A 223,097-nucleotide genomic window follows, 5' to 3' on the forward strand; every position below is an offset into this window, starting at 1 on the left:
GTCGAGATGTTCCGCAAGCTGCTCGACTCGGGTGAGGCCGGCGACAACATCGGCGCGCTGCTGCGCGGCACGAAGCGTGAGGACGTCGAGCGCGGCCAGGTTCTGGCCAAGCCGGGTTCGATCACGCCGCACACCAAGTTCAAGGCCGAAGCCTACATCCTGACGAAGGAAGAGGGCGGCCGTCACACCCCGTTCTTCACCAACTACCGTCCGCAGTTCTACTTCCGGACGACGGACGTGACGGGCATGGTGTCGCTGCCGGAAGGCGTCGAGATGGTGATGCCGGGCGACAACGTCGCCATGGAAGTGGCGCTGATCGCCCCGATCGCCATGGACGAAGGCCTGCGCTTCGCCATCCGCGAGGGTGGCCGCACCGTCGGCGCCGGCGTCGTCGCCAAGATCGTCGAGTGATGACCCGTCCGGCAAACGCCGCAAGGTGGATGCCGGAGGGGAAGGGTAGGGCGGCGGGAGCGATCCCGCCGCCGGTTGATTGAGACGGGTCGTCTTCCCCGCGCAAGCAGGAAGGGCGGCCCGCCCGGTTCTAGCCATCGGGCGTCGGTGTTCGGACCCGTCGGCCTGTCAACCCAGCTTCCTCCGATCCGGGGGGAGATTCGGGATTGACACGCAGGCGCTGAACGCCTAGAGATTACGCCCTCTGGATTTGGGTTGGTGGTAGGCAGCTTCGGCCTAGACGCAGCCCGAGACGAACGGCACGGCGCGCTTCCCAGCGAGGCGCGCCGTCTGCTGATCGAAACATCCCCTCCGCGCGATCCGCGCAGGGGATGTTTCTTTTCGTATCGGCCCGTCGCATCGGTCACAGTGTCGCCCGTCGGCCCCGCTTCGGTGGTTCGGCGCGCGGCTTCGTGCTGTCGGCGTGCCCCAAAGCAAGCTCGTGGAGTTCCGGTGACGCGTCCGCGTCATCGCTAGAAGGTGCAAGGGACGTTTGGACATGGACAGCCAGAACATCCGCATCCGTCTGAAGGCGTTCGATCATCGCGTGCTCGACCAGTCGACCAGCGAGATCGTCAACACCGCCAAGCGGACCGGCGCGCGCGTGCGGGGCCCGATTCCCCTGCCGACGCACATCGAAAAGTTCACCGTGAACCGTTCGCCGCACATCGACAAGAAGTCGCGCGAGCAGTTCGAGATCCGCACCCACAAGCGCCTGCTCGACATCGTCGACCCGACGCCCCAGACCGTGGATGCGCTGATGAAGCTCGACCTCGCCGCCGGCGTCGACGTCGAGATCAAGCTCTGATTTTGGTTGGTAAGGGACCTCTCCGGTAAGCGGATGTCCCTGGTCAGGAGATAAAGAACAATGCGATCCGGTTTGATCGCGCAGAAGGTCGGCATGACCCGCGTCTTCACGGACGACGGCCAGCATGTTCCGGTCACTGTGCTGAAAGTCGACAGCTGCCAGGTCGTCGCCGTTCGTACCGAGGACAAGGATGGCTACACCGCCGTCCAGCTCGGCGCGGGCGCCATCAAGGTCAAGAACGTCAACAAGCCTGAGCGTGGGCATTTCGCCAAGGCGCGTGTGGAACCGAAGCGCAAGCTGGTCGAGTTCCGCGTCGATGCCGATGCCCTGATCGAGGTCGGTGCCGAGCTGTCGGCCGCCCACTTCGTCGCCGGCCAGTACGTCGACGTCACCGGCACCTCCATCGGCAAGGGCTTTGCCGGTGCGATGAAGCGCTGGAACTTCGGTGGTCTGCGCGCCACGCACGGCGTGTCGGTGTCGCACCGTTCGCACGGTTCGACGGGTAACCGTCAGGACCCCGGCAAGGTCTTCAAGAACAAGAAGATGGCCGGTCATCTCGGTGACGAGCGGGTCACGGTCCTGAACCTGCAGGTCGTCGCCGTCGACGAAGCCCGTGGTCTGATCATGCTCAAGGGTGCCGTCCCCGGCGCCGAGGGCGGTTGGCTGCGCATCCGTGACGCCGTCAAGAAGAAGGCTCCGGAAGGCCTGCCCTTCCCGGCCGGCATCAAGTCTGCTCCGGCGGCGGAAGCCCCGGCCGAGACGCAGGAGTGAGCGCCATGAAGGCCACGATCAAGAATCTGAACAACGAAGCCGTCGGCGAGATCGAGCTGTCGGATGCCGTGTTCGGCCTGCCGGCCCGCACCGACCTCCTGGCCCGCATGGTGAACTGGCAGCTGGCCAAGCGCCGCTCCGGCAACCACAAGACCAAGGGCATCAGCGAGATCAGCGGCACGACCAAGAAGCCCTATGGGCAGAAGGGCACCGGCCGCGCTCGTCAGGGCTCCATCCGTTCGCCGCAGTTCCGCGGCGGTGCGACCATCTTCGGGCCGGTGGTGCGTTCGCACGCCCACGACCTGACCAAGAAGGTCCGCAAGCTGGCGCTCAAGACCGCCCTGTCGGCCAAGGCCGCCGAGGGCAAGCTGATCGTCCTGGAGGCTGCGGCCGCCGAGACGCACAAGACCAAGGAACTGGCGGCCCGTCTCGCCACCCTCGGCCTGACTTCGGCGCTGATCATCGATGGCTCGAACCTGGACGAGAACTTCGCCAAGGCTTCGCGCAACATCCCGCTGATCGACGTGCTGCCGGAGCAGGGTGCGAACGTCTACGACATTCTCCGCCGCGACACGCTGGTCCTGACCCGCAACGCGGTCGAGCAACTGGAGGCTCGCCTGAAATGAGCAAGCAGTCGAAACCTGCGGTGAGCCAGGAGCGGATGTACGACCTGATCCTCGCTCCCGTCATCACCGAGAAGTCGACGTTGGTGTCGGAGCACAACCAGGTCACGTTCCGCGTGCCGCTCACGGCCTCCAAGCCGGAGATCAAGGCCGCCGTTGAAGGTCTCTTCAACGTCAAGGTGACTGCGGTCAACACCCTGGTTTCCAAGGGCAAGACCAAGCGGTTCCGCGGCACCATCGGCCGTCGCTCGGACTTCAAGAAGGCCGTCGTCACCCTCGCCGAGGGTAACAAGATCGACGTGACCACGGGCATCTGAGCGGGAGTGTGATCCGATGGCTCTGAAGCAATACCGCCCGATTACTCCCTCGCTCCGCCAGCTGGTCATCGTCGACCGCTCGGAACTGTGGAAGGGCAAGCCGGTCAAGACCCTCACCGAGGGCCTGACCAAGTCTGGTGGCCGCAACAACACCGGCCGCATCACCGCGCGCCGGATGGGCGGCGGTCACAAGCGCACCTATCGTCTGGTGGACTTCAAGCGTCGCAAGTTCGACGTTCCGGCCACCGTCGAGCGGCTCGAATATGATCCGAACCGCACGGCCTTCATCGCGCTGATCAAGTACCAGGATGGGACGCTGTCCTACATCCTGGCGCCGCAGCGCCTGAAGGTCGGCGACACCGTGATCTCCGGCGAGCGCACCGACGTGAAGCCCGGCAACGCGATGCCGCTGAAGAACATCCCCGTCGGTTCGATCGTGCACAACGTCGAGCTGAAGGCCGGCAAGGGTGGTCAGGTGGCTCGTTCCGCCGGCACTTACCTGCAGCTGGTCGGCCGCGACGGCGGATATGCCCAGCTGAAGCTGCCGTCCGGCGAGCTGCGCATGGTTCGTGGCGAGTGCATGGCCACCCTCGGTGCCGTGTCCAACCCGGACCAGATGAACACCAACCTTGGCAAGGCCGGTCGCAACCGCTGGCTGGGCAAGCGTCCGTCGGTCCGTGGCGTCGCCATGAACCCGATCGACCACCCGCATGGTGGTGGTGAGGGTCGCACCTCGGGCGGCCGTCATCCGGTCACGCCGTGGGGCAAGCCGACCAAGGGCAAGAAGACTCGTCACAACAAGAAGACGGATGGCCTGATCCTGCGCCGCCGTCATTCGAAGTAAGGAGGTCGAACGATGGCACGCTCCGTTTGGAAGGGCCCGTTCGTCGACGGCTATCTGCTGAAGAAGGCGGACAAGAGCCGGGCTTCGGGCCGCAACGAGATCATCAAGATCTGGTCGCGTCGTTCGACCATCCTGCCGCAGTTCGTCGGTCTGACGTTCGGCGTCTACAACGGCCACAAGTTCCTGCCGGTTCTGGTTACCGAGCACATGATCGGTCACAAGTTCGGCGAGTTCGCTCCGACGCGGACCTTCTATGGCCACGCGGCGGACAAGAAGGCGAAGAGGAAGTAAGCCATGGGCAAGTCTGCCAACCCCAGCCGGGTCGCGGAGAACGAGGCTCTGGCCCGCAATCCGATGATCCGCACCAGCCCGCGGAAGCTCAACCTCGTCGCCCAGCTCATCCGGAACATGGATGCCAGCCGCGCCGTGGCCGAGCTGACCTTCTCCAAGCGCCGCATCGCCGGCGAGGTGAAGAAGGTTCTGCAGGCCGCGATCGCGAACGCCGAGAACAACCACCAGCTCGACGTCGACCGTCTGTACGTGTCGTCGGCGACGGTCGGTCGCGCTCTGGTGATGAAGCGCTTCCACGCCCGTGCCCGCGGTCGCGGCGCCCGGGTCGAGAAGCTGTTCAGCAACCTGACGATCATCGTTCGCGAGCGTGACGCCGCCGTTGCCGAGGGGGCCGAGTAATGGGTCAGAAAATCAATCCGATCGGGCTGCGCCTCGGCATCAACCGGACCTGGGACAGCCGTTGGTTCGCCAAGCGCGACTACGCCAACCTGCTGCACCAGGACCTGAAGCTGCGCGGCTATCTGCAGGGTCGCCTGCAGCAGGCCGGTTGCTCGCGCGTCGTCATCGAACGTCCGGCCAAGAAGGCCCGCATCACCATCCACTCGGCCCGTCCGGGCGTGGTGATCGGCAAGAAGGGCGCGGACATCGAGAAGCTGCGTCTTGAACTGTCGAAGATGACCGGCAGCGAGGTGAGCCTGAACATCGTCGAGATCCGCAAGCCGGAGATCGACGCTCGCCTCATCGCCGAGAACATCGCCAGCCAGCTCGAGCGCCGTGTGGCGTTTCGTCGCGCCATGAAGCGCGCCGTGCAGTCCGCCATGCGTCTGGGCGCTCAGGGCATCCGGATCAACTGCTCGGGCCGTCTCGGTGGTGCGGAAATCGCCCGCATGGAGTGGTACCGCGAGGGCCGCGTTCCGCTGCACACCCTGCGCGCCGACATCGATTACGGTGTGGGCACCGCCAAGACCACCTATGGCACCTGCGGTGTCAAGGTGTGGGTGTTCAAGGGCGAGGTCATGGCTCACGACCCGATGGCGCAGGACAAGCGCATGGGTTCCGAGCCGGTGTCGACCGACGGCGAGCCGCGCCGCGAGCGGCACGATCGCCGCGACCGTCGCGAGCGCTCCGAGCGCTCCGAACGCGAGTAAAGGGGCCGAGCGATGCTTTCTCCCAAGCGCACGAAATTCCGTAAGGCCCACAAGGGCCGCATCCACGGCAACGCCAAGGGCGGCACCGCCCTGAATTTCGGCTCCTTCGGCCTCAAGGCCCTGGAGCCGGAGCGCATCACCGCCCGTCAGATCGAGGCGGCTCGCCGCGCGATCACCCGTGCGATGAAGCGTCAGGGCCGCGTCTGGATCCGCATTTTCCCGGACCTCCCCGTCTCCACCAAGCCCGCCGAAGTCCGCATGGGTTCCGGTAAGGGTTCGCCGGAGTACTGGGCGGCCCGCGTGAAGCCCGGCCGCATCCTGTTTGAACTGGACGGCGTGCCGGCAGATGTGGCAAAAACCGCCTTCGCTCTGGCGGCCGCGAAGCTGCCGATCAAGGTGAAGCTGGTGACCCGCCTGGGCGGTGTCGAGGAGACCGCGGCATGAAGGCCGTAGACATTCGTACGAAGAGCGCGGATGAGCTGAACGATCAGCTCCTCCAGCTCAAGAAGGAGCAGTTCAACCTGCGTTTCCAGAAGGCCTCCGGCCAGTTGGAGAACACCGCGCGGGTGAACACGGTGCGCCGCGACATCGCCCGCATCAAGACCATCCTCGGCGAGCGTGCCCGCTCCGCCGACGCCGGCAAGTAAGGGGGATCATCCATGCCTCGCCGCGTTCTGCAGGGCACGGTGGTCAGCGACAAGTGCGACAAGACCGTTACGGTTCTTGTCGAGCGCCGCGTCATGCACCCCGTGTACAAGAAGTTCATTCGTCAGTCGAAGAAGTACGCCGCCCACGATGAGGGCAACCAGTTCAAGGTCGGCGATACTGTTTCGATCATCGAATGCCGCCCGATCTCGAAGTCCAAGCGTTGGACGGTCGTGACGGAGTCCGCCGCCGACAGCGGCGCCGCGTGATAACGAAAGGTCGTAAACAATGATCCAGATGCAAACCAACCTGGAAGTCGCCGATAACAGCGGGGCGCGCCGGGTGCAGTGCATCAAGGTGCTTGGCGGGTCCAAGCGGAAGGTCGCGACCGTGGGCGACGTCATCGTCGTCTCGGTCAAGGAGGCCATTCCGAAGGGCCGCGTCAAGAAGGGCGACGTGCATCGCGCCGTCATCGTCCGCACCGCGAAGGAACTGCGTCGGGAGGACGGGTCGGCGATCCGTTTCGACCGCAACGCCGCCGTGCTGATCAACAAGCAGGGCGAGCCGATCGGCACCCGTATCTTCGGGCCGGTCACTCGTGAGCTTCGCGGCAAGAAGTTCATGAAGATCATCTCGCTGGCGCCGGAGGTGCTGTAATGGCCGCCAAGATCAAGACCAAGGACAAGGTCGTTGTCCTGACCGGCCGTGACAAGGGCAAGACCGGCGAGGTGTTGAAGGTTTTCCCCAAGGAGAACCGTGCCGTTGTGCAGGGCGTGAACGTGGTGAAGAAGCACCAGCGTGCCAGCGCCCGCTCGCAGGGTGGCATCATCGAGATGGAGGCGCCGATCAACGTCTCCAACCTCGCTCACGTCGATCCCAAGGATGGCAAGCCGACCCGCGTCGGTTTCAAGATCCTTGAGGATGGCCGCAAGGTGCGTGTCGCCAAGCGGTCCGGTGAAGTCATTGACCTGTGAGGGCCCGGGCATGACCGCACGTCTGAAAGAAGTTTACGATTCCAAGATCCGCGCCGCTCTGAAGTCGGAATTCGGCTACAAGAACGACCTGGAAGTTCCGCGGATCGAGAAGATCGTGGTCAACATGGGTGTCGGCGAGGCTGTCGCCGACTCCAAGAAGATCCAGCTCGCCGTGGCCGAGATGGCTGCCATCACCGGTCAGAAGCCGGTGGTGACCAAGTCGCGCAAGTCGATCGCCCAGTTCAAGCTGCGCGAAGGCATGGCGATCGGCTGCAAGGTCACGCTCCGTCGCGACCGCATGTACGAGTTCCTGGATCGCCTGGTGACGATTGCGTTGCCGCGCGTCCGTGACTTCCGCGGTATCCCGGGTGACAGCTTTGACGGCCGTGGCAACTACGCCATGGGCGTCAAGGAACAGATCATTTTCCCGGAGATCGATTACGACAAGATCGATCAGATCCGCGGCATGGACATCATCATCGTCACTTCGGCGAAGACCGACCAGGAAGCCAAGGCTCTCCTGAAGGGCTTCGACATGCCGTTCGTGAGCTGAGGCTGGAGCACGACCATGGCTAAGACCAGTGCCATCGAAAAGAACAAGCGTCGCGCCAAGCTGGCCAAGCAGTACGCGAACAAGCGTGCGCGCCTGAAGGCCATCGCGAACGACAAGGCCCTCCCGCCGGAAGAGCAATTCGCTGCCCGCCTCAAGCTGGCCGAACTGCCGCGCAACTCCTCGAAGGTGCGCATCCGGAACCGCTGCGAAATGACCGGGCGTCCGCGCGCGTTCTATCGCAAGTTCAAGCTGTCCCGCGTCACGCTCCGCGAACTGGCCTCGACCGGCCAGATTCCGGGCATGACGAAGTCGAGCTGGTAAGGAGGGTCCGAGAATGTCTTTGAGCGATCCGCTCGGCGATATGCTGACCCGCATCCGCAACGGTCAGCACGCCCGCATGTCCGTTGTGGTTTCCCCGGCGTCCAAGCTGCGCGTCAACGTCCTGGAAGTTCTGAAGCGTGAAGGCTTCATCCGCGGCTGGTCCGAGGAAGAACTGCGTCCGGGCGTCAAGAACCTGAAGATCGAGCTGAAGTACCACGAAGGCGAGCCTGTCATTAAGCAGATCGCCCGTGTGTCCAAGCCCGGCCGTCGCGTCTACTCGAAGATCGCCGACCTGCCCCGTGTCTACAACGGGCTGGGTCTGTCGATCCTGTCGACCCCGCGCGGCGTGATGTCGGACAATGAGGCTCGCTCCGCCAACGTCGGCGGTGAAGTCCTCTGCCGCGTGTTCTAAGGGGGATTGGCAGATGTCGCGCATTGGCAAGCATCCCGTGCCGGTCCCGGCTGGCGTCGACGTGAAGGTCGACGGTCAGCAGGTCACGGCCAAGGGCAAGCTGGGGCAACTCAGCCTGACCCTGATCGACGACATCACCGCCTCGCTGGAAGACGGCAAGGTGGTGGTGAAGCCGGCAAACGACAGCAAGCGCGCCCGCGTCATGTGGGCGACCTCGCGCACCCTGATCAACAACATGGTCACCGGTGTCAGCCAGGGCTACACGATCAACCTCGAGATCAACGGCGTCGGTTACCGCGCGGCCGTGCAGGGCAAGGAGCTGGTTCTTCAGCTCGGCTTCTCGCACGACGTGAAGTACCCGATCCCGGAAGGCATCACGATCAAGTGCGACAAGCCGACGGCCATTTCGGTCAGCGGCTACGACAAGCACAAGGTCGGCCAGGTCGCCGCCGAGATCCGCGGTTGGAAGAAGCCGGAGCCCTATAAGGGCAAGGGCATCAAGTACGAGACCGAAACCATCCTGCGCAAGGAAGGTAAGAAGAAGTAACCGCCATGCTGAAGCCAAAGCAACTCCACGAGCGCCGCAAGCAGCGCGTGCGCGCGCAGATTGCCAAGAAGGCCGGCGGGCGCGTTCGCCTCTCGGTCTTCCGGTCCAATCTGCACATCTACGCCCAGATCATCGACGACGAAAACGGCAAGACGCTCGCGTCCGCCTCGTCGCTCGAGAAGGAACTGCGCGAGCAGCTCAAGCACGGCGGCAACGTCGATGCTGCCAAGCGCATCGGCGAGCTGATCGCCGAGCGCGCCAAGGCCGCTGGGATCACCGAGGTTGTGTTCGACCGCGGTGGGTACATTTACCATGGCCGGGTCAAGGCCCTGGCCGACGCCGCCCGTGAGGGCGGGCTGTCGTTCTAAGGAGGCCCGGATATGGCACGTGAACGTGGGGAGCGGGACAACCGCGACCGGCAGCCGCGCGAGCGGGAAGAAAGCGAGCTGATCGAAAAGCTCGTCGGCATCAACCGCGTTGCCAAGGTGGTCAAGGGTGGTCGTCGCTTCGGCTTCGCTGCTCTGGTCGTCGTTGGCGACGGCAAGGGTCGTGTCGGCGTCGGCTCGGGCAAGGCCCGCGAGGTCCCGGAAGCCATTCGCAAGGCGACCGATCAGGCCAAGCGCGGCATGATCCGCGTCCCGCTGCGCGAAGGCCGTACGCTGCATCATGACACCAACGGCCATTTCGGTGCCGGCAAGGTCGTGCTGCGGGCCGCTCCGGCCGGTACCGGCATCATCGCCGGTGGTCCGATGCGCGCGATCTTCGAGGCTCTCGGCGTCGCTGACGTCGTGACCAAGTCGATCGGCACGTCGAACCCGCACAACATGATCAAGGCGACCTTCGACGCCCTGACCCAGGTCACCAGCCCGCGGTCCGTCGCGGCGCGTCGTGGTCGTCGTGTGAGCGACATCCTCGGCCGTCGTGAGGCCGGCGCCGGACAGGAGGCCTGACCATGGCGGAGAAGAAGACCGTCGTCGTGACCCAGATCGGCAGCCCGATCGGCCGCAAGCACGACCAGCGCGAAACGCTGGTCGGTCTGGGTCTCAACAAGCTGCACCGGACCCGCGAGCTGGAGGACACTCCGGCCGTGCGGGGCATGATCGCCAAGGTCGCGCACCTGGTCCGCGTCGAGAACGAGGGCTGAGATCATGACCAAGCTTAATGACCTGCGTGACAACGCCGGTGCCCGCAAGGCGCGCATGCGCGTCGGTCGCGGTATCGGTTCGGGCAAGGGCAAGACCGCTGGCCGCGGCGTGAAGGGTCAGACCTCGCGCACCGGCGTGGCGATCAACGGCTTCGAAGGCGGGCAGATGCCTCTGCACCGCCGCCTGCCGAAGCGCGGTTTCCGGAACATCTTCGCCAAGGAATACTCGGTGGTTAACCTGGGCATGGTCCAGAAGGCCATCGACCTGGGCAAGCTGAACGCCGCCGAGACCATCGACGCCGCGGCGCTCAACGCCGCCGGCGTCACCGGCAAGGTGAAGAAGGACGGTGTCCGTCTGCTGGGCAAGGGCGAGCTGACCGCGAAGGTTTCCTTCACGGTCGCCGGCGCGTCCAAGTCGGCGATCGAAGCCGTCGAGAAGGCGGGTGGCAGCGTCACGCTGACCGCTCCCGCCGCCGAAGCCGCCGAGTAAAGTTCCGCGACAAGCCTGTGCTTGCGCGCGGGCTTTCGGGGCACTACAAAAAGCGAAGTCGCGAGGGGCGGCCTGCGTCATGCAGTGCCGCCCCGTTCGCGCTTACGGGACAGGGATTGGACCATGGCATCAGCGGCCGAGCAGCTTGCCGCCAACATCAATTTCGGGGCTTTCTCCAAGGCGACCGAGCTGAAAAAGCGGATTTGGTTCACCTTGGCGGCCCTGATCGTCTACCGGCTGGGCACCTACATCCCGATTCCGGGCATTGATCCGCACATCCTGCAGGACGTCTTCAAGCAGCAGGGCAGCGGCATCCTCGGCATGTTCGACATGCTGGCCGGCGGTGCGCTCCACCGCATGACCATCTTCGCGCTCAACATCATGCCGTACATCTCGGCGTCCATCATCGTGCAGTTGCTGACCGCCGTGTCGCCGCAGATGGAGGCCATGAAGAAGGAAGGCGAGGCCGGGCGCAAGAAGCTGAACCAGTACACCCGATTCGGTACCGTCGTTCTCGCCACTGTCCAGGCCTACGGCCTTGCGGTCGGGCTCGAGTCGATGCGCGGCTCCACGGGTGCGGCGGTCATCGACCCCGGCCTGTTCTTCCGCATCGCCACCGTCATCACGCTGGTTGGCGGAACCATGTTCCTGATGTGGCTGGGCGAGCAGATCACCGCGCGGGGCATCGGCAACGGCACCTCGCTGATCATCTTTGCCGGTATCGTCGCGGAACTGCCGCGCGCGCTGGTCAACACGCTGGAACTTGGCCGTCAGGGCGCGCTGTCCACCGTCTTCATCATCCTGATGCTGGTGATGGCGGTCGCGGTGGTGTTCTTCATCGTCTTCATGGAACGCGCCCAGCGCCGCCTGCTGGTGCAGTACCCGAAGCGTCAGGTCGGCAACCGGGTGTTCGGCGGCGAAGCGTCGCACCTGCCGCTGAAGATGAACACGGCCGGCGTCATCCCGCCGATCTTCGCGTCGTCGCTGCTGTTGCTGCCGCTGACCGCAGTCGGCTTTGCCGGCGGTGAGGGGCCGGAGTGGCTGCAGGCTGTGTCGCGCTATGTGGCGCACGGCACGCCGCTCTATATGCTGCTGTACGCCTCGCTGATCGTGTTCTTCTGCTTCTTCTACACCGCCATCGTCTTCAACCCGACGGAGACGGCCGACAACCTGCGTAAGTATGGCGGCTTCATCCCCGGCATCCGTCCGGGCAAGAACACCGCCGACCACATCGATTATGTGCTGACGCGGCTGACGGTCATCGGCTCCGCCTACCTTGTGGCGGTTTGTCTCCTCCCCGAAATCCTGATATCCCAGCACTCGGTTCCGTTTTATTTTGGCGGCACCAGCCTGCTGATCGTGGTCACCGTCACGATGGACACGGTCGCGCAGATTCATTCCCACCTGCTGGCACACCAGTATGAGGGATTGATCAAGAAATCGAAGCTTCGGGGGAGAAAGTAATGAACCTCATACTGCTCGGTCCGCCGGGCGCCGGGAAGGGGACCCAGGCGCGCCGTCTGGAAGACACGCGTGGTCTGGTGCAGTTGTCGACCGGCGACATGCTCCGCGCCATGGTGGCGGAAGGCGGGCCGCTCGGGCAGCAGGCGAAGGAGATCATGGCCGCCGGCAAGCTGATGCCGGACGAGCTGATGGTCAGCATGATCGCCGAACGCATTTCGAAGCCTGACGTCAAGAACGGCTTCATCCTGGATGGCTTCCCGCGCACCGTGGCCCAGGCCGAGGCGCTGGATCGGATGCTTGATGAGAAGGGCCTGAAGCTCGATCACGTGATCGAGATGCGGGTGGTCGACGATGTGCTGGTGGAGCGCATCACCGGCCGTTACACCTGCGCCAAATGCGGCAAGGGCTATCACGACAGCTTCGAGAAGCCGAAGGTCGAGGGCGTCTGCGACGTCTGCGGCAGCACCGAGTTCAAGCGGCGCGCCGACGACAATGCGGAGACGGTGACGACCCGTCTGGCCCAGTACCACCAGCAGACCGCGCCGATTCTGCCCTATTACCAGGGCCGTGGCGTGCTGAAGGTGGTGGACGGCATGGCCGACATCGATGAGGTGACAAAGGAAATCGAGACGATCCTGGTCAGCTGAGGATCGCCGCCGGTCGGATGGAAAAAGGCCGCAGTCTCCGTTGGGAGGCTGCGGCCTTTTTCGTTTCCCGTTTCAGGCGCCCGCCGCGTCGGGGGACGGCGGTGCGTCCGCCGTGGCGGGGTGTTCCGACATGGTGCGGTAGCGCGCCAGGATCCAGCCGAGATGGGCGGTGACCGCACTGGCGGCGGCATCCGGATCGCGCCGGGCGATGGCCTGATGGATGGCGCGGTGGTGCTCGATCATCAGCGCCTCATGGTTCTCCATGAAGGGCTCGGTATGCTTCATCTCGACCATGTTGCCGAGGATGTCGCGGATGGTCGACAGCAGGTGCAGATAGACCGGGCTGCCGGAGGCCTGGGCGACGGCGACGTGGAAGTCCATGTCGTCGGCGGCGCGTCCGCCGTCACGGTTGGTTTCGCTCATCGCCGCCAGGATGCGGCCGATGGTTTCGATCTGCTCCTGCGTCGCCCGCTCGGCGGCACGGCGGGCGGCCCAGCTTTCCAGTGCCATGCGGATTTCGACAAGGTCGCAGAGGTTCTGGTGTGTGCTGCGCACCATCGCGGTGAGGGCGCCGTCCATCACGCCAGCCGAGGAAACCACGCGGGTGCCGCCGCCCTGGACGGCGGTCAGAAAACCCTGGGTCTTCAGCTTTTGCAGGGCGGCACGGACTGAGACGCGGCTGACATGCAGCTGCTCCGCCAGCTGCCGTTCACCCGGCAGACGCTCTCCCGGCACCAGTTCGCCACGCGCGATGCGATCGAGAAGCTGTTGGGCCACCCACTCCGAAATGCGCTGGGACGAGGAGGGGACGTGAGCGCTGTCGTCGGTGCCGGGCACGGGTTGTTCCCCTTTGGTCGGAAAGCGGGTCATTGCTGATTGGTCATACCGGTAACGGTCCCGGCGGGTGCGGTCAATGGGCGACAGAGGCGCTGCGGCGCCTTGCTCGCGGGATGGAAAACACGGCGCTGGGCTGCGGCCTCAACGCCCGCCGGGGCGAGCCAGCAGGATGCCCACCAGGATCACCGCGGCGCCCAGCGCCTGCAAGGGTCCCAAAGGTTCGTTCAGCAGGATCCAGGCGAGGATCGCCGCCGCCGCCGGCTGAAGCAGCAGGCTGACCGACGAGAAGGAGGCCGGCAGATGGGCCAGGGCATAGGCGATTAGGCTCTGGCCGCAGGCATGGCTGAACAGGGCGAGCCCCGCCAGCACGGCCCAGCCACCAGCGGTGGCCGGAAGCATCGCCTCGCCGTCATAGAGGCCGATCGGCAGCAGCACCGCGGCGGATATGGCGCCGCTCCAAGTCATGATAGTGGCGGTGGAGAATTCGGTGCGCAGGCGCCCGACCGACAGGATGTAGCCGGCATAGAAGGCGGCGGTCAGCAGGGCGAGCGCGTCGCCGAACAGATGGTCGGCATCGAGTTGGAAGCTCTCGCCCATCAGCACGATGGCCCCGGCCAGCGCCAGCAGCATGCCCATGACGAAGCGGCGGGTGATCCGCTCCTTGAACAGGAACCAGGCGGCGGGCGCTACATAGAGCGGGGCGAAGTTCGCCAGCAGCGTGGAGTTGGCGATCGAGGTGTAGCGGATCGAGGTGTGCCAGATCGCGAGATCGCCGGCGAAGCACAGCCCGGCGAGCGACAAACGGGCATAATCGGCGAGGGAGGAGGGGCGGCGGCTGGCACGCATGCCCTGCTGCCGCGACTCGGTGACCATCCACAGAGCCAGCGCCGGCATCGCCAGTGCCGTTCGCCAGAAGCCGGTGGCGACCGGTCCGACCTCGGACAGCCGGACGAAGATGGGAGCGAAGGCGATGCCCAGGGCGCCGATCAGCAGCGCGATCAAGGCGATACGCTGCGTCCGGTACGCATGGTCGACGGGGAAGGCACTGGCGTCTGGCATGGACCGCTTATAACGGCCGCCCGGCCGGCGAGCCAGCCGGTTGCCAGTCATGGCTGCTGTGCGCCCCCGGGATTCTCCCGGAGGCTGCCGGTCGGGCGGAGAAGCAAGGGCGGATCAGCGCGGCCGGATGCGGCGGAGCGGGACTGACTCGTCGTCTTCCGAACCGAAATCGTCATAGTGGACCGGGCAGCGGCCGTCCTTGCGGGGATTGTCCTTGACGGTGGCGGGATACCAGTCGCCCTTCCACTCCACCGACACCCGCATGCCGGGCTGGCACAGCGAGGCGCCGGCCGGGTAGCCGCCGTTGTTGGACGTCGGAGCCGCGCCCATCGGCGCCTGCATCATCGGCGGCTGGACGCCGCCCGGCGGCACCGGGCTCAGCCTCGGGGCGGCGGCGGCCGGCTTTTCCTGGTCGCAGAAGGCGGTGCAAACGCTCTTGGCGATCACCTGCCCGCCACAGCTTCCGCCGAAACAGTCGCGATAGTCGGATTCACAACGTGCTTCGCAGCTGCTGTTGCCGCAGGAATAGGAGCGGTCGAAATCGCCGACCGATTTCTTGATCGGCTTCTTCTCCGCCTGCTGGCGGTTGACATAGGCCTGATACTCGTAGAGCGCCTGCGACCGTGCCTCGTTCACACAGGCCTGCTGCGACATGCCGCAATTCTGCCGACAGTAATTGCGGTTCTGCTGGCACTGGTTGACGCAGAGCCGGCCTTCGGCCGAGCTTGGCGGGATGAGGCTGTATTGAGTCTCGTAAATGGGGCCGCAAGCGCTGAGCAGCGCCATCACGGCAAGGCAGAGGGTGAACAGGCGAAGCATGCGGTGGGTCTTCCGGGTGGGTTCGCGCGGAGAAGAATGGCAAGCCTAGCAGTTTGCCGTTCGGACTACCACCATTGGCCGCGCTTCCGCCCGGCGTGATGGTTGCGTTAGTGTGAAGCATGTCTTCCTCACCCTCCGAACACCGCCAGCCCGTCACCGCTCCGGCACCGGCGCCGCGCGGAACAAAGCCCCTGCTGGGACCCGACGATCCGCTGCCGGCGACCACGCTGAACCCGGATGCCGGCGGACCTCTGTTGCTGGTCTGCGACCATGCCTCCCGTGCGATCCCGCGGTCGCTGGACGACCTTGGCCTGCCGGAGGAGCAACTCTGCCGCCATATCGCCTATGACATCGGTGCGGCCGAAGTGACGCGGCGGCTGGCGGCGCGCTTCGGCGCCACCGCGGTGCTGTCGGGATTCTCGCGGCTGGTGATCGACCCGAATCGGGCGCTGGAGGATCCCACCGCCATTCCGGTGGTCAGCGACGACGTGGTGATCCCCGGTAACCGTATGCTCGATGCCGAAGCCCAGGCGCAGCGGGTGGAGGCGCTGTTCAAGCCCTATCACGCCGCGGTTGCGGCGGCGGTTGGGGCGATCCGTGCCCGCCGACAGGTGCCGGTGCTGGTGTCCGTGCACAGCTTCACGCCCGCCATGCGCGGGGTGGCGCGGCCCTGGCACATCGGCGTGCTGTGGGACAACGACCCCCGCCTGCCGGTGCCGCTGATCGAGGCGCTGAAGGCCGACGGCCGCTGGTGCGTCGGCGACAACCAGCCCTATTCCGGCCGCGGCACGCTGGGTGGCACGGTGGAAACCCATGCGACGCCTGCCGGATATCCCAATGTCCTGCTGGAGGTGCGGCAGGACCTGATCGCCACCCCTGAGGGCGCCGATCTGTGGGCGCAGGTGATCGGTGACGCGCTGGAGCCGTTGCTGGCGCTGCCGTCGCTGACGGTCATTCACCATTATCCCCGGGCCTGACGAGCGATGGAACGCGCCGTGACCGAACCGTCCTTCACCCTCGGCCTGGAAGAGGAGTATCTGCTGGTCGACCGCGGCACGCGCGACATCGTGCCCAGCCCACCGGACGAGATGCTGGAAGCCTGCCAGGAACAGGCGCCCGGCCGCATCCATCCGGAGTTCCTGCGCTGCCAGATCGAGGTGGGAACCCCGGTCTGCAGGACGCTGGACGAGGCGCGGGCCGAACTGGCGGCGTTGCGCGGCACCGTGGCCGGGGTGGCCGACCGTTATGGGCTGGCGCCGGTCGCCGCCTCCACCCATCCCTTCGCCGCGTGGGAGCCGCAGAAGCACACCAACCGCGACCGCTACAACATGCTGGCCCGCGACCTGGGTGCGCCCGCCCGCCGGCTGATGATCTGCGGCATGCATGTCCATGTCGGGATTGAGGACGACGACCTGCGCATCGACCTGATGAACCAGGTCCGCTATTTCCTGCCGCATCTGCTGGCGCTGTCGACCTCCTCGCCCTTCTGGCGCGGGCGCGACATGGAACGCCGCTCCTACCGGCTCAGTGTCTGGCACGAGTTGCCGCGCACCGGCATGCCCGCCGGCTTCCAGAGCTATGGCGAGTATCAGAGCCATGTCGCGGTGCTGGTGAATGCCGGGGTGATCGAGGACGCCAGCAAGCTGTGGTGGGACATCCGCCCATCCTCGCGCTTCCCGACGCTGGAGATGCGCATCACCGACATCTGCACCCGGCTGGACGATGCGGTGACGGTGGCGGCGCTCTACCGCTGCCTGCTGCGCATGCTGTGGCGGTTGAAGGCGCGCAATGTGACGTGGCGGCCCTACAAGAACCTGCTGATCGAGGAGAACCGCTGGCGCGCCCAGCGCTATGGGCTGGACAGCGGGCTGGTCGATTTCGGCCAGGGGCGCATCGTGCCCTATGCCGATCTGCTGGACGAGATCATCGACCTGACCCGCGAGGATGCCCTGCATTTCGGCTGCACCGCCGAGGTCGAACGGGCGCGCGAGATCCTCAAGCGCGGCACCAGCGCCCACCGGCAGATCGCGATCTTCCAGGCGGCGCTCGCCGAAGGCGCCGGCGAGGACGAGGCGCTGCGCCGGGTGGTGGACTGGCTGGCGGAAGAGACGATGGTCGGAGTGCGCTGACGGCCTTCCTGGCGGTCGTCAGCTTAGAGGCGTGTCGAAGAGATGCGCCTCGCCCTGGACATGGATGCGGACACGGCTGCCGATCCGCGGCAGATCCATGCTGGAATGGCGCAGAAGCAGCGGAGCGGGCTGGCCCGGTGCATTGCCCAGCGTGACCGCGACCTTGCAGACCGAGCCGCCGAACTCGACATCGACGACGCGTCCCCAGCCCATCGAGCCGCCGTCCCCGCCGTTGGCAGCGTGGTCGTGATCGACCACCAGCCGGAGCTGCTCCGGGCGCAGCATGATCTCGGCCGCGCCGCGCCGAGGGCCGCCGGCAACCGCCAGCCGGCCGAGGCTGCAACTCGCCCAGCCATTCTCGACCTCGGCCGGCAGGATGATGGCGTCGCCCAGGAAGGTCGCCGTCTCGCGGTCACGCGGCCGGTGATACAGCTCCTGGGGCGGACCGGCCTGGGTCAGGCGGCCTTCGCGCATCACCGCCACCTGATCGGCGAAGGACAGGGCTTCGGCCTGATCGTGGGTGACGAGGATCGTGGCGATGTCGGCCTCGCACAGCACGCGGGCGACGGTGCGGCGGAGCGAATCGCGCAAGCCGGTGTCGAGCGCCGAGAAGGGCTCGTCCAGCAGCATCAGCGCCGGCTTGCGGGCCAGCGCGCGGGCCAGCGCGACGCGCTGCTGCTGGCCGCCCGACAGCTCGTGCGGGCGGCGCTCCAGCATCTGCCGGTCAAGCTCCACCGCCTCCAGCAGTTCCAGGATGCGGGTCCGCCGGGTCGGGTCATTGCGCTCCAGGCCGAAGGCGATGTTGTCGGCGATGCTGAGATGCGGGAACAGGGCGCCGTCCTGCGGCACATAGCCGATGCCGCGGCGATGGGCCGGCACCATCGTGCCGGCCTCCACCAGCGGGCGCCCGTCCAGCAGGATGCGGCCGCGGTCGGCGGTCTCGAAGCCGGCGACGATGCGCAGAAGCGTCGTCTTGCCCGAACCGGAGCGGCCGACGATGGCGGTGCGGCTGCCGGCGCGCACCGACAGGTCGACATCCTCCAGGGCCACCGCGTCGCCGTAGCGTTTTCCCAGTCCCTGAACCTGAAGGAAGCTCATCGTCCGGCGGCCCGTTTCGATTGGATGTGGAGAAGGATCGTCATCGGCAGCGACGCGGCGACCATCATCACCGCATAGGGCGCCGCCCCGGCATAGTCGATCTCGCTGGTCAGTGCCCAGAATTCGGTGGCGAGCGTGCGCGTGCCGCTGGGGGCGAGCATCAGGGTCGCCGTCAGCTCGTTGGTGATGCCGAGCGCCACCATCGCCATGCTGGCGGCGGCACCGGGAGCGGCGAGCCGGAAGGTGATCTGGCGCACCGCCTGCAACGGCGTCCGGCCCAGCGCCATGGCGGCGCGCTCCAGTTCGACCGGCGCCTGGGCGATGCTGGCCCGCAGGCCGACCAGAGCCCGCGGCAGGAAAAGCAGCATATAGGCCAGCAGCACCGTACCGACCGTCTGGTAAAGCGGCAGGGCGACCCGCACGGTGATCGTCACCAGCGCCAGCGCCACCACAACCCCCGGCAGCGAGCCGACATAGTAATGGCAGGCTTCCAGAACCCGCTGCAGCCGGCCGGGCGCACGCACCGACAGCCAGGCCATCGGTGCGGCGGCGAGCGTGGTCAGCAGCGCGCCGGCCAGCGCCAGGGCCACGGTCTGAAGGATTGCGCTGCCGATGTCCGCACCCTGCCAGATGCGGGCCCCGCCGATGGCGAGCCAGCGGCCGAGTGTCAGCATCGGCACGCCGAGCGAAAGTGCGGCGAACAGCAGCGGGATGACCAGGCAGGGCAGGGTGGCCCGGCCGAGCTTGGTCGGTGCGGCCTGCCTTGCGGCACCGCTGCCGACGCGGGCATAGCGCTCCTGCCCACGCAGCAGCGCCTCGCCGCCCATCAGCCCCATGCAGAGCAGAACCAGCACGCCTGCCAGCATGTTCGCCGCCGGGCCGTTGTAGGCCGACTGGAACTGGTCGACGATGGCGGTCGTGAAGGTGTCGAACTGGATCATCACATAGAGGCCGTATTCGGCCAGCAGATGCAGGCCGATCAACAGGCAGCCGCCATAGACCGCCACCCGCAGCTGCGGCAGCACCACGGTCAGAAAAACCCGCCAGGGTCCGTGGCCGAGCGAGGCGGCGACGTCCTCCATGGTCGGGTCGAGCCGGCGCAGCTGTGCCGCCACCGGAAGATACAGGAAGGGGGAATAGGCCAGGACGGAGACCAGGACGGCGGCCGCCAGCCCATGCAGGCCGGGGGCGACGGTCACCCAGGCGTAGCTGTGGACGAAGGCCGGAACCGCCAGCGGTGCCACCGCCAGCCACGCCCAGAAGCGCCGTCCGGGCAGGTCGGACCGCTCGGTCAGCCAGGCCAGCGTCACCGCCACCACGACCGAGAGCGGCAGGGTCAGCAGGACCAGCAGCAGCGTGTTTCCCAGAAGCTCGCCGACCCGGCGGCGGAAGACCAGTTCGACGACTGTGTCCCAGCCGGTCTGGACGGTGATCCAAACCACGAAGGTGAGCGGCATGAGGGCCAGCGCCGCGACCAGAGAGGTGACGGCGAGCACCGGCAGCGGCGCATGCCCGGTCCTCCTTGCGGTGACGAGGGATGCCTTGGCACGGACGGCGGTGCCGCCGCTGTCGGGCGGGCATTCCGGCGGGCACTGGGGATCTTGCGTGTTGAGAGCGATGGCGGCGAACTCCCGAACCGGCCCCTGGTCTGTCCGGATGGACGGACCTCGACCGCCGTTGCCCGCGATCCGATGCCGCGGGCAACGGCAGCAGGGATTACAGCAGGCCGGCCGCCGTCATCAAGTCGGTGACGGCCTTATTGTTGAGAGCCTCCGGCTTGACCTTCGGCGCCTGGAGCTTGTCCAGCGGCTCCAGCCGGGGGTTGGAGGCGACTCCGCTGGCGACGGCATATTCGTAGGAGTCGCCGTCGCGCAGCACTTCCTGCCCGCCCTTGCCGGTCAGGAACTTCACGAAGGCTTCGGCCTCGCGCTTGTTCTTGCTCGACGCCAGGACGCCGGCGCCGGAGATGCTGACGAAGGCGCCCGGATCGCCGTTGCGGAAATAGTGCAGAGCGACGTTCTTGCTGTTCTCACCGCCGGTGCGGGCCTGATCGCCGATGTAATAGTAATGGTAGATCACCGCACCTTCGACTTCACCGGCATTCACCGCCTTCATGGCGACGCTGTTGCCGCGGTAGGGCTTGGCGTTCTCCTTCATCGCCTTCAGCCAGGAAGCGGTGGCCGCCTCGCCCTTCAGTTGGAGGAGCGCGCCGACGATGGCCTGGAAGTCGGCCCCGGCCGGCGACGCGGCCCAGCGGCCCTTCCATTCGGGGTTGGCAAGGTCGAGCAGCGACTTCGGCAGCTTGTCCTGCGTCAGCTTGCCGGTGTTGTAGGCGAAGACGGTGGAACGGGCGGCGATGCCGGCCCAGTGGCCGTTGGCCGGGCGGAAGTTTTCCGGCACCGGAGCCAGCGTCTCGGCATTCAGCGTCGCGAACAGCCCGGCATTGTCGACCAGGGCCATCGCCGGCGAATTCTCCGTCAGGAAGACATCGGCGGGGGAGGCGGCGCCCTCCTGTACGATCTGGTTTCCCAGCTCCATGTCGCTGCCGTTGCGCACGGTCACCTTGATGCCGGTTTCACGGGTGAAGCGCTCCACCCATTCCTTGGTCAGGCTGGCATGCTGGGCATTGTAGACCGTGATTCCATCGGCGCTCGGCGCCGTTTGGGCCGAGACGGAGCCGCTGAGGGCGACGGCCGGCAGGGCGGCGAGCGCGGTGGCAAGGGCGAGCGAACGGACGAACCGGGAGCGGGAGATCTTCATTCCAACCTCTTCTGCGGGCAGGTACGGCCTGTCAGGCCATGCCATCTCCGCCTTTTAGTCCTTGCGGCAACTTGTTGCAACTTGTTCTCATTCGCGTAGAGATGCCCGTTGTCTTCCCAATCGACTTTGCTTCTACCGGCCCAACCACCTTGACGCGCGCGTTACGCCTCCATACGCTTCCGCACCGTCGATGCCGCTGGAATGCGGGTTGAACAGGGCTGGCAAATAAGACGCTGAAAAGCAAAGGAGGGCCGCTCTACCACAGGCGGCCCTCTTTCAATTTCTGGTGCCAACGACAAGGGGAGGGCGGAGCATGGCGGGCGCCAAGTTTCTGAAGTTCGACACGCAGAGCCTGCATGCGGGGCAGAAGCCCGATCCGGCCACCGGGGCGCGGGCGGTTCCGATCCATCTGACCTCCTCCTACGTCTTCAGCGACGTCGATCAGGCGGCGGCGCTGTTCAACCTGGAACGGCCTGGTCACATCTATTCCCGCATCTCCAACCCTACCGTCGCGGTGCTGGAAGAGCGGCTGGCGACGCTGGAAGGGGGGGTGGGTGCGGTCTGCACTGCCAGCGGACAGGCGGCGCTGACGCTCGCCGTCATGACGCTGATGGGGACGGGCGGGCATATCGTCGCTTCCTCCTCCATCTATGGCGGCAGCCGCAACCTGCTGGCCTACACGTTGCCGCGATTCGGCATCACCACCAGCTTCGTCCATCCGCGCGACCTCGATGGCATCCGGGCCGCGATCCGTCCCGAGACCCGGCTGGTCTTCGGCGAGGTGCTGGGGAATCCCGGCCTGGAGGTGCTGGATGTGCCAAAAGTCGCGGCCATCGCCCATGAGGCCGGCATCCCGCTGCTGATCGACTCGACCTTCACCACCCCCTATCTTTGCCGACCGTTCGAGCATGGCGCCGATCTTGTCATGCATTCCTGCACCAAGTGGCTGGGCGGGCACGGCACCGCCATCGGCGGCGTGGTGATCGACGGCGGCCATTTCGATTGGGAAGCCTCGGACAAGTTCCCGACCCTGACCGAGCCCTATGCCGGCTATCACGGCATCGATTTCGCCGAGGAATACGGTCCGGCCGCCTTTATCGCCCGCGCCCGTGCGGAAGGCTTGCGCGATTTCGGCGCCTGCATGAGCCCGATGAACGCCTTCCAGATTTTGCAGGGCGTGGAAACGCTGCCGCTGCGGATGAAGTGCCACATCCACAACACCCGCAAGATCGTCTGCTTCCTGGAAGGGGAGCTGAATGCCGAGAAGGGCGCCGTCGCCTGGGTCTCCTATCCGGAGCTGGTGGACCACCCCGACCATGCGCTGGCGTCCCGGCTGCTGCCGCAGGGTGCCGGGTCCATCATCTCCTTCGGCATCCGCGGAAACGGGGAGGGCGGCAGCCGTGAGGCCGGACGCCGCTTTATCGAATCGCTGACGCTGTTCTCGCACCTCGCCAATGTCGGCGACGCCAAGTCGCTGGTCATCCATCCCGCCAGCACCACCCATGCCCAGCTGGATGCCGCCGCGCTCGCCGCCGCCGGGGTGGGGGAGGACATGATCCGCCTGTCCATCGGGCTGGAGGATTGCGCGGACCTGATCGACGATCTGAAGCAGGCGCTGCGCGCCGCCACCAAGGGCTGAGGGCTGCGCCATGCTGCTGACCGTCAACGGAAACCCCGTCTTTGTCCATACCGGCGGCCGGGACATCAACCCCGCCCGTCCCGCCATCGTACTGATCCACGGTGCCGGCATGGACCACAGCGTGTGGAGCCTGCAAAGCCGCTATCTCGCCCACCATGGCCGTTCGGTCCTGGCGGTCGACCTGCCGGGTCATGGCCGCTCCGGCGGGGAACCGCTGGGCAGCATCGCCGCCATCGCCGACTGGGTGGTCGCCCTGTTGGACGCCGCCGGGCTGGAGCGCGCGACGCTGATCGGCCATTCCATGGGCGCGCTGGTGGCGCTGGATGCCGCCGCCCGCTATGGCGCCCATCATGGTGGACGAGTGGAGGCGGTGGCGTTGCTGGGCGTGGCGGAGCGGATGCCGGTCCATCCCGATCTGCTCGCCGCCGCCCATGCCGGCGAACAATCCGCCATCGAGATGGTGATCGGCTGGGGTCATGGCCCGCGCGGCCATGGCGGTGCTCAGGGCGGCGGCTGTCCGACACCGGGACTGGCGCTGATCCCCGGCGGACGCCGGCTGATGGCCTCGGTACGGCCGGGTGTGCTCGGCGTCGATCTCGCCGCCTGCAACGACTATGGGCAAGGCGCCGATGCCGCCGCGGCGGTCGTCTGCCCGGCGCTGTTCCTGCTGGGCGCACTCGACAAGATGACACCGGCAAAGGCCGGGCGGTCGCTGGCTGCCCGCGTCAAGACGTCGCAGGTCGTCGTCCTGCCGCAGACCGGGCATATGGTGATGACGGAAGCCCCAGATGCAGTGTTGGAGACGCTGACGTCCTTCCTGTCCCTGCGGCGGGGATGAGTATTTCAGTGCGGAAACTCATCCACTGAGAGTCGGGTTTATCCTGACATGCACCGTTAACGACCCCCGATTACCTTGTCCGGCGGGATTGCAGACAATCCCGCCGTTCGCCGCAGGTCCGGGAGTGTCGTCTTGCAGGATGGCGAGTTTGGGAGCATTGGGGGCGGCGCCCTGTTCCAGGACCGCCGCGACGTCGTTGTGGTGCTTTTACCGGACGGGCGGGTGCGCCACATCAGTGATTCCGTCGCCGATCTGTTGGGCCATGGGCCGGGGGTGCTGACCGGTGCGCCACTCGACACGCATATCCACCCCGACGATGTGGAGGAGGCACGGCTCCGTCTCCGGCTTCGCGCGAACGCTCCCGCCGGCAGCAGCGGCCGTGCCGCCTTCCGCTTCCGCCATGCCGACGGCGGCTGGCGCTGGCTGGAGGTCACCACCCGCAACGAGCTGGCCGACCCGGCCATCGGCGGGCTGGTGCTGAACATCCGCGACATCAGCGACCACATCGCCCTGTCGGAACGGCTTCGCGCCAGCGAGGCCCGCTACCGCACCCTGGCGGAAGCGGTGCCGGTCGGTATCCTGCAGGCCGATGCCGGTGGACAGGTGCTGTTCGCCAATGCCCGCCTCGCCGGGATCACCGGGCTGGAGCCCGACCGGCTGCTCGGCGGAGGCTGGCTCGATGCCGTGCATCCGGAAGACCGGGCACGGGTGGCGGCGGAGTGGCGGCTGGACTCAGACGATGAGTCCGCTGCGACCGACTTCCGCTTCCACGATCCGGACGGAACGGGGGCCGACCGCCGGGTGCTGTGCCAGCGCATCCGCCTGGAGGATGGCGGCACCATCGCCACCATCACCGACGTCAGCGAATATGTGCATACCGCCAATGCCCTGCGCCTGTCCGAGGCGCGCAACGAGGCGATTCTGGATACCGCCGCCGATGCGATCCTGACCATCGACGAGGCGGGTGTGCTGATCAGTTTCAACCGTGCTGCGGAGGCGATGTTCGGCGTTGCGGCCGGGGACCTGCTGTGGCGTCCGCTCGACCGCCTGATTGTACTGGCCGACCTGCGGGAGGAAGACGGCATCAGGCTGGAGTTCGCGCCCGGTCAGACCACGGCGCTGATTGCCCGCGACCGGGCGGTGGAGGCGGAGCGTGCCGACGGCACCCGTTTTCCTGTCGAGCTGTCGGTCGGCGCCAGCGAGGTGGAGGGACGGCGGCTTTACACCGCCATTCTCCGCGATGTGACCGAACGTCGGCGGGCAGAGGCCGAACTTCTGGCCGCCAAGGAAGCGGCGGAGGCAGGAAACCACGCAAAATCGACCTTCATTGCCACCATGAGCCATGAGTTGCGCACTCCGCTGAACGCGGTGATCGGCTTCTCGCAATTGCTGGAGGTGCAAGCCGGGACCGATGCGGCGGACGGGCCGCGGAACGAGCAACTGCCGGACTGCGTCGGTGCGATCAGGCAGGCCGGCGAACAACTGCTGGCGATCATCGACGACATCCTCGACATGGCGCAGATCGATGACGGTGCGGTGTCAATGGTCGAGGGAACCGTGGACCTGTCCGCGCTGGTCGAGCGCGCCGTGGCGGACCTCCGCTTCCACGCCACCCGTCAGCGGGTGACGATGACGATGGCGACCGACGCCGACCTGCCGCCGCTCCGCGGCGATGAACGCCGCCTCGGTCAAGCGCTGGGGAACCTGCTCTCCAACGCCATAAAATTCAGCCACCCGGATACGACTGTCACTCTGACTTCCGGACTCGCCGCCGACGGTTGGGTGGAACTGTCGGTGCGCGACCAGGGCATCGGGATGCGGCCGGAGGACATTGAGAGGGCGCTCACTCCGTTCGCCCAACTCGATCAGGGCGTCAACCGCCGTCACCAGGGCATCGGTCTCGGCCTGCCGCTGGCATTGCGTCTGGTGGAGGCGCATGGCGGCATGCTGAGGCTGGACAGCACGCCGGGGCAGGGCTGTACCGCCACCATCCGTCTGCCGCCGTCGCGTGTCATGACCATCGCAGAATTGCTGGCGCGGATGTCCTGATCTGGCCTGTACCGCCCGGATGTGCCAGAAACCGCTGCGCGATGTTCGCCCTGCCGGGCGGACGGCTTCGGAAAGGCAGGTGTGCGATGGCAGGACAGAGCGGTATCAGGGACGCGGTGGTGCTGGTCAGCGGCGGGCTCGACTCGACGACGGTGCTCGCCATCGCCAAGGCCGAAGGCTACCGGGTCAATGCGCTCAGCTTCCGCTATGGCCAGCGCCATTTGGTGGAACTGGAGGCGGCACGCCGGGTGGTCGCGGCGATGGGTGTCGAGCGGCATGTGATCGCCGACATCGACCTGCGCGCCTTCGGCGGCTCCGCCCTGACGGACTCCATCGCCGTGCCCAAGCATGACAAGGTTGCCGACCTGGAAGCCGACCTGGGCGAGGGTATTCCCGTCACCTATGTCCCGGCGCGCAACACCGTCTTCCTGTCCTTCGCGCTGGCCTGGGCCGAAACGCTGGGGGCGTCCGACCTGTTCATCGGCGTCAATGCGCTGGATTACTCCGGCTATCCCGACTGCCGTCCCGAATACATCGCCGCCTTCGAGACCCTGGCCAATCTCGCCACCAAGGCGGGGGTGGAAGGCACCAGCCGCTTCAAGATCCATGCGCCGCTGATGACCATGGACAAGGCCGCCATCGTCCGCCGCGGGCTGGAGTTGGGGGTCGATTACAGCCTCACCCACTCCTGCTACGACCCGACGCCGGAGGGGCTGTCCTGTGGTGCCTGCGACAGCTGCCTGCTGCGCCTGAAGGGCTTCGCTGAAGCTGGAACGGCCGACCCAATCCGTTACGCTGCCGGAACGAGATCGTAACGGGCAAGGTCGTTACGAACCTGGGCATTATTTCCAGGGCATCTCGGTCCACAGGTTTCGGAATTCGCCGTCAAGTTGCTTCAGCTCGGCGGCGAAGGCGTCGGGGCCGACGATGCGCAGCGGCTGGAAGGTCTCCCGCGCCTTCGCCTGGAATTCCGGGTCCATGGCAGCCTTGGTGATCGCCTCGATCAGGGTGCGGCGGATCTCCGGCGGCAGGTTTTTCGGTGCGCCGATGCCGCGCATCGACACCATGTCGATGGCATAGCCCTGCTCGCGGAAGGTCGGCAGGTTGGGCGCCATGTCCCAGCGAGACCGGCTCATCACCCCCAGCATCCGCACCGGATCGCCGCCGGCGATCCCGCGCAGCCCCTCTCCCAGATTCTGGTCGCAGATCTGGATGTGCTGGCCCAGCATCGCCCGGTAATTCTCCGCGCTGCCGGGGAAGGGGACATGGATCAGTGTCGCCCCGGCCTGCCGTTCCAGCAGAAGCATGGCGAGATGGTCGTCCGATCCGATGCCGGTCGAACCGACGGTCAGGCTACGGGGGTTGGCCTTGGCATGCTCCACCACGTCGGCGACCGAGCCGAAGGGGCTGTCGGTGCGCACGGTCATTACCCCTGGATCGTCGACGATGTTCACCAGCGGGTCGAGCCGGTCCAGGCCGTAGCGGGCCTGCCGCTCGATCGGGATGGTGATGAGGTTGGGCGTGTTGATGAAGCCGATGGTGTAGCCGTCGGGCGCCGCGTCGGCGATGGCTGCGAAGCCGATCTCCCCACCGGCGCCGGGGCGGTTCAGCACGACGATCCGTCCGCCTCCCAGATAGCGTTCGATGTAGGGCGCCAGCATGCGGGCCGTCACGTCGGTGGAGCCGCCGGCCCCATAGGCCACGATCATGGTGATCGGCTTTTCCGGGTAGGCGGCCTGTGCGACCGGGCCGGCAGCGGCGCACAGGACCAGCGCCGCCAGTGCCGTACCGAGGAGGGATGCGGCACGGCCGCCGGCCATGCGCAGAAATCGGGTCGCTGCTGTCATCGTTCCGTCCGTTCTTTCAGGCAACTCTTCCAGAGCGTGCCGGCGTCAAAGACCAAGCCCGGCGCACTTACGTGTACCATTATGACATATGTGTATCTCGGCGGGTAATATGACGCAAACCGCCGCGGAGCAGGCTTGAATTTTGCCGATTGTTCTGGATTAACGCGCGCGATCCGCCGCAGATGGCGCTCGACGGAGATGCTTTGTGTGAGGATAATGCAACCCGAGGATTCGGGTGCCAAGGGTTCGGAATGGCTGGCTCGGGCCGGCAGGACCGCTCCATTCAAGACTCCCGCCCAATGGACTCGTCCCACGAAGCAGAGAATGCCGCACAGCTGGTCCCTTCCCCGTCGCGTGCCTGAGAGAGCGGACATCCATCGAATGACAAACACCCTGAGATCGCTGCGGCCGGCTGCCAGCCGGCTGAGATCGCCCCAGGACCTTGCGGCAGGGCTGCTGCTCGCCGCCATTGCGCTCTGCGGGCTGTGGCTGGCGCGCAAGTGGGAGGCCGGGTCGCTGGCCACGATGCAGGCGGGCTTCTTCCCGCGGCTCGTCTGCTATCTGCTGCTGGCGTCGGGGCTTGCGACGATGCTGCGCGGCCTGACCGCCGACGCGCCGTCGGCGTTGGGCTGGGCATGGCGGCCGTCGGTGGCCATCACCGTCGCGGTGGTGGCCTTTGCCGCCCTGCTCGACAAGCTGGGGCTGGTGCTTGCCATCCTGGCGCTGATCGGCATCGGCGGACTGGCTGGCCGGCCGCTGCGCCCCGGTCCCTTCACCGCGCTGTGGGCCACGCTGGCCTCCGCTTGCGTCGCCATCTTCTCCTGGGGACTGGGCCTGCCGCTCCAGATCTGGCCATGATCGACGTGTTTGCCAATCTCTGGCTCGGGCTGGGCGTGTCGGTCGAGCCGATGAACCTGGTCTACTGCTTCCTTGGCGTCCTGATCGGCACGCTGATCGGCGTTCTGCCGGGGCTGGGGCCGACGGCAACGGTGGCGCTGCTGCTGCCGATCACCTTCTACCTGCCGCCGGTCGGCGCGCTGATCATGCTGGCCGGCATCTTCTATGGCGCCCAGTATGGCGGCTCGACAACCGCGATCCTGGTGAAGCTGCCGGGCGAATCCTCCTCCGTCATGACCTGCCTGGACGGCAACGCCATGGCGCGCCAGGGCCGCGGCGGTGTGGCGCTGGCGACTGCGGCGCTCGCCTCGCTGTTCGCCGGCGTCGTCACCACGCTGGTGATCGCCGTCGCCGGCCCGCCGCTGGCCGGGGTGGCGCTGGCTTTCGGCCCGTCCGAATATGTGGCGCTGATGCTGGTCGGCCTGATCGGCGCGGTGATCCTCGCCCACGGCTCCGTCGTTAAGGCCGTGGCGATGATCCTGATCGGGCTGCTGCTGTCGATGGTCGGCACCGACGTCAATTCCGGCCAGATGCGCTTCACCTTCGACATCCCGCAGCTTTACGACGGGCTGGACTTCGTGCCGCTCGCCATGGGGCTGTTCGGGCTTGCCGACATCATCATCAACCTGGAGGAGACGGAGGGCCGCGGCATCGAACCGTCGCCGATTCACCGGCTTTGGCCGAGTTGGGCCGACTTCAAGGAGGCTTGGCCGGCGGCGGTGCGCGGCACGGCGCTCGGCGCCTTCCTCGGCATCCTGCCGGGCGGCGGGGCGACGCTCAGCGCCTTTTCCTCCTATGCGCTGGAAAAGAAGGTGGCACGCGATCCGGCCGCCTTCGGCAAGGGCGCCATCCAGGGCGTCGCCGGACCGGAAGCCGCCAACAATGCCGGCGCCCAGGCCAGCTTCATCCCGATGCTGAGCCTTGGCATCCCGTCCAACGCGGTGATGGCGCTGATGATCGGCGCGATGATGATCCACGGCATCACGCCCGGGCCGCAGATCATGACCAAGCAGCCGGACCTGTTCTGGGGCATGATCGCCAGCATGCTGGTCGGCAACGTCATGCTGGTGGTGCTGAACCTACCGCTGATCGGCATCTGGGTGCGGCTTCTGCGGGTGCCCTACGCCTATCTGTTCCCGGCCATCCTGGTCTTCTGCTGTATCGGCACCTACAGCCTGCGCAACGACGTCTTTGACGTGGTGATGATGGCCGGCTTCGGCCTGTTCGGCTATGTGCTGAAAAAGCTGGACTGCGAACCGGCGCCGCTGCTGCTGGGCTTCGTCCTCGGCCCGCTGCTGGAGGAGAATCTGAGCCGGGCGATGCTGCTGTCGCACGGCGACCTGACCATCTTCGTCTCGCGGCCGATCAGCGCCGGCCTGATGGCGGTGGCCGCCGGGCTGCTGGCCCTGATCCTGCTGCCGGCCTTCCGCCGTCAGCGCGAGGTGGCGTTCAAGGAGTAAGAAGCGGTCTGATCGAACGGGTCCTGTGGCAATCCGCTGCAGGACTCGCTCCTTGCCAAATAAGATAAAATTTTATACAAAAGCATATCGATTGTTTGGAACGGTGAGGGAGCGCGTCATGGCCGCCACCGCCTGGATGGGACAAGCTCTGAGCCGCCGTGCCGCGCAGGCGGTGCTGCGCGAACATCGCCGGGCCAACCTCCGTAAGCGCGGCTGGTCACGCGACATCGCCCGCCTGATGCTGGTCGCCTCCGTCCTGGTCCTGGGCGTGCTGGCGGTGGAGATCGGGCGCAAGGCCGTCACCATCCTCAGCCACAACAGCGCCCAGCATTCCATCGAAAGCAACGGCGAGATCACCGGTTGAAGCCGTCTTCAGGGCAGGACCACCACATAGCGCTTGGTGGTGGTCTCCACCACCGTCCAACGGCCCTGGAATCCCGGTTCGATGACGAAGCGGTCACCGGCCTTCAGGGTCCATGACCGGCCGTCGTCATGGGCGACGGTGCTTTCGCCCTCCAGGATCTCGCAAAATTCCCACTCGTCATAGACGATACGCCAGGAACCGGGCGTCGACCGCCAAGTACCGGCGAACCGCTTGCCGTCCGGCGACTCGTAGCCGTTCCAGGTGGTGAAGACCGGAGCCCCCGACAGGATGCGATCGGCTGCCGGAGCGCCGGTTTCGGGCGTGATGCCGTCGAGGTCGTGCAGGATGGACAGGGTCATCGTCAGGGCTCCTCACCAATCCGCCAGCAGCGCCGGCAAGTCGCGGATCGACTCCAACCGGCGGTAATGCTCGTCCGGCACCTCGGCCTCTTCATGCGCCCAGGTGATGGCATAGGGGATGTGGACGGCGTGGGCGCCGGTCGCCAGCACCGGCAGGATGTCGGAGCGCACGGAATTGCCGACCATCAGGAAACGCGCCGGGTCGATGCCGTGGCGGTCCATCACCCGGCGGTAGGTGGCCGGGTCCTTCTCGCTGACGATCTCCACCGCGTGGAACAGCTCCGACAGGCCGGAGCGTGCGATCTTGCTTTCCTGGTCGAACAGGTCGCCCTTGGTGATCAGCACCAGCCGGTAACGGCCGGCCAGCCCCTCCACCACCTCCTGCACTCCGGGCAGCAGGTCGACCGGATGTTCCAGCATCGCCTTGCCGAAGTCGATCAGGCTTTGCAGGTCGCGCGCCGGGACATGGCCGTCGGTGACGGCGATCGCCGTTTCGATCATCGACAGCACGAAGCCCTTGATGCCGTAGCCATAGACGCGGAGGTTCGCCCGCTCCGCCTCCAGCAGGCGGCGGTCGAGGTCGGTCGGGTCGGCGGCGTGGGCCAGCAGGGCGCGGAAGCGGTCCTGCGTCATCGAAAACAGCGATTCGTTGTGCCAGAGGGTGTCGTCCCCATCGAAGCCGATGGTCTCGAACTGCCGGCAGGCGGGGGAGAGGGTGCTGCTCATCAGCCTGTCCATTGCTCCGCGCGATTGATCCGTAAGTAAAACAATACATCGCCCAAGTCGGGTTGGCTTGTCCAGAGGGTGTCTCCGCGGGACTCCATTATTGTCAGCATAGCGAACGGTAAGTATCCGCAATGACGATTTTGCCACAGATCGGTGACATTCCATGGCGAGTTCTTCGCTGCCTGCAAAGCGGGCATGTTGCCGCCGGGGGTGGCAACATGGCTGAAAGAGGCGTAATTATCTTTCCACACGAAGAGGACGTGATCGCCGACCGGCGGACCCTCCAAAACAAGACATCTCAGGAATCTCCATCATGGCAACCCTTCTGCACTCGGCCGAGACCGGCCACGCCACCACCACCTTCGGCCATATCGTCGAAGCCGCCTCGAACCTGCTGGGCCTGTGGCGCCAGCGCGTTGTGACCCGCCGCGAGCTGGGCTATCTGGACGACCGTATGCTTCAGGACATCGGCTTCAGCCGCCTGGACGCCGAGCGCGAGATGTCGAAGCCGTTCTGGCGCGAATGAGCGCCCGTACGCCGACCGGCGACCGCACCGGAAAAGGCCGCTTCCGTTGATCGGAAGCGGCCTTTTTGTTTGTCCGACGCTCAGGTCTGCTCAACAAATAGGCTGCACAAAAAACAGCCGGCTGGAAAAGAGAAAGCCCGCCGCCGGAGTGAATCGGCAGGCGGGCCTTTCTCTTTGCGGACTGAAGACAAGCGGGGAATCGCCCCGCCCCTATCCTCAGATGCAGTAGTGCTTGAGCGGCTCGAAGCCGTTGAAGCAGACGGCGGAGTAGGTCGTGGTGTAGGCGCCGGTGGCGTGGATGCGCACGCGGTCGCCGGCCTTCAGACCCATCGGCATCTTGTAGTCGGCGCGCTCGTACAGCACGTCGGCGCTGTCGCAGGTCGGGCCGGCCAGGATCACCGCCTCGCGGTCGCCATCCTGCCCATCGCCGGCCTGCTCATCGCCCAGCACCTCGATCGGGTACTGGATCGCCTCGTCCATCGTCTCGGCCAGACCGCCGAACTTGCCGATGTCAAGATAGACCCAGCGCTTGGGATCCTCGGCCGACTTGCGCGACACCAGGACCACTTCGCTCTCGATGATGCCGGCGCTGCCGACCATGCCGCGGCCGGGCTCGACGATGGTCTCCGGCAGGTGGTTGCCGAAGTGGGTGCGCAGCGAGTCGAAGATCGCCTGGCCGTAGGCGGTGCATTCCGGCACGTCGGTGCGGTAGCGGGTGGGGAAGCCGCCGCCCAGGTTGATCATGCCCAGGTCGACGCCCAGCACCTCAAGCTCGCGGAACAGCTGCGCCACCTGGAAGATGGCATGGTCCCACTGCATCAGATCCTTCTGCTGCGAGCCGACATGGAAGGACACGCCATAGGGCTGCACGTCCATGTCGCGGGCCTTCAGCAGCAGCGCGCGCGCCATCGCCAGGTCGCAGCCGAACTTGCGCGACAGCGGCCATTCGGCACCCTCGCCCGAGGTCAGGATGCGGCAGAAGACGCGGGCGCCGGGGGCGGCGCGCTCGATCTTCTCCAGTTCCGGCTCGCTGTCGAAGGCGAACAGGCGCACGCCCAGCTCGAAGGCGCGGCGGATGTCGCTTTCCTTCTTGATGGTGTTGCCGAAGGAGATGCGGTCCGGCGTGGCGCCGGCGGCCAGCGCCATCTGGATTTCCGGGACGGAAGCGCAGTCGAAGGCGGAGCCGAGACGGGCCAGCAGGCTCAGGATTTCCGCGGCCGGGTTCGCCTTCACCGCATAGAAGATGCGGGCGTCGGGCAGGGCGTCGTGCAGATCGTTGTAGTTCTGCTCGACCACGTCCAGGTCGATGACGAGGCAAGGGGTCTGCGGGCGCTGCTCTTCGAAAAAGCGCGCAATCTTCTGGGTCATCTCAGTCTCCTGGGACGCAAGATGATGGAACGGAAAGGGCGAGGTCGGGGGGAAACGGAGCGGCCGGGCGGGCCGATCAGCAACTGAAAAAGCTGATCAGGCGCTCAGGCCGCCAATACTGGATTGCCCCGTACAGAACCCTGTTCTGTCCGTATGGTCCAGGAGGGACAAATTTCGGAGACGGGTGAGCACGCGCCCACCCACAACAACATCAACCATCGTAACCTCCAAGTCGCCGCCTTGTTTAAGGGACGGTCGGGGATCACGCGTTACGTCGTTGCATAACCACATCTCGGAGACGCCGAGGGGCGGGCCAGCGGCACGTGCGCTTGCGAGTTCGCGTTACATAGATCCAACGTGATCGAATGCAAAGTGAAAAATGCGGTCTGCCCCAAAAAAGTGGCAGACCGTTTGGAAGGCGGAAAAACCGGAGTGATTTCATGGGCTTGGCTACAGTTCTGACGGTGGAGGAGATCGGGTTGCGGCTGCTGGCAGCCGCCTTTTGCGGCGCTTTGCTGGGACTCGACCGCGAGATGCGCGGCAAGGCGGCAGGGTTGCGCACGCATACGCTGATCTCCATCAGCTGCGCGCTGACCACGCTGGTGGCGCTGGAGTTCTATGTCGGGCTGCAAACGACGGGGGATGAGCGGCCGAGCGATCCGGTCCGCGTCATCCAGGGCGTGGCTCAGGCGGTCGGCTTCATCAGCGCCGGGGTGATGTTCCGGTCGGGCGACAGCGTGCGCGGGGCGACCACCGCGGCGGTGATCTGGGTGGCCGGTGCGCTGGGGATCGCCTGCGGCGCCGGCTACTACATGCTGGCGGGGATGACGCTGGGCCTGTGCCTGATCGTGACGATCCTGTTCACGATCCTGCTGGACCGTTTTCCGCAGCTGGGGAAGGAGGACGGTGACGACGATCGCAAGGCGCGGGAGCGCCGGCGTGCCTCGCGCCACTCCTCACACCAGGGCCACTCCCAACAAGGTCGGATCAGGCGGATCGCCCGCTCGTCGCCGCGGGGATGACCATCAGCCGGTGCGCCAGCAGCGCGCCCAGCCCCACCAGCCCGATGGCACCCATCATCGGCAGGGCGGTGCCGTCGTTCAGATGGCCGACGACGATGCCGATGGCCGCAGCAATGGACATCTGCGCGAAGCCCAGCAGCGACGAGGCCAGCCCGGCCATGGTGGAATAGGGGCCGACCGCGTTGGCGGTCGCATTGGGCAGGGTCATTCCGGCGCCCAGGATGAACAGGAAGACCGGCACCACGATCGCCAGCAAATGCAGCACCCCGGCCAGCGCCATCACCCCACCCACAAGCCCGCCGCCCAGCGACAGCAGCGTGCCGATCCGGATCATCCGCGCCCCGCCCAGCCGCGGCGTCAGCCGCCCGGCCAGGAAGGTGCCGAGCATATAGCCGAGGACCACCGCGCCGAAGCTGGCGCCATACTGCGCCGGGGTCAGGTGCAATTGCTCGATCAGCACGAAGGACGAGCCGGAGATGAAGGAGAAGATGCCGCTGTAGGAGAATGCCACAACCAGCACATAACCGACGAAGCCGCGGTTGCGCAGCAGAAGCAGATAGTTGGCGGCCAGCCGGCCGGGGCGAAGGGCTTCCTCGTCGCGATGCGCGTTGGTTTCGCCCAGCATCGACCACACGGCAGCCAGGATGCCGCAGGCGAAGAGTGTCAGCAGCACGAAGTTGGCGCGCCAGCCAAACCACTCCGTCAGCACGCCGCCCAGCATCGGCCCCACCGCCGGGGCCAGCGCCATCGCCATCGACATATAGGCCAGCACCGTCGCCGCCCGGTCCCGACCGAACACGTCGCGCACCACCGCGCGGGCCACCACCGGGCCGCAGCAGGCGCCCAGCGCCTGGAAGAAGCGGGCGACGATCAGCCCCTCGATACTGCTGGTCAAGGCGCAGACGGCGCTGGCCGCCAGATAGACCACCACCCCCACCAGCAGGGTCGGGCGCCGGCCGAAGCGGTCGGACATCGGACCATAGACCAGCTGCGACACCGCAAAGCCGACCAGGAAGATCGACAGCGTCAGCTGCACCGTGGCGACATCGGTGTCGAACACCCGCACCAGCGCCGGCAGCGACGGCAGATAGAGGTCGGTGGACAGCGGGCCGAAGGCGACGAGTGCCGTCAGCAGGACACGGATGGTCAGGGAGTCTGGGCGGGGCATGGTTGGCTTGCGGCGGGGAAGCGGAGACGGGGCCGCACTGTATCAGATGAAACCACCGCCGCCAGCGCGGATCGCCGACGTCGAGATCACTTGGCCGGCAGTACCATGCGGATGCAGCGCGACAGCACCATGTTGCCGGTCATCTCGCGGTAGTTCTGGATGATGATCGGCTCAGCCGCCTTGCATTGCTCCATGCTGGCGAATTCCAGCGTGGTCGGGCCGCCCTGGTTCAGCATGAACAGCAGCATCAAGACCCGTTCCATCCCCACCCCTCCGGGTCAGCCGGCCGCCAGCACGGCGCGGGCGGCAGCGGCGTCCTGGACGATCTGGTCCTTCAGCGCGTCGAAGCTGGGGAACTTCATCTCCGGCCGCAGGAAATCGATCATCTGGACCCGCAGATGCAGATCGTACAGGTCGAGGTCGACATCGAACAGATGGGCCTCCAGCCGGGCCACCGTACCGTCGACGGTGGGGCGGGCGCCCAGGTTGGCGACGCCCGGCAGCCAGACCGTCTCGCCGCCGCGATCTATGCCGGCACGCACCGCATAGACGCCGAAGGCCGGGCGCAGATATTCGCCCAGCTCGATGTTGGCGGTGGGGAAGCCGATGGTGCGGCCGCGCTGGTCGCCATGGACGACGCGCCCCTCGATCTCCCAGGAATGGCCCAGCACATAGGCGGCCTCGCGCGGCCGGCCGGCGGTCAGCGCGTCGCGCACGCGGGTGGAGGAGTAGACGCCGCCCTGCTCGTCGGACACCGGTCCGACCTCCGTCACGCCGAAACCCTGGGCGCGCCCGGCCCGCAGCAGGAAGGCGGGATCGCCCGACCGCTTGTGCCCGAACAGGAAATCATAGCCGCAGACGACATGCCGCACGCCCAGCCCGGCGACCAGCACCTCGTCGACGAAAGCCTGCGCGGTCTTGTGGCGGAAGCCGTCGTCGAAATGGCAGACGATCAGCTGGTCGACACCCAGCGCCTCGATATGGCGGGTCTTGACTCGGAAGGGCGTCAGGCGAAAGGGCGGGTCGTCGGGACGGAAGACGCTGCGCGGGTGCGGCTCGAAGGTGACGACGGCCGACGGTGCGCCCATCTCCGCCGCAAGGCGCTGGGCGGTGCCGATGACCGTCTGATGCCCGCGATGGACGCCGTCGAAATTGCCGAGCGCCACGACGGCGCCCCGCTCTTCGGCCGGCAGGTCGGCGGTGTGTCTGTACAGTCGCATGCGCGCCCCGGTGCTGTGGGCGGACCCCGGCGGGTCCGCTTGCTCGGGCGTCTATATAGACCGACGCCGGCGCGGGGTAAACGCGCCGGCGTGTTTTGCGGTCCGAAGCAGGCAATCAGCCGCGAGACGGAACCATCAGCAGCGCCTCGCCCTCGACCACCACGGTCTCGCCGACGGTGCAGACGGTCTTGATGACGCAGCGGCGCTTTTCGGGAATCAGCTCGGTGATGGTGGCGCGGGCAGTCACGGTGTCGCCGGCGCGGACCGGCGCCTTGAACTTCAGCGTCTGGCTCATGTAGATGCAGCCCGGCCCCGGCAGCTTGGTGCCCAGAACGGCCGAGATGAAGCCGACCGTCAGCATGCCGTGGGCGATGCGGCCCTGGAACATGGTGGTGGCGGCGTATTCCTGGTTGATGTGGACCGGATTGGTGTCGCCGGAAATGCCCGCGAACAGGACGATGTCGGCTTCCGTCACCGTCTTGGCGAAGCTGGCCGTCATGCCGACGGACAGGTCTTCGATACAGTAGCCTTCGGTATCCTTGCGGACCTGACGCACGTCGTCCATCGCAGCAATTCCTCTTTCTCTCGGTGCCTGTTCCGGCCTCTGACGCCTGGGCGCCGTGCCGTTCGCTGCAATGCGTCGTGTGCATCGCAGCGATGGGAATGGCACCACGTCTCCTCCAAAAATGCAAAAAAATCTCTAACGTTCCGCACAAGTCCGCGGGAAAGCCGATTGTCCCCTTCGGCATGCTTTAGCGCAATGCTGACCGGGCTGGTGGTAATGGATTACTTGCGGGCTAAGGTAAAAATGAGGAAATGGTGGCGGATCATAGGTTTATCGGAAAAACTCGTGCCATTCCGGCCGCCATGACGCCATGGATGCGACTTTTGCGCCACCTGCTGGAATGCCGATGGCGAAGTCCCGTTCTTTTCAACAGCTTGACCGTATGGTGACTGTTGGTTCGGCGACGCAATAAAGATCCGGCAGCGGATGCGGCGAATCGGAAACCCTCTTCGCCGCACCGCAGCATTACTTGCCGGAGCCGGAGTGCGACACTGTGTCGCTTCTGCTTCCGCCGGTGTTGCCGCTGGTGCCGTTCCGCCCGGACTCGCCTTGGGCAACCTGATTGCCGGGGGTCAACTGGTCCACCTTCTCCTCCACCTTTTCGCGGGCGGTGTCGGTGGGCTGCTCCGATGGCTTGACCTCCACCTTCACCGGGGCGGTGCCGTCCTCGATCATGTCCAGCTTCCTGGCGGCGGAGCGCGACAGGTCGATCACGCGGCCATCGACATAGGGGCCGCGGTCGTTGACGATGACGTCGACGCTCTTGCCGTTCTCCTGGTTGGTGACGGTCGCCTTGGCGCCCAGCGGCAGGGTGCGCGAGGCGGCGGTCGGCTTGTTCTGGTTCATCGGTTCGCCGCTCGCCGTGGTGCGGCCGTGGAACTTCTGGCTGTAGAAGGACGCTTCCCCCTTGTGGACGAGGATCTCCTCGCCATCCTCATGTTCGACATGCACGGGCGGAACCTTGGCCTTCCCGTTCGCCAATACCGGGACGGCAGTCCCGCTCAGGGTCGCGGCGGCAAGCGCCAGGACGATGATGCGTGTTGTCTTCATCGGTACACCTCCAACGGCGCACCAACGCCATTCAAGGAAAAGAGTTCCCTCGCAGAGTCGATGAAAGACATTCGCACTATTTCTGGTTTCCAATATCTTGACGAATTCGGAGTGGCTTGCCCTTGTGGGTGACCCTCTGGTCCACAACACAACGGTCAGGGGAGAAAGCATGGCCGATGATGCCGCCTGGACTGCATACGAATTTGCGGCGGATCACGTCGTCAATGGCGCGTCTATCCCGGTGGAGATGCGTCACGTGGCGATGCCCGACGGGGTGCGGCTGCGGGTCGCCGTCTGGCCGGTGCCGGCGCGGGTCCGCGGCACGGCGCTGATGCTGACCGGCCGGGCGGAATTCATTGAGAAATATGCCGAGACCGCGGACGCGCTGGCCGCCCGCGGTTTCCGCGTGGTGGCGCTCGACTGGCGCAACCAGGGCCTGTCCGACCGGCCGCTGCCCAACCGACAGATCCATCACCTGACGGATTTCGCGAGGCTGGTGGATGATCTCGACGAGGTCCATCGGCAGGTGGTGGCGCCGGTCGCGGCGGAGACGGGCGGGCCGGTGATCCTGCTGGCCCATTCCATGGGCGGGCTGGTGGCGACGCTGGCGCTGGCCCGCCACGCCGATGACGACCCCGGCCGCTACGCCGCCGTCCTGCTGGCGGCGCCGATGTACGCCATCCACAGCGGCCTGCTGCCGCGCTGGCTGGTGCGGGTGCTGGCCAGCCTTGGGGTAACCTGCGGCTGGGGCGCTCGTTACGCGCTGGGGCAGGGCGATTACGATCCGGCGGAAGGGCGCTTCAGCCCGGACAACAAGATCACCGCCGATCCCCGGCGCTACGCCGCCTTCCACACCCCCTATGCCGAGCGGCCGGAACTGCGCGTTGGCGGCGTCAGCTTTGCCTGGGTCGCCGCCGCGCTCGATGCGGAAGATGCGCTGCGCCAAAGCCTGCCGCTGGAGCGGGTGCGCACGCCGGTGCTGCTGCTCAGCGCGCCGGCGGACCGGGTTGTGCGGGCGGAAGCGCACCGGACGGTGGCTGCCCGGCTCGGCAACGTCCATCTTGTTGAGTATCCCGACGCGCGGCACGAACTGCTGATGGAAGGCGACGTCATCCGCGACCGGGTTTGGGCCGACATCGACGCCTTCCTCGACCGGACGCTTTCACACAAGGCTCTTGCGCCGGCCGGCGGCTCTGTCGTCGGATAGGTGCCTTCAGGACCAGAGGTACCCAGCAGCATGACCGATTTCTGGACGGCGTCCGGTTTCCACCTGTTGACCCGCGATGCCGACAACCATCTGGCGGTGACGCCCGATTTCCTGCGCGCCTACCTGCTCCGGCCCGAGATGCGCCCGCCGGAGGAGGCCTGCGACGCCGAGCGCACGCTGCACGCCGCCTTGCTGGACGATCCGGCGCGGATGGTGCCCGCCCCGCTGATCGACGCCATCGCCGATCCGGATGCGCGGGAGAATTTCCAGGTCTGGCTCGCTTTCCGCGACCGGCTGCTCGCCGCCGGGACGCTGGAGGGCTGCTACATCCGCCTGTTCCGAGAGGGCGCCCGCGGCGTGCCCGGCCTGTTCATCGACCAGCTGGTCCACGCCATCCTGCGCGGCATCCTCGATGAGACCCCGTCCGGCCTGCGCGCCCGGGCGGGAGAGCTGTTCTTCCGCGAGCAGACGGTGTCGGTGGAGGACGGCCGCGTCCGCGTTGCCGATGCCGAGACGGTGGAGACGATGGCGGCGTCCGGCGGCTTCGGTTCGCTCGGCCGGCTGGTGGTGGAGGCCGGCACCGCGCCGCGCAGCGTCGAGCTGGATATCCTGGACGAGACCAACCACCCGCTCTACTGGGGCCGCGACGCCCGCCACGACACCGTGCTGGATATCACCTTCGCCGCCGCCGGGCTGGACGCGCTGGCCCGCGTGCTGGAGGCCTGGATCTCGCATTTCCTGGGCGTGACGGTCAGCATCCAGCCGGTGCAGAACATCCGCGACGACCGCTGGGTCTGGCATGTCGGGCTGGACAGCGGCGCCACCGCGATCCTCAACGACCTGTATAACGGCGTCGAAGTGGGGGAGGACCGGCTGGCCCGCATCCTCGCCCTGTTCCGCCTGGATTTCGCCGATCCCGCCGCCATGCGTCCCGATCTTGCCGGCCGTCCGGTCTATCTGGGGCTGGCGATGACGGAGGGAAAGCGGCTGAAGCTGAAGCCGCAGAACCTGCTGGTGAATCTGCCGCTGGCGTCGGTTGCGTAAGAGTGGGGGTGAGGGGGCATCCGCCCCCCCACCCCCCCAGCAGCGCGCCGACCGGCTTCAGCGGCTCGTGCGCGTCGAACAGGATCTTCAGGATCGCCAGGATCGGCACGGCCAGCAGCGCGCCGGGGATGCCCCACAGCCAGCCCCAGAACAGGATCGACACGAACACCGCGATGGGGTTCAGCGACAGCCGGCGGCCGACAATCATCGGCGTCAGGAAATTGCCCTCGATCGTCGTCAGTGCCACGAAGGACAGCGGCGGCAGAATGATGGTGCCGATGCCGTCGAAGGTCAGGACCGATACCAGGAAGAACACGCCGGTCATCACCGCCGGGCCGATGAAGGGGATGTAGTTGGCCAGCGCCACCATCACCCCCCACAGGGCCGGGTTGGGCAGCCCCCACAGCCACATCACCAGCCCGGTCGCCAGCCCCAGCACCGCGTTGATCAGCGTGATGGTCAGCAGATAGGCGGCGATGTTCTGCTGCAAGGTCGCTGCCACCATGGCGTAATGCACGCGGTCGTCGACATTGCGCATGGTGCCGATCAGCGCCTCCAGCGAATGGCGGCCTTTCGCCAGGAAGAAATAGAGCAGCACCTGCAGGATCACGACGTTGGCCAGCACTGATTCCACTTGGCTGATCGCCTGTTCCATCAGGGTCGGACCGCGTACCACCACTTCGCGCACCGGCCCGGCATCGTTGCCGGTCTCCTTGGTGATCTGCTCGATCTGGCGGGAGGCTTCGCGGGCGCGCTCGATGCCGGCGCGGATGTCGCCCAGCTTGAACTCCAGCTCGTGCAGGACGCGCGGCATGCGGTTCACCCACTCCGCCGCCGGGGCGGACAGGGTATAGACCGCCAGCAGTACGCCGCCGAACAGCGTGATCACCATGATGGCGGCGCCGATCCCTTCCGGTACGCCGACGCGGTAGAGCGCGCGGACCAGCGGGCGCAGCAGGAAGCTGAGGATCAGCGCCAGCATGATCGGCAGCAGCACGTCGCGCCCGAAATACAGGGCGAACAGAACGGCAATGACGAACAGGCCGACGGTGGCGACGGTCAGCGGATCGCGGCGGTGGCCGGGCGGGGGCAGGGGCTCTGTCACCGGTTCCGGCGTGCCGGCGAGCGGCGCCTCCGGTGCCGGGGGACGTGCGGGGGGGAGGGAGGCGAACTGGCTGCGGTCTGTCATCGCGGTGGCCGGACCTCCGAAGGACGGCGCTTGACGGTGGCGCCCGACCCTCCGATCTAGGGGAGTGTTTTTGCGGACCGCGCCGCTCGCGGTCCCCGCCCGTCCTTGCCGGAGACCCAGTCGCGATGCGCAGCCCGTTTCCCCTGATGAACGTTTCCGCCGGCCTTTTGGTTCTGGGCCTGCTGACCGCCGGTCTGACGCTGCCGTCGCCGGCGGTGGCGGACGACGTGATCGGCCGCTTTTCCAACGACTGGACCGGCAACGGCCTGCAGGTCCAGGCGATCGAGGATCCCAAGGTGAAGGGCATCACCTGCCATCTGGTCGATTTCGACCGTAGCCTGATCGACCGGCTGAGCAAGGGCAACTGGTTCGAGGATCCGTCCAACGCCTCCATCGCCTGCCGCCAGACCGGGGCGGTGACCGTCGGCGACATCGATCTGTCGCAGAAGGGGGAGGAGGTCTTCTCCGAACGGAAAAGCCTGATCTTCAAGTCGATCGCCATCCGCCGCATCTACGACCGGCCGAACGACACGCTGGTTTATGTGGTGTACAGCCGTCAGGTGAAGGACGCCTCGGCCAAGACCTCGATCTCCACTGTGCCGCTGTTCAGCGCCAATGCGACCTGGACGAAGGGCAAGCCGGCGGCGAAGTGAGCGATGTCCGGCGACTTGAAGGGGCGCTGATCCGGGACAGGATTTACACGGATGTCGCGGATTTAGACACGGATTACACGGATTTATTGACCTTGCGGGCGCTCCGGCTGATCCCGAAAGCTCAAGTTCAGGGACGCCGCATCCGTGAAATCCGTGCATTAATCCGTGGAGAACTTGCCCGCACCACGGCACGTCACAGGTTGGCCCGGCGCTTCACCCCACGATCCGCCCCAGCCGCACCGCCGTCTGGCCGGACTTCACGCGGCGGGCGGGCATGATCAGGACGCAATCGTCATAGGGGGTGACGATCGCGCGAGCATCATCCCAGCCGATGACCGTGCCGGCGCGGCCGATCACCTCCATGCCGACGAAGGGGGCGGTGAAGCGGAAGCGTTCGCTGGCGGCGGTGATTGCCTCTGTCACCTCGACCACCCGCTGCGGGTCGGTGTGCAGACGCAGGCGAGGGCCATTCGCCGGCAACTCTATCATCTCCAGGCCGAGAAGCAGGCGCAGGCAGCTTTCCAATGCCACCGTCGCCGTCTCGGTCCGCCAATGCTGGCCGCATTCGACCAGGATGGCAGTGTGCGAGCCTTCCGGCTCGGCGAAATTGCCGTAATCGATCAACCGTTTGCCGCCGGCATGGCCGCCGTCCGCCACCACCCAGGCCGGATAGCCGAGCCCGAGGGCCAGATCGCGTCCGCGCGTGGTCCGGCCGCACAGGGTCAGCGGTGCGGTGTCCGCCGTCATCGAGTGCAGGTCGAGCAGAAGGTCCGCCGACTCATAGACCGGACGCAGCACACGGGCGCGGCGAAGCTCGACACTGTCGCGCCGGCCGTCCAGATGTTCCAGCGACCACAGCCGGTTGAAATCCTCGTCCAGATAGCGCGAGGCATAGGGATTCTGGCGGTCGAAGGTGGCGTAGGCTGCGGTGTTGGCGAAGACGAAGGTCAGCTGCCCGCGTGTCGGTCGCAGCCCCATGCGAAGCAGGGCATCCAGCGCGATGGCACCGCACAGTTCGTTGCCGTGGACGAGCGCGTTCAGCACCACATGCGGCCCCGGTTCCGCCGCGGAGAGGCTGGTGACGTGGTCGATGCCGGTGTTGCCGCGCCGGTAGGGCGCGATGTCCGGCGGGGTGAGTTCGACGGGGGCGAAGAGCGGATCGGTCAAGCGGCAAGCTCGCCAGCGGTGGGCGCTTCAAACAGTATGGCGAACCAAGAGACTCCGCGCCAGTGCGGGCCGGTTGTGCAGGGCGGTTTTTTTGGTTGATGGACGTGGCGCGATGTTGCTGCGGCATGGCAGGATCATGACGAATTGCCGTCGACTGGGGCTTGACGCTTGGGTTATAGGATCTGCCATTATCAATAATGGCGGCCAGGGCGGCGGTTGAACGTGAGGTTGTTACTCCCGGGGCGTCTGGTCGGGGCCGGTCAATGAGCTTCGTGATCGATGACGTGCTTGTCCGCAACGACCCGGTCGGCCGGCGCCTTCCGGTGCTGTTCGATTCACCGCACAGCGGCTGCGTCTATCCCGCCGACTTCCGGGTGATCTGCCCGCATCCCCTGCTGCGGCAGGGCGAGGACAGCCATGTGGAGGAGCTGTTCGCCACCGCTCCCGACCATGGCGCCACCTTGCTGTGCGCGCTGTTTCCCCGCACCTGCGTCGACGTGAACCGCGCCATCGACGACATAGACCCGGCGATGATCGACGGCGACCTGCCGATGACGCTGCGGCCGACCCCGCGCAGCACGCTGGGCATGGGGCTGATCCGGGCCATGCTGCGGCCGGGCGTGCCGCTTTATGACGGGAAGCTGCCGGCGGCGGCGGTGGCCGACCGCATCGACCGTTATTACCGTCCCTATCACGCCCAGATGCGGATGGCGCTGGATGGGCTGGCGGAGCGGTTCGGTGCCGTGTGGCACGTCAACTGCCATTCCATGCCGTCGTCGCTGCGGCCGGACGGGCGCGACCCGCTGGCGGTGGATTTTGTCATCGGCGACCGCGACGGCACCACCAGCGAGCCGGGATTCGTCCGGCTGGTGGCGGACACCCTGCGCAGCTTCGGCCACCGCGTGGCGATCAACGATCCGTACAAGGGGGTGGAGTTGCTGGCGCGCTATGGCGAGCCGGCGCGCGGTCGGCATTCGATCCAGCTGGAGATCAACCGGCGCCTCTACATGAACGAAGAGACGCTGGAACGGCACGACGGCTTCGCCCGGCTGAAGGGCGAGATCGACACGCTGATCCGCCGCATCGCCGATTATGCCGGCCAGCGGATCCTGCACCGTGCCGCGGAATAGGCAGCCTGCCGCGCCCCGCTGCAACGGAGGCGGCGGGTCCGCGGGAAGGCTCGATCAGGCTCCCGATCGAGCCCCCAAATCACGTTTTCCAGTCAGGCCTGGCTGACCTGCTGGCGCGCGATGTCCAGGAAATGTGCCATTTGCTTCTCCACACGGTGGTCGGAGATGTCGACCCCGCGGGCGTGCAGGTCGGCGCACAGCTTGTCCCGGATGTCGTGCGGGCCGGGGGTTGCAATATCGGTATCCACGATCTGGCGGGCATAGGCCTCGGCGTCGGCACCGGACAGCCCCATCAGGTCGGCGGCCCATTCGCCGGCCAGCCGGTCGCGCCGGGCGCGGATGCGGAAGAGCAGGTCCTCGTCGTGCTGGAACTTGTTCTCGAAGGCCTTTTCGCGGTCGTCGAAGGTCGTCATGGGGACCCAGGCTCCTTTATTGGTTTCGCTCCCGTTTCCAAGGATTATATAGCCCGGAAGCGGTGATCGTCACTGCCCCGCCGCGTCGCAGCCGCGGATATTCTGCAGAGTTTCCTCCGGTGCCGGGATATCCTCGGGCACCACAAAAGACGCAATGAAAGACAGGGCATGGCATGTGCAGCGTGATCCTCCTGCGGCGACCCGATGCAACCTGGCCGCTGGTCGTTGCCGGAAACCGTGACGAGATGACTGGGCGCCCCTGGCTTCCCCCGGCCCGCCACTGGCCCGACCGCCCCAATGTGGTCGCCGGGCTGGACGAACTGGCCGGCGGCTCTTGGATGGGGTTGAACGACGAGGGGGTGGTGGCGGTCGTTCTCAACCGTTTCGGCACGCTGGGGCCGGAGGCGGGCAAGCGGTCGCGCGGCGAACTGGTGCTGGATGCGCTGGACCATGCCGACGCCGCCGACGCGGCCCGCAGCTTCGCCGACCTCGACATCCGCGCCTACCGCCCGTTCAATCTGGTGATCGCCGACAACCGCGACGCCTATCTGGTGGTCCACCGCGGCGCCAACCCGCGCCATCGGCCGGAGGTATCGTCGATCCCCACCGGCGTCCACATGCTGACCGCCTTCGAGATGGACGACCTGCAGGACCCGCGCACCGCTTTCTACCGTCCGCTGTTCGAGCATGCGGTGCCGCCGACCATCGACGCGCTCGACGCTGAGTCCTTCGCTTGGGGCGGCTGGCCGGAGCTGATGGGCAGCCGCATCTGGGAGGGCACGCCGGACGAACGCGGCGCCATGGACTTCCTGCTGCCCAGCGGCTTCGGCACCTCGTCCAGCTCGCTGCTGGCGGTGCCGCGGGTGGAGCGGCCGGACCTGAACCCGATCTGGCATTTCGCCCCCGGCCGCCCGCACGCGGTGGACTATGCGCCAGTGGATCTGTGAGGCGGCGGCACAATCCTGCCCTCCAGCCCCCGTCGTTGTGTTCGTGCACCCGGCTTGCTATATCACTCAGGCACATTCCTGGGCCGGCAAGCTCGCTTGACCGGTCCTTACGTATTTGGACGAAGACGCGATGACACGACGCCGGCGCATCTACGAAGGCAAGGCCAAGGTACTCTTCGAAGGGCCGGAGCCGGGCACCCTGGTGCAGTACTTCAAGGACGACGCGACCGCCTTCAACAACCAGAAGAAGGGCGTCATCACCGGCAAGGGGGTGCTGAACAACCGCATCTCCGAGTATCTGATGAGCCGTCTGTCCGAGATCGGCGTGCCCACGCACTTCATGCGCCGCCTGAACATGCGCGAGCAGCTGGTGCGCGAGGTGGAGATCATCCCGATCGAGGTCGTCGTCCGCAACGTGGCCGCCGGCAGCCTGTCGCGCCGTTTCGGCATTCCCGAAGGCACGCCGCTGCCGCGCTCCATCATCGAATACTATTACAAGTCGGACGAGCTGAACGACCCGATGGTCTCTGAGGAGCACATCACCGCCTTCGGCTGGGCGGCTCCGCAGGATCTCGACGACATGGTCGCGCTGTCCTTGCGCGTGAACGACTATCTGTCCGGCCTCTTCCTCGGCATCGGGCTCAAGCTGGTGGACTTCAAGCTGGAGTTCGGCCGGCTGTGGGAGAACGAGGAGATGCGGATCGTCCTGGCGGACGAGATCAGCCCCGACAACTGCCGCCTGTGGGACGTCAAGACCAACGAGAAGCTGGACAAGGACCGGTTCCGCCAGGATCTCGGCCGTGTCGAGGAAGCCTATCAGGAGGTCGCGCGGCGCCTCGGCATCCTGCCGGAAGGCGGGCCGAGTGACGTCAAGGGCCCCAAGACGATCCAGTGATCGGCACCCAATAACCACCCCTCCACCCAACACCGTAAAGCGAGCGGACATCCGATGAAGGCCAAGGTTCACGTCACCCTCAAGCGCGGCGTTCTCGACCCCCAGGGCAAGGCCATTGCGCACGCGCTGCACACGCTGGGCTTCGACGGCGTCGAGGACGTCCGCGCCGGCAAGGTGATCGAGCTGCAGCTCAAGAGCACCGACGAGGCGACCGCCCGCAAAGAGGTCGAGGCGATGTGCAGCAAGCTGCTCGCCAACACCGTGATCGAGGATTACGCGATCGAGCTGGTGGCCTGAGCCACTGGTTTCGGGATGTGGAGCGCGGCCGATGAGCGTTGAGCATGAACGCTGAGCATCTGGCCGCGCTCGACCCCATTTTCGCCGAATGTTTGCGCGTCGGCGGCCCGGTGATCCGCGATTTCACCCGGCCGACCGGCTTCGTCGGCCTGCTGCGCATGGTGATGGAGCAGCAGCTCTCCACCAAGGTGGCGCTGGCCCTGTGGGCCAAGCTGCAGGACCGGCTGGGCGGCGCCGTCACCCCCGATGCCATCCTGGCGCTGGACGACGAGACGTTGCGCGCCTGCGGCTTCTCCCGCCAGAAGATCGGCTATGCCCGCGGCCTCGCCGAGGCGGTGACGAGCGGCCGGCTCGATTTCGACATCATCCATGACCTGCCCGACGAGGAGGCGATCACCCGGCTCGTCGCGCTGAAGGGCATCGGCCGCTGGAGCGCCGAGGTCTATCTGATGACCACGCTCGACCGGCCGGACATCTGGCCGATCGGCGATCTGGCGATTCAACTGGGCGTCCAGCGCCTGAAGGGCTGGGCCGACAAGCCGACGGCCAAGCAGCTGATCGAAGTTGCGGAACCCTGGCGGCCCTATCGCTCGCTGGCGGCGCGGCTGGTCTGGCACCATTATGTGGCGTTGCAGGAGCAGGCGAGGGCGGCGAGGGGTCTGCCGCCGTCGCGGTGATTGCTCTCACCCTGCCAGCACCGGCAGCCGCCACCCCGTCAGCGTGATCTCCACCGGCAGCCGCGCCAGCACGTCGCCATCCCCCTGAACCGCGTCGGCGAACAGCCCGTCGCCCGCCGGCCCCTCGATCCGCACGCGCCTGGCCGTCACCACGCGATACTCCGGAAAGCGCGCCAGCCGCCCGGCGGTGACGCCCCAGACATAGCGCAGCGCATTCAGCCGCCCGCCGCGCGGGAATAGGCAGACATGCAGCTCCGGTTCGGTCAGCCGCGCGTCGGGCGCGCAGATGAAGCGGCCGCCGTAGAAATGCCCCTTGGCGACGATGACCGATGCCACCTCCTGCGCTTTGCCCCAGCCGTCGCCATCGTCAAGCCGGACGCGATAGCGGTGGTCCGGCCGGGTCGCCAGTTGCACCAGCGTCTCCGCCACATAGGCGCCCTTGCCGATCAGCCGTTTCACCCGGGGATCGACCCGCTCCACCACCCGCGCGTCCAGCCCGACCCCAGCCATCAGCGAGAACACCCGTCCATTCGCCAGGGCCGGCCAGATCATCGTCCGCCGCCCGCTGGCAATCGCCGCGGCGATGCGCTCCGCATCCGTCGTCAGGCCCAGCTCGGCTGCCAGCACATTGGCGGTGCCCATCGGCACGATGCCCAGCGGCAGCGGCCGACCCGCTTCGGCATGGACCGCCAGTCCGTTGATGACCTCATTGATGGTGCCGTCGCCACCGGCCGCCACCACCGCGTCGACGTCGGCGGGAGCGGCTGCGCGGGCGAAGTCCTCGGCATCGCCACGCTTGCCGGTCGGCCTGACGGTAACGCCGATGCCGAGCGCCTCCAGCCGGGAGACCACCGCGCGCAGCCGCCGCGCCCGCCGCCCGCCGGCGGTCGGGTTGTGGATCACCAGCAGCCGCCGCACCTCGATCGCCGCATCCCCGCCGCCACCGGCACCAATCGCCGGGCTCTCGTCCATCAGCACCGTGTCGCGCACCGATTCGCTCTCCCTGACCGGCGCATGGAGCGCCTTCTGTTGCAGAACAGTGAAGGGCTTGCGGCGGTTCCGTTTCAGTAAAACTGCAACGTTATGACGATAGCCCAAATTGCTGTGACGAATAGGTGCGGCGGTTCCAAAGCATTGTCAAGATGTACGGATTTCGATTATACGGCAGTTGTCTTGATGGCCAACCGGCCATGGCGACGACGGAGCGGAAGATGGACGCCGTCCCAGCGGTCAAGCGCTACCGCAGCATTTGGATATCCGACGTTCATCTGGGAACGCGCGGCTGTCAGGCGGAGCTGCTTCTCGATTTCCTGAAGCACACCGAATCGGATCACCTGTTCCTGGTCGGCGACATCGTCGACGGCTGGCGGCTGAAGAAAAGCTGGTACTGGCCGCAGGCCCACAATGACGTGGTGCAGAAGATCATGCGCCGCGCCCGCAAGGGGGTGGAGGTCTATTACATCCCCGGCAACCATGACGAGGCGGCGCGCGATTATGTCGGGCTGCAGTTCGGCGGGGTGCATGTGGTGGATGAATGGGTCCACACCACCGCCGACGGCCGGCGCCTGCTGATCACCCATGGCGACAAGTTCGACGCGGTGGTGCGCTATGCCAAGTGGCTGGCCCTGCTGGGCGACCACGCCTACGTCACGCTGCTGCACGTCAACACCTTGTTCAACTGGGTGCGCCGCAAGCTGGGCTTCAATTACTGGTCGCTGTCGGCCTATCTGAAGCACAAGGCCAAGACCGCGGTCGAGTTCATCGGCAAGTACGAAGAGGCGCTGGGCGAGGAAGCCCGCCGCCGCAAGGTCGATGGCGTCGTCTGCGGCCACATCCACACCGCCGAGATGCGCGATATCGAAGGAATCCTCTATTGCAACGACGGCGATTGGGTCGAGTCCTGCACCGCCTTGGTCGAGCACGACAGTGGCGCGCTGGAGATCATCCGCTGGACGGAGGTCATGGCGCAGCGGCTTCCGGCCACCGGTCCCACCAACAGTGGCAAGGTCACGGCGAAGGAACGGGAAGCGGCGTGAACATCCTGATCGTCAGCGACGCCTGGCACCCGCAGGTGAACGGCGTCGTGCGTACCATCGGCACCGTGCGCGAAGAGCTGGAGGCGATGGGCCATAGCGTCGAGGTGATCGGCCCCGACCGCTTCCGCACCCTGCCGATGCCGTCATATCCGGAAATCCGGCTGGCGGTCGGGGCGAAGCGGCGGCTTTGGGCGATGATCGAAGGCTTGCGGCCCGACTGCATCCACATCGCCACCGAAGGGCCGCTGGGCTTCGCCGCGCGGTCCTATTGCCTGAAGCATGGCAAGCCCTTCACCACCGCCTACCACACGCGCTTTCCCGAATATGTGCGCGACCGCGCGCCGATCCCGCTGGCGCTGTCCTATGCGGTGGTCCGCCGCTTCCACAAGCCGTCCTCGGCCGTGATGGTGGCGACCCAGACCATCGAGGACGCGCTGAAGACCCGCGGCTTCGCCAACATCCGCCGCTGGACCCGCGGCGTCGATACCGAGCTGTTCCGTCCCCGCGACAAGGACTTCCTCGATCTGCCGCGTCCGGTATCGATGTATGTCGGCCGCGTCGCGGTGGAAAAGAACCTGGAGGATTTCCTGCGGCTCGACCTGCCCGGCAGCAAGGTGGTGGTCGGCGACGGCCCGGCGCGGGAGGAGTTGCAGCGCAAGTACCCCGGCGTCCATTGGGTCGGCGCCAAGCATGGCGAGGAGTTGGCGAAGCATTATGCCGCCGCCGACGTCTTCGTCTTTCCGTCGCGCACCGACACCTTCGGGCTGGTGCTGCTGGAGGCACTGGCGTCGGGCGTGCCGGTGGCGGCCTACCCGGTGCCGGGTCCGCTGGACGTGGTTGACGGCTCCGGCGCCGGCTGCCTGGACGAGGATCTGAAACGGGCGGTCGAAGGGGCGCTGGCGATCCCTGGGCAGGCCTGCCGGGACTATGCATTAGGCTATTCCTGGCGCCGCTCGGCCGAACAGTTCCTGTCGAACCTGCGACCCTTCACGTAAGCGGGAGCCTGCTCATTCGGACTTGGCGAGGTCTCCGGGTCGTGGTTCCATTGTACCGAGCCACCACTCCCGCGCGAGGTTGCAGGCCATGACCCCCGACTTCCTCATCACCTCCCTGATCGTTGTCGCCTCCCCCGGCACCGGGGTTCTGCTGACGCTGGCGGCGGGGTTGTCGCAGGGCGCGCGGGCCAGCGCGGTGACGGCGTTCGGCTGCACGCTGGGGATCGTGCCGCACATGGTGGCGGCGGTGCTGGGGCTGGCCGCCCTGCTGCACACCAGTGCCGTGGCGTTCCAGGGGCTGAAGATCCTGGGCGTGCTCTATCTGCTCTACATGGCCTGGGCGACGCTGAAGGAGCAGGGGGCGCTAAGCGTTCAGACGGACGGGACGGCGGACGGGAGGCAGCGCACGACCGGGCGGATGATCCTGCGCGCAGTGCTGGTCAATGTGCTGAACCCGAAGCTGTCGATCTTCTTCCTGGCTTTCCTGCCGCAGTTCGTCAGCGAGGCCGATCCCCAGCCGCTCGCCCGCATGCTGGAACTCAGCGGCGTGTTCATGGCCCTGACCTTCGCGGTCTTCGTCGTCTACGGCCTGTTCGCCGCCGCGGTTCGCGACCAGGTGATCTCCCGCCCGCGGGTGATGGCCTGGATGCGCCGCAGCTTCGCCGCCGCATTCGCGGCGCTGGGCGCCAAGCTGGCGCTGGCGGAGCGCTGACCGGGCGATTGTCGGCGCCCGAGGAAGAACCCGCATACATCGTACTGAACGTCATTTGAAAATGGATGGTAGCATTTCTGTTGAACTGCGCGCGTTCTGGGATTTAAGCTTCCCGAGTTGGCCCAACCGGCAGCCTGTTTGGGAGAACTCATGCCGTTCCGTTGTTCTTCCTTCCTCGCGTCGGTAGCTGGCCAGCCTTGGTGCCTGCGGGCTGCGTCGTTGTTGGCCGTACCCCTTCTGCTGCTCGCGGGATGTGAATCCTTCAGAGGAACGCCGGAACGCCTGCCCCGGGAGGAGATGCTTCCGGCTGCCACGGACGGCGGCGCGGTTCCGGCTGCTCCGCCATCTGTCACGACCGCAGACGCCAGCATCAAGACCATTCTGGCCAGCCCCAACACGGACACGCGAAACATGGCGCTCGCAAAGCGCATGTATTTGATCGACATGAATTTTGCGGAGTTCGAGTCCAAGCTGTTCCAGCGCATGCGCGAGGCTGGGTTCGGCACGGACGTGTTGACGCTGGGCGTCACGTCCGCCGGTGCAGCCAGCGGCGGCGCCGCCGCCAGCATCCTGTCCGCGATCGGTGCCGGGATCACCGGCAGCCGTGCCGCCTTCGACAAGGAGGTCCTGGCCGACAAGACCCTGCCGGCGCTCCACGCCGCGATGCGCGCCAACCGGGCGAAGCTCCGCAATCGCATCATCACAGGGATGGGGAAGTCGATCGGCGTCTATCCGCCCTATATGGCGGCGTCCGACATCACGGATTACGAGGCGGCCGGAACAATGCTGACGGCGCTCATTGGACTGACCGAACAGGCAACCATCGAAGCCCGGACCGAAGAGAGAAAGCTGGAGATCATCACCGGTTTCACCACATTGCCGGCAGCCAATTATCTGGCCAATTATGCCCATCAGCCGGGCCTTCCCTTGCAGCAGACAAAGAGCCGGCTGGAAGAAATCACCAGGATGTACAAGGATCTTGGCGTCGATACCAAGGGGGCGGCAGCCGTCTCGCTGTACCGCAATCCGGCGCTGCTGAAGGAAACCGAAACCATCGCTCGCTCGGCTGGGGCGGCTGACGCAGGGCGCATCCAGTCCCCTGCGTGAACCAGGGCCGACACCCACCAGAACCAACCAGTCCAACCAGGAGGAAGACATGATCGTTCAGCAGAATCTCACCGAAGCGCAGGCCGACGAGATCGTTCAAGGCGCGCTGGAGCAGTACGGCAAGGATCTGCCGGTGCAGAAGCTGTCGCAGGGCGGCGAAAAGTGGACGGTGGTCTACATCCCGCCCGGCCAGGAGCAGGAGAACGTCCCCACGGCCTGATCGGGTCGCCTGGCCAGGCCACCTTGTCGGAAATGAGGAGGCCGGACGGGGCTGGCGGCCATGCGGCGCACCGCGGCCCCTGTTACGGAACGGTTGCCGCGTGCTAAGGTGCCGCCGGGCGCGTGGCCGGTGTTCCGTATCAGGGATACCGGCAACGCGCCCGTTGTCGTAAGTCTCCTGTTCCGGACCTTGATGCTGCATTCCCTTTACCGTGGCCTGACGACCGTTGCCGGGCCGGCGGTGCGCCTCTATCTCGACCGCCGCCGCGCTGCCGGCAAGGAGGACTCCGCGCGCCAGGCGGAGCGGTTCGGCGTGGCGTCGCAAACCCGGCCGGCTGGTCCGCTGGTCTGGATCCACGCGGCCAGCGTGGGAGAGGCGAACTCGGTGCTGGTGCTGGTCGGCCGGCTGCTGGATGGCGCGCCGGACCTGACCGTACTGATGACCACAGGCACCGTCACCTCGGCCCAGCTGATGGGACGGCGCCTGCCGGAGCGGGCGATCCATCAATATGTGCCGGTCGATCTGCCGGGTGCGGTCGACCGCTTCCTCGACCATTGGCGACCCGACGCGGTGTTGTGGACGGAATCGGAGATCTGGCCGAACCTGCTGGCCGGCATCCGTGCCCGCTCCATCCCGGCGGCCCTGGTCAACGCCCGCATGTCCGAACGCAGCTTCTCGCGCTGGCGCAACGCGCCGGGGTTGATCGGCGGTCTGCTGTCGACCTTCCAGGTCACGCTGGCCCAGACCGAAGGCGATGCGGAACGCCTGCGCCGGCTGGGTGCCTCCGGTGTCGCCAGCGTCGGCAATCTGAAATTCTCCGCCGAGCCGCCGCCCGCTGCGGCCGACGCGATGGAGCCGCTGCATGCTGCACTGGCCGGCCGGCCGGTCTGGCTGCTCGCCAGCTCCCACCCGGGGGAGGATGAGATCGCCGCGGCGGTCCATACCGCGCTGGCGCCTGTCCTGCCCGGCCTGCTGACGGTCGTCGCTCCGCGCCATGCCCATCGCGGCGACGCCATCGCGGAGCTGATGCGGGCGCGAGGGCTGCCGGTCCTGCAGCGGACGGTCGAGCATCGGCTGCCGGGGCCGGAGCATGCCGTCTATGTCGCCGACACCATGGGGGAACTCGGGCTGTTCTACCGGGCCGCTCCGGTGGTGTGCATGGGCGGCTCCTTCATTCCCCATGGCGGGCAGAACCCGGTGGAGCCGGCGCAGCTGGGCTGTGCGGTGCTCTATGGTCCGCACATGTTCAATTTCGGTGAGATCACCCACATGCTGGAGGCCGCCGGCGGTGCCCTGCCGGTCGCCGACGGCGATGCCCTGACCCGCGAGACGCGCCGGCTGCTGACCGACGAGCGGGCGCGCGACCGCATCGTTGCTGGGGCGGCGCGGGTGACGGCGGACAACCGGCGGATCATCGACCGGGCGTTGGGGGCGCTGGCCCCGGTGCTGGGCGCCGCCGGCATCCGGACCGCCGCCTGAGGGGACGTGCCGCCGTGAAGACCCCCGCCTTCTGGTACCGGCCGTCCGGCCTGGCCTCGACCCTGCTGGCGCCGCTGGGGGCGCTTTATGGGCTGGCGGGGCGGCGGCGCATCGCCGGGACCGTTCCGCGGCGCGTGGGGATTCCGGTGGTCTGTGTCGGCAATCTGGTGGCGGGCGGCGCCGGCAAGACGCCGGTCGGACTGGCGCTGATCGCGGCCTTGCAGGCGCGCGGCGTCGCCGTCCATGCGCTGACCCGCGGCCATGGCGGGCGCGAGGCCGGTCCGCTGGCAGTCGATCCCGGGCGCCACACCGCCGCCGATGTCGGTGACGAGGCACTGTTGCTGGCCGGAGCCGCGCCCTGCTGGGTGGCGCGTGACCGGCTGGCGGGGGCGGAGCGTGCCGCCGCCGCCGGGGCCGGGGCCATCGTCATGGATGACGGGTTCCAGAACCCGGCCCTGCACAAGGATCTGGCGCTGATCGTCGCCGATGGCGCGGTCGGCTTCGGCAACGGCCGGCTGGTGCCGGCGGGTCCGCTGCGGGAACGGGTGGCCGACGGTCTGGCCCGCGCCGACGCGCTGGTGATCCTGGGCGAGGATCGCCACGGTCTGGCGGCGCTGGCGGGCGGGCGCCCGGTGCTGCCGGCCCGGCTGGAGCCCGATCCCGAGGCGGCAGCCCGGCTTGCCGGCCGCGACGTGCTGGCTTTCGCCGGCATCGGCCGGCCGGAGAAGTTCTTCTCGACGCTGGAGGCGCTCGGTGCCCGCGTGGTGGAGCGGGTGCCCTTCGCCGACCACCACCCCTACCGCCCGGCCGAGGTCGCGGCGCTGATCGACCGTTCTACGGCGCTGGGCGCCTTGCCTGTCACCACCGCCAAGGACGCCGTCCGCCTGCCGCAGGAGTTGCGGGCGAAGGTCGCCGTCCTGCCGGTATCGGTGCGCTGGGCGGACGAGGGTGCGCTTGCCGCGCTGCTGACGCCTCTGTTGCTGAAAGGAAGCCCCGATGGCCAAGCCGCGTAGCCCGTTGCAACGATGGCTGACGCGCCGCATCGGCTATCCGGTGGAGGCGGTGCTGGTCCATGGCGTCTGCCGGCTGTTCCAGGCCCTGCCGCTCGACCGCGCCTCGGCGCTCGGCGGCTGGATCGGGCGGACGGTGGGGCCGTGGCTGCCCAACAGCGCCCGCGCCCGGCGCAATCTGACCCGCGCCTTCCCGGAGAAGGGCAGGGCGGAGATCGAGACGATCATTCGCGGCATGTGGGACAATCTCGGCCGCACCATCGCCGAATACCCGCATCTGGAGCAGATCGGCCGCGAACGCATTGAGGTGATCGGCATCGAGCATGTCGACAGGCTGCGCGAGGACGGCAAGGCCGGCATCATGGTCTCCGGCCATCTGGCGAATTGGGAGGTGCAGTCGGTCGCCGCCCGCCTGCGCGGGCTGGAACTGGGGCTGGTCTACCGCGCACCGAACAACCCGATGGTCGGCGAGCTGTTGGTGAGACTGCGCGGGGCGGCGTCCGGAAATCAGATTCCCAAGGGGCCGGAGGGCGCCAGAATCCTGCTGCGCCACCTGACCAGGGGCGGCCATGTCGGCATGCTGATCGACCAGAAGATGAATGACGGCATTGCCGTCCCCTTCTTCGGCCGCGACGCCATGACCGCCCCGGCCGCCGCCGTCCTCGGCATGAAGCTGAAGCTGCCGCTGTGCCCGGCACGGACGGAGCGGCTGGAGGGCGCCCGTTTCCGCGTCACCGTCCTGCCGCCGGAGGAATACCCGACCAGCGGCGACCGCAATGCGGATGCGCGAATTCTTATGGAAAGGCTGAACCGCCTGTTGGAGGATTGGATCCGCGACAAGCCGGCGCAATGGCTGTGGATCCATCGGCGCTGGCCCGACTGAGCACCCAATCTCTCGCCCGAAGGTCCGTCCCGCGATGCCCCTGCCGCTCGACCTCCATCTGCTGCAACTCTACATGGTCGCCGTCTGTGTCCTGGTCCTGGCGCCGGGACCGGACTCGCTTCTGGTGCTGACCCGCAGCATCGCCGACGGCCGGCAGGCGGGCGTGGTGGCGACGATCGGCATCTGCGTCGGCAACACCGTCCATTCGCTGCTGGCCGCCGCCGGGATTTCCGCGCTGATCGCGGCGTCGGCGTCGCTGTTCGACCTGCTGCGCTATACCGGCGGCGCCTATCTGGCCTGGATCGGTCTGCGGTCGCTGTGGAGCGTCTGGACCAGCCGCAACGCCGGACCCGCGGCGGCGATCGAGGCCCCGGCCCCGGCGCCTACCGCCCGCGTCTTCGTCCAGGCGCTGCTGACCAATCTGCTGAACCCGAAGATCATCCTGTTCCAGCTGGCCTTCGTGCCGCAGTTCATCGCACCCGAACTGGGCCATGTGGCGTTGCAGACCTTCATCCTCGGCAACATCATCTCGGTGCTGGGCGGCGTCTATCTGGTCGGTATCGCGGCACTCAGCGCCGGTGCGGCGCGGCGCGTGCTGTCCAGCCCGCGGGTGCGCACGGCGATGGACGGCCTTGCCGGCGTGCTGTTCCTGGGCTTTGCGGCAAGGCTGCTGCTGACGGACCGGAAGTTCGCGTAAGGGGTAGGGTGGACCCTCACCACAGATCGTCCTCATCCTCCGCCCCGGTGTCGACGTCGAAGGTCGCGGCGTGGCGCACCACCGGGTGGCTGTCCTTCCATTCGTCGAAGTCCGACACCACCGCCGGGCGGATGCCGAGCGCCAGCACCGGGCAGCCGCCGCCGCGGCCGGCGTCCAGGCGGTAGAGCAGCTTCTTCATCCAGGTGGTGCTGGCACCGTACTTGTTCTGGAAGTTCTTCATCTCGACCCGCCGCGCCACCTCGGTGAACAGCGGGATCAGCTCGGCGCTGCGGGTCAGCAGGACGCCGGCATTGATGATGCCGCATTCGTAGAAGGTGCGGGCGGCGTAGAGGTCGCGGTCGAAGGTCTGGTCCTTGCTGTTCCATTCCAGATCGAAGGACACGCGCCCCTTCACGAAGTCGATCTTGTGCCCGTCGATGAAGCCGTTGACCTTGTACAGCTCCTCGCGCTGGCGCTGTTCCGTCACGGTCTGGCCACGGTTCTTGCCGGCGACGCGGCGCTTTTCCTCGTGGGTCACGATCATCTTGGTGATGAACAGGTCGCCGCGGATGCGCGTTTCGTTCCAGCCCAGCGGGTTCAGCATCCGCTCCATCGTCTTGGCGATCTGTGACTTGTTGCCGCCCGACGCCACGATGTCCTCGGTACGGATGCGGAACTCCATCAGCCGTTCGGTGATCTCGCGGAACTCGGCCGTGCAGGCATGGGCCAGGATACGCGCGGCGTTGCGGTAGCTGTGCACCTCGTACAGGTCGAGGAAGCCGGGCGGGAACAGGTCGCCCAGGTCGGGATCCCGCGCTTCGATCAGCGGGGCCTTGTCGTGGATGCAGGCAAGCAGGGTCATGACGGCACATGCGCGATGGAAAACGGCGCCACCATGGCGGCTGCCGCCCGGCAAATCCACCCTTTCCGCCTGACGGTTACCAGGAGGGGGCCTGAACTGGCGGCCGTTCCCCGACCTATGGTAAGGTCGCCCGCGCGTTGGGCCGCTCGTCGGGGTGGAAAAAGCGCGGCCAGTTCGCCGGGGGACCGTGATGAGCGACGAATTCCTGTTCGCGGAGGAAGAGCCCGCCGTCGAGGTGGCGGTCGAGGCTGTCGAGCCGGTCGAGCCCTGGCTGATCCTGATCGTCGACGACGACCCCGCCATCCACGCCACCACCAAGATGGTGCTGCGCGGCTTCACCTTTGAAGGACGCCCGGCGCAGTTCCTCTCGGCCGCCACCGCGGCGGAGGCGCGCGGGGTGCTGCGCGACAACCCGGCCATCGCGGTGATCCTGCTGGACGTCGTGATGGAATCCGACGATGCCGGGCTGCGTCTGGTCCGCTACATCCGCAGCGAACTGCACAACCGCCGTGTCCGTATCATCCTGCGCACCGGCCAGCCCGGGCAGGCGCCGGAACGCGACGTCATCCTCAGCTACGACATCAACGACTACAAATCGAAGACGGAGCTGACGGCGCAGAAGCTGTTCACCTCCGTTGTCGCGGCGCTGCGCGGCTATCAGGACATCACCGCCATCGAGGACCACCGGGAGGGGCTGGAGCGCATTCTGGAATCCTCCTCCATCCTGCTGGGCAAGCGGACGATGGTGGAGTTCGTGCGCCATGCCGTGGCCCAGATCGTCGGCGTCTGCCCGCCGGCCAATGGAATGACGGCGGGCGGAGTCGCGCTGGTCAGCCGTCTGTGTGAAGGTCCGCGTCCGGCCGAGCCGCTGGTGCTGGGCGGCGCCGGTTGCCATGTCGGGATGGAGGGGACGCCGCTGTTCCTGGCGCTGCCGCCCGACGCGGTGCAGGCGGTGACCGCGGCGCTCGCCGATGGCCGCAACCGGTATGAGCGTGGGCACAGCGTGCTGGTCTTCCGCTCCGCCACCCGGCGGCACGACACCGCTGTCTATCTCGGCCATGGCCGCGCCCTGACCGCCGACGAGCGGCGTCTGCTGGAGGTGTTCTGCGCCAAGGTCGCCATCGGCTTCGACAATGTGCATCTGTACGAGGAACTGACCGAACTGAACCGCAGCCTGGAAGGCCAGGTGGCGGAGCGGACGCAGGATCTGGTGGCGGCGCGCGAGGCGGCGGAGGCCGCCCGGTCGGAGGCGGAGGCCGCCAACCAGGCGAAGTCGCTGTTCCTGGCGACCATGAGCCACGAGATCCGCACGCCGATGAATGGCATCCAGGGCATGCTGGAACTGCTGGAGCACACCAGCCTCACAGGCGACCAGCGCGAACTGGTCAGCGTGGTGCGGGAATCGGCCGGCGCCCTGCTGACCATCATCAACGACATCCTCGACTTTTCGAAGATCGAGGCCGGGCGGCTCGACCTGGAACGGGTGCCGGTGGCGCTCGCCAATGTGGTGGAGGGGGTAGCCGACACGCTGGCGCCCAGCGCGCGGGCCAAGGGGCTGTCGCTGGTCACCTACATCGACCCCGACCTGCCGGCGGAGGTCGTCGGCGATCCGGTCCGTATCCGGCAGGTGCTGTTCAACATCGCCGGCAATGCGGTGAAGTTCACCCAGTCCGGTTCGGTCACCGTACGGGTGGAACTGGCGCATTTCGACAGCGACCGCGTCACCATCCGCGTCGCGGTGACCGACACCGGCATCGGCATTTCCAGGGAAAGCCAGACCCGCCTGTTCCGTCCCTTCACCCAGGCGGAGGCGTCGACCACCCGCCGCTTCGGCGGCACCGGGTTGGGGTTGTCGATCTGCCGGCGTCTGGCCGAACTGATGGGTGGCGACATCGGTGTCACCAGCGAGGTCAATGTCGGCTCCACCTTCTGGTTCACCTTCGCCGCCGATCTGGTCCCGGCAGCGATCGAGCCGGCAGTGCCGCAGCGGGCACCGTTGCAGGGTGTGACCGTCCTGCTGCTGGCCGCCGATGCACAGGAGCGTGGTTTCCTCGCCCGGTACCTGAATGCGGACGGCGCCCAGGTGGTGGAGGCGGCCGACGCCGACGCGGCCTTGCGCACCCTGCTGCCGACCGCGGCCTGCGACGTGCTGGTCTCCACGCTGGGCACCGATACGGCGGCGCTGGACCGCGACCCGCGTGGACGGGTGCGTGGGCGCGTGCTGATCGGGGGCGAGGTACTGAGCGCCGGCGAGGCGGCGGAACTGGGCGGGTCCGGTGCCGGTACGGTGGTCCTCGGCCGGCCGGTGCGGCGGAGCGGGCTGGTCCGGGCCGTCCTGGCCGCCGCAGGGCGGATGACGGCGGGGGAGGGTGGCCGCACCGATCCACAATTCGAACCGCCGCCCGCCGCCCCGGCCGCCGGCCGCCGCCGCCTGCCCACGGTGGAGGAGGCGCGGGCGCAGGGCCGCCTGATCCTGGTAGCGGAGGACCATCCGACCAACCGTCAGGTCATCCAGCGTCAGCTGACTCTTCTCGGCCATGTGATGGAAACGGCGGAGGATGGTGTCCAGGCGCTGGCGCTGTGGCGGGCCGGCGGCCATGGCCTGCTGCTGACCGACTGCCAGATGCCGGAGATGGACGGTATGGAGCTGGCCCGCAGCGTCCGTGCCGCCGAGGCGGCCGGCGGAGGTCCGCGCCTGCCCATCGTCGCCATCACCGCCAACGCTACGGAGAACGAAGCGCAGCTTTGCCTGCTGGCGGGCATGGACGACACGCTGGCCAAGCCGGTCAGCCTCGCCGATTTGCGCCGGGTGGTCGACCGCTTCCTGCCCCCGCCTGACGGCGAGGGGTGGGAGGAGGAGCCCTACGAACCGTCACAAAATACGGAGCCGGTGACTGAAGAGTTGCAGCAACCTCCCCCTCAGTCGCCACTCCAATGCTCCCCCGTCATAGCCGACCTGCCGCCGCTCGACCTTGAGGCGCTGACCACGCTGTTCGATGGCGACAGTGAGTTCGTCCGGCATCTGCTGGGTGAGTTCGTCACGTCCAACAGCGCTTCGCACCGCTGGCTGATGGACGCGCTGGCGGGCGAGATCTGGGACGAGGTGCGGCAGGCCGCCCACAAGCTGGCGGGCTCCTCGCGCACCGTCGGCGCCCGCGATCTCGCCGCCGCCGCCGACGCGGTGGAACTGGCTGTGATCGACCAGCGGCTGGAAGGCATCGCCGCCATGGTCGCCCGCGTCGGCGTCGAACTGGACCGCGTGATCGCCCATATCGAGGCGGTCTGATCCCGTACCTGCGGGGGGCGTGGCAGGGGCTGTAGCGAAACCGACATGAGCATCCCCTTGTCGCCTTTGCGACAAGGGGATGGCGCTTTCCATCTTTTGAAAATCCTCAATATTCCCCGTGACTTGGCCGGTCTTTGCCGGCTGGCACGCCGCTTGCTGTTCTGGCTGCATCCCGGCCCGGTGCCGGCCCCAAACCCACATGCGCGCTACAGCGAGAGCGGAAGCCAAGGAGAACGGGATGCACATCGTCGTCTGTATCAAACAGGTGCCCGACAGCGCCCAGATCCGCATCCATCCCGTCACCAACACCATCATGCGGCAGGGCGTGCCCGCCATCATCAACCCGTTCGACCTGTTCTCGCTGGAAGAGGCGCTGCGGCTGAAGGACAAGGTGGGCGCCCGCGTCACCGTGCTGACCATGGGGCCGCCGATGGCGGAGACCTCGCTGCGCAAGGCGCTGTCGCTGGGGGCCGACGATGCGGTGTTGCTGACCGACCGCAAGTTCGCCGGTTCCGACACGCTGGCGACCTCCTACGCCCTGACGTCGGCCATCCAGAAGCTGGCGGAAGAGGATCCGGTCGACATCGTCTTCTGCGGCAAGCAGACGGTCGACGGTGACACCGCCCAGGTCGGCCCCGGCATCGCCACCCGTCTCGGCTTCGAGCAGCTGACCTACATCACCAAGATCGAGGATCTGGACATCGCGTCCAAGGAGATCGTGGTACAGCGCCGCTCCGAAGGCGGGGTGCAGGTGCTGAAGACCAAGCTGCCCTGCATGATCACCATGCTGGAAGGCACCAACACCATTCGCTTCGGCAAGATGGACGACCTGTTCCGCGCCGCCCGCTACGAGCTGAAGACCTGGAGCCGCGACTTCACCGGCGCCGAAGAGGGCCGCGTCGGCCTGAAGGGCTCGCCGACCGTGGTGTCGAAGGTGTTCGTGCCGAAGCCGCGGGCGGAGAAGGCGAAGATGATCGTCGCCGATACCGACACCCCTGACGCGATGGCCGCCGCCGCCATCGACGCCATCTTCGCCGCCCAGCCCAAGCTGGCCGGCGACCTGCTCGCCCGCGCCGCGGCCGGGCTCTGACGATTTACCCGCGGGAGACCCGACGATGAGCGAACCGAGCAAGCCCCAGGGCCGCAAGTTTCAGCTTCCCGAACACCTGAAGGTTTACAAGAACGTCTGGGTAATCGTGGAGCAGGAGCGCGGCATCGTCCATTCCGTGTCGCTGGAACTGCTGGGCGAGGCCCGCAAGCTGGCCGACAAGCTGGGGGTGGAGGTGGGTGCCGTGGTGCTGGGCGCCGAGAGCCCCGACCTGAACCGCATCTGCGGCGACGCCATCAGCTATGGTGCTGACATCGTCTACAAGGTGACCGACCCGGCGCTGGCCGACTACCGCACCGACCCCTATTGCCGCGTCATGACCGACGTGGTGAACACCCACAAGCCGGAGATCGTGCTGCTGGGTGCCACCACGCTGGGCCGCGATCTGGCCGGCGCCATTGCCACCACGCTGGCGACGGGCCTGACCGCCGACTGCACCGAGCTGGACATCTACGCCGACAACCGCTCGCTGGCAGCCACCCGGCCGACCTTCGGTGGCACGCTGCTGTGCACCATCCAGACCTTGGCCTATCGGCCGCAGATGGCCACCGTCCGCCCGCGCGTCATGGCGATGCCGGAGCGCGACGACGCCCGCACCGGTCGCGTCATCGAAATCCAGCCGGACCTGCGCGAAGAGGACATCGTTACCAAGGTCCTGAACTTCATCGCCGACCGCGAGCAGAACGAGGCGCAGTTGGCCTTCGCCGACATCATCGTGTCGGCCGGCAAGGGGCTGGGCAAGGTCGAGAACATGAAGCTGGTCTTCGACCTCGCCAGGGTGCTGGGCGCCGAGGTCGGGGTGACCCGCCCGCTGGTCCAGGCCGGCTGGGCGACCAACGATCGTCAGGTCGGGCAGACCGGCAAGACGGTGCGGCCGAAGCTCTACATCGCCGCCGGCATCTCCGGCGCCATCCAGCATCGGGTCGGCATGGAGAAGTCGGACCTGATCCTGGCGATCAACACCGATCCCAACGCGACGATCTTCGACTTCGCCCATCTCGGGCTGGTCGGCGACGCGCTGAAGATCCTGCCGGCGCTGACCGATGCCTTCGGTCGCCGCCTGTCCGTCAACCGCATGGCCGGCTGACCGCCGGACGAGAAAGGAGCCTGTCGACATGGTCGAAAAGTTCGATGCCATCGTCATCGGTGCCGGTCCGTCCGGCAACGCCGCCACCTACACGCTGGCCAAGCAGGGGCTGAAGGTGCTCCAGCTCGAGCGCGGCGAATATCCCGGCGCCAAGAACGTCCAGGGCGGCATCATGTATTCGCATGAGCTGGAGAAGATCATCCCGGATTTCCGGGACGATTGCCCGACCGAACGCCACATCATCGAACAGCGCGTCTGGCTGCTGGGCGAAGACAGCTATGTCGGCACCAACTACCGCTCGGAAGCCTTCAACAGCGACAGGCCGAACCGCTACACCATCATCCGCGCCAACATCGACAAATGGTGGGGCGAGCAGATCCGCAAGGTCGGAGGCCTCCAGATCTGCGAGACCACAGTGACGGAGCTGATCCGCGATCCGTCGGGCAAGGTGACCGGCGTGCGGACCGACCGCGAGGGCGGTGAAATCCACGCCGACGTCGTCATCATGGCCGACGGCGTCAACGCCCTGCTGGCCAAGCGCGCCGGCCTCCAGGACGAGGCCGCGCCGGAGAATGTGGCGCTGGCGGTCAAGGAAATCCTCTTCATCGATCCGGAGCTGATCCAGCAGCGCTTCGGCATCAAGGAGGACGAGGGCGTCGTCATCGAGATCATGGGCAAGGTGACCAAGGGGATGGTCGGCACCGCCTTCCTTTATACCAACAAGGAATCGCTGACGATCGGCATCGGTTGCCTGATCTCCGACTTCAAGAACGGCTCCTGCCCGCCTTACCGGATGCTGGAGGACCTGAAGAACCATCCCGTCATCAAGCCGCTGATCGAAGGGGCGGAGATGAAGGAATATGCTGCCCACATGATCCCGGAGGGCGGTTACAAGGCGGTTCCGCAGCTCTATGGCGACGGCTGGATGGTGGTCGGCGACGCCGCTCACTTCAACAACGCCGCCCACCGTGAAGGCTCCAACCTTGCCATGGCCTCGGGCCGGATGGCGGCGGAGACGGTGATCGAGCTGAAGGCCGCCGGCAAGGGTTACAGCGCGTCAAACCTCGCCGCCTACAAGAAGAAGCTGGACGACAGCTTCGTCATGAAGGATCTCAAGAAGTATCGTGAGCTGCCCGGCATCATGCATGGCAACAAACAATTCTTCGGCGCCTATCCCGACGAAATCACCGCGGCGGCCCACAACTGGTTCACCGTGGACAGCATCGACAAGAAGACGAAGGAAAAACAGATCATGAAGTCCTTCATCAAGCGTCGTTCGGTGATGGGACTGGTCGGTGACGCAATCAAGCTGGTGAGGGCCGTGCGATGAGCATCATGGTCAAGGTCGAAGAGAAGCTCTATCAGAACCGTTACATTGTCGACGAGAGCCGGCCGCATATCCAGATCAAGAGCGTGGAGGCCTGCCAGACGTGCGAGAAGCAGGCTTGCACCTTCTGCTGTCCGGCCGCCTGCTACAGCAAGAACGAGACCGGCGGCGTGACGCTGGTGACAGACGGCTGCCTGGAATGTGGCACCTGCCGCGTCGTCTGCCAGGACAAGGGCAACATCGCCTGGGACTATCCGCGTGGCGGTTACGGCATCAGCTACAAGTTCGGCTGACCCTCTTCCGCTATCTTCCTCCGGACTTCGATGGCCCCCGTGCAATTGCGCGGGGGCCGGTTTGTTTCGGGGGAGCAGCTTATGAGGGGGCCTGCGTCGAAGCTCCCTGCAACAACGCCTCCGCCGCATGACCCAGCGCCCGCTGGAGTTCCGCCGGGAAGTAGGGCTTGCGGACGAAGCCGAAGGGGTTGCATTCAGCGGCGCGATGGCGAGTTTCGGCATCGCCGAAGGCGGATGTGAAGATGCAGCGGATGCCCGTCTGCCTGCGGATCGTCGCCGCGGCCTCGATCCCGTCGCGCGGGCCGAGCAGGCGGATATCCATCATCACGACGTCCGGACGCAACCGCTCCGCTGCTGCGATGGCACCGTCGGCATTGTCCTCGATCCCGACGACGGCAAATCCCAGCATCCCCAGAATCTCTTCCAAAGCCATGGCGGCGAGGCTCTCGTCTTCGACGATGAGGATGCGAAGGGGGTGTTCGGAGGCAGGCGAAGGGTCGGTCATCATCATCGCGCAAAGAGTGTCACAAGGATTTTACAGGAGACACGCAACCAGCGAACCTGAAAAGCGCAGGATTATGACCAATGGCGAAGTCTGCGTCCGCCGCATGGGTGGGGAGGGCAAAGCGTTGCCCCGGCTGTCACCGGACACTTGTTTTTCACCGCTCCGGCGTACCATCTCTCTGATACGGCTGTTTTCACGAGCGAGCATCGCGGACCTGCACCTGTCCCTTGCAGGCTATTGGACGGGTTGTTGGCGGGTCTGCTCCCTTCTGCATGAGGAGACCGGCGATGGAACTGCGTGTCTGTTTCGAAAACATGGAAAACGTCAACGTCAACGACGCGGCGATGATGAAGCATTACACCAAGAGTTATCTGGCGGATTTCGACCCGGAATGGGCCGGCTTCATCATGCTGCCCCATGACGAGACCATGCGCGCGACGATGGAGCCCGCCTGGCAGGTGCTGATCCGTGACGCCACTCCGCGGACGGAGCAGGAGTTGCTGCGCTATCTCGATGAAAATCCGATGGCGGCCTATCACGTCCACGTCTACCGGCGCGACGGCGGCCGGAACGAGAGCAAGATCCACTGACGACGAAGGGGGCGCGGCAGGCGCCCCCTTTTCATCACTTTCTTCTTTGGGCGGGCTTCTTTGGGCCGGCACCGGCGCCGGCGGCTCAGCCGGCCGGGGTGCCCAACAGGCTGTCCAGCGGAACGAAGCGGTCGGCCATCTTGCGCGCCTCCTCCTTGTGGACCTTGAAGGTCTTCTCCGCGATGGCGTTGGAGACCACGAAATCCTGGTACGCCCGCTCCAGATGGAAGCGGTAGCGCGCCGACATTCCCTCGTCGTCCAGCCCTTCCATCCCATGGTCCGCCGACAGGTAATCGTGGAAGCGCTGCAGGATGTGCAGGCGGTTCACGTTCACCACGCGCTGGTCATAGGTGACATGGAAGAAGCGCAGGAAGTCTTCCGCGGTTTCCAGATCGTCGAGGTCGTCGGTGAAATCGCTCATCGTCGAAGGCTCCTCACGCGTGCTGCTGGGTGGAAGGGGAGGGGCCGCACCCCTCCTGATCGCAGATGTTGCCACAAGAACTGCAGGCCACACCGTCCAAACGGATATCGCCCAGCCGAATTTCCGACAGGCGGATGTTCTTATCAAGAAACTGTGACGGTACCGTTGCGGTGTGCGCCTCAAGGCGGGCTTCGATCCGGTTGATGTGCTCGATCAGGCAGGCAATGGCCTTGCCGACCGGGTCGGGCATCAGATGATGTTCCAGGTCGATGCCCTGATTGGAAAGATGGGGTTCCGAGAGTTGGCGGCCGGACAGCGGACGCTGGCTCTCCGGCCGCACCACCCGGCCGGGGATGCCGACCACCGTCATGCCCGGCGGTACCGGCTTGGTCACCACCGAGTTGGCACCGACCCGCGCGTTGGCTCCGACGGTGATCGGTCCCAGGATCTTGGCGCCGGCACCGACCAGCACGCCGTCCATCAGCGTCGGGTGCCGTTTGCCCTTGGTCCAGGAGGTGCCGCCCAGCGTCACCCCATGATAGAGCGTCACGTCGTCGCCGATCTCCGCCGTCTCGCCGATCACCACGCCGGCGCCATGGTCGATGAAGAAACGGCGGCCGATGTTGGCGCCCGGGTGGATGTCGATGTTGGTCACCGCGCGGGCGACATAGGACAGGAAGCGTGCCGGCCACCGCAGGCCCCGCCGCCACGCAGCATTGGCGAAGCGATGGAACACCAGCGCATGGATGCCGGGATAGCAGGTGAGCACGTCGAAGACGTTGCGCGCCGCCGGGTCCCGGTCGAACACGCAGGCGACGTCTTCGCGCAGCAGGGCGACGATTCCTGGAGAACTTCCGAGCTTGCTCATGTCGCCGCCTCCAGAAAGGCGTGCAGTTCTTCGGTCGTCGGCGGCCGTTTGGCCCGGGTGGCCAGTGCCCGCACGCGCGGCAGCACCGCCTGCGCCGTGGCGTCGTCGCAGGCGACGCCGAGCCGTTCATAGGCCAGCTTCACCGCGGTGGTGCCGGAATGCTTGCCCAGCACGATGCGGTGTTCGCGCCCGACCTCGGCCGGGTCGAAATTCTGGTAGGTGGCGCGGTCGCGCAGCAGCCCATCGACATGGATGCCGGCCTCGTGGGTGAAGACGGCGGCGCCGACGATCGACTTGTTGACCGCCACCGGCCGGTTCGACGCCCGCTCCACCAGATCGCTGATGGTGCCGAGCGACCGCGTCTCGACGCCGGTGTCGATGTGGTAGAGGTGCTTCAGCGACACCACCACCTCTTCCAGCGGCGCGTTGCCGGCGCGCTCGCCCAGGCCGTTCACCGTGGTGTTGACATGGGTGGCGCCGCCCAGCACCGCAGCCAGCGAATTGGCATTGGCGAGGCCCAAATCGTCATGGGCGTGGATCTCGATCTCCAGGTCGGTGGCCCGGCGCAGCCGTTCGATGCAGGCGCGCGTCTGGAAGGGATCGAGCACGCCCAGCGTGTCGGCGAAGCGGAAGCGCCGTGCGCCGGCTGCTTGCGCCACCGTGGCGGCGGCGATCAGGAAATCCATGTCGGCGCGCGACGAATCCTCGCCGCCGACGCTGACCTCCATCCCATGGTCGCGCGCCTGTTTCACCCGGCGCTCGATCTCCGCCAATGCCCAGGCGCGGCTGCGCTTCAGCTTCTTCGTGATGTGGATGTCCGACACCGGCATCGACAAATTGACGAAGCCGACGTTGCAGGACAGCGCCGCCTTCAGGTCGGTGTCGTGCATGCGGCACCACACCATCAGCCGGCCCTTCAGCCCCAGCGACGCCACGGCGCGGATGCCCTCACGCTCCTCCTCGCCCATGGCGGGAATGCCGATCTCCTGCTCCGGCACGCCGGCGGAGTCGAGCGCCTTGGCGATGGCGATCTTCTCGTCGAGCGTGAAGGCGACGCCGGCGGTCTGCTCGCCGTCGCGCAGCGTGGTGTCGTTGATGGTGGCGAAGGTGATGGGCATGGGGGCACCTCGCGCGTGGGGACCACCTGTCCCCTATGAGAAGTGTCGCAGACCGGGCCGGGAACCCGCCCCGACGGGGTGTCGTCGGGCGGGGTGCCGGGACGGGCCACCGGCCCGGCCTGCGATTCCGGTGTTACGAATAAACGGGCGCGAACTCTTTCGGCCGTCCGGCTTCCTGCTGCCAGTAGGGCGACAGGCTGCGCAGCTTGGCGATGATGCCGGGCACCACGGCGATGACCCGGTCGATCTCCTCCTCCGTCGTGTCGCGCGACAGCGAGAAGCGGGTGGCGCCATGGGCAGCGGTGTAGGGCACGCCCATGGCACGCATGACGTGGCTGGGCTCCAGCGATCCCGAGGTGCAGGCGGAGCCGGAGGACGCGGCGATGCCGGCCTCGTTCAGCAGCAGCAGGATCGCCTCGCCCTCGATGTATTCGAAGGCGATGTTGCAGGTGTTGGGCAGGCGGTCGTCCGGGTTGCCGGTGACGAAGCAGCTCGGCACCGCCGCCAGGATCGCCTGTTCCAGCTTGTCGCGCAGCGCCTTCACCCGCGTGTTCTCTTCGCCCATATGGACGAGCGCCAGCTGGGCGGCGGCGCCCAGCCCGACAATGGCGGGGGCGTTCTCGGTACCGGCGCGGCGCGAGCGTTCCTGATGGCCGCCGCGCAGCATCGGGCGGAAGCGCAGGCCACGTTTGACGTACAGCGCACCGATGCCTTTTGGGGCGTGCAGTTTGTGGCCGGACAGCGACAGCATGTCGATGGCGCTGTCGGCCAGCTTCATTGGGATCTTGCCGACTGACTGCACCGCGTCGGTGTGGAAGACGGCGCCGACCTCCTTGGCCATGCGCGCCAGTTCCTCCACCGGGAAGATTGTTCCGGTCTCGTTGTTGGCCCACATGATGGAGACGATGGCGACCCGGTCGGACAATGCTGCGCGGTAGGCCTCCATGTCGAGGTTGCCCCGGTTGTCCACCGGAATGCGGTGGACGGTGTAGCCGCGCTTCTTCTCCAGATACTCGCAGAGCGCCAGCACGCCGGGATGTTCGACCACGCTGGTGATGATCTCGCGCTTCTTCGGATAGGCCTCCAGCGCCGACAGAATGGCGGTGTTGTCGCTTTCCGTCCCGCCGGAGGTGAAAACGATCTCGCTGTCATGGGCGGCACCGAGCAGCGCCTGGACCTGCTTGCGCGCCCATTCGATCTTGCCGCCCACCGCGGCGCCGAAGCCGTGCATGGAGGACGGGTTGCCGAAATGCTCGGTGAAGAGCGGCAGCATCTCCTGCAGCACTTCCGGGTCGACGCGGGTGGTGGCGTTGTTGTCGAGATAGATGCCCTGGCTCATGGTCTGGCGCTCCCCTTAGCCCGCGTGGGCCGGCATGAGGGACGCGGGCTTGACCCGCACAAACTCGCCGAGCTTCTCGACCAGCTTCATCTGCACGCCCATCATCGTGCCGGCCGACTGCGAACAGCCGGAGCAGGCGCCGGAGAGCCGCACATAGATGTCCTTGCCGTCGATGTCGACCAGCTCCACGTCGCCGCCATCGCGCTGGATCTGCGGACGCATCTCCTCGATGGCGCTCATGATAGCCTGCATGCGCTGGACGTTGGTCAGCTTCGGGGCCGCCGCCGGCTCTGCCTTGGGCTCCAGCGGCTTGATGGCGTCCAGCCCGACGGTGCCGGGGGCATGCTTTGCGGCGGGCTTCAGGGCGCCGGTCTTCGCCAGCACCTCTTCCAGCACCTCCTCGATCTTCTCGTGGCAGGTCTGGCAGGAACCGCCGGCCTTGGTGTAGTGGGTGACCTCCTCCAGCGTGGTCAGGCCGTTGACGGTCACCGCCCGCTCGATCATCGCAGCGTCGATGCCGAAGCATTTGCAGACCAGCTCGCCTTCCTCATGGTCGTCTTCCCACGCCTCGCCCTTGTAGTTGGCAATGGCGGCGCGCAGAGCCTCCGCACCCATGACGGAGCAGTGCATCTTTTCCGGCGGCAAGCCGCCCAGATACTCGGCGATGTCGCGGTTGGTCAGGGTCAGCGCCTCGTCCACCGTCTTGCCGATGATCATCTCGGTCAGCGCGGACGACGACGCGATGGCCGACCCGCAGCCAAAGGTCTGGAACTTCGCATCCAGGATGATCTGGGTATCGGGATCGACCTTCAGCATCAGACGCAGCGCGTCGCCGCAGGTGATGGAGCCGACCTCGCCGACCGCGTTGGCGCTGTCCAGGACACCGGAGTTCTTCGGGTTGAAGAAGTGTTCCTTGACCTTGTCGGTGTAGTTCCACATGTCGCTGCTGCCTTTCCGTGGGGTGCGCGCCTAGGGGAAGAGATGTCCGGGAAAAATTCAGTGGGTCGAATAGGGGGCCGACGACCCGCAGCCCGACGAGGAGGTGGAGCAGGAGCCGCCGCCACCTTCACCGGCTGAGAAGGACTTGCCGCAGCCGCAGCTGCTGGTCGCGTTCGGGTTGTCGAATTTGAAGCCGGAGCCTTCGATGCCCTCGACGAAATCGACCACCACGCCCGACAGGAAGGGCTGGCTGTTGGCGTCGACGAAGATGGTGACAGGACCGAAGCTGAGTACCGTGTCGTCGTCGCCGGCCGCCGCCTCCAGGCCCATCTGGTATTTCAGGCCGGCGCAGCCGCCGTCGGTCACTGCGATCCGCAGGCCGGCCGCCGCACCGCCCGACTTCGCCAGGACCTGTTCCAGGGTGGAAACCGCCGCATCCGTCAGAGTCACCATGTCCCGCCTCCTCAAGCCGCGTTGCCGGGGGTGCCGGCCGATCTGACGAGGAGTAGAGCAAGGGCCGTGCCAAACTGTTAAATATTTGATTTACAAGAATTGTCAGGTTGGATTGGCTTGGCGAAAGTCCGACAATGTTTCGTCTGCCAATGGTTTTGTCGGGTTTGGCGCGTGTCGGATTTGCGACAGCCGCGACACTTCGCCGCACAAAAAAATTATGGTCTTTCTCCGCGCCCGCGAGCCTACCATGAGGCGTCGTCGGTGCGTCGGATGGTTGATTGGTGCAGCGGAAAACAGGGACGAGGGAAGCGATGAGCGACGAACCGATCGAACTCAGGATGTCGAACGGCCGCATGGCCTTCGGCGATGTGCCGGAACAGATCGACGAGCTTTTGCAGGAGGCGGTGAAGGCCCGAGACGTGCCGGAGGCCTGCGAGGCGCTGCTGTGGGAGGCGCACCGCAGGGGGCCACGGGTGCTGCCGGTCTTCTACGCGCTCTACAAATTCTACTTCAACCGCAAGAAGCTGGGAGAGGCGGAGCGGGTGGCCCGCATCGGGCTGGATGCCGCGGCCTTGCAGGGCGGTTTTTCGGCCGACTGGTCGCGGCTGACGTCAGGCTCCACCGACTGGACGGCGGCCGGGCCGGCGCGCTTCTTCCTGTTCACCATGAAGGCGCTGGCCTTCATCGAACTGCGCCGCCACAACCGGGACAAGGCACTGGCGATCCTCGCCAAGATGGCGGAGATCGACCCGGCCGATCAGGTCGGCTACGGCACCATCGCCGCGCTGGCCCGTGGGCTGGGCAATGGGACGGATGGAGAGGGCGGGGTTAGCGACCCACCCCGATAAAGCAGCCCCACAAAAAAGCCCCCCGGCCCAGGGGGGAACCGGGCCGGGGGCAGCGGGGATTTGCGTCTCACGACGCACTCACGACGCGCTCTCTCACGTCGGGAGGTTCTGCGGCCCCACCGGGGCAGTGGGGCCGCAAACCGGTCAGGCTGCGACGGATTCCAGGGCCGGATAGTCGGTGTAGCCCTTGGCGTCGCCGCCGTAATAAGTGGTGCGGTCCGGCTCGGCCAGCGAGGCGCCGACGCGGAAGCGGGCGGGCAGGTCCGGGTTGGAGATGAAGGGTTCGCCGAAGCTGACCGCGTCGGCCTCGCCCTTGGCGAGTGCCGCGTCGGCATCGCTGCGGCTGTAGCCGCCATTCAGGATGAACGGGCCCTTGTAGGCGGCGCGCAAGGCGGACGCCACATGCGGCGCACCCTCCGGCGGGGCCATGTGGTGGCCGGGCCGCCCCTCGATCACATGCAGATAGGCAAGGTTGAACGGGTTCAGCGCCTTGGTGATCGCCAGGAAATGCGGCAGCGGATCGCTGTCGGACATGTCGTTGAACACGCCGGTCGGCGACAGGCGGACGCCGATGCGGTCGGCGCCGACGGCATGGGCCGTTGCCTCCAGGATCTCCAGCAGGAAGCGGCAGCGGTTCTCCACCGTCCCGCCATACTGGTCGGTGCGGGTGTTGGTGCTGTCGCGCAGGAACTGATCGATCAGATAGCCGTTGGCCGCGTGGATCTCGACGCCGTCCAGGCCGGCATCGAACACCGCGCGCTTGGCGGCATCGGCAAAATGGCGGACCAGAGCGGGGATCTCGGCAGTCTCAAGAGCGCGCGGCACCGGGAACGGTTCCATGCCGGCGCCGGTGAAGAGCTGGCCCTTCGCCGCGATGGCCGAGGGAGCGACCGGGGCGGCGCCGTTCGGCTGGAAGCGCGGGTGGGAGATGCGACCGACATGCCAGAGCTGGGTGACGATCCGTCCGCCGGCGTTGTGCACGGCGTCCGCAACCGCCCGCCATGCCAGGGTCTGGGCGTCGGTGTGGATGCCCGGCGTGCTGGGATAACCCTGGGCGGTATCGCAGACCTGCGTCGCCTCGGTGATGATCAGGCCGGCCGAAGCGCGTTGCGCATAATATTCGGCGGTTAGCGCAGTCGGGCAGTTGCCTTCGCCGGCGCGGCTGCGGGTCATCGGCGCCATCACGACGCGGTTCGGCAGCTCGATCGCGCCGAGGCGCAGCGGGGTGAACAGATCCGGGATTGCGGTGCTGTGCAGATCGGTGCTTTGCGGCATGGCGGGAATACCCCCTGTTGGGCAAATCAGCTTGTATGTATGTGAGTACATACTTGAACCGGAGCCTGCCGCTTGTCAAGTATGTATCTGCATACTTATTATGACGTTGACGGGACGCACCGGAGAGGGACGGGTTTTGGACGCAAGCAACGAAGCTGACGGCTGTTGCCCCGGCAATGGCACGGAAGGTGCCTGCGAGGGTGGGGCACGCAAACGCGATCGCGCCGCCACCGAGGGTGCGCTGCTCGACGCCGCCAAGCTGGTGTTTGCCGAACGCGGCTTCGATGCGGCGACGACACGCGAGATTGCCGGGCGGGCCGGGGTCAACGAACAGCTGATCCAGCGCTATTTCTCAGGCAAGAGCGGGCTGCTGCTGGCGGTGGTGGAGCGCTATTGGCGCGAGGAATCGGGCGGCTGCGACCTGCCGCCGCCGCACGAGGATCTGGAGACCGACCTCGTCCGTTTCCTGCACGCCCAGTTGAAGCACAGCTGGGAATGCCGCGACTTCACCCGCGTCGTGCTGGCACGTGCTCTGGTCGATCCGGCGATCGCCGATGAGATGGCCCGCACCCTGTCGCAGAGCCGCATCCCCTGTCTGGTGAAGCGGCTGGAGGGGCATCGCGACCGTGGTGCCATTGCCGCCGACGCCGACCTTGCCAATGTGGCGGCCGGCATCGCGACGCTCAGCTTCGGGCTGGGCTTCCTCGATCAGGTGGTGTTCGGCCGCGACGATGCCGGCATCTGCGCGATGGTCGGCACGCTGGCCCACACCATCGCCCATGGACTGACGCCGCGGTAACGGTCACTCCGCGGCGGCAGCGGCCCGTGTGGTGGCGCGGTGGCTATGCACCGCGTCGGCGGTGAAGACGGCCAGCGCCACCCAGATGCAGGCGAAGGTGATGGCGTGGCCGCGGGTGAAGGCCTCGCCATAGACCAGCACGCCCAGCAGAAGCTGGCCGGTCGGTCCGACATATTGCAGCAGCCCCATGGTGGTCAGCGTCAGCCGTCCCGCACCGATCATGAACAGCACCAGCGGCACCGCCGTCATCGGCCCGGCCAGCACCAGCAGCGTGCTTTCTCCCCAGCCATGGCCGAAGGCGCCGCCGGCGCCCAGCCACAGCAGATAGCCGAGTGCGGCCGGCAGCAGCAGGGCGGTCTCCACCAGCAGGCCGATCACCGGATCGATCGCCGCCTTCTTGCGCACCAGAGCATAGAAGCCGAAGGACAGCGCCAGCGACAGCGCGACCCAGGGCACGGCGCCATAGCTGGCGACGAGGCTGCCCACGCCGGCCGTGGCGATGGCGACCGCCAGCATCCGGCCGCGGCTGAGCCGTTCATGCAGGAACAGCACGCCCAGCAGCACATTGATCAGCGGGTTGATGAAATAGCCCAGACTGGCCTCGACCAGCCGGTTGTTCACCACCGCCCAGATGAACACCGTCCAGTTGATGGTGACCAGCAGGGTGGTGACCACCAGGATGCCCAGCCGGCGCCAACTGCCCACCGCCGCGACGACGGCCGTCGGCCCGCGGGTCGCCAGCACGATGGCGCCGACCAGCACCACCGTCCACACCACGCGGTGGGCGACGATCTCCACCGCGCCGACATCGCCCAGCGATTTGAAGAAGACCGGGTTGACCAGCCCCCAGATCAGGTAGGAGGAGAGCGCCGCGACGAACGCCGCGGTTGTGGAGGTCGGGGCCTTGGCGGGCGACGAGGTCTGAACCATACCGTTCGTTTAGCACATTGTTTGTGCAATCCGGCAGCGGGCCGCCGGGCATGGCCGGGCTGCGCGGCCGGCATCGCTGCCTGCCACCCTCGGTCCGGGCATGAAAAAGCCCCGCCGAAGCGGGGCCTCTTCGTTCCTGACCGGACCGGAGCTGCGGTCAGGCGGCGGTGGCGACACCCTTGTCGGCCATCAGGGTCTGCAACTCGCCCGACTCGTACATCTCGCGGACGATGTCGCAGCCGCCGACCAGCTCGCCCTTGACGTAGAGCTGCGGGAAGGTCGGCCAGTTCGAATATTCCTTCAGACCCTGGCGCAGGCCCGGATCCTCCAGGATGTTGACGCCCTTGAACTTGACGCCGGTGTGGCTCAGCACCTGGACGACGGCGGCGGAGAAGCCGCACTGCGGGAACACCGGGGTGCCCTTCATGTAGAGCACGACATCGTTGTTCTTGATGTCCTGCTCGATGCGCTCGACGACGTTCTGATCGACCATGACTTGGGTAACCCTTCCGATTTGGCCCGGCGGTGCCGGAGCCTTAGTCCGTTGCAACTTTGATCAGGCGCCTTCCGGCACCGCGGTGGTCAGCGCCAGGGCGTGCAGTTCGCCGCCCATCTTTCCCTGGAGGGACGCGTAGACCATCTGGTGCTGCTGCACCCGGCTCTTGCCCTTGAAGGCGGCGGAGGTGACGAGCGCGGCATAATGGTCACCGTCGCCGCGCAGGTCCGCGATCTCCACGACCGCGTCCGGGATGCCTTCCTTGATGAGCTTTTCGATCGTGGCGGCTTCCATCGCCATGGGTACGGTCCTCGCTCTGTTCAGGATTGCCCCGCCCGGGCACACGCTTATCGAGATAGAGTAGGTGCGGCCGGGCCGTTTGTCATCCACCGGCAAGTATTTGCCGCCCTGCGGAAGACGCCGTGACGGCCCGGGGCATCACCGGATCACTCGCCGAACACGCGCTTGAACACGGTGTCGACATGCTTGGTGTGGTAGGACATGTCGAACATCGGCTCCAGCTTGTCGCGGCCGATATGCTTGGCGATGTCGGCGTCGTTCGACAGCAGGTCCAGGTAGTTGCCGCCCTTTTCCCACACCTGCATGGCGTTGCGCTGCACCGCCTTGTAGCTGTCCTCGCGGCTCATCCCAGCCTGGGTCAGCGCCAGCAGCACGCGCTGCGAGAAGACCAGCCCGCCCAGGTCGTCCAGGTTCTTCTGCATGCGCTCCGGATAGACCACCAGCTTTTCCATCATGCTGGTCAGGCGCACCAGCGCGAAGTCCAGCGTGACGGTGGCGTCGGGGCCGATCATCCGCTCGACCGAGCTGTGGGAGATGTCGCGCTCGTGCCACAGCGCGACGTTCTCCAGCGCCGGGACCACGGCGGAGCGCACGATGCGGGCCAGACCGGTCAGGTTCTCCGACAGGACCGGGTTGCGCTTGTGCGGCATCGCCGACGAGCCCTTCTGGCCGGGGTGGAAATACTCCTCCGCCTCGCGCACTTCGGTGCGCTGGAGGTGGCGGATTTCCGTCGCCAGATTCTCGATGCTCGACGCGATCACGCCCAGCACGGAGAAGAAGAAGGCGTGGCGGTCGCGCGGGATGACCTGGGTCGACACCGGCTCGACCGACAGGCCGAGCTTGGCGGCGACATGCTCCTCCACCCGCGGGTCGATGTTGGCGAAGGTGCCGACGGCGCCGGAGATGGCGCAGGTGGCGATGTCCTGGCGCGCCTGGACCAGACGCTCGCGACCGCGGGCGAAGGCGGCATAATGGCCGGCCAGCTTCAGGCCGAAGGTCGTCGGCTCGGCATGGATGCCGTGGCTGCGGCCGATAGTGACGGTGTTCTTGTGCTCGTAGGCCCGGCGCTTCAGCGCGGCCAGCAGGGCGTCCATGTCGGCCAGCAGCAGGTCGGCGGCCTGGGTCAGCTGCACCGCAAGGCAGGTGTCCAGTACGTCCGACGAGGTCATGCCCTGGTGGACGAAGCGGGCCTCGGGGCCGACATACTCGGCGAGATTGGTCAGGAAGGCGATGACGTCGTGGCGGGTCTCGCGCTCGATCTCGTCGATGCGGTCGATCTCCCACTTGCCGCGCTCCCACACCGCCTTGGCGGCCTCCTTCGGGATCACGCCCAGCTCGGCCTGCGCGTCGCAGGCGTGCGCCTCGATCTCGAACCAGATGCGGAAGCGGTTTTCCGGCTCCCAGATGCGGGCCATTTCGTGGCGGGTATAGCGGGGGATCATCGGCACTCTCCGGAGGAAGCGGGCGCTGGATTGAACGTGGCTTGCGGGTCTCGTAGCTCGCGCGCGCGACCATAGCGGTGCCGGGGTGCGTTTTAAAGTCTCGCGATAGCCCCTTGCCATAGGTGATTCCGGTCCGTTCGCAGCGGCTCGTCTCCGCAGGCATTAATCTTCGCGGCCGAATCGTTCCCGGCCAAAGGGAATCCGCGCCTAACGCTTGGCTGGCGGACTTTCCGCCAATTCCCTGTCAATGTGCCGGCTTGTACGCTTCTGTCCATCCAAGGACGAGGAAAACAGTCAAAGAGTCGCGCCTGGGTGGATTTCCTTTGCTTGCAGTTGAATCCGCGCGAGCATTAAGCAACACTTGCACAGCGCGTCAGGGCCGGCCCCAGCCGGCTTCCGTGAGTTCCATCAGACAGGCCATCCGAAGGGAGCCCTTCTTGTCCGACCCCGTCGCCGAGCTGGTCCGTGCGCCGTCGCGCTCGTCCGACGAGGCCCGGCTTTACCGGCTGCAATTCCTGGCGTCAATGGCGCTGGTGTCGGCACTCGTCCTCGGACTCGGCTTCTATTTCGTCTGGCAGCATTGGGCCGACCTGGAGCATGACCTGCAACAAAGCGAAGCACGCTATGTCCAGGAGCAGCATCAGGCTCTAGAGCAGGAGGTGGAGAATGCGCAGTCCTATCTCGCCTACATGCGCTCCCGCGTCGAGCCGCTTCTGAAGGAGCAGCTGCGCGCCCAGGTGGACGAGGCCTATTCCATCGCCCGCAGCGTCCACGACCGGGAAAAGGACATCCTGCCCGAAGCGTCGGTGAAGGAATCGATCAAGCAGACGCTGCGGCCGCTGCGCTTCTCCGGCGGGCGCGGCTACTATTTCATTAATGACCTGAGCGGCGAATCCGTGCTGATGCCGATCGACCCGGCGCGGGAGGGGACCTCGCCCTTCGCCGCTCCCGATCCGCAGGGAGCTGCGGTGGTGCGCGAGCTGATGCGGGCGGTCCAGGATCCCAGCCTGCGCGGCTTCGCCCGCTATCGCTGGCGCATGCCGGACGACCCGACACAGGCGGTCGACAAGCTGGCCTTCGTCCGCCGTTTCGAACCCTATGACTGGCTGGTCGGCGCCAGTGACTCGCTGGGTGCGGTGGAGGCGCGCCTGCAGCACGAATCGCTGGAGCGGCTGCGCGCCTTCCGCTTCGGCGAGACCGGCTATATCGGTGTGCTGCGCCAGGACGGGCAGGTGCTGCTGTCGCCCACCGCCCCGGCGTCGGAGGGGATGAACGCCCGCGATCTGCCGTGGAAGACGGAGCGGGACCTCGTCACCCGGCTGCTGGAGCTTGGCCGCCAGGGCGGCGGGGAGCTGCGCTACGACTGGATCCATCCGGTTACCGCGCGGCCGACACCAAAGATGGCCTATGTCTCGGCTCCCAGCGTCTGGGGCTGGATCCTGGTCGCCGGCTTCTACATCGATGACGTCAGCAAGGAGATGGAGGCCCGCCGGGCGGAGATCAGCCGCGGCGTCAACCAGCGGGTCTGGACCACGGTGGGGGTGCTGGGCGTGGCGCTGGCCGCGTCGGTCGGGGTGTCGTGGCTGGTCACCGGCTGGATCCGGCGCATCGTCGGCAGCTACCAGCTGCGGGCCCGGCATAGCGACAGCATGCTGCGCGAACGGGCGCGCCAGCTCTATCTCGCCAACTTCTTCATCGACCATGTGTCGGAGATCGTGGTGCTGGCCGACGCCAGCCTGCGCATCGCCTACATCAACCCCTTCGGCTGCCGGGCATTGGGTGGGACGCCGGAGGATCTGGTGATGGGGCAGGCCGACCTGCTGAAGCGCTTCGCGTCGGAGGGCGAGGATGCGGCCAGCCATTACGAGACCGTCTATCGCACCGCCGATGGCCGGACGCTGGAGCTGGAGGTCACCGCCAGCCGCATCACCTACGAGGGCGACGTCTATTACTCCGCCATCGCCCGCGACATCAGCGAGCGCAAGCGGGCGGAATGGCAGCTGCGCCTGTCGGCCAAGGTGTTCGACAACGCGGCGGAGGGCATGTTCGTCGCCAACGAACGCCGGCAGATCGTCGCCGCCAATGACGCCTTCGCCCGCATCACCGGCTATGATCCCGACGAGGTGCTGGGCCGCGGCCCGGAATTCCTGCGCTCCGACCGCAATCCGCCCGGCTTCTACGAGGAACTGTGGGCGCAGCTGCGCGAAAACGGCCATTGGGCCGGCGAGATCTGGAGCACCCGCAAGAACGGCGAGGTGTTCCCGGAATGGCTGAGCGTCAAGCTGGTCCGCAATGAGGACGGCGCCGTTGCCAACTACATCGCGGCTTTCACCGACATCACGGCGATCCGGGCGCAGGAGGAGCGCATCCGCCATCTGGCGCAGTTCGACTTCCTGACCGACCTGCCCAACCGCTTCCTGCTGCGCGACCGGCTGGAGCGCGCCATGCTGGCCGCCGGGCGGCACGGCACCAAGGTCGGGCTGCTGTTCGTCGACCTCGACCGCTTCAAGACCATCAACGACAGCCTGGGCCATCAGGTCGGCGACGGTCTGCTGCGCGAGGTGGCGGCACGGCTGCTCGGCACCGTGCGGGCCAGCGACACCGTCAGCCGGCAGGGCGGCGACGAGTTCATCATCCTGATCAGCGACATGGACAGTCCCGATGCCGCCGGCATCGTCGCGCGCAAGGTTCTGCATGCCCTGTCCGAACCCTACGTGATCGACGGCCACGAGTTGCAGGTCACGCCCTCCATCGGCATCGCCGTCTACCCCGACGACGGCACCGGCATCGACGGGCTGCTGAAGAGCGCCGACATGGCGATGTATGCCGCGAAGGAGGCCGGGCGCGCGACCTACCAGTTCTTCACATCGGAGCTGAACCGCCGCGCGTCGGACCGGATGTGGACGGAAAGCAACCTGCGCCGGGCGCTGGCCAACAATGAGCTGGAGCTGCATTTCCAGCCGCAGTTCTCGCTGGACGGCCGCCGGCTGATCGGGGCGGAGGCGCTGGTGCGCTGGCGCCAGCCTGACGGCACGCTGATCATGCCCGGCCAGTTCATCCCGGTGGCCGAGGACACCGGTCTTATCCTGCCGCTGGGCGACTGGGTGCTGGGCGAGGCCTGCCGCCGCGCGGCGGAACTGCTGCGCCACCGGAACCTGCTGATCGCCATCAACCTGTCGGCGGTGCAGGTGCGCCGGCCCGGGCTGGCGGAGCGGGTGGCTGGTTGGATGTCCGCCTACGGTATTCCGCCTTCGTCGATGGAACTGGAGGTGACGGAAAGTGTCCTGATGGACGAGTCCGACGTGGTGTCGGAAACCTTCTCGCAACTGCGCGAAATGGGGGTGCAACTCGCCATCGACGATTTCGGCACCGGCTATTCGTCACTGGCCTATCTGAAGCGCTTCCGCGTCGACAAGCTGAAGATCGACCGCAGCTTCGTCAGCGGGCTGCGCGCCGGCAATCCGGACAGCGGTGCCATCGCCGAGGCGATCATCGGCATGGCGCGGTCCTTGCGCATGCACACGCTGGCCGAAGGGGTGGAGACGGAAGAGCAGTACGACTGCCTCGCCGAACTGGGCTGCGACCAGTGCCAGGGCTATCTGCTGGGCCGCCCGATGCCCTACGAGGACTTTCTGGAGTTCGTCCGGCGGGACACTGCGGCAGCCGAACCGCGGGTTGCCGAAGCGGTGGAGTAGGCCCCCGGGCCTCCCCGCGACCGTCAGCCGTACCGCAGCAGCCGCGTCCCATTCGCCTTCAGCCAAGCCCGCGGCCAGTCAACGCCGGTGCCGTCCGTCAGGCTGGCGCACAGCGCCCAGAAGCGCGGCGAATGGTTCATCTCGCGCAGATGCGCCACCTCGTGCCCGACCACATAGTCCAGCACCGGCTCCGGCGCCAGGATCAGCCGCCAGGAAAAGGACAGCCGGCCGGTGGATGAGCAACTGCCCCAGCGGCTCTTGGTGTCGCGGATGGTGACCGCTGCCACACGGGCGCCGATGGTCGCGGCCTTCAGCCGGGCGCGGGTCGCCAGTTCGCGCTTGGCTTCCGCCGTCAGGAAGTCGCGGACGCGGCGGGCGACATGCTCCGGCTGGCCGCCGACCAGCAGGGCGCCGTCCGCGATCCGGGTCGGGCCGCGCAGGGCAGGGTCATGGCGGATGACATGCTCGACGCCGAGATAGGGCACGCCGGCGCCGTCCACGAAGGGCAAGGAGGGAGGCATCGCCGCCAGCCGCGCCCGCAGCCAGCCGTCGTGCCGGCCGACGAACTGGCGAGCATCGGTTTCCGAAACGCCCACCGGCACCACCACCTGGACCAGTCCGCGCCCGGCGTCGACGCGCAGGGTCATGCGGGTTGCGCGGGCGCTCTCCCGCAATTCCAGCGGGATCGGCAGGCCGGAAATCTCCAGCGCGCGGGGCGGCTGGGGCGGCCGGGCGGCAGGTTTCTTGCGGCGACGCAGGAGGGCGGGAAGGCGTTGCACCATGCCGTCTTATAGCGCGGCCACCGCGGAATGCGGAAGCGTCCTCCGCCCTTTGTCGGAATGGTACAACGGCGCAGTTTCGGCTTAAAGCATTAGGGCTTTCGAACGATCCCATGCCATGGGGTCTACTGAGGTCACATTTGACACGATCGATCGAGGCACAAAATAAAGGTGGGGTAACGCGGTGGTCTGACGACCTCCCATTTATCCCAAGTTCTGTCGCCTGTTTTCCTAATGGTCAGTCTTCGCCTTAGCCTTGCCCCTTAGCCTATCCGAGTATACGCCGATGCCTCTCATTCCAGGACAAATGTCGACACGTGAGGATTGGCTGGACGCACTGCTGTCGGCCAATGGCTCTCCCCAGGCCTTGCTTGGCGAGGATGGACGTATTCTGGTGGCGAACCGTGCCTTCACCGACCTGATCGGCAGCACGCCGGACAGGGTGGAGGGGCGGACGCTGGCGGAGGCCGGGCTGCCGGCCGAAACGGCCGGGGGGATCGACGGGCTTCGGCGGCAGGTGATGGCGACCGGTATGCCGACCTCAACCGCCGGCCCTGTCGCCGGGCTTCCCTACACCGTGGCGCTGACGCCAGTGTCGGATGCCGATGGCAGTATCCATGCGGTGGCGCTGGTCGCCGACGCCGGGGCTGCCGCCTTGGCCGAAGCGCGGGCGGAGGCGGCACAGGCCCGGGCCGATGCCGAGCGCGCCCGCACCGCCAAGGGCAAGTTCCTGTCGGCGGCCAGCCACGATTTGCGCCAGCCCTTCCAGGCGATGCACCTGTTTCACCATCTGCTGAGCGGCCGGCTGACCGATCCCGCCTCCATTGAGCTGGCGAACAAGCTGGAACAGGCGATCATCGGCGGCGAGACGCTGCTGCGCGCCCTGCTGGAGGTCTCGGCGCTGGAGGCCGGACTGGTCACCGCCAAGCCGCAGACTTTCCCGGTCGACGATCTGCTCGCCAAGATGCTGGAGGAGTTCGGGCCGGAGGCGGAGGCCAAGGGCCTGCGCTTCAACGTCCATCCGCTCGACGCCCAGGTCACCAGCGACCCGGTGCTGATGGAGCGTCTGCTGCGCCCGCTGCTGGCCAATGCGCTGCGCTATACGCTGAAGGGCGGTGTCCTGTTGGCGGCGCGGCGGCGTGGTGACCGGCTGCGGATCGAGGTATGGGACACCGGCATCGGCATCGACCCGTCCAACCACGCGGTGATCTTCGAGGACTTCCACCAGCTCGGCAATCCGGGGCGCGACCGCAAGCAAGGGCTGGGGCTTGGTCTCGCCATCGCGCGGCGGCTGGCTCAGGTGCTGGGGCATCCGGTGACGGTGCGCTCCAAGCTCGGCAAGGGTTCCGTCTTCGCGGTGGAGGTGCCGCTGGGCGGCAATGACGGTGACCGCTCGGGCGACGACTCCGCCGGTAGCGAGCCCGAGCCAGCAGCCGGACAGTCTTCCGCCGGGGCTGCCGCCACTCCCGTCGTGGCCGGCACGGTGCTGGTGATCGAGGATGACGCCATGCAGTTGGAGGGGATCGGGCTGCTGCTGCGCGGCTGGGGCTATGCCGTCATCCCCGCCCGTGGCATCGACGAGGCCTGTGCCGGGCTGGGTGGCGGTGCCGTCGCCCCCGACCTCGTGCTGTCCGACCTGCGCCTGTCTGGGCCGGAAACCGGCATCGACGCCATCCAAGCGGTCCGCGCCCGCTGCGGCCGGCGGGTGCCGGGGGTGATCGTCACCGGCGATACCGATCCCGACCGGCTGCGCATCGTCGACCGCAGCGGCATTCCCCTGGTCCACAAGCCCTGCGATCCGACCGCCCTGCGCCGTCTGCTCAGCCGCAGCCTGCCAGCCACCCGCCTACCGGATGCCGGCCGGCCGGAGGCCCCCGGTCCGCGTTAGCTTTTCCGCACCCGAGCATTTTCGCTCCGCAACATTCCGGCGCTGCGGTTTTCACGTCATAAAACTGTAATGCGGCGACTTGACAGACCCTGGTATGCGTGCGCAGTGTGACGGTTAGAGCAACCAAACAGTTTCGAAAACGATCATCGTGCCGCCGGTCTTTTTCGCAAGCGCACACAACGCCGTATGCGTTTGCCACCAAAACTTCACGAAAGCGTCGCGGGACGGCAACCCGTTGCCCTCATGACAACCGCGAACCATACCGGGACAGGGAGACCCACCGCATGTTGACCCGCCGCAAGCTCGCCCTCCTGACGGGCGCCGCCACCACCTCCGCCCTGCTGTTCGCCGCCGCCTTGCCGGGTTCGGCTTTGGCGCAGACCAAGACGGTGGTCGATTTCTGGCATGGCCTGCCGCAGCCGCTGGGCGGCCAGCTGGAGCAGATCGTCAAGGACTTCAACGACAGCCAGCAGGCGGTCCAGGTCAACGCCTCCTACAAGGGCAGCTATCCGGAGACGATGCAGGCGGCCATTGCCGCCTTCCGCGCCGGCAACGCGCCGCACATCGTGCAGATGTTCGAGGTCGGCACCGCCACCATGATGGCCGCCGGCCCGGCGGTGAAGCCGGTCTACCAGCTGATGCAGGAGACGGGAGCGTCCTTCGACCCCGACGCCTACATCCCGGCGGTGAAGGGCTACTACTCGTCCAAGGACGGGAAGATGATGGCGCTGCCGTTCAACAGCTCCACCGCCATCATGTTCTACAACAAGGACGCCTTCACCAAGGCCGGCCTCGACCCCAACAAGGCGCCAACAACCTGGCCGGAACTGGTCGACGCGGCGAAGAAGCTGAAGGCGTCGGGATCGAGCTGCCCCTTCACCACCTCCTGGCCGACCTGGGTTCAGCTTGAACAGCTGGGCGCGATCCACAACACGCCCTTCGCCACCCAGGCCAATGGCTATGGCGGCCTGAACGCCGAACTGAAGATCGACGCCCCGCTCTACGTCAAGCATGTCCAGACCCTGATCGACATGCAGAAGGACGGGCTGTTCAAGTATGGCGGCCGCGACAACAAGCCGGACGCCCTGTTCCCGTCGGGCGAATGCGCGATGATCCAGGGTTCCTCCTCGCTGCGCAGCCGTATCCTGAAGGAGGCGACCTTCGCCTGGGGTGCCGCGCCGCTGCCCTATTGGCCGGAATTCGCCAACAATGATCCGAAGAACGGCATCATCGGCGGTGCCGCCTTCTGGGTGATGACCTCGCCCAAGCGCACGCCGGCCGAATACAAGGCGGTGTCGCAGTTCTTCACCTATCTCGCCAAGCCCGAGGTCGACGCCAAGTGGCACATGGACACCGGCTATGTCCCGGTGACGCTGAAGGGCATCGAGATCGCCAAGGCGCAGGGCTATTACGAGAAGAACCCCGGCGCCGACGTGCCGGCCGCCCAGCTGACCCGGACGCCGACCACCGAGAACAGCATGGGCCTGCGCCTGGGCAACCTGCCGGAAATCCGCAACATCATCCAGGAAGAGCTTGAGAAGGCCTTCCAGGGCCAGCAGGACGCCAAGCAGGCTCTCGACGCCTCGATCAAGCGTGGCAACACCGTGCTGCGCAACTTCGAGCGCGCCAACAAGGGCTGATTGGTCGGTTGTAACCTCCCTCTCCCGCCTTGGGAGAGGGAAGGGTGAGGGGTAGGGCAAGGATCATCGTTCCATGTCCGGGATACCCCTCACCCTCCCCACCGCTTCGCGGCGGGTCCCCTCCCTCTCCCGGGGCGGGAGAGGGCATGAACAGAGAAAGACCATCCTGTGCAGCGTCGCGTCACCTTCGACAACCGGCTGTTGCCTTACCTGCTGCTGGCGCCGCAGGTGACGGTGACGCTGGTGTTCTTCATCTGGCCGGCGGCCAATGCCATCTGGCAGTCGGTGCATCTGCAGGACGCCTTCGGCATCCGCAGCGAGTTCGTCTGGTTCGAGAACTTCACCCATGTGCTGAGCGACCCGAACTATCTCGACACTCTGAAGGTGACTGTCGTCTTCAGCATCGCGGTGACCGTGCTGGCGATGGGGGTGGCGCTGCTGCTGGCGGTGCTGGCCGATTCGAAGATCAAGGGTGCCCGCGCCTACAAGACGCTGCTGATCTGGCCCTACGCGCTGGCCCCGGCCGTCGCGGCGGTGCTGTGGATGTTCATCTTCAACCCGGACATCGGGTCCTTTGGCCAGGCACTGCGGGCGCTGGGCTATGACTGGGACTACCGGCTGAACGGCGGTCAGGCGCTGGTGATGGTGATCATGGCCGCCAGCTGGAAGCAGGTGTCCTACAACTTCATCTTCTTCCTGGCCGGCCTCCAGGCGATCCCGCGATCGGTGATGGAGGCCGCCAGCATCGACGGTGCCGGGCCGATGCGGCGGTTCTGGACCATCACCTTCCCGCTGCTGTCGCCGACCACCTTCTTCCTGCTGGTGGTCGACATGGTCTACGCCTTCTTCGAGACCTTCGGCACCATCCATGCCCTGACCCAGGGCGGGCCGGGCAAGGCGACGGAGACGCTGATCTTCCGTGTCTACCAGGATGGCGTGGTCAACAACGACCTCGGCGGATCGTCGGCACAGTCAGTGATCCTGATGGTGATCGTCATCGCGCTGACCGCGGTGCAGTTCCGCTTCGTCGAGCGCAAGGTCCATTACGCATGAAGCCGACCCGTTTCATCGATCTGGTGCCGCACATCGTGCTGATCGTCGGCGTGCTGATCTTCGCCTATCCGATCTATGTGACGCTGATCGGCTCCACCTGGGATTCCGGCACCATCGGCCGTGGAGGGCTGCCGCTGTGGCCGGGCGGGCAGGGGATGGTCAACTATGCCCAGGCCTGGGCCGGAGAGGCCGGCGAGCGGGCGCTCTACACGCCCGTCCGCACCATGATGCTGAACAGCCTGGTGATGGCGCTGTCCATCGCGGTGGGCAAGATCGCCATCTCGATCCTGTCGGCCTATGCGGTGGCCTTCTTCCGCTTCCCACTGCGCATGGCGTTCTTCTGGCTGATCTTCATCACGCTGATGCTGCCGGTGGAGGTTCGGATCATCCCGACCTACAAGGTCGTCGCCGATCTGGGCCTGATCAATACCTATGCCGGGCTGGCGATCCCGCTGATCGCGTCGGCCACCGCGACGCTGCTGTTCCGCCAGTTCTTCCTGACCATTCCCGATGAACTGCTGGAGGCTGCGAAGATCGACGGCGCCGGACCGGTGCGCTTCTTCATCGACGTGGTGCTGCCGCTGTCGCGCACCAACATCGCGGCGCTGTTCGTCATCCTCTTCATCTATGGCTGGAACCAGTATCTCTGGCCGCTTCTGGTCACCAGCAGCGGCGACATGGAAACCATCGTGACCGGCATCACCAAGATGATCGGCACCGGCGAATCGGCCAATGACTGGCACATCATCATGGCGACCACGGTGCTGGCGATGCTGCCGCCGGTGGCGGTGGTGGTGCTGATGCAGCGCTGGTTCGTCAAGGGTCTTGTGGACAGCGAAAAGTAAGCGCGGGCGAAGGGACAGAAGAACAATGGCAACCGTTGAAATCCGCAATGTCCGCAAATCCTACGGTCCGGTCGAAGCGATCAAGGGCATCGACATCGCGATCCAGGACGGCGAATTCCTCGTCCTGCTCGGCCCGTCAGGCTGCGGCAAGTCCACCCTGCTGCGCATGGTCGCCGGGCTGGAGGGCATCACCGGCGGCCAGATCGCCATTGGTGGGCGCGTGGTCAACGATCTGGACCCCAAGGACCGCGACATCGCGATGGTGTTCCAGAACTACGCACTCTACCCGCACATGACGGTCTTCGACAACATGGCCTATGGCCTGAAGATCCGCGGGATTCCGAAGGCGGAGATCCGCGCCCGCGTCGACAAGGCGGCAAACATCCTCGAACTCGGCCGTTTCCTCGACCGCCGGCCGAGCCAGCTGTCGGGCGGCCAGCGCCAGCGGGTTGCCATGGGCCGCGCCATCGTGCGCGAACCGGCCGCCTTCCTGTTCGACGAGCCGCTGTCGAACCTGGACGCCAAGCTGCGCACCCAGATGCGGGTGGAGATCAAACGGCTTCAGGATCGGCTGGGCATCACCAGCCTCTACGTCACCCACGATCAGGTGGAGGCGATGACGCTGGCCGACCGGATCCTGGTGATGAACCATGGCGTGGCCGAGCAGATCGGCACGCCGCTGGAGGTCTATCAGCGCCCGGCCAGCCTGTTCGTCGCCGGCTTCATCGGCTCGCCGCCGATGAATGTGCTGGACGGCCGCATCGACGACCACGGCGAGGTGGTGCTGGTGCCCGGCGGCCAGCGTCTGCCCCTGCCGCAGCCGCGTCCGACCGACGCCGGCCGGCCGATCAAGCTGGGCATCCGGCCGGAACATCTGGCCGTCGCCGCGGAAGGCTTCTCCATTGAGGTCGAGCTGGTGGAGGCGCTGGGGGCCGACACCGTGGTCTATGGCCGCCTGCCGGACAGCGAAACCCTGCTGGTCCGCATGGCCGGCATCCCTACCGTGCGCGAGCGTGACCGGCTGACCGTTACCCCGCAGGACGGCGCCCTGCACCTGTTCGACGCGGTGACGGGCCGCCGGGTGGAGTGATGCGCCCGATCAGAAATCCGAACAGCGTCCCTTGAACTCCCAGTCACCGTAGCGGGTCGGCTCCGGCCCCTTCGGGCCGCCGATCTCGCCGGGCTTCTGTTCAGGGGCTTTCGTTTCCGTGGCGTCCGGAGCGGCCTCGATGGCCGAGGTCTTGGTCACCGCCTCGACGGCGTCCTGCTGCGGCTTGGTCGGTTCGGTCATCATATCCATCGCGATAATGCGGGCATCTTGAAGGCGGGCGCTGATCGGGCCCATATCTGGGATTGGAGCGGGTTACTCCGCTTCGGCCCATCCTGAACCGATATGGCGATCATGACCAGCTATCTGAAGACCACCATCCTCCTTGCCGGCCTGACGGCGATCTTCATGGCGGTCGGCTTCCTGCTGGGCGGCAAGACCGGCCTGATCATCGCCTTCGTCATGGCGTTGGGGATGAACCTGTTCAGCTATTGGAATTCGGGCGACATGGTGCTGTCGATGTACGGCGCCCGCGAGGTCGACGCCTACTCGGCGCCCGAATTCCACGGCATCGTCGCCCGGCTGGCGGAGCGTGCCGGCCTGCCGATGCCGCGCGTCTACATCATCGAGAACGACCAGCCCAACGCCTTCGCCACCGGCCGCGATCCGGAACATGCGGCGGTTGCCGCCACCACCGGCCTGCTGCAACGCCTGACGCCGGAGGAGATCGCCGGCGTGATGGCGCATGAGCTGGCCCATGTGAAGAACCGCGACACCCTGATCATGACGATCACCGCGACCATCGCTGGTGCGGTGTCGATGCTCGCCAATTTCGGCCTGTTCTTCGGCGGCTCCAGCAATGACGAGCGCGGCGGCAACCCGCTGGGCATGGTTGGCGGCATCCTGGCCGCCATCCTGGCCCCCATCGCCGCGACGCTGGTGCAGATGGCGATCAGCCGCACCCGCGAGTTCGAGGCCGATCGCATCGGTGCCGAGATCTGCGGCCGCCCCAATTGGCTGGCCGATGCGCTGACCAACATCCACAACAGCGCCAACCACATCCCCAACTATCAGGCGGAGGCGCATCCGGCGACCGCCCACCTGTTCATCGCCAATCCCCTCAGCGGTGCCAGCATGGCCAGCCTGTTCTCCACTCACCCCGACATGGGCGAGCGAGTGGCGCGGCTGCGTGCGATGGCGGCCCGGAGCGGCAGCTTCAGCGGCGGGTTCGGTGGTGGTGGCAGATTTGGCGGTAGCCAGACCCCACCGCGTGATGGCCGTTCTCCCTGGGGCGCGCCGCCGCAGGGCTCCCAGGGCGGCTTCATGCCGCAGAACCGCCGCGGCCCCTGGGGCTGATCGGGGGCTGAACCCCGCAGGTCTCCTCTGGTAAAGCATTGCGTGTTGAAGGGGTAGGCGACTACCCTTTCGGCTCGCGCTCAACCATGACGGTCGCCAGGGGAAGTTTGCATGTCCGACGCCGCGAAATACCGCCTCGTTACCCGGTCCGATTTCGACGGGCTCGTCTGCGCCGTCCTGCTGAAGGAGTTGGGCATCCTCGACGAGATCAAGTTCGTTCACCCCAAGGATATGCAGGACGGCAAGATCGAGATCACCGGCCGCGACATCACCACCAACCTGCCTTATGTCGAAGGCGCCCATCTGGTGTTCGACCATCACCTGTCGGAGACCATGCGCGTCGGCGAGAAGCCCAATTACATCATCGACCCCAAGGCCCCCTCCGCCGCCCGTGTTGTCTATGACTATTATGGCGGAAAGGAGCGCTTCCCCGCCATCTCCGACGAGATGATGGCCGCGGTGGATCAGGCCGACTCGGCGCAGTACCAGCGCGAGGACATCCTGAACCCGACCGGTTGGACCCTGCTGAACTTCATCATGGACGCGCGCACCGGGCTCGGCCGCTTCCACGAGTTCCGGGTGTCGAACTACCAGCTGATGATGGACCTGATCGACTATTGCCGCAGCCATTCCATCGCGCAGATCCTGGAACTGCCGGACGTGAAGGAGCGGGTGGACCTCTATACCCAGCATGCCGAGCTGTTCGTCGACCAGTTGAAGCGCTGCGCCACAGTGCGCGGCAACGTCGTCGTGCTTGACCTCCGCAGGGAGGAGACGATCTATGCCGGCAACCGCTTCATGATCTACGCGCTGTTTCCCGACACCAACGTGTCGATCCATGTGCTGTGGGGCCTGAAGCAGCAGAACACCGTGCTGGCCTGCGGCAAGTCGATCCTGAACCGCAACTCCAAGACCGACATCGGCCCGCTGATGTTGCAATATGGCGGCGGCGGCCATCAAGCGGCCGGTACCTGCCAGGTCGACAACGACCGGGCCGAAGAGGTATTGGAGGCCATCGTCGCCCGCATGCGTGCCGACGGCTGACCGTCACCGACCGGGTCCTGAGCGATTGAGCGCCTTTCTTCCCTTCCCCGACGGTGCCCTGTTCGATGCCGGCTGGCTGTCCGCCCTGTCGGACGAGGTGCCGAGGGCGGAGGTGCTCGACCGTGCCCGTCCGGTCCTGGCGGACGCCATTGCCCGCACCGATGCGGCAGGGACGGCGGCGCTGGCCTGCATCGACGCACTGGTGGCGGGGGCAGCGCTCGATGCCATTCCGGCCCTGCTGGCGGCGGAGACGGTGGAACTGCCCGATGCCGCGGCGGCGAGCGAGCGCTCGATCCATGACCTGATGAGCCGTGTCGCCTACAAGCGGCGCGAGCTGATGCCGCTGTTCCCGGATCTGATCGAACGGGTGGCCGCCGTCCATGCCGCCGCGATCCGGGCCTGCGGCAATGCGCGCTGGCAGCTGATGGCGGCGCGGGCGCGGATGCAGCCCGGCCGGCCGTCCAGCCCAATCCAGGGGGCCGGCACCCGCTATGTGAAGAGCGACCGTTTCGATGCCCGTGCCGCCGAGAGCCTGCCGTCGATCGATCGCACCCGCGCCGACCGCATCCTGAAGCGGCTGGGCGAAGCACCGGTGCCCGATGAACTGGAGCTTTGCCCGCTGGACGACGGTGGCGATCTCTGGACCATCAAGGCCGGTGGGATCAGCCGCTTCATCCTGCGGGTCGAGCGCGATCGGCGGGGACCGTTCTACATGGTGGAGGATGTCGGGCCGCAAGCGGCTTGAGCGTTTACGGCGCCTGCCGCGAGCGCACCTGTTCCCGATAGAAGATGTAGACGCCGCTGCCGACGATGACGGTGGTGCCGAGGATGGTCGACAGGCGCAGTTCCTCGCCAAACAGCATCAGCGAATAGACCGCCGCCCACACCAGCGTGGTGTAGCCGAAGGGTGCCACGGTGGCGGCCGGGGCGGCGCTGTAGGCGCGGATCAGGCAGAAATGGCTGATGCCGCCCAGCGTCCCCAACAGGATCATCAGTGCCGCACCCGTCACGTCGGGCGTCACCCAGTTGAAGGGCAGGGCCAGCGTGCAGGCCACCGTCCCGGCCATGCCGGTGTAGAAGATGGTGGTCGTCGGCGAGTCCGCGCCCCGCAGCTTGCGCGTTGCGATCTGGTACAGCGCATTGCAGAAGGCCGCCGCCAGCGGCAGGGCCAGCGCCCATTGGAAGGTGCCGCCCACCGGCCCGATGATGATCAGCGCACCGGCCATGCCGGCCAGTACGCCGGCCCAGCGCCGCCAGCCGACCTTCTCGCCGAGCAAGGGCACCGACAGGGCCGTGATCAGGACCGGCACCGCGGCGGCGATCGCCTGCACCTCGGCAAAGGGGATGCTGCGCAGGGCGAGCACCGCGAACAGCGTGGTAGCCAGCAGCAGGCAGGAGCGGACGAGTTGCAGGGGCAGCCGGTGCGACACCATCAGATGCGGGCTGCGCCACGCGACGACCAGGCCCACAAGGGCCATGTGCACGGCGAACCGGGCCCAGGCGACCTCCACCACCGGATAGCTTTTGGTCAGGACCCGGATGGTGGCGTCCTGGGTGACGAACAGCAGGGTCGTCAGCATCATCCAGAAAATGCCGGCCCGGGCCGATCGCCGGTCCGCCAGGGACCGCTCCGCCTTGGCCGCCTCCTCGGCTGCGGCCGGACAGCCCACAGCCGTCGTCGTCTCCCCCGTACCCATCGCCCCCGCTTCCCCAGCCTCGTCATATTAGTATACGGGCGGAGCGCAGGCGGTGCCTTGCCAAGGGCGGGACATTGCCGTGCCCAAGGCGCAGGGCTTTGGAACGTCAGATCCCCGCCACGCCCCACAGCAGCAGCGCCACCAGCCCGACCAGCAGCAGGGTGGCGACGGCGGAGAGAGCGAGCGCCCGCCCGATGTCGGCGGGGGTGGCGCGGGCGCGGCCGTCGCCGATCCAGCTCTCGGTGATGACCACGCCGCCATCGCGGTGCGGCCCACCCAGCGCCAGACCTAGCGCGCCGGCCATGGCGGCGATCGGCCAGCCCATGTTCAGCGACGGGTGCTTGCGCGCGTCGCGGCCAAGCGCGCGCAGGGAGGCGCCGGCTTTGGCGGTGCCGATGAAGGGGGCAGCCAGTGCCAGCAGCAGTCCGGCCAGACGGGCGGGCAGGGCGTTCAGCGCGTCGTCCAGCGTCGCCGCGGTCGATCCGAACCGGCCATGGCGGACGCCAGGGCTGCCCAGTGCAGCATCGGCACCGTCCATCGCGGTCCAGACGAACAGGCCCGGCACGCCGAGCAGGGCATAGCCGAACACCGGTGCCACCAGTTTGCGGTCGAAGGCGCGAGCCGCGGCCTCCACCGCCGCGCGGGCGATGCCGTGCTCGTCCAGCCCATAGACATGGCGGCGGGTCAGCGACTGGATCGCCTCCTGTCCGGCGACGACTCCGCCGCTTTCCAGGGCGCGGCGCACAGCCCGCACCCGGGTCCAAGCCGCCCGGCCGCGTAGGCCGCAGAGCAGGGCCAGCAACTCCACCATCCAGCCGCGGCCGATCGAGCCGATCCACTCCACCAGCAGCCCGGCAGCGACGGCGATCAGCAGCAGCGCCAGCACCACCAGCGCCCCGCGGATCACCTGGGCAGACTTGCCCCGCTCTGCCCGGTTCAGCCGCGCGTCGGCGGCATTGCAGAAGCGCCGTGCCAGCCCCGCCGGGTCGGGCAGGATGCGGTCCAGCCAGTCGCCGAACAGCGCGTCGATCCCCAGCGCCAGCAGCAGGAGCAGCAGCGGGCCGGGACCGCCGAAGGCCGAACCGAACATGGAGTCTCCGCGGGGTAAAGGCCGGTCGTCAGCAGACGTGAATCAGCGGGCGCCGGCTTGGCGCAGCAAGGTTCCTACGCGGGAGTTGCGGCTTTCCTGCGACCAGTTCAGCGCCGTGCGGCCGGTGAAGTCGGAGCGGTCGACCTTGGCCCCGGCCTTCAGCAGCCGCTCCACCACGTCGGCACGGCCGGCGCGGGAGGCGACCATCAGCGGGGTCATGCCCTCGCGGTTCTCCAGATCGACCTTGGCGCCCTTCTTCAGCAGCAGGTCGATCAGTTCCGGGTTGCCGTTCTCCGCCGCGACCAGCAGCGGGGTATTGCCCGCCTTGTCGGCGCGGTTCACGTTGGCGCCGCTGTCGAGCAGCAGGGCGGCGATGGCCGGGCTGGAACGGTCGACGGCGGCCAGCAGCGCGGTCTTGCCATGGATGTCGGCCTGGTTGGGGTTCTCGCCCCGCAGCAGGGCGCCCTTCGTCTTGGCGACGTCCCCGTCATTGACCGCCTGCATCAGGCCGGTGTCCTGGAACAGGCTGATCTGGGCGAGTGCCGGAACGACGGAGCCGGCCGACAGACCGGCGGCGAACAGGGTGGCGAGCAGGAGCCGCTTCATGGCGGGTGTCCTTCCTTGACAGCATGGGTGCCGGATACTAGCCAGAAGACCGATGCTTTTGCCAGATCGGCCTTCACCGCCGGACTGGGCGCGTGCAGTTCCGCATCGACAGGTTGAAGCCCATGCTCCGCAATCCGCTCGCCCGCCGCATCGCAGCCCTGAGCGGAACCTTGCCCCCGCTTTCCGGTTGGATCCGGATTGTTCGGACTTCCTGCCAAGCGAAGGGGTGGAGGCATGATCGAGAGCCGCGACCAGAACCCGACCACGATCGATTCCAGTGCCTGGACGGGAGATTCCGGGGCCGCCGGAACCGACGCTACGGTGCGCGAGGCCGTGGCGGTCTTCGACAGCCGCGATGCCCTGCAAGCCGCCATCGACGACCTGACGCTCGCCGGCTTCCAGCGCCACGAGCTGAGCCTGCTGGCCAATGACGAGACGATCCGCGAACGGCTGGGCGAGGTGCCGCGCGACGTCGGCAGCCTCGCCCACGATCCCGACGCGCCGCGGCAGGCCTACATCTCGCCGGAGGATGTCGGCAGCGGCAAGGGGGCTGCGGTCGGCTTCCCCGCCTATGTCGGCGCCATCATCGCCACCGGTGCGGTGCTGGCCACCGGCGGGACGGCGCTGGCCGCCGCTGCTGCCGCGGCAGCGGCCGGGGTGGGAAGCGGAGCGGCCGGCTCCTTCCTGTCGCAATGGATCACCGACAAGCGCAACGAGCCGATGCTGCAACATCTCGACAAGGGCGGCATCCTGCTGTGGGTCACCATCGGTGACGCCGCGCGCGAACGCATCGCGCTGGAGGTCCTGAACCGCCACGCCACCCAGCCGGCCGAGGTGCACGAGGTCAGGCAGACCGGGTCGATGTGACGATCGGCCGTTGCTTCACCCCTGACCGGGCTACCCCCGTCTCCCCCGGCGGATCAGGGCGTCGGGGGTGAAGTCCTCCTGTTTCAGCGGGGCGTCATAGCGCGGCGGAGGCAGGCCGTTCTCCAGGCCGCGGGCGGTGTAGCGGTCGGCCGTCAGGTCGAAGGCGAACTCCATCGTCGGCACCAGGGCCGGGACCTGCCAATCCGGCAGCGGATGCGCCTCGGCGTAGCGTAGAAGCTCGCCCTTGCCGTTGTAATGCTCCGACGCCAGGATCTGCCAGCTGTCCTCGTCCAGGTAATAGGTGCGGTCGGGCAGCGAATGCTTGAAGTTCGGCTTCAGCCGGGCGTCGACCACCCAGACCCGGTGCATCTCATAGCGCAGGAACTGCGGATTGGGATGGCGCGGCCACAGGATGTCCCGCATCGACAGGCTGGGGTTGGTCAGCCGGTGGGCGTTGTACGGCATGTACATCTCGCGCCGGGTCACCAGCGTGTAATCGAAGCGGTCGAGCGCGCCGCTGAACATGTCCAGCATGTCGGCGGTGCAGACGCCGCCCGTCACCGGATCCGGCGTGTCATAGGCGAAGTCGGGCGCCGGCGTCACCCGCCCGCGCTCCCCCTCCCGCGCCCAGGCGCGGGTGCGGGCGGCGATCGGATCCAGCGTCCCCTGAATGATCAGGCTGCTGCCCGCCTGCTCCTTCGGTTCCAGGATGGTGCGGCGATAGAGCAGCGGCGGAGCGGACGCATCCCCGGCGGCATAGGGGGAGGCGAAATCCTCGCGCAGCTTGGTCAGTGACCGGGTACCGTCGCCGGACTGGACCACCGTCAGGCTGGTGCGCGACACGCTGCCGCCCCGCCAGCGCAGCTTGTGGTTCCACATCGCCTGCACGCCGTTGGCCGGAATGGGGAAGGGCACGCCCACTGCGGCATCGCGCAACGCCAGTCCGTTCTCGCCCAGCTTGGCGCGGTCGGCATTGGCGAGCGAGGCGTCGTAGATGCGCTGGGGGGCGGCGGCGCTGCGGCGGCAGGGGAACAGCGCCAGTTCGAAGCTGTCCGGGTATTTCGCCAGCAGCGCTTGCTGCCCGGCGGTCAACCGGACCTTGTAGCGCTCGACATCGGCGGCGCCGACGGTGAACCAGCGGACATCCTCAATGTAGGGATCGGGCGAGGGACGGTTGGGAACATAGCCACGCGGCGCCTCGGTCAGGCCGCCGGTCCAGGGCGGGATCGCCCGCGTGCGGTTGCCGGCCCGCACCGCCCCGAAGGGCGTCAGCTCCTCGCCCAGCCGCGGCACGCCGACATCGGGCGGGGCGCCCTGGGCCAGCGCACCCCTCGGGGTGGCAGCGGCGGCAGCAGTGGCGCCGATCCTGGCGGCGCCCAGCAGCAGGCCGAGGGTCTGCCGCCGGTCAGGGTGGAAGTCCGTCGGGTCGCTCATGCCGTCGGCCGCTCCGCAAGGGCCAGTTCCCGTTCGATGGCGGCGCAGGCGGTGGTGAAGGCCTCCTTCAGCCGGTCGGCCTCCTCCTTCAGCCGGGCAAGCGGGGCGCCATCGGCGGCGGACTGTTCGAGCATGCGGGCAGCCTCGGCCAGCGGCTTGGCGCCGGCATTGCGGGAGGAACCGTTCAAATTGTGGGCGCAGGCCCGCACTCGGTCGCGGTCCCCTTTGTCCAGTGCCGTGTAAAGGTCGGCGATCACATCGTGGCCGATGGTGATGAAATCGCCCAGCAACTCCGCCAGCATCTCGCCATCGCCACCGCATAGCGCGCGCAGGCTGCCCAGTTCGACAATGGACCCGACCGGCGTCTGCTCGGTGGCGGCATCCTTCTCCGGAGCCGGCGGCATCCAGCGCGCGAGCGTCGCCCCCAACTGCGAAAGCTCCAGCGGCTTGCTCAGCACGTCGTCCATGCCGGCAGCGCGGTAGCTCTCGATGTCGGCGGGGGCGGCGTTGGCGGTGATGGCGACGATGGGCAGGCGGTGGCCGGCCGAGGGTTCGTCGTCGCGAATCCGCCGGGTCAGCTCGAACCCATCGATCTCCGGCATCTGAACGTCGGTCAGCAACAGGGCGAAGTGCCGCTGGCCCTGCCGCATGGCGTCCAATGCCTCCAGCGCTTCCGCTCCGCCGGGCGCCATCTCCGCGGCATAGCCCAGCGACTGAAGCTGCATCAGCAGAACCTTGCGGTTCACCCGATTGTCTTCCGCCACCAGGATCAGGCGCCCTTGGGCTTCCGCCTCCTCCACGCTCGGTGCGCCGGCGGCGTGGCCGGTCGCGGTCCTTGCGCCGGCCGGCGACAGCAGGGTCGAGGGATGGGCATGGGCGGGCTGGGGAAGCAGCCTCCCGGCGGCGACGGCCACCGCGCGCAGCAGGACCAGCCGGCGCAGAGGCCGGCTCAGCACCACGGTGCCGGCCTCTGCCCCACGGGTGGTGGGGCGGGAGGCCGGGCCGGGCATCCCGCCTGTTTCGTGGCAGAGCAGAACCACCGGCGGCCGGGCCTCGCCGCTGCGGCGGCCAAGTTCCTCCGGCGCGCAGGCGGCGGCGGGGACGTGCAGCGCCTCGTCGACGGTGACGACTCCGACGGCACAGCCGGCCTCGCGCGCGATGCGGGCCTGTGCCGCCAGTTCGGACGGTGAGGCGGCGGGCAGCACGTGGGCACCGGCCTGTTCCAGATAGCGGGCGAGGAAGCCGCGCTCGGTATCGTCGGGCACGCCCAGCAGGACGGTCAGCCCGTCCAGAGCGACCGCATCCTGGCTGTCCTCTGCCGACACAGGCGCCGCGGCACGGGCGAGCGGCAGGTGCAGCCAGAAGATGGAGCCGACGCCGGGCTCGCTCTCGACCCCGATCTCGCCGCCCATCAGCGCTGCCAGCCGCCGGCTGATCGACAGCCCCAGCCCGGTGCCGCCGAAGCGCCGGGTGGTGGAGCTTTCCGCCTGGGTGAAGGGCTGGAACAGGCGCCGGCGGGTGGTCTCGGCGATGCCGATGCCGGTGTCGCAGACGGCGATGCGCAGCATAACCTCTTCCCCCGAGCCGGCAGAGGCGGGCTCCAGCTCGGCGCGCAGCACGACGCGGCCGGCCTCGGTGAATTTGATGGCGTTGCCGGCCAGATTGAACAGGATCTGGCGCAGCCGCACCGGGTCGCCCAGAAGTACGGATGGGATCGACGGCTCGACATAGGTCAGCAGTGCCAGCCCCTTGGCCCCGGCGGCGGGGGCCAGCGTCTCCGCCACCCCTTCGACCAGCGCCGGGACCGACAGTGCCACCCGTTCCAGATCCATCTTCCCGGCTTCGATCTTCGAGAAGTCCAGGATGTCGTCGATGATGCGCAGCAGGGCGTTGGCCGACTCGCGCATGGTGCCGACGGTATCACGCTGGTGGTCGTCCAGTTCCGTCCGCTCCAGCATGCCCAGCATGCCCAGCACCCCGTTCATCGGCGTGCGGATCTCGTGGCTCATGGTGGCGAGGAAGGCGGACTTGGCTTTGGTCGCTTCCTCTGCCTGCTCGCGGCTTTCGCGCAGCTCGCGCGTACGCTCCGCCACCCGGGTCTCGATCGATTGGATCTGGTCGAAGGCGCGCAAGGCCGCAATCACTGCGGTGAACAGGCTTTCCACCGACAGGTCGGCCTTCGGCTTGTAGTCGTTGATGTCGTAATCGACGATCACGTCGCGCTGCGGCGCCTGACCCGGCTGGCCGGTGCGCAGGATGATGCGGACATCGCGGTTGCCCAGTTCGTCGCGAATCCAGCGCACCAGCTTCAGACCGGAATCATCCTCCTCCATCACCACGTCCAGCAGGACCACGGCGATGTCGCGCCGGCGCTCCAGCACGTTGCGGGCATCCGCCGCGGTGAAGCTGCTGATCAGGTCCAATCGGCGCCGCTGGAAGGTGACGTCGGCCAGCAGCAGCCCGGTCATCGCATGGACGTCGGACTCGTCGTCCACCACCAGGACCGCCCAGGGCGGGGCAGCCGGATCGGCCATAGCCTCGCGCGTGGCGGCGGCCTCGCCGGGGCCGGGCGCGGAACCGTCCGTCTCCTCGTCGGCGAACTGGATCTCGTCGTCGTCGTAGGCGCCGATGCTCATGCGGGTTCGGTCTCCAGCGCTACGGTGGGCGGCGCGGGGTTGGAGGTGGCGGCAGGGGTAACGGCGGTCTTCGGGATGCGCAGGGTGAAGGTAGTTCCATCGCCGGGAACGCTGTCAACCGAGATCCGCCCGCCCAGCGACTGGGTGACCAGATTGAACACGATGTGCAACCCCAACCCGCTGCCGCCAGACCCACGCCGGGTGGTGAAGAAGGGTTCGAACACCTTGGGCAGGTTTGCCGCGGCGATGCCGAGGCCGTCGTCGGCGAAGCGGATCTCCACCTCGTCGTCCGTCACCTCGTCCACATCGATGACGATGTGACCCTTGCTGTCGGCCGGGAAGGCGTGGGTCAGCGCGTTCATCACCAGATTGGTCACCACCTGGCTCAGCGCGCCGGGGAAGCTGTCCATCTGGATGCCCGGCGAACAGGCGATGGCGACGCGGTGCGGGCTCTTGCGCAGGGTGGGGCCGAGCGAGGTCACCACCTCCTCCAGATAGGCCAGCAGGTCGAAGCGGCGGCGCTCCTCGCTGGTCTGGTCGACGGCGACGCGCTTGAAGCTCTGGATCAGTTCGGCGGCACGGGTCAGGTTCTGTTCGATCAGGCGGGAGGATTCGCTGGCGGTGGCGACATAGGCGGCAAGGTCGGACTTCTTCATCGTGCCGCGCTCGAACGCCTCGGTCAGGACGCCGGTCCGGCCCGACAGATGGGTGGCGCAACCGAAGGCGATGCCGATCGGGGTATTGATCTCATGCGCGACGCCGGCGACCAGCAGGGCGAGCGAGGCCATCTTCTCCGCCTGGACCAGGTTGGCCTGCGTCTCCTTCAGGTCGGCATAGGCCCGTTCCAGCTCCTGCATCGCATTGAAGATCTCCTCGGCCGACCGTGCCTCCACCGTCACGTCGGTCAGGGTGCGGACGAATCCGCCCTCCGGCAGCGGGTTGGTGCGCACTTCGACGATACGGCCATCGGGGCGGCGGCGCTTGAAGGTGAAGGGCTGGTCGATCAGACCCGCCGGCTCGTCCGGCGGCATTCCGAAGCTAGGATCGAAGCTGCCGCCGAAGCTGCTTCCGCTGCCCTCCGCGCCGATTCCGTAGCTCAGATACAGGTCGGGGTCGTCGCCCATCTCGCCGAACTCGCCCTGGCGGCGCTGGAGCGCCACCAGATCGGCGAAGCATGGGTTGCCGGCCAGCACCTCCGGCGGGATGTTCAGCAGCTCCGCCGCCCGGCGGTTCGCCGTCACCACCCGACCGTCGCCGTCGACCTTGATGATGCCCTGGTCGGTGTTGTCCAGCGTGACCTGCAGCACGTTGCGCTCATGCGCCAGATCCAGTTCCGCCCGCACCCGTTCGGTGACGTCGGACATGGTTCCGGTCAGGCGGCGGGCGCGGCCGTCGGGATTGCGCTGGGCGGTGGCGCGGTCTTCGATCCAGGCCCATCGGCCGTCGCGCCGGCGCATGCGGTAGATGGCGGTGTAGGCCATGGCGCGGTCGCGCACCCGCCGCCGCGACTCGGCCATCACCCGCTCCGTCTCGTCCGGATGCAGCAGCGAGGACCAGGTCTCCGCCGTCATCGACAGCTCGTTCGGACCATAGCCGAGAAGGGCGGGGAACTCCTTCGACCACCAATATTGCCCGGTGCGCAGGTCGTAATCCCAGACGGAGGAGCGGGTGGCGGTGATCGCCAGCGCCAGCCGCTGCTCGCTCTTGCGCAGGGCGGCCTCCTCCTGTCCCAGCCGGGCGAGCATGGCGTTGTGGGCCTGGATCACCCGCCCCAGCTCGTCGGCGGCGCGCCAATCCACCGGCCGATGCCCGCCGCCCCGTTCCGATTCCAGGATGGAGGCGATCAGCCGCCCCAGCGGCCGCCCGACCGTCAGCCGCAGCGCCGCCAGCGCCGCCGCGATGGTGCCGGCCAGCATCAGCAGAAGCAGCAGCGTGGTGTTTACCACCTCCTGCCGCAACTGCTCGCGCACCACGTCGTGGCTGTAATGCAGGGTGATGGTGCCGACCTGAAGATGCTGGACCCGGATCGGCCGCCGTTCGATGTTGGCGTCGCTGCTCAACGGGCAGCTCGGCCCCGGCCAGGCGAACAGCCCGTCGGCCAGATCGTCGCTCACTTCGACGCAGACCAGCTCCCGGTTGGCGCCGATGGCCTGGATGACGTTGCGGATCGCCTGGACGTCGAAGGTCCACAGATTGCTGGACAGCGCCGCCGCGTTGATGTCGGCGATGGTCGCCACCTTCTCCCGCAGTGCCGCCTGCAAATCCTTGTAGCGGTCATAGAAGAACAGGGCCGAGAACAGCGAGACCGCGACCACGAGGCTCGGCACCAGGATCAGCAGGAACTTGGCCGATACCGTCGGTACGCGCCGCCATGCCTCAGCGATCCTGGTCATGCATTGCCGTTCCGGAGGTTCGTTGACAACGGTTTTTTAGGGGGCCATTGGCAATGGCGTGGCACGCGAAGCGCGTGCCTTCCCAAGGACGTTCTACCCCGTTGCGCGATGCCCGTCCATGCGGGCGGGTCCCAGGGACGGGCGTTTGAGGGGAAATGTCGCGCGCAAAGGGAATGGGCGCCTCTGCGTAGTATCTGGACTTGAGGGCAAGTGAGCGCTTGCACTACTGTGCATATGCGAATGCCCTTGGTTTCGCGCGCATTTGTATGGGCATGACCGGGACCGGGGACCGGTCGAGAGGACCTGTTGAGAGGATCCATGGATTTCAAGACGATCAACACAGGTGATGCGGCGGAAGTCTGGCTGACGGGCCGCCTGGAGTTCACCGACCATGACCGGCTGAGTGATATCATCGCGCTGGTGGAGCAGTCCGCCGCACGGCGATTCGTCCTCGACCTGTCGGGGCTGGAGTTCATCGACTCCGCCGGTCTCGGCATGCTGCTGGTCCTGCAGGACGAGACCGAGAGCCGCAACATCAAGATGATCGTCCGCGGGCCGGCCGGCGACGTCAGGCGGTCGATCGAACTGGCGCGGTTGAGCGAGGTCATCACCGTCGAGTTCTGAACCGCCGGCCCGCTTGCCGGTCTCTGTCCCAGGGGAGTTTGCCGCATGGACGCCGCTCGTTACGATTGCATGGCCGAACCGGCCGTCCGCGGCTTCAGCCTGTTGCGCGACCGGGTGCCGGCCGATATGGCCGCACGCGTCGTGGCGCGCTTCGCCGGGACGATGCAGGATCACCTGGACGAGCCCGCGGCAAGGGGAGGGCAGGCAGGCGGGCGGGCGGTGGAAACGCTGCTGATGGAACGGGCCGATCACGACAGGTTGCGCGCCGCCTTCGGCCGCAGCCCCTTCCTGACGGTGGAATTGGGGGAGGACGCCGACGAAAGGGCGGCGCCGCTCGACGACTGGTCGGGGGCGTCGGCGGCGGACCATCCCGACCTCCCCGGCTTCTACCTGTCGCTGACCACCGGCACCGCCTATGGCCTGCAATGCCCGGTGCTGGTCTGCGACGAACTGGCGCGGCGCGGTGTGCTGGAGCCGCAACGCCGGTCCAACGTGGAGCTTTGCCTGCACGAGGCCGTCGCCAACGCCATCGTCCACGGCAATCTGGGCCTGTCGAGTGCGGTGAAGGGGGAGCCCGGCGGCTACCGCCGCTTCAGCGAGATGATGCGTGACCGGCTGGGCGACCCCGCCGTGACGCGGCGGCGGCTGGACATCTTCTGCCGCTGGAACGACCGCTGCGTCGCCATCGCGGTGGTGGATCAGGGCGGTGGCTTCGACACCGAACTAGCCCCGGCGACCACCGGCAACAAGGCGCGGTCGGGCCGCGGCTTCGTCTTCATGCGGACGCTGGCCTCACGCGTGACGGTGACCGACGGCGGACGCTGCACCGTCCTGCAGTTCGACCGCTGACGGAGCGTCCATGGCCGTGCCCGCCCTGTCGCTGTCGGACTGCCGCGTCCTAATCGTCGACGACAATGAATTCAACCGCAAATCGCTTGCCCTGGTGATCCGCCGCGCCGGGATCACCGACATTGCTTTCGCCGAGAACGGCCGCGAGGGGCTGGCGGCGGTCGACCGGTTCCGCCCCGACCTCATCCTGCTGGACGTCGACATGCCGGTGATGAACGGCTTGGAGATGTGTCAGGCGCTCCGCCGCAATGCAACGCACGAGCAGCTTCCCGTCCTGTTCCAGACTGCGCTGGACAGCGACGAGGAGCAGGTCCGCTGTTTCGAAGCCGGCGGCAGCGACTTCATCTCCAAGCCGATCAAGCCCGGCGAATGCGTGGCCCGCGTCCGCCACCAGCTGGAAAAGCGTAAGCTGTTCAACGACCTCGCCACCTTCCGCGAGCGGGTCCAGCGCGAGCTGTCGCACGCCCGCGCCATGCAGACCTCGCTTCTGCCGGAGGACCGGCGGCTGGCCGAGGTGGCGGACCGCTACGGACTGACGCTGGACGCCCATTTCGAGACCTCGTCGGAACTGGGCGGCGATTTCTGGGGCCTCTATCCGCTGGGGGACGGGCGGCTGGGGCTGCTGATGGTCGATTTCGCCGGGCACGGCATCACGGCGGCGATCAACACCTTCCGCCTGCACACGCTGATCGACCGCTTTCCAATGCAGCATATGACGCCGTCGCAATGGCTGGCGCAGCTGAACGTTGCGCTGAACGATGTGCTGCCGCGGGGGCAGTTCGCCACCGCCTTCTTCGGCATCCTCGACATTGCCGTCGATACCCTGACCTTCGCCGCAGCGGGCTCGCCCAACCCGGTGCTGGGGACGCCGGCCGCGATCAAGGAAAACGGGCCTGACATCCGCCTGCTCGATTCGGCCGGGCTGGTGCTGGGCGTCTCGCGCCGGGCGCAGTATGTCGACCAGAGCCATCGACTGCCGCGCGGCGGCTTCCTATTCCTCTACAGCGACGCCCTGATCGAATGCGGCGGCGACGAGATCGGCCCGCTGGGACAGGATGCCGTGCCCGATTTCGTCCGCGACGCGCTGGCCCGCGACCGCCAGCACCCGCTGCGCCCGATGATGGACAGCTTCTATGCCCGTACCCGCCTGCCGCTGCGCGACGATCTGACCGCGGTGTGGGTTGCCAGAAGGGCGTGAAGCTGGGGCGTGAGCCTTATGGTGCGAACTGTTCCTTCAGGATGCGCTCTTCGAAGTTCAGCTCGGGATCGAACAGCAGGGTCAGGCCGACCTCGCGGCATTCCTGCACCTCGACCCGCAGAACCTCGCGCACTTCGGTGAAGTCGGCGACGGCGCTGACCGGACGCTTGCCTTCCTCCAGCACGTCGAAGGTGATCTTGGCGGTGTGCGGCAGCAGTGCGCCGCGCCAGCGTCGCGGGCGGAAGGCGCTGATCGGGGTCAGGGCCAGCACGCCGGCATTCAGCGGCACGATCGGGCCGTGGGCCGACAGGTTGTAGGCGGTGCTGCCAGCCGGCGTCGCCACCAGGGCGCCGTCGCAGATCAGTTCAGGCAGCCGGACCACCCCGTCGATGGTGATGCGCAGCTTGGCTGCCTGCCGAGTCTCGCGCAGCAGCGAGACCTCGTTGATGCCAAGCGCCTCCACCCGTTCGCCATTGACCCTGGTCGCCACCATCCGCAGCGGATGCAGGCGGACATGCTGGGATTCCACGATTCGTTCGGCCAGATCCTCCTCGCGGTAGGCGTTCAGCAGGAAACCGACCGACCCGCGGTTCATGCCATAGACCGGCGTCGGGCGCTCGCGGTTGCGGGTCAGCCCCCGGTGCAGGGTTTCCAGCAGGAAGCCATCGCCGCCCAGCGCAACGATGACGTCGGCTTCATCCGGCATGGCATTGCCATAGCGGTGGACCAGCCGGGTGCGGGCGGCGCGCGCCTCATCCGTGTCGGCGCAGGCGAAGGCGATGCGCAACGCGTCGGGCGCGGGCATCAGGGGGGCCTGCGCATCTGCGGACGGGAAGAGGGCGGGCACGGCGGCCGGCGGCGTGGCGGCGGGATCGGTCATGGCGCGACCATACCCCAGTCCGGCCTTCGCGCAAAAGTATCGCGCGGTGACGAGACGATGCAAAAGAGCGCATCCATCGGTCGCACCCATTGGTCGCACAACGAAAAAGGGGACCGCGGACGGTCCCCTTTTTTACGATATGGAACGGAGCGGCCGGACTTACTCGACCATCTCCGAAACCATTTCCTCATCATCGTCGCCCGAGGTGCGCTTCGGCCGGTTGCCTTCGGCATAATCGAAGGCCGGCTTGTCGTCCTTGACGGTGACCTTGACCAAGCCGCCCTTGCTGAGCTTGCCAAACAGCAGCTCTTCCGCCAGCGGCTTCTTGATGTACTCCTGGATCACGCGGCCAAGCGGGCGGGCGCCATAGAGCGGGTCGTAGCCCTTCTTGCCCAGCCACTCGCGTGCCTCTTCGTTCAGCTCGATGGAGACGCCGCGGTCTTCCAGCTGCGCTTCCATCTGCATGATGAACTTGTCGACGACGCGGTTGATGACCTCCTGCGTCAGCGGCGCGAACGGGATGATCGCGTCGAGACGGTTGCGGAACTCCGGCGTGAACATCTTCTCGACCGCTTCGATGTCCTCACCGACCCGGCGGTCACGCTCGAAGCCGATGGCGGGCTTGGCCATGTCGGCGGCCCCGGCGTTCGACGTCATGATCAGGATGACGTTGCGGAAATCGACGATCTTGCCGTTGTGATCGGTCAGCTTGCCGTGGTCCATGATCTGCAAAAGGATGTTGAACAGATCCGGATGGGCCTTCTCGATCTCGTCCAGCAGCAGGACGCAGTGCGGGTGCTGGTCGATGGCGTCGGTCAGCATGCCGCCCTGGTCGAAGCCGACATAGCCCGGCGGGGCGCCGATCAGGCGCGACACGGTGTGCCGCTCCATATACTCCGACATGTCGAAGCGGGTCAGCTCGATGCCCAGCGTCATGGCGAGCTGGCGGGCCACCTCGGTCTTGCCGACACCGGTCGGGCCGGTGAACAGGTAGTTGCCGATGGGCTTCTCCGGCTCGCGCAGGCCGGCGCGGGCCAGCTTGATCGCGGAGACCAGCGCGTCGATCGCCTTGTTCTGGCCGAAGACCATGGTCTTCAGGTCGCGCTCCAGGTTCAGCAGTGTTTCCTTGTCGTCGCGGCTGACCGACTTCGGCGGGATGCGGGCGATCTTGGCGACCACCGCCTCCACGTCCTTCACGCCGATCTTCTTGCGACGCTTGTTCTCCGGCAGCAGCATCTGCGCCGCACCGACCTCGTCGATGATGTCGATGGCCTTGTCGGGCAGCTTGCGGTCGCCGATATACTTGGCCGACAGCTCCACCGCGACGCGGATGGCGTCGTTGGTGTAGGTGACCTTGTGGTGCTTCTCGTAATAGGGCTTCAGGCCCTGGAGGATCTTGATCGCGTCCTCGACCGACGGCTCGTTGACGTCGATCTTCTGGAAGCGGCGGACCAGCGCCCGATCCTTCTCGAAGTAGCTGCGGTATTCCTTGTAGGTGGTCGAGCCGATGCAGCGCAGCGAACCCGACGCCAGCGCCGGCTTCAGCAGGTTCGAGGCATCCATCGCCCCGCCCGAGGTGGCGCCGGCGCCGATCACCGTGTGGATCTCGTCGATGAAGAGGATGGCCCCCTCCGTCGCCTCGAGTTCCGACACGACGGCCTTCAGCCGCTCCTCGAAATCGCCGCGATAGCGCGTGCCGGCCAGCAGCGAGCCCATGTCGAGCGCGAAGATGGTGGCGTTGCGCAGCACCTCCGGCACTTCCTGCTGGACGATGCGGCGGGCGAGGCCTTCGGCGATGGCTGTCTTGCCGACACCGGGGTCACCGACGTAGAGCGGGTTGTTCTTCGACCGCCGGCACAGGATCTGGATGGTCCGTTCGACCTCCTGCTCCCGGCCGATCAGCGGATCGATCTTCCCGCCGGACGCCTTCTTGTTCAGGTTGACACAATACGCCTCTAGCGCTTCGCTGCCTTTTTTCACGACCTTCTCCGCCGCCGCCTCGTCGTCAGCGCCCGAGACACGCTTTGTTTCCGAGCGGCCCGGAGCCTTCGCGATTCCGTGAGAGATGTAGTTGACCGCGTCGAACCGGGTCATTTCCTGCTCCTGCAGGAAGTAAACCGCGTGGCTCTCGCGTTCAGAGAACAAGGCAACGAGCACATTTGCTCCCGTTACCTCCTCACGTCCCGACGACTGGACGTGGATGGCCGCACGTTGCAGAACCCGCTGGAAACCAGCCGTGGGCTTGGCGTCGTCGGGCCTGTTCGTGATAAGGTTCGCCAGCTCGTTGTCGAGGTAATCCGACAGTTCCGCGCGCAGGCGGTCGAGATCGATCCCGCAAGCGCGCAAGACGGCGGTAGCATCGGAGTCTTCGGTCAACGCGAGAAGCAGATGTTCGAGCGTCGCGTATTCATGCCTGCGCTCGTTCGCGTGGGCCAGGGCTCGGTGCAGCGTCTGTTCCAGGTTACGCGACAGCATGTGTGGGTCTAATCCTTTTCTAACGTGCATTGAAGCGGATGCTGGTGCTGGCGCGCAAAGTCCATCACCTGCGTGACTTTCGTCTCCGCCACCTCGTAGGTGAACACGCCGCACAACCCCACACCCCGCCGGTGCACATGCAGCATGATCTGTGTCGCTTCCTCCCGCGATTTGCTGAAGAAGCGTTCGAGAACGAGAACGACGAACTCCATCGGAGTGTAGTCGTCGTTCAGCATCAACACCTTGTACATCGACGGCTTTTTTGTCTTTGGCTTGGCCTTGACGACCACGCCGCTGTTTGTGCCGTCGTTGCCCTGCTTGTCAGAGTCGGCCATGGTCCCAGTCGAATGTCATCGCGATGCACTGTCACTGAGAATGATATGGTCATTTCGGGCGCGGTGGGAAGGGGCCGTTTTCGGTCTCCCTCCATTTGGCAGACCCTCCTTTGGTCCATCCGGCCCTCCGATACCCCGAAATAGGAGACACCTCTTCCGGTTGGGCCGCAATCGGCGGAAAACCCTAGTCCTTCGTGTGGGGTCCTTCGCGTAGGGCCATGTGGAGTCGCCGGGACGGGGATGCGCACGCAAAACGGCCCGGCATCCCTGTCCGGGATGCCGGGCCGTCACGATGCGGTCCTTCATGTGGGCCTTGTCTGCCCGCCAGTCAAGAAAGCCGGTGGGGCCAAGCCGGTCAGGCGGCGACCGGCTTCTTCGACAGGACCTCGACCGTGGCGTTGACGCGGGCATTCAGCGGGGCCAGCGCCTCGTTGGCGATCTTGACGGTCAGCTCCTGCAGCTTGGTGCTCTCCGACACCAGCGCGTCGATGCTGGCCTTGGCGTAGGCGTTCTGCAGCTCGACCAGTTCCTGGATCGTCTTCACCGCCAGCAGGGCCTTGGCGTTCGACACGCTCTTCTCCAGCGAGGACTGGGTGAAGGCAGCCACCTGCTTGCCGGCCTCTTCCGCGCCCTTGGCGACGACGGTGCCGGACTTCACGAGCGCGTCGACATTCTCCTTGGTGAGAACGGTCAGCTCGTCATAGCCCTTCAGCACCTTGGCGGAGGCTTTCTCGATCTGCTCCTGCTGGGCCTTCACCAAGCCTTCCAGGTTCTGCTTGGCGGTGGCGATGGCGTCTTCGACGGACTTGGTGACGGCAGCGATCTGGTCGGACATGGCTATGCTCCTCGCGCTCTCTCAAGGGGTCAACCGCGCGGCCCCGACGATGCGGCGGCCGGTTGCGGAGTGGGTTGAAACCCTCGGGCCCCGTCGGGGCGGGCGCCCGAGATATGCTGCACTGCAACATGAGCGGAAGATAAGGGCAGCTTGGAGTGGAGTCAATGACTATTGTGCACTGCACAAAATCCTTTGACGCGAAATTCCGGAGAGGTTGATGCCATATGCCCGAACGCAGAACGGCCCGGCAACCGCGTGGAGGTTGCCGGGCCGTTTGCGATGCCGGGGTCCATCGCTGAACCCCGGCCGTCTGGTGCCGTCTGACAGGTCCGATCGGCCGATCAGGCGGCGAGCGGCTTGGCGAAGGTCTCGACCGTCGCGGTGACGCGGGCGTTCAGCGGGGCCAGCGCCTCGTTGGTGACCTTGGTGGTCAGTTCCTGCAGGCGGCTGGTCTCGGCCAGCATCGCGTCGAAGCTGGACTTCAGGAAATCGTTCTGCAGCTCCACCACTTCCTGGATGGTCTTGGCGGTCAGCAGGGCCTTGCCGGTGGTGATCGACTTGTCCAGCGCCGACTGGCCATAGGCGACGACTTCGCGGCCCAGATCCTCGGCGCCCTTGGCGGCGATGGTGCTGCTGGCGATCAGCGCCTCGACATTGGCCTTGCCGGTGGCCTGCAGGTCCTCGTAGCTCTTCAGCAGCTGGGCGGCGGTCTTCTCGAACTGCTCCTTGGCGGCGGTCGCGGTCTGCTCGAACTGCTTGACCGTCTGCTCCTGGCCAGCCTTCACCAGGCCCTCATACTGCTCCTTGGCCTGGGCGGCGACGTTTTCGAGCGACTTCGGCGTGAACTGGTTCATGACGCGCGTTCCTTCCTGGCTGATGCCGGCGTTCGTATGTGAGACCCATCCGCCGCAAAGCGTGGCGAAGAGCCTGCCGGCAGCGGTGTGCGTTGCGTTTTTTACGTTGTGCAGCCGTTGCTGTTTTCCCCCGGACACCGCAAGGCGACGCTCGGGAAATGTTGCACTGCAATATAAGGATTTTATGGGCTAAGCAAAGCGCGGTGTCAACAGTCCGTTCGGGGTGTATCCGGCTTAATACCTTGCGCTGCACCATACCCCTATCGCGCGAAGCTTCGATGACAGCCGCGTCACCCCTGTTGCCGGGCCTGCGGCGGATGTCCTTAACGAAGGCTTTACCGGCGCTGGGACAAGTGTAGCGTGGCTGCGGGCGGGATTCGCCTCGGCCAATGGTCAGGTGCGGCGCTTGGACGCGGCGCGCCGGGCCATCCGCTCTTCAGGCCGCATCTTCGGGACCATTTCGATCATGACCTATTGCCTTGGCATCAAGACCCGTGACGGCCTGATCGGTCTGTCGGACGGCCGGATCACCAGCGGATCGCAGCTCTCGTCGGCCCGCAAGGTCACGATGATGGGCAGCGGTAGCGACCGCTTCTTCATCATGAATTCCGGTCTGCGCAGCGTGCGCGACAAGACGCTGGCCTATCTGCGCCGCGACATGCAGAAGCGCCGGGGCGAATCCTATTCGACCATGCTGGACGCGGTTTCGGCCTTCACCGCCTGCCTGCGGCAAGTCGCCGCGGAGGATAAGGAGTCGCTGGAGGCGTCGAAGCTGCACTTCAACCTGCATGCCATCGTCGGCGGCCAGCTGGCCGAAGACCGCGAACCCTACATGTTCCTGGTCTATCCGGAGGGCAACTGGATCGAGGTGGACGAGCGCACGCCCTACCTGTCGATCGGCGCCACCGCCTACGGCAAGCCGATCCTGGACCGCGCGCTGACCTACGGCACCGACATGCAGACGGCGCTGAAGCTGGCCTACCTGTCCTTCGACAGCACCCGCTTCTCCAGCAACGACGTCGGCTTCCCCATCGACATGGTGTCCTACCATGCCGAATCGCGCAGCTGGCGCCAGTCGAACTACGACTATGACGACCTCAGCGAACAGCGCCAGTGGTGGAACCGCAACCTGACCGAACTGGCTCGACGCATGCCGGACGGCCCCTGGGTCGAGACGCTGGTTCCGGAAGAGATGCGTCCACGACGGATCGCGGAAGAGACGGCCTGATCCTCTCTCAATACCCCGGAAGGGCGCTCAGCAGCAGCGCCCCGAAGGGGGCGGTGGGACCCACCAGGCCATCACGTCCGACCTGGACCTCGAAGAACACGCCGCCGTCCGCCAACTGGCCGGAAGGGGGCAGGGTACGCGGCGCCTCATCGGCGGGCGGCAGGCCGGGAAAGGCGATGCCGGTCGGATCGATGCTGCGCAGAAGCTCCGGGAAACGGGCGTCGGTGAAGCGGCTGGACGGATAGGGGTAGGCGGTGAAGAACCACTGCCCGGCCCGGCAGCCGTTGATCAGCCAATAGAAGCCGTTGGACGGCAGCCGCAGCCCCTGGGGCGGTGGGTCGAACGCCCCGTCCTCGCGCAGGCGGCCGACGAAGCTGTCGAACTGCGCGGCGCTCAGCTGCAGGGTCGCGGTATTGCCGCGCGCGGCGGAAAAGGGATCGGCCAGCGTCAGGCGTGCGAGGTCGGTCGCCTCGATCACATGCGCCTCGACCACCGCACCGCCGCGCTCGGGATCGCCGATGATGTCGTAGGTGCGCACGTGCCGATTGTAGTCGGCGTTGAAGATCAGGCGATAGCGGTCGGCGCCGTCCTTGCCGCAGCGGGTGCGCAGGTCGTCGCCGTTGAGATAGCTGAACCAGGTCAGCTTGCGCGCCAGCGGGTTGTCGGTCGGCCCCACCGAACTGCAACCGGCAAGCGCCAGCAGAGAGGCGGCCATGGCCGCTGCCGCACCTTGGCGGAAGGCGCGGCGGAAAAGAGTGGCCAGGAAACTTGTCCGAACGCTTCTTTGATGACCACGGCTCATTGTCGCTTGCCTCGCGTCAGCGGCCCCTGGTAGGTGGAGAACGAAGGGCGTGGCGGCAAGAGCCGACATGCGGGCTCCGGTGGGCTTCAGCCTGTCGGAGGGCGCCGGTAACCCGTTTGCCCCTTGCCGCAACCCGTCCGCCGTGCCGTCCCCGCCGTTCCTTTCCTCTTCATGCAGGACCCGCGATTTTGGCCACAGAAACTGCGAAAAGCCAAAGCAGTAAATTAACGAATTCATGCTAGACACTGATTTCGCACGAATTTACCATTGAACCAAGCACCAAGATCTAGCGGTTGGCGGGGCCATCATGAGTGTAACGCGCAACACCGTTCGTAACGGATTGTTTCCGTTCGCCTTTCGCGCGGCGGATACGGCCGGCGGGCGGAGTTCGGCGGGTGTGGGTCGCCATTTGCTCGCGGCAGCCGCGCTGCTGGGCATGGTGGCCGTCGGCTCCGGCCTGTCCGCGGCGGAAGCGCTGGCGGCGAAGGCCGCGGCCATCGTCGTCGACGCCCGCACCGGGCAGGTGCTGATCGACCAGGACGCCGACGCGATCACCCATCCGGCGTCGCTGACCAAGATGATGACGCTCTACCTGACCTTCGACGCGCTCGAGGACGGTCGTCTGACCCTCGACCAGCAGTTGCCGGTCTCGTCCTGGGCGGAGAGCATGTCGCCGACCAAGCTCGGCCTGCGCGCCGGCCAGACGCTGAAGGTGGAGACGGCGATCCTCGGCCTCGTCACCAAGTCGGCCAACGACGCCGCGGTGGTGCTGGCGGAGGCGCTGGGCGGCACCGAGTCGCGCTTCGCCGAGATGATGACGCGCAAGGCCCGCGAACTGGGCATGCGCCACACCGTCTACCGCAACGCCTCCGGCCTGCCGAACATGGAGCAGGTGACGACCGCCCGCGACTACGCGGCGTTGTCCCGCGCGCTGATGCGCGACCATGCCAAATATTACCCCTATTTCAGCCGCCGCAACTTCGTCTATGGCGGCCGCACCCTGGCCAACCACAACCACCTGATGTCCCGCTACGAGGGCATGGACGGCATCAAGACCGGCTACACCGTGGCGTCCGGCTTCAACCTCGCCGCCTCGGCGGTGCGCGACGGGCGGCGGCTGGTCGGCGTGGTGCTGGGCGGCAAGTCGGCGGTCTCGCGCGACAACAAGATGGCGGCGCTGCTCGACCAGGCCTTCGGTCGGCCCAACCGCGGCCGCGACGATGCGCCGGTCATGGCGAGCCTCGACACCACCCGCTCCGACGCTGTCGATGGCGAGGGGGACGACGACGATGAAGAGCCGGAGGTGAAGGCCAAGCCGGTCCGCGCCTCCCTGCAGACGGCGGCGGTTCCGGCTCCGATCCCGGTGGCACCGACCCGGGAGGAGAAGTCCTCTCGCGGCGGCAGTTCCTCGCACTGGGGGGTCCAGGTCGGCGCCTTCTCCAGCAAGGCGGCCGGCAACAAAGCGGTGTCGCAGGCGGTCAAGCAGGCACCGTTCCTGCTGCGCAGCGCCAAGGCCAGTGTGGTCGAGGCCAAGACCGGTAAGGAGACCGTCTACCGCGCCCGCCTGACCGGCCTGGACGAGAAGGACGCCCGCAAGGCCTGCGCCGTCCTGACCAAGCACGGCCATCACTGTGTCGCCGTTTCGCCCGGAGAGCGCGGCTAGAGGCCAGGGCTGACAGGCGACGCCGGACCACCAGCGCCGTCGGCGGGGGCTTTCATCCCCGTGCGGCGCTGCGTTCCAGAAACTCCAGCGCCGCCGCCAGCATGCCGGTCACCTCATCGGCCCGGCGGGCCGGAACGGTGTTCGGCTGTTCCAGCTCCGCCTCCAGCGCGCGGGCGGACCGGCGCAGGGCGACGCAGCCATATTGGCCGGACACGCCGGCGATCTTGTGGGCCATCGCTCCGGCGGTCGCCCGGTCCCCGCGCCCCAGTGCCTCGTCCAGCGCCTGTCCATGCTGGCGCAGCACCGCTGCCGTCTTGCCGATCAGTTCGGCAACGCGGGCTGCGGGCAGCATTTCCCGCATCGTCCTGATGGCGCCCTCATCGAAGGCCGGTTCGGTCGCCGACATCGAGGCCGGCGCTCCGCCGCCCCGACTGCCGTCAAGCGTTGCCGAAAGGGTGTCCAACCGCAGTGGCTTGATCAGCGTGCCGTCGGCGCCGCAGACCGCACAACGGTCCTGGCCTTCAGCGGTCGCACTGGCGGTCAGCATCAGGATGCGGGGAGCGGTACCGTTGGGCTGACGCCGGATGGCCCGGACCGCCTCGTCGCCGGGCAGGCCGGGCAGGCCCAGATCCATCAGGATCAGGTCGAAGGCGCTTTCCGCAGCCGCGGCCACGGCGGCCGGCCCGTCCTCCACCGCCACCACGCGATGCCCGGCACGCTCCAGCAGGGCGCGGGCAGCGAGGCGGGTGACCGTCTCGTCCTCCGCCAGCAGGATGTGCAAGGGGGGCGCTGTAAAGGGGGGGGCTGTGCCCGTCTGGTCCGCCGGCATGCCGGTCGCTCTTCCCGGTTGATCTGGAGACAGCAGTCTAGCCGGTTCCGTGCCCGGGCGCATCCCCGTGGACGGGCGGCCAGCCCACAGGCGCCGGGTCACACCGTCGGCGAGGCCTGGGTGAACATCGGATCCTCGATCCGGTGCAGGCGGCCGGCCCCGGTCATTGCGGCGCGCAGCAGCAGCATCTTGCGGCGGGCGGCGGCCAGCTTGGCGACCGGTGCCTCGCGCAGGATCTCCGCGCCATAGGCATCGGCGACCATCAGGCCGCATTCCTCCGGGATCAGCTCGGTTGGGAAACTGTCATCGACGGCGAAATAGAAGGCGTCGCACCATTCGCGATACTCCTGCCATTTCTGATCGGAGCGGAAATCGGGAACGCCGCTCTTCACCTCGATAATCAGGATGTTGCCGGCTTCGTCGATGGCGAGCACATCGGCCCGCCGGCCGCTCGCCAGCCGGAATTCGGTCATGGTCGCATAGCCGCGTGTCGCCAGCGCCCGCCGGACGCCGCGGAAGATCGGTGGCGCACCCCCTGCCAACGGGAGGGTCCCATCGCTGGGAACCGGAACGGCAATGTCGTCGCTCATGGCGTGGTGCCACCATTAGAACGGGAACGTGTGGAGAACATGCGCCCCACAATGACCTGTCGGCACGCCCTCGCCAAGGGGCAAAAGGTGGGTGATGGTGATCGGGCCAGCGGAATCAGGCTGGCAGGATGACCGGGGGCAGTGGGGCCGGCCGGCAGCGATCGCGCGGCAGGCTGCGGTCGGCGGGGAAGACCAGAACGACCGCAGTGCCGACGCCGGGCTCGCTGGTCAGTTCCATCCGCCCGCCATGCATCTCCACCAGCCGCTTGACGATCGGCAGCCCCAACCCGGTCCCCCGGGAGTTGCGGGCGATGGTTGAATCCGACGGCTCGAACGGATGGAGGATGCGCGGAAGCTCGGCTGTCGGGATGCCGACACCGGTGTCGGCCACCATCAGCCCGATTCCGCCCTCCGGCATCAGATGGGCGGTCAGCACCACCTCGCCGCCGGGGCGGGTGTGGGTGACGGCGTTGGACAGCAGGTTGGTCAGCATCTGGGTCAGCGCCTGGGCATCGCCTTGAAGCAGCGGCAGGGTGGCCGGCACCTCACGGCGCATGCGGACGTCGCCCTCCCTTGCCACCTCCTGCAAGGCGGAGACGACGCGCAGCGACAGCGTATCGAGGTCCACCCCCTCCTCTGCCATCGGCATGCCGCCGCTGTCCAGGCGCGACAGTTCCAGAATGTCGTCGATCAGCGCCAGCAGATGGGTTCCCGCATCGCGGATGTCGCCGGCATAGCTGTGGTAGCGCGGGTTGCCAAGCGGCCCGAATGCTTCCGACAGCAGCATCTCCGAGAAGCCCAGAACGGCATTCAGCGGTGTGCGCAGTTCGTGGCTCATCTGGGCCAGGAAGGCGCTCTTGGCGCGGCTGGCGCTTTCCGCCTCGGCGCGGGCGGCGCGCGCCTCCGCCTCGCGCACGCGCAGCCGCTCCTCGTTCAGCTTCAACGTGGTGACGTCGGTGTAATGGACCAGCACGCCGCCCGGCACTGCATGTTCGCGGCTGAGCAGCCAACGCCCGTCGGGCAGCGGCACCACCACCGGCGGTTCCAGGCGGCGATGGCGCTCCAGCCGCTCCGCCACCCAGGCACTGCGCTCCTCTTCGGTGGTCAGGCGCGGGTCGGCCAGGGCGAAACGCCGGGCCAGCTCCTCGAACGAAATGCCGGGAACCAGCTGGTCGGCCAGATCGGGCAGGTCCCGTTTCAGCCGGCCGTTGGCATGGACCAAGCGGTCCGCATGGTCGAACAGGGCGAAGCTCTCCGCACTGTGCTCCAGCGCCGCGGTCAGGCTTTCGGCCAGCGCCTCGGCCAACGTCGGCGTTTCCGGGCCGAGGTCGGTCAGCACGGTGCACACCCCGCCTGGGGCCGGGCCGGCCGCCACCCGCCAGCGCACCGACGTTGCGCCGCGTCGTGCTGCGACGGTGCGCTCCACCGACCCGTGCAGGGCGTCGGCAAGAGCGGCGAACAGTCCGGGGCAGGCGGCATCGGTGCCGCCGCCACGCAGCCGCCGCCCGGCGAGCGGCGTGATGCCCAGCAGCCGCTCCGCCGCCGGGTTGGCGGACAGCCATTCCAGGTCGGTCAGCGCGCCGGTGCAATCATGATGCGCCTTCAGTAATGCAACTGCGTCCGGCAGTTGCAGCATAGCCGACAGCAGCGGATCGACAGGCGGGAATTCCTCAGCCATCGTCCTATCGCGCCCGGAATCGGCGCAAGTCTGCGTGTCGCACTCCATCCCGCCATCATTGCGGCCTATTCCTAAGAAACGCTGAAGGGCAAGCCTGTGGTGTGGCTGATTATTTGTCGAATTGCGACATAGCTCAGGATGTGCCTCTCGAGCACTTCGGATTTGCCGAAAAAGCAACAAAAGGTTTGATTGCGGTGTCCGTTATGATCTTCGCCGTCGATCTGCCCAATGGCAGGCTTTGCAATGGGCCGTGCCTTCCATAGTCTGAGTCCTATCGGAACATGAGGCTTGGGATACAGGGGTGACCGTGAACGGCAGCCAGGACGACACCGGCGGCGCGGAGCCGGCCCTTCTGGTGTTCGGGGGCGATGGACGGCTTGCCGACTGGACGCCCGCGGCGGCGGAATTGCCGTTTCTGGCCGGACGCCTGACCATCGGCCTGCCCGCTTGCGAACTGGAGGCCAGCCTCTCCTCCGGTATGGGACCGGACACGGCGCCTGATCGGCAGGTGCTGCGGCTTGCCGGCAGTGGCGCCGTGTGGCGGTTCGGCGGTTCGTCTTCTACTGCTCCTTCAGGCGCCAGCCCTCCGGTGGTGCAGTCGATGCCCGATCCCGCCGGCCGGCTTTTCGCGGCGGCGAGCCACGACCTGCGCCAGCCTCTGGCCGCGCTCTCCCTGCTCATCGGCACGCTGGACGGCACGCTGGACGCCAAAGCGGGGGAGGGGCGCGACCTGCTGCATTCGATGGCGCAGGCGGTCGAATCGATGCGCAGCATGGTCGATGGCCATTTCGACCTCGTCCGCCTGGAAAGCGGCCTGATCGAGCCGGACATCCGCACCCATGCGGTGAACGGCGTGCTGATGCGTCTGGCGCTGGAGGTGGCGCCCCGCTTTGCCGACCGTGGCCTGCGCTTCACCGTGATGCCCTGTTCGGCAATCGTACGAACCGACTCTGCGCTGCTCGAACGTCTGTTGCAGGGGCTGGTCGCCAACGCCCTGCGCGGCACGGTGCGGGAACGCCTGCTGCTGGGCTGTCGCCTGCGCGGTGACCGCCTGCGCATCGAGGTGTGGGACAGCGGCCGTGGCCTATCACCGCAACGGCTGGCCGCCTTGCGGACGGAACTGGCGAAGCCGGCCGGGGAGGGCGCGGCGGTGCTGGGGCTGGACCTGACCCTGGTGCGCGGGCTTGCCCGCAAACTCGGCCTTGGGCTGGAGGTCTGCGCCGCGGAGGGGCGGGGCACCGTCTTCGCCGTGCTGGTTCCCCTGTCGGTCGAACTTGCCGCCGAGGGAGCCGCCGAAGGGGTGGATGCGCCCGGACTGGCAGAGGGTGCCTCAACTTCGCAGCCGGCCTCCGGCAGCGGCACCACCGACATCAGCTGCACCCGCATCCTGGTGATCGAGGACGATCCCATGGTGCTGGCGGCGCTGGAGGCGCTGCTTGGGCAATGGGGATGCAGCATCGTCGGCGCGGAGTCCTATGACATGGCGGTCGAGCGGATCGGTCCGGCGCCCGAACCCTTCGACCTGATCATTTCCGATCTGCGGCTGAAGGGTGCCGCCAACGGCATCGTTGCGATCCGGCAGATCGCCAAGCTGTTCGACCGTCCGGTTCCGGGGATGATCCTGACCGGCGACACCGATCCCAAGCGTCTGCGCGAGGCGCGGCTGTCAGGCTATCCGCTGCTGCACAAGCCGGTGGCCCCGCTTGCCCTGCGTGCCGCCGTCATCCGTCTGCTCGGACATGATCCTCTTTGACAACAAAGATCGGCGGCGTGCGGATAGTTCCTGAAGAAGTAGGCAAAAGATAGAGTGTCGAAACTGTCAGAGTTTTGTGCGCTGCAATGACATTCCTGAAACGAGATTTGATGGAATGCGGCAAAGTGCAACAGAGTTTCGTCTAATCTCCTCAGTGCAATAGTCCAATCTCTCCACCAATGGTTAGAGGGATCTCCTCCTTTCGTTTGGATTTGAAGTTTCACATACCCATTTATGTCTTTCCTTCGCTATGATCACTTCGAACACTCGCTGTTGGGTCGTGTTGGGTGGAGGGCGTTCGGATGTACCGGCGGTATCGGGAAGGGGGGCGGACGGGGGCGCTGGCGGTGATCGTCACAGCCGGGCTGTTCCTGTCCTTTTCAGCCTTTCTGATGATCCGGAGCGCCACCCGCGAAGCCGAACTGACGCTGGCCGACCGTCAGGCGATACAGCTTCATGACGAACTGAAGTCGAGTTTCGAGGATCAGAGCGTGCTTCTGCGCGCGCTGAGTGGTCCGCTGGCCGGTCCGGCTCCGGTCACGGACGCGAGTTTCGCCTCTGCCGCCGGACCGCTGCTTCCGCTCTATCCAAACCTGCACGCGGTTGCCTGGGCGCGCCGGATCGCCGAACGGGACGTTCCGCTGCTGGAGCGCGCCATGCGTGCGGCCGGCCACAGCTCCTTCGCCGTCCACAGGGGCGATGCCGGGGGGGACCGGGATACCGCCGACGCCACCAACGGGCTGGCGGCCGACCGGTTCGTCAATGTGCTGGCCGAACCGCGGTCCGCCGCCGGGCTGGTCGGGCTGGACATGGCCGGCCTTCCCGGCCAGCGCGACCTGCTGCTCCGCTCCTGCGCGGCCAACCGGATCGTCGTTGCCGACGGTGAACCGCTGAAGACGCAACTGGGCAAGGGGTCTGTGCTGATCTACCTGCCGGTCTATTCGCGCGAGGTCGATTTCGAGGAGGGCCGTGCGTCCGCCGGCGGACGCATTCTTTGCGATGTGTTGACCGGCTTCCTGTGGACCAGCTTCGATGTCGGACAGCTGCTGCGCGATACGGTGCGCCGGGTCGGGCCGACCGTCGGCGACGCCTACCTGCTGGAGCCGCCGATCCCGCCGGAGTCCGGAACACCGCGTTTTCTCGCCGCCGAAGGAGCGATCAGCCGACCCGGCGAATTGCCGCATCCGCCGATCCATGCCCTTACCGTGGAGCAGTTGACCGGTCCCGCGGCGCCCTATGCCATCGTTCGCGACATCGCCTATGGCGGCCGGGTGTGGCGGCTCTACGTTGTGCCGGACGCGGCACGGCTGTTCAGCGCGGATGACCGCCTGGCCTGGACGATGCTGATCGGCGGGCTTCTGCTGACCGCCGGCGTCGCTGCCTATGTCCTGCGCGAGGCGAGGACCAAGCGCCTGCTCCAGACCGAGGCGCGCGCCCGCGCCGCCATGGCCCGCGCTCTGCGCGAGAGCGAGGAGCGGTTCCGGATGGCTCTGCGCTATTCCAAGGTGACGCTGTTCAGTCAGGACCGGGACCTGCGGCACCTGTGGATCTACTGCCCGCGTGTTGACCTGCATCCGGAGCGCATGATCGGCCGGACCGATGACGAGCTGTTCCCACCGGAAGAAGCGGCGCGGACGGTCGCGCTCAAGCGGTCGGTGATGGAAAGCGGGACCGGGACCCGGCGCGAACTGGAACTGACCTACAGCGGCAGCCGCCGGGTCCTCGACCTGTCGGTGGAACCGATGCGCGACGAGACGGGGGCGGTGGCCGGAGTCATCTGCGCCGCCATCGACGTGACGGAATCGGCCGACATCCGCGAGGCGCTGGCCCGCGCCCATGCCGAGGCGGAGCGGGCCAACCAAGCCAAGAGCCGTTTCCTCGCCGCCGCCAGCCATGACCTGCGCCAACCGTTCCAGGCGATGAGCCTGTTCCACCACATCCTGATGTCCAAGCTGGACGATCCCCAGCAGGTGGAGGTGGCGAACAAGCTGGGGGAGGCGCTGACGGCCGGCAACACGCTGCTGTCCACCCTGCTCGACACCTCGGCGCTGGAGGTCGGCAACGTCAAGCCGCGCGTCGTCGATTTCGACGTTCAGGAGATCCTCAGCCGGCTGGCGGTGGAGATCGGCGATCAGGCGATCGACCGCGGTCTCATGTTGCGGACGGTTCCCTGTTCCGTCCGCGTGCAGAGCGATCCGATCCTGCTGGAACGGATGGTGCGCAACCTGCTGGTCAATGCCCTGCGCTACACCACCGACGGACGGATCCTGCTCGGCTGCCGGCGCCGGTTCGACGCCGATGGCGGGCCGCGCCTGTCCATCGAGGTGTGGGACACCGGCCCCGGTATCGCCGAGGCGGAAATGGCCGCGATCTTCGAGGATTTCTACCGCTGCGGCACCGATCAGCGCGACAGCGGCCGCGGGCTCGGCCTGGGCCTGTCCATTGTCCGCCGCATGTCCCAGATGCTTGACCATCCCGTTACGGTGCGCTCGCGCGTGGGGCGTGGCACCGTCTTCACGGTCAGCGTGCCGCTGGTCGCGCAGACTTGCTCCTGCTCCGCCGCGGCGGACTGAGCGGTTTGCCGTCCTGCGCCATTCCGCAGCGCGCAATGGTGGCAATCCTGCCCACCGGTCCGCTTTTCCCGTCCGAGTCTGCGCAAGTTTCGGTTATGCTGCGTCTGCTCACTGAACCGAAACGATCCCAGTAACTCAGCTGCAACAATGGCTTGGCGACTTTATTGATGTAGGTCATTGGTCCCCTTCGCCATAGGGGCTATTGCTTTCGCACAAGCACACTCCTTGGGAAATCCTTGGGAGGTGACGGTTCCGTTTCAAAGGAACCCAACAAGACGGAGTTCGGCCCGTCGCCATGGCCGCCCTGCGGGGCGCCGGGGGCCACGGGAACCGGGCTTGGGAGGATACGGCCTGCCGCCGCGACGGGTGCCCCGGCCAATCGGGCATCCGGTCCGGTCACCGGCATTCGGGCTTTCGCCGTTCCGGCGGGATCCGTTGGTCGGGCGCCGCGATCCTTTTTAGGAGCATTGAGTATGGACACCGCCATCGCCGCCCCCTCCGCCGCCCAGGCGGGTCGCAGCGGCATCGTTCCGACCGGCAAGAACGGCAGCCCCATGATCGAAAACGTCACGTTCGAGGAAATCCGCATCGGCCAGCAGGCGAGCCTGTCGCGCCGCCTGACCATGTCCGACATCGAGCTGTTCGCGACGGTGTCCGGCGACCTCAACCCGTCCCATGTGGACGAGGATTACGCCGTCGACCACAAGGTGGTCGGCCATGGCATGTGGTCGGGCTCGCTGATCTCCGCCGTTCTCGGCACCCTGCTGCCCGGTCCCGGCACCGTCTATGTCGGCCAGGATCTGCGGTTCGAGCGTCCGGTCCTGCTGGGCGACATCGTCACCGTGACCGTCACCGCCAAGTCGAAAGACGCCGTGCGCAAGACGGTGGTCTTCGACTGCCTGTGCGTCAACCAGGACGGCCGGACGGTCGCGACCGGCGTGGCCGAGGTGATCGCCCCGACCGAGAAGGTGTGCCGCGCCGCGGCGGAACTGCCGCAGGTGCAGGTGATCCGCCATGACGGTCACGAGCTGATGCTGAAGAAGTGCGAGTCGCTGCCGCCGGTGCCGACCGCCGTCGTCCATCCCTGTGACGAAAGCTCGCTGCGCGGCGCCGTCGAGGCGGCCGAAGCGAACCTGATCGACCCGGTGCTGGTCGGGCCGGAAGCTAAGATCCGCTCCGTCGCCGATGCCCATGGTCTCGACATCTCGCGCTACCGTATCGTCGACGTCGCCCACAGCCATGCCTCGGCTGAGACCGGCGTGCGGCTTGCCCGCACCGGCGAGTGCGAAGCGGTGATGAAGGGCAGCCTGCACACCGACGAGCTGATGGGCGAGGTGGTGAAGAAGGAGACCGGCCTGCGCACCGGCCGCCGTCTCAGCCACGTCTTCGTGATGAATGTCCCGACCTACCCGCGGCCGTTGTTGATCACCGATGCGGCGATCAACATCTACCCGACGCTGGAGGACAAGGTCAGCATCGTCCAGAACGCCATCGACCTCGCCAAGGTGCTGGGGGTCGAGGTGCCGCGCGTCGCCATCCTGTCGGCGGTCGAGACCATCAACACCAAGATCGCCTCGACCCTGGAAGCGGCCGCGCTCTGCAAGATGGCCGACCGCGGCCAGATCACCGGCGGCATCCTCGACGGCCCGCTGGCCTTCGACAACGCCATCAGCCGCGAGGCCGCCATCACCAAGGGCATCAAGTCCGAGGTGGCCGGTCAGGCCGACATCCTGCTGGTTCCCGACCTGGAGGCCGGCAACATGCTGGCCAAGCAGCTGTCCTTCCTGGCCCATGCGGACGCCGCCGGCATCGTGCTGGGTGCCCGCGTGCCGATCATCCTGACCAGCCGCGCCGACAATGTGCGCACCCGTCTGGCGTCCTGCGCCGTGGCCGTCCTGTCGGCCGCCGCCCGCCGCCGCGGTGCTGCCGCCGCGGCCGAGTGAGAAAGCCAGACGCCATGTCCAACGCGATCCTCGTCATCAATGCCGGCTCCTCCAGCCTGAAATTCTCGGTGTTCCGGGATCATGGCGGCGGGGATCCGGTGGTCACCATCAACGGCCAGATCTCGGGCATCGGCACCCAGCCGGTGTTCGAAGCCAAGGACGCCCAGCGCCGTCCGCTCGCTGAAAAGAGCTGGGGGGCGGGGGAAGCCAGCGACCGCACCGCCCTGCTGTCCTACCTGCTCGACTGGATCGAGGAGCGGCTGGAGGGGGCGACGCTGATCGCCGCCGGCCACCGGGTGGTGCACGGCGGTATCCGCCACGCTGCCCCGGTGCTGCTGACCCCCGCCGTGCTGGACGAGCTGGACGGTCTGGTGCCGCTCGCCCCGCTGCACCAGCCGCACAACCTCGCCGCCATCCGTGCGCTGGCCGAGGCGCATCCGGAGCTGCCGCAGGTCGCCTGTTTCGACACCGCCTTCCACCGCAACCAGCCCTGGCAGGCGCAGACCTTCGCCATCCCACGGGACCTGACGGAGGAGGGCGTGCGCCGCTACGGCTTCCACGGCCTGTCCTATGAGTACATCGCCCGCCGCCTGCCGGAAATCGCGCCGGAACTGGGTGATTCGCGGGTGGTGGTCGCCCATCTCGGCAGCGGTGCCAGCATGTGCGCCATCCATGGCGGGCGCAGCGTCGACAGCACCATGGGCTTCACCGCCCTGGACGGCCTGCCGATGGGCACCCGTTGCGGCACCATCGACCCCGGCGTGCTGATCTATCTGATGCGCAAGGGCATGGATGCCGGCGCCATCGAGAAGCTGCTGTACAACAAGTCCGGCCTGCTCGGCGTGTCTGGCATCTCCAACGACATGCGCACGCTTCTGGACAGCAGCGACCCGCATGCGCAGGAGGCGGTGGAGCTGTTCTGCTTCCGCATCGCCAAGGAGACCGGCGCGCTCGCCGCCTCGATGGGCGGGGTGGACGCCGTGGTGTTCACCGCCGGCATCGGCGAACGCTCCGCCCCCGTGCGGGCGCGGGTTGGCGACAAGCTGGCCTGGATGGGTGTGGAGATCGACCCGGCGGCCAACGAGGCCAATGCCGCGAAGATCTCCAGCCCCGGCAGCCGCCTGCCGGTCTACGTCATCCCGACTGACGAGGAACGGATGATCGCGCTGCACACCCGCAAGGTGCTGACGGGGCGGTGAGGGTTTGGGGGCGCCAGCTGACGGCGCCCCCACATCCCGCTGGAGTCCACCCGCCATTCAGTGCTAGCACCCCCTCCGGCATCAAGCATCGTCCGGGGAACCCGTGGTCCGCCCCTATCTGCCGCTGAACGCCCTGCGTGCCTTCGAGGCGTCGGCGCGGCATCTCAGCTTCACCCGCGCCGCCATCGAGCTGTGCGTGACCCAGGCCGCCGTCAGCCATCAGGTCAAGCTGCTGGAGGAGCGGCTGGGTGCCAGCCTGTTCCACCGCCTGCCACGCGGCCTCGCCCTGACCGACGAGGGGAGGGCGCTGCTGCCGACGCTGGAGGAGGCGTTCGACCGCATCGGCGGGCTGCTCGACCAGTTCGAGGACGGGCGCTTCCGCGAGGTGCTGACGGTCGGCGCCGTCGGCACCTTCGCCGTCGGCTGGCTGCTGCCGCGGCTGAGCCGCTTCCGCGAGGCGCATCCCTTCGTCGACCTGCGCCTGTCCACCAACAACAACCGCGTCGACATCGCGGCGGAAGGGCTGGACTACGCTATCCGCTTCGGCGACGGCGCGTGGCACGGCACCGACGCCGTCCGCCTGTTCGACGCGCCGCTGTCGGTGCTGTGCGCTCCGGAGATTGCCGGACGGCTGCGCGAACCTATCGATGTCGGGCGCGAGACCCTGCTGCGCTCCTACCGGTCGGACGAATGGCCGGGCTGGTTCGCCGCCGCCGGAATCGAGCCTTCGGCGATGCCGCCGGTCAAGGGGCCGGTGTTCGACTCGTCCTCCCTGATGGTGGAGGCAGCGATCCAAGGAGCCGGTGTGGCGTTGGCTCCGGTGGCGATGTTCCGTCGGCCGCTGGCGGTGGGGCTGATCGAGCAACCCTTCGCCGTCACCGTGTGCAGGGGCGCCTATTGGCTGACCTCGCTGAAGTCGCGGCCGGAGACGCCGACCATGCGCGCCTTCCGCGACTGGCTGTTCGCCATAGTCGCGGAAGAGGCGGCAGGCTGAGCCGTCAGGACAAGGTGACGCGGCGCGGGGCCTGCTGCCGTTCCCGCTGTTGCCAGAAGCGCAGCCGCAGCCGCGGCGCCATGAACCAGGCGATGGGTGCTGCAAGCAGGATGCTGAGGATTACCACGGTCGGCATCAGGGTCATCGCCTGTTCGGAAAAGCTGGGGACCGCCAGGACCAGAACGGTGCCGATGCCGAAGACCACACCCTGGATCATGCCGTAGATCAGGATGGCGAGGCGTAAACGGGTGGTCATGGGGCTGCTCCGCTGAAGTGGGCTGGTGCAAGGACCATTTCCCGCTTCAACCGGAACAATGCCGCAATGTTCCGGGCGCCATCGGGCCGGGTTTCACCAACCCGATTGCGACCGTACGCATACGATTATTGGGCGTAAGCCGGACCTGTGCTTACCGGTGCGCCCGCCACCATGCCATCAGACCGGTGGTGGAGCCGTCATGGGCACCCTCGGCTGGGCCGCTCTCCATCTCCGGCAGGATGGTGTTGGCCAGTTGCTTGCCCAGCTCGACGCCCCACTGGTCGAAGCTGTTGATGTCCCAGACGATGCCCTGAACGAAGACCTTGTGCTCGTAAAGCGCGATCAGGGCGCCCAGGGTCGCCGGGGTCAGGCTTTCCATCAGGATGGTGTTGGACGGGCGGTTACCGGGGAAGACGCGGTGGGGAACCAGCGCCTCAACCTCCGCCGCCGGCTTGCCGGCCTTGGTCATTTCCGCCCGCACCTCGTCGGCGGTCTTGCCGCGCATCAACGCCTCGGCCTGAGCGAAGACGTTGGACAGCAGGATGCGGTGATGAGCGCCGGCCTCGGCCCCGATTGGGTTGTGGGTGGTCGCCGCCGCCACGAAATCGCAGGGGATCAGCGAGGTGCCCTGATGGATCAGCTGATAGAAGGCATGCTGGCCGTTGGTGCCCGGCTCGCCGAACAGCACCGGGCCGGTCTGGTAGTCCACCGGCTCGCCGCCGCGGGTCACCGACTTGCCGTTGCTCTCCATGTCCAGCTGCTGGAGATAGGCGGGGAAGCGGTGCAGATACTGGTCGTAGGGCAGCACGGCGTAGGACGAGGCGTCCCAGAAATTGCGGTACCAGACACCCAGCAGGCCCAGCAGCACCGGCATGTTGCGCTCAAGCGGTGCCGTGCGGAAATGCTCGTCCATCGCGTGGGCGCCGGCCAGCAGCTCGGCGAAGCGCTCCGGCCCGATGGCGATCATGATCGGCAGGCCGATGGCCGACCACAGTGAGTAGCGGCCGCCGACCCAGTCCCAGAAGCCGAACATGTTGGCCGGGTCGATGCCGAACTTCCGCACCTCCGCCTCGTTGGTGGAGACGGCGACGAAGTGCTTGGCGACATGCGCCTCGTCCTTCGCCGTTTCCAGGAACCAGCGGCGGGCGGAATGGGCGTTGGTCAGCGTCTCCTGCGTCGTGAAGGTCTTGGAGGCGATGACGAACAGGGTCGTCTCCGGGTCCAGCCACTTCAGCTGCTCGGCCAGATGGGTGCCGTCGACGTTGGAGACGAAATGCAGGGCGACATGGGCATGGGCGAAGGGCTTCAGTGCCTCCGTTGCCATGACGGGACCGAGGTCGGAGCCGCCGATGCCAATGTTCACCACATCGGTGATCGGCTGGCCGGTGTAGCCGCGCCACTCTCCGTCGCGCACCGAATTGGCGAAGGTGTCCATCCGTTCCAGCACCGCGCGTACGCCGGGCATCACGTCGCGACCGTCGACGGTGACGGCGCGGTCGGAACGGTTGCGCAACGCGGTGTGCAGGACCGCGCGCTTTTCGGTCAGGTTGATTGGCTCCCCGCCGAACATGCGGGCGCGGGCGCCCTCGACATCCTGCTGGCGGGCGAGGTCGAGCAGCAGGCGGACCGTGTCCTGCGTGATGCGGTTCTTCGAATAGTCGAGGAACAGCCCCGCCGCTTCCATGGAGAAGGCTTTGAACCGGCCGGAATCGGCGGTGAACAGGTCACGCATGTGCGTGCCGGCCATGTCCTGGCGGTGTTGGGCGAGAGCGGCCCAGGCGGGGGAACGGGTCAGCGCGGTCATGATGCTTTGGACTCCTTGACGTCAGCGGTCCTTTGACGCGGCCCATCTTGCTGGGCGAGGGGAGCCTAACACCGACCGGCGGCCACGGCCACGGCCCAAAACGCGGCTGTTGGTGCTGCTGATCGGCCTATGCGGGGCGGCCAGGGCGTGCAACCGGACGGCGGGCGGGGTGTTGTGGTGGTCAGGAATTGTGACAGGAGGACACCATGTCGGACAAGCCCGCCACCCCGCCGCCGGAAGAGCGGGAAGAACAACGCGACCGCGATGATGCCGCGCGGCCGGATCAGGTCGGGATCATTCCCGGCAAGGTGCCGGGAAGCCCGGTCGATCCCAGTGATCCGCGCTTTCCCGGGAGCCAGCCGGATCTGGCATGAGGGGTGGCTGGGGGCATTAAGCCCCCGGCTTGCTCAACTCCCCCCTTCGATCGTCCGCGTCGGCGTCACGCCTTCCGGCCTGCCGACCAGTACGGTCAGCAGCTTGCCCGGGTCGAGCAGGCGCTGCGCGACGCGCTTGATGTCGGCCTGCGTCACCGCGTTGATGTAGCGGTCGCGCTGGTTCAGATAGTCGATGCCGAGATTGTCGCGCTTCACCTGCAACAGGATACGGGCGATCGCCTGGGTCGAGCCCAGTTGCAGCGGGAAGGAGCCGGTCAGGTAGGTCTTGGCGTCGGCCATCTCCTGGTCGGTCAGGCCGTCCTTCGCCATGCGCGCCCATTCCTGGCGGATGATGTCCAGCGCCTGACCCGCCTTGGCATTGACGGTGGAGCCGCCGGCCATCACCAGCGCCGCATGGTCCATCGGGATCAGGTAGCTGTAGACGCCATAGCTGAGGCCGCGCTTCTCACGAACCTCCTCCATCAGACGGGAGCCGAAGCCGCCGCCGCCCAGCACATAGTTCATCACCGTGGCGGCGTACCAGTCGGGGTCGTCGCGCTTCACGCCGGGCTGGCCCATCAGCATCACCGTCTGCGCGGTCGGCCGCGGCAGCAGGATGGTCTGGCCCAGGCCGGACATGGTCACGTCGGGGATCGGTTTCGCGTCGGCCTTGGCCGGCAGGCCGCCGAACAGCTTGTCCAGCGCCTTGCCGAGATCGTCGGGCGAGATGTCGCCGGCGGCGGCCACCACCAGCCGGTCGCGGCCGAACTGGCCCTTCACGAAGGCACGCAGGTCGTCGGGCGTGATGGTCGGCAGGCTGTCGAGGCTGCCGCGGCTCTCGCCGCCATAGGGATGGTCGGGGAAGGCGGTGGCGTAGAACTGGCGCCGCGCGACATAGTTGGGATCGGCGAGGTCGCGCCTCAGGCTGGCCATGACCGAGGCCCGCATGCGGTCCAGCGCCTCGGGCGCAAAATGCGGCTCGGTCAGTGCCAGCCGGGTCAGTTCCAGCGCCTCCTCGCGGTTCTCGCCCAGGGTACGCATCGAACCGCCGAAGCCGTCGCGCCCGGATTCGAAGCCCAGCGCGATGGCCTTGTCCTGCAGGCGGGCTTGGAAAGCTTGCGAATCGTAAGGACCGGCCCCTTCGTCGAGCATGGTGGAAGCGAGATTCGCCAGCCCCTCCTTGCCCTTCGGGTCGGTGCCGCCAGCCCCGTCAAAGACCCATTCCAGTGCCAGCACCGGCACCTTGTGGTCCTCGACCAGCCACGCCTCGATCCCGCCGGGGCTGACCACCCGCTTGATGTCCATGGCGTGGGCGGGGGAGAGGAACGCGATAGCTGTTAAGAAAACCGCTGCCAGACCGACGCGCAGATCCCCTCTCCCCCCCGGGGAGAGGGTTAGGGTGAGGGGGAACCGCAACGAGGAGAAACTCTTGGGCATGCGCTTCACCAGCCGGGAAAAGCCACGCCGTGCATCCCCCTCACCCCGACCCTCTTCCCGGGGGGGAGAGGGGGGAGAAAGTCGATGGAAATGGAGTACGCTCATTCTCAACTGTCCTTTCCGGTCGGGGGCAGCAGCAGGCCGGTGACGTGGTTGGTCTGGCTCAGAACGGCGCGGGCGGCGGCGTTGACCTGATCGGCGGTGACGGCGTCGATGCGCACCGGCCAGCTTTCCACGTCGTCGATGCTCTGGCCGGTGGCAAGTGCTGCACCCAAGGTCTGGGCCGGCCCGGTCAGGCTGTCGCGCGCGTAGGCCGCCGAGGCCAGCATGCGCTTGCGCGCGGTGGCGACCTCCTCCTCCGTCACGCCGGACTTCAGCAGCCTGTCGACCTCCGCCCACAGCGCCGATTCGAGCTTGTCCATCGGCACTCCGGCGGCCGGGCTGGCGCCGACGCTGAGCGTCGCCATGTCCCAGGCGGTGGGGCCATAGCCGAGCCACGCCGAGGTGGCGAGCTTCTGGTCCACCACCAGACTGCGATAGAGGCGCGAGGTGGTGCCGCCGCTCATGATCTCGGCCAGCACCTGCAACGCATAAGCCTGGCCGTTCTTGTCGAGGCGGTAGGATGGCGCGGTCCAGATGCGGCGGACCGACGGCTGCCGCACCTCCTCGTCACGCAGGACCACCTGACGGGAGGAGGTCAGCGGTGGCTCGGTCACCCGCTTGCGCTCCGGCACCGGGCGGGCGGGGATGGCGCCGTAATAGCGCTCGGCCAGCGGTTTCAGCTCCGCTGCGGTCACGTCGCCGGACACCACCAGGATGGCGTTGTTGGGCGTGTACCACGTCTTGTAGAAGCGCTCCGCCATCTCCCGCGTCAGGGCCGACATCTCCTGCGGCCAGCCGATCACCGGCGTGCCGTAGGGGTGGTGGACGAACAGGGTGGCGTTGATCTGCTCGCCGATGCGGTCGGCCGGTTCGTTCTCGATGCGCTGGCGCCGCTCCTCGATGATGACGTCGCGTTCGGGATAGACCACCGCGTCGGTCAGCTTCAGGTTGGCCATGCGGTCGGCCTCCATCCGCATCACCATCTCCAGCCGGTCGCGGGCGACATTCTGGTAATAGGCGGTGTAGTCGTAGCTGGTGAAGGCATTGTCGCGCCCGCCATTCTTGGCAATGATCCGGCTGAACTCGCCGGGCTGGATCGCGTCCGTCCCCTTGAACATCAGGTGTTCCAGGAAATGGGCGATGCCGGACTGGCCGCGCTCCTCGTCGGCGGCGCCCACCTTGTACCAGACCATGTGGGTCACGACCGGCACGCGGTGGTTGGGAATCACCACCACCTGCATGCCGTTGGACAGTGTGAAGCTCTCGGGGAAGAACACCCCCTTTTCCGCCGCATGGGCGGGCTGGAGCCCGAGCGGAAGCGGCGCAAGGGGGGCCACGGCGGTCATTGTCAGAGCGAGAAGTCCGGCCGCGGCGAGGCGGCGGGCTGGGAAACAGACGGGCATGGGGGCTCCCGGATCAGGAGGTCCGAATCGAAAGGGCGCCCTTCGCTGGGAAGGACGCCCCCGGAAACTGGTGTGATGTCGTGCCTTGGACAAGACCGAAAGGACCGACCGGAACGGCCGTCGCTTAGAACAGGCCTTCCAGCGGCGCCTTGCGCTTGCGCTCGATCGTCGGGGTCGCGGCGCCGTCGACCGGCTTGCCCTGGGCCTGGGCCTCGCGCAGGCGCTGCTGCTCCTTGGCCGGATCGACGACGGAGACGGGCGGCTCCTGCGTCTGCCAGAACAGCAGCGAATCGATCCAGCTCTTGTCGGCGACGATAAGCTGGGTGGTTTCCTGATCGACCTTGGCGCGGATGTTCGGGTCGATGCCGTCACGGGCCGAGGCCTGGGCGACCAGCGACTTCTCGCCCGCCGTCGCACCGGCCGCTTTGGCGCCGCCGCGCGCGGAAGACCCGAAGACGGCGCCGGCGGCGGCCTGGGTCGGGGTGGTGTCCTGCGGGCGCGGGGCGCCGGGGCGGGGCTTCGGCAGGTCCTGCATGCTGGGCGGCAGGGTCAGCGGTGCGCGGGAAACGACGGAGAATTCGTCGGGGCTCTGGCGGTCGAGACCGATGGACCGGCGCACATCCGAGCAGCCGGCGAGCGTCAACGCCGCAAGCGCCAGCCCGATGAGCGGCAGCCGAGTCCGGGGGAAGGAGAGGGCGGAGGAGATGCTGGTCACGTTCGGAGGATCCCGTCGTCTGTCACGTCGTAGCGACCCGGCCCGGAGGCCGAGGCCGCATGGTCAGCGCTCGCCGGCGGTTATAGCGCCACCGGCGACGGAACTCTTACGACTTTTCGCGGCCCGCGAACAGCCCGTCGATCAACAGCAGCACCACGCCGACGCTGATTCCGCTGTCGGCCACGTTGAACGCCCAGAAATGCCAGCCGGCGAAATGGAAATCGAGGAAATCGACCACGGCCCCGTGCAGCAGCCGGTCGACGACGTTGCCCACCGCCCCGCCGATGATGAAGCCCAGAGCCAGGGCGACCAGACGCCGCTCCGCCTGCCGCAGCCAGAAGACCAGACAGACGGCGATCACCGCCGCGATGGCGCTCAGGATATAGGGCATCAGCGCCCCGCCGCCGGCGAAGGTGCCGAAGCTGACGCCGTAGTTCCACACCAGCACGAGGTTGAAGAAGGACGTCACCTCGATGACATGCGGCACCGGCTGCATGACCTGTTCGAGGATCCACCATTTGCTGCCCTGGTCGAGCACGACCACGACCACGGCGACGATCAGCCCGAACAGCCAGTAGGAACGGGTTTGGTTGGCGACGAAGGCGTTCATATGCCCACACATCCTCCCTCTCCCCCCCGGGGAGAGGGTCGGGGTGAGGGGGAAGCGCGGCGAGAGGCGTCCGGCTGGCGGAGGGGGCGCCCCCCCCCCCCCCCCCCCCGGGGGGGGGGGGGGGGGGGGGGGCCCCAGCGCGGCGAGAGGCGTCCGGCTGGCGGATCCCCCTCACCCTAACCCTCTCCCCGGGGGGGAGAGGGGATAGGACCGCGGTTGTGGCAGATTGCCTCATGCCACCGCGTCGGAGCAGCGTATGCAGAGCGTCGGGTGGTCGTGGACCGTGCCGACTTCCTCCAGGACCTTCCAGCAGCGCTCGCACTTCTCGCCTTCAGCCAGGGCCGGGGCGACGGCGATGCCGGGGACGTCGGGCAGAGTGAAGGCCCCGTCCGGCGCCGCGGCGTCCGTCACCTCGATGGCCGAAGTGATGCAGACGTCCTGGAAATCGACATCCGCCAGCAGGGCCTTTGTCGCGGCGTCGACGAAGACGGTCGGATCGGCCTGAAGCGACGAGCCGATGGTCTTGTTGGCACGCTCCAGTTCCAAGGCACCGGTGACGACGCGGCGGACGGTGCGAACCGTCTCCCACTTGGCGGCGAGCGTGTCGTTGCGCCAGTTGGCCGGGACCTCCGGGAAGCCACGCAGATGCACGCTCTCCTCGGTCCAGCCCGGACCGTCTGTCAAGCCCTCGGGACGGGCGAGCCACGCCTCCTCTGCGGTGAAGCAGAGGATCGGAGCCAACCACGCGGTCAGGTTCGAGAGCAGATGCTCCATCACCGTCCGCACCGACCGGCGGCGCACCGAATCGACGGCGTCGCAATAGAGGCTGTCCTTGCGGACGTCGAAGTAGAAGGCGGACAGCTCCACCGCGCAGAAGTTGTGCAGGGCCACGAACAGGGCATGGAAGTCGTAGGCCTCGACCTTCTCGCGGACCAGCGTGTCCAGCTCCGACAGGCGGTGCAGGACCCAGCGCTCCAGCTCCGGCATCTGCGCAACGTCGATCCGCTCGGCCGGGCCGTAGTCGGCGAGCGCGCCCAGCAGGTAACGCAGCGTGTTGCGCAGGCGGCGGTAGAGGTCGGCCTGGGTCTTGATGATCTCCTTGCCGATGCGGAGATCTTCCGAATAGTCGGAGTTGATGATCCACAGCCGCAGGATGTCGGCACCATACTGGTCGCAGACCTCCTGCGGGGCCACCACGTTGCCCAGCGACTTGGACATCTTGCGGCCCTGCTCGTCGAGCACGAAGCCGTGGGTCAGCACCGCGTTGTAGGGTGCCCGGCCGCGGGTGCCGCAGCTTTCCAGCAGCGACGAGTGGAACCAGCCGCGATGCTGGTCCGAACCCTCAAGATAAAGGTCGGCCGGCCAGGCCAGCTCCTCCAGGCGCTGTTCCAGCACGAAGGCGTGCGAGGAGCCCGACTCGAACCAGACGTCGACGATGTCCCTGACCTGCTCGAACTCCTCGGCGGCATAGGAATTGCCGAGGAAATCCTGCGGGTCGCGGGCGAACCACGCGTCGGCGCCTTCCTGCTGGAAGATGTCGGCGATGCGGGCGAACACCGCCTCGTCGCGCAGGATCTCGCCGGTCGCCTTGCGGACGAACAACGCGATCGGCACGCCCCAGGCGCGCTGGCGGCTGATGCACCAGTCCGGACGGCTCTCGATCATCGAGCGGATGCGGTTCTCGCCCTGGGACGGGACCCAGCGGGTGTCGGAGATCGCCTGCAACGCCACCTTGCGCAGGTCGTTCGTCTCCATCGAGATGAACCACTGTGGGGTGGTGCGGAAGATCAGCGGCGCCTTGGACCGCCAGCTGTGCGGATAGCTGTGCTTGATGCGGTTGCTGGCCAGCAGCGACCCGGCTTCCTCGAACGCCTCCAGCACGGCCTTGTTGGCCGGGCCGGTCTTGCCCTGGTCGGTGTAGACGGCGAGGCCGGCGAACAGCGGCACATGGGCGTAGTAGCGCCCGTCCTCGCCCACCGTCTGCGGCACCTCGATGCCGTTGGCCTGACCCAGGCGGAAGTCGTCCTCGCCATGGCCGGGGGCGATGTGGACGAAGCCCGAACCGGCGTCGGTCGTCACGAAGTCGCCGGCCAGCAGCGGCACCTTGAAGTCGTAGCCCTTGCCGTTCAGCGGGTGGCGGCAGTAGGTGCCGGCGAGGCGCGAACCGGGGAAGCGGTGCAGCTGCTTCCACTCGGTGATGCCTGTTTCCTTCAGCACGCTTTCCGCCAGCGCGGTGGCGAGCACGAGGCGCTCGCCGACCACCGCCTTGCTGCCCTCGGCGACCGCCGTGACCTTGAAGGTCGCATATTCGATCTCGTCGCCATAGGCGATGGCGCGGTTGCCCGGCAGGGTCCAGGGGGTGGTCGTCCAGATGACGATGCTGGCCTCGTCCACTTCCGGCGCCGACGACCCCCAGACCGGGAAGCGCGCGAAGACGGTGGTGGAGGTGTGGTCGTGGTATTCGACCTCGGCATCGGCCAACGCGGTCTTCTCGACCACCGACCACATCACCGGCTTGAAGCCCTTGTAGAGGCCGCCGTTGATCGCGAACTTGTGGATCTCGCGGACGATCTGCGCCTCGGCCGGGAAGGTCATGGTGGCGTAGGGGTGCTTCCAGTCGCCCTCGACGCCCAGCCGGCGGAACTCGGCGGCCTGGATGCCGACCCACTCCTCGGCGAACTGGCGGCATTCGGCGCGGAACTGGATGAGCGGTACGTCATCCTTGTTCTTGCCGGCCTTGCGGTACTTCTCCTCGATCTTCCACTCGATGGGCAGGCCGTGGCAGTCCCAGCCGGGGACATAGTCGGCGTCGAAGCCCTGCATCTGGCGGAAGCGGACGATGACGTCCTTCAGGATCTTGTTGACGGCATGGCCGATGTGGATGTTGCCGTTGGCATAGGGCGGGCCGTCATGCAGCACGAACTTCTTGCGGCCCTTGGCGCCGGTGCGCAGCTTGCCGAACAGGTCCATCTCGGCCCAGCGCTTCAGCAGCTCGGGCTCCTTGGCCGGCAGGCCGCCGCGCATGGGGAAGTCGGTTCGGGGCAGGAAGACGGTCGATTTGTAATCGCGGGTCATATCGGATCCCTGGGGGAAAGCATCACCGTCGGGTGGCGGCATGGTGGTCACCCGGAACACAGCAGGTCTCTATCCCGGCCCTCCTCAGAGAGCCGGGCCGGTAATTCGCGCGCTATGCGCCGGGGCGCACATCATCGGGATCCGCAGTGAGAGGTCCATGGCGCGGGATATTAGCGGCGTGTGCGGTGCGGTCAAGGACGGCTCTCGCCGGCCCAAAGCACGGCAGGGTCCGAAATTACCGCTGGTCACGGGATGGCGGCAAATCTTAGGGTGTTCCCGCCGGGGAGTCCGGGGCAGGGGCGGTTCCTGCCCGGTGGTTCCAGGCAGAGGGTACGCGCAGGGGCATCGGCGGGCATGATCGATCGACGGACAAGTGACTTCCTGGCCGAATTCCTTGCTTCTGCCAACAGGGACCCGGCGGTCCTCGACCGCTTCCTTCTGCATGGGCCGGACCGCGGCGGCCGCAGCGCCAGACCGCGGCTGAAGATCGCCTTCTTCGATTTCTGGCCGGAATTCGATCCGACCGCGAACTTCTTCGTCGACATCCTGTCGGGCCGCTTCGATCTGTCCGTCGTCGACAACGACAGCGACCTTGCCATCGTGTCGGTGTTCGGCACCCGCCACCGGGAGGCGCGGACCGCGCGCGCGCTGTTCTTCACCGGTGAGAATGTGCGGCCCCCGCTCGACGGCGTCGATATGTCGGTATCGTTCGACCGCATCGACGACCCCCGCCATTACCGTCTTCCGCTCTACGTCATGCATGCCTGGGACCACAGGCGCGAGGGGGCGACGCCGCATTTCTGCCACCCGGTCCTGCCGCCGGTGCCGCCGACGCGGGAGGAGGCGGCCAAGCGGAAATTCTGCGCCTTCCTCTACAAGAATCCCAACTGCGCCCGTCGCAATGACTTCTTCCAGATGCTCTGCGCCCGCCGCCATGTGGACTCGGTGGGCTGGCTGCTGAACAACACCGGCAGCGTTGTGAAGATGGGCTGGCTGCCGAAAATCCGCGTCTTCTCGCGCTACCGCTTCGCCTTCGCCTTCGAGAATGCGAGCCACCCCGGCTATCTGACGGAGAAGATCCTGGATGCCTTCCAGGCCGGTGCGGTGCCGCTCTATTGGGGTGACCCCGGCGTCCTGCGGGATGTCGCGGCTGGCAGCTTCGTCGACGTGCCGCGATATTCCTCCGACGAGGAGGCCATCGACGCCATCCTGGCGATCGACGACGATTACGACACCTATCGCCGCTATCGCAGCACGGCACCCTTCCTCGGCACGGAGGATTTCTACTTCGATGCCTTCCGTCTGGCCGAATGGATCGAAAGCCGTCTTTGAGCGACAGGAGAACAAGTGATGAAGCGCGTGTTGCTGAACTATGCCGACGGGACCTTCACCACGGCGCAGAAATACAATGCGAAGACGGGTCTGTCGGTCGGCGGCTTCGACGGCGTCGCGATGATGGGGCGCCGGCACATCGATGCCGGCTTCGCCGCCCGCAATGCGCATATTCTGAACCAGCCGCGCGGCGCCGGCTATTGGCTGTGGAAGCCCTATTTCATCGACCTGCTGCTGCGCGAGCATCTGCAGGACGGCGACATCCTCTTCTACAGCGACAGCGGTGCCCATTTCGTCCACAGTGCCGACCCGGTGATCGAACTGTGCCGGCAGCGGCGCGATCTGCCCATCCTGCTGTTCGGTCTGGAAGATCATCACCGCAACAGCGTCTGGACCAAGCGCGACTGTTTCCATTTCATGGGGTTGGACCAGCCGGCCCTCGCCGATGCTCCCCAGATTCTCGCCAGCTTCGTCGTGTGCGAACGCAGGCCTGAAAGCATGGCCTTCGTCGCGGACTGGCTGCACCATGCCCAGGACGCCCGGCTTATCACCGACGCCCCCAACGAATGCGGTCTGCCGAACTATCCGGATTTCCGCGATCACCGCCACGACCAGAGCATTCTCAGCCTGCTCGGCCGCAGCCGCGGCGTGACGGTCGTGCCCGACATCTCGCAATGGGGGGACGGCCGCCGTCCGGCCGAGATTCCCCGCATCATGGAACACACGCGCTGGCGCGATTAGGAGCGACCGTGGCAGAGGGAGGATCCGGCCGATGAACGGATTCGCCGCCGCTGCGGCAGCCGAAACCAGCGGCAATTTCCAGCGGGCGAGGGAGCTGTATCTCCAGCTGTTGCAGACAGAGCCGCGCAATGCGGCGGCTCTGCACCGGCTGGGGGTGGTGGAACTGCGGCTGGGCCGTTCGGGTGAGGCGGTCGCCCTGTTCCAGAAGTCGCTCGCCATCGCCAAGAATCTGGAGGTCTATCTCGATTTCGGCGTGGCGATGGCCGGCCTGTGCCGCTGGGATGCGGCGGCCACCGTCTATGCGGCGGCACTTCGCGTCGCCCCGGAGTCGGTCGACGCCCGTTACGGGCTGGCGCTCGCCCTGCACAGCCAGGGACGGCCGCAGGACGCCGAACCCCATTACCGCAGGGTGCTGGCCACCCACGCCCATCTTGGCGAGGTCCACAACAATCTCGGCGTCGCCCTGTTCAGTCTCGGGCGCACCGCCGAGGCCGCAGAGGCCCACCGCGAGGCGGTCCGGCTCGACCATGGCGATTCCACGGCCTGGGGCAAGCTTGGCGTGGCGCTCCATGGCCTGGGACAGGTCGGGGAGGCGGAGGCGGCCATCCGCGAGGCCGCCGGCCTCGCTCCCCAGATCGTGGAGAACTGGTACAATCTCGCCTGCCTGCTCGATGCGGATGGGCGGTCCGAAGCCGCGGTCGCCGCCGGGCGGATCGCCGTCGCCCTCGACCCGGCAGGGCCGGCGAACTGGCTGGCGCTCGGCAATGCGGCGCAGGCGGCGGACCGGCGGCAGGAGGCGTGGCGGGCGGCGGCGGCGGCGGTGCGGCTGACGCCCTCCGATCCGGCGGCGCGCAACAATCTCGCCAACGCCCTGCGGTCGCTGGGCCGCCTGTGGGATGCCGTGGCGGAATACCGGGCGGCTCTTGCCCTGCAGCCGGACTTCCCGGTGGCGGAGGTCAATCTCGCGCTCGCCCTGTCGATCCTGTGCCAGCCGGAGGACGCGCTGACGGTTCTGCGCGGCCTGATCGCCCGGCAGCCATTGAGCAGCGATGCATGGTTGCGGATGGGGCGTGTGCTGGTGGAGGCGGTGAGGCCCGACCTTGCTGTCGCCGCTCTGCGCACCGCCGTGGCCATCGCACCGGGAGATCCGGAACCCCATGCCGATCTGGCGATGGCATCCACCATGTGCGACCGGAGCGCTCAGTCGGCGGAAGCCTGCCGGCGGGTGCTGCGGCTGGCGCCGGACCATACGGCGGCCCTTGGTCAGCTCATCCACCAGCAGCGGGCGCTTTGCGACTGGCGCGACCTGGACAGGCTGGAGGCACTGCTTCTTCAGCGTGTGCGGGACGGGGCGGATGGCGTGTCACCGTTCGAACTGCTGTCCTGCGACTCGACCCTTGCCGACCAGCAGGCCGCCGCGTCCCGCTGGGCGGCAGCGAAGTCCCGCGACGCGATTCCTGCGGTCAGGCCCGCTGTCTCGTCCGTCGACCGGTGTTTGCGCGTCGGGTATCTGTCGTCGGATTTCCGGGAGCATGCGATGGGCCATCTGATGGTCGACGCGCTGGAAACGCACGACCGCTCCCGCTTCGCCATCACGGCATATTCGACCGGTATGGACGACGGCAGCGCGCTGCGCCGGCGTTTCGAACGGTCGATGGAACGGTTCGTCGATCTGCGCCGCCATTCCGATGCCGATGCGGCGGCGGCCATCGCTGCTGACGGCATCGACATCCTGATCGATCTGACCGGCTTCACCACATTCTCGCGCACCGCGATCCTTGCCGCCCGTCCGGCGCCGGTACAGGTCAACTGGCTGGGCTATCCGGGGACGCTGGGCGCGTCCTTCGTCGATTACATTCTGGCCGATCCTGCGGTGATCCTTCCGGGCGAGGAGATGTTCTTCAGCGAGCGGGTGGTGCGGCTGCCTGATTGCTACCAGCCCAACGACCGCCGCCGCGCCATCGCCGATGCCACGCCGTCGCGCGCCGACTGCGGGTTGCCGGAAGACGGTTTCGTCTTCTGCTGCTTCAACAGCTCCTACAAGCTGACGCCCGCTCTGTTCGACGGCTGGGCGCGCATCCTTACGGCGGTGCCGGGCAGCGTGCTGTGGCTCTATGCCGGAAATCCGCAGGTCGCCGCCAACCTGCGGCGCGAGGGCGAGGCCCGCGGCCTCGATCCCCGCCGGCTCGTCTTTGCCCCGCCCTTGCCCCATGCCGAGCATCTGGCGCGTCACCGGCTGGCGGACCTGTTCCTCGATACGCTTCCCTACAATGCCCATACGACGGCCAGCGACGCCCTGTGGGCGGGGCTGCCGGTGCTGACGCGCCGGGGAACGGCCTTTGCCGGGCGCGTGGCGGCCAGCCTGCTGCTGGCGGTCGGGTTGCCCGAACTGATCGTCGATGGTCGGGACGACTACGAGGTGGAGGCGGTGATGCTCGCCCGCTCGCCCGACCGGCTGCGTGCCTTGCGGGAAAAGCTGGCGCGCAACCGGCCGACCTGTCCGCTGTTCGACACGCCGCGCTTCACCCGCAATCTGGAGACGGCCTACCGGGCGATGTGGGACATCCACCGTTCCGGTTCCGCGCCGAGGCACATCGCCATCGCCGCCGATGGCACCGCCGGCCCGGTGGAAACAAATTAAGGGGAGGGAAGGCTCATGACGGTCGGTGCCGGCGCCGGACAGCGGCTCCACATTGTCGTTCCCTATCGGGATCGCGAAAGCCACCTCGGCCAGTTCGTTCCATGGGTGAGCGCCTATTTCGATCGGCTGACGCCGCCGATCGACTATCGCGTCACCATCGTGGAGCAGGAGGCCGGGTTGCCCTTCAACCGCGGGGCGCTGAAGAATGCCGGCTTCCTTCTCGGGGAAGGGCAGAGCGACTACACCTGTCTGCATGACGTCGATTACCTGCCGGTCGACGCCGATTATTCCTGGGCCGATTGCCCCACCCCCATTCTCTGGTACGGGGCGGAACAGCGGCCGGTGGCGCCGGGCATCTCCGACAAGACGGTGAGCACCAACCTGGAGAGCACGATGGGCGGGGCGCTGTTGGTGCCGAACGCGATCATGCGGCAGGTCGACGGCTATTCCAACGCCTTCTGGGGTTGGGGATACGAGGATTTCGATTTCTCGTTGCGCATCCGGGCACGACGGATCGCCACCGGCCGGCGCAAAGGCCGCTTCCAGCCGCTCGACCATCGCAACGACGGCTTCACCCCCGATGCGGCTCCGTCGCCGATCTCCCAGGTCAACCGCCGCCTCTTTCAGGAACTCTGGTCCACAGGAAAGATCCCGGCCGGCGACGGGTTGTCCTCGCTGTCCTTCGAGGTGCTGGACCGCAGACCCTGCGATGGTTGCGTTGACGGTGGGCAGGGGGGGGTGCGGGAGCGCTGGGAGATCGTCCGGGTGCGATTCGCCCATGTCCCAAGGCCGGATCAGGTGGAGGCGGACCGCGCCGCTCCCGCCTGTGGTCCGCAAGGCCGCTGACCCCCGGCCTGTATGAGGGCTGCGGCCGCATCGCCGACATCGACGACCTGCTGTTCGCCCGGCGCTATGAGCGGGTGGAGGAGATCAGCCCCCCTTCCATCACAGCCGGGGCGACGCCTTCCATGTCCGCCGCGGCTGACGGGACACCGTAGGGGGGGCGGCGTCCACCGCCCCCCGGCCGGTATCACATGCTCGACTTGCCGCCATGGGCCGACGACCAGCCTACCGGGTCGTTCAGGAACTTCTCGACTTCGGACAGGGTGTTCTCGTCGAAATAGCGGTTGTCGCGGGCGACCTTCAGCACGTCCCACCAAGTGCACAGCGCGTGCAGCCGCACGCCGATGGCGTCCATGTTGACCTTCGACTGCGGGAAGATGCCGTAATGGAAGATCACGAAGGTATCGGTCACCTGGGCGCCGCCGTTGCGCAGCGCGGTGACGAAGTTCTCCTTGCTCTTGCCGTCGGTCGCCAGATCCTCGACCAGGAGGACGCGCTGTCCTTCGGTCAGCAGACCTTCGATCTGGGCGTTGCGGCCGAAGCCCTTCGGCTTCTTGCGCACATACTGCATCGGCAGTTCCAGCCGGTCGGCGATCCAGGCGGCGAAGGGGATGCCGGCGGTCTCACCGCCCGCCACCGCGTCGATCGCCTCATAGCCGATCTCGCGCTCGATGGTGGCGACGGCGAAATCCATCAGCGCCTTGCGGGCGCGCGGAAACGAGACGATGCGGCGGCAGTCGGTGTAGACCGGGCTCGCCCAGCCCGAGGTGAAGATGAAGGGCGTTTCGGCGTTGAAGTGCAGCGCCTTGATCTCCAGCAGGATCTTGGCCGCGGTGGCGGCGATGGTGGCCTGATCGGGCAGGGTCGACATGGGGAAAGGCTCCGGAAAACGGGATGGCATCGCGCGGATGCCCCCTGTGTAGCGGCGCTTCCGGCGATTCGCAACGGCGGGAGACCGGATCGGAGCAGACCGGCGCAGGCTGCGGCAGAATTTGGAGTCCGTCTGGTGCTTATGGAAGCGCCAGACGGACTTTGACGGTCCTCAGACCTTGCCGCGCACGCTGCCGAGGAAGCGTTCGACCTGGGTGTGCAGCAGCTCCGCCTGCTTCGACAGCTCCCCGGAGGAGGAGAGCAGGCGCGAGGCGCCGCTTCCGGTCTCCGATGCCGCCTGCAACACGCCGCCGATCGAGGAGGAAACCTCGTTGGTGCCGGCTGCCGCCTGCTGGACGTTGCGGGCGATTTCCATGGTGGCGGCGTTCTGGCCGTCGACGGCCTGGGCGATGGTGCCGACGATGACGTTCACCTCGCCGATGGTGGCGGCGATGCTCTGGATCGCCTGGACGGCGTCGGCGGTGGCCGTCTGGATTTCGGCGATCTGCTGCGAGATGTCGCCGGTCGCCTTGGCGGTCTGGTTGGCGAGGCTCTTCACCTCCGAAGCCACGACGGCGAAGCCCTTGCCGGCCTCGCCGGCCCGGGCGGCTTCGATCGTCGCGTTCAGCGCCAGCAGGTTGGTCTGTCCGGCGATGGAGTTGATGAGGTTCACCACGTCGCCGATCTGGTTGGCCTTCGAAGACAGGCCGTCGACGATGCGGTTGGTGCCGTCGGCCTGATCGGCGGCCTGTTTGGCTTTGCGGCTGCTCTCGCCGATCTGGCGGCCGATCTCGGCGATGGAGGCGGCCAGTTCCTCCGCGGCGGCGGCCACGGTCTGGACGTTGACCGACGCCTGTTCCGATGCGGCGGCGACGGTGGTCGCCTGGGTCTCGGTATGGTCGGCGGTGGTCGCCAGCGACTTCGCCAGCGACCGCACCTCGGTGGAGGAGGAGGCGACGCTGTCGACCACGCCCTTCACCTCGCTCTCGAACCGGTCGGCCAGTGCCGCCATCTCCGCATGCTTGCGCTCCTCGGCGGCATGTTCGGCCTCGGCCTGCTGGCGGCGGAAGGCATCGGCTTCCACCGCATTGGCCTTGAACACCTCGACCGCGCCGGTGATCTGCCCGATTTCGTCCTTGGAATCCGACGCCGGGACGGTGACGGTCAGGTCGCCGCGTGCCAGGGTCAGCATGGCGTCGGTCAGGCGACGCAGCGGGCGCAGCGCGGCCACCGTCCACAGGCCGAAGGCGGCGGCCAGCAACAAAGCGGCACCGCACAGCGACAGCATAAGCGTCTGGAACCCCTTGGCGACTTCGCGCGCGCGCGCGGCGATGGTCTGGTTCTTGCGCTCCTGCAAATCGATGAAGGCGTTGATGCGCTTCAGCCATTCGGTGAAGGCCGGACGGGCGTCCTGCATCAGCCCCTTCTGCGCGGCAGCCATGTCGTTCGCCTTACGGGCGGCGATGACCGACTTGACCGTCGGCAGAGCCTTCACCTCGATCTCCTTGATGCCGGCCAGCAGCTGCCGTTCTTCCGGTTCGATGTCGGTCATGCTGGCGAACATGGCGTCGAGCGGCTTGGCGGAGTCCTCGTAGAAGGCGGCCAGCCGGTCGATGTCGGCCAATACGAGCGACAGGATCGCCGGGTCGGTGGTCAGAACCACGTCGCGCAGCGCGATGGCCCGGTCATGCACGCTGCCGCGGAAATTGATGGCATAGCGCTGCTTGACGCTGTTCACGTCGTTGATGCGGGTAAGGTCGGAATCGATCTTCCGCACTTCGCGGACCCCGATGACGGTCAGGCTGATCAGAAGGACGAGAACAACGCCAAAACCGAGAAACAAACGTGTGCGTATCGTGGCGTGCCGTGGAAGGAACATGTCGGCGCATCCCGTCAAAGTTGGCCCGCATGGGCAATAAACTGATTTTAGCCCAAAAGATGTTACCTTTTGGGCTACTCAAAATGCGCCTTTTTGTCGGCTCTGCAAGGCTGCCGGCGCAAGCTCGCCGAAAAATGTGCCGGTTGCGGATCGACGCCGCCGCCGCAATATGCGAGGGCCGGAAACCGATCCGGAAACCGCCTTTGGATTTGCCGATGCACTCCCCGTCCGCGCGTCCCCGCTCCCGCAGCCTGTCCCGTCTGGTGGCGATGGCCCTGCTTCCGGCCCTGCTGATGCCGCCGCTGGCCCCCGGTTCCGCTGCCGCCGCCGACACGGATGGAGGCGCCGCACAGGAGCGGCCGGAGCGCGCCAAATCCGACGGAGCCAAGTCCGACGGTGCAAAGCCTGAAGCCGGAAAGGCGGAGGCGTCGAAGGCGGACGATCTCCAGGGCTTCGACCCCCAGCGCAGCGTCACCCGGCACAGCCTGCCGCTGCCGGACGGAGCCCTGGCCTACACCGCGACCGCGGAGTTCCTGCCGCTGCGCGACGGCGCGAAGGAGGAACTGGCGGCGCGTATCTTTACAGTGACCTATACCGCCGACCCGAAGACGCCGGCCGACGGACCGCGCCCGATCACCTTTGTCTTCAACGGCGGGCCGGGGGCGGCATCGGCCTACATGCATCTGGGGGCCGCCGGTCCGAAGGTCGTCGGATTCGGCCCGGACGGTGCGCTGCCGGCACCGCCGGCGCCGCTGGTCGACAATCCCGACAGCTGGCTGGCCTTCACCGATCTGGTCTTCGTCGATCCGGTCGGCACCGGCTTCAGCCGTGCGGTGAAGCCCGACGAGACGGAAAAGCGCTTCTGGTCGGTGGAGGGCGATGCCCGGTCGATGGCGGAGATCGTCAGGCTCTGGCTGACCCGCAATGGCCGCTGGTCGTCGCCGACCTTCCTGGCAGGGGAAAGCTATGGCGGCTTCCGCATCGCCAAGATGGCGGACGAGCTGATTGAGCAGGTCGGGCTTGCGGTGAACGGGCTGATCCTGGTCTCCCCCGTCGTCGATTTTGCCGCCATCGATGAGGACGGCATCCTCGGTCCGGCCTGGAAGCTGCCGTCGATGGCCGCATCCGCCGCAGCACTCGGCCGCACGTCCGGTACGCCGGAACAGGCGGCGGAAGCGGCGGAGCGCTTTGCCCTCGGTCCCTATCTGACCGGGCTGGCCGGCCTCGATTACGGCCGGCTCGACGCGGGGCGGGAAGTCTTCGCCGAGGTGGCGCGCATCACCGGCCTGCCGGAGGAGACGGTCCGGCGCCAGCGCGGGCGCGTGCCGATGGGCGTCTTCACGCGCGAACTCCTGCGCGACCGTGGACGCGTCCTCAGCATCTATGACGGCACCTTCACCGCGCCCGACCCCGATCCGGGGGCGGCGCGCGTGCCGTTCGATCCCTTCCTGAAGGGAACGGTGCCGACCTATACCACGGCCTTCGCCGCCTATGCCCATGATGCGCTGGCGGTGCGGACGGAGGCGCCCTACCGGCTGCTCAGCGACCGGGTCAACCGGAACTGGGAGTGGCCGCGCATGTCGGTGCCGAGTGCCGTCGATGCGTTGCAGACCGCGCTGACCCTCCAGCCGGCGCTGCGGGTATTGATCGTCCATGGCCGGACCGACCTGATCACGCCCTACATGGCGTCGCGCTGGGTGGCGTCCAGGTTGGAACTGCCGGAGGGGGAGCGTGGCCGGGTTTCGGTGACGGTGCATCCCGGCGGCCACATGATGTACACGCGGAGCCAGGGCCGCGCCGCGCTGGCCGCCGATGCCCGTGCGCTGATCGAAGAGGCCCTGCGGACGCGCTGACCGGTGCCCGGCGATCGAGGAAGGGCTGGAATCGGAAAGGGGCGCCCCGGCGGGGGCGCCCCTTTCCCGTGTGTCGGATCGCCGCTCCCGATTAGAACAGGCGCAGGATCGACTGCTGCGACTGGTTGGCCAGCGAGAGGGCGATGGTGCCCAGCTGCTGCCGGGTCTGCAGCATCAGCAGGCTTGCACCTTCCTCGTTCTGGTCGGCCAGCGTCAGCTTGCTGGCGCCTTCCGTCAGCACGTCGCTGAACTCCTTGGTGAAGCTCTCGCGGGTCGTGATGATGTTCAGGTTGGTCGACAGGTTCTGCGACGCGGAGCGGATCGTCGCCTTGGCGTGATCCAGGCCGGCCACCGCCTTGTCGATGTCGGCGCGGTCCATCCAGTTGTTCTGGGCACCGTCCATCTGCAGGCCCTGGCCGCTGGTCGACAGGTTGACCGCGGTCACCGTGATCGCGTTGGTGTTGCGCTCGTTCAACTGGACCGTGATGTCGTTCGACGTGTTGGCGTCGGAGATCTGCTTGGTGACGATGTTCGCCGAGCAGTTGGCCGAAGCGGCCTTCTTGATCGTCTTCGCATCGATTTCCATGCGGACGGTGCCGCTGTCGAAGTTGAACGCCTGCTCACCACCCGTCAGCTTCCCGTCACCACGGTCGTTCATGGCGTCGCGGGTGATCTGGGCACCGTTGGAGTTGGTGACCTGGATTTGCAGATCGACCTTCTTCTCGATGACCGAGACGCCGTTGCCCTGGTTGTTCGCCGCTTCCAGCAGGCGGCGGTCAACCGTGAAGGACACGATGGTGCCCGACGCGAAGCTTTCCGAGATCTTCTTGGTCAGCGCGTTGGTGGCGGCGGTGGTCACCGTCATCTCGCGCACCGCGCCGGCGGTGCTGTTGCCGGTGAGCGTGATCGTGCCGCTGGTGGCGTTGACCGAGACCGACGCGACATCCTTGCCGACCAGGCGGCCGCTGCCGGTGAGGGCCGTGCTGATCGAGTTGCGCAGATTGGTGGCGACGTTGACCGCGGAGTTCTGGCCGACGGCCACGTCACCCTTGGTCGCCGTGTAGCTGAAGGACTGGCCTTCCACCGTGATGGTGAAGATATCGCCTTCTTCGATCGTGCCGCCGACATTCACCGTCGACACCTGGGCCGAGCCGGTCGTGGCCGCCGTCTTCAGGTTCGCTTCGATGGTCTGGGTGTTGTCGAAGTAGGAGATCGTGCGGCTCTCGTCACCGTCCGACACGATGAAGTCGCGGCTGCGGCCGTTGGCGCCGCGCACCTCGATCTGGACGTCGGAGAAGCTGCCCAACGTGCCGGACATCGTGCCCGACAGCTTCAGGCCGACGAAGCCGTGCGCGTTCTCGGTCTTGGAGATGTCGGCGGTCTTGCCTTCGATCGAGCCGTCGCCCTTGATGCGGATGGCGTAGGTGTCGGACGAGATGACGTTGGTGACGCGGGCGTTGTCGACGCCGGTGATGGTGTTGACGGCGGCACGGGACGCGCTGGTGCTGTCCATGCTCATGCCGTTGCCGTTGATCAGGTTCTTGCCCTGATAGCCGCTGTCGGCGGCGAGCTTGTCGATCTGGTCCTTCAGCGTGTTGAACTGGGCGGCCAATGCCTTGCGGGAGGCGATGGAGGCGGCGTCGTTGCCCAGCGCTGCGTAGGCGGCGGTGGTCAGGCCCTTGGCCTGGTCGACCAGCGAGTCGATCGAAGTCAGGCCCTTGTCGGCGGCCTGGATGGTGCTGATCGACTGGCCCATCGCGTCCTTCAGCGAGGTCAGGTCGCCGGCACGCTGGTTCAGGCCCTTGGCGGCGAAGAAGGAGGTGGGACCATCCAGAGCCGAATTGATCTTGTTACCCGTCGACAGGATGTTCTGCTTCTTGTCGATCTGCGACTGCGTGCTCTGCAGCTGCAGCAGGTTGGTGCGCATCGAGGCGGTCAGGGTCACATTTCCGGCCATGGTCCTAGTCTCCTTCTGAGGCTGTCCCCGCCCCTGGTCATTTGACCGGCGAGGCAACGTGCGTTTTCCTGACACCACTATTTCAAGCGCCGTGCCAACTCCGTTGGTGTGTCATAAGTCACTGATTTTGCTATGGAATAAAAATAGGTCGGCAAAAAGGGCAGGGTTGGGACCAGGGCCGGCGGCCCGGCGTCCGTAAAAGTTTCCCGGAATCTTTTGCCGGTGACGGACGGTTCTGCCGGGATGCCCGGCGGTAAGAATCTTCCCACCCCTCGCCGGCACGGCTATGGTCGGGCTCCAAACCACGTCCCAAACATCGAACGCATGGCGCCTTCATGGGCCAAAGCAGGGAAGGGAGAAGCATCATGACCGGTCGGATCGACGCGCGCCTGGCGGAGCTGGGCATCGAATTGCCGCAGGCCGCCGCCCCGGTGGCCGCCTATGTGCCCTACACCCGTTCGGGCAACACCCTCTACATCTCGGGCCAGGTGACGGTCTGGAACGGCGAGCGCAAGTTCGTCGGCAAGGTCGGCCAGGACTTCACGGTCGAGCAGGGCAAGGAAGCGGCCCGCCTGTGTGCGCTGAACATCCTGGCCCAGGCCAAGGCCGCGCTGGGCGGCGACCTGGATCGCGTTACCCGCGTGCTGCGGCTGGGCGGCTTCGTCAACTCCGGCGCCGATTTCCACGACCATCCGCTGGTCATCAACGGCGCGTCGGAGCTGATGCGCGACGTGTTCGGCGAGGCCGGCCAGCATGCCCGCGCTGCGGTCGGCGCCCCGTCACTGCCCGGCAACGTCGCGGTCGAGGTCGACGCGATTCTGGAAGTGGCCTGAGCCGCTTCACGGTGACGGCGTCTTGCTGTACCACGGCATGAGGCCTACCTCCTTGCCAGTGTTCAAGGAGACGCATGCATGCCCGACGGCAACGATGCCATCACTGTCAAGGTTCTGACCGGGATCGGCGAGGCGGACCAGCAGGGCTGGGACGCCTGTGCCGGTCCCGGAAACCCATTCCTCTCCCACGCCTTCTTGTCGGCGCTGGAGGAATCGGGGTCGGTGGGCCGCAAGTCCGGCTGGCAACCCAGCCATCTTGCCGCCTATGACGGGTCCGGCCGCATGGTTGGCGCGGTGCCCGCCTATCTGAAAAGCCATTCCTACGGCGAGTATGTTTTCGACCACGCCTGGGCCAACGCCTATGAGCGGGCGGGCGGCAGCTATTACCCCAAGCTTCAGGTTGCGGTGCCCTTCACGCCCGTGCCCGGGCCTCGGCTGCTGGTGGCGCCCGGGCCGCAGGCCGTCGCCGTCGCCGATGCGCTGGTCGCGGCGCTGGAACAGGTGGCGGAACGCTACGGCGTCTCCTCTGCTCACGTCACCTTCCCTGAGCGCGGCGACTGGGACCGGCTGGGCGCGGCCGGCTGGCTGCGGCGGCTGGGCGTGCAGTACCATTGGCACAACCGCGGCTATGGTAGCTTCGACGAGTTCCTGGAGGCGCTGAACTCCCGCAAGCGCAAGGCGATCCGCAAGGAGCGGCGCGAGGTCGCCGAGAGCAGCGTGCGCCTGCACACCCTGACCGGCAACGATCTGAAGCCGGAGCATTGGGACGCCTTCCACCGCTTCTACCTGGATACCGCCGACCGCAAATGGGGCGGCGGCTACCTCAACCGCCGCTTCTTCGAGCTGCTGGGCCGGACGATGGCCGACCGGGTGGTGCTGGTGATGTGCGAGGATGGCGGGGAATGGGTGGCCGGCGCACTGAACCTGCTGGGGGACGATGCGCTGTACGGCCGCAACTGGGGCTCCGACGGTCGCTACCGCTTCCTGCATTTCGAGGCGTGCTATTATCGCGCGCTGGATTTCGCCATCGAACGCGGGCTGGCGCGGGTCGAGGCCGGCGCCCAGGGCGAGCACAAGATCCAGCGCGGCTATCTGCCGGTGCCGACCTACAGCGCCCATTGGATCGCCGACCCCGGCTTCCGCCGTGCGGTGGAGCGCTATCTGGAGCAGGAACGCCCGGCGGTGGAGGCGGAGATCGAGGCGCTGGACGACGAGTTGTCGCCCTACCGGCGGGAAGGCTGAACGCTACTCCCAGCCGGCCAGCACCGCGGTGGCGTCGCTTTCCTGCACGGGTGCCCGTTCCGGCGGCGGGGCGCCGTCGACGCGCAGACCCATCAGCGTTTCGACCAGCGGTTCCGGCCCCGGCGTGACGCGGACCTGTCCACGGGCGGTTATGTGCGGGTGGGCGTGGACCTCCGCCAGCTCCGGCACTGCTTCGAAACAGCAGTCCACCGGGTCGAGCAGGGTTTTCCACTCCGCCAGGGTCCGGCCGGCGAACAGCGCTTCCAGCTCCGCCGTCAGGGCGGTCTGGGGCAGGGGATCCTCCTGCCGGTCGATCCAGTCGGGGCGATCGACCGCCTCGCAGAAGCCCTGCCAGAACTTGGCCTCCAGTGCCGACAGGGTGACGAAGCGGCCGTCGGCCGTGCGGTAGATGCGATAGCAGGCGGCCCCGCCCGACAGCAACGCCTCGCCGCGCTTCGGCATGGTGCCGCGTGCCGCCGCGGTCAGGGTCATGCCCTGCCAGCCCAGCACGGATTCCATGATCGACAGGTCGAGGAAGCAGCCCTGTCCGGTCCGCTCGCGTCCCAGCAAAGCGCCTGCCACCGCCAGCGCCGTCTGTTGGGCGGAGGCGAAATCGGCGACCGGCAGATAGCTGATGACCGGCCGATCCGGCAGTCCGGAGCCATCCAGCCCGCCGCCGACCGCCATATAGTTCAGGTCGTGCCCGGCCCGCGTCGCATAGGGGCCGTCATAGCCCCAGCCCGACAGGCTGGCATGGACCAGCCCCGGGTTGATCTCCCGCAGCCGTTCGCGCCCCAGCCCCAGCTTGTCCATCACGCCGGGCCGGTAGCTTTCGATCAGCGCATCGGCCTTCGCCAGCAGCCCTTCCAGCGCCGCGCGTCCCCCGGCCGATTTCAGGTCGAGGCGGACGATGGTCTTGCCGGCGTTCAGCAGCTTGTAGGCGGCGGTGGTGCCGTCGCTGTCGGTGGGACCGAGTCGGCGCAACGGATCGCCGGCCGGCGGCTCCACCTTCACCACCGTGGCCCCCAGGTCGCCGAGAAGCTGCGCCGCATAGGGACCGGGCAGATATTGCCCGAGATCGACGACGCGCAGTCCGGCCAGGAAGGGCAGGGGCATGATATAGTCAGCCCCCGGTGACGCTCATATGCCGCCCGACGGCCGGCCCCTGGTGGCGGCGGTCGATGATGAAGTCGTGGCCCTTGGGCTTGCGGGTGATCGCCTCGCGCACGGCGTCGATCAGCGGGCCATCCTCGTCGCTGACGCGCAACGGCGTGCGCAGGTCGGCGGCATCCTCCTGGCCCAGGCACATGTAGAGCGTGCCGGTGCAGGTCAGCCGGACGCGGTTGCAGCTTTCGCAGAAGTTATGCGTCAGCGGCGTGATGAAGCCGACGCGCTGGCCGGTCTCCTCCACCCGGACATAGCGGGCGGGGCCGCCGGTGCGGTGGTCGCTCTCGGTCAGGGTCCAGCGCTTCTGCAACTCGGCCTTCAGCATGGTCAGCGGCCAGTACTGGTCGAGCCGGGCGCCCTCGCCGATGTCGCCCATCGGCATCACCTCGATGAAGGTCAGGTCGAAGCCCTGCTCGCCGCACCAGGCCACCATGCGGTGGATTTCGTCGTCGTTGACGCCCTTCAGCGCCACCGTGTTGATCTTGATCTTCAGCCCGGCTTCCTTGGCCGCCCGGATGCCGCCCAGGATCTTGTCCAGCTTGCCCCAGCGGGTGATGGCCTGGAACTTGTGCGGGTCGAGTGTGTCCAGCGAGACGTTGATCCGCCGCACCCCGGCCTCATACAGCCCGGCGGCATGCTTGAACAGCATGGTGCCGTTGGTGGTCAGCGTCAGTTCGTCCAGGTCGCCCGACCTGATGTGGCGGCCCAGCGAATGGATCAGCCGCATCACGTCGCGCCGCACCAGCGGCTCGCCGCCGGTCAGCCGCAGCTTGCGCGTGCCCAGCTTGACAAAGGCGCTGCACAGCCGGTCCAACTCCTCCAGCGTCAGCACCTCCGCCTTCGGCAGGAAGCTCATGTCCTCCGCCATGCAGTAGACGCAGCGAAGGTCGCAGCGGTCGGTCACCGAGACGCGCAGATACTCCACCTTGCGGCCGAACGGATCGATCAGCGGGGCGGTGGCGGCTGACGGCAGGCTATCGGACACAGGGTTGATCATCGCTGGACTCCACGGGCGGCCGCTGCGGGCCGCCACAGTATATGTTCGCCACACGCACGATGTGCAACGGTGACGCGACCGTATTCCACATCACGGTATGCCGACTTTGACGGCGATCAAGGGATCTCGACGTCACATCAGCTTTTGCCGCACCGCCGCCAGTTGTGCTTCCCGTTCAGCCTCCTCGCGTTCGCGCAGGTCGTCGTCGGTGGTGCGCGGCACCGGCGGGCGGCCCAGGGAGAAGGGCTCGTTCCCACGCTCGAACTGGTCGCGGACGCGGCAGTCCTCGCACATGCGGATGCGGTTGGCGGCCTCCGGCGTCGCGAACATCCAGTGCTTGCCCGCCAGCGTCGTCACGATCTTCTCGATCGAGGATTTCGTGGCGAAGGGCTTGCCGCAGGACACGCAGCAGAAGGGCTCCTCCTCCTTCACCACCGTCGCACCGCGCGCCTGATCGCGGAAGTCGATCTCCGGCACCAGCGAGATGACCTTCTCCGGGCAGGTGGTCTTGCACAGGCCGCACTGCACGCAGGCGTCCTGCGCGAAGGACAGCATCGGCTTGTCGGCATTGTCGAGCAGCGCCCCGGTCGGGCAGGCGCCGACGCAGGACAGGCAGAGCGTGCAGCCCGCCACATCCACCGACACACGGCCGAAGGGCGCGCCCGGCGGCAGCGGCAGGACCTCCACCGGAGCCGGGGCAACCTTGTGCAGATGGCGCAGCGCCAGCATGGTCACCGTGCGCTTCGGCCCCATCGGCAGGAACATCCCGGCCTCGACGGTGTCCGCCGGCAGGCTCCAAAGCTCGTCGGCCACCGCGTCGGGATCGGCGGCGTCGATCACCGCCACCCGGCCGGAGCCGTAGCCGAGCCCGCTGAAGGCGGCCTCCGCCAACCCGATCTGGGAGGCGAGGCCGGCGGTCTCCCCCTCGTTTTCCGGCCCGGTCAGAACGCGGACATGGGTGCAGCCATAGGCCAGCGCCAACGCGAACAGGTCGAAGCCGACCTGCGTCACCTCGTTCAGCGCGAAGGGCAGCACGCGGGCCGGCAGGCCGCGGCCATGCCGCGCCATCATGCCGACCAGCGCATCGCCGTGGCGCGGGTCGTGGATCAGCAGAGCCGGCGCCTCGCCACCGGCCTTCCGGTAGGTGCCCAGCAGCGTGCGCAGCCGCTCATAGACGGTGGCGGCCGGCGGCAGGGCATAGGTCGCGGCCCCGGTCGGGCAGACCGCGGCGCAGGACCCGCAGCCGGCGCAGACATGCGGATCGATGGCGACATGGTCGCCGTTCGGCGTGATCGCCCCGGTCGGGCAGACGTCCAGGCAGCGGGTGCAGCCGGTCTTGCGGCTGCGCGAATGGGCGCAGAGATCGGCCTTGAAGTCGATGAAACGCGGTTTCTCGAACTCGCCGACCAGATCGGAGATCTCCAGCAGCGCCTTGGCAACCTGGACCGGGCTGTTGGGGTCGGGGCGCAGATAGCCGTCGCGGCGCTTGTGGTCGGGGAACAGCGGCGTGCCGCCGGTCAGGTCGAGGATCAGGTCGCAGCGGGCCGACGCCCCCTGCCGCGCCGGCTCGAACCCCAGCGCCCCGCGCGAGGAGGGCAGGGCGGGGGCGTAATCGTCCACCACGATCTCGAAGGCGCCGACCCAGCCGCGGGCGGTGCGGATGCGGCCGCGGAAGATCGCGACGTCCATCACCGGCGGTGGCGGGATGTCCTTGGCGCTGGTCAGCAGGATCGTGACGTCCAGCCGCTTGGCCAGTTCGCGTCCCGCTTCGATGGCGCGCTCGTCGTTGCCATAGACCAGACAGGTGCCTTGCGAAGTCAGGGTCAAGGCACCGATCGGTGGGATCGGCAGGGCTGCCTCGGCGAGCAGGGCCGTGATCTTCGGCAGCGCCTGGGCGCCCTCGTCCGACCAGCCGGCGCGTTCACGGATGTTGGTGAAGGTCAGGGACGTATCGGGCGCCACCTCCGCCGCGATTTCGCCGAACAGCGGCGCTTCCTGCGTGCAGGCGACCAGCAGCGGCTGGCCGGCGGCGACCGCCGCCTCGAAGCGGTCGAGCTGCGCCCGGCACAGCTGGGTGTGCACGGTAGCGGCGCTGCCGTCGCCGCACGCCTTGCCCAGCGACGCCCCGTCCAGCGCGATGCTGTGCGCACAGTCGCAGACGAGCACCGTCCGATCGCCGATCTTCATTGTCCCCAAAACTCCTGTCGCTTGGGGCTGACGCCCCTGGCCTGAGGACACTCATATGGGGGAATGCGGCGCGATGGGAACGGGAATCTTGGGTTGCAGCCCGGTCAATGCGTCGAGCATCAGGGCAGGCCGTCTCCGTTCAGCGGATATGGCCGCTCCGCGAAGGCTTCGTCATGGTACCCCTTGCTGCCCACCACCAGAGCAACCGGGCTGCGGAAGTCGGTGCCGGTCGCAAGGCTGTCCAGCATTCGGCGGAAATCATGGTGGGGGCGCCAACCCAGATCGTTCCGGGCGCGCTGGTTGACATAGACCCGGTCGATGCTGGGGAACAGCCGCCATCCCCGCGCGGCATACAGCGCGGCAGCATCCGGGAAAAGGCGGCGAACGACGGCGGCGGCGTCCTGGCGCAGAGCCGGCAGATCGTCGGGGGTGAAGGGGGTGGTGGCGGAGATGATGTAACGGCCGAAGCCGATCTCCGGCGCCCGCCGGGCGGCGAGGAGGTGTGCGGTCACGATGTCGGCGAGATCGGTACGGCGATTCAGCAGCTCGTTCGCCTGGGCGTTCGCGGTGTCGTAGAGGTTGCGCACCGCCGGGTCGTCGTCCGGTTCGGGGAAGAAGCGGGAGGTGCGCAGCACGATCACCGGCAGGCCGTGGCGGCGGGCGAACAGCTCGCACAGGCTTTCCGCTGCGACCTTGGTCACGCCGTAGATGTTTTTGGGCACCGGCGTCACCTCTTCGGTGATCCAGACCGCCGGTTCGCCCTCGGCCGGGGTGAGGGCGTCGCCGAATGCGCTGGTGGTGCTGGTGAAGACAAAAGCCCGGACACCGGCCGCCACCGACTCCTCCAGCAGGGCCAGTGTGCCGGTCAGGTTGGTGTCGATGAACTGTTGACGGCTGTGGGTTTTGACATGGGGCTTGTGGAGCGTGGCGGTGTGATAGACCACCTCGACTCCGCGCAGGCATCCGCGCAAGACCGCACGGTCGGCGATGGAGCCCACATGGCGGGTGAAGGAGGAAGGCCTCACGTCGAGGCCGTCCGCCAACCTGCCCTCTGCGCGCAGGTGACGCATGAGGGCCTCGCCCAGATGACCAGAACTGCCGGTTACGAGATTGGTCATCGCTGGCCGCTTCCCTGTCTGCCACTCCCCGTCCGTAGACGGCATGGCTGTATGGGCGAAGGCTAGCGACCGCCCCGCACGGCGGCCACGTATAAAATATGCATCAGAGGGGGCCGGACTCCGTCAGGTGCAGAGCGAAGCATCTGACCGGCCCTTGGTTTTCAGTTATCCGTGCTGTTCGCGGGGCAGGGTGGTCACCAAGCGTGCCGGGCTGCCGTCGGCGAGCAGCAACCGCTCCCACAGGGCACGGCTGGGGCGGATCGGCAGCAGAGCGTCGCCATTGTCCCCGGTGTCGATGGTGAGCGAAGCGCACTGACCCTCATGCCAGCCGAGTGCATCGAGACCGTCTTCCGCCGCCAGGATGGCCGGCGAGGCATAGACCAGCAACGAGCGGCCAAGGAAATCCGACGGGTCGCCCCGCCATTCCGCCCGGCGGGCCGGCGAGCAGCCGGTGCGTGTGGTCGCAGATCATATGGAGCTTGAGGGGCGACGTCTCCACCAGCCGCCGCAACGCCGCGTCCTGCGACGCGACGGGAGGTGCGGCCAGCAGCCGCTCCGCCGCGGCGATCCGGTCCGGTGCCATCGGCAACTCCCCGCGCTCCCAGCGGGAGACGGTGGCCTGCGTTACGCCGAGCAATTCCGCAAGATGGCCCTGCTTCATGCCGCGCAACACGCGCAGGCGCCGCAGGACCCGACCGAATGCCTGTGTCGCCATGGGATGGACCCGCTCCGCTTTCCGAGATCCTGGACATCCTCACCTCGCTTGGCAGCCGAGGCAAGGTCTTGGCGGTTGTGGCGCAGAAGCCGCAGGTTCCGCTGACGTTGGTTCAGCCGGCCGTCTCGCACAGTCGCTTTGCCAGGAATTCGATCGCCGCCCGGACGCCGGGCATTTGCGCCCGACGGTTCGGCATCAGGGCGGTGGCGGAGAATTTCTGCGGATCGCGGATCTTTGCAGACGGCTTGATGAAGATCCCGCCGCTGCCTTCGCCAAGGCCATCAAAGCCTGCTTCCCGTTACGCCCCCGGTTCGTTGGCGTTGGGGAAGAACAGCTGCTCACCGTTGATGGTGTAGTCGGCGATCGCCTTCTGCCCTTCGGCCGACACCAGCCAGTCGACGAAGGTCTGGCCGTCGGCCGCTTTGACGTGGCTGAACTTGGCCGGGTTGACCAGCATCACGCCATACTGGTTGAACAGGCGCTTGTCGCCCTCCACCAGCACCGTCAGCGGGCCGCGGTTCTTGAAGTTCAGCCAGGTGCCGCGGTCGGTCAGGGCATAGCCGTTCATCGCAGCAGCGGTGTTCAGCGTCGGACCCATGCCCTGGCCGATCGAGCGGTACCAGCCTCCGTCGGCCTTGGTCGGGTCGAGATTGGCGGTCTTCCACAGCGCGAGTTCGGCCTTGTGCGTGCCGCTGTCGTCGCCGCGCGACACGAAGGGAGCCTTGGCCTGGGCGATCTTCGACAGGGACTCGGCAACGTCCTTGCTGCCCTTGACGCCGGCCGGATCGCTGGCCGGACCGACGATGACGAAGTCGTTGTACATCACCGGCTTGCGCACGGGTGCGAAGCCTTCGGCGACGAACTTCTCCTCCGACGGCTTGTGGTGGACGAACAGCACGTCGGCGTCGCCGCGCTTGGCGAGGTCGATGGCCTGACCGGTGCCCTTGGCGACGACCCGCACCTCGATCCCCGTCCTGGCGGTGAATTTCGGCAGGAGCGAGCCGAACAGGCCCGAATCCTCGGTCGAGGTGGTGGAGGCGACCGTGATGAAGCGGTCGGCGGCCAGCGCGGCGGACGGGGCGGCGGCCTGGACCAGACCGGTCAGGGCCGCAGCGGCGGCACAGCCCAGCACGCCCAGCACGAATGAACGGCGCAGCATCCCTCAAATCCTCCCACATGCGTTGTTGCCCGACTGGCATAGCGCAGTCGGGACGGTCCTGCAAAGACTTGCCAAGCTTCCGTCCATTCGGTCGCAGGCCATCCGATCAGGCCCGTCCGGCCGTCTCCGTCAGCAGGGAGGCGGCGAGATTGACCGTCAGCGACAGAGTCATCAGCACCATGCCCAGCCCCAGGGCCATCGGCAGGTCGCCCTTGCTGGTCTCCAGCGCGATGGCGGTGGTCATGACGCGGGTTACATGCTCGATGTTGCCGCCGACGATCATCACCGCCCCCACCTCCGCCGAGGCGCGTCCGAAGCCGGCCAGCACGGTGGTGACGAGGCTCCAGCGCGCCTCGGCCAGCAGGGTGGCCAGCCGGCGGACCGGGCCGGCGCCGGTGACGCGCAGCAAATCGTCATACTCGACCAGCAGATCCTCTACCGTCTGCCGGGCGAGGGAGGCGACGATCGGCACGATCATCACCGTCTGGGCGATGATCATCGCCGTCGGCGTGAACAGCAGCCCCAGCACCCCGAACGGGCCGGAGCGCGAAAGCAGCAGATAGACCACCAGCCCGACCACCACCGGCGGCAGTCCCATCATCGTGTTCAGCGCGATGGCGACGGCGCGCCGGCCGGGAAAGCTGAGTGCCGCGACGGCAGCCCCCAGCGGCAGCCCGATCAGCGTGGCGATGGCGACGGCGGACAGGCTGACGCGCAGCGACAGGCCGATGATCCGCATCAGCCCGTCGTCCATCGACAGAATCATGGAAAAAGCCACGGCCAGGGCTTGGGAAAAATCCTGCATGGAGTCCAAATCACTTTTCGAATTCGCTTCGGCGAGGGCTTGTCCGACGGACGCCGCTCGCCCACACTCGCGCGCATGAGCCCGACCATGAGCCTGAAGACCTTCACCATAGCGCCGGATCCGGCGAACCCCAAGCTGACCGAGCGTGTCCGCGGCCTGGACCAGGACGGCCGCGAGATCGAGACCGCCGTGACGGTCGAACGGCCGCTGACCCTGTACCTGAACGGGCAGGAGATCGTCACCATGATGACGATCGGCGACTATCCGGACTGTCTGGCCGTCGGCTATCTGCTGAACCAGAACATGCTGCGGCGTGACGACCGCATCACCGGCATCGACGTGGACGAGGAGACGGATACCGTCGTCGTCCGCACCGAGCGTGCGACCGATTACGAAGCGAAGCTCAAGAAGAAGACGCTGACCTCCGGCTGCGCCCAGGGCACCGCCTTCGGCGACGTGATGGAGACCTTCGAATCCGTCCATCTGCCTGCCGACCTGAGGCTCCGCACGTCGTGGATCTACGCGCTGTCCAGGCAGATCAACCTGCAGCCCAGCCTGTATCTGGAGGCCGGAGCCATCCATGGCTGCGTGCTGTGCCAGGAGGACCGGCCGCTGATCTATATGGAGGATGTCGGCCGCCACAACGCGGTGGACAAGGTCGCCGGCTACATGCACCTGAACGGCATTTCCGCCGAGGATAAGATTTTCTACACCACCGGCCGCCTGACATCCGAGATGGTCATCAAGACGGTACAGATGGGCATTCCGATCCTGATCTCGCGCTCCGGCTTCACCGCCTGGGGCGTGCAGCTGGCGCTGCAGGCCAACCTGACTCTGGTCGGCCGGGCCAAGGGCAAGCGCTTCATCGCGCTGGCCGGCACCGACCGGCTGGTGTTCGATACCAATGCCGTTGGGACCGATGCCGCCGGGGCCGACGACGAGAACCCCCGGCACGCACGCAAGGGAAGCCGCGATGACGACTAACTCCGCTCACCCCGACATTGGCGGCGTCCTGCTGGCCGGCGGCCTGTCGCGCCGGATGGGCGGCGGCGACAAGTGCCTGCGGCCGCTGGGCGACCGCAGCATCCTGGAACGCATCGTCGCCACCGTCCGGCCGCAGGTAGGGCCGCTGGTGCTGAACGCCAACGGCGATCCGGCCCGCTTCACCCACCTCCATCTGCCGGTGGCGGCGGATGTGGTGGAGGGCTATGCCGGCCCGCTCGCCGGCGTGCTGACCGGCATGGAGTGGCTGCGCGGCACCGCCCCCGGCATCGGCTGGGTCGCCAGCTTCGCCACCGACGCGCCCTTCATCCCGCGCGACCTCGTCACCCGGATGGTGGCGGCGCTGGAGCGGGAGGGTGCCGACCTCGCCTGCGCCCGTTCCGGCGGGCAGGACCACCCGGTCTTCGGGCTGTGGCCGATCCGTCTGGCCGGCGACCTGCGCGGCGCCATGGTGGAGGAGGGTGTCCGCAAGGTCGATGCCTGGACCGCCCGCTACCGTCTGGCCGTTGCCGATTTCGCTATCGATCCGGTCGACCCCTTCTTCAACACCAACCGGCCGGAGGATCTGGCCGAGGCGGAACGCCTGCTGGCATCGGGACACGCGTCATGACGGAAAAGCTGGACCGTATAGAGACGATGCCGCTGGGCATCGTGGTGGAGCGCCGCCGCGGCGTGACCGCCTGGGCCGACTGGAGCTGGCGCCCGGTCTCGGTCATTCCCGGCGCCGGGCCGGTTGACCCGTCCGGCCGCCTGTTGATGGAGGGCGACGGCTGGACCCACAGCCACGCCGCCACCCTGATGCTGGAGCTGTTCCGCACCGACACCGAGGGCTATCGGCTGAACCTGTCGCAGGAGCCGCCGCGCCTGTGGGTGGTGATGCGCCCCGGCGCGGATGGGGAGGAACTGGTGCCCTTCACCGTCACCGCGTCGGCCCATGAAGGGGAGGGCTATCAGGTCGGAGCGGACGTGGTGGAGACGGTGCCGATGCCGGCGGAGGTGATCGCGCTGGTCCGTGACTTCGTCGAGCAGCATCATGTCGACGTCCCCTTTCACAAGCGGGAGCGCAAGCGCCACTTCGAGAAGGAGGACCGGCAACGGTGAGCGGCGAAGCCTTCCTGTCACGCTGGTCGCGCCTGAAACGCACGGCGGTCAAGCCGGAGTCAACCCCTGCCGACCTTCCCCCACCGGTCGATGAGGCTGCGGAGCTTCCCGTTGCCGTTGCCGACGAGAGCCCGGTCGATCCTGCCCCACCAGAGGCCGGAGACCCGCTGAAGGATTTGCCGCCGGTCGAGGAACTGACCGGCGACTCCGACTTCACTCCCTTCCTGCGCGCAGAGGTGCCGGAGGATCTGCACCGGCAGGCTCTGCGCAAGCTGTGGACCTCCGACCCGATCTACGCCAACGACGACGGACTGAAGGACTACGCCGACGACTATGCCAGCCTGTTCACCGGCGGCGTTCCTGTGAAGACTCTGTACCGTGTCGGCAAGGGCTTCCTCGACACACTGGACGAGGTGGCGGAGGGGGGCGAAGCCGAAGTCGTCGCGGAGGACACCCCTGCTTCCCAACCGCCAATCCCCTCTCCCCCCCCGGGAGAGGGTTAGGGTGAAGGGGATGCACAGCGAGGCCTTATCGATCCGCGCGCAATCCCCGTCGCCCTATTCATCCACCCCAGGCCTCGCCCTCACACCGACTCTCTCCCCGAGGGAGAGGGGGATTTCTCCCAAACGTACCCCCTCGCAAAATCGCTTTCAAAATGCGACGGATCGCCGCGCCAGTTTAGACCCCCTCAAAACTCAGGGGCGCTCTGTTAGCGTGAGCATAACGCCGCGATAAAGTTTCATTTGTCCCCACTTCCCGGCGCGTCCTTAGTTGACAAAAGGATAGGTTCAGTCCTTTTATTATCTGGCCGTGAATTGCTAAGCCACTGTAAGGCAACAGCTTTTCGCAGGTGCATCAAAAGGGGTGATGGACCGGTTCCAAAAACGGCGCGCGGCAGGACCGCAGGCGCCGATGCCCCTGTCCTGTGTGTCCGGGAGGAGTTTGCGGCGCGTGTCCAGGGCCGTCGATCACACCGTCCCTCCTGCGATTGCGGAGGAGGAACTATTCCGTGCGCAGGTCTATGCCCTGCTGGCGCGTCTGCTCGCGCGTGCACCCGATGGCGCGTTCCTGACCGCGCTGGGTGAATTGGCGGGGGAGGGCGGCGAGTTCGGCGCGGCCCTTGAGCAGTTGGCCGAAGCGGCACGCGGTAGCGACCCGGCGGCGGTCGACGAGGAGTTCACCACCCTCTTCATCGGCGTCGGCGGCAGCGAGCGCACCCCCTACGGGTCCTTCTACCTGACCGGTTTCCTGAACGAGAAGCCGCTGGCGGAGCTGCGCGCCGACATGGCGCGGCTGGGCATCGCCCGTGCCGACGGCGTGTCGGAACCGGAAGACCACGTCGCCGCCCTGTGCGAGATGATGGCCGGCCTGATCGTCGGCGAATTCGCGCCGGAGGACGGCGGCATCGTCGGGCTCGACGGGCAGCGGACCTTTTTCGACCGCCACATCGGCTCCTGGGCCGGGCGGTTCTTCGCGGATTTGGAGACCTCGCCCTCGGCCCGCTTCTATCGGGCGGTCGGCGCGGTCGGACGGAGTTTTCTGGCGGTCGAGGCGCGTGCCTTCGACCTTGCGGCCTGAAGGTGAGGAGCGAAGCCATGACGCGGAACGCGGTCACAGCCACGGATGAAGCTGCCAAGCGGAACACGGACATTCAGGGCAAGGACACGTCTCTGGCCCGGCGCGACCTGTTCCGCGTCGCCGGTCTCGGCGTCGGCGCACTGGGTGCAGTCGCGGCCGGCGTAACCGCCACCGGCGGCGCGGCCGAGGCTGCTCCGGCAGAGACGGCCTCCACGGGCTACCGCGAGACCGACCATGTCCGGAAGGTCTACGAAGTCAGCCGCTTCTAAGAGGAACGCCCCCGATGCTCATCAAGAAAAGCTCGGCCACCTCCGGCGGCCGCCACCTCGCCCGTACCCTGACCCAGACGCTGGCGACCGCCACCGGCGTTACAGTGGACCGCCGCGCCTTCCTGCGCACCTCCGGCATCGCCGCCGGTGGCGCCGCGCTGGCGTCCGCGATGCCCTTCGGCATGGTGAAGAAGGCCGACGCCGCCACCGCGGCGGCCGTCGCCGGTGCACCGGTGAAGCAGGTCAAGTCGGTCTGCACCCACTGTTCGGTCGGCTGCACCGTGGTGGCCGAGGTGCAGAACGGCGTCTGGATCGGGCAGGAGCCCGGCTTCGACAGCCCGATCAACTTGGGCTCGCACTGCGCCAAGGGCGCCTCGGTGCGCGAGCACGCCCATGGCGAGCGCCGGCTGCGCTATCCGATGAAGATGGTCGACGGCAAGTGGACCCGGATCAGCTGGGACCAGGCGATCGAGGAGGTCGGCTCCAAGCTGCTGGCGATCCGCGAGCAGTCCGGCCCGGATTCGGTGTTCTGGCTCGGTTCGGCCAAGCACAGCAACGAGCAGGCCTATCTGTTCCGCAAGTTCGCCGCACTCTGGGGCACCAACAACGTCGACCATCAGGCGCGCATCTGCCACTCCACCACCGTGGCCGGCGTGGCGAATGTCTGGGGCTACGGCGCCATGACGAACAGCTACAACGACATCCAGAAGTCGCGCGCGCTGTTCTTCATCGGCTCGAATGCCGCTGAGGCGCATCCTGTCGCCATGATGCATGTGCTGAAGGCAAAGGAGCAGAACGCCGCCCCGCTGATCGTCGCCGATCCACGCTTCACCCGCACCGCCGCCCACGCCAACGAATATATCCGCTTCCGTCCCGGCACCGACGTGGCGCTGGTCTGGGGCATCCTCTGGCACATCCTCCAGAACGGCTGGGAGGACAAGGACTATATCGCCAAGCGCGTCTACGGCTTCGACGACATCCGCGCCGAGGTCGCCAAATGGACGCCCGAGGAAGTCGAGCGCGTCACCGGCGTTCCCGGTTCGCAGCTGCAGCGCGTCGCCCGCACCCTGGCCTCCAACCGTCCGGGCACGCTGGTCTGGTGCATGGGCGGCACCCAGCACCACATCGGCAACAACAACACGCGCGCCTATTGCGTGCTTCAGCTGGCGCTGGGCAATGTCGGCGTGTCGGGCGGCGGCACCAATATCTTCCGCGGCCACGACAACGTGCAGGGTGCGACCGACTTCGGCGTCACCTCCGACAGCCTGCCCGGCTATTACGGGCTGGCCGAGGGCGCGTGGCGTCACTGGGCGCGGGTCTGGGATCTCCCCTATGACAGCATCCTGAAGCGTTTCGGCTCCAAGGCGCTGATGGAGAGCACCGGCATCCCGGTGTCGCGCTGGTTCGACGGCGTGCTGGAGGCCAAGGAGAATCTCGACCAGCCCAACCCGCTGAAGGGCATGGTCTTCTGGGGCCACGCGCCGAACAGCCAGGTCCGTCTGCCTGACATGAAGAAGGCGATGGAGAAGCTGGAACTGCTGGTCGTCGTCGATCCCTATCCGACGATGACCGCGGTTCTGCCCGACCGCAAGAATGATTTCTACCTGCTGCCGGCCGCGACCCAGTTCGAGACCTCCGGCTCCGCCACGGCGTCGAACCGTTCGGTGCAGTGGCGCGACAAGATCGTCGAGCCGCTGTTCGAAGCGAAGACCGACCACGAGATCATGTATCTCTTCGCCAAGAAGTTCGGCTTCGCGGCGGATCTGGTCAAGAACATCAAGGTTAACGGCAACGAACCGCTGGTCGAGGACATCACCCGCGAATGGAACCGCGGCATGTGGTCGGTCGGCTATACCGGCCAGTCGCCGGAGCGTCTGAAGCTGCACATGCAGCATCAGGCGACCTTCGACAAGACGACCCTGCGCGCCGTCGGCGGTCCGTGCGATGGTGATTACTTCGGCCTGCCCTGGCCTTGCTGGGGCACGCCGGAAATGAAGCATCCGGGCTCCGCCAACCTCTACGACACCTCGCTGCCGGTCGCCGAGGGCGGCGGCGCCTTCCGCGCCCGCTTCGGCGTCGAGCGCAACGGCGTGACGCTGCTGGCGGAGGGCTCCTATCCGGAAGGGTCGGAGATCAAGGACGGCTATCCGGAAGTCACCATGGCGATGCTCCAGAAGCTGGGCTTCGAGGCGGACCTGACGCCGGAGGAACTGGCGGTCATCCAGAAGATCGGCGGCGACAAGATCGGCGCCGTCTCCTGGACCACCGATCTATCCGGCGGCATCCAGCGCGTGGCGATCAAGCACGGGCTGAACCCGCCGGGCAATGCCAAGGCCCGCTGCATCGCCTGGAACTTCCCGGACCCGGTTCCGATCCACCGCGAGCCGCTCTACACCCCGCGCCGCGATCTGGTCGCCAGCTATCCGACCTACAAGGACACCAAGTCCTGGCGTGTTCCGACGCTCTACAAGTCCATCCAGGACCGCGACGTGTCGAAGGAGTATCCGATCATCCTCACCTCCGGCCGTCTGGTCGAATATGAGGGCGGCGGCGACGAGACCCGTTCGAACCCCTGGCTGGCCGAGCTGCAGCAGGACATGTTCGTCGAGATCAACCCGTTCGACGCCAACAATGCCGGCGTCAAGGACGGCCAGCTGGTCTGGGTCGAGGGCCCCGAGAAGGGCAAGGTGAAGGTCAAGGCCATGGTGACCGAACGGGTCGGCCGCGGCGTCGCCTTCATGCCCTTCCATTTCGGCGGCGTGTACCAGGGGCAGGATCTGCGCTCCAAATACCCGGCCGGGGCCGACCCGATCGTGCTGGGCGAGGCCGCCAACACGGCGACCACCTACGGCTACGATTCGGTGACCCAGATGCAGGAAACCAAGACCACCCTTTGCCGCATCCAGGCGGCCTGACGCGCGGGAGTTTGAACCATGGCCCGGATGAAATTCCTGTGCGACGCCGAACGCTGCATCGAGTGCAACGCCTGTGTCACCGCCTGCAAGAACGAGAACGAGGTTCCCTGGGGCATCAACCGCCGCCGCGTCGTCACCATCAACGACGGCAAGCCGGGGGAGCGGACGATCTCGGTCGCCTGCATGCATTGTTCCGACGCGCCCTGCAAGGCGGTCTGCCCGGTCGACTGCTTCTACCAGACCGCCGAAGGCGTGGTCCTGCACAACAAGGATCTGTGCATCGGCTGCGGCTACTGCTTCTACGCCTGCCCGTTCGGGGCGCCGCAGTACCCGCAGGCCGGCAATTTCGGCACCCGCGGCAAGATGGACAAATGCACCTTCTGCTCCGGCGGTCCCGAGCCCGACAATTCGGAGGCCGAGTTCAAGAAGTACGGCCGCAACCGTCTGGCCGAAGGCAAGCTGCCGCTCTGCGCCGAGATGTGCTCGACCAAGGCGCTGCTGGCCGGCGATGCCGACAAGGTGTCGGACATCTATCGCGAGCGCGTTGCCGCCCGCGGCTTCGGCTCGGGCGCCTGGGGCTGGGGCACCGCCTATCAGACCAAGTCGGGTCAGGAGCGCGGCCAGCCCGGAGGCTCGCTGTTCCAGGGCACCGGTGGTGCGGCCGGCGGTCTGCCTGTGCAGAAGCAGGGGCTGTGACGGTGACGCGGACCGTCCTGTTGGTGTTCGGCGCCGTCGTCCTGCTGGCCGGTTGCCAGGAGGACGGGGCGCCGCGTCCGGTCCATCTGGACAAGGGCGTCTACCAAGGCGCGGTCGACACGCCGCTGACCGCCGAGCAGTTGCGGGCGCTGCAACAGCGTACCGCCTATCAGGCTGTGCGATAGGGAGCGTCCGATGGAAGGTCATCGCATGAAGTCGGCTCTCGCCGCTCTGCTGTTTGGGATCGGTCTTGCCGGTGGCTTCGCGCTGCCGGCCGCCGCCCAGTCCAGCGTCCGCGTCGGCGGTCCGGTGGCGGAGCAGCAGGTCGACCGCGACGGGCCGATGGTGCCGACCCAGATCCCGGGCCAGAGCCGGGGCGACAGCTGGCATGACATCCGACTAGGCGAGCAGGGCACCGTCTCCATTCCCAACAAGCAGGCCGGCGTCCTCATCCAGTCGGAAGGCGAGGCGTGGCGCGCCGTGCGCAACGGCCCGCTGAGCCAGTATGGCTCCTGGGTGCTGGGCGGCATCCTGGCTCTGCTGGCGCTGTTCTTCCTGGTCCGCGGGCGCATCCGCATCGACGGCGAGAAGACCGGTCGCACCATCCAGCGCTTCAATGCCTTCGAACGCGGCGTCCACTGGATGACCGCCGGCAGCTTCGTCGTGCTCGCCATTTCCGGGCTGAACGTGCTGTACGGCCGCCACACGCTGCTACCGCTGATCGGGCCGGAGCCCTTCGCCGCGCTGACCCATTACGGCAAGCTGGCGCACAACTTCCTGGGCTTCGCCTTCATCCTGGGCGTGGCGCTGATCTTCGTCATGTGGTCGCACCACAATATCCCGTCGCGCCATGACCTGACCTGGTTCCTGAAGGCGGGCGGCCTGTTTTCCAAGGGCGTTCACCCGCCGGCCCACAAGTTCAACGGCGGCCAGAAAGTCATCTTCTGGTCGACGGTGGTCGGCGGCGCGGCGCTGGGCTTCACCGGCGTGCAGCTGGTCTTCCCGTTCAGCTTTGCCACGCTGGAGGAGTTGCAGCTTTATCAGCTGGCCCATGCTGCGATCGCCGTGATCATGATCGCCATTATCCTGGCGCACATCTACATCGGCTCCGTCGGCATGGAGGGTGCGTTCGACGCCATGGGCGACGGTCAGGTCGAACTGCAATGGGCGCGCGAGCACCACTCGCTGTGGGTCGAGGAAGTGACCGGCGAGAAGGTGCGCCACGGGCATCACGGGACGCCGGCGGAGTAGAGTGGTTGAAGGGGCTGGCTGAGCCCCCCTTGACCCCCATTATAATCCGTGGCCCCTTTGGCGCTCCCATCATCCCGGATGCGCCCGCCATGACCTCCTACCTTACCGAACGTCAGGCCGTGATCGACGGATGCCTTGCCATGAACCGGCTGGGCATCAACCAGGGCATGTCGGGCAACCTGTCGCACAGGGTCGATGGCGGTTTCCTGGTCACGCCGACCAGCATGCCCTATGACGTCATGACCCAGGCCGACATCGTCGAGATGGGCTTCGACGGCACCTATCTCGGTGACCGCCGCCCCTCGTCGGAATGGCGCATCCACCGCGACATCCTGCGGGCGCGGCCCGACGTGACTGTGGTGCTGCATGCCCACCCGACCTTCGCCACCGCGCTGGCGGTGCATGGCCGCGCCATCCCATCCTTCCATTACATGGTGGCCTTGGCCGGCGGCGATTCGATCCGTTGCGCGCCCTACGCCACCTTCGGCACGCAGGAGCTGTCCGACCACGCCCTGACGGCGCTGGAGGGGCGACTCGCCTGCCTGCTGGCCAATCACGGCATGATCGTGCTGGGCAGCAGCGTCCAGTCCGCCCTGTCGCTGGCGGTGGAGGTCGAGACGCTGGCCCGCCAGTACCTCTATGCCCAGCAGTTCGGCGAACCGGTGATCCTGCCCCCCGACGAGATCGCGCGGGTGGCCGAGAAGATGCGGCGGACGAAGTACGGCCAACCGGTCGGCGGCAACGACGCGCCGGAGGATACGGCGCGTCCGCGCTCCTGATTAAGGACCGATCTGCGTCATCGAGGTGCTGCCGGCGAGATGACCGGCGGCTTTCAGTGCCGCGACACGCAGCAGCGGCTTGGCATTGCCCGCCGCTTCCACCTGCAACGGGCGCTCCTCCGCCGGCGGTTCATAGACGGCGGGCAGGGCGATGGTGATGCGGGTACCCTGGCCGGGCTCGCTCGCCACCTCGATGTCGCCGCCCAGCATGGCGGTGTAATGTCCGACCAGCGTCAGCCCCAGCCCGGCGCCGCGCGGCTTGCCCTGGCCGCGGGTCGCCACGGCTCCATTGCCGGCTCCCTGGACGAAGGGTTGGAACAGCCGGCCGGTCTGCGTGGTGGGAAAGCCGCGGCCGGTGTCGGCGACGGTGAAGCGGTACCAACGGGCGCCATCACGCTCCACCGTCTCGGCCGACAGAGTGACCATGCCGTCCTGGGTGAACTTGCAGGCATTGTCCAGCAGGTTCAGCAGCGTCTGCCGCACCTTGGTGAAGTCCGAATGCATCTGGCCGAGCCCGGCAGCGGCCGACAGATCCAGCGTGTTGCCGTAGAGGTCGGCGGCCGGCATCGACCGTTCCCGCGCCTCGGTCAGCAGCCGGTTGACGTCGAAATCCTGTAGACAGACGTCCATCGCCCCGGCCTCGACCTTGGCATAATCGAGGATGGCGTCGACCAGGCCGGTCAGCTGTTCACCGGTCCACTGGATATGCTCGACATCGGTCGCCAGCTCGTCGACGCCCAGCCGGTGCAGGTCGGTCATCAGCGCCTGGCTGGCATTGACGATCTCGGTCAGCGGGCCGTGCAGCTCATGGCCCATATTGACCAGGAAGTCGCTCTTGGCCCGGCTCGCAGCCTCGGCCAGCGCCTTCTCGCGCAACAGGCGGGTGTGCTCGATCTCCGCCTCGCGGCGCTCGCGCTCGGTGTCCTCGGCGCTGCCGCGCAGCGCTTCCACCGCGCGGGCCATGGCGGCGATCTCGTCCTGTCCGGTCAGTGCCGGCAGCGTCAGGTCGGTGCGCCCGGCGGCCAGCGCCGACACCGCGGTCGCCATCGTCTTCACCGGAACGGCGATGCTGCGCTGCACCAGCCACAGCGCGACGAGCCCGGCGAGCACAATCAGCCCGCCGATCCACAGCGCCACGCTGGTGTAGCCGGACAGGCCGCTGGTCAGCGTGCCGCGCAACGCCTGGGTACCGGCCTCCGCCCGGCGGCGGATTTCGCCCAGATTGGCGGCGATGCCGGCGGCGTTGGCGGCCATCGCATCGGCACGCAGATTGTCTTCCTCGACCACTGAGCTTTCGATGGCCGACAGCACCCCGCCGGCCTTCGCCAGCAGGGCGGTGACCTCGTCGATCGACTGCTTGGTGCCGGGCACCCAGAGATAGCGGTTCATTTCCGCCAGCCGGTCACGGGCGGCGGCCAGTTGGCTACGCATCGCCTCGGCATCCTGCGGATCGCGGCGGTCGACGTAGCGGGTCAGATGCTCCTGCATCAGCAGGGTGGCGATGGCGGCATCGCTGGCCAGCGCCGTCGAATCGACGCCGCCGGCATTCTTGAGCTGGTCCAGCTTGCGGCGGGTCTCCGCCACCAGCGGCTCCAGCACGCCGGTCATCTGGCCGTTGCGGTCGTTGCGCAACGCGATCAGCTTCTGCACCGCCGCCCAGTAATCCTCTAGCGCGGCGCGGGCCTTGCCGACGCCCTGGCGATCGGCACTCTCCACCACATCCTTCGACAGCGCATCCAGCCGTTCGCGCAGCGTGTCATGCCGCCAGGAGGCGTCGAGGAGGCTCTGGTCGTCACCGAAGGTCAGATGGTCACGCACCGCGACTTCCATGTCGCGCAGGCTGACGTCGGCGTCCGCCGCCACCTGCGACAGGTCGGCCCGGCCGGAGAAGGCGCCGATGTCGCGCGATACCGCGTAGAACCAGCCGAGCCCGACCAGGGCCAGCAGGACCACCAGACCAAGCGCAATGCCGAAGCCGGTGCCGACCCGCGCCGACACGGTCATGTCGCGGAATCGGGTCCGGCGGCCGCTTGGGGACAGAATGCCGTTCCGCTTCACACCGACTCCCGCTCGCGCTGTGCTGACGATTTCCGCATCCGACCGGCCACAACCATTGAGACAAGCATTGAGCGGGCCGGTCGCCGCGCGCGCGGATTGTAGCTTGGCTATCCCCTCAGGCAAACAGACAAGTGTGCGACGGAGTACCGCCAAAGGTCAGGCGGCATCTCCCGCAGCGTTGTGGGCGGTGAAGGCATAGGCGTGCATGCCCAGGCTGCCATGTTCGAAGCCGGCATGCAGCCGCGCGGTCTTCGGCTGCGGCCCGGCGGCCCCCAGAGCCACAGGCAGCGGCAGGAAATGCTCGTCGGTGGGATGAGCGCGGCGGGCGTTCGGGCACGCCTCCAGCCAGTTGCCGACGGCATCGGTGTCGCCGGCCTCCAGTGTTTTATCCAGCCAGCCGGCGAAGTTGGTCGCCCAGGGGGCGGCACTGTTACCGCCGAAGCGGAACTCCCGCAGATTGTGCACCGCACCGCCGCTGGCCAGGATCAGCACGCCCTCGCGCCGCAGGGGCTCCAGCAGTCGGCCGAGCGCAATGTGGTCGGCGGCACTGCGATAGGGCATCACCGAGAACTGAGCCACCGGGATGTCGGCCTCCGGATACATCAGCATCAGCGGCACCCAGGCGCCATGGTCCAGCCCCTGCGACGGATCGACGGCGGCACCGGTCAGTTGCGCCGCGCGTTCCGCCAGTGCCGGTGCCCCCGGCGCGGGGTAGCGCATGCGGTAGAGCGCATCCGGAAATCCGTAGAAATCATGGACGGTCTCAGGCGCCCTCGCCCCGCTGACGGCCGGTACCCGGGTGGTCCAATGGGCCGAGACCGCCAGGATGGCGCTCGGCCGGCCGAGCTTGCGTCCCAGCCCGGCAAGGAAGTCGCGGCCGGCGCTGTTCTCCAGGATCAGCGTGGGGGCGCCATGGGAGACGAAGACGGAGGGAAACGCAGTGGTGTCGGACATCGGTGAACGGAACTCCGGCCGGGCGATGGGGGAGGTAGGGAGCGACCGTTCTATTCGACCAAAGAAAAACCCCGGCGCCAAGGCCGGGGTTTTTCTAAAGTCCGTTGTTCGCACCGCAACAATCGTTGCGGCCAAACACCGTAGGCTGACCGATCAGTGCAGGTGCTTCGGCAGCTCGCCGATCGACTGCTCGATCAGCTTGTCGGCCTGGGCCGCCGGCAGACCGCCGGCCAGGACGCGCTGGCTGGCGCCGATGGCGACGTCGACCGTCAGGTTGCGGACCTCGGCCAGCGCCGCGGCTTCCGCCTGGGCGATGCGATCCATGGCCTGGGCCTCACGGCGCTTCAGCGACGCTTCCAGATCGGAACCGGCCTGGGCCTGTAGACGGGCGGCTTCCTCGCGGGCGTGGGCCAGAACGGCCTCCGCTTCCTTCTTGGCGTCGGCCAGACGGCTCTGGTAGCCGTTCAGCAGGGCCTGGGCGTCCTTGTGAAGACGCTCGGCCTCGTCCAGTTCGGAGCGGATGCGCTCGGCGCGGCCATCCAGCGCGGTACCGATGGCGGCAGACGCCTTCTTCCAGACCAGAGCCACGAAGATGACGAAGGCGATTGCGACCCAAAATTCAGGTGCGTTCATCCCCGGCGCTCCTCAAGCACGGCCGCGACGGCGGCGTCCGCCTGGGCCTGATCGACGTCGACGCCGGCCAGACGGCTGGTGATGTCGCGGACGATGCCGGTCGACTCGGCGCGGATGTTGGCCAGGGCCTGTTCCTTCGCCGTGGCGATGGACGCTTCGGCGGTGCGCAGCCGTTCGGCGATGTCGGCGTTCAGCTGGGCCTGACGGGCCTGGTTGTTCGCCTCGATCCCGGCAGCGGCCTCGGCAATGACGCCTTGGGCCTCGGCGCGGGCGCCGGCGAGGGACTTCTCGACCTGGGCCAGGATGGCCTCGGCCTCTTCCTTCAGCTGGGCGGCCTTGGCCAGATCGCGCGAAATGCGCTCCTGACGCGCTTCCAGAACCTCTGCTACGCGCGGGAGCGCTTTCTTGGACATGAGGTAGTAGAGAACGCCGAAGGTCAGAGCCAGCCAGAAGATCTGGGTCGGGAAATTGGCGGGATTGAGCTGCGGCAGGCCGCCGGAAGCGTGCTCGCCGCCGTGCGCCGCGTTCGGAGCGTGCTCCGCCGCGGCCGCCAGGACGGTGCCGGCCATCGTGGTGAGGGTAGCGAGCGAAGCGCCCGCCACGCCCGACCAGCGGGCCAGCCGGCCTTTGGCCAACAGGTTCGGCATGATCGGTCCCCCTAGGCAAAGGAGCGGCGCCGAAACTTCGTTGAAGAAGCCCGGCGCCGCGTCAGAGCTGTTTTTTTGAAAGCCGCTCTGGCCTTAGGCGAACAGGATCAGGAAGGCGATCAGCAGGGCGAACAGCGCGACGGCTTCCGTCAGCGCGAAGCCCAGAATGCCGATCGGGAAGACCTTCGGCTGGACGGCCGGGTTGCGGGCGATCGAGCCGATCAGGGTCGAGAAGATGTTGCCGATACCCAGGCCGACACCGGCGAGGGCGATAACGGCCAGACCGGCACCGATGAACTTGGCGGCTTGAGGATCCATAGTACTCTCTTCCTCTAGGTAAGGGTGAACTTGTTGGAACTGTTTGGTGAACTGAAGTCCGGCGATCGTCAGGCGCTGCTCAGTGCAGTTCCAGGGCGTCGCGGATGTACAGGCAGGTCAGGATCGAGAAGACGTAGGCTTGCAGGAAAGCCACCAGGAACTCGAAGCCGGTCAGGGCGACGTTGATCGCCAGCGGGACGAGGCCGGTGACGAAGCCCAGCGCGCCCATGCCGCTGATCATCATGACCGTGAAGCCGGCGAAGACCTTCAGCATCGTGTGACCGGCCATCATGTTGGCGAACAGTCGGATCGAGAGGCTGACGGGGCGCATCACGTAGGAGATCACCTCGATCGGGATGAGGATCGGGGCGAGTGCCACCGGAGCGCCATGCGGCATGAAGAAGGAGAAGAAGTGCAGGCCATGCTTCAGCAGGGCCAGGATGGTCACGAACACGAACACCGTCGCCGCCAGCGCGAAGGTCACGATGATGTGGCTGGTGAAGGTGAAGGTGTAGGGGATCATGCCGATCATGTTGCCGATCAGCACGAACATGAAGATCGAGAACACGAACGGGAAGTAAGGCTTGGCGTCGTGGCCGGCGTTGTCGCGCACCAGGTTCGCGACGAACTCGTAGAACATCTCGGCCAGCGACTGCAGGCGGCCCGGAACCATCGACTTGTTCGCCACGCCCATGACCAGCAGGGCGTAGATCGCCGCCACGGCCACGACCATGAAGAAGGCCGAGTTCGTGAAGGACACGTCGTAGCCGCCGAGCACGATCTGGAACAACGAATTGATTTGGAACTGGTGCAGCGGATCCAAGGTCGTCCTCGCTCAGTGTGCGTCGCCGTCTTGGCGCTCGTTGTCGTCCCCAGGGGGCCGGCGGTAGCCGGCGGCGATGCCGAAGCCGGTGACGGCCCGGTAGACGTTCAGCACTCCCGCCGCAGCCCCCAGGAAGAACATGACGATCAGTCCCCAGGGCGCGGTGCCGAGCCAGCGGTCGAGCAGAAGCCCGCCACCGACGCCGACGATCATGGCCGCAACCAACTCCGTCCCGATGCGCCAGGCGGTGCCGAGAGCGCCCTGCGGCGGACGGTGGTATTTGCTACCGGGTCCGCCCGACCAGCCGCGCTGTCCCTCACGCGCCTTCCGCAACCGGGCTTCGAGGTCATCCAGGGGATCGGGGGGCGATTTGTTGTTCATTCCGCCTCTCAATCTCTCCTGGCTCGCAGCCATGCGAAAGCGGCGAGACCATACGGGCGGGGCGCTACCCTGTCAAGTCGCAAAACCTGTGGTGTAAGTCGTTGAAAAGAATAGAAAAGAGCCGAAAAGTCATCGATTTTGCCGCGCTGCGGCGCGTTGTCCCGCTCCAGCATGCGAAAAAACCCGGTGGTATGACCGCTTTTCAGGGTTTTTCCGCCGCTTTTCGCCCGGTCCGCCCCCGGTCCGGCCCGATCAGCCCGCGATGCGCGACGAGAGATCCTGCACGATCTTGTCGGCGCCGGTGCCGCCCGGATACACCCCGACGAATTTCCCGTCCGGCCCCATCAGGTAAATAAAGCTGGAGTGATCCATCAGGTACTCGTCCGGTTTTCCATCCTTTTGCGGCGCCTTCGCATAATAGACGCGATAGGCGCGTGCGGCGTCCCGCACCTGCTCCGGCGTGCCGGTCAGCCCGACCATCCGGGGGTGGAACAGCGCCACATAGTCCTTCATGTGCGCCACAGTGTCGCGGTCCGGGTCGATCGTGATGAAAACCGGACGGACCTGCTCCGCTTTCGGCCCCAGCTGGTCGAGTGCCTGGGTCATCACCCCCAGTTCGGTCGGGCAGACGTCGGGGCAGTAGGTATAGCCGAAATAGATCAGCATATACTTGCCGCGGAAATCGGTGTCGGTGACCGCCTTGCCCGACTGGTCGGTCAGCGTGAAGGGACCGCCGATGGGTACGGCGGACTTCGCGCCGCTCTCCACCGTGGTGGTGGCGCTGCGCACCTGCCACCAGGCGATTCCGGCGGACACGGCGATGGCGAGGACGGAGGCGGCGGCGATGCGCAGGAGTCGTGTCTTCATGGTCCGTCAGGAATGGGGCCGCCCGCCTCCCAGGTCAAGAGGGGCGCGGCTACCGGGCAGGACGATTGTGGGTTGTCCTCACGCCGCCCTGGCCGACGGTGTGCGTCCGCTGGCGGCCAGATGTTCGCCGATGCGCATGTCGGCGCGCTGGATATGCTCGAACAGCCATTCGCGTACCAGCATCAGCAGTTCGTCCGCCACGGAGTCGCCGGCGTCCAGGCGGCGGCGCAGTTCGCCGGCGCGGGTGCGCAGCGCCTCGTGCTGCGCCTTGTGGGCCTTGGCGTCCGGATAGCCGCACTGGTCCATCAGCCGTTCCTCCTGCGCGAAATGCAGGTCGGTGTAGGCCATCAGCCGGCCGACGGCCTCGCCCAAGGGCTTGCGGCCGGCCGCATTGTCGCCACGCGGCGCGGTCTTGGCGCGCTCCGCCAGCGCTGCCGCCTCGTTCATCAGGGCGATCAGGATCATGTGGTCGGTGTCGATGGCGTCCTCGCCGACCGCCAGCCTGTCGGTCCAGCGCATGAAAACTTCCGCTTCGTCCGATGGCGTGACGTGCAGGTCGGCGATCGGTGCGGCGTTGATCGCCTCGACATTGACCAGGAAGGCGTCGACCATGCCGCGCAGCCCCTGCGCCTGCCGCGACAGCCCGCCGGCGGCGTCGAGCAGGGCCTCGGCCGAGCGTTCGGTCTCCCGGGCGGCGCCGGACACGGCGTCGATGCTGGTCGAGACCTGACGGGTGCCTTCGGCGGCCTCGCCGGCGCTACGGGCGATCTCGCCGGTGGCGGCACCCTGCTGCTGGACCGCGGCGGCGATCGAGGTGCCGATCTCGTCGCTGCGGGCGACGATGGAGCCGATCTCCCGGATCGCGGCGACGGCGGCACGGGTGGCCTCCTGCACCTCAGCGATGTGGCGGGCGATCTCCTCGGTGGCCTTGGCGGTCTGGTTCGCCAGGGTCTTCACCTCGCCGGCCACCACGGCAAATCCCTTGCCCATCTCGCCGGCGCGGGCCGCCTCGATGGTGGCGTTCAAGGCCAGCAGGTTGGTCTGCCCGGCGATGCCGGCGATCAGGTCGGCCACCTCGCCGATCTTCTGGGCGGCATGGCCCAGCCCGTCGATCCGCTCGCCCGCCTTCTGCGAGGCCTCCACCGCCTGGGTCGAAATGGCCGAGGACGTCACCACCTGCTCGCCGATCACCGCGATGGAGCCGGTCAGCTGCTCCGCCGCCGAGGCGACGGTCTGCACGCTGCTGGAGGCCTGCTGCGAGGCGCTGGCAACGGAGGTCGCCTCGCGCCGGTTGCGGTCCGCGGTGGCGGACAGGGCGCGGGCGGTGGTCTCCAGCGTGCCGACTGCGGTGCCGACGCTGCGGATCGTCTCGGCGATGGTGGCGTCGAAGCGGTCGGTCAGCCGTTTCAGCGCATGGGCGCGCTGTTCGGTCACCCGATGCTCGATCTTCTGCCGGTCCCAATGGCGGGCGAGGTCGATCTGCTGGACACGGAAGATCTCCACCGTGCGGGCCATGGCGCCGATCTCATCGCCGCGCTTCAGGCCAGGAACGGCGACGGCACTATCGCCGCCGGCCAGAACCTGCATGACCCGACCCAGTCCATCCAGCGGGAGCACGATGGCGCGGCTGACCAGCAGGGCCAGCAGCACGGCGGCCAGCCCGATCAGCAGCCCGGTGCCGGCCAGCCGCAACGCGGACTCGCGGAAGGCGACGTCGACGTCGTCGATGTAGATGCCGGAGCCGATCAGCCAGCCCCAGGGGGCGAAGCCCTTGACGTAGGACAGCTTCGCCACCGGCTGTGCCGATCCCGGCTTGGGCCAGAGGTAATCGACGAATCCGGCGCCGTCGGACTTCACCACCCGGACGAATTCCTGGAACAGCAGCTTGCCGTTGGGATCGGCGTTGCGCGACACGTCGGAGCCGTCCAGTTCGGGCTTGATCGGGTGCATGACCATGCGCGGGGCGAGGTCGGTGATGAAGAAATACTCCTCGCCGTCATGCCGCAGGGCTTTCAGCGCCGCCTTGGCCTGCGCCTGCGCCTGGGCGCGGAGCAGGGTGCCGGCGCGCTCCTGCGCCTCGAAATGGGCGATCAGGCTGTGGGCGACCTCGACGACGTTGCGGGTCTTGTCCTGGCGGTCGGCCATCATCTCGGTGCGCAGGCTCATCAGGCTGACCACGGCGACCAGGAGCAGCCCGAGTCCGGCCGCCGCCAGGATCAGTGCGATCTTTCCCTTGATGCTGATGCGTTCGAACACGGCAACGGTCACGGCGGCAGCCCCCTCCGGCAGCGAATCGGCGATGTCCCTAAAATTTTCAGGACTTTTCCCCTGTCCGAGCCGAAGGTCAAGTCACATTGTTTGTGTATCCTACGTTTCGTTCAACAAAATGTCATAATTGCAACCATAATGGGGTGTGCCTTCGCGAACGGTGCTGCGGCGGTCCGCGGGAGGAGCGGCGACCGCCCCTCCCGCGCAACCTGCCGGAGTGTGATGCCGCTCAGAGCACCGTCAGCATGCTGGCGACCAGCGGATGACGGACGATGTCCTTCTCGGTCAGGCGGGCGACGGCGATTCCCTCCACCGCCTCCAGCCGACGGGCGATGTCGGCCAGTCCGGACAGGTTGTCCAGCAGGTCGGTCTGGTCCGGATCGCCGGTCAGCACCATGGTCGAATGCCAGCCCAGCCGGGTCAGCAGCATCTTGATCTGGGAATAGGTGCAGTTCTGCGCCTCGTCGATCACCACGAAGGCGTTGTTCAGGGTGCGGCCGCGCATGAAGCCGACCGGGGCGATCTCGATGGTGCCGTCGGCCATCATGGTGCGCAGCCGCTTGGACCCCAGCCGGTCGGTCAGCGCGTCGTAGAGCGGACGCAGGAAGGGGGCCATCTTCTCGTGCATATCGCCGGGCAGATAGCCGATGCTCTCCCCCGCCTCGATGGCGGGACGGGACAGCACGATGCGGTCGACGCTGCCCGACTCCAGCGCCTCCACCGCCGAGGAGATGGCGATATAGGTCTTGCCGGTGCCGGCCGGCCCCAGCGCCACCACCAGATTGTGCGTCTTGATGGCGTCCATCAGAAGCTTCTGGTTGGGGTTCTGCGGCTTCACTTTGCGGAGATAGCTCTGGTCGCGGCGATCCTCGGTCCCACCGAGCGGGTCCCAGCCGAAGGCGGCGGGGGCGTTCATACCGGGGAAAAGCGGGTGGACGGTGGAATCGTCCGCCGCAGCGATGCCTTTGCTCGAACGCTTGGCCATGTCGCATCTCCTCGAATGGTGGGGGTGGGGCCAAATCCTGGAACCTGGCTTCCGGGCACAAAAAAGCCTCCCGCAGGGGGGAGGCTCGACCGGTCGCTTGGATGTGCGCTGATGAGTGCTTTGCCGGGCGTTGCTGCCGGGCGCCGTGCTGGATCTATACATGCCGGATCCGGACATGCCGGTGCGGGCCGACGGGGGAGGTGCTCTGTGGGCGAAGCAAGGTGCAAGAGAACCTCGTCGTCGTTGGAAGCCACGCAACCTGACTGTACCGGTCATAACGCACCGCGTCAGGCAAAATTGCGGCCGACGCAAAATATTCATACCAGATGTGGTGTGGGTGCCGCAGGAAACCCGTCCGAGCGGGCTCGGTAACCCTTTCCGCCGAACCGGAGCGGCCGCCGGCTTAGCCTTCCGGCGGAGGCGGCCGAAAGGCTTTGCCGCTACCGCGGGCTTTCATTACTATGGTCGGCCACGGGGGAAATCGAAAGACATGCTGCAACCCTGGCCTGTCCTCTGCGGGGGCTGGCCGCGATCTCAGGTCGTCATCTTCGACGATGACCGGAGAGGGCGAGTGCGTGCCTGAGGGCATGCGGCAACAGGGCTTCCGATTGTCACTCCTGCGGACTGGGAAACTCTTGAATCCGACCGGTGTGGACGGCTAGAAGGCGCTGATTGGCTGGCTCGATGCCGGGGCTGCGCAACGGCGGTTCCTTGGCGGAACCGGGAAACAGGCGAACCGGATGCACGGCACGGGACGGCAGGAACGAACGGGAAGGCTACGGTGAGCAGCGCCAGTCAGGTCGCCGAACGGGATGTGCCGTTCCAGTTGCGTGGCAACTCCTTCACCATGATGGTGCTGAAGGTCTTCGCCCCGACATCGCCGGATTTCTTCACCCAGCTGTCCGTCAAGGTGCGGCAGGCACCCAACTTCTTCCGCAACGCGCCGGTCGTGCTGGACTTTGACGACCTGCCGGAGAGCATCGTCTTCGATCTGGGCGCCTTCGTGGCGCAGGTGCAGGCGCTGCATCTGCTGCCGGTCGGCTTCCAGGGCGGGCCGCAGCCGGTGCGCGAGGCGGCGGCGGCCGTCGGGCTGACGCCGATGCCGTCGGGCCGCGCCGCCAAGCTGGAAGAGGTGGTGAAGGCCCCCGATCCGCGCCAGCAGGATCAGCAGGCCCCGATCCCGGCGCCGCAGGTGCTGATCGAGGTCGTCCACCGCCCTACCGTGGTGGTGACGGAGCCGGTGCGCTCCGGCATGCGGGTCTATGCCGAGAAGACCGACCTGATCGTCACCAGTTCCGTCTCGCCCGGAGCGGAGCTGCTGGCCGACGGCAACATCCATGTCTATGGCGCGCTGCGCGGCCGGGCGCTGGCCGGTTTTTCCGGCGACACCAACGCCCGCATCTTCTGCCACAGCCTGGAGGCGGAGGTGCTATCGGTCGCAGGCAATTATCGCGTCAGCGAAGACATCGGCAGTGACTTTTATAAGAAAGCCGTGCAGGTTTTCCTGCGCGATGGCGTCCTCAGCATGGACCTGCTGAAGAGCGCCTGAGAGCTGAAGTGACAGGACTCAACGTCCGGAGGCGATACTCTTCGGGCGGTGTTTGGTAGCGGTGACGGCAACTTTGGGATTATGGGAGAGGCTCCGTTGAGCAAGATCATCGTCATGACCTCCGGCAAGGGCGGTGTCGGCAAGACGACCTCGTCCGCGGCCTTCGCAACCGGGCTGGCGCTTCGCGGCTTCAAGACGGTCGTCATCGATTTCGACGTTGGCCTACGCAATCTGGACCTGGTGATGGGTTGCGAACGCCGGGTGGTCTTCGACTTCATCAACGTCATCAACGGCGAAGCGAAGCTGAACCAGGCGCTGATCAAGGACAAGCGGATCGAGAACCTCTACATCCTCCCGACCTCGCAGACGCGCGACAAGGACGCGCTGACCCGAGAGGGGGTGGAGAAGGTGCTGAACGAGCTGTCGAAGGAATTCGACTACATCCTGTGCGACAGTCCGGCCGGCATCGAGCGCGGCGCCCTGATGTCGCTCTATTTCGCCGACCACGCGATCATCGTCACCAACCCGGAAGTCTCGTCGGTGCGCGACAGCGACCGCATCCTGGGCGTGCTGAACTCACGCTCCCGCCGGGCGGAGCAGGGGCTGGAGCCGGTGACGCAGCAGCTGCTGCTGACCCGCTACGACCCGGAGCGCGTCGAGAAGGGCGAGATGCTGAAGGTCGACGACGTGCTGGAGATCCTGGCGATCCCGCTGCTCGGCGTCATTCCGGAAAGCCAGGCGGTGCTGCGCGCCTCCAACGTCGGCATGCCGGTGATCCTGGACGAGGTCTCGAACGCCGGTCTGGCCTATTCGGACGCGGTCGGCCGCTTCCTTGGCGAGGACATCGAGCACCGCTTCGTCACTCCCCAGAAGAAGGGCCTGTTCAGCCGGCTCCTGCGGAGGAGCGCATGAGCATCTTCAACTTCTTCCGCGCGGCACCCCGCGCGTCGGCCGTCCAGGCCAAGGAGCGTTTGCAGATCGTCATGGCGCATGAGCGCGCCGGGCGCAGCGGCCCCGACTATCTGCCTATGCTCCAGCAGGAACTGCTGGCGGTCATCGCCAAATACGTCAACATCGACGAGAACAAGGTCGAGGTGAAGCTGGACCGCGGCGGCGACTGCTCGACCTTGGAGGTCAACATCGAGCTGCCGGCGCGCGAACAGGCCAAGGCCGCTGCGGCGACCAAGGCGGCGGAGAAGCCAGCCGGCAATGACGTCGGCGCGGTCAAGCGCCCGGCCGGCGGTGCCGTCGGCAATGCCGGGAAGAAGCGCATCTGAGCGACACACCCGTTGTTCGACCGTACGAAGTCCCTCCGGTGCCGCCGCGCCGGGGGGATTTTTCGTTCCGGGCCGGCCGTCTGTCGCTGTGGATTCGGGATGCGGCATCGGACATAGGCCGTCCCTGATCCTCCGTCCGGGTTTACGGCCGGGCAGGGACGGGGTATCAACAGGGATACGCCGCACGAAAGCCCAACGGCTCCAAAGGCCTGTTAGGGGCGCCGGTGGGTGGACCGACCACGGGACAAGAGGGTGCCGATGTTCCTCGATTGCTCGTCGCTGATCGCCGAGAACCCGCCGCGGCCATCGAATGGGATTGCGGTCACGGACATCGACGGCGACGGCGCCTTCGAGCTGGTCGTGGCCGGCTATCGCACCGCCAACCTCGTCCTGAAATGGGTCGACGGCCGTCTGGTCGACATCGCCAACCCGCTGCTCGCCGATCCTGCTGGCCCGGCGCTGGGGCTGGCCGCCGCCGACATCGACGGCGACGGGCGGGAGGAGCTTTACATCGTCAATTCCGACCGCGCCACCGGCACCAAGGATATGGCCGACCGGCTGTTCGCCTGCTTCGGCAAGCACTGGCTCGACCTGTTCGCGCAGGCGGAGAATGCCGGGGCGGCCAACCACACGGTGGCCGGCGCGGTGGCGGCGATCGACCGCTGGGGCCATGGCCGCTACGGCTTCCTGGTGGCGACCGACGGCGGTCCTTTGCGCCTGTACGAGCTGACCCGGCGCGGCCGGCTGGAGGATGGCGCGGAGGAGGCCGGGCTCGACTCCATCGGGGCGGCGCGCGGCGTCACCGCCCTGCCCATCGTGTCCGACCATATGGATGTGGTGACGGTCAACGACGGCGGTCCCAACCAGCTGTTCCGCAACCTGGGTGACGGCAATTTCGAGGAGATCGCCGAGGAGCGCGGCATCGCCGACTCGCGCCCGTCCGGACGGGCGGTGGTGGCGCTGGACGTTGACGGCGACGGGCTGTTCGATCTGGTGGTCGGCACCTGGGATGGGGCACAGCGGCTGTTCCACCAGCGCATGGGCGGCGCCTTCGTCGAATCGGCCGACGCCGACCTGTCGATGCCCGGCCGCATCTTCACCGTCGTCGCCGCCGATTTCGACAATGACGGTTATGAGGAACTGTTCTTCCACGCCCATGGCGAGCCCAACCGCCTGTTCGGCTGGCGCAACGACCAGTGGCAGGAGCTGGAACTGGGCGATGCGGCCGAGCCGAAGGGGCTGGGCACCGGGGCGGTCGCCGCGGACATCGACGGTGACGGCCGTCTGGAACTGGTGCTGGCGCACGGCAACGGCCATGGCGGCCACGACGGTGGCGGGCAGCCGCTGTCGGTCTATCGCCCGGCTGCCACCAACAACGGCTGGCTGCGCGTGCAGCCGCTGACCCCCTTCGGCGCCCCGGCCCGCGGCGCCGTGGTCATCCTGACCGCCGGCGGACGGCGCCAGCGCCGGGCGGTCTCCGCCGGGTCCGGCTATCTCTGCCAGGGCGAACCGGTCGCCCATTTCGGGCTGGGGCCGCTGCACGAGGTGGAGCAGGTCGAGGTGCGCTGGCCCGACGGCACCGTGGTGACGGTGGACAACCCGCCGGCCGACCGGCTGCTGACCATCCCCTATCCACCGGAATGATCCGTCTTCAGCCGATCGGATGATCGTCACCCAAATATTTCAGTCTCGCAATGGGTAGGGTCTTTCCTGCCGCCTTCCATAACATTACAGTGCATTTCGTTGCGGCTCCCGCGGTGCGGGATATCGCGCGGCATGTCGATTCGGACATATTCCGTTCCTGCCGCCGCGTTTCGCCGCTGTCGTTTTGCCGCTGTCGGGCGGTTGAAACCGTTCGGGTTTGGTGGGAAGCGGGAGACCGGAAGGCACATGGCACGACGCGACGTTCCCCTGACGGGGGTGGAACGCTTCTTCGACCCGGATGAAGTCATCGTTTCCAAGACCGACCTGAAGGGGCGGATCACCTACGCGAACCGGGTGTTCCAGCGGGTCGCCGGCTATGACGAGGCCGACCTGATGGGCGCCCCCCATTCCATCGTCCGCCATCCCGACATGCCGCGCTGCGTGTTCAAGCTGCTGTGGGACACGCTGGCGGCGGGGAAGGAGATCTTCGCCTATGTGGTCAACCGTGCCCGCAACGGCGACCATTATTGGGTCTTCGCCCATGTCACGCCCAGCTTCGACGCCGAAGGGCGGGTGATCGGCTACCATTCCTCCCGCCGGGTACCGGAACGGTCGGCCCTGGACAAGGTCATTCCGCTCTACCGCCAGCTTATGGACATCGAGAACAGCCATGCCGACCGCAAGCAGGGGATGGAGGCGGGATTCGCCGCCGTCGTCGCGCTGTTGGCGGAGAAGGGGATCGGGTATGACGAATTCGTCTTCTCCCTCTAAGTCGTCCTCCCTGACGGCGACCAGCGGGCTGGCCGTGTTGGGCGGGGTGGCTCTGGCGGCACTGCTGGCTGTCGATCTGCTGGAGGTCGGCGGCCTTCCCCTGCGTGCCGGACTGGCGGTGGCCGGACTGGCGGCACTGGGCGGGGCGCTTCTGTTCCTGCGGCGGACTTGTGCGGTTGTCGACCAGCTGACCCGGGTGAACCGCGCCATCGCCGCCGGCGATTTCGAAGCGCGGGTGATCGGCATCCGCGAAGGCGGGGCGCTGGGTGAACTGATGCACGCCACCAACGACGCCATCGACCGCACCGACGCCTTCGTGCGCGAGGCGACGGCCTCCATGCACACGGTCTCGGAACACAAATATTTCCGCCGCATCATGTTGCGCGGCATGCAGGGCGGCTTCCTGCACGCCAGCCGCACGATCAATGCGGCGACGGAGAGCATCTCGCAGAAGGTGGCGGGCTTTGCCGGCGTGACCCAGCGCTTCGAAGGCCAGATCCAGAGCGTGTGCAGCGAGGTGGCCGACACCGCCCACCGGCTGGAGGTCTCCGCCCGCACCATGGAGACGGACGCGACCCAGGCCACCGGCAAGGCGTCGTCGGTCGCCGCCTCCGCCGCGCAGACCGGCAGCAATGTCGGCAGCGTCGCCGCCGCGACGGAAGAGCTGTCCGCCTCCATCGCCGAGATCGCCCGCCAGATCGGCGACGTCGCCCGTGTCGCCGAAACTGCGGCCGGCGAGGCCGAACGCTCCAATGCGCTGGTCGGCACCCTGTCCGGTGCCGCGCGCACGGTCGGGGACGTCGTCACCCTGATCAACGACATCGCCAGCCAGACCAATCTCCTGGCGTTGAACGCCACCATTGAGGCGGCCCGTGCCGGCGAGGCGGGCAAGGGCTTCGCCGTCGTGGCACAGGAGGTCAAGCGGTTGGCTGACCAGACCGCCAAGGCGACTGGCGACATCACGGCGCAGATTTCCGGCATCCAGTCCTCCACCGATGAGGCGGTGACCTCCATCGTCGGCATCGGCCGCACCATCCAGTCGATCAACCAGATCGCTGCCGGCATCAGCGCCGGGATCGAGCAGCAGGGGTCCGCCGTCCGCGAGATCGTCGTGAACATGGAGCAGGCAGCCGCCGGCACCCGTGCTGTGTCCGACGATATCCAGGACGTGACCGACGCCGCCGGTCGCACCAGCGGCACCGCGCACGAGGTGTTCGCCGCCTCCGAACGCATGGCCGCCGAAGCGGACCGGCTGACCCGTGAGGTCCAGCACTTCCTCGACGAGATGCACCGAGTCGCCTGACGGCATTTCGCCGGTGCAGGAATGACCAGCTCATCAACTGCCTGGCGAATGTGCACGGGATGTGGATGGCTTTTCTGCAATGCGGAAGCGATCTGACGTCTTGCTCGGCAAATGTGAATTTTTATTGCGAAATTGCGATGAATTTGTGTTACGTGTCGGCAACAAGATCGCCGCGCCTATGGCAAGTTCGCAACCTGTTGAGCAACCCGACGCCAGCATGCCTGCTGTTTCAGCAGCTTAACCGTACACCACCCCTCATGGGCCGGGGATCGGCATGATATCCGCGGCCAAGTGCCGCGGAAACCGGGAGGGAAGGTGGTTCACGGAGCGCCGGTGACCGTTGGCACGGCTTTTGATTTGGAGGATGCAGGGACGGTCATGACGGGGGACAAGACGATGAGCATGGCGGGCACCGATCTGTTCGAGCTGTCGCGGGGCGTGCTGGATGTTGCCTCGAAAAAGGTGTCCTTGATCGAGGACATCACCCGGCGCACCAAGATGCTGGCCATGAATGCCCTGATCGAGGCGGCGCGGGCCGGCGATGCCGGGCGCGGCTTCGCCGTCGTCGCCAACGAGGTGTCGGAGATCTCGACCCAGGTCAACAGCATCACCAAGGAGCTGCGGTCGGAGATCGTCGCCCGCGTCGACCACCTGACCACCACCGGCAGCGCCATGGTGCAGGAGATGCACGGCAAGCGTCTGGCCGACCTCTCGCTCAACATGATCGAGATCATCGACCGCAACCTGTATGAGCGGTCCTGCGACGTACGCTGGTGGGCGACCGACAGCGCGGTGGTCGATTGCGCCGCCGACCCGACGGAGGAGGCGCGCCGCCATGCCTCGCGCCGGCTGGGCGTGATCCTGGAATCCTACACCGTCTATCTCGACCTCTGGATCGCCGACCGCAACGGCAATGTCATCGCCAACGGCCGGCCGGACCGCTATCCCGGCGCCCGCGGCGCCAACGTGTCGGACGAGCCGTGGTTCCGGCAGGCGCTGGCCACCCGCAACGGCGGCGAGTTCACCGTCGGCGATGTCGCCCGCAACCGCAGCCTGGACGACCGCGTCGTCGCCACCTATGCCACCGCCATCCGCCGCGACGGCGAGGCGGACGGCGACGCCATCGGCGTGCTCGGCATCTTCTTCGACTGGGAACCGCAGGCCGCCGCGGTGGTCGAAGGTGTGCGGCTGGAGGCCGGGGAGCGCGAGAAGTCGCGCTGCCTGCTGCTCGACGCCCGTCACCGGGTCATCGCCTCGTCCGATGGCCGCGGGCTGCTGACCGAGGCGGTGCCGCTGCGCCGCACCGTGGGCACCATGGGTCACTATATCGACGACAAGAACCGTCTGGTCGGCTACGCCCTGACCCCCGGTTACGAGACCTACAAGGGGCTGGGTTGGTACGGGGTCATCATTCAGGAGCGGTGATCCTGCCGTCTTGAGGGTCGCCTTCGGGAACAGGGCCGGGATACACTCCCGGCCCTGTTCCGTTTCGGGGTTCCAGAGCATGTCCGCCCAGCAGCTGACCGTCCGTCGGGAAATTTTTCCAATCCGCGGCGCCTTCCGCATCTCGCGCGGAGCCAAGACCGAAGCCGCGGTGGTGGTGGCGGAGGTGGCCGATGGTCCCCATCGCGGCCGTGGCGAATGCGTGCCCTACGCCCGCTACGGTGAGAGCGTCGACGGGGTCGTCGCCGCGCTGGAGACGATGGCCGATGCCGTTGCCAGCGGGCTTGATCGCGCCGCGCTGGCCCGGCAGATGCCGCCCGGTGCCGCCCGCAACGCGCTGGACTGCGCCCTGTGGGATCTGGAGGCCAAGCGCAGCGGCGTGCCGGTCTGGAAGCTCGCCGGTCTGACCGAGCCGCCGGGGCCGCTTGTCACCTGCTACACGCTGAGCGTCGATGAACCGGAAATCATGGCCGCCGCGGCCCGCGAGCGGGCGCCGCGCCACCCGCTGCTGAAGATGAAGCTGACGGGGGAGGGCGATCTCGATCGCGTCCGGGCGGTTCGCGCCGCTGCCCCTGCCGCCCGGCTGGTGGTGGACGCCAACGAGGGCTGGACGCTGGACCAACTGCACGGTTTCGCCCCCGTGCTCGCCGGTCTGGGTGTCGAGATGATCGAGCAGCCGCTGCCCGCCGGCCAGGACGAGGCGTTGCGCGGCGTCGACTGCCCGGTGCCGCTCGGCGCCGACGAGTCCTGCCATGGGCTGGAGTCGCTGGAGCGGCTGCGCGGGCTCTACCGGGTGGTGAACGTCAAGCTGGACAAGACCGGCGGCCTGACCGAGGCGCTGGCGATGACCCGGGCGGCGCACGCCATGGGTTTCGAGGTGATGGTCGGCTGCATGGTGGCGACGTCGCTGGCCATGGCGCCGGCGATGCTGGTGGGGCAGGGCGCGCGCTACGTCGATCTGGACGGCCCGCTGCTGCTGGCCCGCGACCGCGAGCCGGGGCTGGTCTATGACGGCGCGGTGGTTCAGCCGCCGGTCGCGGCGTTGTGGGGGTAGGAGCGGTACTTTGCCGCCTCACGCCCCCTGCACATAAGGCGGCGGCGGAGTCCCCACCGATGCCGGGACATAGGGCGCATCGGCCAGCCCGTTGACCTTTGCCGCCATCACGAAGTCGTTCTCGTGCAGGCCCCTGATCTTGTGGGTCCAAAAGGCGACCGAGCAGTGGCCCCAGCCGAAACGGATCTCCGCATGGTGCCCCTCCGCTTCGCACAGGTCGCCTACCTGATTGGCGAAGGCCTGGGCCTGGACGAAGTCGGGGAACTTGAAGTCGCGTTCGATGCGGTCGGGATCCTCCTTCAGGACCCATCCCGGCACCTGCACCAGATAGGAGGCGGCCATCGCGCGGTCCATTGGCGGTATCCCGCCGCGGCAGGGCTCGCAGGTCTTGCCGGCCAACTCCTGCGTCGTCGGCGCTTGCGGTGTCATCCCGGTCTCTCCCCTGTTGGACGGTTGGGCGGTCTGGGCTAGAAGCCTATCGCCTACAAGCTTGGGGTCGGGCCGCCGCTTCGGCAAGCCCGGCGCCTTGCCTGCATTCGCCAGATGCACTTATGGAAGCGATCCGATGACCGACCTGCGCACCGACCTGCCCTTCGCCGACTACCAGTATCCGACCAAGCCGGTGGACGGGCCGCGGCTCGCCATCGTCGGCGAGGCGCCGGGGGCGGAGGAAGCGCGGCAGGGCACCCCCTTCGTCGGGCGCAGCGGCAAGCTGCTGGACGAATCGCTGGCAGCCGTCGGGATCGAGCGGGCGGAATGTCTCGTCGCCAACGTCTTCCGCTATCAGCCGCCCGGCAACAAGGTCGGGCACTTCTTCTCCTCGCGCGCCCGCGCCCGCAAGGAGGGCCGCGAGATCGACGAGAGCTGGGGCGCCTTCGGCACCTCGGACCGGCTGCTGGCCGAATTCGCCGGCGAGATCGAGCATCTGCGCGCCACCCTGGCCGACTACCGGCCGTCGGTGATCGTGGCGCTCGGCCGCACGCCCACCTGGGCGCTGACCGGGGAGAACGGCATCCTGCAACTGCGCGGCAAGGTGTTGCCCTGCCGCCTGCTGGAGGGGGTGGAGGTGGTGCCGACCTTCCACCCCAGCTATCTGCTGCGTGGCCAGCTGGTGGAGCAGCCGACCTTCCTGGCTGATCTGCGGCTGGCCGTGTCGCGCCTTACCCGTTAGGCAGCAGCCGCCAGATCGCCGTTTCGCGCGTCTCCCGATCCTCCAGCTCCAGCGAGGTGGGGACGGTGTAGCTGGCAACCTTCTCGACCCCGCTCCCGGGGAAATAGGCGCGGCCGGGATCGCCCAGCAGCACCAGCGTGCCGGTGGCAGCGATGTCGCGCAGCCATGCCGTCACCCGTTCCGCCATCGGCCGCTCGTAACAGACGTCGCCAGCCAGCACCACGTCGATGCCCGGCAGTGGCCGGTCGACCAGATCGGCGCTGACCGGCTTCACCTCCACTCCATTGGCCTCGGCATTCAGTGCGATGGCGGCCAGCGAGAAGCGGTCGATGTCGCAGGACTGCACCCGCGCCGCACCCGCCTTCATCGCCGCGATGCCGACCAGCCCGGTGCCTGCGGCAAAATCGAGCACCGACCTGCCGGCCACCAGCTCCGGCCGGTCGAGCAACAGCCGCGCCACAGCTTGCCCGCCCGGCCAAGCGAAAGCCCAGTATGGCGGTGGCAAATTTGTGGCGGCCAAGGTTTCCTCTGTCGCCTGCCAGAGTGGCGTTACTTCGGTGGCAAGATGAAGCTGGATTTCCGGCAACAGCGGGGTGGTCGTCAGCGTGGTGTTGTCGCGGACGAAATCTGACGGGGATGCGTTGTTCATACGAAGATTCCCAAGGGACGCCGCTGTTGCGGGGAAGGCGGGGGATGGCTTATGAATGTTACATAATTCAAACGGTGTAGACACAGCTGCGAACCCGTGTTACCCGTTTCCACCAGGGGAAAACAGAGGGATTGGGGGAGTCATGCGGCAGAGGGGAACCGCCATCGGCCTTTCGTTTGCGGCTTTGATCGCGCTGAGCCCCCTTACCGTTTCGACGGCTGCCGCGCAAGACGGCGACTGCGTTCGTACGGTCCGCTCCATCTCCGATTTTACGATTCGCGGCGACGCCTGGACCTGGTGGGACCATGCCGCCGGCCAGTATGACCGCGAACACCGCCCCGCCATCGGTTCCGTCCTCGTCTTCAAGCGCACCGGCCATATGCGCCGCGGCCACGTTTCGCTGGTCAGCGCGGTGATCGACCGCCGCACCATCGAGGTGGACCACAGCTGGCTGGACGGCGACGGGCTGCGCCGCGGCATGCGGGTGGTCGACGTGTCCCGCAACAACGACTGGTCCGCCGTCCGCGTCTGGCACGAGCCGACCGACCAGCTCGGCCTGCGCGTCTACGCCGCCTATGGCTTCATCATGCCGGAAGGCGAATCGGAGGCCCCGCGCGGCGGCCGGATGCTCGACGCCGGCGACCGCGGTATGGACCAGGGCTTCGCCAGCAGCCCGCGTGGCCGCGCCAAGGCCAATGGCCCACGCATGATGGAAGCCTCGCTCCAGCCGCAGAAGGGCCACAGCGTCTCGGTGCCGGGCCGCAAGCCGCAGAGCCTGTCGACCACCGCCGTCGCCTCCCACACCCCGCAGAAGCCGCAGCGTATGGACGTCGCCGTGCTGCCGTCGCGCAAGCCGGCCGGTGCGCATGCCACCCCGGTGACGGTCGCCGAGGCTCCCCGCACCGTCGCCCCCGGTCGCAAGCCCGGCTCCGGCAACTCCGTCGCCCAACTGGCCGACACCAGCGAACGCTGAGCGGGGCGGCTTTCAGGATTTCAGGAAGGGCGGGGCTTGGCTCCGCCCTTTTTGTTTGTACGGGAGTTTGTGCGGGAAGGTGTCGGCCTGGACAGCTTCCCGCAACGCCCCTAAATCTTCCCCGCCAGAATCGCCGCCAGCACCAGCCAGCCGAACCAGCGGTTGGACTTGAACTTGTCCAGGCAGTCGCCCTGGTCGTCCGGCCGCCAGGTCGCGACCTGCCAGGCCAGTTGCAGGGCGGCCAGCGACAGCACCGGCAGGAACAGCCCGCCCAAGCCCGCCAGACGGCCGGCGATGCCGATGCCGACATAGGTCAGAGTGTAGAAGCCGTAGATCCAGATCTTGCTCTGGTCACCCAGGCGCAGGGCGGTGGACTTCACGCCGATGCGGGCATCGTCTTCCTTGTCCTGGTGGGCGTAGATGGTGTCATAGCCCAGCGTCCAGGCGACGCCCGTCACATAGAGCACCACCGCCGGCCAGCCGACATTGTCCTGCACGGCCGCCCAGCCCATCAGGGCGCCCCAGTTGAAGGTCAGCCCCAGGAAGGCCTGTGGCCACCAGGTGATGCGCTTCATCAGCGGGTAGGTGAAGACCAGCAACAGCGACAGCACGCCGAGCCCGATGGCCGTCATGCCCAACTGGACCAGGACCAGCAGCGATATCAGAAGCTGGGCGACCAGGAAGGCCAGCGCCTGCCGCACCGACACCTGTCCCGATGGGATCGGACGGGAACGGGTGCGTTCCACCATCGCGTCGAACTTGCGGTCCAGGATGTCGTTGACGGTGCAGCCGGCACCGCGCATCAACACCGCGCCCACGCCGAACAGCGCAATCAGCCACAGCAGCGTCGGCCAGTCGCGGAAGGGCTGCGGCATGGCCAGCGCCACGCTCCACCAGCAGGGGAACAGTAGCAGCCATGTCCCAATCGGGCGATCGAGTCGCGCCAGCGTCACATAAGGGCGTAGGCGAGCGGGCACCCGGCGGGCAATCCAGCCATCCTGGCGGATGTCGGTGAAGCCCGAGTCGGGGAGAGTGGGGCCGGTGGAGGCAGTGGGCATGACGGCGGTGGTTCCGCTGTGCTATGAGGATGGCTGAACAGCCTATCGGGTCGACAATCAAGGCGACGATCTTGGGGAAAGTATCGGGCTGCCATCCTTGCGGCAAGCACGGTGCGGCGAAACAGCCGTGCTGAAGCCATGAGAAATTGCAGTTCCGGATCTTGCGCGCGTCAAAATCGTACCAATACTGTTTCTTTGTCATAACCTCAGCGGCTTGCAATCGCAAATGGACATAAGCGCGACATCGGACCGTTTCGCCGTCGTCATCGATGACGAGTCGATCATTCTGGCCGGCATGGAGATCATGCTGGACACCTGGGGCTATCAGGTGCTTGCCGCCGAGGATGTGGAAACCATCCTGGCGAAGTTGCCCGGCCGTCCCGTTCCGAGCGTGATCCTGTCCGATTACCGGCTGCGCGACGGCTGGTCGGGCATCACTGCGGTGCGGGCGGTGCGCGAGGCCGTGGGCATGACCGTCCCCGCCATCATCCTGACTGGTGATACCGGGGCCGAACTGCTGACTGCGGCCAGGACGGAGCAGATCAGCATCCTGCACAAGCCGGTTCAACCCAACGATCTGCGCCGCCAAATTGACGCCCTGATCGCCGCTGCCGCCTGACGCCCGTGTGCGGCCTTATGTCCCGGCCCGTACCCAGTCTTGCGCATACCCGCATGACTGGTTTCTGACCTGCTGACTTGCACGCCCGCGGCCGGCTATAGTCGGCGCCGCCCCGCGGAGACGAGAGCCATGGCCGACCCGATCAAGACCCGCCTGTATGTCGACAGCCCGCTGGCCGAAGGCCAGTCGGTCGGGCTGGACCATGAGCGTGCGCATTTCCTGCGCCATGTCCTGCGGCTGGACCGCGGCGACCCGGTTGCCGTTTTCAATGGCCGCGACGGCGAATGGCGGGCGGTGATCGACGGTTTCGGCAAGGGCTGGTGTTCGCTGACCGTGGCGGAACAGCGGCGGCGGCAGGACGTCACCCCTGATCTGTGGCTGCTGTTCGCGCCGCTCAAGAAGGGCCGCATCGACTTCGTCGCCGAAAAGGCCACCGAGATGGGGGTGTCCCGGCTGTGGCCGGTCTTCACCCGCCGCACCGACCCCAACCGCGTCAACATCGACCGGCTGCGTGCCAACGCGGTGGAGGCGGCCGAGCAGTGCGAGCGTCTCAGCGTGCCGGAGATGGGGGAGGCGGTGCCGCTCGACCGCGCGCTGGCCGACTGGCCGGCCGACCGCAAGCTCTATCTGTGCGCGGAGGCCGGCTCCGCCCGTCCGATCGCCGAGGTGCTGCGTGATGCACCCCCAGGCCCCGCAGCCCTGCTGGTCGGGCCGGAGGGCGGCTTCGACCAGTCGGAACTTGACGAACTCGCCAAACTTCCCTTTGTTGTTCCGGTGGGATTGGGTCCGCGCATCCTGCGGGCCGACACGGCGGTGGTGGCGGCGTTGGCTTGCTGGCAGTCCTTGACCGGGGATTGGACTGCCGGGGGAAGCGACCGGCGTCCGCCTTTCCGCGCGCCGATCCCGTAACCGGCCGTCACCCGGCCGATCCTCCGTCCACTTCCCGCGAGAGACTTCATGTCCGCACCCCCGACCACGCGCGGCGAACCCATCACCGACCGCCGCCAGCTTGCGGCCTATCTCGAATCCGGCTGCAAGCCGGCGCCCAACTGGCGCATCGGGACCGAGCACGAGAAATTCGCCTACCGCACCTCCGATCTGCGGCCGCTGCCCTATGAGGGGCCGGACGGCATCCGCGAACTGCTGACCCGCATGACCCGCTTCGGCTGGCAGCCGGTGGAGGAGAAGGGCAACATCATCGCGTTGGTCCAGGACATGGCCAACATCACTTTGGAGCCCGGCGGGCAGGTCGAGCTGTCCGGCGCCCCGCTGGAGACCCTGCACCAGACCTGCGCCGAGGTGCACCGCCACCTGCGCCAGGTGAAGGAGGTCGGGGCCGAACTGGGCATCGCCATGATGGGGCTGGGCTTCCAGCCGAAATGGACGCGCGACGACATCCCCTGGATGCCGAAGGGCCGCTACAAGATCATGCGCGACTACATGCCGAAGGTCGGCTCGCTCGGCCTCGACATGATGACGCGGACCTGCACGGTGCAGGTCAATCTGGACTTCGCGTCCGAAGCCGACATGGTGAAGAAGTTCCGGGTGTCGCTGGCCCTCCAGCCGATCGCGACTGCGCTGTTCGCGATGTCGCCCTTCACCGAAGGTAAGCCGAACGGTTTCCAGAGCTTCCGCAGCCACATCTGGACCGACACCGACCCGGACCGCACCGGCGACATTCCCTTCGTGTTCGAGGACGGCTTCGGCTTTGAACGCTACGTCGACTATCTGCTCGACACGCCGATGTACTTCGTCTACCGCGACGGCACCTATATCGACGCGGCCGGCCAGTCCTTCCGCGATTTCCTCGACGGCAAGCTGCCGGCGCTGCCGGGCGAGCTGCCGCTGATCACCGACTGGGCCGACCACACCACCACCGCCTTCCCGGAAGCGCGGCTGAAGAAGTATCTGGAGATGCGCGGCGCCGACGGCGGCCCGTGGCGCAGCCTCTGCGCTCTGCCGGCCCTGTGGGTCGGGCTGCTCTACGATCAGGTGGCGCTGGATGCGGCGTGGGATCTGGTGAAGAACTGGACGACGGCGGAGCGTGCGCATCTGCGTGCCGAGGTGCCGCGGTCCGGCCTGCGCACGACGTTCCGCAAGGGGACGGTGCGTGACGTGGCGCTGGAGATGGTGGCGATTGCCCGCGATGGTCTGGCCCGGCGCGCCCGCAACGACAATTGGGGCGACGACGAGACGCATTTCCTCGACACGCTTCAGGTCATCGCGGAGAGCGGCCGCAGCCCGGCAGACGAGCTTCTGGAGAAGTTCAACGGCCCCTGGGGAGGCAGCGTCGATCCGGTGTTCAAGGAATACGCTTACTGACGGAAATAGGGGCTGACGCCTGTGCGTCAGCCCCTGTTCTTATGCCGCCACCGGCGCATGGGTGATGCAGCTCTTCGAGCACACCTTTGAGCAGCTTTCGCAGCCGATGCAGTTGGCCGCTTCCTTGACCGTCATGATTTTCTTCTCGGCCTCATCGTCGAAGGCGTCGACGATGTCGCCGTCCTCGGTCAGGCCGATCATGTCGAGCACGCCGCGACCGCATACCTTGAAACAGCGGCCGCAGCCGATGCACTGCTTCTGGTCGATGGATTGGACGAATTTCGGGGTCCAGCTCTGACCACCGCGGGTGGTGCCGGTCAGGAACTCAGCCATGGGAATGCTCCTCTCGGGAAAGGCTGCGCCTAAGCTATTCTTTGGAAATGGAGGAATTACGCCGCCTCCAACGCCTTCAGCGCCGCCCGCTTCTCGGTAAGGGCCTTGAAGGCGTCATAGGTTTCCTGCGCCACCGTCAGGATGGACTGCCAGTTCTGCGGAAGCTCTTCCGACAGATCGTGCAAATCCATCTTCTTCTGGGTGGCGCGGGCGTTCAGCTTCTTGATCTCGTCCTTCAGGGCGTCGATATCACTCATGGTCGTGCTCCCGGTCGATCAGAGGTTGGCGACGTCGGGATATTCCCGGATCAGCGCCACCGCATCCTCGACCAGCTTGGCGCCGTCGGCGGCCAGCTTCTCGATGCTGGGGAAGCCGAAGCGGTGGACGTCGCGCAGTGACTTCGACAGCACCACCAGCCGGCCGGTGGTCAGGATCATGCGGCCGAAGCCCTCATGGCTCATCTTCATCATCGGCGACGCCATCAGGCCGGTCTGCTTTTCCACCATCAGCCCGACCGCCTTGTAGAACAGCTCCAGCCGCCACAGCGTGTCCGGGTCGGGGTCGCCGATGATCGGGATGGCGGCGCGGGCCTCCTTGTCCAGCACGAAGGGGGCGAGCAGGGCCTCGTCCGGCTTGCCTTCCCAGGCGCCATAGCTGTCCTCGGCACGGAACAGCAGGACCAGCGTCTTCACGAACTGGTCGGCGACGGACACTTCAGCCACATCAGCCATACTCAGACCTCCTCCTCGTCGAAATGGAATTCGGGCGTCTCGCCCATCGCCTTGCGCAGCCAGGGCGGCGGGTTGCCGTTCAGCGTCTGGACCAGCTTGTCGAGCAGGGCCGGGATGGACTCGGTGGCCTCGACCTTCACCGGATGGATCTTCTTCGCCACCACGCGGGCGGCGGCCGAGGCGCCGATGGCCGACAGGTAGAGGATGGCGACGTCGGCCAGCGCCTCCAGCTTGGGCACCAGCTTGTCCTCGTTGCCGTCCTCGAACATCGAGCCGCCGAACTGGAAGGTTTCCAGAAAGGCATGACCCTGGCGGTCGACCTGATAGACGGCGATGTTCTTGGCCCAGCCGAAATGCGCATCGACGTGCTGCATGTCCTGGGTGCAGAAAGCGACCTTCATCGATCCTCCTTTGGTCGGGCGTGGGGGCTGCACCACGCTCAGACGGCGTTGCATCCGCATGATCCGCCTCCGCAGCCGTGGGATTCCCCGTGGTCGTGGCTCTCGTGGTCCATCTCGCGGGCGAGGAACAGGTTGCCGATGTCGCACAGCAGTTCCCGCGTGCCGCGGTAGCCGACCTGGACGCGCAGGCCCGCCCCCAGCCGGTCGAACATCGGCAGGCCCATGCGGTGCAGCGGCACGCCGATCCGCGCCGCCCCCTGCCGCCCATGCGAGTTGGAGACGATCAGGTCGGCGTCGCGCGCCAGCGTCTCCACGTCGGAATGGTCGCCGACCATGATGGTGGCGGCCTTCAGCCGCTCCAGCACCGGGCTTTGCGTCGGCGACACCGCGGCCACCACCTCCGCCCCCATGTCGGCGAGGAAGCCGGTGACGGCGTAGAGCAGGTCGGGCTCCAGCGCGACAGCGATGCGCTTGCGGCTGTAGAAGAAATGTCCGTCCAGCATGGCGTCGACCAGGGCTTCGCGCTGGCGCCGCAGGCGGGCGGGCGACGGCTTGCCCGACAGCTCCATCAGCAGGCGGATCAGCTTGTCCGTCGCCTCCAGCCCGGTCAGCCGGCTGAAGAAGTGGCTGGGCACGTCGGTCTTCAGTTCCAGCGCATTGCCGGCAATCCGCATATGCTCACCGACCACGATGGTGGCGGCCGAGGCGCCCATGGCGCGGATCTGCTCCACCGTCACGCCGCCCAGCGAGGTGGCGGTGAAGTCGGTCGGCTGGCGGCCGGCCATCGACAGCGACAGGTCGGGCAGGAAGATCGGCGACAGGCCGAAGCCCTCAATGATGTCGCGCAGTTCCTCCACGTCGCCGGGCGACAGGTGGCTGCCGGCCAGCACATTGACCTGGGCCGGGATGCGCACCGGCGAGGGTTCGACCAACCGCTCGACGATGGCGGTGACAGCGGCGGCGAACCCATCCTCGAAACCGCCGGCGAAGTCGGGGGTGCTGGCGAAGACCAGCGCGGTATCGGCCATCTCGGGGTTGCGCTGGCGGAACAGCGTGTACTGGCCGCCCATGTCCTCGCCTTTGGTCTCGGTCACGCCGGTGGTGGCGACGCCGATCATGGCGGGCTTGTTGCGCTCGACGATGGTGCGGATCGCCTGTTCCAGATTGTCGTAGCCGCCGAGGATGGTGGAGACCTGATCCATCGCCGTGGTCTGCAGCGGGATCGCCTCGCGGAAATGGCGGACCAGCAGCACCAGCCCGAAGGCGGTGCAGCCCTGTGATCCATGGAACAGCGGCAGGCAGCGGTCGATTCCGAGATAGGCGAGCGCCGCACCCAGCGGCTGGCTCATCTTCAGCGGGTTGGTGGAAGCGGCCTTGGCGGCGGAGGGGAAGCGCTGGATGTGGGACATCGGCCTCACTCCGCCGCCAGAAGGGTGGAGGACGGGCCGGACTCCCACGGCGCCGGCTGGCGGACCTGCCGCCAGATCGGATTCGACAGCGTCTTGTCGATCTCCTCGCAGAGATTGACGATGCCGTCATAGCCGGCATAGGCGTGGTGGCGCTCCTGGTTGATGTCGAGCCAGGGAACCTTGGCCTTCAGCGAGATGAACTGCGAGCGGCCGCCGGACATCATGATGTCGGCCTGATTGTCGACCAGCATCTTGTAGATGTCGCGCGGCTTCAGGTCGTCCCACTGGTGGAACTCCTCGCCCTTCATCTTCTTGATGCGCTCCTTGTCCTCCTTGGTCGATTTCTTGGTGGAGGTGCCGAGGATGGTCAGCCCGGCGCCTTCCAGCGCGCTGACCATCGACCAGCTCTTGACCCCGCCGGTGAAGAGAAGGACGCGCTTGCCGTCGAAACGCGGCTTGTAGGGTTCCAGCCGGCGCCAGACGCGGCTTTCCTCCCGCGCGATCACGCCTTCCGCCCGGTCGATCAGGCCCTTGTCGGCGCCGCGCTCCACCAGCATGCGGGTCATGGTGCGCAGGGTGTCCGACATGTCGGAGACCCCGTAGAAGGAGCCCTCGAAATAGGGGATGCCGTAGCGCTCCTCCATCTTGCGGCCGACATTCACCAGCGCCTGGCTGCACACCATCATGGTGACGCGGGCACGGTGGGCCTGGGCGACCTCCTGGTAGCGGCCGTCGCCGGAGATGCAGGACAACAGGCGGATGCCGATCTCGTCCAGCAGTGGCTTGACCAGCCACAGCTCGCCGGCGAGGTTGTATTCGCCGATGATGCAGACGTCGGTGGGGGTGGTGTAGTCCGGTTCCACCGTGCCGATCACATGGTCGAGCAGGGCTTCGCCGGCCAGCTTGTTGCCGAGATTCTTCGATCCGACGAAGCCGGGGGCATCGACCGGGATCACCGGCTTGCCAAGCTTCTGCGCCGCGAACTTGCAGACCGCGGCGATGTCGTCGCCGGTCATGGCGGGCACGCAGGTCTGATAGACGAAGACGGCCGGCGGGTCGTATTGCTGAACGATCTCCTTGATGGCGCGATAGAGCTTCTTCTCGCCGCCGCCGATGACGTCCAGTTCGGACAGATCGGTGGTGAAGCCGGTGCGGTAGAGCTGCGAGCCGGAGGATTTGGAGCCGCGGTTGTCCCACGAGTTGCCGAGACAGGCGATCGGGCCATGCACCAGATGGGCGGCGTCGGCGATCGGTTGCAGCACGATCATCGCGCCGTCATAGGCGCAGCCGCCGGCCGCCGCTCCCGGCTTCAGCGACTTGGTGCAGCCCTTCTTCTTCTCCTTGGCCGATTTGGCTTGGTTGGTCGCGCAGCCCGGTTCGTTGAAGACGTCCTGGATCTTGTCCTGGAGCATGCCCGCTTCTCCCATCCTGGCGCCGGAAATGGCTCTGCGTTGGCGTATTGCAGGGGGCGTGCCATATAGTAAGGTCTTGAAAAGAATGGATTGTCTGATTCGTGGGTTCTGTCCGATAGATGACAATCGGGAAGGCGCCTGGGATGCTTGTCGGGTGTCGCACATCCCGCACAGGAACAGGGCGGAGCCGGCCGTATCAGAACGCTCGCAGGAATGGGACGGGGGACGATGGTGGTGATCGGACGGTGCTGTGCTGGGATGATCGCCGGGTGGCTGATGACGCTGCCGGTCATGGCCGCGCAAAAAGGGGCGGCGCAGGATGCCGCGGTGATCCGGCTGGCGCAGGAACCGGGGCACGAAATCGGGGTTGCCTGCCGCTACCTCGACCTCGATCAGCGACCGGCGCCGCCGGAGGCGGCTCAGCTGTGCGAGGATGCCGCTGATCTCGTGGTGCGGAAGGTGTCCGGACAGGACAGGTCCGTGGTGCGCCTCGGCCTGCGCACGGTGACCCCGGATGCCGAACCGGCGGAGGATAAGCCTCCCACGGTCGATGGCCCGATCCTGCTGGTGGTTCTGGAGGGCCGTCAGGATTGGAGCGGCACCGCCCGTCCCCGCCTGCTGCTGCGCGCCCGGCCGGTCCGCGACGGTGTCGCCGCCCCGTCGGTCGGCCTGCCGCCGGCTTCGGTCGAACTGGGCGGGGAGGGCTGGCGGGCAGCGGCCGATCGGGTGCTGGAACGGGTGGTAAGCTTCGCTCTGCGGGATGGCTGAGGCGCGGGGGACACGGAAAAACCCGGAGCGCGCCGTTACCGGCGCACTCCGGGCTGGGAAGGTTGCCGCCGAGCCGGGGGGATGGGAACCCCGGCCCGGCAGTTGGGCTGAACCGATGCCTGATGTGCTGCCGGCGAACCGGTCAGCGGATCAGGTCGAACGAGTAGTCGGTCTTGCCGACGATGTTGGTGTTGGCGTCGATGTCCTCGAAGATCCGGTCCAGGATCCGCACCAGCACGTTCAGCGCGCCCTGGTAGCCCCAGGTCGGATAGCGGTGGTGGTGGTGGCGGTCGAAGATCGGGTAGGTCAGGCGGATCAGCGGGATCTTGGTGTCACGCTCCAGATACTTGCCGTAGCTGTTGCCGATGATGTAGTCCACCTTGTCGGTGAAGATCAGCGAGCGCAGGTGCCACAGGTCCTTGCCGCCATGGGCCGCACCCGAGGCGCCGAAGGGCGAGCCGTCCAGAGCCTTCTGGACCTGCTTCTCCCACTTCTTGGAGCCGGACGTCGACAGGATGTGCACCGGCTCCGCACCCAGTTCCAGCAGGAAGCGGGTCATGCCCAGGCAGAAGTCCGGATCGCCGTAGACGGCGAAGCGCTTGCCATGCATGTGGGTGTGGCTGTCGGCGATGGCGTCGACCAGACGGCCGCGTTCCAGCTTCAGGCTGGCCGGCACCGGCTTGCCCGACAGTTCCGCCAGCTTCAGCAGCAGCTCGTCGGTGGCGGTGACGCCCATCGGGTAGTTGAACTTGGCGACCTGCTGGCCCTTTTCCTTGCAGAATTGTAGGGTCTGGGTCGTGTTGTACTCCTGCATGGAGAGGGTGGCCTTGGCGTGCAGGGCCTCCTTGGTCTCCTCGATGGTGGTGCCGCCGTCATACATGCGGTACTCGCCATCCATCGGCGTGTCGAAATTGTCGGACACGTCGGACAGGATCTGCAGCTTCACGCCGAATTCGCCGGCGATGCGCTTCAGTTCGCGGTTGTTGCCGACGGCGAAGCCGTCGAAGCCGGGGATCAGGTTGATCTGCTCGGTCTTGGGCGTGTCGAAATTCTCCGACGTCCCCCAGAAGTTGGTCAGGATCCCCTTGATCATGTTGTCGTAGCCGACGATGTGGCTGCCGACGAAGGCCGGGGTGTGGGCGTAGGGGACCGGGAAGTCGGCCGGGACGCTGTCCTTGTTCTTGGCGTTGGCGATGAAGCCCTGCAGGTCGTCGCCGATGACTTCGGCCATGCAGGTGGTCATCACCGCGATCATCTTCGGCTTGTAGAGCGCATAGGCGTTCGCCAGGCCGTCGATCATGTTGTTCAGGCCGCCGAACACCGCCGCGTCTTCCGTCATCGACGAGGAGACCGCGCTGTTCGGCTCCTTGAAGTGGCGGGTCAGGTGGGTGCGGTAATAGGCGACGCAGCCCTGGGAACCATGGACGAAGGGCAGGGTGCCCTCGAAGCCCTGGGCGGCGAACATCGCGCCGATCGGCTGGCAGGCCTTGGTCGGGTTGATGACCACCGCTTCACGGGCGAAGTTCTTCGCCTTGTAGTCCTCGGACTTGGTCCATTCGGAGACGCGGGCGACTTCCTCGTCCGAATGGCCGTACTCGAACTCGGTCTTCTTCTTCTCGAACATCGCCGCATATTCGGGCTGCCGGAAGAGGGTGTAATGGTCGAGGACCTTGTCGGCGCTCTGCGAAAGCTTGTCGGTCATTCTCAAATTCTCCTGTTCCAGAGGCCGATGGTCAGAACGGGGCCTTCATCACGCCCCAGACGGGGTTGTTGATGGCCAGGTCCATGTCGCGGGCGAAGATCGCGAAACCGTCATAGCCGTGGTACGGGCCGGAGTAGTCCCAGCTGTGCATCTGGCGGAACGGCAGGCCCATCTTCTGGAACACGTATTTTTCCTTGATGCCCGACGCGACGAGGTCGGGACGCATCGCCTCGACGAACTTCTCCAGTTCGAACGCGGTGACGTCGTCGTAGATCAGCGTGCCTTCCTTCACATAGTGGGGTGTGCGCTGATAATCGTCGTTGTGGGCGAACTCGTAACCGGTGCCGATGATCTCCATGCCGAGGTCATGGTAGGCATCGACGACGTGGCGGGGACGCAGGCCGCCGACATAGATCATGACCTTCTTGCCATTCAGCCGCGGCTTGTACTTGGCGATGACCGCATCGACCATCGGCTGGTAGCGGGCGATGACCTTCTCGGCGTTCTCCTTGATCTTGTCGTCGAAGAGTGCCGCGATCTTGCGCAGGGACTCGGCGATCTGGCTCGGGCCGAAGAAGTTGTATTCCATCCACGGAATATTGAACTTCTCTTCCATGTGGCGCGCGATGTAGTTCATCGAGCGGTAGCAGTGGATCAGGTTGACCTTGGCCTTCGGCGTGTTCTCCAGCTCCGCCAGCGTGCCGTCGCCCGACCACTGGGCGATCACGCGCAGGCCGATCTCCTCCAGCAGGATGCGGCTCGACCAGGCGTCGCCGCCGATGTTGTAGTCGCCGATGATGGTGACGTCGTAGGGGGTGGAGACGAAGCCGGCCTTGGGTTCCGTCTTCTCGAACACCCAGTCGCGGATGGCGTCGTTGGCGATGTGGTGGCCCAGCGACTGGGACACGCCGCGGAAGCCTTCGCAGCGCACGGGGATGACCGGCTTGCCGATTTCCGCCGACTTGGCGCGGGCGACAGCCTCGATGTCGTCGCCGATCAGACCGATCGGGCATTCCGACTGGATCGAGATGCCGTTCACCAGCGGGAACAGCTCGTTGATTTCCTCGATGACCTTGTGCAGCTTCTTGTCGCCGCCGAAGACGATGTCCTTCTCCTGGAAGTCGGAGGTGAAGTGCATCGTGCCCCAGCTGTCCACACCGGTGTCGCCGATGTAGTAGTTGCGGCGGCCGGACCAGGAGTAATAGCCGCAGCCCACGGGCCCGTGGGAGATGTGGATCATGTCCTTGATCGGACCCCACACCACGCCCTTGGAGCCGGCATAGGCGCAGCCGCGGATGGTCATGACGCCGGGGATGGACTTGACGTTCGACTTGACGCCGCAGTCCTTGGCCTCGGCCTCCAGCACGTTCAGGTGCTTGGCGCGGCGCTTGCGGGACTTTTCGGGATAGGCTTCGAGGACTTCGTTGACGAGGTTCTTGACGTCGACCGTGGTGTTCTCGGACAGGCTCATAGCCGGCCTCCTGCTTGAATATTCCGCGCCACTTCAGCGCGTGACCGAGCCCCTCCCTCCCACGCCGTCGCCCCTGGGCATGCCCCCCCTGGGAATGCCCATTGGGGATGTCTTGGGTCGGCGTTGTGCGGGGCTGGGGATGGGGCCAGTGTTCAGGCGGTCCCCCCTGCGCGGAAGGCGCAGGGGGGCCGGTAGGCAACCGTCGCTACGCCTGGGGTCAGGCGCCGGCCTTGGCCGCTTCCTTGGCGGCGAGCTCGGCGAGCTGCTGCTCCTCGGTCTTCATGATGCCGAAGTCCATCAGCATCTCTTCCAGCTCTTCCATGGTGATCGGGGTCGGGATGCAACCCTGGCCGGAATTCGCGTGGATCTTGTTGGCGAGCGAGCGGTACTCGCCGGCCTGCTTGCTGTCCGGGGCGTACTCGATGACCGTCATGCGGCGCAGTTCGGCGTGCTGCACGATGTTGTCGCGCGGCACGAAGTGGATCAGCTTGGAGCCCAGGCGCTTGGCCAGCGCGTCGGCCAGATCCCATTCCTTGTCCGTCTGACGCTCGTTGCAGATCAGGCCGCCGAGACGGACGCCACCGCTGTGTGCGTACTTCAGGATGCCCTTGGCGATGTTGTTGGCGGCGTAAAGCGCCATCATCTCGCCCGACATGACGATGTAGATTTCCTGGGCCTTGTTCTCGCGGATGGGCATGGCGAAACCGCCGCACACCACGTCGCCCAGCACGTCGTAGGACACATAGTCGACGTCGTCGTAGGCGCCGTTCTCTTCCAGGAAGTTGATCGAGGTGATGACGCCGCGGCCGGCGCAGCCGACCCCCGGCTCCGGACCGCCGGACTCGACGCACTTGATGTTCTTGTAGCCGACCTTGAGGACGTCCTCGAGTTCCAGATCCTCGACCGAGCCGGCCTCGGCGGCCAGATGCAGGACGGTGTCCTGGGCCTTTGCGTGCAGGATCAGGCGGGTCGAGTCGGCCTTCGGATCGCAGCCGACGATCAGGATCTTCTGATCCAGCTCGACCAGCGCGGCCAGCGTGTTCTGAGAGGTGGTGGACTTACCGATACCGCCCTTGCCGTAAAAGGCGATCTGACGCAGAGGCGCTTTGGCCATGTGGGTCGCTCCTGTGCTTGGGTCGTGGGATTTCGCTTCGATCCGGTGCGGCCGGTTCGTGGCCGCTTCGGATTTCATGGATTGCACGACCCGTGCCAGAGAGAAAAATATCAGTAACTATCTGATATTATTCGCATATTTTTTGAGATCGCGTTTCCCTCTCCTTTGTCGGGGTCCCGACACATACGACAAAGCCCGACATTTTGTCGGGACTCTTGCGAAGGTCGGATGCCTGCTGGGTGAAGAGGCAGCCGATGGCGGATTTTGGTGACTTTTCGACGGTTGCGACATTGGCCCACGACGGCGGCAACACCTTGTCAGGTGCGAAATGATCTTTTCGCGCGCCCGCATCCGGACTGCGGAGAGGACCGATCCGCGCAACCGAATCCACATATGACTGTGCACGCGAAACGTGAAAAACCTTCTTTGGCGGCGATCCGCCTGCGCACTAGAATGGGCGCGTCTGGGTAAAGGGGCGGTTATGGTGAACGGAATCGGCATCGACATTGTCATCATCAAGAAGAACGGCACTGCCGACGTTGGCGCCAGTGCTTTTGCGGAGGTTGCGGAAACGATGCGCTTTGCGTTGCGCCGTCTGGGGGCAGATGCGGAGATCGCCATCAACAAGCTCAACCGCCAGCGACGCGCCATCATTCTGGGCGCAATCGACCTGACGCCGGAGGAAGGCAGCCGCTTTCCCAGCACGTCCATCCTTTACAATCTGGAACAGATCCGCACGCTGCACCCGCGCAATGCCCATTACTTGGATCTCCTGCGCCGCTGCCCGGTTTGGGATTACAGCCATCGCAACATTGCCGATCTGGCCGGGATGGGCATCCATGCGCACTATGTTCCCATCGGGCATGTGGACGAGATGACCCGGATCCAGAACAGCCCATCCCCTGCCATCGATGTGCTGTTCTATGGCGCCGTGAACCCGCGCCGCAGCGCGATCCTCGACGCGCTGGGCAAGCGTGGCCTGACCGTGGTCAGCCTTGAACATTATTACGGAGCGCTCCGCGACCAGTTCGTCGCCGACGCGAAGCTGATTCTGAACCTGCATTACTACGAGGCGGGCATTTTCGAAATCGTACGCGTCTCCCACATGCTGTCAAACCGCAAGGCGGTGCTGACCGAACGCCATCCCGACACCGAGATCGACCCCGACCTGCTGGGCGGCCTGGCCTTCGCCCCTTACGAAGAGCTGGTCGAGGCGGCCTGTCGGCTGATTGCGGATGACGCGCGGCGGGAAGCCCTGGCGGAATCGGGATGGCGGTGCATGAGGCAACGGGACGCGGTGGAAGCCATGCGGAGGGTGGCGGGGGAATTGGGAATTGGGCGCGTTTGAAAGACGCCGGGAAGAGCGGTCGCTCATTCCCCGCCATGCCTTGCGTGAATGGGTTGACGTGCTGCGGTGGGAGCCGCGGTCCGGGCTGCCGATACCGGGCGTGTCAGCCGTTGTGCGCCAGGGCGTCGCGGGCCATGACAAGATGCATGGCCAACTCCTCCAACTCCCCGTCGAGGCCCATGTCGTGGAGAAGCTGGGCCAGCGACTGCCCCCGCCCTAGCAGGCGCCGTGCCGAGGCCGCATCGGTGGGGCGGCGGAGCATCGTTTCAATCAGCCGTTCTCCGGTCAGTTTCGCCAAAGCTTCCGTGCGCTCGACCAACCGCTGCTTCAGCGTGTCGAGCGTCGCCGGGCGGCCGGCATGGGTCAGGTCGGCGCAGAAATGGTGCAGGCTGCGCAACTGGCGCAGCAACGCCGCGAACAGCAGGTCGTCCAGCTCGCCACCGGCCGCGGCCTTGCCGACAAGATCGAACAATGTGTCGGAAAGCCGCCATGCCGCCGAAAGCCAGTCGTTCATCGCCTTGCGGTCGGCCGGCTCGACGAAGGGGCCGGATTCCTCCTTTGTCTCCTCCTGGTCGTCCAGATTGCGCAACGCGATGACGATCAGCCCGTCGGCCTGGGCCAGGGTGGCGAGGCTGGCGTGCAGAGTCTTCAGTCCGCGGTCGGCAACGAACCCCTCTATCGCCTCGGTGGCCCGGCGCAACGAATAGCGGGCAAGCCGCCGCGACTGATAGACGACCTCCTGCAAGGCGCTGGCGCCGCCAAGTGCCTCCAGCGCCATCCGCCGTACCTCGAAGCGCAGCAGGGCACGGGCCAGCCGGTCGATGCCGCCGACGTCAATAGGGCGGGTGTCCCTGGTCAGCGTGTCGGCGGTGGCGCGGGCATCGGCCTCGATGGCGGCGATGACGGCCTGGAGGTGCCCCTTGCCGGCGCCGCGCATCCGGCCGACCAGCGCCCGCATCGCTTCGGCGAGGTCGACGGCGCCCGGCAGGCTTTCCTCATGGTCGGTGCGGCCGGCCACCAGCCGGTCGATCAGATGGTCGCGCACCCCCGGCAGCAGTACGTCGGTGACAATCTGCCCGACCGGCCGCAGCAGCGCGTCGAGCATCTGGCCCTGTGGTTTGCCGGCCATCGCCGGCAACGGGTTGACCGGTTTGGGCACCAGCCGCGGCCGGTGCGGCTCCAGCAATTCCAGTACGGTGTCGCCGCGCAGTGGCGTGATGGTGCCGCGCAGAAGCTGGGCGAGCCGCAGAGCGGTGCGTGCCTCGGCGACGCCACGCGGCGGGCTGCCGACGGGCGTGCCAGGTGTGGAGGAGGTGGGGGTTTCGGCGGGCGTGCGGACAAGCGCCTGGGAAGGCACCGGCGGAGTGCGCCGGCGCCGGCTGTCGTCGTACTTGGTCGGCCAGAAGGCCATGCGGGTGCCGCCGGATCGTAAGCGTCGCTGTACTGAGTATGGGGATGGATCGTTAGGCTGCAAATGGACAATGTTGCGACATGCGGCGAGACGCCCCGCGGGTTCTACCGGTGAGGGCTTGGCACGCGCTGACTTATGCAATATCCATATAAAAACTAATGTCATTGTGGCGGGGCGGTTCGGCGTGGCGGACGGGGTGGCGATGGGCGATGCGACCGGTCGGACACCGGTGTCCGACTTGACAGCCGATTTGCCGCTGGCGTCGCGTGCCCACCGCACCAACCTCGTCAATGTCCCGGCCGCCGTCCTGTGCGGCGAAGCCTACAATGACGAGCCACGGCGCCTGCGCATCGGCGCCACCCGCAGCGAACACGCCGCCTTGTTCGAGGCGCTGGACGAAAGCCGCGACGCCCTGACCGCCTCCGACATCTTCCAGCGCCATATGGCGGAGGTGTTCGGGGTGAATCCCGACTTCTCCGGGACCGAAGGGCCGGATGGCAAACGACGTTTTCGCGCCAGCTACCTGCGCCTGCTGAAGGGCTGGATGTTCGACAGCAACGGGGCGGAGGGCGCGGTGCTGAAGGGCTGGGTGGAGAGCCGTTTCGGCCTGCTGCCGACCTTCCATGGCGAGCCGATCCGACGCTTCGCCTCCGACGCCTGGGCGGCCTATGGCGAGCAGAAGCAGTCGACCCGCTTCCATAACAACAACATCCATCTGCAACTCGACCTGCTGTACGAATTCTGTCAATGGACGATCCGCCGCGGCTGGCCCGACGCGCCGATGCCCAACTGGGCCTCGCATATCCGCCTTTTCCGTGGCGTCAACGATTTCGAGGAACACCACATCGTCGCCCGGCCGGACAAGCGCACCGCGGTGCTGCGGCTGAACAACCTGTGTTCCTTTTCCATCAACCGCGACATCGCCGGCCAGTTCGGCGACTACATCCTCGATGCCTGGGTGCCGCTGTCCAAGGTGGTCTTCTTCCGCGACATCCTGCCGCGCTACCCTTTCCAGGGCGAAGGAGAATATCTGGTGATCGGCGGGGACTATCGCGTGGGTGTGTCGCTTCTCTGACAACCTCACGTCCGGCGGCGGCTTGCGAGCCGTCTGCGGGACGCACCAGGAAGGGACGGACCCTGTGCCCGATGGCATGACCGATCCGACGAGTCTGACGCCTGAAATCCGCTCCAGGGCGCTCGGCGCCTATCTCGGCCTCGCCTGCGGCGACGCGCTGGGGGCGACGGTGGAGTTCCTGACCAAGGGCGAGATCGCCCATCAGTATGGCGTCCACAAGCACATCAAGGGCGGCGGCTGGCTGAAGCTGGTGGCGGGGCAGGTGACGGACGACACCGAGATGTCGCTCCATCTTGGCCGCGCCATCCTGTCCGGGCCGGAGTGGGAAGCCCGCCGCGCCGCGGAGGAGTTCGCCACCTGGCTGAAATCGGTGCCGGTCGATGTCGGCGACACGACACGGCGCGGCATCCGCCGCTTCATCATGCACGGCACGCTGGAGGAGCCGGAGTCGGAATACCATGCCGGCAACGGGGCGGCGATGCGCAACCTGCCGGTGGTGCTGGCGACGCTGGGCGACGATGCGGCCTTCGAACGCTGGTCGGTGGAGCAGTCGCACATCACCCACTGCAACCAGTTGTCCGATGCCGCAGTGATCGCGTTGGGCCGGATGGTGCGGCGGCTGGTGCTGGGCGGCGGCATCGTCGCCGCGCGGGAAGAGGCGAACGCCCTCATTGCCAAGCACCGCCAGTTCAAGTTCGCACCTTACCGTGGCCTGTCGACCGCTTTCATCGTCGATACGGTGCAGACCGTCTTCCACTATTATTTCCAGACCGATTCGGTCGAATCCTGCGTGGTGGAGACGGTCAACCAGGGCGGCGATGCCGACACCACCGGCGCCATCGCCGGCATGCTGGCCGGCGCCACCTATGGCGTGGAGTCGATCCCCTCTCGCTGGCTGCGCAAGCTGGACCGCAAGATCTATGACGAGATTTGTCAGCAAACCGACGCGCTGCTGGCCCGCGCGCCGCTGTTGCAGGGGAGATGAGCGATGGCCGACGTGATCTTCTTCGAAAAGCCCGGCTGCGGCGGCAACGCGCGGCAGAAATCCCTGCTGGAACAGGCCGGCCACCGGGTGATCGCCCGTGACCTGCTGAGCGAGCCCTGGACGCCGGAAATGTTGCGCCCCTTCTTTGGCGACCGTCCGGTGGCCGACTGGTTCAACCGCGCCGCCCCCGCGGTGAAGAGCGGCGAGGTGGTGCCGGAGGCGATGGACGAGGCCTCGGCGTTGGCCGCGATGGTCGAACGGCCGCTGCTGATCCGCCGCCCGCTGATGCAGGTCGGCGACCGCCGCGACTGCGGCTTCGAGACCGACCGGGTGGAGGCCTGGATCGGGCTGGGTGGTGCCGCTGCACAGGGGAAGATGGAGGGCTGCCTGCGGCCGGACATGCCGCCCTGTCCAAAGCGATAAGGACCAAAACCGTGAACGTCAAAGCGTGACCTTGCGCACCACCTGTCGTAGCTTGTCGCTCCCGAGGGCGACGACAAGCGGCAGACGAGGACACCATGTGCGAACTCCTGGGCATGAGTGCCAACGTGCCCACGGACATCTGTTTCAGCTTCGCCGGCCTGATGCGCCGCGGTGGCCAGACGGGGCCGCACCGAGACGGCTGGGGCATCGCCTTCTATGAGGGGAAGGGCTGCCGCACCTTCCACGACCCGGCCCCCAGCGCTGAGTCGGAGATCGCCCGGCTGGTCAGCCGGTACTCGATCAAGTCCTGCACGGTGATCTCGCACATCCGTCGAGCCAACCGGGGCCGGGTGTCGCTGGAAAACACCCATCCCTTCACCCGCGAACTCTGGGGCCGGGTGTGGACCTTCGCCCACAACGGCCAGTTGAAGGGGATCAAGGACCGCATCCTGACCTTCTACGAGCCGGTCGGCAGCACCGACAGCGAGCACGCCTTCTGCTGGCTGCTCGACCAGATCCGCATGCAGTATCCGGAGCCGCCCAAGACGACGGCCGGGCTCATGAAGCTGATCCGTCATCTCGCTGCCGATCTGGGGACGCTGGGCGTGTTCAACATGCTGCTCAGCGATGGGCGCTATCTGTGGTGCCACTGCGCCACCAACCTTGCCTGGCTGACCCGCAAGGCGCCGTTCGGCGCCGCCACCCTGCTCGATGCCGACATGAGCGTCGATTTTTCTCAGGAGACGACGCCCGACGACGTGGTCACCGTCATCGCCACCCGGCCGCTGACCAGCAACGAGGACTGGACGGTGATGCAGCCCGGCCAGATGGCGGTTTTCCGCAACGGGGCGCTGGTGAGGGGCTGATCCATCCGCGGCGATTGTTGCCTTGCCAGGAACGATCTTTCGCGCACAGCCCGGCTTAACCGCCGGAAAACAAAGGGGCATCTTGGGTGCCAGAAACCGGCCGATCCCCAAAGGCCGCAACAACCAAGAGGCTCCTTCCGTCATGACCACGATCCTGCATGTCGACTCCAGCCCGCTCGGCACCGCCTCGGTCACCCGCCAGCTGACCGCCTCCATCGTCGAGGCTCTGGTGAAGGCCGATCCGGCGGCCAGCGTCGTCACCCGCGACGTCGCCGCCAATCCGCCGGCCCACCTGGATGCGGAACTGCTGCCGGTCCTCAAGCTCGGCGTTCTGGATGGGCTGAGCGAGCGTCAGCGCGAAGAGCTGGCCCTGACCAACGCCCTGCTCGACGAGTTCCTGGCCGCCGACATCGTCGTGGTCGGCGCGCCGATGTACAATTTTTCCGTCCCGACCCAGTTGAAGGCCTGGATCGACCGCCTTGCCCAGGCCGGCCGTACCTTCCGCTATACCGAGAATGGCCCGCAGGGTCTGGCCGGCGGCAAGCGCGTGATCGTGGCCTCGGGCCGCGGCGGCGTCTATTCGACCAACCCGGCGCTGGCCGGTCTGGACCACCAGGAAGCCTATCTGCGCTCCGTCTTCGGCTTCTTCGGCATCACCGACGTCAGCTTCGTCCGTGCCGAGGGTGTCAGCATGGGGCCGGAGGCGAAGGACAAGGCGCTGGCCGGCGCCGCCAAGGTGATCGAAGAGCTGATTGCCGCCTGAGGTTGGGGTGGGGGCGGGTGCTGAACCAGCCCCCAAACTCTTTACTGGAACGCCACTTCCGCCAAGCTGCGCAGCTTGCGGGAGTGCAGCGTTTCCATCCCGTGCTCGCGCAGCAGTTCCATCGCCAGCACGCCGATCTTCAGATGCTGGTCGACCCGCTCACGGTAGAAGCGGTCGGCCATGCCCGGCAGTTTCAGCTGCCCATGCATCGGCTTGTCCGACACGCACAGCAACGTCCCATACGGCACGCGGAAGCGGAAGCCGTTGGCGGCGATCGTCGCGCTTTCCATGTCCAGCGCGATGGCGCGGCTCTGGCTGAAGCGCATCAGCGGCTCACGATGGTCGCGTAGTTCCCAGTTCCGGTTGTCGATGGTCGCGACCGTGCCGGTGCGCATGATGCTCTTCAGGTCGAAACCCGACAGCCCGGTCACCCGCTCCACCGCCGTTTCCAGCGCGCGCTGAACCTCGGCCAGCGCCGGCACCGGCACCCATAGCGGCAGATCGGCGTCCAGCACATGGTCCTCGCGGACATAGCCATGGGCCAGCACATAGTCGCCCAGGCGCTGGGTATGGCGCAGTCCGGCGCAATGGCCCAGCATCAGCCAGGCATGCGGGCGCAGCACCGCGATGTGGTCGGTGATGGTCTTGGCGTTCGACGGACCGACGCCGATGTTCACCAGCGTGATGCCGTTGCCGTCCGGGCGTTTCAGGTGATAGGCCGGCATCTGCGGCATGCGGGACAGCTTCGGTGCCGCGACATCCGCCCCGCCGCCCAGATTCTGGTTGGTGGTGACGATGTCACCTGGTTCGACGAAGCTGTCATACTGGGCGCGGTAGGCGGCCAGATCGGCATCGCCGGTTGGCTCCATGATCTCGCGCGACAGGCGGATGAACTCGTCCACGTAGAACTGGTAGTTGGTGAACAGGACGAAGTTCTGGAAATGCTCCGGCGCGGTCGCGGTGTAGTGGCGCAGCCGGTGCAGCGAGAAATCGACCCTGGGGGCGGTGAACAGCGCCAGCGGCTTCACCGCATCCTGACCGGTGTCGCAGGTACCGTTGACGATGGTGTCGTCCATCCGTGCCAGATCGGGCAGGTCGAACAGGTCCGGCAGCTTGGTCAGCCGGTCCGGCGGCAGGTCGCCCTCCACATACATGCCGTTTGGAAAGGCGAAATGGATCGGGATCGTCTCTTCGCTGACGCCGACCTCCAGCGGGACGTGGTGGTTGCGCAGCAGAAGCGTGAACTGTTCCAGCAGATAGCGCTCGAACAGGTCGGGCCGCGTCACCGTGGTGGAATGGACGCCGACCCCCTCGACGAAGCCGTAGGACAGCCGGGTGTCGACCGCGGCTCCCGACACGGCGGTCATCCGCACATAGGGGTAGTAGGCCCGGTTCCGCCCGCCTTCCTCCTCGCCCTGGGTATAGGCGGCGAAGCGGTCGCGCAGGTAGGCGGTGTTGCGCTCGTAAATGTCGCGCACACAGGCCAGCGCGGCTTTGGCATCGGTGAAGCGCCCGGCCGACCCGGGCTGGAGCGGGGCTTTATCAGTCATGCCGTCAAAGATGGAGTACGAACGACCGGCTGGGAAGGCCGAATTTCGGCCAACCCGCGGCATTCATCCATTCGGAGGGACTGGGTTGCCCTTCCTGGTCAGTCGGCGCTCAGCCCCATCAGCGACTTGGCGAAGGCATCCGCATCGAACGGACGCAGGTCGTAGACCCCCTCGCCGACACCGATGGCGTGGACCGGGATCTTGAACTTCTCGGCCAGCGAGACCAGCACACCGCCGCGGGCGGAGCCGTCCAGCTTGGTCAGGATCAGGCCGTTGACATTGACCATGTCGCGGAAGATCTCCACCTGGCTGTGCGCATTCTGGCCGGTGGTGGCGTCCAGCGTCAGCAGGGTGGTGTGCGGCGCCGTCTCGTCCAGCTTCTTGATGACGCGGACGATCTTGCGCAGCTCCTCCATCAGGCCGGTCTTGTTCTGCAAGCGGCCGGCGGTGTCGATCAGCAGCACGTCGACCTTCTCGGCCTTGGCACGCTCCAACGCGTCATAGGCCAGCCCGGCGGCATCCGCCCCGGTGTCTCGTGCGACCACCGGGCAGCCGGTACGCTCGCCCCAGATCTTCAGCTGGCTGACCGCGGCGGCGCGGAAGGTGTCGCCGGCCGCCAGCATCACGCTCTTGCCCTCCGCCTTGAACTGGCGGGCCAGCTTGCCGATGGTGGTGGTCTTGCCGGTGCCGTTGACGCCGACGACCAGGATCACATGCGGCTTCAGCGCCGGGTCGAGCACCAGCGGCTTGGCGACGGGGGTGACGATCTTCGACACCTCGGCCGCCAGCGTCGACTTGACCTCCTCAGGCGAGACCTCCTTGCCGAAGCGGGTACGCGCCAGCTCCGCCGTGACCTTCGCCGCGGTGGCGGGTCCGAGGTCGGCGGTGATCAGCAGCTCCTCCAGTTCCTCCAGCGCATCGTCGTCCAGCTTGCGCTTGGTGAAGATGCTGGTGATGCCGTCGGTCAGCTTGGACGAGGACTTGGACAGCCCTTCCTTCAGCTTTGCGAACCAGCCCTTCTTGGTCGGTGGCGCTTCCTCGGCAGCCACCGCGACAGGCGCCGGAGCAACCGGGACAGGGGCGAGCGGCGCGGTCGGCGCTACAGCGGCGGGAGGGGGCGCCGGGACCGGTGTGACCTGAGACGGTGCGACGGGGGCCGGCGGTTCGGCGCTCGGCGGCGCAGGCGCCAGTTCCGGTACCGGCTCGACCTCCGGCTTGGGAGCGGGCGGAGCTGCCGGCGGCTCCGGCGTCGCTTCAGCGTCCGGTTCCGGCGCGGGTGTTGCGGACTCCTGGATGACCGATTCGTCCTGTGCCGCCTCGTCCTTGGGCGCGGTCTCTTCGGGCTTCTTGCGGCCGAACCAGCGGAAAATCATGGAATGTCCACTATGAAAGGGGTCAGAGCGGGGTGCCGGTCAGCACGCCGTCCTTGACGCCGGTGATGGCGGCGGGCACCAGGGAGCCGGGCGGGAAGGGCTGGCCCAGGCGGATCGCGGCGAAATGCTCCGTGCGGCCCAAATCGTCCTTCTCCACCAGCACCGTCGCGGTGCGGCCGACGAGGCTTGCCAGTGTGCGGGCCTCCGCCGCTTCGCCGACGGCACGCAGGCGGGCGGCGCGCTCCTTGCGGACGGCGCCATCCACCTGCGGCATGCGGGCGGCCGGCGTGCCGGGGCGCGGGCTGTAGGGGAAGACATGCAGCCAAGTCAGGCCGCACTCTTCCACCAGCCGCATGGTGTTCTGGAACATCTCCTCGGTCTCGGTCGGGAAACCGGCGATGAAGTCGGCGCCGAACACCACGTCGGGCCGGACCGAGCGCACCCGTTCGCAGAAGGCGATGGAATCGGCGCGGCCATGACGGCGCTTCATCCGCTTCAGCACCATGTCGTCACCGGCCTGGAGCGACAGGTGCAGGTGCGGCATCAGGCGCGGCTCGTTCTCGATCAGGCGCCAGAGGTCGTCGTCCATCTCGATGCAGTCGATGGAGGACAGGCGCAGCCGCGGCAGCTCCGGAACCAGCGCCAGCAGCCGGCGCACCATCTGGCCCAGCGACGGCGAGCCCGGCAGGTCGGGGCCGTAGCTGGTGATGTCGACGCCGGACAGCACCACCTCGTTGTAGCCGGCCTTCACCAGCGCCTGCACCTGCTCGACGATGCCGCCGATCGGGACGGAGCGCGAGGGGCCGCGGCCATAGGGGATGATGCAGAAGGTGCAGCGGTGGTCGCAGCCCTGCTGGACTTGCACGAAGGCGCGGGCGCGGTCCTCGAAGCCGCCGATCAGGTGACCGGCGGTCTCCTTCACCGACATGATGTCGTTGACCAGCACCTTCTCGGCCGGCGGCAGGCCCCAGCTTTCGGGTTGCAGTTTCTCCTGGTTGCCCAGGACCTGATCGACCTCCGGCATCGCCGCGAAGCGCTGCGGGTCGATCTGCGCCGCGCAGCCGGTGACGACGATGCGGGCATCCGGCCGCTCGCGGCGCAGCTTGCGGATGGTCTGCCGCGCCTGCCGTTCGGCTTCCGACGTCACGGCGCAGGTGTTGACGATCACCACGTCGTCCAGCCCGGCGCTGCGCACATGGTTGCGCATCACCTCGGACTCGTAGGTGTTCAGGCGGCAGCCGAAGGTGACGATCTCGGGGCCGGTCTGCGTCGTGCTGTCAGCGCTGCCGCTCATACTGAGACCAGATCAGGCGACAGCCGGCCGCTGAAGGCGAGCGCCACCGGGCCGGTCATCAGGACGCGGTCGTCCTCCGTCCACTCGATGGTCAGCGTGCCGCCGTCCAGGATGATGTCGGCCTTGCGGCCGGTCAGGCCGCGGCGCACCGCGGCGACCAGCGTGGCGCAGGATCCCGACCCGCAGGCCTGGGTGATGCCGGCTCCCCGTTCCCACACCCGCATGCGGATGGCGGTGGGCGAGAGCACCTGGGCGAATTCGATGTTGGCGCGCTCGGGGAAGGCCGGGTGGTTCTCGAACACCGGACCGACCTCGTCCAGCGGCACCGCCTCGGCATCGTCGACGAAGAAGACGGCGTGCGGGTTGCCCATGTTCACCGCGACGGGCGCGGCGAATCCGCCATGCTCGACCGTCTCCACCCGCAGTGTATCGGCCGGCGCGGCCAGCGGAATCGCCGCCCAGTCGAGACGGGGCGGGCCCATGTCGACGGTGATGCGGCCGTTGTCGGCGCGATAGGCGTGCAGCAGACCCGCGGCGGTCTGGAAGCTGGCGCGATCGCGCCCGCTCTGCTCCATCAGCAGCCAGCCGACGCAGCGCGACGCATTGCCGCAGGCGGCCGCCTCGCTGCCGTCGGCATTGCGGATGCGCATGAAGGCATCGGCGCCCGGCGCATCGGTCTTCTCCAGCACGATGAGCTGGTCGCACCCGACACCGGTCCGGCGGTCGGCGATGGCGCGCACCTCCGCGCCCCCCATAACCATTTGGGGGCGGTAGGGTTCGGAACGGGCGTCGATCACGACGAAGTCGTTGCCGAGGCCGTGCATCTTCAGGAATTCGCGGGTCATGGCCGCCGTTATATGGCGAGCCGTGGGGATAAGTCCATAAGGCGCCGCGCAAGGCAGATTCGCGGGCGCCTCCGGCTCCCTACGCTCCCTTGAACACCAGATGCTTCGATGCCGCGAAGTTGAAGAACATGCCGGCGATGGAGCCTGCGGCAACCGCCAGGAAGGGATGTTCGGCGACCGTCTGCACGCTTGATTCCAGCCCGACGGAGACGCCGTAATTCACCACGCCGCCGATGGCGTTGGCGGCGATGAATTTCGCCCATTGCCGGTGCAGCGGCTCGTCCACAGCACCGCGGAAGGTGAAGGCGCGGTTCAGTGCCCAGGTCGCCGTCGCCGCCGCGAAGAAGGAGGGCACGCGGGCGGCGAAGAACTGCAAGCCCAGCGCAAGGCCGGCGTAGAGCACCACCGTGTCCACCACCAGCCCGATGATGCCCACCACGCCGAACTTGGCGAACTGCACTCCCAGCCGGCCGAGCCGGCTGTCCAGAAGGCTCGTGACCGATGCCATCACCGGCGCTCGTTCCCGCGGTCCGCCGCCAGCGGCCGATGGTTGCCCGGTGCGCGCAGCGACAGGTAGCTCATGCGCTTGGCCTCGCGGCGGCCGTGGGTGACGGTGTCCAAAATCAGGCCGCAGGTCAGGCTGAGGAAGGCCAGCAGCATCAGCCCGGTGGCGAGCAGGGCGGTGGGAAAGCGCGGGACCAGCCCGGTCTGGAAGTAGGTGGCGATCACCGGCACGCCCAGGATCACCGACAGCAGGGCCAGCAGCCCGAAGGCGGCGGAGAAGAAGGGCAGGGGACGCTCCTCCTTCACCAGGATGATGATGGTGCGCAGGATGCGGATGCCGTCGCGGATGGTGTTCAGCTTGCTGTGCGATCCGGGCGGACGGTCCTTGTAGGGGGTCTTCACCTCGGCGATCGGCATGCGCAGCTCCAGCGCATGGACGGTCAGCTCCGTTTCGGTCTCGAAACCGCTGGCAAGCGCCGGGAAGGACTTGACGAAGCGGCGGGAGAACACCCGGTAGCCCGACAGCATGTCGCCGATGCGGCTGCCGAAGATCTTGGCGACCATGCCGGTCAGCACGAGGTTGCCGAAACGGTGGCCGGGACGGTAGGCGGCGACGATCTCCGTCACCCGCGCGCCGTTGACCATGTCCAACTGCTCGTCCCACAGGCGCTTCACCAGTTCCGGGGCGCTGGCGGCGTGATAGGTGTCGTCGCCGTCGACCAGCACATACACGTCCGCCTCGATGTCGGCGAACATGCGGCGCATGACGTTGCCCTTGCCCTGCAACGGCTCGCTCCGGACCACGGCGCCTGCGGCGCGCGCGACTTCCACCGTCCGGTCCTTCGAGTTGTTGTCGTAGACATAGACGATGGCGTCGGGCAGGGCGGCGCGGAAGTCCTGCACCACCTTGCCGATTGCCGCCTCCTCGTTATAACAGGGGATCAGCACCGCGACGGTGGGGGCCGGGCCGGCCTCCGCAGCCGCCGACGGCGTTCCGGACGCGCCGGCATCCGGGGTGAGGGCGGGGCGGTCGGCAGGGCGGTCGAGGGTCGATACGGTCATGGCGCTGGCTTCTGGCTGTACGAGGGGTAGGCACGGGGGGCAGGCACGGCGGAATGGGCACGGCGTTCAGCGGCGATAAACAGCACAAACGCCGCGATTATTCCACTGTCTCCCTTTTGTCGCCCGCCCGGTCAACGGCGCATAGGTTCAGGGTCTCACCCAGATTGTTGGGGATCGGCCGGCAACGCTGCGGATCGAGCCTCAGGCCGAGCAGTTCTGCCGCCTTCGCCGCACCGGGGGTGTCGGGGATGGTGCTCAGCATCAGGAAGGGGCCGCGGTGGGATTCCACCTTGTCCTTCATGATGGCGAGATAGCCGTTGCCGACCGAGTCCGGTTGCAGGAAGTTCGACTGGATGCGCACGAAGGTGACCCGCGCCGGGAAGGACGGGATGACGTGCGCAATGGCCCAGTAACCGGCCATCAGCACCATGGTATCGTCCGGATTCGCGATCGGCGGCACCTCCGCCTTCACCCACTTGTCATCTGCGCCCCTTGGCCAGGCGACGCGTCCCCAGTCGGCCGGCTGCACCGTCAACTGCACCACGGCCAGCAGCGCCACCGCCAGCCCGGTGCGCAGCCGGCGCGCCAGCGGCAGCAGCCCGACCGCCATCACCAGTCCCAGGGGCGCCAGCATCTCCAGCGGCACCAGATAGCGGTAGATGCAGAACATCACCACCCACAGCGCGTAGGTGACGGTCATCGCCGCCAGCAGGAACCGTGTCGCCGGCACCGCCGTCAGCCAGTCGTTCCGCTTCCCCAACAGGCCCGTGACGACTGCACAGACGAAGCCGACCGGCACCAGGACGAACAGCGCCAGCACCCGCAGGTCGAAGAACGGCACCTCGCCCACCGTCATGGGAGAGAAGGTGAAGACGAAGGGGAAGAACAGCTGCTGCCACAGACCGGGCGGGAAGAAGCTGACATTGACGTAATCGGAGAGCGCGGCAAAAGGCGACTTGAAGATGTGGTTCATGTGCGGGAAGACCGGGTTCCCGTAATCGTGCCACAGATGCGCCATCCACAGGCCGCCGCCCAGCGCCAGCCCAACCAGCACGCCGATGCCGAAGAAGAAGGCCAGCCACAGCCGGCGCCACGGCCGGGCGGGCAGGGCCAGAAAGCCCAGACACAGCCCGACCGCATAGATCACCGTCGGGTTCTTCAGCCCCATCGCCGCCCCGGCCAGCAGCCCGGCCGCCGCGACCCGGGCGAAGCTGGGCAGCGCCCGGCCGTCGAGGATGCCGGGCAGGCTGCCGGCGACCACCGCCGCGGCGCCCAAAACCCCCAGGCTGACCACATTGTCCTGGAAGGTGGTGCCGATCAGCCCCAGCGTCCCGCCGCCCAGCCCGCCCATCACCGCGAGCGCCATGGCGATCAGCGTCCGTTTCAGCACCGGAACGTTCCGCAGGCAAAAGGATGCCAGCAGATACAGCAGCGACAGGTTGATGCCCTGTAACGTCCCCCACAGGAAGCCGGCCACCCGCGCCGGCAGATGGGTCGCCAGCCAATAGAAGGGCACGTCCAGGAAGGGGCTGTAGAAGGTCGGCATCTGTGCGGCCAGGAGATCGCGCCCGATCCGCCCGGTCAGCATCGCATAGCCGTTGTACCAATGGTAATTCCGCAGGTCCCAGTTCGCGTCCATCCCGAAGGTCAGCGTCAGCAGCCCATAGGCCGGCGGCGCCAACAGCAGGAAGGCGATGCCGATCAGGCGGGCGCGGTGGTCGTCGTCAGGTCTCGGCATCGGATCGGGCGGGCTTTCGTGAACTTGGATGGGGCTGGCGCCTTGGTATGCGGCCAAGCCGCCGGCTGCAAGGGGCGGTGCGGGTCAGCCCGGATTTGCCGGACCGTCCTGCCGGCGCAGCCAATCGGCCAGACCGGGCAGGGCGACATGGTCGCGGTGCCGATGTTCCAGCAGGAAATAGCGCCCGGTCTCCACCGCCGGACAGCCGGGGACCGGCACCAGACGTCCATCGGCCAACTGCCGCTCGATGAACAGCAGCGGCACCAGGGCTATTCCCAACCCGTCCTCCGCTGCCTGGATGGCGACATAGGTGTGGTCGACTTCCAGCCGGCTGCCCAGCCGGTCGACGCCGATGTGGTTGGCGGCGCACCAGTGCGGCCACAGGTCCCGCCGGGCACGGATGGCGATGATCGTGCGGTCGGCCAGCCCGTCCGGCATCGCGGCACCGTCCAGTTCCGCCAACAGCCGCGGGCTGCACACCGGTGCCGACCGCTCCGACATCAGCGGGTGGGGCGTCAGTCCGGCAAAATGACCAGGATCGCGGCGGATGGCGTAATCGAGCGGACGTGACAGGTCGATGCGGTCGGGTGCGGTGAACAATGACAGTTCCACGTCCGGAAAGGCCACCTTGAAGACCGGCAGCCGCGGCAGCAGCCAATGCATGGCGAAGGTCGGGATGCAGTCCAGATGCAGAACCCGCCCGCCACCGGTCTCGCGCAAGCTGCCGGTGGCGGTCGCCAGCTGGTCGAACAGCTCCGCCACCCGCACGAAATAGCGGGCACCGACCGGTGTGAGGCGCACCTGCCGGCGCGACCGGTCGAACAGGTCCAGTCCCAGCCACTCCTCCAGCAGACGCACCTGCCGGCTGACCGCCCCGGTGGTGACGCACAGCTCCTCGGCGGCCGCGCGGAAGCTGCCATGGCGCGCGGCGGCGACGAAGGTACGCAGAGCGTTGAGCGGGGGAAGACGGCTGGCCATCCGTTGATCTTTTCTCAACGGTTGCTGCAGAACAAGTCGTTTTTCGCCGCATCGGTCCGCCGCTACGGTGGCGCCTCGTAGTGACTGGCAGAGAGTGGCGGGGCGTGGACGAAAAAGCGGTGCCGGCGCGGCTGGTGTGGGCGTTGGGCGTGTCGCAGTTGCTCTGCTGGGGCGTGTCCTATTACCTGATCGGCCTGTTCGGGGAGGCGATGGCCGCCGACCTGGGGCAGGGGTTGCCGGCGATCCATGGCGGCTTCACCCTGGCGCTGGTGGTGATGGGGCTGGTGTCGTCGGCCGTCGGCCGCGCCATCGACCGGCGGGGTGGCCGGGCGGTGATGGTCGCCGGCTCCCTCCTGATGGCGGCCGGCTGCGTCGGACTGGCTCTGGCCCATGGGTTGCTCCTTTATTATGCCGCCTGGGTGCTGCTCGGCCTCGCCATGCGGATGGCGCTGTACGATGCCGCCTTCGCCGCACTCGCCCGCATCGGCGGCCGGGCAGCGCGTACGCCGATCTCGCAGATCACGCTGCTGGGCGGGCTGGCCTCCAGCGTCATGTGGCCGGTCGGGCAATGGCTGGCGGAAGGGCTGGGCTGGCGCGGCGCGCTGTACGTGTACGCACTGCTGGCGTTGGCGACCATACCGCTTCACCTGCTGATCCCGCCGGATCGCCATGTCGAACTGGTGCCGTCGGCCGGCGGTGCAGCCGGAGCGCCGCCACCGTCACCGCCTTCGGCTCTGGCGGCCATCCTCTACGCGCTGATCGTGGCGCTGACCGGCATGCTGAACTCCGGCCTGTCGGCCCATATGATCGGCATGTTGACCGGTCTCGGCATGCTGCCGGCGCTGGCGGTCTGGGTATCCACCCTGCGCGGCGTCGGCCAGTCGGCGGCGCGGCTGGCGGAGATCCAGTTCGGCAAGCGGCTGTCGGCCTTCGGCCTTTCCATCCTGGCGACCGGGCTGATCGTGCCGTGCTTCCTGCTGCCGGTGGGGTTCGGCGCGGCGCCGGCGGCGGGCATCGGCTTCGCGTTGCTGTTCGGGGCCGGCAACGGGCTGGTCACCATCGTGCGCGGCGCCCTGCCGCTGTCCTTGTTCGACCCGGCCCGCTACGGCCAGATCGTCGGGCGGCTGATCACCCCAGGCTTCTTCGTCTCGGCCCTGGCGCCGCTGTTCTACGCGCTGGTGATCGAGCATTTCGGCGACGCGGCGGCGCTGTGGCTATCCTTCCTGCTGGCTTTGGCGGCGCTGGCGGCGGCTCTGGTTCTGGCGCTGCGTTTCGGCGGCCGAAACGGAGCCTGACCGGGACGATCCGCACCCATTCGCGCAACAAAGATGCGTGCCGGTGCATTCGCGCATGCCTGTTCGCTCATTGCGTGCCGGGAAAAGGGCAAGCTTCCTCTGGCAATGGCTTGTTCGGTCTGCTATTCACCACGCTCTGCATGCGCACGCTTGCGCCTTCTTGCGCGACAGGATTTCTGGCGATGGAAAAGTTCACGGTTCTCACCGGCGTTGCGGCGCCGCTGCCGATGATCAACGTCGATACCGACATGATCATCCCGAAGCAGTTCCTGAAGACCATCAAGCGGACGGGGCTTGGCAAGCATCTGTTCGACGAGATGCGTTACACCCCCGATGGGCAGGAGATCCCGGACTTCGTCCTGAACAAGCCGGCCTACCGCAAGGCCAGCATCATGGTGGCGGGCGACAATTTCGGCTGCGGCTCCTCGCGCGAGCATGCGCCGTGGGCGCTGGCCGATTTCGGCATCCGTTGCATCATCGCCCCCAGCTTCGCCGACATCTTCTACAACAACTGTTTCAAGAACGGCATCCTGCCGATCAAGTTGCCGAAGGAGCAGGTCGACCTGCTGCTCGACGACGCGTCGCGCGGGTCGAACGCCGTCATCACGGTCGACCTTGAGAAGCAGACCATCACCGGCCCGGACGGCGGCACCATCTCCTTCGAACTGGACCCCTTCCGCAAGCATTGCCTGCTGAACGGCCTGGACGACATCGGCCTGACGCTGCAGCAGTCGGCCCATATCGACGGGTACGAGGGCAAGCAGCGCGCCGGCCAGCCGTGGATGTGGGGCTGACCACCCTCGTCCTCCCCCGATCCTCTTCAACTTCTGTCTTCTTGACGTCTGACATTTGGGAGTGTGCCCGCCATGGCCGCCAATAAGAAGCTTCTGTTCCTCCCCGGTGACGGTATCGGCCCGGAGGTGATGCGCCAGGTTCGCCGGGTCATCGACTGGATGGACCGCAAGCGCAAGATCACCTTCGACGTGTCCGAAGGGCTGGTCGGCGGTGCGGCCATCGACGCCCATGGCGTTCCGCTGTCCGACGCCACCCTGGCCGAGGCGCTGGCGGTGGACGCGGTGATGCTGGGCGCGGTCGGCGGCCCGAAGTGGGACAACCCGACCGACTACACCAAGCGTCCGGAAGCCGGCCTGCTGGCCCTGCGCAAGGAACTGGGCCTGTTCGCCAACCTGCGTCCGGCCGTGGTGTTCGACGCGCTGGTCGATGCCTCGACCCTGAAGGCCGACGTCATTCGCGGACTGGACATCCTGATCGTCCGCGAGCTGACCGGCGGCGTCTATTTCGGTGAGCCGCGCGGCATCACCGACATCGGCAACGGCGAGCGCCGCGGCGTCAACACCCAGGTCTACACCACCCCGGAAATCCGCCGCGTCGCCCGCGTCGCGTTCGAGCTGGCCCGCAAGCGCGGCAACAAGCTCTGCTCGATGGAAAAGGCGAACGTCATGGAATCCGGCCTGCTGTGGCGGCAGGAAGTGACCAAGCTGCACCAGGAAGAGTTCCAGGACGTCGAGCTGAGCCACATGTACGCCGACAACGGCGCCATGCAGCTGCTGAAGAACCCGAAGCAGTTCGACGTGATCGTCACCGACAACCTGTTCGGCGACATCCTGTCGGACGAGGCGGCGATGATGACCGGCTCGCTCGGCATGCTGCCGTCGGCCTCGCTGGGTGCTCCGGATGCCAATGGCAACCGCAAGGCGCTCTACGAGCCGGTGCACGGCTCCGCCCCGGACATCGCCGGCCGTGATCTGGCCAACCCCTGCGCGACGCTGCTGTCCTTCGCGATGTGCCTGCGCTATTCGTTCAACCTGGACGAGGATGCCAAGCTGATCGAACGGGCCATCCAGAACGTGCTGGGCGGCGGCATGCGCACGTCCGACATCATGGCCCCGGGCATGGCGCGCTGCTCCACCACCGTCATGGGCGACTCGATCCTGCGCGAGCTGGACAAGCTGGCCTCCTGATCGGTCCTCTGAACGGCGTTCAAGAAAAAGCCCCCATCTGATAAGGATGGGGGCTTTTTCGTCTGCACCATTCACAACGTTTCAATCACCTCCGGCCGGGCGGTCGGCCGTACGGCCGCCATGGCTCGCCTGTCCGCCCTTGCGGCCAGCTTCCGCGGCCAGCGAGGGATTCTTGGAGAAGCTGCGCGAGGATGCGGGCACGCTGCGTCCGCCCTTGCGCCCGGCTTCCGCCGCAAGTTCCGGGTTCTTTGAAAAGCTGCGCTTGTCGGCTGGCACGCTTTCACCGCCTTTGCTGGCGATCTGGCGTTGCCGATCGGGGTCCATCGACGCGAAACCGCGACCCGACGTACGATTGCTCTCTTTCGAGGCCATAACCAACCTCCGACTGTGCCTTGTTGGTTTGACAACCGGCAGGCCGCAAAGTGGTTCCCGCCTTGCCCTATTAATTCATTCATGTAATCGGGGGGACTCGGCATGGTGTCCGCCGGCGACCGCTTTTCGAACGAATTGCCGGTTGCACATCCTAACCAAGCATGGGCTTTTTACTCGATATCTAAGAAGTTCCGCATCTCGTTCGGATTTGATTCGGCAAGTGATGCAAGGCCTGCCGAATGTGGTGCTGCTGTATAAATCAGAATAATTTCTTGAGAAATATGCAAAAAATCCGGAATTATCTCGGAAGGCTTGCAATTTATCCAAGGGCATTTCGTGTATGTTGGAATTAATTGTTCGAGTGACTGCAATATTTTCTGAAAAAAATACTTTAAGAGTATGGTGATTGTTCAGGAAAATATTGGGAATGGATATGGAGTTTTATGGAAACTTTAAGAAATTGGCAAGATTTCCCGGAGTGTCATTGACCCTGTCCGGAGTGTCGATGCTGGTCCGTATGCATATGGGCAGGGGGTGACGATGCCGACCGTGCTTGTGGTGGATGATGATCCTTCGATTCGCCTGATGCTCCGTCGACTTCTTGAAAATGCGGGGGCGGAGGTTGTCGAGGCGGGGGACGGCGACGAAGCCATGCGGCTGTTCAGGGCAAACAGGCCGGATCTGGTGATCTGCGATGTGGTGATGCCCTATGCCGATGGTCTCTGGACGATCAGGACCATGCGGCGGCTTGCCCCGGCGGCCAAGATCATCGCCATTTCCGGTGGCGGTCGCAGCAAGGCGATGGACCTGCTGACCGCTGCGCAGCGGATGGGGGCCGATCACGCGTTGGTGAAGCCGATCGAAAAAAGCCAGATTGCGCTGATCATCGATTTTTGCGGAGGCGGCCGCTCCGTTCCTTCATCACCGTCCACCTCCTGACGTCGCCGGAGTGCGGGTCCCGTGATGTCGATCGATTCCGTGCGGCGTTTGTTGCGCAGGTGGTTCAGGCAAGCGGAAGCGACCGTCCCTCCACGGGCGCCGGCCGCCGTTCAACGCCCCGCCGGCGATGGAAGGCCGGGAGCCTCCGTGCCGGAGCCGCACCGGTTGGAGCAGCGCCTGTGGCGGCTGCTGATGCAGCCGGCGATCGCGTCGACCGGCCGGGTTCATCTGATCGACCTCAGCATGATGCGGGAGTGTCTGGGGGTAAACTGGCCAATCCTGCGTCAACGGGTCTTCGCCGCAGCCGATACTCTCATCGACCGGTCCCTGACCCGCAACGACATCAGTTTCAGAACCTCGGCCGACGACTATGTCCTGGTGTTCGCCTCGCTCGACCGGCATGCCGCCGCCCTGGTGTGCGCCAGGATCGCCCAGGAATTGCTCCAGCTGTTTCTGGGTGACGACCGGTTGGCCGATATCCGCGTATCGACCGCCGTCGGCGTCGTGGACGGGCATATCCAGTTCGAACATTCCTTTGCCAAGGTGCTGATGGCCAGTGCACGGCCGCAAGCGGATCGACGGACCGGCGACCGGACGGTCTCGGCGACGACGGCCACGGCTGCCGGTGACGGATCTCCGCCGATGCCCGCCCCCCTGGCCTATGCGGGCGAGGGAGAGGGGAAAACCCCGCTCGTCCTGCGTCAGCTGAAGCTGTCGCCCGATGACTCCGGCCGGTTCGGCGTCAAATACCGGCCGGTCTGGGACATCGGCCAGATGGTGATCTCGACCTATATGGGCGTCCCGGTGCGCAGCT

At 67.0% G+C, this 223,097-nt stretch carries 222 protein-coding genes and 1 pseudogene (1 of these 223 running past the window's edge); 124 read left to right on the forward strand and 99 right to left on the reverse strand.

Annotated elements, in window-relative coordinates:
• From J2848_RS00005 to J2848_RS00120, 24 genes are all read left to right on the forward strand, one after another.
• Positions 1-411, forward strand: a 411-nt coding sequence (locus J2848_RS00005) for an EF-Tu C-terminal domain-related protein (RefSeq protein ID WP_494546052.1), incomplete at its 5' end; no start/stop codon positions are given.
• 538 nt (positions 412-949) lie between these two features.
• Positions 950-1,258 carry a 30S ribosomal protein S10 gene (gene rpsJ / locus J2848_RS00010; protein WP_012973204.1) on the forward strand — a complete coding sequence of 103 codons (309 nt, stop codon included), beginning with the start codon at positions 950-952 and terminating at the stop codon, positions 1,256-1,258.
• A gap of 60 nt (positions 1,259-1,318) precedes the next feature.
• Positions 1,319-2,029 (forward strand): 50S ribosomal protein L3, encoded by a 711-nt coding sequence (gene rplC, locus J2848_RS00015; RefSeq protein WP_063633867.1) that lies wholly within the window; start codon positions 1,319-1,321, stop codon positions 2,027-2,029.
• 5 nt (positions 2,030-2,034) lie between these two features.
• Entirely contained in the window at positions 2,035-2,655 is a 621-nt protein-coding gene (gene rplD, locus J2848_RS00020; RefSeq protein WP_109154401.1) for a 50S ribosomal protein L4, read from the forward strand.
• Positions 2,652-2,969, forward strand: coding sequence for a 50S ribosomal protein L23 (locus J2848_RS00025; protein ID WP_012973207.1), 318 nt, complete (start codon positions 2,652-2,654; stop codon positions 2,967-2,969). Before rplD ends, J2848_RS00025 begins: the two co-directional genes overlap by 4 nt.
• Before the next feature lie 16 nt (positions 2,970-2,985).
• Positions 2,986-3,813, forward strand: a complete 828-nt coding sequence (gene rplB, locus J2848_RS00030) for a 50S ribosomal protein L2 (protein WP_098740492.1) — start codon at positions 2,986-2,988, stop codon at positions 3,811-3,813.
• A gap of 12 nt (positions 3,814-3,825) precedes the next feature.
• Positions 3,826-4,104 carry a 30S ribosomal protein S19 gene (gene rpsS / locus J2848_RS00035; RefSeq protein WP_012973209.1) on the forward strand — a complete coding sequence of 93 codons (279 nt, stop codon included), beginning with the start codon at positions 3,826-3,828 and terminating at the stop codon, positions 4,102-4,104.
• Between the two features lie 3 nt (positions 4,105-4,107).
• Entirely contained in the window at positions 4,108-4,503 is a 396-nt protein-coding gene (rplV, locus tag J2848_RS00040; RefSeq protein ID WP_012973210.1) for a 50S ribosomal protein L22, read from the forward strand.
• The gene (rpsC, locus tag J2848_RS00045) at positions 4,503-5,252 is read left to right on the forward strand and encodes a 30S ribosomal protein S3 (protein ID WP_012973211.1); all 750 of its coding nucleotides are present in this window, start codon (positions 4,503-4,505) and stop codon (positions 5,250-5,252) included. Before rplV ends, rpsC begins: the two co-directional genes overlap by 1 nt.
• Before the next feature lie 12 nt (positions 5,253-5,264).
• Positions 5,265-5,696 carry a 50S ribosomal protein L16 gene (gene rplP, locus J2848_RS00050; RefSeq protein ID WP_014246894.1) on the forward strand — a complete coding sequence of 144 codons (432 nt, stop codon included), beginning with the start codon at positions 5,265-5,267 and terminating at the stop codon, positions 5,694-5,696.
• Positions 5,693-5,899 (forward strand): 50S ribosomal protein L29, encoded by a 207-nt coding sequence (rpmC, locus tag J2848_RS00055; protein WP_012973213.1) that lies wholly within the window; start codon positions 5,693-5,695, stop codon positions 5,897-5,899. Before rplP ends, rpmC begins: the two co-directional genes overlap by 4 nt.
• Before the next feature lie 12 nt (positions 5,900-5,911).
• Positions 5,912-6,166 carry a 30S ribosomal protein S17 gene (gene rpsQ / locus J2848_RS00060; protein ID WP_042694099.1) on the forward strand — a complete coding sequence of 85 codons (255 nt, stop codon included), beginning with the start codon at positions 5,912-5,914 and terminating at the stop codon, positions 6,164-6,166.
• Positions 6,167-6,185: 19 nt separating this feature from the next.
• Positions 6,186-6,554 carry a 50S ribosomal protein L14 gene (gene rplN / locus J2848_RS00065; RefSeq protein WP_012973215.1) on the forward strand — a complete coding sequence of 123 codons (369 nt, stop codon included), beginning with the start codon at positions 6,186-6,188 and terminating at the stop codon, positions 6,552-6,554.
• Positions 6,554-6,871, forward strand: a complete 318-nt coding sequence (gene rplX / locus J2848_RS00070; RefSeq protein ID WP_014246896.1) for a 50S ribosomal protein L24 — start codon at positions 6,554-6,556, stop codon at positions 6,869-6,871. Before rplN ends, rplX begins: the two co-directional genes overlap by 1 nt.
• 10 nt (positions 6,872-6,881) lie before the next feature.
• The gene (gene rplE / locus J2848_RS00075; RefSeq protein ID WP_012973217.1) at positions 6,882-7,424 is read left to right on the forward strand and encodes a 50S ribosomal protein L5; all 543 of its coding nucleotides are present in this window, start codon (positions 6,882-6,884) and stop codon (positions 7,422-7,424) included.
• A gap of 15 nt (positions 7,425-7,439) precedes the next feature.
• Positions 7,440-7,745, forward strand: a complete 306-nt coding sequence (gene rpsN, locus J2848_RS00080) for a 30S ribosomal protein S14 (protein WP_098740488.1) — start codon at positions 7,440-7,442, stop codon at positions 7,743-7,745.
• Between the two features lie 13 nt (positions 7,746-7,758).
• Positions 7,759-8,157 (forward strand): 30S ribosomal protein S8, encoded by a 399-nt coding sequence (gene rpsH / locus J2848_RS00085; RefSeq protein WP_085088120.1) that lies wholly within the window; start codon positions 7,759-7,761, stop codon positions 8,155-8,157.
• A 13-nt stretch (positions 8,158-8,170) separates the two neighbouring features.
• Entirely contained in the window at positions 8,171-8,704 is a 534-nt protein-coding gene (rplF, locus tag J2848_RS00090) for a 50S ribosomal protein L6 (RefSeq protein WP_012973220.1), read from the forward strand.
• Positions 8,705-8,709: 5 nt separating this feature from the next.
• Complete coding sequence (gene rplR / locus J2848_RS00095) at positions 8,710-9,072, forward strand: 50S ribosomal protein L18 (protein ID WP_014246901.1); 363 nt, start codon at positions 8,710-8,712, stop codon at positions 9,070-9,072.
• Positions 9,073-9,084: 12 nt separating this feature from the next.
• Positions 9,085-9,654, forward strand: a complete 570-nt coding sequence (rpsE, locus tag J2848_RS00100) for a 30S ribosomal protein S5 (RefSeq protein ID WP_014246902.1) — start codon at positions 9,085-9,087, stop codon at positions 9,652-9,654.
• A gap of 2 nt (positions 9,655-9,656) precedes the next feature.
• Positions 9,657-9,848, forward strand: coding sequence for a 50S ribosomal protein L30 (gene rpmD / locus J2848_RS00105; RefSeq protein WP_014246903.1), 192 nt, complete (start codon positions 9,657-9,659; stop codon positions 9,846-9,848).
• A gap of 4 nt (positions 9,849-9,852) precedes the next feature.
• Entirely contained in the window at positions 9,853-10,338 is a 486-nt protein-coding gene (gene rplO, locus J2848_RS00110; RefSeq protein ID WP_109051337.1) for a 50S ribosomal protein L15, read from the forward strand.
• A 123-nt stretch (positions 10,339-10,461) separates the two neighbouring features.
• Complete coding sequence (gene secY / locus J2848_RS00115; protein WP_042694080.1) at positions 10,462-11,802, forward strand: preprotein translocase subunit SecY; 1,341 nt, start codon at positions 10,462-10,464, stop codon at positions 11,800-11,802.
• Entirely contained in the window at positions 11,802-12,449 is a 648-nt protein-coding gene (locus J2848_RS00120) for an adenylate kinase (RefSeq protein WP_149230472.1), read from the forward strand. Before secY ends, J2848_RS00120 begins: the two co-directional genes overlap by 1 nt.
• Before the next feature lie 72 nt (positions 12,450-12,521).
• Here the strand turns inward: J2848_RS00120 and J2848_RS00125 are convergent, their stop codons facing one another.
• The 3 genes from J2848_RS00125 to J2848_RS00135 all read right to left on the reverse strand — a co-directional run bounded on the left by J2848_RS00125 (position 12,522) and on the right by J2848_RS00135 (position 15,164).
• A complete protein-coding gene (locus J2848_RS00125) occupies positions 12,522-13,286 on the reverse strand; it encodes a FadR/GntR family transcriptional regulator (RefSeq protein WP_149230473.1) in 765 nt (254 codons plus the stop codon).
• 141 nt (positions 13,287-13,427) lie between these two features.
• A complete protein-coding gene (locus J2848_RS00130) occupies positions 13,428-14,345 on the reverse strand; it encodes a DMT family transporter (RefSeq protein ID WP_149230474.1) in 918 nt (305 codons plus the stop codon).
• A gap of 114 nt (positions 14,346-14,459) precedes the next feature.
• Positions 14,460-15,164 carry an Aq_678 family protein gene (locus J2848_RS00135; protein ID WP_149230475.1) on the reverse strand — a complete coding sequence of 235 codons (705 nt, stop codon included), beginning with the start codon at positions 15,162-15,164 and terminating at the stop codon, positions 14,460-14,462.
• 119 nt (positions 15,165-15,283) lie between these two features.
• Here J2848_RS00135 and J2848_RS00140 point away from each other — a divergent pair, with 119 nt between their 5' ends.
• Positions 15,284-16,141 (forward strand): N-formylglutamate amidohydrolase, encoded by an 858-nt coding sequence (locus J2848_RS00140; protein WP_149230476.1) that lies wholly within the window; start codon positions 15,284-15,286, stop codon positions 16,139-16,141.
• Positions 16,142-16,159: 18 nt separating this feature from the next.
• Positions 16,160-17,293: a carboxylate-amine ligase gene (locus tag J2848_RS00145; RefSeq protein WP_170306991.1), complete on the forward strand. Its 1,134-nt coding sequence runs from the start codon at positions 16,160-16,162 to the stop codon at positions 17,291-17,293.
• Between the two features lie 18 nt (positions 17,294-17,311).
• Here J2848_RS00145 and J2848_RS00150 read toward each other — a convergent pair whose 3' ends face one another.
• The 3 genes from J2848_RS00150 to J2848_RS00160 form a co-directional block, all read right to left on the reverse strand.
• Positions 17,312-18,391: an ABC transporter ATP-binding protein gene (locus tag J2848_RS00150; RefSeq protein ID WP_149230478.1), complete on the reverse strand. Its 1,080-nt coding sequence runs from the start codon at positions 18,389-18,391 to the stop codon at positions 17,312-17,314.
• Complete coding sequence (locus J2848_RS00155; protein ID WP_246193739.1) at positions 18,388-19,887, reverse strand: ABC transporter permease; 1,500 nt, start codon at positions 19,885-19,887, stop codon at positions 18,388-18,390. Before J2848_RS00155 ends, J2848_RS00150 begins: the two co-directional genes overlap by 4 nt.
• A gap of 220 nt (positions 19,888-20,107) precedes the next feature.
• Positions 20,108-21,151, reverse strand: coding sequence for an iron ABC transporter substrate-binding protein (locus J2848_RS00160; RefSeq protein ID WP_149230479.1), 1,044 nt, complete (start codon positions 21,149-21,151; stop codon positions 20,108-20,110).
• Positions 21,152-21,464: 313 nt separating this feature from the next.
• On the opposite strand from J2848_RS00160, the gene J2848_RS00165 reads away from it, so the two are divergent.
• From J2848_RS00165 to queC, 4 genes are all read left to right on the forward strand, one after another.
• On the forward strand, positions 21,465-22,790 hold the full coding sequence (locus J2848_RS00165; protein ID WP_149230480.1) for an O-acetylhomoserine aminocarboxypropyltransferase: 1,326 nt from the start codon (positions 21,465-21,467) through the stop codon (positions 22,788-22,790).
• 10 nt (positions 22,791-22,800) lie between these two features.
• Positions 22,801-23,628 (forward strand): alpha/beta fold hydrolase, encoded by an 828-nt coding sequence (locus tag J2848_RS00170; RefSeq protein WP_149230481.1) that lies wholly within the window; start codon positions 22,801-22,803, stop codon positions 23,626-23,628.
• Between the two features lie 132 nt (positions 23,629-23,760).
• The gene (locus tag J2848_RS00175; protein ID WP_246193740.1) at positions 23,761-25,677 is read left to right on the forward strand and encodes a PAS domain S-box protein; all 1,917 of its coding nucleotides are present in this window, start codon (positions 23,761-23,763) and stop codon (positions 25,675-25,677) included.
• An 86-nt stretch (positions 25,678-25,763) separates the two neighbouring features.
• Positions 25,764-26,492 carry a 7-cyano-7-deazaguanine synthase QueC gene (gene queC, locus J2848_RS00180; RefSeq protein ID WP_149230482.1) on the forward strand — a complete coding sequence of 243 codons (729 nt, stop codon included), beginning with the start codon at positions 25,764-25,766 and terminating at the stop codon, positions 26,490-26,492.
• Between the two features lie 27 nt (positions 26,493-26,519).
• Here the strand turns inward: queC and J2848_RS00185 are convergent, their stop codons facing one another.
• Positions 26,520-27,524 carry a tripartite tricarboxylate transporter substrate binding protein gene (locus J2848_RS00185; protein WP_246193741.1) on the reverse strand — a complete coding sequence of 335 codons (1,005 nt, stop codon included), beginning with the start codon at positions 27,522-27,524 and terminating at the stop codon, positions 26,520-26,522.
• A gap of 381 nt (positions 27,525-27,905) precedes the next feature.
• Between J2848_RS00185 and J2848_RS00190 the strand changes: the two genes are divergently transcribed.
• The 3 genes from J2848_RS00190 to J2848_RS00200 all read left to right on the forward strand — a co-directional run bounded on the left by J2848_RS00190 (position 27,906) and on the right by J2848_RS00200 (position 30,245).
• On the forward strand, positions 27,906-28,382 hold the full coding sequence (locus J2848_RS00190; protein WP_149230483.1) for a tripartite tricarboxylate transporter TctB family protein: 477 nt from the start codon (positions 27,906-27,908) through the stop codon (positions 28,380-28,382).
• The gene (locus J2848_RS00195; RefSeq protein WP_149230484.1) at positions 28,379-29,881 is read left to right on the forward strand and encodes a tripartite tricarboxylate transporter permease; all 1,503 of its coding nucleotides are present in this window, start codon (positions 28,379-28,381) and stop codon (positions 29,879-29,881) included. Before J2848_RS00190 ends, J2848_RS00195 begins: the two co-directional genes overlap by 4 nt.
• 118 nt (positions 29,882-29,999) lie before the next feature.
• A complete protein-coding gene (locus tag J2848_RS00200) occupies positions 30,000-30,245 on the forward strand; it encodes a hypothetical protein (RefSeq protein ID WP_149230485.1) in 246 nt (81 codons plus the stop codon).
• Positions 30,246-30,253: 8 nt separating this feature from the next.
• Here the strand turns inward: J2848_RS00200 and J2848_RS00205 are convergent, their stop codons facing one another.
• Together J2848_RS00205 and J2848_RS00210 are read right to left on the reverse strand one after the other, a co-directional pair.
• A complete protein-coding gene (locus J2848_RS00205; protein ID WP_149230486.1) occupies positions 30,254-30,604 on the reverse strand; it encodes a cupin domain-containing protein in 351 nt (116 codons plus the stop codon).
• Positions 30,605-30,616: 12 nt separating this feature from the next.
• Positions 30,617-31,330 (reverse strand): HAD family hydrolase, encoded by a 714-nt coding sequence (locus tag J2848_RS00210; RefSeq protein WP_149230487.1) that lies wholly within the window; start codon positions 31,328-31,330, stop codon positions 30,617-30,619.
• 313 nt (positions 31,331-31,643) lie between these two features.
• Between J2848_RS00210 and J2848_RS00215 the strand changes: the two genes are divergently transcribed.
• Positions 31,644-31,856, forward strand: a complete 213-nt coding sequence (locus J2848_RS00215) for a DUF1127 domain-containing protein (RefSeq protein WP_149230488.1) — start codon at positions 31,644-31,646, stop codon at positions 31,854-31,856.
• Between the two features lie 216 nt (positions 31,857-32,072).
• On the opposite strand, the gene J2848_RS00220 is transcribed toward J2848_RS00215, so the two are convergent.
• Positions 32,073-33,224: a type III PLP-dependent enzyme gene (locus J2848_RS00220; protein ID WP_149230489.1), complete on the reverse strand. Its 1,152-nt coding sequence runs from the start codon at positions 33,222-33,224 to the stop codon at positions 32,073-32,075.
• 440 nt (positions 33,225-33,664) lie between these two features.
• Between J2848_RS00220 and J2848_RS00225 the strand changes: the two genes are divergently transcribed.
• Positions 33,665-34,246 (forward strand): MgtC/SapB family protein, encoded by a 582-nt coding sequence (locus tag J2848_RS00225; protein WP_149230490.1) that lies wholly within the window; start codon positions 33,665-33,667, stop codon positions 34,244-34,246.
• Here J2848_RS00225 and J2848_RS00230 read toward each other — a convergent pair.
• The 5 genes from J2848_RS00230 to J2848_RS00250 form a co-directional block, all read right to left on the reverse strand.
• Positions 34,212-35,414 carry a multidrug effflux MFS transporter gene (locus J2848_RS00230; protein ID WP_149230491.1) on the reverse strand — a complete coding sequence of 401 codons (1,203 nt, stop codon included), beginning with the start codon at positions 35,412-35,414 and terminating at the stop codon, positions 34,212-34,214. The genes J2848_RS00225 and J2848_RS00230 overlap by 35 nt on opposite strands.
• Positions 35,415-35,500: 86 nt before the next feature.
• Complete coding sequence (locus tag J2848_RS00235; protein ID WP_170306992.1) at positions 35,501-35,677, reverse strand: hypothetical protein; 177 nt, start codon at positions 35,675-35,677, stop codon at positions 35,501-35,503.
• Between the two features lie 15 nt (positions 35,678-35,692).
• Positions 35,693-36,634, reverse strand: coding sequence for a bifunctional riboflavin kinase/FAD synthetase (locus J2848_RS00240; RefSeq protein WP_149230492.1), 942 nt, complete (start codon positions 36,632-36,634; stop codon positions 35,693-35,695).
• Between the two features lie 115 nt (positions 36,635-36,749).
• Complete coding sequence (locus J2848_RS00245; protein ID WP_012973248.1) at positions 36,750-37,199, reverse strand: MaoC family dehydratase; 450 nt, start codon at positions 37,197-37,199, stop codon at positions 36,750-36,752.
• Positions 37,200-37,664: 465 nt separating this feature from the next.
• The gene (locus J2848_RS00250) at positions 37,665-38,249 is read right to left on the reverse strand and encodes a septal ring lytic transglycosylase RlpA family protein (protein ID WP_149230493.1); all 585 of its coding nucleotides are present in this window, start codon (positions 38,247-38,249) and stop codon (positions 37,665-37,667) included.
• A 169-nt stretch (positions 38,250-38,418) separates the two neighbouring features.
• Here J2848_RS00250 and J2848_RS00255 point away from each other — a divergent pair, with 169 nt between their 5' ends.
• Positions 38,419-39,456 (forward strand): alpha/beta hydrolase, encoded by a 1,038-nt coding sequence (locus J2848_RS00255; protein ID WP_246193742.1) that lies wholly within the window; start codon positions 38,419-38,421, stop codon positions 39,454-39,456.
• Between the two features lie 30 nt (positions 39,457-39,486).
• On the forward strand, positions 39,487-40,500 hold the full coding sequence (locus tag J2848_RS00260; RefSeq protein WP_149230494.1) for a DUF6352 family protein: 1,014 nt from the start codon (positions 39,487-39,489) through the stop codon (positions 40,498-40,500).
• A gap of 82 nt (positions 40,501-40,582) precedes the next feature.
• On the opposite strand, the pseudogene J2848_RS00265 reads toward J2848_RS00260, so the two are convergent.
• A pseudogene (locus J2848_RS00265) lies at positions 40,583-41,689 on the reverse strand (AI-2E family transporter); the annotation flags it as partial.
• Positions 41,690-41,814: 125 nt separating this feature from the next.
• Between J2848_RS00265 and J2848_RS00270 the strand changes: the two are divergent.
• A complete protein-coding gene (locus J2848_RS00270) occupies positions 41,815-42,342 on the forward strand; it encodes a CreA family protein (RefSeq protein ID WP_149230496.1) in 528 nt (175 codons plus the stop codon).
• 213 nt (positions 42,343-42,555) lie between these two features.
• On the opposite strand, the gene J2848_RS00275 is transcribed toward J2848_RS00270, so the two are convergent.
• The gene (locus J2848_RS00275) at positions 42,556-43,509 is read right to left on the reverse strand and encodes a M14 family metallopeptidase (RefSeq protein WP_149230497.1); all 954 of its coding nucleotides are present in this window, start codon (positions 43,507-43,509) and stop codon (positions 42,556-42,558) included.
• 263 nt (positions 43,510-43,772) lie between these two features.
• Here J2848_RS00275 and J2848_RS00280 point away from each other — a divergent pair, with 263 nt between their 5' ends.
• Positions 43,773-44,639: an N-formylglutamate amidohydrolase gene (locus J2848_RS00280; protein ID WP_149230498.1), complete on the forward strand. Its 867-nt coding sequence runs from the start codon at positions 43,773-43,775 to the stop codon at positions 44,637-44,639.
• Between the two features lie 92 nt (positions 44,640-44,731).
• On the opposite strand, the gene J2848_RS00285 is transcribed toward J2848_RS00280, so the two are convergent.
• Positions 44,732-45,052, reverse strand: a complete 321-nt coding sequence (locus tag J2848_RS00285) for a DUF1476 domain-containing protein (protein ID WP_149230499.1) — start codon at positions 45,050-45,052, stop codon at positions 44,732-44,734.
• 173 nt (positions 45,053-45,225) lie between these two features.
• Between J2848_RS00285 and J2848_RS00290 the strand changes: the two genes are divergently transcribed.
• The 4 genes from J2848_RS00290 (at position 45,226) to J2848_RS00305 (ending at position 47,868) form a co-directional block, all read left to right on the forward strand.
• Positions 45,226-45,999 (forward strand): NRDE family protein, encoded by a 774-nt coding sequence (locus J2848_RS00290; protein ID WP_149230500.1) that lies wholly within the window; start codon positions 45,226-45,228, stop codon positions 45,997-45,999.
• Between the two features lie 130 nt (positions 46,000-46,129).
• Positions 46,130-46,894 (forward strand): phosphoribosylaminoimidazolesuccinocarboxamide synthase, encoded by a 765-nt coding sequence (purC, locus tag J2848_RS00295; protein ID WP_042697247.1) that lies wholly within the window; start codon positions 46,130-46,132, stop codon positions 46,892-46,894.
• 54 nt (positions 46,895-46,948) lie between these two features.
• Positions 46,949-47,191 (forward strand): phosphoribosylformylglycinamidine synthase subunit PurS, encoded by a 243-nt coding sequence (gene purS / locus J2848_RS00300; RefSeq protein WP_014246942.1) that lies wholly within the window; start codon positions 46,949-46,951, stop codon positions 47,189-47,191.
• Positions 47,192-47,235: 44 nt separating this feature from the next.
• The gene (locus J2848_RS00305) at positions 47,236-47,868 is read left to right on the forward strand and encodes a DNA-3-methyladenine glycosylase family protein (RefSeq protein WP_149230501.1); all 633 of its coding nucleotides are present in this window, start codon (positions 47,236-47,238) and stop codon (positions 47,866-47,868) included.
• Positions 47,869-47,874: 6 nt separating this feature from the next.
• On the opposite strand, the gene J2848_RS00310 is transcribed toward J2848_RS00305, so the two are convergent.
• Positions 47,875-48,858 carry a diacylglycerol/lipid kinase family protein gene (locus tag J2848_RS00310; RefSeq protein WP_149230502.1) on the reverse strand — a complete coding sequence of 328 codons (984 nt, stop codon included), beginning with the start codon at positions 48,856-48,858 and terminating at the stop codon, positions 47,875-47,877.
• Between the two features lie 221 nt (positions 48,859-49,079).
• Between J2848_RS00310 and J2848_RS00315 the strand changes: the two genes are divergently transcribed.
• The 9 genes from J2848_RS00315 (at position 49,080) to J2848_RS00355 (ending at position 57,007) form a co-directional block, all read left to right on the forward strand.
• On the forward strand, positions 49,080-49,904 hold the full coding sequence (locus J2848_RS00315; protein ID WP_149230503.1) for a UDP-2,3-diacylglucosamine diphosphatase: 825 nt from the start codon (positions 49,080-49,082) through the stop codon (positions 49,902-49,904).
• Positions 49,901-50,899, forward strand: a complete 999-nt coding sequence (locus J2848_RS00320; protein ID WP_149230504.1) for a glycosyltransferase family 4 protein — start codon at positions 49,901-49,903, stop codon at positions 50,897-50,899. Before J2848_RS00315 ends, J2848_RS00320 begins: the two co-directional genes overlap by 4 nt.
• A gap of 88 nt (positions 50,900-50,987) precedes the next feature.
• A complete protein-coding gene (locus J2848_RS00325) occupies positions 50,988-51,611 on the forward strand; it encodes a LysE family translocator (RefSeq protein ID WP_149230505.1) in 624 nt (207 codons plus the stop codon).
• 297 nt (positions 51,612-51,908) lie between these two features.
• Positions 51,909-52,718, forward strand: a complete 810-nt coding sequence (locus J2848_RS00330; RefSeq protein WP_149230506.1) for a hypothetical protein — start codon at positions 51,909-51,911, stop codon at positions 52,716-52,718.
• Positions 52,719-52,767: 49 nt separating this feature from the next.
• The gene (locus J2848_RS00335; protein WP_170306993.1) at positions 52,768-52,938 is read left to right on the forward strand and encodes a hypothetical protein; all 171 of its coding nucleotides are present in this window, start codon (positions 52,768-52,770) and stop codon (positions 52,936-52,938) included.
• A gap of 192 nt (positions 52,939-53,130) precedes the next feature.
• Entirely contained in the window at positions 53,131-54,417 is a 1,287-nt protein-coding gene (locus J2848_RS00340; RefSeq protein WP_149230507.1) for a 3-deoxy-D-manno-octulosonic acid transferase, read from the forward strand.
• 14 nt (positions 54,418-54,431) lie between these two features.
• Complete coding sequence (gene lpxK / locus J2848_RS00345; protein WP_149230508.1) at positions 54,432-55,430, forward strand: tetraacyldisaccharide 4'-kinase; 999 nt, start codon at positions 54,432-54,434, stop codon at positions 55,428-55,430.
• Positions 55,414-56,310 carry an LpxL/LpxP family acyltransferase gene (locus tag J2848_RS00350; protein WP_149230509.1) on the forward strand — a complete coding sequence of 299 codons (897 nt, stop codon included), beginning with the start codon at positions 55,414-55,416 and terminating at the stop codon, positions 56,308-56,310. The genes lpxK and J2848_RS00350 overlap by 17 nt, the downstream gene beginning before the upstream one ends.
• 34 nt (positions 56,311-56,344) lie before the next feature.
• Positions 56,345-57,007, forward strand: a complete 663-nt coding sequence (locus J2848_RS00355; RefSeq protein ID WP_149230510.1) for a LysE family translocator — start codon at positions 56,345-56,347, stop codon at positions 57,005-57,007.
• A 16-nt stretch (positions 57,008-57,023) separates the two neighbouring features.
• Here the strand turns inward: J2848_RS00355 and J2848_RS00360 are convergent, their stop codons facing one another.
• Positions 57,024-57,869 (reverse strand): BglII/BstYI family type II restriction endonuclease, encoded by an 846-nt coding sequence (locus J2848_RS00360; RefSeq protein ID WP_149230511.1) that lies wholly within the window; start codon positions 57,867-57,869, stop codon positions 57,024-57,026.
• A gap of 190 nt (positions 57,870-58,059) precedes the next feature.
• Between J2848_RS00360 and J2848_RS00365 the strand changes: the two genes are divergently transcribed.
• The 5 genes from J2848_RS00365 to J2848_RS00385 all read left to right on the forward strand — a co-directional run bounded on the left by J2848_RS00365 (position 58,060) and on the right by J2848_RS00385 (position 64,970).
• Entirely contained in the window at positions 58,060-61,155 is a 3,096-nt protein-coding gene (locus J2848_RS00365; RefSeq protein ID WP_149230512.1) for a hybrid sensor histidine kinase/response regulator, read from the forward strand.
• A gap of 238 nt (positions 61,156-61,393) precedes the next feature.
• Complete coding sequence (locus J2848_RS00370; protein WP_149230513.1) at positions 61,394-62,245, forward strand: electron transfer flavoprotein subunit beta/FixA family protein; 852 nt, start codon at positions 61,394-61,396, stop codon at positions 62,243-62,245.
• A gap of 25 nt (positions 62,246-62,270) precedes the next feature.
• Positions 62,271-63,350, forward strand: coding sequence for an electron transfer flavoprotein subunit alpha/FixB family protein (locus J2848_RS00375; RefSeq protein ID WP_149230514.1), 1,080 nt, complete (start codon positions 62,271-62,273; stop codon positions 63,348-63,350).
• 28 nt (positions 63,351-63,378) lie between these two features.
• Positions 63,379-64,680 (forward strand): FAD-dependent monooxygenase, encoded by a 1,302-nt coding sequence (locus tag J2848_RS00380; protein WP_149230515.1) that lies wholly within the window; start codon positions 63,379-63,381, stop codon positions 64,678-64,680.
• Positions 64,677-64,970 carry a ferredoxin family protein gene (locus J2848_RS00385; protein ID WP_083897287.1) on the forward strand — a complete coding sequence of 98 codons (294 nt, stop codon included), beginning with the start codon at positions 64,677-64,679 and terminating at the stop codon, positions 64,968-64,970. The genes J2848_RS00380 and J2848_RS00385 overlap by 4 nt, the downstream gene beginning before the upstream one ends.
• 79 nt (positions 64,971-65,049) lie before the next feature.
• On the opposite strand, the gene J2848_RS00390 is transcribed toward J2848_RS00385, so the two are convergent.
• Complete coding sequence (locus J2848_RS00390; RefSeq protein ID WP_246193743.1) at positions 65,050-65,481, reverse strand: response regulator; 432 nt, start codon at positions 65,479-65,481, stop codon at positions 65,050-65,052.
• Between the two features lie 281 nt (positions 65,482-65,762).
• Here J2848_RS00390 and J2848_RS00395 point away from each other — a divergent pair, with 281 nt between their 5' ends.
• Complete coding sequence (locus J2848_RS00395) at positions 65,763-66,065, forward strand: hypothetical protein (RefSeq protein WP_149230516.1); 303 nt, start codon at positions 65,763-65,765, stop codon at positions 66,063-66,065.
• 85 nt (positions 66,066-66,150) lie between these two features.
• Here the strand turns inward: J2848_RS00395 and nifW are convergent, their stop codons facing one another.
• The 6 genes from nifW to J2848_RS00425 form a co-directional block, all read right to left on the reverse strand.
• Positions 66,151-66,486, reverse strand: coding sequence for a nitrogenase-stabilizing/protective protein NifW (gene nifW / locus J2848_RS00400; protein WP_149230517.1), 336 nt, complete (start codon positions 66,484-66,486; stop codon positions 66,151-66,153).
• Positions 66,487-66,499: 13 nt separating this feature from the next.
• Positions 66,500-67,354 carry a serine O-acetyltransferase gene (cysE, locus tag J2848_RS00405; RefSeq protein WP_149230518.1) on the reverse strand — a complete coding sequence of 285 codons (855 nt, stop codon included), beginning with the start codon at positions 67,352-67,354 and terminating at the stop codon, positions 66,500-66,502.
• Positions 67,351-68,472, reverse strand: coding sequence for a homocitrate synthase (gene nifV, locus J2848_RS00410; RefSeq protein WP_149230519.1), 1,122 nt, complete (start codon positions 68,470-68,472; stop codon positions 67,351-67,353). The genes cysE and nifV overlap by 4 nt, the downstream gene beginning before the upstream one ends.
• A 133-nt stretch (positions 68,473-68,605) precedes the next feature.
• Entirely contained in the window at positions 68,606-69,811 is a 1,206-nt protein-coding gene (gene nifS, locus J2848_RS00415; RefSeq protein WP_149230520.1) for a cysteine desulfurase NifS, read from the reverse strand.
• A 15-nt stretch (positions 69,812-69,826) separates the two neighbouring features.
• Positions 69,827-70,750, reverse strand: coding sequence for a Fe-S cluster assembly protein NifU (gene nifU / locus J2848_RS00420; RefSeq protein ID WP_149230521.1), 924 nt, complete (start codon positions 70,748-70,750; stop codon positions 69,827-69,829).
• Between the two features lie 57 nt (positions 70,751-70,807).
• Complete coding sequence (locus J2848_RS00425) at positions 70,808-71,203, reverse strand: HesB/IscA family protein (protein WP_149230522.1); 396 nt, start codon at positions 71,201-71,203, stop codon at positions 70,808-70,810.
• 311 nt (positions 71,204-71,514) lie between these two features.
• Here J2848_RS00425 and J2848_RS00430 point away from each other — a divergent pair, with 311 nt between their 5' ends.
• Positions 71,515-72,051 carry a hypothetical protein gene (locus J2848_RS00430; RefSeq protein ID WP_149230523.1) on the forward strand — a complete coding sequence of 179 codons (537 nt, stop codon included), beginning with the start codon at positions 71,515-71,517 and terminating at the stop codon, positions 72,049-72,051.
• Between the two features lie 144 nt (positions 72,052-72,195).
• Here J2848_RS00430 and J2848_RS00435 read toward each other — a convergent pair whose 3' ends face one another.
• Complete coding sequence (locus tag J2848_RS00435; protein WP_149230524.1) at positions 72,196-73,326, reverse strand: alkene reductase; 1,131 nt, start codon at positions 73,324-73,326, stop codon at positions 72,196-72,198.
• Positions 73,327-73,462: 136 nt separating this feature from the next.
• Here J2848_RS00435 and J2848_RS00440 point away from each other — a divergent pair, with 136 nt between their 5' ends.
• Positions 73,463-74,125, forward strand: coding sequence for a TetR/AcrR family transcriptional regulator (locus tag J2848_RS00440; protein WP_149230525.1), 663 nt, complete (start codon positions 73,463-73,465; stop codon positions 74,123-74,125).
• Positions 74,126-74,128: 3 nt separating this feature from the next.
• On the opposite strand, the gene rarD is transcribed toward J2848_RS00440, so the two are convergent.
• The 4 genes from rarD to purB form a co-directional block, all read right to left on the reverse strand.
• Positions 74,129-75,055: an EamA family transporter RarD gene (gene rarD / locus J2848_RS00445; protein WP_149230526.1), complete on the reverse strand. Its 927-nt coding sequence runs from the start codon at positions 75,053-75,055 to the stop codon at positions 74,129-74,131.
• Positions 75,056-75,212: 157 nt separating this feature from the next.
• Positions 75,213-75,548, reverse strand: coding sequence for a Grx4 family monothiol glutaredoxin (grxD, locus tag J2848_RS00450; RefSeq protein ID WP_085088255.1), 336 nt, complete (start codon positions 75,546-75,548; stop codon positions 75,213-75,215).
• A gap of 63 nt (positions 75,549-75,611) precedes the next feature.
• Positions 75,612-75,851 (reverse strand): BolA family protein, encoded by a 240-nt coding sequence (locus J2848_RS00455; RefSeq protein WP_012973287.1) that lies wholly within the window; start codon positions 75,849-75,851, stop codon positions 75,612-75,614.
• A 146-nt stretch (positions 75,852-75,997) separates the two neighbouring features.
• On the reverse strand, positions 75,998-77,293 hold the full coding sequence (gene purB, locus J2848_RS00460) for an adenylosuccinate lyase (protein ID WP_149230527.1): 1,296 nt from the start codon (positions 77,291-77,293) through the stop codon (positions 75,998-76,000).
• Positions 77,294-77,730: 437 nt separating this feature from the next.
• Between purB and J2848_RS00465 the strand changes: the two genes are divergently transcribed.
• A complete protein-coding gene (locus tag J2848_RS00465; protein ID WP_149230528.1) occupies positions 77,731-80,988 on the forward strand; it encodes a bifunctional diguanylate cyclase/phosphodiesterase in 3,258 nt (1,085 codons plus the stop codon).
• A 23-nt stretch (positions 80,989-81,011) separates the two neighbouring features.
• On the opposite strand, the gene J2848_RS00470 is transcribed toward J2848_RS00465, so the two are convergent.
• The gene (locus tag J2848_RS00470) at positions 81,012-81,770 is read right to left on the reverse strand and encodes a M48 family metallopeptidase (protein WP_149230529.1); all 759 of its coding nucleotides are present in this window, start codon (positions 81,768-81,770) and stop codon (positions 81,012-81,014) included.
• Between the two features lie 304 nt (positions 81,771-82,074).
• On the opposite strand from J2848_RS00470, the gene J2848_RS00475 reads away from it, so the two are divergent.
• From J2848_RS00475 to J2848_RS00495, 5 genes are all read left to right on the forward strand, one after another.
• Complete coding sequence (locus J2848_RS00475) at positions 82,075-83,655, forward strand: hybrid sensor histidine kinase/response regulator (protein ID WP_246193744.1); 1,581 nt, start codon at positions 82,075-82,077, stop codon at positions 83,653-83,655.
• A 284-nt stretch (positions 83,656-83,939) separates the two neighbouring features.
• The gene (gene ugpB, locus J2848_RS00480) at positions 83,940-85,295 is read left to right on the forward strand and encodes a sn-glycerol-3-phosphate ABC transporter substrate-binding protein UgpB (RefSeq protein ID WP_149230531.1); all 1,356 of its coding nucleotides are present in this window, start codon (positions 83,940-83,942) and stop codon (positions 85,293-85,295) included.
• 168 nt (positions 85,296-85,463) lie between these two features.
• Positions 85,464-86,348: a sn-glycerol-3-phosphate ABC transporter permease UgpA gene (ugpA, locus tag J2848_RS00485; RefSeq protein WP_149230532.1), complete on the forward strand. Its 885-nt coding sequence runs from the start codon at positions 85,464-85,466 to the stop codon at positions 86,346-86,348.
• Entirely contained in the window at positions 86,345-87,193 is an 849-nt protein-coding gene (gene ugpE, locus J2848_RS00490) for a sn-glycerol-3-phosphate ABC transporter permease UgpE (RefSeq protein WP_149230533.1), read from the forward strand. Before ugpA ends, ugpE begins: the two co-directional genes overlap by 4 nt.
• A 25-nt stretch (positions 87,194-87,218) precedes the next feature.
• Positions 87,219-88,283 (forward strand): sn-glycerol-3-phosphate import ATP-binding protein UgpC, encoded by a 1,065-nt coding sequence (locus J2848_RS00495; protein WP_149230534.1) that lies wholly within the window; start codon positions 87,219-87,221, stop codon positions 88,281-88,283.
• A gap of 9 nt (positions 88,284-88,292) precedes the next feature.
• On the opposite strand, the gene J2848_RS00500 is transcribed toward J2848_RS00495, so the two are convergent.
• Entirely contained in the window at positions 88,293-88,484 is a 192-nt protein-coding gene (locus J2848_RS00500) for a DUF1674 domain-containing protein (protein WP_412506252.1), read from the reverse strand.
• A gap of 102 nt (positions 88,485-88,586) precedes the next feature.
• Here J2848_RS00500 and htpX point away from each other — a divergent pair, with 102 nt between their 5' ends.
• From htpX to J2848_RS00515, 3 genes are all read left to right on the forward strand, one after another.
• Positions 88,587-89,597 (forward strand): zinc metalloprotease HtpX, encoded by a 1,011-nt coding sequence (gene htpX, locus J2848_RS00505; protein WP_149230536.1) that lies wholly within the window; start codon positions 88,587-88,589, stop codon positions 89,595-89,597.
• A 111-nt stretch (positions 89,598-89,708) separates the two neighbouring features.
• Positions 89,709-90,641, forward strand: a complete 933-nt coding sequence (locus J2848_RS00510; protein WP_149230537.1) for a DHH family phosphoesterase — start codon at positions 89,709-89,711, stop codon at positions 90,639-90,641.
• 25 nt (positions 90,642-90,666) lie between these two features.
• Entirely contained in the window at positions 90,667-91,386 is a 720-nt protein-coding gene (locus J2848_RS00515; RefSeq protein ID WP_149230538.1) for a hypothetical protein, read from the forward strand.
• Between the two features lie 4 nt (positions 91,387-91,390).
• On the opposite strand, the gene J2848_RS00520 is transcribed toward J2848_RS00515, so the two are convergent.
• The 3 genes from J2848_RS00520 to J2848_RS00530 all read right to left on the reverse strand — a co-directional run bounded on the left by J2848_RS00520 (position 91,391) and on the right by J2848_RS00530 (position 94,034).
• Positions 91,391-92,338, reverse strand: coding sequence for a DMT family transporter (locus J2848_RS00520; RefSeq protein WP_149230539.1), 948 nt, complete (start codon positions 92,336-92,338; stop codon positions 91,391-91,393).
• 106 nt (positions 92,339-92,444) lie between these two features.
• A complete protein-coding gene (locus tag J2848_RS00525) occupies positions 92,445-93,428 on the reverse strand; it encodes a cobalamin biosynthesis protein (RefSeq protein ID WP_149230540.1) in 984 nt (327 codons plus the stop codon).
• A 42-nt stretch (positions 93,429-93,470) separates the two neighbouring features.
• On the reverse strand, positions 93,471-94,034 hold the full coding sequence (locus tag J2848_RS00530) for an ankyrin repeat domain-containing protein (protein ID WP_149230541.1): 564 nt from the start codon (positions 94,032-94,034) through the stop codon (positions 93,471-93,473).
• A 234-nt stretch (positions 94,035-94,268) separates the two neighbouring features.
• On the opposite strand from J2848_RS00530, the gene J2848_RS00535 reads away from it, so the two are divergent.
• On the forward strand, positions 94,269-94,901 hold the full coding sequence (locus J2848_RS00535) for a hypothetical protein (RefSeq protein WP_149230542.1): 633 nt from the start codon (positions 94,269-94,271) through the stop codon (positions 94,899-94,901).
• A gap of 30 nt (positions 94,902-94,931) precedes the next feature.
• Here the strand turns inward: J2848_RS00535 and J2848_RS00540 are convergent, their stop codons facing one another.
• Genes J2848_RS00540 through J2848_RS00550 form a run of 3 tightly spaced genes read right to left on the reverse strand, consistent with a single transcriptional unit; the run spans position 94,932 to position 101,364 of the window.
• The gene (locus tag J2848_RS00540; RefSeq protein WP_149230543.1) at positions 94,932-96,335 is read right to left on the reverse strand and encodes a DUF1329 domain-containing protein; all 1,404 of its coding nucleotides are present in this window, start codon (positions 96,333-96,335) and stop codon (positions 94,932-94,934) included.
• Positions 96,332-98,971, reverse strand: a complete 2,640-nt coding sequence (locus J2848_RS00545; protein ID WP_149230544.1) for a response regulator — start codon at positions 98,969-98,971, stop codon at positions 96,332-96,334. Before J2848_RS00545 ends, J2848_RS00540 begins: the two co-directional genes overlap by 4 nt.
• Positions 98,968-101,364: an ATP-binding protein gene (locus J2848_RS00550; RefSeq protein ID WP_246193745.1), complete on the reverse strand. Its 2,397-nt coding sequence runs from the start codon at positions 101,362-101,364 to the stop codon at positions 98,968-98,970. Before J2848_RS00550 ends, J2848_RS00545 begins: the two co-directional genes overlap by 4 nt.
• Positions 101,365-101,682: 318 nt before the next feature.
• Here J2848_RS00550 and J2848_RS00555 point away from each other — a divergent pair, with 318 nt between their 5' ends.
• The 3 genes from J2848_RS00555 to J2848_RS00565 are packed head-to-tail and all read left to right on the forward strand — an operon-like array spanning position 101,683 to position 104,035.
• Positions 101,683-101,988: an STAS domain-containing protein gene (locus J2848_RS00555; protein ID WP_149230545.1), complete on the forward strand. Its 306-nt coding sequence runs from the start codon at positions 101,683-101,685 to the stop codon at positions 101,986-101,988.
• Between the two features lie 45 nt (positions 101,989-102,033).
• The gene (locus tag J2848_RS00560; RefSeq protein WP_149230546.1) at positions 102,034-102,837 is read left to right on the forward strand and encodes an ATP-binding protein; all 804 of its coding nucleotides are present in this window, start codon (positions 102,034-102,036) and stop codon (positions 102,835-102,837) included.
• Between the two features lie 10 nt (positions 102,838-102,847).
• Positions 102,848-104,035 carry a PP2C family protein-serine/threonine phosphatase gene (locus J2848_RS00565; RefSeq protein ID WP_149230547.1) on the forward strand — a complete coding sequence of 396 codons (1,188 nt, stop codon included), beginning with the start codon at positions 102,848-102,850 and terminating at the stop codon, positions 104,033-104,035.
• Positions 104,036-104,051: 16 nt separating this feature from the next.
• Here J2848_RS00565 and J2848_RS00570 read toward each other — a convergent pair whose 3' ends face one another.
• The 5 genes from J2848_RS00570 to J2848_RS00590 all read right to left on the reverse strand — a co-directional run bounded on the left by J2848_RS00570 (position 104,052) and on the right by J2848_RS00590 (position 109,414).
• Positions 104,052-104,915: an NAD kinase gene (locus tag J2848_RS00570; RefSeq protein ID WP_318604927.1), complete on the reverse strand. Its 864-nt coding sequence runs from the start codon at positions 104,913-104,915 to the stop codon at positions 104,052-104,054.
• Between the two features lie 159 nt (positions 104,916-105,074).
• Positions 105,075-107,390 (reverse strand): ATP-dependent Clp protease ATP-binding subunit ClpA, encoded by a 2,316-nt coding sequence (clpA, locus tag J2848_RS00575; RefSeq protein ID WP_109075459.1) that lies wholly within the window; start codon positions 107,388-107,390, stop codon positions 105,075-105,077.
• 8 nt (positions 107,391-107,398) lie between these two features.
• The gene (clpS, locus tag J2848_RS00580; protein ID WP_063633957.1) at positions 107,399-107,725 is read right to left on the reverse strand and encodes an ATP-dependent Clp protease adapter ClpS; all 327 of its coding nucleotides are present in this window, start codon (positions 107,723-107,725) and stop codon (positions 107,399-107,401) included.
• 355 nt (positions 107,726-108,080) lie between these two features.
• Complete coding sequence (locus J2848_RS00585; RefSeq protein WP_149230548.1) at positions 108,081-108,560, reverse strand: phasin family protein; 480 nt, start codon at positions 108,558-108,560, stop codon at positions 108,081-108,083.
• 341 nt (positions 108,561-108,901) lie between these two features.
• A complete protein-coding gene (locus J2848_RS00590; protein ID WP_149230549.1) occupies positions 108,902-109,414 on the reverse strand; it encodes a phasin family protein in 513 nt (170 codons plus the stop codon).
• A gap of 466 nt (positions 109,415-109,880) precedes the next feature.
• Here J2848_RS00590 and J2848_RS00595 point away from each other — a divergent pair, with 466 nt between their 5' ends.
• Positions 109,881-110,642: a proteasome-type protease gene (locus J2848_RS00595; protein WP_149230550.1), complete on the forward strand. Its 762-nt coding sequence runs from the start codon at positions 109,881-109,883 to the stop codon at positions 110,640-110,642.
• A 7-nt stretch (positions 110,643-110,649) separates the two neighbouring features.
• On the opposite strand, the gene J2848_RS00600 is transcribed toward J2848_RS00595, so the two are convergent.
• The gene (locus J2848_RS00600; protein ID WP_149230551.1) at positions 110,650-111,357 is read right to left on the reverse strand and encodes a hypothetical protein; all 708 of its coding nucleotides are present in this window, start codon (positions 111,355-111,357) and stop codon (positions 110,650-110,652) included.
• A gap of 484 nt (positions 111,358-111,841) precedes the next feature.
• On the opposite strand from J2848_RS00600, the gene J2848_RS00605 reads away from it, so the two are divergent.
• Positions 111,842-113,107, forward strand: a complete 1,266-nt coding sequence (locus J2848_RS00605; RefSeq protein WP_149230552.1) for a D-alanyl-D-alanine carboxypeptidase family protein — start codon at positions 111,842-111,844, stop codon at positions 113,105-113,107.
• Between the two features lie 52 nt (positions 113,108-113,159).
• Here J2848_RS00605 and J2848_RS00610 read toward each other — a convergent pair whose 3' ends face one another.
• From J2848_RS00610 to J2848_RS00620, 3 genes are all read right to left on the reverse strand, one after another.
• Complete coding sequence (locus J2848_RS00610) at positions 113,160-113,936, reverse strand: response regulator (RefSeq protein ID WP_281288548.1); 777 nt, start codon at positions 113,934-113,936, stop codon at positions 113,160-113,162.
• Positions 113,937-114,034: 98 nt separating this feature from the next.
• Positions 114,035-114,526: an MmcB family DNA repair protein gene (locus J2848_RS00615; RefSeq protein WP_149230554.1), complete on the reverse strand. Its 492-nt coding sequence runs from the start codon at positions 114,524-114,526 to the stop codon at positions 114,035-114,037.
• A gap of 115 nt (positions 114,527-114,641) precedes the next feature.
• On the reverse strand, positions 114,642-116,204 hold the full coding sequence (locus J2848_RS00620) for a PAS domain-containing sensor histidine kinase (protein ID WP_246193746.1): 1,563 nt from the start codon (positions 116,202-116,204) through the stop codon (positions 114,642-114,644).
• 301 nt (positions 116,205-116,505) lie between these two features.
• Between J2848_RS00620 and J2848_RS00625 the strand changes: the two genes are divergently transcribed.
• The 5 genes from J2848_RS00625 (at position 116,506) to J2848_RS00645 (ending at position 124,666) form a co-directional block, all read left to right on the forward strand.
• Positions 116,506-117,957 (forward strand): ATP-binding response regulator, encoded by a 1,452-nt coding sequence (locus J2848_RS00625; protein ID WP_246193747.1) that lies wholly within the window; start codon positions 116,506-116,508, stop codon positions 117,955-117,957.
• Between the two features lie 302 nt (positions 117,958-118,259).
• On the forward strand, positions 118,260-120,530 hold the full coding sequence (locus J2848_RS00630; protein WP_149230555.1) for a sensor histidine kinase: 2,271 nt from the start codon (positions 118,260-118,262) through the stop codon (positions 120,528-120,530).
• A 554-nt stretch (positions 120,531-121,084) separates the two neighbouring features.
• Positions 121,085-122,473, forward strand: a complete 1,389-nt coding sequence (locus J2848_RS00635) for a bifunctional enoyl-CoA hydratase/phosphate acetyltransferase (RefSeq protein WP_149230866.1) — start codon at positions 121,085-121,087, stop codon at positions 122,471-122,473.
• A gap of 14 nt (positions 122,474-122,487) precedes the next feature.
• The gene (locus J2848_RS00640) at positions 122,488-123,672 is read left to right on the forward strand and encodes an acetate/propionate family kinase (protein WP_149230556.1); all 1,185 of its coding nucleotides are present in this window, start codon (positions 122,488-122,490) and stop codon (positions 123,670-123,672) included.
• Positions 123,673-123,775: 103 nt separating this feature from the next.
• Positions 123,776-124,666, forward strand: a complete 891-nt coding sequence (locus J2848_RS00645; protein ID WP_149230557.1) for a LysR family transcriptional regulator — start codon at positions 123,776-123,778, stop codon at positions 124,664-124,666.
• A 4-nt stretch (positions 124,667-124,670) separates the two neighbouring features.
• On the opposite strand, the gene J2848_RS00650 is transcribed toward J2848_RS00645, so the two are convergent.
• Both J2848_RS00650 and pgi read right to left on the reverse strand, forming a co-directional pair.
• Entirely contained in the window at positions 124,671-124,922 is a 252-nt protein-coding gene (locus tag J2848_RS00650) for a hypothetical protein (RefSeq protein WP_149230558.1), read from the reverse strand.
• Between the two features lie 151 nt (positions 124,923-125,073).
• Positions 125,074-126,726 (reverse strand): glucose-6-phosphate isomerase, encoded by a 1,653-nt coding sequence (gene pgi, locus J2848_RS00655; protein WP_149230559.1) that lies wholly within the window; start codon positions 126,724-126,726, stop codon positions 125,074-125,076.
• A 206-nt stretch (positions 126,727-126,932) separates the two neighbouring features.
• Between pgi and J2848_RS00660 the strand changes: the two genes are divergently transcribed.
• Complete coding sequence (locus J2848_RS00660) at positions 126,933-127,100, forward strand: hypothetical protein (RefSeq protein WP_170306994.1); 168 nt, start codon at positions 126,933-126,935, stop codon at positions 127,098-127,100.
• 33 nt (positions 127,101-127,133) lie between these two features.
• Here J2848_RS00660 and J2848_RS00665 read toward each other — a convergent pair whose 3' ends face one another.
• The 5 genes from J2848_RS00665 to ileS all read right to left on the reverse strand — a co-directional run bounded on the left by J2848_RS00665 (position 127,134) and on the right by ileS (position 134,442).
• A complete protein-coding gene (locus J2848_RS00665; RefSeq protein ID WP_246193748.1) occupies positions 127,134-128,405 on the reverse strand; it encodes a M16 family metallopeptidase in 1,272 nt (423 codons plus the stop codon).
• Positions 128,406-128,644: 239 nt separating this feature from the next.
• Positions 128,645-130,042 carry a M16 family metallopeptidase gene (locus J2848_RS00670; protein WP_246193749.1) on the reverse strand — a complete coding sequence of 466 codons (1,398 nt, stop codon included), beginning with the start codon at positions 130,040-130,042 and terminating at the stop codon, positions 128,645-128,647.
• Positions 130,043-130,166: 124 nt separating this feature from the next.
• Positions 130,167-130,757, reverse strand: a complete 591-nt coding sequence (locus tag J2848_RS00675; protein ID WP_149230560.1) for a DUF3035 domain-containing protein — start codon at positions 130,755-130,757, stop codon at positions 130,167-130,169.
• Between the two features lie 106 nt (positions 130,758-130,863).
• Positions 130,864-131,367: a signal peptidase II gene (gene lspA / locus J2848_RS00680; protein ID WP_149230561.1), complete on the reverse strand. Its 504-nt coding sequence runs from the start codon at positions 131,365-131,367 to the stop codon at positions 130,864-130,866.
• A gap of 231 nt (positions 131,368-131,598) precedes the next feature.
• Positions 131,599-134,442, reverse strand: coding sequence for an isoleucine--tRNA ligase (gene ileS / locus J2848_RS00685; protein ID WP_149230562.1), 2,844 nt, complete (start codon positions 134,440-134,442; stop codon positions 131,599-131,601).
• Positions 134,443-134,796: 354 nt separating this feature from the next.
• On the opposite strand from ileS, the gene J2848_RS00690 reads away from it, so the two are divergent.
• From J2848_RS00690 to J2848_RS00705, 4 genes are read left to right on the forward strand one after another with little or no spacing between them, the layout of a single operon-like run.
• Complete coding sequence (locus J2848_RS00690) at positions 134,797-135,774, forward strand: glycosyltransferase family 10 domain-containing protein (RefSeq protein WP_149230563.1); 978 nt, start codon at positions 134,797-134,799, stop codon at positions 135,772-135,774.
• 18 nt (positions 135,775-135,792) lie between these two features.
• Positions 135,793-136,515 (forward strand): hypothetical protein, encoded by a 723-nt coding sequence (locus J2848_RS00695; RefSeq protein WP_149230564.1) that lies wholly within the window; start codon positions 135,793-135,795, stop codon positions 136,513-136,515.
• A gap of 31 nt (positions 136,516-136,546) precedes the next feature.
• Positions 136,547-139,156 carry a tetratricopeptide repeat protein gene (locus J2848_RS00700; protein ID WP_149230565.1) on the forward strand — a complete coding sequence of 870 codons (2,610 nt, stop codon included), beginning with the start codon at positions 136,547-136,549 and terminating at the stop codon, positions 139,154-139,156.
• 15 nt (positions 139,157-139,171) lie between these two features.
• Entirely contained in the window at positions 139,172-140,002 is an 831-nt protein-coding gene (locus J2848_RS00705) for a galactosyltransferase-related protein (protein ID WP_149230566.1), read from the forward strand.
• Between the two features lie 184 nt (positions 140,003-140,186).
• On the opposite strand, the gene J2848_RS00710 is transcribed toward J2848_RS00705, so the two are convergent.
• Positions 140,187-140,870, reverse strand: coding sequence for an orotate phosphoribosyltransferase (locus tag J2848_RS00710; RefSeq protein WP_014247028.1), 684 nt, complete (start codon positions 140,868-140,870; stop codon positions 140,187-140,189).
• Between the two features lie 171 nt (positions 140,871-141,041).
• Entirely contained in the window at positions 141,042-142,748 is a 1,707-nt protein-coding gene (locus tag J2848_RS00715; RefSeq protein ID WP_149230567.1) for a methyl-accepting chemotaxis protein, read from the reverse strand.
• 215 nt (positions 142,749-142,963) lie between these two features.
• On the opposite strand from J2848_RS00715, the gene J2848_RS00720 reads away from it, so the two are divergent.
• Positions 142,964-144,601: a S10 family peptidase gene (locus J2848_RS00720; protein ID WP_149230568.1), complete on the forward strand. Its 1,638-nt coding sequence runs from the start codon at positions 142,964-142,966 to the stop codon at positions 144,599-144,601.
• 91 nt (positions 144,602-144,692) lie between these two features.
• Here the strand turns inward: J2848_RS00720 and J2848_RS00725 are convergent, their stop codons facing one another.
• Positions 144,693-146,558 carry a flagellin N-terminal helical domain-containing protein gene (locus tag J2848_RS00725; RefSeq protein WP_149230569.1) on the reverse strand — a complete coding sequence of 622 codons (1,866 nt, stop codon included), beginning with the start codon at positions 146,556-146,558 and terminating at the stop codon, positions 144,693-144,695.
• Between the two features lie 365 nt (positions 146,559-146,923).
• Between J2848_RS00725 and J2848_RS00730 the strand changes: the two genes are divergently transcribed.
• Both J2848_RS00730 and J2848_RS00735 read left to right on the forward strand, forming a co-directional pair.
• Complete coding sequence (locus J2848_RS00730) at positions 146,924-147,391, forward strand: RidA family protein (protein WP_085088381.1); 468 nt, start codon at positions 146,924-146,926, stop codon at positions 147,389-147,391.
• A gap of 78 nt (positions 147,392-147,469) precedes the next feature.
• A complete protein-coding gene (locus J2848_RS00735) occupies positions 147,470-148,633 on the forward strand; it encodes a GNAT family N-acetyltransferase (protein ID WP_149230570.1) in 1,164 nt (387 codons plus the stop codon).
• A gap of 3 nt (positions 148,634-148,636) precedes the next feature.
• On the opposite strand, the gene J2848_RS00740 is transcribed toward J2848_RS00735, so the two are convergent.
• The 8 genes from J2848_RS00740 to J2848_RS00770 form a co-directional block, all read right to left on the reverse strand.
• A complete protein-coding gene (locus tag J2848_RS00740) occupies positions 148,637-149,749 on the reverse strand; it encodes a CaiB/BaiF CoA transferase family protein (protein WP_149230571.1) in 1,113 nt (370 codons plus the stop codon).
• 7 nt (positions 149,750-149,756) lie between these two features.
• Positions 149,757-150,797 carry a GTP 3',8-cyclase MoaA gene (moaA, locus tag J2848_RS00745; RefSeq protein WP_149230572.1) on the reverse strand — a complete coding sequence of 347 codons (1,041 nt, stop codon included), beginning with the start codon at positions 150,795-150,797 and terminating at the stop codon, positions 149,757-149,759.
• Positions 150,798-150,929: 132 nt separating this feature from the next.
• Positions 150,930-152,984, reverse strand: coding sequence for a 4Fe-4S dicluster domain-containing protein (locus J2848_RS00750; RefSeq protein ID WP_149230573.1), 2,055 nt, complete (start codon positions 152,982-152,984; stop codon positions 150,930-150,932).
• Between the two features lie 119 nt (positions 152,985-153,103).
• On the reverse strand, positions 153,104-154,102 hold the full coding sequence (locus J2848_RS00755; RefSeq protein WP_149230574.1) for an NAD-dependent epimerase/dehydratase family protein: 999 nt from the start codon (positions 154,100-154,102) through the stop codon (positions 153,104-153,106).
• A 165-nt stretch (positions 154,103-154,267) separates the two neighbouring features.
• Positions 154,268-154,489 (reverse strand): hypothetical protein, encoded by a 222-nt coding sequence (locus J2848_RS00760; protein WP_211103085.1) that lies wholly within the window; start codon positions 154,487-154,489, stop codon positions 154,268-154,270.
• The gene (locus tag J2848_RS36080) at positions 154,422-154,817 is read right to left on the reverse strand and encodes a helix-turn-helix domain-containing protein (RefSeq protein WP_211103075.1); all 396 of its coding nucleotides are present in this window, start codon (positions 154,815-154,817) and stop codon (positions 154,422-154,424) included. The genes J2848_RS00760 and J2848_RS36080 overlap by 68 nt, the downstream gene beginning before the upstream one ends.
• A gap of 298 nt (positions 154,818-155,115) precedes the next feature.
• Complete coding sequence (locus tag J2848_RS00765) at positions 155,116-155,976, reverse strand: ABC transporter substrate-binding protein (RefSeq protein ID WP_149230575.1); 861 nt, start codon at positions 155,974-155,976, stop codon at positions 155,116-155,118.
• Positions 155,977-156,082: 106 nt separating this feature from the next.
• On the reverse strand, positions 156,083-156,742 hold the full coding sequence (locus tag J2848_RS00770; protein ID WP_412506235.1) for an ABC transporter permease: 660 nt from the start codon (positions 156,740-156,742) through the stop codon (positions 156,083-156,085).
• A 126-nt stretch (positions 156,743-156,868) separates the two neighbouring features.
• Here J2848_RS00770 and fdhD point away from each other — a divergent pair, with 126 nt between their 5' ends.
• From fdhD to J2848_RS00825, 11 genes are all read left to right on the forward strand, one after another.
• On the forward strand, positions 156,869-157,765 hold the full coding sequence (gene fdhD / locus J2848_RS00775) for a formate dehydrogenase accessory sulfurtransferase FdhD (protein WP_149230577.1): 897 nt from the start codon (positions 156,869-156,871) through the stop codon (positions 157,763-157,765).
• Positions 157,755-158,393 carry a molybdenum cofactor guanylyltransferase MobA gene (gene mobA / locus J2848_RS00780; protein ID WP_149230578.1) on the forward strand — a complete coding sequence of 213 codons (639 nt, stop codon included), beginning with the start codon at positions 157,755-157,757 and terminating at the stop codon, positions 158,391-158,393. Before fdhD ends, mobA begins: the two co-directional genes overlap by 11 nt.
• Positions 158,390-158,884: a DUF3305 domain-containing protein gene (locus tag J2848_RS00785; RefSeq protein WP_149230579.1), complete on the forward strand. Its 495-nt coding sequence runs from the start codon at positions 158,390-158,392 to the stop codon at positions 158,882-158,884. Before mobA ends, J2848_RS00785 begins: the two co-directional genes overlap by 4 nt.
• On the forward strand, positions 158,881-159,387 hold the full coding sequence (locus J2848_RS00790) for a DUF3306 domain-containing protein (RefSeq protein WP_149230580.1): 507 nt from the start codon (positions 158,881-158,883) through the stop codon (positions 159,385-159,387). Before J2848_RS00785 ends, J2848_RS00790 begins: the two co-directional genes overlap by 4 nt.
• Positions 159,388-159,835: 448 nt before the next feature.
• Positions 159,836-160,462 (forward strand): TorD/DmsD family molecular chaperone, encoded by a 627-nt coding sequence (locus J2848_RS00795; RefSeq protein WP_149230581.1) that lies wholly within the window; start codon positions 159,836-159,838, stop codon positions 160,460-160,462.
• Positions 160,463-160,479: 17 nt separating this feature from the next.
• A complete protein-coding gene (locus J2848_RS00800) occupies positions 160,480-160,731 on the forward strand; it encodes a formate dehydrogenase (RefSeq protein WP_246193750.1) in 252 nt (83 codons plus the stop codon).
• Between the two features lie 14 nt (positions 160,732-160,745).
• Positions 160,746-163,646, forward strand: a complete 2,901-nt coding sequence (locus tag J2848_RS00805; protein WP_149230582.1) for a formate dehydrogenase subunit alpha — start codon at positions 160,746-160,748, stop codon at positions 163,644-163,646.
• Positions 163,647-163,664: 18 nt separating this feature from the next.
• The gene (fdh3B, locus tag J2848_RS00810) at positions 163,665-164,342 is read left to right on the forward strand and encodes a formate dehydrogenase FDH3 subunit beta (protein ID WP_149230583.1); all 678 of its coding nucleotides are present in this window, start codon (positions 163,665-163,667) and stop codon (positions 164,340-164,342) included.
• Between the two features lie 2 nt (positions 164,343-164,344).
• A complete protein-coding gene (locus J2848_RS00815; RefSeq protein WP_149230584.1) occupies positions 164,345-164,527 on the forward strand; it encodes a hypothetical protein in 183 nt (60 codons plus the stop codon).
• A 25-nt stretch (positions 164,528-164,552) separates the two neighbouring features.
• Positions 164,553-165,593 carry a formate dehydrogenase subunit gamma gene (locus J2848_RS00820; protein ID WP_246193751.1) on the forward strand — a complete coding sequence of 347 codons (1,041 nt, stop codon included), beginning with the start codon at positions 164,553-164,555 and terminating at the stop codon, positions 165,591-165,593.
• Between the two features lie 89 nt (positions 165,594-165,682).
• Positions 165,683-166,372, forward strand: a complete 690-nt coding sequence (locus J2848_RS00825; protein ID WP_149230586.1) for a class II aldolase/adducin family protein — start codon at positions 165,683-165,685, stop codon at positions 166,370-166,372.
• Here the strand turns inward: J2848_RS00825 and J2848_RS00830 are convergent, their stop codons facing one another.
• The 10 genes from J2848_RS00830 to J2848_RS00875 form a co-directional block, all read right to left on the reverse strand.
• The gene (locus J2848_RS00830) at positions 166,373-168,376 is read right to left on the reverse strand and encodes a sensor histidine kinase (RefSeq protein ID WP_246193752.1); all 2,004 of its coding nucleotides are present in this window, start codon (positions 168,374-168,376) and stop codon (positions 166,373-166,375) included.
• Between the two features lie 210 nt (positions 168,377-168,586).
• A complete protein-coding gene (locus J2848_RS00835; RefSeq protein ID WP_149230588.1) occupies positions 168,587-169,384 on the reverse strand; it encodes a DODA-type extradiol aromatic ring-opening family dioxygenase in 798 nt (265 codons plus the stop codon).
• Positions 169,385-169,537: 153 nt separating this feature from the next.
• On the reverse strand, positions 169,538-170,017 hold the full coding sequence (locus tag J2848_RS00840) for a F0F1 ATP synthase subunit B family protein (RefSeq protein ID WP_149230589.1): 480 nt from the start codon (positions 170,015-170,017) through the stop codon (positions 169,538-169,540).
• Positions 170,014-170,664 carry a F0F1 ATP synthase subunit B family protein gene (locus tag J2848_RS00845; protein ID WP_149230590.1) on the reverse strand — a complete coding sequence of 217 codons (651 nt, stop codon included), beginning with the start codon at positions 170,662-170,664 and terminating at the stop codon, positions 170,014-170,016. Before J2848_RS00845 ends, J2848_RS00840 begins: the two co-directional genes overlap by 4 nt.
• A 93-nt stretch (positions 170,665-170,757) precedes the next feature.
• Positions 170,758-170,982 carry an ATP synthase subunit C family protein gene (locus J2848_RS00850; protein ID WP_012973363.1) on the reverse strand — a complete coding sequence of 75 codons (225 nt, stop codon included), beginning with the start codon at positions 170,980-170,982 and terminating at the stop codon, positions 170,758-170,760.
• Between the two features lie 79 nt (positions 170,983-171,061).
• The gene (locus J2848_RS00855; RefSeq protein WP_149230591.1) at positions 171,062-171,805 is read right to left on the reverse strand and encodes a F0F1 ATP synthase subunit A; all 744 of its coding nucleotides are present in this window, start codon (positions 171,803-171,805) and stop codon (positions 171,062-171,064) included.
• Positions 171,806-171,817: 12 nt separating this feature from the next.
• On the reverse strand, positions 171,818-172,186 hold the full coding sequence (locus J2848_RS00860; protein WP_149230592.1) for an AtpZ/AtpI family protein: 369 nt from the start codon (positions 172,184-172,186) through the stop codon (positions 171,818-171,820).
• Positions 172,187-172,438: 252 nt separating this feature from the next.
• Positions 172,439-173,053 (reverse strand): SCO family protein, encoded by a 615-nt coding sequence (locus tag J2848_RS00865; RefSeq protein WP_149230593.1) that lies wholly within the window; start codon positions 173,051-173,053, stop codon positions 172,439-172,441.
• Between the two features lie 78 nt (positions 173,054-173,131).
• Positions 173,132-175,321, reverse strand: a complete 2,190-nt coding sequence (locus tag J2848_RS00870; RefSeq protein WP_149230594.1) for a bacteriohemerythrin — start codon at positions 175,319-175,321, stop codon at positions 173,132-173,134.
• Between the two features lie 229 nt (positions 175,322-175,550).
• Positions 175,551-176,306 carry a PhoH family protein gene (locus tag J2848_RS00875; protein ID WP_149230595.1) on the reverse strand — a complete coding sequence of 252 codons (756 nt, stop codon included), beginning with the start codon at positions 176,304-176,306 and terminating at the stop codon, positions 175,551-175,553.
• Between the two features lie 781 nt (positions 176,307-177,087).
• Here J2848_RS00875 and minC point away from each other — a divergent pair.
• The 8 genes from minC to dgcA all read left to right on the forward strand — a co-directional run bounded on the left by minC (position 177,088) and on the right by dgcA (position 185,347).
• On the forward strand, positions 177,088-177,855 hold the full coding sequence (gene minC / locus J2848_RS00880) for a septum site-determining protein MinC (RefSeq protein ID WP_149230596.1): 768 nt from the start codon (positions 177,088-177,090) through the stop codon (positions 177,853-177,855).
• A 96-nt stretch (positions 177,856-177,951) separates the two neighbouring features.
• Complete coding sequence (gene minD / locus J2848_RS00885) at positions 177,952-178,767, forward strand: septum site-determining protein MinD (RefSeq protein ID WP_149223123.1); 816 nt, start codon at positions 177,952-177,954, stop codon at positions 178,765-178,767.
• Positions 178,764-179,132 (forward strand): cell division topological specificity factor MinE, encoded by a 369-nt coding sequence (gene minE / locus J2848_RS00890; RefSeq protein WP_149230597.1) that lies wholly within the window; start codon positions 178,764-178,766, stop codon positions 179,130-179,132. The genes minD and minE overlap by 4 nt, the downstream gene beginning before the upstream one ends.
• Positions 179,133-179,390: 258 nt before the next feature.
• The gene (locus J2848_RS00895) at positions 179,391-180,776 is read left to right on the forward strand and encodes a CRTAC1 family protein (protein WP_149230598.1); all 1,386 of its coding nucleotides are present in this window, start codon (positions 179,391-179,393) and stop codon (positions 180,774-180,776) included.
• 246 nt (positions 180,777-181,022) lie between these two features.
• Positions 181,023-181,547, forward strand: coding sequence for a PAS domain-containing protein (locus J2848_RS00900; protein ID WP_149230599.1), 525 nt, complete (start codon positions 181,023-181,025; stop codon positions 181,545-181,547).
• Complete coding sequence (locus J2848_RS00905; protein WP_149230600.1) at positions 181,522-182,850, forward strand: methyl-accepting chemotaxis protein; 1,329 nt, start codon at positions 181,522-181,524, stop codon at positions 182,848-182,850. Before J2848_RS00900 ends, J2848_RS00905 begins: the two co-directional genes overlap by 26 nt.
• Before the next feature lie 378 nt (positions 182,851-183,228).
• Complete coding sequence (locus J2848_RS00910) at positions 183,229-184,275, forward strand: methyl-accepting chemotaxis protein (RefSeq protein ID WP_149230601.1); 1,047 nt, start codon at positions 183,229-183,231, stop codon at positions 184,273-184,275.
• Positions 184,276-184,354: 79 nt separating this feature from the next.
• Positions 184,355-185,347: an N-acetyl-D-Glu racemase DgcA gene (dgcA, locus tag J2848_RS00915; RefSeq protein ID WP_149230602.1), complete on the forward strand. Its 993-nt coding sequence runs from the start codon at positions 184,355-184,357 to the stop codon at positions 185,345-185,347.
• Positions 185,348-185,365: 18 nt separating this feature from the next.
• Here dgcA and J2848_RS00920 read toward each other — a convergent pair whose 3' ends face one another.
• Positions 185,366-185,776 carry a 4a-hydroxytetrahydrobiopterin dehydratase gene (locus tag J2848_RS00920; protein ID WP_149230603.1) on the reverse strand — a complete coding sequence of 137 codons (411 nt, stop codon included), beginning with the start codon at positions 185,774-185,776 and terminating at the stop codon, positions 185,366-185,368.
• A 136-nt stretch (positions 185,777-185,912) separates the two neighbouring features.
• Here J2848_RS00920 and J2848_RS00925 point away from each other — a divergent pair, with 136 nt between their 5' ends.
• A complete protein-coding gene (locus J2848_RS00925; RefSeq protein ID WP_149230604.1) occupies positions 185,913-186,518 on the forward strand; it encodes a uracil-DNA glycosylase in 606 nt (201 codons plus the stop codon).
• On the opposite strand, the gene J2848_RS00930 is transcribed toward J2848_RS00925, so the two are convergent.
• Positions 186,508-187,167 (reverse strand): class I SAM-dependent methyltransferase, encoded by a 660-nt coding sequence (locus J2848_RS00930; RefSeq protein ID WP_149230605.1) that lies wholly within the window; start codon positions 187,165-187,167, stop codon positions 186,508-186,510. The genes J2848_RS00925 and J2848_RS00930 overlap by 11 nt on opposite strands.
• A gap of 142 nt (positions 187,168-187,309) precedes the next feature.
• On the opposite strand from J2848_RS00930, the gene J2848_RS00935 reads away from it, so the two are divergent.
• Complete coding sequence (locus J2848_RS00935) at positions 187,310-188,140, forward strand: CHAP domain-containing protein (protein ID WP_149230606.1); 831 nt, start codon at positions 187,310-187,312, stop codon at positions 188,138-188,140.
• Between the two features lie 110 nt (positions 188,141-188,250).
• Here J2848_RS00935 and ubiA read toward each other — a convergent pair whose 3' ends face one another.
• The gene (gene ubiA / locus J2848_RS00940) at positions 188,251-189,198 is read right to left on the reverse strand and encodes a 4-hydroxybenzoate octaprenyltransferase (RefSeq protein WP_149230607.1); all 948 of its coding nucleotides are present in this window, start codon (positions 189,196-189,198) and stop codon (positions 188,251-188,253) included.
• 226 nt (positions 189,199-189,424) lie between these two features.
• Here ubiA and J2848_RS00945 point away from each other — a divergent pair, with 226 nt between their 5' ends.
• The 3 genes from J2848_RS00945 (at position 189,425) to J2848_RS00955 (ending at position 192,139) form a co-directional block, all read left to right on the forward strand.
• Positions 189,425-189,817: a response regulator gene (locus tag J2848_RS00945; RefSeq protein WP_149230608.1), complete on the forward strand. Its 393-nt coding sequence runs from the start codon at positions 189,425-189,427 to the stop codon at positions 189,815-189,817.
• 129 nt (positions 189,818-189,946) lie between these two features.
• Positions 189,947-190,726, forward strand: coding sequence for a 16S rRNA (uracil(1498)-N(3))-methyltransferase (locus J2848_RS00950; protein ID WP_149230609.1), 780 nt, complete (start codon positions 189,947-189,949; stop codon positions 190,724-190,726).
• Positions 190,727-190,774: 48 nt separating this feature from the next.
• The gene (locus J2848_RS00955) at positions 190,775-192,139 is read left to right on the forward strand and encodes a glutamate--cysteine ligase (protein WP_149230610.1); all 1,365 of its coding nucleotides are present in this window, start codon (positions 190,775-190,777) and stop codon (positions 192,137-192,139) included.
• 39 nt (positions 192,140-192,178) lie between these two features.
• On the opposite strand, the gene fdxB is transcribed toward J2848_RS00955, so the two are convergent.
• The 6 genes from fdxB to nifE are packed head-to-tail and all read right to left on the reverse strand — an operon-like array spanning position 192,179 to position 196,425.
• A complete protein-coding gene (gene fdxB / locus J2848_RS00960; RefSeq protein WP_012973385.1) occupies positions 192,179-192,472 on the reverse strand; it encodes a ferredoxin III, nif-specific in 294 nt (97 codons plus the stop codon).
• A 56-nt stretch (positions 192,473-192,528) separates the two neighbouring features.
• The gene (locus tag J2848_RS00965) at positions 192,529-192,729 is read right to left on the reverse strand and encodes a CCE_0567 family metalloprotein (RefSeq protein WP_149230611.1); all 201 of its coding nucleotides are present in this window, start codon (positions 192,727-192,729) and stop codon (positions 192,529-192,531) included.
• An 18-nt stretch (positions 192,730-192,747) separates the two neighbouring features.
• Positions 192,748-193,203: a NifX-associated nitrogen fixation protein gene (locus J2848_RS00970; RefSeq protein ID WP_149230612.1), complete on the reverse strand. Its 456-nt coding sequence runs from the start codon at positions 193,201-193,203 to the stop codon at positions 192,748-192,750.
• Between the two features lie 2 nt (positions 193,204-193,205).
• Positions 193,206-193,604 carry a nitrogen fixation protein NifX gene (gene nifX / locus J2848_RS00975; RefSeq protein WP_109087190.1) on the reverse strand — a complete coding sequence of 133 codons (399 nt, stop codon included), beginning with the start codon at positions 193,602-193,604 and terminating at the stop codon, positions 193,206-193,208.
• Between the two features lie 38 nt (positions 193,605-193,642).
• A complete protein-coding gene (gene nifN / locus J2848_RS00980) occupies positions 193,643-195,013 on the reverse strand; it encodes a nitrogenase iron-molybdenum cofactor biosynthesis protein NifN (protein ID WP_149230613.1) in 1,371 nt (456 codons plus the stop codon).
• A gap of 5 nt (positions 195,014-195,018) precedes the next feature.
• A complete protein-coding gene (gene nifE / locus J2848_RS00985) occupies positions 195,019-196,425 on the reverse strand; it encodes a nitrogenase iron-molybdenum cofactor biosynthesis protein NifE (protein ID WP_149230614.1) in 1,407 nt (468 codons plus the stop codon).
• Positions 196,426-196,683: 258 nt separating this feature from the next.
• Between nifE and J2848_RS00990 the strand changes: the two genes are divergently transcribed.
• The gene (locus J2848_RS00990; protein ID WP_149230615.1) at positions 196,684-197,193 is read left to right on the forward strand and encodes a hypothetical protein; all 510 of its coding nucleotides are present in this window, start codon (positions 196,684-196,686) and stop codon (positions 197,191-197,193) included.
• 142 nt (positions 197,194-197,335) lie between these two features.
• Here J2848_RS00990 and nifK read toward each other — a convergent pair whose 3' ends face one another.
• The 3 genes from nifK to nifH all read right to left on the reverse strand — a co-directional run bounded on the left by nifK (position 197,336) and on the right by nifH (position 201,480).
• Positions 197,336-198,895 (reverse strand): nitrogenase molybdenum-iron protein subunit beta, encoded by a 1,560-nt coding sequence (gene nifK / locus J2848_RS00995; RefSeq protein ID WP_149230616.1) that lies wholly within the window; start codon positions 198,893-198,895, stop codon positions 197,336-197,338.
• Between the two features lie 31 nt (positions 198,896-198,926).
• Positions 198,927-200,366: a nitrogenase molybdenum-iron protein alpha chain gene (nifD, locus tag J2848_RS01000; RefSeq protein ID WP_063634030.1), complete on the reverse strand. Its 1,440-nt coding sequence runs from the start codon at positions 200,364-200,366 to the stop codon at positions 198,927-198,929.
• 217 nt (positions 200,367-200,583) lie between these two features.
• Entirely contained in the window at positions 200,584-201,480 is an 897-nt protein-coding gene (gene nifH, locus J2848_RS01005; RefSeq protein ID WP_149230617.1) for a nitrogenase iron protein, read from the reverse strand.
• A gap of 412 nt (positions 201,481-201,892) precedes the next feature.
• Between nifH and J2848_RS01010 the strand changes: the two genes are divergently transcribed.
• On the forward strand, positions 201,893-202,828 hold the full coding sequence (locus J2848_RS01010; protein ID WP_246193753.1) for a hypothetical protein: 936 nt from the start codon (positions 201,893-201,895) through the stop codon (positions 202,826-202,828).
• 103 nt (positions 202,829-202,931) lie between these two features.
• Here J2848_RS01010 and J2848_RS01015 read toward each other — a convergent pair whose 3' ends face one another.
• Positions 202,932-204,239 (reverse strand): hypothetical protein, encoded by a 1,308-nt coding sequence (locus J2848_RS01015; protein ID WP_149230618.1) that lies wholly within the window; start codon positions 204,237-204,239, stop codon positions 202,932-202,934.
• A gap of 184 nt (positions 204,240-204,423) precedes the next feature.
• Between J2848_RS01015 and J2848_RS01020 the strand changes: the two genes are divergently transcribed.
• The 5 genes from J2848_RS01020 to J2848_RS01040 all read left to right on the forward strand — a co-directional run bounded on the left by J2848_RS01020 (position 204,424) and on the right by J2848_RS01040 (position 208,351).
• A complete protein-coding gene (locus tag J2848_RS01020; RefSeq protein WP_149230871.1) occupies positions 204,424-205,314 on the forward strand; it encodes an NAD(+)--dinitrogen-reductase ADP-D-ribosyltransferase in 891 nt (296 codons plus the stop codon).
• A 76-nt stretch (positions 205,315-205,390) separates the two neighbouring features.
• Positions 205,391-206,299, forward strand: coding sequence for an ADP-ribosyl-[dinitrogen reductase] hydrolase (gene draG, locus J2848_RS01025; RefSeq protein WP_149230619.1), 909 nt, complete (start codon positions 205,391-205,393; stop codon positions 206,297-206,299).
• Between the two features lie 3 nt (positions 206,300-206,302).
• The gene (locus J2848_RS01030; protein ID WP_149230620.1) at positions 206,303-206,722 is read left to right on the forward strand and encodes an ArsC/Spx/MgsR family protein; all 420 of its coding nucleotides are present in this window, start codon (positions 206,303-206,305) and stop codon (positions 206,720-206,722) included.
• Between the two features lie 95 nt (positions 206,723-206,817).
• Positions 206,818-207,588, forward strand: a complete 771-nt coding sequence (locus J2848_RS01035; RefSeq protein WP_149230621.1) for a class II glutamine amidotransferase — start codon at positions 206,818-206,820, stop codon at positions 207,586-207,588.
• Positions 207,589-207,730: 142 nt separating this feature from the next.
• Entirely contained in the window at positions 207,731-208,351 is a 621-nt protein-coding gene (locus J2848_RS01040; RefSeq protein ID WP_149230622.1) for an FMN-dependent NADH-azoreductase, read from the forward strand.
• Between the two features lie 41 nt (positions 208,352-208,392).
• Here the strand turns inward: J2848_RS01040 and J2848_RS01045 are convergent, their stop codons facing one another.
• The 8 genes from J2848_RS01045 to J2848_RS01080 form a co-directional block, all read right to left on the reverse strand.
• Positions 208,393-209,901: an AMP nucleosidase gene (locus J2848_RS01045; protein ID WP_149230623.1), complete on the reverse strand. Its 1,509-nt coding sequence runs from the start codon at positions 209,899-209,901 to the stop codon at positions 208,393-208,395.
• 98 nt (positions 209,902-209,999) lie between these two features.
• Complete coding sequence (gene ftsY / locus J2848_RS01050; protein WP_149230624.1) at positions 210,000-211,274, reverse strand: signal recognition particle-docking protein FtsY; 1,275 nt, start codon at positions 211,272-211,274, stop codon at positions 210,000-210,002.
• Positions 211,275-211,296: 22 nt separating this feature from the next.
• Complete coding sequence (gene mtaB, locus J2848_RS01055; protein ID WP_149230625.1) at positions 211,297-212,568, reverse strand: tRNA (N(6)-L-threonylcarbamoyladenosine(37)-C(2))-methylthiotransferase MtaB; 1,272 nt, start codon at positions 212,566-212,568, stop codon at positions 211,297-211,299.
• Positions 212,565-213,413 carry a diaminopimelate epimerase gene (gene dapF / locus J2848_RS01060; protein ID WP_149230626.1) on the reverse strand — a complete coding sequence of 283 codons (849 nt, stop codon included), beginning with the start codon at positions 213,411-213,413 and terminating at the stop codon, positions 212,565-212,567. The genes mtaB and dapF overlap by 4 nt, the downstream gene beginning before the upstream one ends.
• 79 nt (positions 213,414-213,492) lie before the next feature.
• Positions 213,493-213,921 carry a GtrA family protein gene (locus tag J2848_RS01065; protein WP_149230627.1) on the reverse strand — a complete coding sequence of 143 codons (429 nt, stop codon included), beginning with the start codon at positions 213,919-213,921 and terminating at the stop codon, positions 213,493-213,495.
• Positions 213,921-214,979, reverse strand: coding sequence for a glycosyltransferase family 2 protein (locus tag J2848_RS01070; RefSeq protein WP_149230628.1), 1,059 nt, complete (start codon positions 214,977-214,979; stop codon positions 213,921-213,923). Before J2848_RS01070 ends, J2848_RS01065 begins: the two co-directional genes overlap by 1 nt.
• A gap of 97 nt (positions 214,980-215,076) precedes the next feature.
• Positions 215,077-216,717: a hypothetical protein gene (locus J2848_RS01075; RefSeq protein WP_149230629.1), complete on the reverse strand. Its 1,641-nt coding sequence runs from the start codon at positions 216,715-216,717 to the stop codon at positions 215,077-215,079.
• A gap of 84 nt (positions 216,718-216,801) precedes the next feature.
• Positions 216,802-217,695: a LysR substrate-binding domain-containing protein gene (locus J2848_RS01080; RefSeq protein ID WP_149230630.1), complete on the reverse strand. Its 894-nt coding sequence runs from the start codon at positions 217,693-217,695 to the stop codon at positions 216,802-216,804.
• Between the two features lie 104 nt (positions 217,696-217,799).
• On the opposite strand from J2848_RS01080, the gene J2848_RS01085 reads away from it, so the two are divergent.
• From J2848_RS01085 to leuB, 3 genes are all read left to right on the forward strand, one after another.
• Positions 217,800-218,990: an MFS transporter gene (locus J2848_RS01085; protein ID WP_211103076.1), complete on the forward strand. Its 1,191-nt coding sequence runs from the start codon at positions 217,800-217,802 to the stop codon at positions 218,988-218,990.
• 182 nt (positions 218,991-219,172) lie between these two features.
• Positions 219,173-219,784: a 3-isopropylmalate dehydratase small subunit gene (gene leuD, locus J2848_RS01090; RefSeq protein ID WP_109087170.1), complete on the forward strand. Its 612-nt coding sequence runs from the start codon at positions 219,173-219,175 to the stop codon at positions 219,782-219,784.
• 72 nt (positions 219,785-219,856) lie between these two features.
• Positions 219,857-220,972 carry a 3-isopropylmalate dehydrogenase gene (gene leuB / locus J2848_RS01095; RefSeq protein WP_149230631.1) on the forward strand — a complete coding sequence of 372 codons (1,116 nt, stop codon included), beginning with the start codon at positions 219,857-219,859 and terminating at the stop codon, positions 220,970-220,972.
• An 81-nt stretch (positions 220,973-221,053) separates the two neighbouring features.
• On the opposite strand, the gene J2848_RS01100 is transcribed toward leuB, so the two are convergent.
• Complete coding sequence (locus tag J2848_RS01100; protein ID WP_109050568.1) at positions 221,054-221,344, reverse strand: con-10 family general stress protein; 291 nt, start codon at positions 221,342-221,344, stop codon at positions 221,054-221,056.
• 540 nt (positions 221,345-221,884) lie between these two features.
• Between J2848_RS01100 and J2848_RS01105 the strand changes: the two genes are divergently transcribed.
• Together J2848_RS01105 and J2848_RS01110 are read left to right on the forward strand one after the other, a co-directional pair.
• Positions 221,885-222,283: a response regulator gene (locus tag J2848_RS01105; RefSeq protein WP_149230632.1), complete on the forward strand. Its 399-nt coding sequence runs from the start codon at positions 221,885-221,887 to the stop codon at positions 222,281-222,283.
• 147 nt (positions 222,284-222,430) lie between these two features.
• Positions 222,431-223,097: the start of a hypothetical protein gene (locus J2848_RS01110; RefSeq protein WP_246193754.1), read on the forward strand. 674 nt of this gene lie beyond the right edge of the window; the window shows 667 of its 1,341 coding nt (coding positions 1-667); the start codon lies at positions 222,431-222,433; its stop codon lies beyond the right edge, outside the window.

This window comes from Azospirillum lipoferum (genome assembly GCF_024170005.1).
In the GTDB taxonomy this organism is placed as follows: domain Bacteria; phylum Pseudomonadota; class Alphaproteobacteria; order Azospirillales; family Azospirillaceae; genus Azospirillum; species Azospirillum lipoferum.

Excerpts from the sequence above, each read along its gene's own strand:
- rpsJ (WP_012973204.1), top strand. The coding sequence starts at position 950 with ATGGACAGCCAGAACATCCGCATCCGTCTGAAGGCGTTCGATCATCGC.
- rplC (WP_063633867.1), top strand. The coding sequence starts at position 1,319 with ATGCGATCCGGTTTGATCGCGCAGAAGGTCGGCATGACCCGCGTCTTC.
- rplD (WP_109154401.1), top strand. The coding sequence starts at position 2,035 with ATGAAGGCCACGATCAAGAATCTGAACAACGAAGCCGTCGGCGAGATC.
- J2848_RS00025 (WP_012973207.1), top strand. The coding sequence starts at position 2,652 with ATGAGCAAGCAGTCGAAACCTGCGGTGAGCCAGGAGCGGATGTACGAC.
- rplB (WP_098740492.1), top strand. The coding sequence starts at position 2,986 with ATGGCTCTGAAGCAATACCGCCCGATTACTCCCTCGCTCCGCCAGCTG.
- rpsS (WP_012973209.1), top strand. The coding sequence starts at position 3,826 with ATGGCACGCTCCGTTTGGAAGGGCCCGTTCGTCGACGGCTATCTGCTG.
- rplV (WP_012973210.1), top strand. The coding sequence starts at position 4,108 with ATGGGCAAGTCTGCCAACCCCAGCCGGGTCGCGGAGAACGAGGCTCTG.
- rpsC (WP_012973211.1), top strand. The coding sequence starts at position 4,503 with ATGGGTCAGAAAATCAATCCGATCGGGCTGCGCCTCGGCATCAACCGG.
- rplP (WP_014246894.1), top strand. The coding sequence starts at position 5,265 with ATGCTTTCTCCCAAGCGCACGAAATTCCGTAAGGCCCACAAGGGCCGC.
- rpmC (WP_012973213.1), top strand. The coding sequence starts at position 5,693 with ATGAAGGCCGTAGACATTCGTACGAAGAGCGCGGATGAGCTGAACGAT.
- rpsQ (WP_042694099.1), top strand. The coding sequence starts at position 5,912 with ATGCCTCGCCGCGTTCTGCAGGGCACGGTGGTCAGCGACAAGTGCGAC.
- rplN (WP_012973215.1), top strand. The coding sequence starts at position 6,186 with ATGATCCAGATGCAAACCAACCTGGAAGTCGCCGATAACAGCGGGGCG.
- rplX (WP_014246896.1), top strand. The coding sequence starts at position 6,554 with ATGGCCGCCAAGATCAAGACCAAGGACAAGGTCGTTGTCCTGACCGGC.
- rplE (WP_012973217.1), top strand. The coding sequence starts at position 6,882 with ATGACCGCACGTCTGAAAGAAGTTTACGATTCCAAGATCCGCGCCGCT.
- rpsN (WP_098740488.1), top strand. The coding sequence starts at position 7,440 with ATGGCTAAGACCAGTGCCATCGAAAAGAACAAGCGTCGCGCCAAGCTG.
- rpsH (WP_085088120.1), top strand. The coding sequence starts at position 7,759 with ATGTCTTTGAGCGATCCGCTCGGCGATATGCTGACCCGCATCCGCAAC.
- rplF (WP_012973220.1), top strand. The coding sequence starts at position 8,171 with ATGTCGCGCATTGGCAAGCATCCCGTGCCGGTCCCGGCTGGCGTCGAC.
- rplR (WP_014246901.1), top strand. The coding sequence starts at position 8,710 with ATGCTGAAGCCAAAGCAACTCCACGAGCGCCGCAAGCAGCGCGTGCGC.
- rpsE (WP_014246902.1), top strand. The coding sequence starts at position 9,085 with ATGGCACGTGAACGTGGGGAGCGGGACAACCGCGACCGGCAGCCGCGC.
- rpmD (WP_014246903.1), top strand. The coding sequence starts at position 9,657 with ATGGCGGAGAAGAAGACCGTCGTCGTGACCCAGATCGGCAGCCCGATC.
- rplO (WP_109051337.1), top strand. The coding sequence starts at position 9,853 with ATGACCAAGCTTAATGACCTGCGTGACAACGCCGGTGCCCGCAAGGCG.
- secY (WP_042694080.1), top strand. The coding sequence starts at position 10,462 with ATGGCATCAGCGGCCGAGCAGCTTGCCGCCAACATCAATTTCGGGGCT.
- J2848_RS00120 (WP_149230472.1), top strand. The coding sequence starts at position 11,802 with ATGAACCTCATACTGCTCGGTCCGCCGGGCGCCGGGAAGGGGACCCAG.
- J2848_RS00130 (WP_149230474.1), bottom strand. The coding sequence starts at position 14,345 with ATGCCAGACGCCAGTGCCTTCCCCGTCGACCATGCGTACCGGACGCAG.
- J2848_RS00135 (WP_149230475.1), bottom strand. The coding sequence starts at position 15,164 with ATGCTTCGCCTGTTCACCCTCTGCCTTGCCGTGATGGCGCTGCTCAGC.
- J2848_RS00140 (WP_149230476.1), top strand. The coding sequence starts at position 15,284 with ATGTCTTCCTCACCCTCCGAACACCGCCAGCCCGTCACCGCTCCGGCA.
- J2848_RS00150 (WP_149230478.1), bottom strand. The coding sequence starts at position 18,391 with ATGAGCTTCCTTCAGGTTCAGGGACTGGGAAAACGCTACGGCGACGCG.
- J2848_RS00160 (WP_149230479.1), bottom strand. The coding sequence starts at position 21,151 with ATGAAGATCTCCCGCTCCCGGTTCGTCCGTTCGCTCGCCCTTGCCACC.
- J2848_RS00165 (WP_149230480.1), top strand. The coding sequence starts at position 21,465 with ATGGCGGGCGCCAAGTTTCTGAAGTTCGACACGCAGAGCCTGCATGCG.
- J2848_RS00170 (WP_149230481.1), top strand. The coding sequence starts at position 22,801 with ATGCTGCTGACCGTCAACGGAAACCCCGTCTTTGTCCATACCGGCGGC.
- queC (WP_149230482.1), top strand. The coding sequence starts at position 25,764 with ATGGCAGGACAGAGCGGTATCAGGGACGCGGTGGTGCTGGTCAGCGGC.
- J2848_RS00185 (WP_246193741.1), bottom strand. The coding sequence starts at position 27,524 with ATGACAGCAGCGACCCGATTTCTGCGCATGGCCGGCGGCCGTGCCGCA.
- J2848_RS00190 (WP_149230483.1), top strand. The coding sequence starts at position 27,906 with ATGACAAACACCCTGAGATCGCTGCGGCCGGCTGCCAGCCGGCTGAGA.
- J2848_RS00195 (WP_149230484.1), top strand. The coding sequence starts at position 28,379 with ATGATCGACGTGTTTGCCAATCTCTGGCTCGGGCTGGGCGTGTCGGTC.
- J2848_RS00200 (WP_149230485.1), top strand. The coding sequence starts at position 30,000 with ATGGCCGCCACCGCCTGGATGGGACAAGCTCTGAGCCGCCGTGCCGCG.
- J2848_RS00205 (WP_149230486.1), bottom strand. The coding sequence starts at position 30,604 with ATGACCCTGTCCATCCTGCACGACCTCGACGGCATCACGCCCGAAACC.
- J2848_RS00210 (WP_149230487.1), bottom strand. The coding sequence starts at position 31,330 with ATGAGCAGCACCCTCTCCCCCGCCTGCCGGCAGTTCGAGACCATCGGC.
- J2848_RS00215 (WP_149230488.1), top strand. The coding sequence starts at position 31,644 with ATGGCAACCCTTCTGCACTCGGCCGAGACCGGCCACGCCACCACCACC.
- J2848_RS00220 (WP_149230489.1), bottom strand. The coding sequence starts at position 33,224 with ATGACCCAGAAGATTGCGCGCTTTTTCGAAGAGCAGCGCCCGCAGACC.
- J2848_RS00225 (WP_149230490.1), top strand. The coding sequence starts at position 33,665 with ATGGGCTTGGCTACAGTTCTGACGGTGGAGGAGATCGGGTTGCGGCTG.
- J2848_RS00230 (WP_149230491.1), bottom strand. The coding sequence starts at position 35,414 with ATGCCCCGCCCAGACTCCCTGACCATCCGTGTCCTGCTGACGGCACTC.
- J2848_RS00235 (WP_170306992.1), bottom strand. The coding sequence starts at position 35,677 with ATGGAACGGGTCTTGATGCTGCTGTTCATGCTGAACCAGGGCGGCCCG.
- J2848_RS00240 (WP_149230492.1), bottom strand. The coding sequence starts at position 36,634 with ATGCGACTGTACAGACACACCGCCGACCTGCCGGCCGAAGAGCGGGGC.
- J2848_RS00245 (WP_012973248.1), bottom strand. The coding sequence starts at position 37,199 with ATGGACGACGTGCGTCAGGTCCGCAAGGATACCGAAGGCTACTGTATC.
- J2848_RS00250 (WP_149230493.1), bottom strand. The coding sequence starts at position 38,249 with ATGAAGACAACACGCATCATCGTCCTGGCGCTTGCCGCCGCGACCCTG.
- J2848_RS00255 (WP_246193742.1), top strand. The coding sequence starts at position 38,419 with ATGGCCGATGATGCCGCCTGGACTGCATACGAATTTGCGGCGGATCAC.
- J2848_RS00260 (WP_149230494.1), top strand. The coding sequence starts at position 39,487 with ATGACCGATTTCTGGACGGCGTCCGGTTTCCACCTGTTGACCCGCGAT.
- J2848_RS00270 (WP_149230496.1), top strand. The coding sequence starts at position 41,815 with ATGCGCAGCCCGTTTCCCCTGATGAACGTTTCCGCCGGCCTTTTGGTT.
- J2848_RS00280 (WP_149230498.1), top strand. The coding sequence starts at position 43,773 with ATGAGCTTCGTGATCGATGACGTGCTTGTCCGCAACGACCCGGTCGGC.
- J2848_RS00285 (WP_149230499.1), bottom strand. The coding sequence starts at position 45,052 with ATGACGACCTTCGACGACCGCGAAAAGGCCTTCGAGAACAAGTTCCAG.
- J2848_RS00290 (WP_149230500.1), top strand. The coding sequence starts at position 45,226 with ATGTGCAGCGTGATCCTCCTGCGGCGACCCGATGCAACCTGGCCGCTG.
- purC (WP_042697247.1), top strand. The coding sequence starts at position 46,130 with ATGACACGACGCCGGCGCATCTACGAAGGCAAGGCCAAGGTACTCTTC.
- purS (WP_014246942.1), top strand. The coding sequence starts at position 46,949 with ATGAAGGCCAAGGTTCACGTCACCCTCAAGCGCGGCGTTCTCGACCCC.
- J2848_RS00305 (WP_149230501.1), top strand. The coding sequence starts at position 47,236 with ATGAACGCTGAGCATCTGGCCGCGCTCGACCCCATTTTCGCCGAATGT.
- J2848_RS00315 (WP_149230503.1), top strand. The coding sequence starts at position 49,080 with ATGGACGCCGTCCCAGCGGTCAAGCGCTACCGCAGCATTTGGATATCC.
- J2848_RS00325 (WP_149230505.1), top strand. The coding sequence starts at position 50,988 with ATGACCCCCGACTTCCTCATCACCTCCCTGATCGTTGTCGCCTCCCCC.
- J2848_RS00330 (WP_149230506.1), top strand. The coding sequence starts at position 51,909 with ATGCTTCCGGCTGCCACGGACGGCGGCGCGGTTCCGGCTGCTCCGCCA.
- J2848_RS00335 (WP_170306993.1), top strand. The coding sequence starts at position 52,768 with ATGATCGTTCAGCAGAATCTCACCGAAGCGCAGGCCGACGAGATCGTT.
- J2848_RS00340 (WP_149230507.1), top strand. The coding sequence starts at position 53,131 with ATGCTGCATTCCCTTTACCGTGGCCTGACGACCGTTGCCGGGCCGGCG.
- J2848_RS00350 (WP_149230509.1), top strand. The coding sequence starts at position 55,414 with ATGGCCAAGCCGCGTAGCCCGTTGCAACGATGGCTGACGCGCCGCATC.
- J2848_RS00355 (WP_149230510.1), top strand. The coding sequence starts at position 56,345 with ATGCCCCTGCCGCTCGACCTCCATCTGCTGCAACTCTACATGGTCGCC.
- J2848_RS00360 (WP_149230511.1), bottom strand. The coding sequence starts at position 57,869 with ATGACCCTGCTTGCCTGCATCCACGACAAGGCCCCGCTGATCGAAGCG.
- J2848_RS00365 (WP_149230512.1), top strand. The coding sequence starts at position 58,060 with ATGAGCGACGAATTCCTGTTCGCGGAGGAAGAGCCCGCCGTCGAGGTG.
- J2848_RS00370 (WP_149230513.1), top strand. The coding sequence starts at position 61,394 with ATGCACATCGTCGTCTGTATCAAACAGGTGCCCGACAGCGCCCAGATC.
- J2848_RS00375 (WP_149230514.1), top strand. The coding sequence starts at position 62,271 with ATGAGCGAACCGAGCAAGCCCCAGGGCCGCAAGTTTCAGCTTCCCGAA.
- J2848_RS00380 (WP_149230515.1), top strand. The coding sequence starts at position 63,379 with ATGGTCGAAAAGTTCGATGCCATCGTCATCGGTGCCGGTCCGTCCGGC.
- J2848_RS00385 (WP_083897287.1), top strand. The coding sequence starts at position 64,677 with ATGAGCATCATGGTCAAGGTCGAAGAGAAGCTCTATCAGAACCGTTAC.
- J2848_RS00390 (WP_246193743.1), bottom strand. The coding sequence starts at position 65,481 with ATGATGATGACCGACCCTTCGCCTGCCTCCGAACACCCCCTTCGCATC.
- J2848_RS00395 (WP_149230516.1), top strand. The coding sequence starts at position 65,763 with ATGGAACTGCGTGTCTGTTTCGAAAACATGGAAAACGTCAACGTCAAC.
- nifW (WP_149230517.1), bottom strand. The coding sequence starts at position 66,486 with ATGAGCGATTTCACCGACGACCTCGACGATCTGGAAACCGCGGAAGAC.
- cysE (WP_149230518.1), bottom strand. The coding sequence starts at position 67,354 with ATGAGCAAGCTCGGAAGTTCTCCAGGAATCGTCGCCCTGCTGCGCGAA.
- nifV (WP_149230519.1), bottom strand. The coding sequence starts at position 68,472 with ATGCCCATCACCTTCGCCACCATCAACGACACCACGCTGCGCGACGGC.
- nifS (WP_149230520.1), bottom strand. The coding sequence starts at position 69,811 with ATGAGCCAGGGCATCTATCTCGACAACAACGCCACCACCCGCGTCGAC.
- nifU (WP_149230521.1), bottom strand. The coding sequence starts at position 70,750 with ATGTGGAACTACACCGACAAGGTCAAGGAACACTTCTTCAACCCGAAG.
- J2848_RS00425 (WP_149230522.1), bottom strand. The coding sequence starts at position 71,203 with ATGGTGACTCTGACGGATGCGGCGGTTTCCACCCTGGAACAGGTCCTG.
- J2848_RS00430 (WP_149230523.1), top strand. The coding sequence starts at position 71,515 with ATGAGCGACGAACCGATCGAACTCAGGATGTCGAACGGCCGCATGGCC.
- J2848_RS00435 (WP_149230524.1), bottom strand. The coding sequence starts at position 73,326 with ATGCCGCAAAGCACCGATCTGCACAGCACCGCAATCCCGGATCTGTTC.
- rarD (WP_149230526.1), bottom strand. The coding sequence starts at position 75,055 with ATGGTTCAGACCTCGTCGCCCGCCAAGGCCCCGACCTCCACAACCGCG.
- grxD (WP_085088255.1), bottom strand. The coding sequence starts at position 75,548 with ATGGTCGATCAGAACGTCGTCGAGCGCATCGAGCAGGACATCAAGAAC.
- J2848_RS00455 (WP_012973287.1), bottom strand. The coding sequence starts at position 75,851 with ATGGCGATGGAAGCCGCCACGATCGAAAAGCTCATCAAGGAAGGCATC.
- purB (WP_149230527.1), bottom strand. The coding sequence starts at position 77,293 with ATGATCCCCCGCTATACCCGCCACGAAATGGCCCGCATCTGGGAGCCG.
- J2848_RS00470 (WP_149230529.1), bottom strand. The coding sequence starts at position 81,770 with ATGGTGCAACGCCTTCCCGCCCTCCTGCGTCGCCGCAAGAAACCTGCC.
- J2848_RS00475 (WP_246193744.1), top strand. The coding sequence starts at position 82,075 with ATGTCGACACGTGAGGATTGGCTGGACGCACTGCTGTCGGCCAATGGC.
- ugpB (WP_149230531.1), top strand. The coding sequence starts at position 83,940 with ATGTTGACCCGCCGCAAGCTCGCCCTCCTGACGGGCGCCGCCACCACC.
- ugpE (WP_149230533.1), top strand. The coding sequence starts at position 86,345 with ATGAAGCCGACCCGTTTCATCGATCTGGTGCCGCACATCGTGCTGATC.
- J2848_RS00495 (WP_149230534.1), top strand. The coding sequence starts at position 87,219 with ATGGCAACCGTTGAAATCCGCAATGTCCGCAAATCCTACGGTCCGGTC.
- J2848_RS00500 (WP_412506252.1), bottom strand. The coding sequence starts at position 88,484 with ATGACCGAACCGACCAAGCCGCAGCAGGACGCCGTCGAGGCGGTGACC.
- htpX (WP_149230536.1), top strand. The coding sequence starts at position 88,587 with ATGGCGATCATGACCAGCTATCTGAAGACCACCATCCTCCTTGCCGGC.
- J2848_RS00510 (WP_149230537.1), top strand. The coding sequence starts at position 89,709 with ATGTCCGACGCCGCGAAATACCGCCTCGTTACCCGGTCCGATTTCGAC.
- J2848_RS00520 (WP_149230539.1), bottom strand. The coding sequence starts at position 92,338 with ATGGGTACGGGGGAGACGACGACGGCTGTGGGCTGTCCGGCCGCAGCC.
- J2848_RS00525 (WP_149230540.1), bottom strand. The coding sequence starts at position 93,428 with ATGTTCGGTTCGGCCTTCGGCGGTCCCGGCCCGCTGCTGCTCCTGCTG.
- J2848_RS00530 (WP_149230541.1), bottom strand. The coding sequence starts at position 94,034 with ATGAAGCGGCTCCTGCTCGCCACCCTGTTCGCCGCCGGTCTGTCGGCC.
- J2848_RS00535 (WP_149230542.1), top strand. The coding sequence starts at position 94,269 with ATGATCGAGAGCCGCGACCAGAACCCGACCACGATCGATTCCAGTGCC.
- J2848_RS00540 (WP_149230543.1), bottom strand. The coding sequence starts at position 96,335 with ATGAGCGACCCGACGGACTTCCACCCTGACCGGCGGCAGACCCTCGGC.
- J2848_RS00545 (WP_149230544.1), bottom strand. The coding sequence starts at position 98,971 with ATGAGCATCGGCGCCTACGACGACGACGAGATCCAGTTCGCCGACGAG.
- J2848_RS00550 (WP_246193745.1), bottom strand. The coding sequence starts at position 101,364 with ATGACCAGGATCGCTGAGGCATGGCGGCGCGTACCGACGGTATCGGCC.
- J2848_RS00555 (WP_149230545.1), top strand. The coding sequence starts at position 101,683 with ATGGATTTCAAGACGATCAACACAGGTGATGCGGCGGAAGTCTGGCTG.
- J2848_RS00560 (WP_149230546.1), top strand. The coding sequence starts at position 102,034 with ATGGACGCCGCTCGTTACGATTGCATGGCCGAACCGGCCGTCCGCGGC.
- J2848_RS00565 (WP_149230547.1), top strand. The coding sequence starts at position 102,848 with ATGGCCGTGCCCGCCCTGTCGCTGTCGGACTGCCGCGTCCTAATCGTC.
- J2848_RS00570 (WP_318604927.1), bottom strand. The coding sequence starts at position 104,915 with ATGACCGATCCCGCCGCCACGCCGCCGGCCGCCGTGCCCGCCCTCTTC.
- clpA (WP_109075459.1), bottom strand. The coding sequence starts at position 107,390 with ATGCTGTCGCGTAACCTGGAACAGACGCTGCACCGAGCCCTGGCCCAC.
- clpS (WP_063633957.1), bottom strand. The coding sequence starts at position 107,725 with ATGGCCGACTCTGACAAGCAGGGCAACGACGGCACAAACAGCGGCGTG.
- J2848_RS00585 (WP_149230548.1), bottom strand. The coding sequence starts at position 108,560 with ATGTCCGACCAGATCGCTGCCGTCACCAAGTCCGTCGAAGACGCCATC.
- J2848_RS00590 (WP_149230549.1), bottom strand. The coding sequence starts at position 109,414 with ATGAACCAGTTCACGCCGAAGTCGCTCGAAAACGTCGCCGCCCAGGCC.
- J2848_RS00595 (WP_149230550.1), top strand. The coding sequence starts at position 109,881 with ATGACCTATTGCCTTGGCATCAAGACCCGTGACGGCCTGATCGGTCTG.
- J2848_RS00600 (WP_149230551.1), bottom strand. The coding sequence starts at position 111,357 with ATGGCCGCCTCTCTGCTGGCGCTTGCCGGTTGCAGTTCGGTGGGGCCG.
- J2848_RS00610 (WP_281288548.1), bottom strand. The coding sequence starts at position 113,936 with ATGCCGGCGGACCAGACGGGCACAGCCCCCCCCTTTACAGCGCCCCCC.
- J2848_RS00615 (WP_149230554.1), bottom strand. The coding sequence starts at position 114,526 with ATGAGCGACGACATTGCCGTTCCGGTTCCCAGCGATGGGACCCTCCCG.
- J2848_RS00620 (WP_246193746.1), bottom strand. The coding sequence starts at position 116,204 with ATGGCTGAGGAATTCCCGCCTGTCGATCCGCTGCTGTCGGCTATGCTG.
- J2848_RS00630 (WP_149230555.1), top strand. The coding sequence starts at position 118,260 with ATGTACCGGCGGTATCGGGAAGGGGGGCGGACGGGGGCGCTGGCGGTG.
- J2848_RS00635 (WP_149230866.1), top strand. The coding sequence starts at position 121,085 with ATGATCGAAAACGTCACGTTCGAGGAAATCCGCATCGGCCAGCAGGCG.
- J2848_RS00640 (WP_149230556.1), top strand. The coding sequence starts at position 122,488 with ATGTCCAACGCGATCCTCGTCATCAATGCCGGCTCCTCCAGCCTGAAA.
- J2848_RS00650 (WP_149230558.1), bottom strand. The coding sequence starts at position 124,922 with ATGACCACCCGTTTACGCCTCGCCATCCTGATCTACGGCATGATCCAG.
- pgi (WP_149230559.1), bottom strand. The coding sequence starts at position 126,726 with ATGACCGCGCTGACCCGTTCCCCCGCCTGGGCCGCTCTCGCCCAACAC.
- J2848_RS00660 (WP_170306994.1), top strand. The coding sequence starts at position 126,933 with ATGTCGGACAAGCCCGCCACCCCGCCGCCGGAAGAGCGGGAAGAACAA.
- J2848_RS00665 (WP_246193748.1), bottom strand. The coding sequence starts at position 128,405 with ATGGACATCAAGCGGGTGGTCAGCCCCGGCGGGATCGAGGCGTGGCTG.
- J2848_RS00670 (WP_246193749.1), bottom strand. The coding sequence starts at position 130,042 with ATGCCCGTCTGTTTCCCAGCCCGCCGCCTCGCCGCGGCCGGACTTCTC.
- lspA (WP_149230561.1), bottom strand. The coding sequence starts at position 131,367 with ATGAACGCCTTCGTCGCCAACCAAACCCGTTCCTACTGGCTGTTCGGG.
- ileS (WP_149230562.1), bottom strand. The coding sequence starts at position 134,442 with ATGACCCGCGATTACAAATCGACCGTCTTCCTGCCCCGAACCGACTTC.
- J2848_RS00690 (WP_149230563.1), top strand. The coding sequence starts at position 134,797 with ATGATCGATCGACGGACAAGTGACTTCCTGGCCGAATTCCTTGCTTCT.
- J2848_RS00695 (WP_149230564.1), top strand. The coding sequence starts at position 135,793 with ATGAAGCGCGTGTTGCTGAACTATGCCGACGGGACCTTCACCACGGCG.
- J2848_RS00700 (WP_149230565.1), top strand. The coding sequence starts at position 136,547 with ATGAACGGATTCGCCGCCGCTGCGGCAGCCGAAACCAGCGGCAATTTC.
- J2848_RS00705 (WP_149230566.1), top strand. The coding sequence starts at position 139,172 with ATGACGGTCGGTGCCGGCGCCGGACAGCGGCTCCACATTGTCGTTCCC.
- J2848_RS00710 (WP_014247028.1), bottom strand. The coding sequence starts at position 140,870 with ATGTCGACCCTGCCCGATCAGGCCACCATCGCCGCCACCGCGGCCAAG.
- J2848_RS00715 (WP_149230567.1), bottom strand. The coding sequence starts at position 142,748 with ATGTTCCTTCCACGGCACGCCACGATACGCACACGTTTGTTTCTCGGT.
- J2848_RS00720 (WP_149230568.1), top strand. The coding sequence starts at position 142,964 with ATGCACTCCCCGTCCGCGCGTCCCCGCTCCCGCAGCCTGTCCCGTCTG.
- J2848_RS00725 (WP_149230569.1), bottom strand. The coding sequence starts at position 146,558 with ATGGCCGGAAATGTGACCCTGACCGCCTCGATGCGCACCAACCTGCTG.
- J2848_RS00730 (WP_085088381.1), top strand. The coding sequence starts at position 146,924 with ATGACCGGTCGGATCGACGCGCGCCTGGCGGAGCTGGGCATCGAATTG.
- J2848_RS00735 (WP_149230570.1), top strand. The coding sequence starts at position 147,470 with ATGCCCGACGGCAACGATGCCATCACTGTCAAGGTTCTGACCGGGATC.
- J2848_RS00740 (WP_149230571.1), bottom strand. The coding sequence starts at position 149,749 with ATGCCCCTGCCCTTCCTGGCCGGACTGCGCGTCGTCGATCTCGGGCAA.
- moaA (WP_149230572.1), bottom strand. The coding sequence starts at position 150,797 with ATGATCAACCCTGTGTCCGATAGCCTGCCGTCAGCCGCCACCGCCCCG.
- J2848_RS00750 (WP_149230573.1), bottom strand. The coding sequence starts at position 152,984 with ATGAAGATCGGCGATCGGACGGTGCTCGTCTGCGACTGTGCGCACAGC.
- J2848_RS00755 (WP_149230574.1), bottom strand. The coding sequence starts at position 154,102 with ATGACCAATCTCGTAACCGGCAGTTCTGGTCATCTGGGCGAGGCCCTC.
- J2848_RS36080 (WP_211103075.1), bottom strand. The coding sequence starts at position 154,817 with ATGGCGACACAGGCATTCGGTCGGGTCCTGCGGCGCCTGCGCGTGTTG.
- J2848_RS00765 (WP_149230575.1), bottom strand. The coding sequence starts at position 155,976 with ATGCTGCGCCGTTCATTCGTGCTGGGCGTGCTGGGCTGTGCCGCCGCT.
- J2848_RS00770 (WP_412506235.1), bottom strand. The coding sequence starts at position 156,742 with ATGATTCTGTCGATGGACGACGGGCTGATGCGGATCATCGGCCTGTCG.
- fdhD (WP_149230577.1), top strand. The coding sequence starts at position 156,869 with ATGAGCCTGAAGACCTTCACCATAGCGCCGGATCCGGCGAACCCCAAG.
- mobA (WP_149230578.1), top strand. The coding sequence starts at position 157,755 with ATGACGACTAACTCCGCTCACCCCGACATTGGCGGCGTCCTGCTGGCC.
- J2848_RS00785 (WP_149230579.1), top strand. The coding sequence starts at position 158,390 with ATGACGGAAAAGCTGGACCGTATAGAGACGATGCCGCTGGGCATCGTG.
- J2848_RS00800 (WP_246193750.1), top strand. The coding sequence starts at position 160,480 with ATGACGCGGAACGCGGTCACAGCCACGGATGAAGCTGCCAAGCGGAAC.
- J2848_RS00805 (WP_149230582.1), top strand. The coding sequence starts at position 160,746 with ATGCTCATCAAGAAAAGCTCGGCCACCTCCGGCGGCCGCCACCTCGCC.
- fdh3B (WP_149230583.1), top strand. The coding sequence starts at position 163,665 with ATGGCCCGGATGAAATTCCTGTGCGACGCCGAACGCTGCATCGAGTGC.
- J2848_RS00820 (WP_246193751.1), top strand. The coding sequence starts at position 164,553 with ATGAAGTCGGCTCTCGCCGCTCTGCTGTTTGGGATCGGTCTTGCCGGT.
- J2848_RS00825 (WP_149230586.1), top strand. The coding sequence starts at position 165,683 with ATGACCTCCTACCTTACCGAACGTCAGGCCGTGATCGACGGATGCCTT.
- J2848_RS00830 (WP_246193752.1), bottom strand. The coding sequence starts at position 168,376 with ATGACCGTGTCGGCGCGGGTCGGCACCGGCTTCGGCATTGCGCTTGGT.
- J2848_RS00835 (WP_149230588.1), bottom strand. The coding sequence starts at position 169,384 with ATGTCCGACACCACTGCGTTTCCCTCCGTCTTCGTCTCCCATGGCGCC.
- J2848_RS00840 (WP_149230589.1), bottom strand. The coding sequence starts at position 170,017 with ATGAACGCACCTGAATTTTGGGTCGCAATCGCCTTCGTCATCTTCGTG.
- J2848_RS00845 (WP_149230590.1), bottom strand. The coding sequence starts at position 170,664 with ATGCCGAACCTGTTGGCCAAAGGCCGGCTGGCCCGCTGGTCGGGCGTG.
- J2848_RS00850 (WP_012973363.1), bottom strand. The coding sequence starts at position 170,982 with ATGGATCCTCAAGCCGCCAAGTTCATCGGTGCCGGTCTGGCCGTTATC.
- J2848_RS00860 (WP_149230592.1), bottom strand. The coding sequence starts at position 172,186 with ATGAACAACAAATCGCCCCCCGATCCCCTGGATGACCTCGAAGCCCGG.
- J2848_RS00865 (WP_149230593.1), bottom strand. The coding sequence starts at position 173,053 with ATGAAGACACGACTCCTGCGCATCGCCGCCGCCTCCGTCCTCGCCATC.
- J2848_RS00875 (WP_149230595.1), bottom strand. The coding sequence starts at position 176,306 with ATGGCCAAGCGTTCGAGCAAAGGCATCGCTGCGGCGGACGATTCCACC.
- minE (WP_149230597.1), top strand. The coding sequence starts at position 178,764 with ATGAGCATCTTCAACTTCTTCCGCGCGGCACCCCGCGCGTCGGCCGTC.
- J2848_RS00895 (WP_149230598.1), top strand. The coding sequence starts at position 179,391 with ATGTTCCTCGATTGCTCGTCGCTGATCGCCGAGAACCCGCCGCGGCCA.
- J2848_RS00900 (WP_149230599.1), top strand. The coding sequence starts at position 181,023 with ATGGCACGACGCGACGTTCCCCTGACGGGGGTGGAACGCTTCTTCGAC.
- J2848_RS00905 (WP_149230600.1), top strand. The coding sequence starts at position 181,522 with ATGACGAATTCGTCTTCTCCCTCTAAGTCGTCCTCCCTGACGGCGACC.
- J2848_RS00910 (WP_149230601.1), top strand. The coding sequence starts at position 183,229 with ATGACGGGGGACAAGACGATGAGCATGGCGGGCACCGATCTGTTCGAG.
- dgcA (WP_149230602.1), top strand. The coding sequence starts at position 184,355 with ATGTCCGCCCAGCAGCTGACCGTCCGTCGGGAAATTTTTCCAATCCGC.
- J2848_RS00920 (WP_149230603.1), bottom strand. The coding sequence starts at position 185,776 with ATGACACCGCAAGCGCCGACGACGCAGGAGTTGGCCGGCAAGACCTGC.
- J2848_RS00925 (WP_149230604.1), top strand. The coding sequence starts at position 185,913 with ATGACCGACCTGCGCACCGACCTGCCCTTCGCCGACTACCAGTATCCG.
- J2848_RS00930 (WP_149230605.1), bottom strand. The coding sequence starts at position 187,167 with ATGAACAACGCATCCCCGTCAGATTTCGTCCGCGACAACACCACGCTG.
- J2848_RS00935 (WP_149230606.1), top strand. The coding sequence starts at position 187,310 with ATGCGGCAGAGGGGAACCGCCATCGGCCTTTCGTTTGCGGCTTTGATC.
- ubiA (WP_149230607.1), bottom strand. The coding sequence starts at position 189,198 with ATGCCCACTGCCTCCACCGGCCCCACTCTCCCCGACTCGGGCTTCACC.
- J2848_RS00945 (WP_149230608.1), top strand. The coding sequence starts at position 189,425 with ATGGACATAAGCGCGACATCGGACCGTTTCGCCGTCGTCATCGATGAC.
- J2848_RS00950 (WP_149230609.1), top strand. The coding sequence starts at position 189,947 with ATGGCCGACCCGATCAAGACCCGCCTGTATGTCGACAGCCCGCTGGCC.
- J2848_RS00955 (WP_149230610.1), top strand. The coding sequence starts at position 190,775 with ATGTCCGCACCCCCGACCACGCGCGGCGAACCCATCACCGACCGCCGC.
- fdxB (WP_012973385.1), bottom strand. The coding sequence starts at position 192,472 with ATGGCTGAGTTCCTGACCGGCACCACCCGCGGTGGTCAGAGCTGGACC.
- J2848_RS00965 (WP_149230611.1), bottom strand. The coding sequence starts at position 192,729 with ATGAGTGATATCGACGCCCTGAAGGACGAGATCAAGAAGCTGAACGCC.
- J2848_RS00970 (WP_149230612.1), bottom strand. The coding sequence starts at position 193,203 with ATGGCTGATGTGGCTGAAGTGTCCGTCGCCGACCAGTTCGTGAAGACG.
- nifX (WP_109087190.1), bottom strand. The coding sequence starts at position 193,604 with ATGAAGGTCGCTTTCTGCACCCAGGACATGCAGCACGTCGATGCGCAT.
- nifN (WP_149230613.1), bottom strand. The coding sequence starts at position 195,013 with ATGTCCCACATCCAGCGCTTCCCCTCCGCCGCCAAGGCCGCTTCCACC.
- nifE (WP_149230614.1), bottom strand. The coding sequence starts at position 196,425 with ATGCTCCAGGACAAGATCCAGGACGTCTTCAACGAACCGGGCTGCGCG.
- J2848_RS00990 (WP_149230615.1), top strand. The coding sequence starts at position 196,684 with ATGATCGCCGGGTGGCTGATGACGCTGCCGGTCATGGCCGCGCAAAAA.
- nifK (WP_149230616.1), bottom strand. The coding sequence starts at position 198,895 with ATGACCGACAAGCTTTCGCAGAGCGCCGACAAGGTCCTCGACCATTAC.
- nifD (WP_063634030.1), bottom strand. The coding sequence starts at position 200,366 with ATGAGCCTGTCCGAGAACACCACGGTCGACGTCAAGAACCTCGTCAAC.
- nifH (WP_149230617.1), bottom strand. The coding sequence starts at position 201,480 with ATGGCCAAAGCGCCTCTGCGTCAGATCGCCTTTTACGGCAAGGGCGGT.
- J2848_RS01015 (WP_149230618.1), bottom strand. The coding sequence starts at position 204,239 with ATGGCCTTCTGGCCGACCAAGTACGACGACAGCCGGCGCCGGCGCACT.
- draG (WP_149230619.1), top strand. The coding sequence starts at position 205,391 with ATGACCGATCCGACGAGTCTGACGCCTGAAATCCGCTCCAGGGCGCTC.
- J2848_RS01030 (WP_149230620.1), top strand. The coding sequence starts at position 206,303 with ATGGCCGACGTGATCTTCTTCGAAAAGCCCGGCTGCGGCGGCAACGCG.
- J2848_RS01035 (WP_149230621.1), top strand. The coding sequence starts at position 206,818 with ATGTGCGAACTCCTGGGCATGAGTGCCAACGTGCCCACGGACATCTGT.
- J2848_RS01040 (WP_149230622.1), top strand. The coding sequence starts at position 207,731 with ATGACCACGATCCTGCATGTCGACTCCAGCCCGCTCGGCACCGCCTCG.
- J2848_RS01045 (WP_149230623.1), bottom strand. The coding sequence starts at position 209,901 with ATGACTGATAAAGCCCCGCTCCAGCCCGGGTCGGCCGGGCGCTTCACC.
- ftsY (WP_149230624.1), bottom strand. The coding sequence starts at position 211,274 with ATGATTTTCCGCTGGTTCGGCCGCAAGAAGCCCGAAGAGACCGCGCCC.
- mtaB (WP_149230625.1), bottom strand. The coding sequence starts at position 212,568 with ATGAGCGGCAGCGCTGACAGCACGACGCAGACCGGCCCCGAGATCGTC.
- dapF (WP_149230626.1), bottom strand. The coding sequence starts at position 213,413 with ATGACCCGCGAATTCCTGAAGATGCACGGCCTCGGCAACGACTTCGTC.
- J2848_RS01065 (WP_149230627.1), bottom strand. The coding sequence starts at position 213,921 with ATGGCATCGGTCACGAGCCTTCTGGACAGCCGGCTCGGCCGGCTGGGA.
- J2848_RS01070 (WP_149230628.1), bottom strand. The coding sequence starts at position 214,979 with ATGACCGTATCGACCCTCGACCGCCCTGCCGACCGCCCCGCCCTCACC.
- J2848_RS01075 (WP_149230629.1), bottom strand. The coding sequence starts at position 216,717 with ATGCCGAGACCTGACGACGACCACCGCGCCCGCCTGATCGGCATCGCC.
- J2848_RS01080 (WP_149230630.1), bottom strand. The coding sequence starts at position 217,695 with ATGGCCAGCCGTCTTCCCCCGCTCAACGCTCTGCGTACCTTCGTCGCC.
- leuD (WP_109087170.1), top strand. The coding sequence starts at position 219,173 with ATGGAAAAGTTCACGGTTCTCACCGGCGTTGCGGCGCCGCTGCCGATG.
- leuB (WP_149230631.1), top strand. The coding sequence starts at position 219,857 with ATGGCCGCCAATAAGAAGCTTCTGTTCCTCCCCGGTGACGGTATCGGC.
- J2848_RS01100 (WP_109050568.1), bottom strand. The coding sequence starts at position 221,344 with ATGGCCTCGAAAGAGAGCAATCGTACGTCGGGTCGCGGTTTCGCGTCG.
- J2848_RS01105 (WP_149230632.1), top strand. The coding sequence starts at position 221,885 with ATGCCGACCGTGCTTGTGGTGGATGATGATCCTTCGATTCGCCTGATG.